Annotated in this window: 209 protein-coding genes, 10 tRNA genes and 2 other RNA genes (2 of these 221 running past the window's edge); 138 read left to right on the forward strand and 83 right to left on the reverse strand. The window is 59.4% G+C overall.

The annotated features are described in order from the left end of the window. The 3 genes from budA to N6G83_RS00300 all read left to right on the forward strand — a co-directional run. Positions 1-557, forward strand: partial view of an acetolactate decarboxylase gene (gene budA / locus N6G83_RS00290; RefSeq protein WP_060448000.1) — the 3' portion only. The gene continues 223 nt to the left of window position 1, outside the view; the window shows 557 of its 780 coding nt (coding positions 224-780); the start codon falls outside the window, past its left edge; the stop codon is at positions 555-557. Positions 558-589: 32 nt separating this feature from the next. Continuing rightward, positions 590-2,275 (forward strand): acetolactate synthase AlsS, encoded by a 1,686-nt coding sequence (gene alsS, locus N6G83_RS00295; protein WP_089181182.1) that lies wholly within the window; start codon positions 590-592, stop codon positions 2,273-2,275. Between the two features lie 143 nt (positions 2,276-2,418). Then, a complete protein-coding gene (locus N6G83_RS00300; protein WP_016926798.1) occupies positions 2,419-4,005 on the forward strand; it encodes an ABC transporter substrate-binding protein in 1,587 nt (528 codons plus the stop codon). A 729-nt stretch (positions 4,006-4,734) separates the two neighbouring features. On the opposite strand, the gene N6G83_RS00305 is transcribed toward N6G83_RS00300, so the two are convergent. From N6G83_RS00305 to N6G83_RS00345, 9 genes are all read right to left on the reverse strand, one after another. Beyond that, positions 4,735-5,541, reverse strand: a complete 807-nt coding sequence (locus N6G83_RS00305) for an ABC transporter ATP-binding protein (protein ID WP_060447976.1) — start codon at positions 5,539-5,541, stop codon at positions 4,735-4,737. 17 nt (positions 5,542-5,558) lie between these two features. Continuing rightward, complete coding sequence (fepG, locus tag N6G83_RS00310; protein WP_025303767.1) at positions 5,559-6,596, reverse strand: iron-enterobactin ABC transporter permease; 1,038 nt, start codon at positions 6,594-6,596, stop codon at positions 5,559-5,561. Next, positions 6,596-7,651, reverse strand: a complete 1,056-nt coding sequence (gene fepD / locus N6G83_RS00315; protein ID WP_049209335.1) for a Fe(3+)-siderophore ABC transporter permease — start codon at positions 7,649-7,651, stop codon at positions 6,596-6,598. The genes fepG and fepD overlap by 1 nt, the downstream gene beginning before the upstream one ends. Positions 7,652-7,865: 214 nt before the next feature. Then, positions 7,866-8,873 carry a Fe2+-enterobactin ABC transporter substrate-binding protein gene (gene fepB, locus N6G83_RS00320; protein WP_260516233.1) on the reverse strand — a complete coding sequence of 336 codons (1,008 nt, stop codon included), beginning with the start codon at positions 8,871-8,873 and terminating at the stop codon, positions 7,866-7,868. Positions 8,874-9,080: 207 nt separating this feature from the next. Next, positions 9,081-9,205, reverse strand: a non-coding RNA gene (locus N6G83_RS00325) — RtT sRNA. Between the two features lie 75 nt (positions 9,206-9,280). Next, positions 9,281-9,356: transfer RNA gene (locus N6G83_RS00330), tRNA-Lys, on the reverse strand. A gap of 7 nt (positions 9,357-9,363) precedes the next feature. Further along, positions 9,364-9,439: transfer RNA gene (locus tag N6G83_RS00335), tRNA-Val, on the reverse strand. A 38-nt stretch (positions 9,440-9,477) separates the two neighbouring features. Next, a tRNA-Val gene (locus tag N6G83_RS00340) sits at positions 9,478-9,553 on the reverse strand. Positions 9,554-9,581: 28 nt separating this feature from the next. Beyond that, positions 9,582-9,657: transfer RNA gene (locus N6G83_RS00345), tRNA-Val, on the reverse strand. Between the two features lie 294 nt (positions 9,658-9,951). On the opposite strand from N6G83_RS00345, the gene gltX reads away from it, so the two are divergent. Further along, on the forward strand, positions 9,952-11,367 hold the full coding sequence (gene gltX, locus N6G83_RS00350) for a glutamate--tRNA ligase (RefSeq protein ID WP_149570108.1): 1,416 nt from the start codon (positions 9,952-9,954) through the stop codon (positions 11,365-11,367). Between the two features lie 67 nt (positions 11,368-11,434). Here gltX and N6G83_RS00355 read toward each other — a convergent pair whose 3' ends face one another. After that, the gene (locus tag N6G83_RS00355; RefSeq protein WP_043143749.1) at positions 11,435-12,220 is read right to left on the reverse strand and encodes a formate/nitrite transporter family protein; all 786 of its coding nucleotides are present in this window, start codon (positions 12,218-12,220) and stop codon (positions 11,435-11,437) included. 308 nt (positions 12,221-12,528) lie between these two features. Here N6G83_RS00355 and N6G83_RS00360 point away from each other — a divergent pair. Together N6G83_RS00360 and N6G83_RS00365 are read left to right on the forward strand one after the other, a co-directional pair. Further along, positions 12,529-12,604 (forward strand) — tRNA-Ala (locus N6G83_RS00360). Positions 12,605-12,664: 60 nt separating this feature from the next. Further along, a tRNA-Ala gene (locus N6G83_RS00365) sits at positions 12,665-12,740 on the forward strand. Between the two features lie 118 nt (positions 12,741-12,858). Here N6G83_RS00365 and N6G83_RS00370 read toward each other — a convergent pair. After that, positions 12,859-14,046 carry a NupC/NupG family nucleoside CNT transporter gene (locus N6G83_RS00370; protein WP_004936373.1) on the reverse strand — a complete coding sequence of 396 codons (1,188 nt, stop codon included), beginning with the start codon at positions 14,044-14,046 and terminating at the stop codon, positions 12,859-12,861. Between the two features lie 377 nt (positions 14,047-14,423). On the opposite strand from N6G83_RS00370, the gene N6G83_RS00375 reads away from it, so the two are divergent. After that, positions 14,424-15,659, forward strand: a complete 1,236-nt coding sequence (locus tag N6G83_RS00375; protein WP_167324492.1) for an Nramp family divalent metal transporter — start codon at positions 14,424-14,426, stop codon at positions 15,657-15,659. A 41-nt stretch (positions 15,660-15,700) separates the two neighbouring features. Here N6G83_RS00375 and N6G83_RS00380 read toward each other — a convergent pair whose 3' ends face one another. Continuing rightward, positions 15,701-16,111, reverse strand: coding sequence for a DUF2502 domain-containing protein (locus tag N6G83_RS00380; RefSeq protein WP_025303761.1), 411 nt, complete (start codon positions 16,109-16,111; stop codon positions 15,701-15,703). 223 nt (positions 16,112-16,334) lie between these two features. Continuing rightward, positions 16,335-17,324, reverse strand: coding sequence for an L-glyceraldehyde 3-phosphate reductase (mgrA, locus tag N6G83_RS00385; RefSeq protein WP_099816968.1), 990 nt, complete (start codon positions 17,322-17,324; stop codon positions 16,335-16,337). A 188-nt stretch (positions 17,325-17,512) separates the two neighbouring features. Between mgrA and N6G83_RS00390 the strand changes: the two genes are divergently transcribed. Further along, complete coding sequence (locus tag N6G83_RS00390) at positions 17,513-19,174, forward strand: alpha-keto acid decarboxylase family protein (RefSeq protein ID WP_043140285.1); 1,662 nt, start codon at positions 17,513-17,515, stop codon at positions 19,172-19,174. Here the strand turns inward: N6G83_RS00390 and N6G83_RS00395 are convergent. Then, entirely contained in the window at positions 19,171-20,040 is an 870-nt protein-coding gene (locus N6G83_RS00395; RefSeq protein WP_025303758.1) for a LysR family transcriptional regulator, read from the reverse strand. The two genes, N6G83_RS00390 and N6G83_RS00395, sit on opposite strands and share 4 nt — an antisense overlap. A 96-nt stretch (positions 20,041-20,136) precedes the next feature. Here N6G83_RS00395 and N6G83_RS00400 point away from each other — a divergent pair, with 96 nt between their 5' ends. Together N6G83_RS00400 and N6G83_RS00405 are read left to right on the forward strand one after the other, a co-directional pair. Next, the gene (locus N6G83_RS00400) at positions 20,137-20,589 is read left to right on the forward strand and encodes a multidrug/biocide efflux PACE transporter (RefSeq protein ID WP_089196133.1); all 453 of its coding nucleotides are present in this window, start codon (positions 20,137-20,139) and stop codon (positions 20,587-20,589) included. Positions 20,590-20,655: 66 nt separating this feature from the next. Then, entirely contained in the window at positions 20,656-21,348 is a 693-nt protein-coding gene (locus tag N6G83_RS00405; protein ID WP_025303756.1) for an aspartate/glutamate racemase family protein, read from the forward strand. On the opposite strand, the gene N6G83_RS00410 is transcribed toward N6G83_RS00405, so the two are convergent. Then, positions 21,345-22,592, reverse strand: coding sequence for an ion channel protein (locus tag N6G83_RS00410; protein ID WP_025303755.1), 1,248 nt, complete (start codon positions 22,590-22,592; stop codon positions 21,345-21,347). The two genes, N6G83_RS00405 and N6G83_RS00410, sit on opposite strands and share 4 nt — an antisense overlap. Positions 22,593-22,902: 310 nt before the next feature. Here N6G83_RS00410 and glk point away from each other — a divergent pair, with 310 nt between their 5' ends. Beyond that, positions 22,903-23,865 carry a glucokinase gene (glk, locus tag N6G83_RS00415; RefSeq protein ID WP_025303754.1) on the forward strand — a complete coding sequence of 321 codons (963 nt, stop codon included), beginning with the start codon at positions 22,903-22,905 and terminating at the stop codon, positions 23,863-23,865. A 69-nt stretch (positions 23,866-23,934) separates the two neighbouring features. On the opposite strand, the gene N6G83_RS00420 is transcribed toward glk, so the two are convergent. Then, positions 23,935-25,164 carry an OFA family MFS transporter gene (locus tag N6G83_RS00420; protein WP_025303753.1) on the reverse strand — a complete coding sequence of 410 codons (1,230 nt, stop codon included), beginning with the start codon at positions 25,162-25,164 and terminating at the stop codon, positions 23,935-23,937. 397 nt (positions 25,165-25,561) lie between these two features. On the opposite strand from N6G83_RS00420, the gene N6G83_RS00425 reads away from it, so the two are divergent. Continuing rightward, a complete protein-coding gene (locus N6G83_RS00425) occupies positions 25,562-25,903 on the forward strand; it encodes a DUF2502 domain-containing protein (RefSeq protein ID WP_260514334.1) in 342 nt (113 codons plus the stop codon). A 4-nt stretch (positions 25,904-25,907) separates the two neighbouring features. Here N6G83_RS00425 and N6G83_RS00430 read toward each other — a convergent pair whose 3' ends face one another. The 3 genes from N6G83_RS00430 to N6G83_RS00440 all read right to left on the reverse strand — a co-directional run bounded on the left by N6G83_RS00430 (position 25,908) and on the right by N6G83_RS00440 (position 29,674). After that, positions 25,908-26,642: a LytR/AlgR family response regulator transcription factor gene (locus tag N6G83_RS00430; RefSeq protein ID WP_025303751.1), complete on the reverse strand. Its 735-nt coding sequence runs from the start codon at positions 26,640-26,642 to the stop codon at positions 25,908-25,910. After that, entirely contained in the window at positions 26,639-28,330 is a 1,692-nt protein-coding gene (locus tag N6G83_RS00435; protein WP_025303750.1) for a sensor histidine kinase, read from the reverse strand. Before N6G83_RS00435 ends, N6G83_RS00430 begins: the two co-directional genes overlap by 4 nt. Positions 28,331-28,429: 99 nt before the next feature. Next, complete coding sequence (locus N6G83_RS00440; protein ID WP_049203742.1) at positions 28,430-29,674, reverse strand: DUF1479 domain-containing protein; 1,245 nt, start codon at positions 29,672-29,674, stop codon at positions 28,430-28,432. A 168-nt stretch (positions 29,675-29,842) separates the two neighbouring features. Here N6G83_RS00440 and N6G83_RS00445 point away from each other — a divergent pair, with 168 nt between their 5' ends. From N6G83_RS00445 to N6G83_RS00455, 3 genes are all read left to right on the forward strand, one after another. Beyond that, positions 29,843-30,382, forward strand: coding sequence for a GNAT family N-acetyltransferase (locus N6G83_RS00445; RefSeq protein WP_260514337.1), 540 nt, complete (start codon positions 29,843-29,845; stop codon positions 30,380-30,382). 119 nt (positions 30,383-30,501) lie between these two features. Further along, on the forward strand, positions 30,502-31,731 hold the full coding sequence (gene alaC / locus N6G83_RS00450; RefSeq protein ID WP_016926818.1) for an alanine transaminase: 1,230 nt from the start codon (positions 30,502-30,504) through the stop codon (positions 31,729-31,731). 110 nt (positions 31,732-31,841) lie between these two features. Then, positions 31,842-32,366 carry a cytochrome b gene (locus N6G83_RS00455; protein ID WP_164099836.1) on the forward strand — a complete coding sequence of 175 codons (525 nt, stop codon included), beginning with the start codon at positions 31,842-31,844 and terminating at the stop codon, positions 32,364-32,366. A 66-nt stretch (positions 32,367-32,432) separates the two neighbouring features. Here N6G83_RS00455 and ypdK read toward each other — a convergent pair whose 3' ends face one another. From ypdK to N6G83_RS00470, 3 genes are all read right to left on the reverse strand, one after another. Beyond that, on the reverse strand, positions 32,433-32,507 hold the full coding sequence (ypdK, locus tag N6G83_RS00460) for a membrane protein YpdK (protein ID WP_099782600.1): 75 nt from the start codon (positions 32,505-32,507) through the stop codon (positions 32,433-32,435). 558 nt (positions 32,508-33,065) lie between these two features. Then, a complete protein-coding gene (locus tag N6G83_RS00465) occupies positions 33,066-33,503 on the reverse strand; it encodes a hypothetical protein (RefSeq protein WP_260514340.1) in 438 nt (145 codons plus the stop codon). An 83-nt stretch (positions 33,504-33,586) separates the two neighbouring features. Continuing rightward, complete coding sequence (locus N6G83_RS00470) at positions 33,587-34,039, reverse strand: DUF805 domain-containing protein (protein ID WP_089181171.1); 453 nt, start codon at positions 34,037-34,039, stop codon at positions 33,587-33,589. A 283-nt stretch (positions 34,040-34,322) separates the two neighbouring features. Between N6G83_RS00470 and mltB the strand changes: the two genes are divergently transcribed. After that, positions 34,323-35,411, forward strand: coding sequence for a lytic murein transglycosylase B (gene mltB, locus N6G83_RS00475; RefSeq protein WP_049203736.1), 1,089 nt, complete (start codon positions 34,323-34,325; stop codon positions 35,409-35,411). A gap of 58 nt (positions 35,412-35,469) precedes the next feature. On the opposite strand, the gene N6G83_RS00480 is transcribed toward mltB, so the two are convergent. Further along, a complete protein-coding gene (locus N6G83_RS00480; RefSeq protein WP_373276039.1) occupies positions 35,470-36,615 on the reverse strand; it encodes a porin in 1,146 nt (381 codons plus the stop codon). Between the two features lie 402 nt (positions 36,616-37,017). Between N6G83_RS00480 and N6G83_RS00485 the strand changes: the two genes are divergently transcribed. Genes N6G83_RS00485 through N6G83_RS00495 form a run of 3 tightly spaced genes read left to right on the forward strand, consistent with a single transcriptional unit; the run spans position 37,018 to position 38,584 of the window. Continuing rightward, a complete protein-coding gene (locus N6G83_RS00485; RefSeq protein ID WP_025303742.1) occupies positions 37,018-37,308 on the forward strand; it encodes a hypothetical protein in 291 nt (96 codons plus the stop codon). A gap of 46 nt (positions 37,309-37,354) precedes the next feature. Further along, complete coding sequence (locus tag N6G83_RS00490; RefSeq protein ID WP_148123880.1) at positions 37,355-38,278, forward strand: DMT family transporter; 924 nt, start codon at positions 37,355-37,357, stop codon at positions 38,276-38,278. A 3-nt stretch (positions 38,279-38,281) separates the two neighbouring features. Next, a complete protein-coding gene (locus N6G83_RS00495) occupies positions 38,282-38,584 on the forward strand; it encodes a hypothetical protein (RefSeq protein ID WP_049294901.1) in 303 nt (100 codons plus the stop codon). Between the two features lie 11 nt (positions 38,585-38,595). On the opposite strand, the gene dsdC is transcribed toward N6G83_RS00495, so the two are convergent. From dsdC to N6G83_RS00510, 3 genes are all read right to left on the reverse strand, one after another. Beyond that, positions 38,596-39,525, reverse strand: coding sequence for a DNA-binding transcriptional regulator DsdC (gene dsdC / locus N6G83_RS00500; RefSeq protein WP_025303739.1), 930 nt, complete (start codon positions 39,523-39,525; stop codon positions 38,596-38,598). A gap of 441 nt (positions 39,526-39,966) precedes the next feature. Next, a complete protein-coding gene (locus tag N6G83_RS00505; protein ID WP_025303738.1) occupies positions 39,967-40,218 on the reverse strand; it encodes a CsbD family protein in 252 nt (83 codons plus the stop codon). 134 nt (positions 40,219-40,352) lie between these two features. Continuing rightward, entirely contained in the window at positions 40,353-41,849 is a 1,497-nt protein-coding gene (locus N6G83_RS00510) for a helix-turn-helix transcriptional regulator (protein ID WP_043140220.1), read from the reverse strand. Positions 41,850-42,076: 227 nt separating this feature from the next. Between N6G83_RS00510 and N6G83_RS00515 the strand changes: the two genes are divergently transcribed. The 4 genes from N6G83_RS00515 (at position 42,077) to N6G83_RS00530 (ending at position 46,051) form a co-directional block, all read left to right on the forward strand. Further along, positions 42,077-43,048, forward strand: a complete 972-nt coding sequence (locus tag N6G83_RS00515; RefSeq protein WP_260514346.1) for a hypothetical protein — start codon at positions 42,077-42,079, stop codon at positions 43,046-43,048. Between the two features lies 1 nt (position 43,049). Further along, positions 43,050-43,271 carry a hypothetical protein gene (locus N6G83_RS00520; protein ID WP_043140211.1) on the forward strand — a complete coding sequence of 74 codons (222 nt, stop codon included), beginning with the start codon at positions 43,050-43,052 and terminating at the stop codon, positions 43,269-43,271. 684 nt (positions 43,272-43,955) lie between these two features. Next, positions 43,956-44,756, forward strand: coding sequence for a helix-turn-helix domain-containing protein (locus N6G83_RS00525; RefSeq protein ID WP_025303734.1), 801 nt, complete (start codon positions 43,956-43,958; stop codon positions 44,754-44,756). Positions 44,757-44,776: 20 nt separating this feature from the next. Then, positions 44,777-46,051, forward strand: a complete 1,275-nt coding sequence (locus N6G83_RS00530; protein ID WP_260514349.1) for a lactonase family protein — start codon at positions 44,777-44,779, stop codon at positions 46,049-46,051. A 93-nt stretch (positions 46,052-46,144) separates the two neighbouring features. On the opposite strand, the gene N6G83_RS00535 is transcribed toward N6G83_RS00530, so the two are convergent. Both N6G83_RS00535 and N6G83_RS00540 read right to left on the reverse strand, forming a co-directional pair. Next, a tRNA-Arg gene (locus N6G83_RS00535) sits at positions 46,145-46,219 on the reverse strand. Positions 46,220-46,348: 129 nt separating this feature from the next. Continuing rightward, positions 46,349-47,275: a formate/nitrite transporter family protein gene (locus N6G83_RS00540; protein WP_049207362.1), complete on the reverse strand. Its 927-nt coding sequence runs from the start codon at positions 47,273-47,275 to the stop codon at positions 46,349-46,351. Between the two features lie 229 nt (positions 47,276-47,504). Between N6G83_RS00540 and ccmA the strand changes: the two genes are divergently transcribed. The 10 genes from ccmA (at position 47,505) to mlaA (ending at position 55,358) form a co-directional block, all read left to right on the forward strand. After that, positions 47,505-48,137, forward strand: coding sequence for a cytochrome c biogenesis heme-transporting ATPase CcmA (ccmA, locus tag N6G83_RS00545; protein WP_197811644.1), 633 nt, complete (start codon positions 47,505-47,507; stop codon positions 48,135-48,137). Continuing rightward, positions 48,137-48,796 (forward strand): heme exporter protein CcmB, encoded by a 660-nt coding sequence (gene ccmB / locus N6G83_RS00550; protein WP_025303731.1) that lies wholly within the window; start codon positions 48,137-48,139, stop codon positions 48,794-48,796. Before ccmA ends, ccmB begins: the two co-directional genes overlap by 1 nt. Before the next feature lie 120 nt (positions 48,797-48,916). Beyond that, positions 48,917-49,654 carry a heme ABC transporter permease gene (locus tag N6G83_RS00555; protein WP_025303730.1) on the forward strand — a complete coding sequence of 246 codons (738 nt, stop codon included), beginning with the start codon at positions 48,917-48,919 and terminating at the stop codon, positions 49,652-49,654. Beyond that, positions 49,651-49,887, forward strand: a complete 237-nt coding sequence (gene ccmD / locus N6G83_RS00560) for a heme exporter protein CcmD (RefSeq protein ID WP_025303729.1) — start codon at positions 49,651-49,653, stop codon at positions 49,885-49,887. Before N6G83_RS00555 ends, ccmD begins: the two co-directional genes overlap by 4 nt. Continuing rightward, positions 49,884-50,378, forward strand: coding sequence for a cytochrome c maturation protein CcmE (gene ccmE / locus N6G83_RS00565; protein ID WP_004936264.1), 495 nt, complete (start codon positions 49,884-49,886; stop codon positions 50,376-50,378). Before ccmD ends, ccmE begins: the two co-directional genes overlap by 4 nt. After that, positions 50,375-52,345, forward strand: coding sequence for a heme lyase CcmF/NrfE family subunit (locus N6G83_RS00570; RefSeq protein WP_025303728.1), 1,971 nt, complete (start codon positions 50,375-50,377; stop codon positions 52,343-52,345). The genes ccmE and N6G83_RS00570 overlap by 4 nt, the downstream gene beginning before the upstream one ends. Next, on the forward strand, positions 52,342-52,893 hold the full coding sequence (locus N6G83_RS00575) for a DsbE family thiol:disulfide interchange protein (RefSeq protein WP_015378623.1): 552 nt from the start codon (positions 52,342-52,344) through the stop codon (positions 52,891-52,893). Before N6G83_RS00570 ends, N6G83_RS00575 begins: the two co-directional genes overlap by 4 nt. Further along, complete coding sequence (locus tag N6G83_RS00580; protein WP_025303727.1) at positions 52,890-53,357, forward strand: cytochrome c-type biogenesis protein CcmH; 468 nt, start codon at positions 52,890-52,892, stop codon at positions 53,355-53,357. The genes N6G83_RS00575 and N6G83_RS00580 overlap by 4 nt, the downstream gene beginning before the upstream one ends. Next, positions 53,357-54,571, forward strand: coding sequence for a c-type cytochrome biogenesis protein CcmI (gene ccmI / locus N6G83_RS00585; RefSeq protein ID WP_260514353.1), 1,215 nt, complete (start codon positions 53,357-53,359; stop codon positions 54,569-54,571). Before N6G83_RS00580 ends, ccmI begins: the two co-directional genes overlap by 1 nt. A gap of 28 nt (positions 54,572-54,599) precedes the next feature. After that, positions 54,600-55,358, forward strand: a complete 759-nt coding sequence (gene mlaA / locus N6G83_RS00590) for a phospholipid-binding lipoprotein MlaA (RefSeq protein ID WP_025303725.1) — start codon at positions 54,600-54,602, stop codon at positions 55,356-55,358. A 116-nt stretch (positions 55,359-55,474) separates the two neighbouring features. On the opposite strand, the gene fadL is transcribed toward mlaA, so the two are convergent. Continuing rightward, a complete protein-coding gene (gene fadL, locus N6G83_RS00595; RefSeq protein ID WP_004936243.1) occupies positions 55,475-56,797 on the reverse strand; it encodes a long-chain fatty acid transporter FadL in 1,323 nt (440 codons plus the stop codon). A gap of 405 nt (positions 56,798-57,202) precedes the next feature. On the opposite strand from fadL, the gene N6G83_RS00600 reads away from it, so the two are divergent. From N6G83_RS00600 to sixA, 4 genes are all read left to right on the forward strand, one after another. Then, positions 57,203-57,499: a YfcZ/YiiS family protein gene (locus N6G83_RS00600; RefSeq protein WP_072145088.1), complete on the forward strand. Its 297-nt coding sequence runs from the start codon at positions 57,203-57,205 to the stop codon at positions 57,497-57,499. A 195-nt stretch (positions 57,500-57,694) separates the two neighbouring features. Further along, the gene (gene fadI, locus N6G83_RS00605; protein ID WP_025303722.1) at positions 57,695-59,005 is read left to right on the forward strand and encodes an acetyl-CoA C-acyltransferase FadI; all 1,311 of its coding nucleotides are present in this window, start codon (positions 57,695-57,697) and stop codon (positions 59,003-59,005) included. Continuing rightward, positions 59,005-61,170 carry a fatty acid oxidation complex subunit alpha FadJ gene (gene fadJ / locus N6G83_RS00610; RefSeq protein ID WP_260515549.1) on the forward strand — a complete coding sequence of 722 codons (2,166 nt, stop codon included), beginning with the start codon at positions 59,005-59,007 and terminating at the stop codon, positions 61,168-61,170. The genes fadI and fadJ overlap by 1 nt, the downstream gene beginning before the upstream one ends. Before the next feature lie 388 nt (positions 61,171-61,558). Beyond that, positions 61,559-62,041: a phosphohistidine phosphatase SixA gene (gene sixA / locus N6G83_RS00615; protein WP_004936230.1), complete on the forward strand. Its 483-nt coding sequence runs from the start codon at positions 61,559-61,561 to the stop codon at positions 62,039-62,041. 69 nt (positions 62,042-62,110) lie between these two features. Here the strand turns inward: sixA and smrB are convergent, their stop codons facing one another. Then, positions 62,111-62,641 carry an endonuclease SmrB gene (smrB, locus tag N6G83_RS00620; protein WP_025303720.1) on the reverse strand — a complete coding sequence of 177 codons (531 nt, stop codon included), beginning with the start codon at positions 62,639-62,641 and terminating at the stop codon, positions 62,111-62,113. A gap of 170 nt (positions 62,642-62,811) precedes the next feature. Here smrB and prmB point away from each other — a divergent pair, with 170 nt between their 5' ends. The 6 genes from prmB (at position 62,812) to N6G83_RS00650 (ending at position 67,490) form a co-directional block, all read left to right on the forward strand. After that, positions 62,812-63,744, forward strand: coding sequence for a 50S ribosomal protein L3 N(5)-glutamine methyltransferase (gene prmB, locus N6G83_RS00625; protein WP_025160157.1), 933 nt, complete (start codon positions 62,812-62,814; stop codon positions 63,742-63,744). A gap of 65 nt (positions 63,745-63,809) precedes the next feature. Continuing rightward, positions 63,810-64,895: a chorismate synthase gene (gene aroC, locus N6G83_RS00630; RefSeq protein ID WP_004936219.1), complete on the forward strand. Its 1,086-nt coding sequence runs from the start codon at positions 63,810-63,812 to the stop codon at positions 64,893-64,895. A gap of 5 nt (positions 64,896-64,900) precedes the next feature. Continuing rightward, on the forward strand, positions 64,901-65,728 hold the full coding sequence (mepA, locus tag N6G83_RS00635) for a penicillin-insensitive murein endopeptidase (protein ID WP_043140182.1): 828 nt from the start codon (positions 64,901-64,903) through the stop codon (positions 65,726-65,728). A 3-nt stretch (positions 65,729-65,731) separates the two neighbouring features. Further along, complete coding sequence (locus N6G83_RS00640; RefSeq protein WP_025303718.1) at positions 65,732-66,538, forward strand: sulfite exporter TauE/SafE family protein; 807 nt, start codon at positions 65,732-65,734, stop codon at positions 66,536-66,538. Between the two features lie 80 nt (positions 66,539-66,618). Continuing rightward, positions 66,619-67,176: an elongation factor P hydroxylase gene (locus tag N6G83_RS00645; RefSeq protein ID WP_043140178.1), complete on the forward strand. Its 558-nt coding sequence runs from the start codon at positions 66,619-66,621 to the stop codon at positions 67,174-67,176. 32 nt (positions 67,177-67,208) lie between these two features. Then, complete coding sequence (locus N6G83_RS00650; RefSeq protein WP_016926855.1) at positions 67,209-67,490, forward strand: YfcL family protein; 282 nt, start codon at positions 67,209-67,211, stop codon at positions 67,488-67,490. 41 nt (positions 67,491-67,531) lie between these two features. Here N6G83_RS00650 and mnmC read toward each other — a convergent pair whose 3' ends face one another. Continuing rightward, positions 67,532-69,553, reverse strand: coding sequence for a bifunctional tRNA (5-methylaminomethyl-2-thiouridine)(34)-methyltransferase MnmD/FAD-dependent 5-carboxymethylaminomethyl-2-thiouridine(34) oxidoreductase MnmC (gene mnmC, locus N6G83_RS00655; protein ID WP_164063905.1), 2,022 nt, complete (start codon positions 69,551-69,553; stop codon positions 67,532-67,534). 170 nt (positions 69,554-69,723) lie between these two features. Between mnmC and fabB the strand changes: the two genes are divergently transcribed. Both fabB and N6G83_RS00665 read left to right on the forward strand, forming a co-directional pair. Then, complete coding sequence (gene fabB / locus N6G83_RS00660; RefSeq protein WP_016926857.1) at positions 69,724-70,944, forward strand: beta-ketoacyl-ACP synthase I; 1,221 nt, start codon at positions 69,724-69,726, stop codon at positions 70,942-70,944. Between the two features lie 212 nt (positions 70,945-71,156). Beyond that, a complete protein-coding gene (locus tag N6G83_RS00665; protein WP_004936201.1) occupies positions 71,157-71,378 on the forward strand; it encodes a hypothetical protein in 222 nt (73 codons plus the stop codon). Positions 71,379-71,429: 51 nt separating this feature from the next. On the opposite strand, the gene apbE is transcribed toward N6G83_RS00665, so the two are convergent. Further along, a complete protein-coding gene (gene apbE, locus N6G83_RS00670; protein WP_260514357.1) occupies positions 71,430-72,461 on the reverse strand; it encodes an FAD:protein FMN transferase ApbE in 1,032 nt (343 codons plus the stop codon). A gap of 154 nt (positions 72,462-72,615) precedes the next feature. Between apbE and N6G83_RS00675 the strand changes: the two genes are divergently transcribed. Next, positions 72,616-73,728, forward strand: a complete 1,113-nt coding sequence (locus tag N6G83_RS00675; RefSeq protein WP_025303714.1) for an SLC13 family permease — start codon at positions 72,616-72,618, stop codon at positions 73,726-73,728. On the opposite strand, the gene pepT is transcribed toward N6G83_RS00675, so the two are convergent. After that, entirely contained in the window at positions 73,725-74,972 is a 1,248-nt protein-coding gene (gene pepT / locus N6G83_RS00680) for a peptidase T (protein WP_260514358.1), read from the reverse strand. The genes N6G83_RS00675 and pepT overlap by 4 nt on opposite strands. Before the next feature lie 217 nt (positions 74,973-75,189). On the opposite strand from pepT, the gene N6G83_RS00685 reads away from it, so the two are divergent. Continuing rightward, positions 75,190-76,086, forward strand: a complete 897-nt coding sequence (locus N6G83_RS00685; RefSeq protein ID WP_049203714.1) for an endonuclease/exonuclease/phosphatase family protein — start codon at positions 75,190-75,192, stop codon at positions 76,084-76,086. A 27-nt stretch (positions 76,087-76,113) separates the two neighbouring features. On the opposite strand, the gene N6G83_RS00690 is transcribed toward N6G83_RS00685, so the two are convergent. Beyond that, the gene (locus N6G83_RS00690; protein WP_260514359.1) at positions 76,114-77,547 is read right to left on the reverse strand and encodes a PLP-dependent aminotransferase family protein; all 1,434 of its coding nucleotides are present in this window, start codon (positions 77,545-77,547) and stop codon (positions 76,114-76,116) included. Positions 77,548-77,640: 93 nt separating this feature from the next. Here N6G83_RS00690 and N6G83_RS00695 point away from each other — a divergent pair, with 93 nt between their 5' ends. Further along, the gene (locus N6G83_RS00695) at positions 77,641-78,096 is read left to right on the forward strand and encodes a rhodanese-like domain-containing protein (RefSeq protein WP_043140156.1); all 456 of its coding nucleotides are present in this window, start codon (positions 77,641-77,643) and stop codon (positions 78,094-78,096) included. 4 nt (positions 78,097-78,100) lie between these two features. Here N6G83_RS00695 and flk read toward each other — a convergent pair whose 3' ends face one another. Then, positions 78,101-79,129: a flagella biosynthesis regulator Flk gene (flk, locus tag N6G83_RS00700; RefSeq protein ID WP_025303709.1), complete on the reverse strand. Its 1,029-nt coding sequence runs from the start codon at positions 79,127-79,129 to the stop codon at positions 78,101-78,103. 204 nt (positions 79,130-79,333) lie between these two features. On the opposite strand from flk, the gene N6G83_RS00705 reads away from it, so the two are divergent. From N6G83_RS00705 to N6G83_RS00720, 4 genes are read left to right on the forward strand one after another with little or no spacing between them, the layout of a single operon-like run. Then, positions 79,334-79,696: a hypothetical protein gene (locus tag N6G83_RS00705; protein ID WP_025303708.1), complete on the forward strand. Its 363-nt coding sequence runs from the start codon at positions 79,334-79,336 to the stop codon at positions 79,694-79,696. A 49-nt stretch (positions 79,697-79,745) separates the two neighbouring features. Beyond that, positions 79,746-81,782, forward strand: a complete 2,037-nt coding sequence (locus N6G83_RS00710; protein WP_260514360.1) for a protein-disulfide reductase DsbD — start codon at positions 79,746-79,748, stop codon at positions 81,780-81,782. Continuing rightward, a complete protein-coding gene (locus tag N6G83_RS00715) occupies positions 81,779-82,495 on the forward strand; it encodes a DsbA family protein (protein WP_025303706.1) in 717 nt (238 codons plus the stop codon). Before N6G83_RS00710 ends, N6G83_RS00715 begins: the two co-directional genes overlap by 4 nt. Further along, positions 82,488-82,988 (forward strand): protein disulfide oxidoreductase, encoded by a 501-nt coding sequence (locus N6G83_RS00720; RefSeq protein ID WP_025303705.1) that lies wholly within the window; start codon positions 82,488-82,490, stop codon positions 82,986-82,988. Before N6G83_RS00715 ends, N6G83_RS00720 begins: the two co-directional genes overlap by 8 nt. Here the strand turns inward: N6G83_RS00720 and N6G83_RS00725 are convergent. After that, entirely contained in the window at positions 82,985-84,451 is a 1,467-nt protein-coding gene (locus N6G83_RS00725) for a PLP-dependent aminotransferase family protein (protein WP_025303704.1), read from the reverse strand. The two genes, N6G83_RS00720 and N6G83_RS00725, sit on opposite strands and share 4 nt — an antisense overlap. Positions 84,452-84,623: 172 nt before the next feature. Here N6G83_RS00725 and N6G83_RS00730 point away from each other — a divergent pair, with 172 nt between their 5' ends. Together N6G83_RS00730 and N6G83_RS00735 are read left to right on the forward strand one after the other, a co-directional pair. Next, the gene (locus tag N6G83_RS00730; RefSeq protein ID WP_025303703.1) at positions 84,624-85,619 is read left to right on the forward strand and encodes a DMT family transporter; all 996 of its coding nucleotides are present in this window, start codon (positions 84,624-84,626) and stop codon (positions 85,617-85,619) included. 156 nt (positions 85,620-85,775) lie between these two features. Then, positions 85,776-86,408, forward strand: coding sequence for a CatB-related O-acetyltransferase (locus N6G83_RS00735; protein WP_025303702.1), 633 nt, complete (start codon positions 85,776-85,778; stop codon positions 86,406-86,408). 112 nt (positions 86,409-86,520) lie between these two features. Here the strand turns inward: N6G83_RS00735 and N6G83_RS00740 are convergent, their stop codons facing one another. The 4 genes from N6G83_RS00740 to N6G83_RS00755 all read right to left on the reverse strand — a co-directional run bounded on the left by N6G83_RS00740 (position 86,521) and on the right by N6G83_RS00755 (position 90,790). After that, complete coding sequence (locus N6G83_RS00740; RefSeq protein ID WP_127146845.1) at positions 86,521-87,318, reverse strand: hypothetical protein; 798 nt, start codon at positions 87,316-87,318, stop codon at positions 86,521-86,523. A gap of 515 nt (positions 87,319-87,833) precedes the next feature. Beyond that, positions 87,834-89,351, reverse strand: a complete 1,518-nt coding sequence (locus tag N6G83_RS00745) for a tripartite tricarboxylate transporter permease (RefSeq protein WP_016926872.1) — start codon at positions 89,349-89,351, stop codon at positions 87,834-87,836. A gap of 11 nt (positions 89,352-89,362) precedes the next feature. Further along, positions 89,363-89,794 (reverse strand): tripartite tricarboxylate transporter TctB family protein, encoded by a 432-nt coding sequence (locus N6G83_RS00750; protein WP_025303701.1) that lies wholly within the window; start codon positions 89,792-89,794, stop codon positions 89,363-89,365. A gap of 15 nt (positions 89,795-89,809) precedes the next feature. Beyond that, the gene (locus N6G83_RS00755) at positions 89,810-90,790 is read right to left on the reverse strand and encodes a Bug family tripartite tricarboxylate transporter substrate binding protein (RefSeq protein ID WP_049203699.1); all 981 of its coding nucleotides are present in this window, start codon (positions 90,788-90,790) and stop codon (positions 89,810-89,812) included. A gap of 275 nt (positions 90,791-91,065) precedes the next feature. On the opposite strand from N6G83_RS00755, the gene N6G83_RS00760 reads away from it, so the two are divergent. The 3 genes from N6G83_RS00760 (at position 91,066) to N6G83_RS00770 (ending at position 93,642) form a co-directional block, all read left to right on the forward strand. Further along, a complete protein-coding gene (locus N6G83_RS00760) occupies positions 91,066-91,395 on the forward strand; it encodes a hypothetical protein (RefSeq protein WP_025303699.1) in 330 nt (109 codons plus the stop codon). Between the two features lie 167 nt (positions 91,396-91,562). After that, complete coding sequence (tctD, locus tag N6G83_RS00765) at positions 91,563-92,237, forward strand: transcriptional regulator TctD (protein ID WP_025303698.1); 675 nt, start codon at positions 91,563-91,565, stop codon at positions 92,235-92,237. Further along, on the forward strand, positions 92,224-93,642 hold the full coding sequence (locus N6G83_RS00770; protein ID WP_043140131.1) for a sensor histidine kinase: 1,419 nt from the start codon (positions 92,224-92,226) through the stop codon (positions 93,640-93,642). Before tctD ends, N6G83_RS00770 begins: the two co-directional genes overlap by 14 nt. On the opposite strand, the gene N6G83_RS00775 is transcribed toward N6G83_RS00770, so the two are convergent. Further along, on the reverse strand, positions 93,639-94,559 hold the full coding sequence (locus N6G83_RS00775; RefSeq protein WP_019453750.1) for a DMT family transporter: 921 nt from the start codon (positions 94,557-94,559) through the stop codon (positions 93,639-93,641). The genes N6G83_RS00770 and N6G83_RS00775 overlap by 4 nt on opposite strands. A 117-nt stretch (positions 94,560-94,676) precedes the next feature. Here N6G83_RS00775 and N6G83_RS00780 point away from each other — a divergent pair, with 117 nt between their 5' ends. From N6G83_RS00780 to hisP, 15 genes are all read left to right on the forward strand, one after another. After that, positions 94,677-95,450 (forward strand): AraC family transcriptional regulator, encoded by a 774-nt coding sequence (locus tag N6G83_RS00780; protein ID WP_025303695.1) that lies wholly within the window; start codon positions 94,677-94,679, stop codon positions 95,448-95,450. 53 nt (positions 95,451-95,503) lie between these two features. Then, on the forward strand, positions 95,504-96,625 hold the full coding sequence (gene pdxB / locus N6G83_RS00785) for a 4-phosphoerythronate dehydrogenase PdxB (protein ID WP_043140127.1): 1,122 nt from the start codon (positions 95,504-95,506) through the stop codon (positions 96,623-96,625). Positions 96,626-96,735: 110 nt separating this feature from the next. Further along, positions 96,736-97,746 (forward strand): aspartate-semialdehyde dehydrogenase, encoded by a 1,011-nt coding sequence (locus tag N6G83_RS00790; RefSeq protein WP_025303693.1) that lies wholly within the window; start codon positions 96,736-96,738, stop codon positions 97,744-97,746. Then, positions 97,746-98,567 carry a tRNA pseudouridine(38-40) synthase TruA gene (gene truA / locus N6G83_RS00795; protein WP_167324477.1) on the forward strand — a complete coding sequence of 274 codons (822 nt, stop codon included), beginning with the start codon at positions 97,746-97,748 and terminating at the stop codon, positions 98,565-98,567. Before N6G83_RS00790 ends, truA begins: the two co-directional genes overlap by 1 nt. A gap of 78 nt (positions 98,568-98,645) precedes the next feature. Next, the gene (locus N6G83_RS00800; RefSeq protein ID WP_004936130.1) at positions 98,646-99,308 is read left to right on the forward strand and encodes a DedA family protein; all 663 of its coding nucleotides are present in this window, start codon (positions 98,646-98,648) and stop codon (positions 99,306-99,308) included. 232 nt (positions 99,309-99,540) lie between these two features. Beyond that, on the forward strand, positions 99,541-100,449 hold the full coding sequence (gene accD / locus N6G83_RS00805; RefSeq protein ID WP_025303691.1) for an acetyl-CoA carboxylase, carboxyltransferase subunit beta: 909 nt from the start codon (positions 99,541-99,543) through the stop codon (positions 100,447-100,449). A gap of 191 nt (positions 100,450-100,640) precedes the next feature. Beyond that, positions 100,641-101,906: a bifunctional tetrahydrofolate synthase/dihydrofolate synthase gene (gene folC / locus N6G83_RS00810; RefSeq protein WP_043140120.1), complete on the forward strand. Its 1,266-nt coding sequence runs from the start codon at positions 100,641-100,643 to the stop codon at positions 101,904-101,906. Then, positions 101,907-102,644 (forward strand): cell division protein DedD, encoded by a 738-nt coding sequence (gene dedD / locus N6G83_RS00815; RefSeq protein WP_049203693.1) that lies wholly within the window; start codon positions 101,907-101,909, stop codon positions 102,642-102,644. Between the two features lie 234 nt (positions 102,645-102,878). Further along, positions 102,879-103,379 carry a colicin V production protein gene (gene cvpA / locus N6G83_RS00820; protein ID WP_004936119.1) on the forward strand — a complete coding sequence of 167 codons (501 nt, stop codon included), beginning with the start codon at positions 102,879-102,881 and terminating at the stop codon, positions 103,377-103,379. A gap of 21 nt (positions 103,380-103,400) precedes the next feature. Continuing rightward, entirely contained in the window at positions 103,401-104,918 is a 1,518-nt protein-coding gene (gene purF / locus N6G83_RS00825) for an amidophosphoribosyltransferase (RefSeq protein ID WP_025303688.1), read from the forward strand. Positions 104,919-105,049: 131 nt separating this feature from the next. After that, the gene (locus N6G83_RS00830) at positions 105,050-105,622 is read left to right on the forward strand and encodes a UbiX family flavin prenyltransferase (protein WP_019453741.1); all 573 of its coding nucleotides are present in this window, start codon (positions 105,050-105,052) and stop codon (positions 105,620-105,622) included. Between the two features lie 303 nt (positions 105,623-105,925). Beyond that, complete coding sequence (hisJ, locus tag N6G83_RS00835) at positions 105,926-106,708, forward strand: histidine ABC transporter substrate-binding protein HisJ (protein WP_004936109.1); 783 nt, start codon at positions 105,926-105,928, stop codon at positions 106,706-106,708. Positions 106,709-106,790: 82 nt separating this feature from the next. Then, complete coding sequence (locus N6G83_RS00840) at positions 106,791-107,477, forward strand: histidine ABC transporter permease HisQ (protein WP_025303686.1); 687 nt, start codon at positions 106,791-106,793, stop codon at positions 107,475-107,477. Beyond that, positions 107,474-108,178 carry an ABC transporter permease gene (locus N6G83_RS00845; protein WP_025303685.1) on the forward strand — a complete coding sequence of 235 codons (705 nt, stop codon included), beginning with the start codon at positions 107,474-107,476 and terminating at the stop codon, positions 108,176-108,178. Before N6G83_RS00840 ends, N6G83_RS00845 begins: the two co-directional genes overlap by 4 nt. A 21-nt stretch (positions 108,179-108,199) precedes the next feature. After that, on the forward strand, positions 108,200-108,973 hold the full coding sequence (gene hisP / locus N6G83_RS00850) for a histidine ABC transporter ATP-binding protein HisP (RefSeq protein WP_004936098.1): 774 nt from the start codon (positions 108,200-108,202) through the stop codon (positions 108,971-108,973). Positions 108,974-108,980: 7 nt separating this feature from the next. Here the strand turns inward: hisP and N6G83_RS00855 are convergent, their stop codons facing one another. The 3 genes from N6G83_RS00855 to yfcG all read right to left on the reverse strand — a co-directional run bounded on the left by N6G83_RS00855 (position 108,981) and on the right by yfcG (position 111,024). After that, complete coding sequence (locus tag N6G83_RS00855; RefSeq protein ID WP_043140109.1) at positions 108,981-109,895, reverse strand: TIGR01777 family oxidoreductase; 915 nt, start codon at positions 109,893-109,895, stop codon at positions 108,981-108,983. 16 nt (positions 109,896-109,911) lie between these two features. After that, on the reverse strand, positions 109,912-110,283 hold the full coding sequence (gene folX / locus N6G83_RS00860) for a dihydroneopterin triphosphate 2'-epimerase (RefSeq protein WP_025303682.1): 372 nt from the start codon (positions 110,281-110,283) through the stop codon (positions 109,912-109,914). Between the two features lie 111 nt (positions 110,284-110,394). Beyond that, the gene (yfcG, locus tag N6G83_RS00865) at positions 110,395-111,024 is read right to left on the reverse strand and encodes a GSH-dependent disulfide bond oxidoreductase (RefSeq protein ID WP_043140104.1); all 630 of its coding nucleotides are present in this window, start codon (positions 111,022-111,024) and stop codon (positions 110,395-110,397) included. A 233-nt stretch (positions 111,025-111,257) separates the two neighbouring features. Between yfcG and yfcE the strand changes: the two genes are divergently transcribed. Both yfcE and yfcD read left to right on the forward strand, forming a co-directional pair. Continuing rightward, positions 111,258-111,809 carry a phosphodiesterase gene (gene yfcE, locus N6G83_RS00870; RefSeq protein WP_043140101.1) on the forward strand — a complete coding sequence of 184 codons (552 nt, stop codon included), beginning with the start codon at positions 111,258-111,260 and terminating at the stop codon, positions 111,807-111,809. 99 nt (positions 111,810-111,908) lie between these two features. Next, positions 111,909-112,454, forward strand: a complete 546-nt coding sequence (yfcD, locus tag N6G83_RS00875) for an NUDIX hydrolase YfcD (RefSeq protein WP_025303679.1) — start codon at positions 111,909-111,911, stop codon at positions 112,452-112,454. A 54-nt stretch (positions 112,455-112,508) separates the two neighbouring features. Here yfcD and N6G83_RS00880 read toward each other — a convergent pair whose 3' ends face one another. After that, the gene (locus N6G83_RS00880) at positions 112,509-113,528 is read right to left on the reverse strand and encodes a LacI family DNA-binding transcriptional regulator (RefSeq protein ID WP_060447951.1); all 1,020 of its coding nucleotides are present in this window, start codon (positions 113,526-113,528) and stop codon (positions 112,509-112,511) included. A gap of 310 nt (positions 113,529-113,838) precedes the next feature. Between N6G83_RS00880 and N6G83_RS00885 the strand changes: the two genes are divergently transcribed. The 7 genes from N6G83_RS00885 (at position 113,839) to N6G83_RS00915 (ending at position 119,057) form a co-directional block, all read left to right on the forward strand. Beyond that, positions 113,839-114,282: a PTS sugar transporter subunit IIA gene (locus N6G83_RS00885; RefSeq protein ID WP_049207320.1), complete on the forward strand. Its 444-nt coding sequence runs from the start codon at positions 113,839-113,841 to the stop codon at positions 114,280-114,282. A 92-nt stretch (positions 114,283-114,374) separates the two neighbouring features. Further along, positions 114,375-114,656 (forward strand): PTS sugar transporter subunit IIB, encoded by a 282-nt coding sequence (locus tag N6G83_RS00890; protein WP_025303676.1) that lies wholly within the window; start codon positions 114,375-114,377, stop codon positions 114,654-114,656. 23 nt (positions 114,657-114,679) lie between these two features. Further along, positions 114,680-116,059 (forward strand): PTS ascorbate transporter subunit IIC, encoded by a 1,380-nt coding sequence (locus N6G83_RS00895; protein WP_043140091.1) that lies wholly within the window; start codon positions 114,680-114,682, stop codon positions 116,057-116,059. Between the two features lie 12 nt (positions 116,060-116,071). After that, a complete protein-coding gene (locus tag N6G83_RS00900) occupies positions 116,072-116,923 on the forward strand; it encodes a transketolase (protein WP_049207319.1) in 852 nt (283 codons plus the stop codon). Beyond that, positions 116,916-117,875, forward strand: a complete 960-nt coding sequence (locus N6G83_RS00905) for a transketolase family protein (protein WP_025303673.1) — start codon at positions 116,916-116,918, stop codon at positions 117,873-117,875. The genes N6G83_RS00900 and N6G83_RS00905 overlap by 8 nt, the downstream gene beginning before the upstream one ends. A 223-nt stretch (positions 117,876-118,098) precedes the next feature. After that, positions 118,099-118,638, forward strand: a complete 540-nt coding sequence (locus tag N6G83_RS00910) for a hypothetical protein (RefSeq protein ID WP_025303672.1) — start codon at positions 118,099-118,101, stop codon at positions 118,636-118,638. After that, positions 118,635-119,057 (forward strand): putative T6SS immunity periplasmic lipoprotein, encoded by a 423-nt coding sequence (locus N6G83_RS00915; protein WP_049203685.1) that lies wholly within the window; start codon positions 118,635-118,637, stop codon positions 119,055-119,057. The genes N6G83_RS00910 and N6G83_RS00915 overlap by 4 nt, the downstream gene beginning before the upstream one ends. Before the next feature lie 71 nt (positions 119,058-119,128). On the opposite strand, the gene pta is transcribed toward N6G83_RS00915, so the two are convergent. Both pta and ackA read right to left on the reverse strand, forming a co-directional pair. Next, positions 119,129-121,288 carry a phosphate acetyltransferase gene (pta, locus tag N6G83_RS00920; RefSeq protein ID WP_049203683.1) on the reverse strand — a complete coding sequence of 720 codons (2,160 nt, stop codon included), beginning with the start codon at positions 121,286-121,288 and terminating at the stop codon, positions 119,129-119,131. 74 nt (positions 121,289-121,362) lie between these two features. After that, positions 121,363-122,565, reverse strand: a complete 1,203-nt coding sequence (gene ackA / locus N6G83_RS00925) for an acetate kinase (protein ID WP_025303669.1) — start codon at positions 122,563-122,565, stop codon at positions 121,363-121,365. A gap of 358 nt (positions 122,566-122,923) precedes the next feature. On the opposite strand from ackA, the gene yfbV reads away from it, so the two are divergent. The 4 genes from yfbV to N6G83_RS00945 all read left to right on the forward strand — a co-directional run bounded on the left by yfbV (position 122,924) and on the right by N6G83_RS00945 (position 126,621). Next, positions 122,924-123,379 (forward strand): terminus macrodomain insulation protein YfbV, encoded by a 456-nt coding sequence (yfbV, locus tag N6G83_RS00930; protein WP_025303668.1) that lies wholly within the window; start codon positions 122,924-122,926, stop codon positions 123,377-123,379. A gap of 143 nt (positions 123,380-123,522) precedes the next feature. Continuing rightward, positions 123,523-124,017 (forward strand): YfbU family protein, encoded by a 495-nt coding sequence (locus N6G83_RS00935; protein WP_016926898.1) that lies wholly within the window; start codon positions 123,523-123,525, stop codon positions 124,015-124,017. A 17-nt stretch (positions 124,018-124,034) separates the two neighbouring features. Beyond that, positions 124,035-124,691: a sugar phosphatase gene (locus N6G83_RS00940; protein WP_049207312.1), complete on the forward strand. Its 657-nt coding sequence runs from the start codon at positions 124,035-124,037 to the stop codon at positions 124,689-124,691. A 79-nt stretch (positions 124,692-124,770) separates the two neighbouring features. After that, positions 124,771-126,621, forward strand: a complete 1,851-nt coding sequence (locus N6G83_RS00945) for an SLC13 family permease (protein WP_260514368.1) — start codon at positions 124,771-124,773, stop codon at positions 126,619-126,621. A 27-nt stretch (positions 126,622-126,648) separates the two neighbouring features. Here the strand turns inward: N6G83_RS00945 and yfbR are convergent, their stop codons facing one another. Both yfbR and N6G83_RS00955 read right to left on the reverse strand, forming a co-directional pair. Next, positions 126,649-127,248, reverse strand: a complete 600-nt coding sequence (gene yfbR / locus N6G83_RS00950) for a 5'-deoxynucleotidase (RefSeq protein WP_025303666.1) — start codon at positions 127,246-127,248, stop codon at positions 126,649-126,651. Positions 127,249-127,355: 107 nt separating this feature from the next. Next, a complete protein-coding gene (locus N6G83_RS00955) occupies positions 127,356-128,570 on the reverse strand; it encodes a pyridoxal phosphate-dependent aminotransferase (protein WP_025303665.1) in 1,215 nt (404 codons plus the stop codon). An 856-nt stretch (positions 128,571-129,426) separates the two neighbouring features. On the opposite strand from N6G83_RS00955, the gene lrhA reads away from it, so the two are divergent. From lrhA to nuoN, 14 genes are all read left to right on the forward strand, one after another. Continuing rightward, positions 129,427-130,371, forward strand: a complete 945-nt coding sequence (gene lrhA, locus N6G83_RS00960; protein WP_025303664.1) for a transcriptional regulator LrhA — start codon at positions 129,427-129,429, stop codon at positions 130,369-130,371. Positions 130,372-131,078: 707 nt separating this feature from the next. After that, complete coding sequence (gene nuoA / locus N6G83_RS00965) at positions 131,079-131,516, forward strand: NADH-quinone oxidoreductase subunit NuoA (protein ID WP_025303663.1); 438 nt, start codon at positions 131,079-131,081, stop codon at positions 131,514-131,516. Positions 131,517-131,531: 15 nt separating this feature from the next. Next, complete coding sequence (locus tag N6G83_RS00970) at positions 131,532-132,206, forward strand: NuoB/complex I 20 kDa subunit family protein (protein ID WP_004936039.1); 675 nt, start codon at positions 131,532-131,534, stop codon at positions 132,204-132,206. Positions 132,207-132,302: 96 nt separating this feature from the next. Then, positions 132,303-134,099 (forward strand): NADH-quinone oxidoreductase subunit C/D, encoded by a 1,797-nt coding sequence (gene nuoC / locus N6G83_RS00975; protein WP_025303662.1) that lies wholly within the window; start codon positions 132,303-132,305, stop codon positions 134,097-134,099. Between the two features lie 2 nt (positions 134,100-134,101). Beyond that, entirely contained in the window at positions 134,102-134,653 is a 552-nt protein-coding gene (gene nuoE, locus N6G83_RS00980) for an NADH-quinone oxidoreductase subunit NuoE (protein ID WP_004936034.1), read from the forward strand. Further along, a complete protein-coding gene (gene nuoF / locus N6G83_RS00985) occupies positions 134,650-135,996 on the forward strand; it encodes an NADH-quinone oxidoreductase subunit NuoF (RefSeq protein ID WP_015378579.1) in 1,347 nt (448 codons plus the stop codon). The genes nuoE and nuoF overlap by 4 nt, the downstream gene beginning before the upstream one ends. A 77-nt stretch (positions 135,997-136,073) precedes the next feature. Next, the gene (nuoG, locus tag N6G83_RS00990) at positions 136,074-138,812 is read left to right on the forward strand and encodes an NADH-quinone oxidoreductase subunit NuoG (RefSeq protein WP_060447996.1); all 2,739 of its coding nucleotides are present in this window, start codon (positions 136,074-136,076) and stop codon (positions 138,810-138,812) included. Then, on the forward strand, positions 138,809-139,786 hold the full coding sequence (gene nuoH, locus N6G83_RS00995; protein ID WP_004936022.1) for an NADH-quinone oxidoreductase subunit NuoH: 978 nt from the start codon (positions 138,809-138,811) through the stop codon (positions 139,784-139,786). Before nuoG ends, nuoH begins: the two co-directional genes overlap by 4 nt. 14 nt (positions 139,787-139,800) lie before the next feature. Next, a complete protein-coding gene (nuoI, locus tag N6G83_RS01000; RefSeq protein ID WP_025160170.1) occupies positions 139,801-140,343 on the forward strand; it encodes an NADH-quinone oxidoreductase subunit NuoI in 543 nt (180 codons plus the stop codon). A gap of 13 nt (positions 140,344-140,356) precedes the next feature. Further along, entirely contained in the window at positions 140,357-140,914 is a 558-nt protein-coding gene (gene nuoJ / locus N6G83_RS01005) for an NADH-quinone oxidoreductase subunit J (RefSeq protein WP_019453717.1), read from the forward strand. Next, positions 140,911-141,213, forward strand: a complete 303-nt coding sequence (nuoK, locus tag N6G83_RS01010) for an NADH-quinone oxidoreductase subunit NuoK (RefSeq protein ID WP_004936014.1) — start codon at positions 140,911-140,913, stop codon at positions 141,211-141,213. The genes nuoJ and nuoK overlap by 4 nt, the downstream gene beginning before the upstream one ends. After that, the gene (gene nuoL / locus N6G83_RS01015; RefSeq protein ID WP_019453716.1) at positions 141,210-143,057 is read left to right on the forward strand and encodes an NADH-quinone oxidoreductase subunit L; all 1,848 of its coding nucleotides are present in this window, start codon (positions 141,210-141,212) and stop codon (positions 143,055-143,057) included. Before nuoK ends, nuoL begins: the two co-directional genes overlap by 4 nt. A gap of 95 nt (positions 143,058-143,152) precedes the next feature. Next, positions 143,153-144,682, forward strand: a complete 1,530-nt coding sequence (nuoM, locus tag N6G83_RS01020; protein WP_025303660.1) for an NADH-quinone oxidoreductase subunit M — start codon at positions 143,153-143,155, stop codon at positions 144,680-144,682. Positions 144,683-144,688: 6 nt separating this feature from the next. Then, positions 144,689-146,146: an NADH-quinone oxidoreductase subunit NuoN gene (gene nuoN / locus N6G83_RS01025; protein WP_025303659.1), complete on the forward strand. Its 1,458-nt coding sequence runs from the start codon at positions 144,689-144,691 to the stop codon at positions 146,144-146,146. A gap of 58 nt (positions 146,147-146,204) precedes the next feature. Here nuoN and N6G83_RS01030 read toward each other — a convergent pair whose 3' ends face one another. Continuing rightward, a complete protein-coding gene (locus N6G83_RS01030; protein ID WP_260514375.1) occupies positions 146,205-147,080 on the reverse strand; it encodes a LysR family transcriptional regulator in 876 nt (291 codons plus the stop codon). 288 nt (positions 147,081-147,368) lie between these two features. Here N6G83_RS01030 and N6G83_RS01035 point away from each other — a divergent pair, with 288 nt between their 5' ends. From N6G83_RS01035 to menE, 10 genes are all read left to right on the forward strand, one after another. After that, on the forward strand, positions 147,369-148,604 hold the full coding sequence (locus N6G83_RS01035) for an MFS transporter (protein ID WP_167324472.1): 1,236 nt from the start codon (positions 147,369-147,371) through the stop codon (positions 148,602-148,604). A 130-nt stretch (positions 148,605-148,734) separates the two neighbouring features. Beyond that, positions 148,735-149,244 (forward strand): DUF1097 domain-containing protein, encoded by a 510-nt coding sequence (locus N6G83_RS01040; RefSeq protein WP_025303656.1) that lies wholly within the window; start codon positions 148,735-148,737, stop codon positions 149,242-149,244. A 239-nt stretch (positions 149,245-149,483) separates the two neighbouring features. Next, positions 149,484-150,248 carry a gluconate 5-dehydrogenase gene (gene idnO / locus N6G83_RS01045; RefSeq protein ID WP_025303655.1) on the forward strand — a complete coding sequence of 255 codons (765 nt, stop codon included), beginning with the start codon at positions 149,484-149,486 and terminating at the stop codon, positions 150,246-150,248. A 22-nt stretch (positions 150,249-150,270) separates the two neighbouring features. Next, entirely contained in the window at positions 150,271-151,302 is a 1,032-nt protein-coding gene (idnD, locus tag N6G83_RS01050) for an L-idonate 5-dehydrogenase (protein WP_260514378.1), read from the forward strand. A gap of 81 nt (positions 151,303-151,383) precedes the next feature. Beyond that, a complete protein-coding gene (gene elaB, locus N6G83_RS01055) occupies positions 151,384-151,695 on the forward strand; it encodes a stress response protein ElaB (RefSeq protein WP_025303653.1) in 312 nt (103 codons plus the stop codon). A gap of 380 nt (positions 151,696-152,075) precedes the next feature. Further along, positions 152,076-153,752 (forward strand): 2-succinyl-5-enolpyruvyl-6-hydroxy-3-cyclohexene-1-carboxylic-acid synthase, encoded by a 1,677-nt coding sequence (menD, locus tag N6G83_RS01060; RefSeq protein ID WP_260514379.1) that lies wholly within the window; start codon positions 152,076-152,078, stop codon positions 153,750-153,752. Then, entirely contained in the window at positions 153,749-154,519 is a 771-nt protein-coding gene (menH, locus tag N6G83_RS01065; protein ID WP_260514381.1) for a 2-succinyl-6-hydroxy-2,4-cyclohexadiene-1-carboxylate synthase, read from the forward strand. Before menD ends, menH begins: the two co-directional genes overlap by 4 nt. An 11-nt stretch (positions 154,520-154,530) precedes the next feature. Next, positions 154,531-155,388 carry a 1,4-dihydroxy-2-naphthoyl-CoA synthase gene (gene menB / locus N6G83_RS01070; protein ID WP_025303650.1) on the forward strand — a complete coding sequence of 286 codons (858 nt, stop codon included), beginning with the start codon at positions 154,531-154,533 and terminating at the stop codon, positions 155,386-155,388. After that, positions 155,388-156,371 carry an o-succinylbenzoate synthase gene (gene menC / locus N6G83_RS01075; protein WP_060447946.1) on the forward strand — a complete coding sequence of 328 codons (984 nt, stop codon included), beginning with the start codon at positions 155,388-155,390 and terminating at the stop codon, positions 156,369-156,371. Before menB ends, menC begins: the two co-directional genes overlap by 1 nt. Beyond that, complete coding sequence (gene menE, locus N6G83_RS01080) at positions 156,359-157,744, forward strand: o-succinylbenzoate--CoA ligase (RefSeq protein WP_260514384.1); 1,386 nt, start codon at positions 156,359-156,361, stop codon at positions 157,742-157,744. Before menC ends, menE begins: the two co-directional genes overlap by 13 nt. Positions 157,745-157,787: 43 nt before the next feature. Here menE and katA read toward each other — a convergent pair whose 3' ends face one another. Beyond that, positions 157,788-159,224: a catalase KatA gene (gene katA, locus N6G83_RS01085; protein ID WP_260514386.1), complete on the reverse strand. Its 1,437-nt coding sequence runs from the start codon at positions 159,222-159,224 to the stop codon at positions 157,788-157,790. 338 nt (positions 159,225-159,562) lie between these two features. On the opposite strand from katA, the gene N6G83_RS01090 reads away from it, so the two are divergent. The 3 genes from N6G83_RS01090 to N6G83_RS01100 all read left to right on the forward strand — a co-directional run bounded on the left by N6G83_RS01090 (position 159,563) and on the right by N6G83_RS01100 (position 163,483). Further along, on the forward strand, positions 159,563-160,102 hold the full coding sequence (locus N6G83_RS01090; protein WP_038876374.1) for a YfaZ family outer membrane protein: 540 nt from the start codon (positions 159,563-159,565) through the stop codon (positions 160,100-160,102). 200 nt (positions 160,103-160,302) lie between these two features. Continuing rightward, entirely contained in the window at positions 160,303-162,480 is a 2,178-nt protein-coding gene (locus tag N6G83_RS01095; protein ID WP_409529432.1) for a TonB-dependent receptor, read from the forward strand. A 7-nt stretch (positions 162,481-162,487) separates the two neighbouring features. Further along, positions 162,488-163,483 (forward strand): ABC transporter substrate-binding protein, encoded by a 996-nt coding sequence (locus N6G83_RS01100; protein ID WP_147824050.1) that lies wholly within the window; start codon positions 162,488-162,490, stop codon positions 163,481-163,483. A gap of 34 nt (positions 163,484-163,517) precedes the next feature. On the opposite strand, the gene tyrP is transcribed toward N6G83_RS01100, so the two are convergent. Next, positions 163,518-164,726, reverse strand: a complete 1,209-nt coding sequence (gene tyrP, locus N6G83_RS01105) for a tyrosine transporter TyrP (protein ID WP_004935940.1) — start codon at positions 164,724-164,726, stop codon at positions 163,518-163,520. Positions 164,727-164,971: 245 nt separating this feature from the next. Here tyrP and N6G83_RS01110 point away from each other — a divergent pair, with 245 nt between their 5' ends. After that, on the forward strand, positions 164,972-166,168 hold the full coding sequence (locus N6G83_RS01110) for a nicotinamide mononucleotide deamidase-related protein YfaY (protein ID WP_197771044.1): 1,197 nt from the start codon (positions 164,972-164,974) through the stop codon (positions 166,166-166,168). Positions 166,169-166,171: 3 nt separating this feature from the next. Here the strand turns inward: N6G83_RS01110 and N6G83_RS01115 are convergent, their stop codons facing one another. Then, positions 166,172-167,380: an NAD(P)/FAD-dependent oxidoreductase gene (locus tag N6G83_RS01115; protein WP_260514389.1), complete on the reverse strand. Its 1,209-nt coding sequence runs from the start codon at positions 167,378-167,380 to the stop codon at positions 166,172-166,174. Positions 167,381-167,496: 116 nt separating this feature from the next. On the opposite strand from N6G83_RS01115, the gene N6G83_RS01120 reads away from it, so the two are divergent. Beyond that, positions 167,497-168,318 (forward strand): AraC family transcriptional regulator, encoded by an 822-nt coding sequence (locus N6G83_RS01120; protein ID WP_025303643.1) that lies wholly within the window; start codon positions 167,497-167,499, stop codon positions 168,316-168,318. Between the two features lie 230 nt (positions 168,319-168,548). Then, positions 168,549-168,701 carry a Hok/Gef family protein gene (locus N6G83_RS01125; RefSeq protein WP_004935921.1) on the forward strand — a complete coding sequence of 51 codons (153 nt, stop codon included), beginning with the start codon at positions 168,549-168,551 and terminating at the stop codon, positions 168,699-168,701. A 59-nt stretch (positions 168,702-168,760) separates the two neighbouring features. Here the strand turns inward: N6G83_RS01125 and yfaE are convergent, their stop codons facing one another. The 4 genes from yfaE to ubiG all read right to left on the reverse strand — a co-directional run bounded on the left by yfaE (position 168,761) and on the right by ubiG (position 173,675). Beyond that, a complete protein-coding gene (gene yfaE / locus N6G83_RS01130) occupies positions 168,761-169,021 on the reverse strand; it encodes a class I ribonucleotide reductase maintenance protein YfaE (RefSeq protein ID WP_025303642.1) in 261 nt (86 codons plus the stop codon). A gap of 3 nt (positions 169,022-169,024) precedes the next feature. After that, positions 169,025-170,155: a class Ia ribonucleoside-diphosphate reductase subunit beta gene (gene nrdB, locus N6G83_RS01135; RefSeq protein WP_019453694.1), complete on the reverse strand. Its 1,131-nt coding sequence runs from the start codon at positions 170,153-170,155 to the stop codon at positions 169,025-169,027. A gap of 67 nt (positions 170,156-170,222) precedes the next feature. Beyond that, positions 170,223-172,511 (reverse strand): class 1a ribonucleoside-diphosphate reductase subunit alpha, encoded by a 2,289-nt coding sequence (nrdA, locus tag N6G83_RS01140; protein WP_025303641.1) that lies wholly within the window; start codon positions 172,509-172,511, stop codon positions 170,223-170,225. A 438-nt stretch (positions 172,512-172,949) separates the two neighbouring features. Next, positions 172,950-173,675 carry a bifunctional 2-polyprenyl-6-hydroxyphenol methylase/3-demethylubiquinol 3-O-methyltransferase UbiG gene (gene ubiG / locus N6G83_RS01145; RefSeq protein ID WP_025303640.1) on the reverse strand — a complete coding sequence of 242 codons (726 nt, stop codon included), beginning with the start codon at positions 173,673-173,675 and terminating at the stop codon, positions 172,950-172,952. A gap of 212 nt (positions 173,676-173,887) precedes the next feature. Here ubiG and gyrA point away from each other — a divergent pair, with 212 nt between their 5' ends. Together gyrA and rcsC are read left to right on the forward strand one after the other, a co-directional pair. Then, a complete protein-coding gene (gene gyrA / locus N6G83_RS01150) occupies positions 173,888-176,530 on the forward strand; it encodes a DNA topoisomerase (ATP-hydrolyzing) subunit A (protein ID WP_049203668.1) in 2,643 nt (880 codons plus the stop codon). 167 nt (positions 176,531-176,697) lie between these two features. Further along, positions 176,698-179,559, forward strand: coding sequence for a two-component system sensor histidine kinase RcsC (gene rcsC, locus N6G83_RS01155; RefSeq protein WP_089181144.1), 2,862 nt, complete (start codon positions 176,698-176,700; stop codon positions 179,557-179,559). A gap of 61 nt (positions 179,560-179,620) precedes the next feature. Here the strand turns inward: rcsC and rcsB are convergent, their stop codons facing one another. Genes rcsB through N6G83_RS01175 form a run of 4 tightly spaced genes read right to left on the reverse strand, consistent with a single transcriptional unit; the run spans position 179,621 to position 184,603 of the window. Beyond that, positions 179,621-180,271 (reverse strand): response regulator transcription factor RcsB, encoded by a 651-nt coding sequence (gene rcsB / locus N6G83_RS01160; protein WP_004935900.1) that lies wholly within the window; start codon positions 180,269-180,271, stop codon positions 179,621-179,623. Beyond that, entirely contained in the window at positions 180,264-182,966 is a 2,703-nt protein-coding gene (gene rcsD, locus N6G83_RS01165; protein ID WP_049207299.1) for a phosphotransferase RcsD, read from the reverse strand. The genes rcsB and rcsD overlap by 8 nt, the downstream gene beginning before the upstream one ends. Before the next feature lie 20 nt (positions 182,967-182,986). Continuing rightward, a complete protein-coding gene (locus tag N6G83_RS01170; RefSeq protein WP_025303636.1) occupies positions 182,987-184,141 on the reverse strand; it encodes an MFS transporter in 1,155 nt (384 codons plus the stop codon). Positions 184,142-184,195: 54 nt separating this feature from the next. After that, on the reverse strand, positions 184,196-184,603 hold the full coding sequence (locus tag N6G83_RS01175) for a DUF4186 domain-containing protein (RefSeq protein WP_197771043.1): 408 nt from the start codon (positions 184,601-184,603) through the stop codon (positions 184,196-184,198). Between the two features lie 702 nt (positions 184,604-185,305). Between N6G83_RS01175 and ompC the strand changes: the two genes are divergently transcribed. Both ompC and N6G83_RS01185 read left to right on the forward strand, forming a co-directional pair. Continuing rightward, the gene (ompC, locus tag N6G83_RS01180) at positions 185,306-186,436 is read left to right on the forward strand and encodes a porin OmpC (RefSeq protein ID WP_025303634.1); all 1,131 of its coding nucleotides are present in this window, start codon (positions 185,306-185,308) and stop codon (positions 186,434-186,436) included. Between the two features lie 158 nt (positions 186,437-186,594). After that, the gene (locus tag N6G83_RS01185) at positions 186,595-187,011 is read left to right on the forward strand and encodes a VOC family protein (RefSeq protein ID WP_025303633.1); all 417 of its coding nucleotides are present in this window, start codon (positions 186,595-186,597) and stop codon (positions 187,009-187,011) included. Here the strand turns inward: N6G83_RS01185 and N6G83_RS01190 are convergent. Beyond that, positions 187,005-187,583, reverse strand: coding sequence for a TetR/AcrR family transcriptional regulator (locus N6G83_RS01190; RefSeq protein ID WP_197771070.1), 579 nt, complete (start codon positions 187,581-187,583; stop codon positions 187,005-187,007). The genes N6G83_RS01185 and N6G83_RS01190 overlap by 7 nt on opposite strands. Positions 187,584-187,690: 107 nt before the next feature. On the opposite strand from N6G83_RS01190, the gene N6G83_RS01195 reads away from it, so the two are divergent. The 4 genes from N6G83_RS01195 (at position 187,691) to N6G83_RS01210 (ending at position 188,941) form a co-directional block, all read left to right on the forward strand. Next, complete coding sequence (locus N6G83_RS01195) at positions 187,691-188,158, forward strand: DUF1348 family protein (protein ID WP_025303631.1); 468 nt, start codon at positions 187,691-187,693, stop codon at positions 188,156-188,158. A 126-nt stretch (positions 188,159-188,284) separates the two neighbouring features. Beyond that, on the forward strand, positions 188,285-188,614 hold the full coding sequence (gene osmE, locus N6G83_RS01200; protein WP_025303630.1) for an osmotically-inducible lipoprotein OsmE: 330 nt from the start codon (positions 188,285-188,287) through the stop codon (positions 188,612-188,614). 157 nt (positions 188,615-188,771) lie between these two features. Beyond that, positions 188,772-188,859: transfer RNA gene (locus tag N6G83_RS01205), tRNA-Ser, on the forward strand. A 6-nt stretch (positions 188,860-188,865) separates the two neighbouring features. After that, positions 188,866-188,941 (forward strand) — tRNA-Thr (locus tag N6G83_RS01210). A gap of 133 nt (positions 188,942-189,074) precedes the next feature. Here the strand turns inward: N6G83_RS01210 and N6G83_RS01215 are convergent. Beyond that, a complete protein-coding gene (locus N6G83_RS01215; RefSeq protein WP_060447942.1) occupies positions 189,075-190,250 on the reverse strand; it encodes an acyltransferase family protein in 1,176 nt (391 codons plus the stop codon). A gap of 141 nt (positions 190,251-190,391) precedes the next feature. Further along, the gene (locus N6G83_RS01220; protein ID WP_025303629.1) at positions 190,392-190,634 is read right to left on the reverse strand and encodes a DinI family protein; all 243 of its coding nucleotides are present in this window, start codon (positions 190,632-190,634) and stop codon (positions 190,392-190,394) included. Between the two features lie 871 nt (positions 190,635-191,505). On the opposite strand from N6G83_RS01220, the gene N6G83_RS01225 reads away from it, so the two are divergent. Both N6G83_RS01225 and N6G83_RS01230 read left to right on the forward strand, forming a co-directional pair. Beyond that, complete coding sequence (locus tag N6G83_RS01225) at positions 191,506-192,159, forward strand: helix-turn-helix domain-containing protein (RefSeq protein ID WP_043136493.1); 654 nt, start codon at positions 191,506-191,508, stop codon at positions 192,157-192,159. Continuing rightward, entirely contained in the window at positions 192,160-192,648 is a 489-nt protein-coding gene (locus N6G83_RS01230) for a hypothetical protein (protein WP_043136490.1), read from the forward strand. Here the strand turns inward: N6G83_RS01230 and N6G83_RS01235 are convergent. The 4 genes from N6G83_RS01235 to ttrS all read right to left on the reverse strand — a co-directional run bounded on the left by N6G83_RS01235 (position 192,641) and on the right by ttrS (position 196,685). Continuing rightward, positions 192,641-193,372 carry a metallophosphoesterase gene (locus tag N6G83_RS01235; protein ID WP_197771042.1) on the reverse strand — a complete coding sequence of 244 codons (732 nt, stop codon included), beginning with the start codon at positions 193,370-193,372 and terminating at the stop codon, positions 192,641-192,643. The genes N6G83_RS01230 and N6G83_RS01235 overlap by 8 nt on opposite strands. 17 nt (positions 193,373-193,389) lie before the next feature. Next, positions 193,390-194,052 carry a VUT family protein gene (locus tag N6G83_RS01240; RefSeq protein ID WP_025303625.1) on the reverse strand — a complete coding sequence of 221 codons (663 nt, stop codon included), beginning with the start codon at positions 194,050-194,052 and terminating at the stop codon, positions 193,390-193,392. 340 nt (positions 194,053-194,392) lie between these two features. Then, positions 194,393-194,992 (reverse strand): tetrathionate respiration response regulator TtrR, encoded by a 600-nt coding sequence (gene ttrR / locus N6G83_RS01245; RefSeq protein WP_197771041.1) that lies wholly within the window; start codon positions 194,990-194,992, stop codon positions 194,393-194,395. After that, positions 194,964-196,685: a tetrathionate respiration histidine kinase TtrS gene (ttrS, locus tag N6G83_RS01250; protein WP_260515551.1), complete on the reverse strand. Its 1,722-nt coding sequence runs from the start codon at positions 196,683-196,685 to the stop codon at positions 194,964-194,966. The genes ttrR and ttrS overlap by 29 nt, the downstream gene beginning before the upstream one ends. A gap of 228 nt (positions 196,686-196,913) precedes the next feature. Between ttrS and ttrB the strand changes: the two genes are divergently transcribed. The 3 genes from ttrB to ttrA are packed head-to-tail and all read left to right on the forward strand — an operon-like array spanning position 196,914 to position 201,737. After that, complete coding sequence (gene ttrB / locus N6G83_RS01255) at positions 196,914-197,651, forward strand: tetrathionate reductase subunit TtrB (RefSeq protein WP_049208488.1); 738 nt, start codon at positions 196,914-196,916, stop codon at positions 197,649-197,651. Next, entirely contained in the window at positions 197,648-198,673 is a 1,026-nt protein-coding gene (gene ttrC, locus N6G83_RS01260) for a tetrathionate reductase subunit TtrC (RefSeq protein WP_193403046.1), read from the forward strand. Before ttrB ends, ttrC begins: the two co-directional genes overlap by 4 nt. After that, the gene (gene ttrA / locus N6G83_RS01265) at positions 198,666-201,737 is read left to right on the forward strand and encodes a tetrathionate reductase subunit TtrA (RefSeq protein ID WP_197771040.1); all 3,072 of its coding nucleotides are present in this window, start codon (positions 198,666-198,668) and stop codon (positions 201,735-201,737) included. The genes ttrC and ttrA overlap by 8 nt, the downstream gene beginning before the upstream one ends. A 38-nt stretch (positions 201,738-201,775) precedes the next feature. Here ttrA and N6G83_RS01270 read toward each other — a convergent pair whose 3' ends face one another. Continuing rightward, positions 201,776-202,684, reverse strand: coding sequence for a LysR family transcriptional regulator (locus N6G83_RS01270; RefSeq protein WP_147824042.1), 909 nt, complete (start codon positions 202,682-202,684; stop codon positions 201,776-201,778). Between the two features lie 125 nt (positions 202,685-202,809). Between N6G83_RS01270 and N6G83_RS01275 the strand changes: the two genes are divergently transcribed. The 5 genes from N6G83_RS01275 to N6G83_RS01295 are packed head-to-tail and all read left to right on the forward strand — an operon-like array spanning position 202,810 to position 207,797. Next, the gene (locus N6G83_RS01275) at positions 202,810-204,159 is read left to right on the forward strand and encodes an MFS transporter (RefSeq protein WP_025303618.1); all 1,350 of its coding nucleotides are present in this window, start codon (positions 202,810-202,812) and stop codon (positions 204,157-204,159) included. 18 nt (positions 204,160-204,177) lie between these two features. After that, on the forward strand, positions 204,178-205,215 hold the full coding sequence (gene gtdA / locus N6G83_RS01280) for a gentisate 1,2-dioxygenase (RefSeq protein WP_049208494.1): 1,038 nt from the start codon (positions 204,178-204,180) through the stop codon (positions 205,213-205,215). A 15-nt stretch (positions 205,216-205,230) separates the two neighbouring features. Next, complete coding sequence (locus N6G83_RS01285; RefSeq protein WP_060447936.1) at positions 205,231-205,932, forward strand: fumarylacetoacetate hydrolase family protein; 702 nt, start codon at positions 205,231-205,233, stop codon at positions 205,930-205,932. A 19-nt stretch (positions 205,933-205,951) separates the two neighbouring features. Then, the gene (gene maiA, locus N6G83_RS01290; protein ID WP_025303615.1) at positions 205,952-206,596 is read left to right on the forward strand and encodes a maleylacetoacetate isomerase; all 645 of its coding nucleotides are present in this window, start codon (positions 205,952-205,954) and stop codon (positions 206,594-206,596) included. A gap of 19 nt (positions 206,597-206,615) precedes the next feature. After that, complete coding sequence (locus N6G83_RS01295; RefSeq protein WP_260514399.1) at positions 206,616-207,797, forward strand: 3-hydroxybenzoate 6-monooxygenase; 1,182 nt, start codon at positions 206,616-206,618, stop codon at positions 207,795-207,797. 113 nt (positions 207,798-207,910) lie between these two features. Here N6G83_RS01295 and N6G83_RS01300 read toward each other — a convergent pair. From N6G83_RS01300 to N6G83_RS01315, 4 genes are all read right to left on the reverse strand, one after another. Continuing rightward, positions 207,911-208,039: non-coding RNA, RtT sRNA (locus N6G83_RS01300), on the reverse strand. A gap of 35 nt (positions 208,040-208,074) precedes the next feature. Further along, positions 208,075-208,151, reverse strand: a tRNA-Pro gene (locus N6G83_RS01305). 78 nt (positions 208,152-208,229) lie between these two features. Further along, positions 208,230-210,011: an LPS biosynthesis-modulating metalloenzyme YejM gene (yejM, locus tag N6G83_RS01310; protein ID WP_025303564.1), complete on the reverse strand. Its 1,782-nt coding sequence runs from the start codon at positions 210,009-210,011 to the stop codon at positions 208,230-208,232. 9 nt (positions 210,012-210,020) lie between these two features. After that, complete coding sequence (locus N6G83_RS01315; protein WP_004935782.1) at positions 210,021-210,248, reverse strand: YejL family protein; 228 nt, start codon at positions 210,246-210,248, stop codon at positions 210,021-210,023. A 210-nt stretch (positions 210,249-210,458) separates the two neighbouring features. Between N6G83_RS01315 and yejK the strand changes: the two genes are divergently transcribed. After that, complete coding sequence (gene yejK / locus N6G83_RS01320) at positions 210,459-211,466, forward strand: nucleoid-associated protein YejK (RefSeq protein WP_025303563.1); 1,008 nt, start codon at positions 210,459-210,461, stop codon at positions 211,464-211,466. A gap of 84 nt (positions 211,467-211,550) precedes the next feature. On the opposite strand, the gene rplY is transcribed toward yejK, so the two are convergent. Together rplY and N6G83_RS01330 are read right to left on the reverse strand one after the other, a co-directional pair. Continuing rightward, complete coding sequence (gene rplY / locus N6G83_RS01325) at positions 211,551-211,835, reverse strand: 50S ribosomal protein L25 (RefSeq protein WP_019453645.1); 285 nt, start codon at positions 211,833-211,835, stop codon at positions 211,551-211,553. Positions 211,836-211,997: 162 nt separating this feature from the next. Continuing rightward, a complete protein-coding gene (locus N6G83_RS01330; RefSeq protein ID WP_043136446.1) occupies positions 211,998-213,755 on the reverse strand; it encodes a DEAD/DEAH box helicase in 1,758 nt (585 codons plus the stop codon). Positions 213,756-214,073: 318 nt separating this feature from the next. Here N6G83_RS01330 and rsuA point away from each other — a divergent pair, with 318 nt between their 5' ends. The 3 genes from rsuA to N6G83_RS01345 all read left to right on the forward strand — a co-directional run bounded on the left by rsuA (position 214,074) and on the right by N6G83_RS01345 (position 216,964). Further along, on the forward strand, positions 214,074-214,787 hold the full coding sequence (gene rsuA / locus N6G83_RS01335; RefSeq protein WP_025303560.1) for a 16S rRNA pseudouridine(516) synthase RsuA: 714 nt from the start codon (positions 214,074-214,076) through the stop codon (positions 214,785-214,787). Between the two features lie 41 nt (positions 214,788-214,828). After that, positions 214,829-216,025 (forward strand): Bcr/CflA family multidrug efflux MFS transporter, encoded by a 1,197-nt coding sequence (locus N6G83_RS01340; RefSeq protein ID WP_025303559.1) that lies wholly within the window; start codon positions 214,829-214,831, stop codon positions 216,023-216,025. A gap of 594 nt (positions 216,026-216,619) precedes the next feature. Then, a complete protein-coding gene (locus N6G83_RS01345) occupies positions 216,620-216,964 on the forward strand; it encodes a YejG family protein (RefSeq protein ID WP_004935763.1) in 345 nt (114 codons plus the stop codon). 8 nt (positions 216,965-216,972) lie between these two features. On the opposite strand, the gene yejF is transcribed toward N6G83_RS01345, so the two are convergent. From yejF to N6G83_RS01385, 8 genes are all read right to left on the reverse strand, one after another. Continuing rightward, a complete protein-coding gene (gene yejF, locus N6G83_RS01350; RefSeq protein WP_260514402.1) occupies positions 216,973-218,583 on the reverse strand; it encodes a microcin C ABC transporter ATP-binding protein YejF in 1,611 nt (536 codons plus the stop codon). 1 nt (position 218,584) lies between these two features. Next, entirely contained in the window at positions 218,585-219,610 is a 1,026-nt protein-coding gene (locus tag N6G83_RS01355; protein WP_025303557.1) for an ABC transporter permease, read from the reverse strand. After that, positions 219,607-220,698 (reverse strand): microcin C ABC transporter permease YejB, encoded by a 1,092-nt coding sequence (locus N6G83_RS01360; protein ID WP_049208502.1) that lies wholly within the window; start codon positions 220,696-220,698, stop codon positions 219,607-219,609. Before N6G83_RS01360 ends, N6G83_RS01355 begins: the two co-directional genes overlap by 4 nt. A gap of 9 nt (positions 220,699-220,707) precedes the next feature. Further along, positions 220,708-222,516 (reverse strand): extracellular solute-binding protein, encoded by a 1,809-nt coding sequence (locus N6G83_RS01365; protein ID WP_049208504.1) that lies wholly within the window; start codon positions 222,514-222,516, stop codon positions 220,708-220,710. Between the two features lie 89 nt (positions 222,517-222,605). Beyond that, positions 222,606-224,192, reverse strand: coding sequence for a cyclic di-GMP phosphodiesterase (locus N6G83_RS01370; RefSeq protein ID WP_025303554.1), 1,587 nt, complete (start codon positions 224,190-224,192; stop codon positions 222,606-222,608). 412 nt (positions 224,193-224,604) lie between these two features. Beyond that, positions 224,605-225,180, reverse strand: coding sequence for a bifunctional murein DD-endopeptidase/murein LD-carboxypeptidase (mepS, locus tag N6G83_RS01375; protein WP_025303553.1), 576 nt, complete (start codon positions 225,178-225,180; stop codon positions 224,605-224,607). Between the two features lie 410 nt (positions 225,181-225,590). Next, a complete protein-coding gene (locus tag N6G83_RS01380; protein WP_025303552.1) occupies positions 225,591-226,301 on the reverse strand; it encodes a phosphatase PAP2 family protein in 711 nt (236 codons plus the stop codon). Between the two features lie 78 nt (positions 226,302-226,379). Further along, entirely contained in the window at positions 226,380-227,354 is a 975-nt protein-coding gene (locus N6G83_RS01385; RefSeq protein WP_164100094.1) for a GTP-binding protein, read from the reverse strand. 318 nt (positions 227,355-227,672) lie between these two features. Between N6G83_RS01385 and N6G83_RS01390 the strand changes: the two genes are divergently transcribed. Continuing rightward, positions 227,673-227,909: the 5' portion of a type 1 fimbrial protein gene (locus N6G83_RS01390; RefSeq protein ID WP_004935734.1), read on the forward strand. 72 nt of this gene lie beyond the right edge of the window; 237 of the gene's 309 nt are visible here — the first part of the coding sequence; its start codon is at positions 227,673-227,675; its stop codon lies off the right edge, out of view.

The raw sequence follows: 227,909 nt of genomic DNA on the forward strand, positions 1-227,909 counted from the left end.
GGGAAATACACCAGCTGCGCGCCGACGGCAGCGCCCGGCCGGCCTGCCTGCAACAGAAAACCCCCTTCGCCGTCGTCACCTTTTTCCAGCCCAGCGTCAGCCAGCAATTCGACCGGCCGATCACCAAGGCACAGCTGCACCAGTGCATCGACGAACAGGTCGCCTCGCCGAACCTGTTCTGCGCGGTGCGGGTGGACGGTGAGTTCAGCCATGTCGAAACCCGCACCGTACCGCGTCAGGAACGGCCTTACCGCCCAATGCTGGAAGCGATAGAAGAGCAGCCGACCTTCTCGTTCCATCAGCGGCGCGGCACGCTGGTCGGCTTCCGATCGCCGGATTACATGCAGGGCATCGGCGTGGCCGGCTATCACGAACACTTCGTTACCGACGACCGCAGCGGCGGCGGCCACGTACTGGACTACCAGCTCGATCATGGCCGTTTGCAGTTCGGCGTCATCACGCGTCTCAATCTTCAGTTGCCGCATGATGCGGATTTCTTGCGCGCCAACCTCTGCCCAGAGGATTTGGACCGCGCGATTCGTTCCGCCGAGGGCTAACCCCGGCGATTGTTTTCTTAGGAGGTGGAACCATGGCACAGGAAAAAACAGGCAATGACTGGCAATGCGGCGCCGATTTGGTGGTGAAAAACCTGGAGGCGCAGGGCGTCAAACACGTTTTCGGCATTCCGGGCGCCAAGATCGACCGGGTGTTCGACTCGCTGGAGGACGCGCCATCGATCGAAACGGTGGTGGTGCGGCATGAGGCCAACGCGGCCTTTATGGCGGCGGCGGTCGGCCGCCTGACCGGCAAGGCCGGGGTGGCGCTGGTCACCTCCGGGCCGGGCAGCTCCAACCTGATCACCGGGCTGGCGACCGCCACCTCGGAAGGGGACGCGGTGGTGGCCTTCGGCGGGGCGGTGAAGCGCGCCGACAGCCTGAAGCAGACGCACCAGAGCATGGATACCGTCAGCATGTTCCGGCCGGTGACCAAGTACTGCGCCGAAGTGCATGCCGGTTCGGCGATTTCCGAGGTGATCGCCAACGCCTTCCGCCGCGCCGAGTTCGGCCGGCCGGGGGCGTCGTTCGTCAGCCTGCCGATGGATATCGTCAATGAACCGGTCAGCGCGCCGGTGCTGGCGGGCTGCCGCTTGCCGCGCATGGGGGCCGCGGCGGCGGACGACATTCAGGCGGCGGTGAAACTGATCCGCCAGGCCAAATGCCCGGTGCTGCTGCTGGGCTTGCAGGCCAGCCGGCCGGAGAACAGCGAGGCGGTGCGCCATCTGCTGTACCGCACCCATATGCCGGTGGTTGGCACCTATCAGGCGGCGGGGGTGATCGACGTCAACCACTTTGCCCGTTTCGCCGGCCGCGTCGGCCTGTTTAACAACCAGCCGGCCGATCAGCTGCTGCAGAAGGCCGATCTGGTGGTGAGCGTCGGTTATGATCCGATCGAATACGATCCCTGCATGTGGAACAGCCACGGGCGGCTGAAGCTGGTGCATATCGACGTGCTGCCGGCGGATATCGATACCTGCTATCGGCCGGACGTCGAGCTGGTGGGCAACATCAGCGCTACGCTGAACATGATGACCGAAGCGTTCACTGAGGCGGTCTGCGTGCCGCCGGAAGTGGAGCTGATCCTCACCGATCTTGGCCGCCAGCGTACTGAACTGGCGGAGCGCGCCGCGCGCCGCGGCGGCATGCCGATCCACCCGCTGCGCATCGTCAAGGAGCTGCAGGACATCGTCAGTGACGACGTGACGCTGTGCGTGGACATGGGCAGTTTCCACATCTGGATCGCCCGCTATCTTTACAGCTTCCGCGCTCGCCAGCTGTTGATCTCCAACGGCCAGCAAACCATGGGGGTGGCGCTGCCGTGGGCCATCGGCGCGGCGCTGGTGCGCCCCGGCGACAAGGTGGTGTCAATCTCCGGCGACGGTGGCTTCATGCAGTCGAGCATGGAGCTGGAGACCGCGGTGCGGCTGAAAAACAACATCGTGCACGTGATCTGGGTCGATAATGCCTACAACATGGTGGAAATGCAGGAAGTGAACAAATATCAGCGCAAATCCGGCGTGGAGTTCGGGCCCATTGACTTCAAGGCCTACGCGGAATCCTGCGGCGCGGTCGGCTTCGCCGTGCAGTCGGTGGACGACCTGCGGCCGATGCTGCGCAAGGCGATGGCGATCCAGGGGCCGGTGGTGGTGGCCATTCCGGTCGACTATGCCGACAACTATAAGCTGATGGCGCAGATGAACTTCAGCCAGATGATTTAATTTCATCATCATCGTGCCGTTTCACCGGGGCAGGCCGCTTGCGCGCCTGCCCGTTTTTATGCGCGGAATTTGTCCTTTACATCGCTAACTGCATGATTTATTGCTATCCGTTGGGCTGTTTTTTCACCACTGGGGATAGCGCAATGAAAAGAAAAGCAATAACGATCGGGCTGCTGGCGTTGGCGATTGCCGGCGGCGCGCGGGCCAATACGCTGGTCTACTGTTCCGAAGGCTCGCCGGAAGGCTTCAACCCGCAGCTGTTCACCTCCGGTACCACGGTAGACGCCAGTTCGGCGGCGATCTACAACCGGTTGGTGGATTTCAAACCCGGCACCGTCGAGCTGCAACCCAGCCTGGCGGAAAGCTGGGAGGTGAGCGAAGACGGCAAGCGCTATACCTTCCATCTGCGCAAGGGCGTGGCATTCCAGAGCAATAAATATTTCACGCCCACCCGCGATTTCAACGCCGATGACGTCATCTTCTCGTTTATGCGCCAGAAGGACGCCAACAACCCGTATCACAAGGTCTCCAACGGCGCCTACACCAACTTCGAGTCGATGGAGTTCGGCACGCTGATTGACCGGATCGTCAAGGTGGATGACCACACCGTGCGCTTTGAACTCTCCCGCGCCGAGGCGCCGTTCGTCGCCGATCTGGGCATGTATTTCGCCACCCTATTATCGGCGGAATATGCCGACGCGATGCTGAAGGCCGGCACGCCGCAGCGGGTGGACAACGATCCGATCGGCACCGGGCCGTTCCAGCTGGTGCAGTACCAGAAAGACGCGAAAATCCTCTACAAGGCGTTCGACCGCTACTGGGAAGGCAAGCCGAAGATCGATCGGCTGGTGTTTTCGATCACGCCGGATGCGACGGTGCGTTACGCCAAGCTGCAAAAGAACGAGTGCCAGGTGATGCCGTTCCCTAATCCGGCGGATCTGGCGCGCATGCGGCAGGACGGCAACCTTCAGGTAATGGAAAAATCCGGCTTGAATATCGGCTTCCTGGCGTTCAACACCCAGAAGAAACCGTTGGATAACGTCAAGGTGCGCCAGGCGTTGGCGCTGGCGGTCAACAAGCCGGCGATCATCGACGCGGTGTTCCACGGCGCCGGCCAGCCGGCCAAGAACCTGCTGCCGCCGACCCAATGGGGCAGCAACGCGCAGCTTGAAGACTACCCGTATTCGCCGGAGCGTGCGAAGCAGCTGTTGCAGGAGGCCGGGTTGGGGCAGGGCTTCGATATCGATCTATGGGCGATGCCGGTGCAGCGGCCCTATAACCCCAACGCCAAGCGTATGGCGGAGATGATCCAGGCCGACTGGGCTAAAATCGGCGTGCGCGCCAAAATCGTCACCTTCGAGTGGGGCGAATATTTGCAGCGGATTAAAAACGGCGAACACCAGACCGCGCTGATGGGCTGGACCACCGCCAACGGCGATCCAGACAACTTCTTCGGCCCGCTGTTCACCTGCGCTTCGCTCGGCGGCTCCAACTCGGCGAAATGGTGCTACAAACCGTTCGACCAGCTGATCCTGCAGGCGCGTGAAGAGAACGATCATGCCAAGCGGGTGGCGATGTACCAGCAGGCGCAGGTGATGATGCACGATCAGATGCCGGCGCTGATGATCGCGCACTCGACCATCTTCGAACCGGTGCGCAAGGAAGTGAAAGGCTACGAAATAGACCCGTTCGGCAAACACATCTTCAAGCAGGTGTCGCTGGAGAAGTAACGAAAAGGCCGGGGTAACCCCAATGCTGATCAGTTAGCGTTTTTCTGCAGGCGTTCGTGACATTTTCGGTCGATAAAAGTGAGATGCCCCATGTGGCTCACGCACCTCGACCGAGCCAGGAGCCGAAGGCGCGGCCCCTGGCAACCCGCGCCTTTGCCCTATCAGACGGTTGGCTTTGCCAACTCCCCTCTCTCCGCCATACCGCATTGAGGCCGGTTGCGACAGGCGTCCCTGCCTGTCTCACCTGAAACCGCCGTCCATGGCGGTTTCGCCTAATGCGCTATGCCTGCGTTCGGCGTCTTCAAGGGCGCCCAACACCGCGCTCATCTCCAACTTCTCTACCAGAACCTCATAAGCGACAGATTTCCCGGTAGCAGCCAGCTCAGGTGTTGACCTTGGGCGCGCATCACCGGCTGCCGAGCAAGACGGCGTTGTCAGGGTCAACCGGCCAGGGAAGGCCGGTTGAGGCGAGACTAACAGGGACGTTTGTCGCAGCCGACCCGCCCGACAACGCAGACGCGGCGAGGGTATCCGCGTAGCGGACAGATGGTGTTAAGCGAAGGCGCGGGTGGAGGGGCCGCGCTATCGGCCCCTCCAATTGCCGTTCATATTGGCCACAGAGAAATGCGGACATTTACGGCAATTCCCCAGCACAGAACGCCCAGAGGCTGGATAAAAAAATGCCACTCAGGCTTAAGTGAGCGGCATTGCGGGGTAACCCGGCCTTTTTCATGCGTGCGGCGCGTCGCAGTGGTAGCGGCCGCGCGGGATCACCAGCGGCGTGTGGGACAGCGGATCGTCGATGATCATGCATGGCATGCCGAACACCCGTTCCACCAGCTCGGCGGTAATGATCTCCGCCGGTTTCCCCTCAGCCACGATCTTGCCGTCGCGCATGGCGATGATGTGATCGGCATAGCGGCAGGCGTGGTTGAGATCGTGCAGCACCGCGATGAGGGTTTGGCCGCGCTCGCGGTTGAGCTGGCGGAACAGATCCAGCAACTCTATTTGGTGCGCGATGTCGAGGTAGGTGGTCGGTTCATCCAGCAGCAGCAGCGGCGTTTGCTGCGCCAACGCCATCGCCACCCAGACGCGCTGTCGCTGTCCGCCGGACAGCTCGTCGACGCTGCGATCCGCCAACTGGCTGACGTTGGTGGCCGCCATGGCGGCTTCCACCGCCTGTTTGTCGGCCTGCGTCCACTGTTTCAACAGGCTCTGGTGCGGATAGCGGCCGCGCGACACCAGGTCCGCCACGGTAATGCTGTCCGGTGCGATCGAGGTTTGCGGCAGCAGCCCAAGCTCGCGCGCCAGCGCTTTGGTGGCGAAGCTGCTGATGTTTTTGCCGTCCAGCATCACCTCGCCGGCGCTGGGTTTCAGCAGGCGGCACAGGGCGCGCAGCAGCGTCGATTTGCCACAGGCGTTCGGCCCGACGATCACCGTGAAGGCGCCATCGGGGATCGCCACGCTCAAATCGTCAGCGATGATTTTATTGTCGTAGCCCAGCTTCAGGTGCGAGGCGTGCAGGCGGTGGCTCATGGCATTATCACTCTTCATTATCTGCGGGCCTCACGGATGAGCAGCCAAATCAGGTACAGGCCGCCGATGCAGACGGTCACGACCCCGACCGGCAGTTGGATCGGCGCGAAAAGATGTTGGGACACCACGTCGGCGCTGAGCAGCAGCGCTGCGCCCATCAGCGCCGATGACGTCAGGGTGACCGAGGATTGTCCGGCCAGGCGGCGGGCGATCTGCGGCGCCGCCAGCGCGATAAAGGAAATCGGCCCGGCGGTGGCGGTGACGGCGGCGGTGAGGGTAACGCCGAACAGCATCAGCCACAGCCGGCTGCCTTCGGCGTTCACGCCCAGCGCGCGCGCCGTGTCGTCGCCCATTTCCAATAGCTGCAGCCGTTTGCCCATCAGCAGCGCGGCCGCGGCCGCCAGCAGGATGAACGCCGTGGCGGGCTGGGCTTTCTGCCAGGTCATGCCGTTGAGCGAACCGGCCTGCCACATGGCGGCGTCCATGGCGCGCTCCAGCGAAGCGGTGATGATCAGCCAGGTATTGGTGGAGACCAAGACCGCGCTGATGGCGATGCCGACGATGATCAGCCGGAAGCCGGCGATGCCTTGCCGCCAGGCCAGCAGGTAGATGGCCAGCGCGGCGAGAATGCCGCCGGCCAGCGCGCCGCCGGCGATGTAGTAATAGCCGCCGTTGAACAGGGTGATGGCGATCAGCGCGCCGGTGTAAGCCCCCATGTTAAAGCCAATCACGTCCGGGCTGCCGAGCGGGTTGCGGATAATCGACTGGAAGATGGCGCCGCTCATGCCGAGCGCGCCACCTAACAACAGCGCCATGGCAATACGCGGCAAACGCCATTGGGTGACCACGGTGACCAGATTTTTCGGCGCCTCGCCGCTGAGCGCGGCAAAGACCTGTTCCAGCGAAAGTTGCAGTGTGCCGTAGCACAGCGCGGCAACGGCCATCGCCAGGCACAACGCCAGCAGCGAAAGATTGACCAGCAGCAGGCGCAGCGGCATGCGCCAGTTGATGACGCCGTCCGGGCGGCCGATATGCAACGTGTGGGGCAGACTCATCACAGACCCCCCAGCGTTTTCTTGCGGCGCACCAGCCAGATCAGCACCGGCGCGCCGATGAAGGCCGCCACGATGGAAACCCGCAGTTCACCGGCCGCCAGCAAGCGGCCGACCACGTCGGCGCACAGCAGTAAAATCGGCGCCAGCAGCATGGAGTAGGGCAGGATCCAGCGCTGGTCGGGGCCGACCCACCAGCGGGCGATATGCGGCACCATCAGGCCGATGAAACTGATTGGGCCGACGGTGGCGGTCGCCGCGCCGCACAGCAGCGTGATGGCGATCACCGCGACAATCTGAGTCAGCACTACGCGCGCGCCGAGCGCGATAGCCAAATCTTCCCCCATACCGATGGTATTCAGCGGCCGGGCGATGAGCAGCGTCAGCAGGCAGCCGAGCAAAATGGCGGGGGCGGTGACCGGCAGCGTGGACAGCGTGCGGATATCCAGCGTGCCGGCCTGCCAGAAGCGCAGTTGGTCAAAGGTTTGCGGATCGATCAGCGACAGCCCGGTGGTGATGCCGAGCAGTACCGCGCCGATCGCCACGCCGGCCAGCGTCAGCCGCACCGGGTTGATGCGCCCACCCGCCAGCGTGCCGATCAGGTAGACCAGCAGGGTGGTGAGGGCAGCGCCGACGAAGGCATAGGCCATATAGCTTTCAGTGGTGGCGGCGCCGAAAAACATGATGCCGATGACCACGGCGAAGCTGGCGCCGGCGTTGATGCCGAGCACGCCGGGATCGGCCAGCGGATTGCGCGTCAACGCCTGAATCAGCGCGCCGGCGGCGCCGAGCGCCATGCCGGCTAAAATGCCCGCCAGCGTACGGGGCACTCGGGCGTTGAGAATGATGGTGCTGTCGGAACCGCTCGCGGCGCCCTGCAGGCTGAGCCAGACGGTATGGAAGGGGATGGCCTTGGAACCCAGCATCAGGCTGGCAATGATGCACAGCAGCAACAGCGCCAAACCGATACCGAACCCGGCGAGGCGTTTGAAGCCACTGGCGTAAGCTGCGTGCGGTGCGGACGAAAGCGTCCGCTCAGTCGGAGTGGGTACGTTCACACCGGTAACTCCTGTATGATTTTTATTCTCATTGTTATTTGCGTTCATGCGGGCGCTAATAGTAGCACGAGTTTACGCCCGCATGCACCCGCCGGTTGGTGGCAAAGGTGCGTTGACGATGTTAATAACTATTGATATTTCAATTGATTGAATGTGAACGGTCGCCCCGCTTGTTGAAAGCGTCGGCAGGAGCCTGGCCTGCCGACGGCGTGGTTCAGGGCTTTTTGAACAGCCGTTCGATTTGGTTCAGCATGTTGGTGGCACTGTAATAATCGAGGCGGAAGGTGTCGTTGCCGACGGCATAGACGTGCCGCTGTTCCACCGGCTCCAGATGTTTAAGGAACGGGTTGGTCAGCACCTCTTGCACTTTGCGCTCATTGGTGGCGAACAGGATCAGGGTTTTGCCGTTCAGGCCTTCGGCCATTTTTTCGCCGGAGATCTGGATGATGTCATGGCGTTTACCCATGCTGGCGTTGCCTTTGGCGCTTTCCGGCGGGATGGCCAATTGGAAGCCAAGCTGGGTCAGCAGCTTGCCCTGGGCGGAGCCCGGTGTCCACAGCATGGCCTCGCGGCCGTTGTCGGCATACACCAGCGGCGTGGTCGGCTGTGGCGGCAGGGTGATCGCCTGCTTCACTTGCTCCACGCGCTGTTCGAAACGATCTTCCGCCTGTTTGGCGCCGGCTTCGTGACCGGTGATCTCACCGAGCTCGCTGGCCAGCTGTTGCCAGCTTTTGTCGCCATAATCGAGTACTAACGTCGGCGCAATGGCGGACAGCTGATCGTACAGCTTCAGCGCTGAATCCCCGCCGGTGGCGGCGACGACGATCAAATCCGGCGCGGCAGCGGCGACGGCTTCGGCATTGGGTTCCACCTGATACAGCCGTTCGACGTGGCGCTGTTTGGCCACCTCGCTCCACTGGGTAAAGAAGCCTTGTTGGTCGGCTACCAGGGGATTTGGGCTGGTGGCGGCGCTGGCGACCACCGGGGCGTCGATCGCCAGCAGCGTACCGGTGATGGTGACGCTGGTGGACACGATGCGCTGCGGCGGTTTTTCCAGCGTGAATTTCCCTTTGGCGCTGTCGATGGTGCGCGGCCAACTGCTGTCGGCAGCGGGGGCGGAAGGTTTCTGCTCGTCGTTCTTGTCGTCCGGGCCACAGCCGCTGAGCAACAGGCTGGAAGTGGCGATGAATGCAATGAACAGCTGGCGTAAGGATAGGGTCATGAGCGGGCTCTTTCTTTCCTTGAACTAAGGCGTATCAATCCGGCGGCGGATTGGCTGCGTGGTGGATGCCCGCTAATTTACCATTCAAGCCGCCAAAATGATAACCATTCGTATCTCAGCGCGTGGTGAATAAAGAAAGAATACGAAGAAAAGGGAAGTGGGTGAGACAGAAACGGAAAAAGCGCCCAAAGGCGCTTTTCTCTGAATGGGTGGGTCGTGCAGGATTGATTCGGCCTGTTGCCTCACCCTACGGGCAACGCTGCGCGTTGTCGTGTCGCTGCGCGATGCTCGAACCTGAACGCAGGATCTCACCCGCACGACTCAGTGGGCCATGTCAGTAAGAAGATAAAGGCAGAGTCAGGTGGCGCAGAAACGAAAAAAGCGCCAAAAGGCGCTTTTTTCTGAATTGGTGGGTCGTGCAGGATTCGAACCTGCGACCAATTGATTAAAAGTCAACTGCTCTACCAACTGAGCTAACGACCCGCAGAAGTGGTGGGTGATGACGGGCTCGAACCGCCGACCCCCTCCGTGTAAAGGAGATGCTCTACCAACTGAGCTAATCACCCACTTCAGGACTTCCAGGTACTGCTAAACGAGAGAATGATGGTGGGTGATGACGGGCTCGAACCGCCGACCCCCTCCGTGTAAAGGAGATGCTCTACCAACTGAGCTAATCACCCTCATTCGTTCTCATTTTTCTCAACAAGATGGTGGGCGATGACGGGCTCGAACCGCCGACCCCCTCCGTGTAAAGGAGATGCTCTACCAACTGAGCTAATCGCCCCGTCTTGTTGGAGTCGCATTATAGGGATAGTTCAAAGTGAGTCAACGCTTTTTAAAATGATTTCAATCGTTCGCCGCAAATTTAGGCAGGGCGCGATAATTATCGCCAGTAGCGCTGATTCTTTGCGCAACGCTATGCGAAACTCGCCGCAAAACGCGCGAAATCGACCGGCGCAATATCGTGTCGGCGTTGAGGAATTAGCGCGTGGTGATACAATGTCGTCCACTCTTTTTTCAATTCCGAGCAATCGTCGGCCATCGCCGACACGCGTTGCGTAATAAGGCAGTGAACCCAATGAAAATCAAAACCCGTTTTGCACCGAGCCCGACCGGCTATCTCCACGTCGGCGGCGCGCGTACCGCACTTTACTCCTGGTTGTTCAGCCGCCATGCGGGCGGTGAGTTCGTTCTGCGTATCGAAGATACCGATCTGGAACGTTCGACCCAGGACGCGATCGACGCAATTATGGATGGCATGAACTGGTTGAACCTGGATTGGGATGAAGGCCCGTATTTCCAGACCAAGCGTTTCGATCGCTACAACGCGGTCATCGACGAGATGCTGGAGCAGGGCACGGCCTATAAATGCTATTGCTCCAAGGAACGTCTGGAAGCGTTGCGCGAGAAGCAGATGGAAAACGGCGAGAAGCCGCGTTACGACGGCCACTGCCGCGACAGCCAGTGCAGCCACACCGACGACGAGCCGCACGTGGTGCGTTTCCGCAATCCGCAGGAAGGGTCGGTGATCTTCGACGACAAAATTCGCGGCCCGATCGAATTCAGCAATCAGGAGCTGGACGATCTGATCATCCGCCGCACCGACGGTTCGCCAACCTATAACTTCTGCGTCGTCGTCGATGACTGGGACATGGAAATCACCCATGTGATCCGCGGTGAAGACCACATCAACAACACCCCACGCCAGATCAACATTCTCAAAGCGCTGGGCGCGCCGGTGCCGGAATATGCGCACGTGTCGATGATCCTCGGCGACGACGGTAAAAAGCTGTCCAAGCGCCACGGCGCCGTGGGTGTTATGCAATACCGCGACGACGGCTATCTGCCGCAGGCGCTGCTGAACTACCTGGTGCGCCTGGGTTGGTCCCATGGCGATCAGGAGATCTTCTCCATCGATGAGATGAAAGAGTTCTTCACGCTGGAAGCGATCAACAAATCCGCCAGCGCCTTCAACACCGAGAAGCTGCAGTGGCTGAACCACCACTACATCAACCATATGCCGGCGGAAGAAGTGGCGGTGCATCTGGCATGGCACGTTGAGCAACTGGGCATTGAAACCCGCAACGGTCCGGAACTGAAAGACCTTGTCAAGCTGCTGGGCGAGCGTTGCAAGACGCTGAAAGAGATGGCGGAGTCTTGCCGTTACTTCTACGAAGACTTCAGCGAGTTCGACGCCGACGCCGCCAAGAAGCACCTGCGCCCGGTCGCGCGTCAGCCGCTGGAAGCGGTGCGTGCCAAGCTGGCCGTCATCACCGTCTGGACGCCGGAAAATGTGCACGACGCCATTCAGGGCACGGCGGATGAGCTGGGTGTCGGCATGGGCAAAGTCGGCATGCCGCTGCGCGTCGCGGTGACCGGCGCCGGCCAGTCGCCGGGCATGGACGTGACCGTGCATGCGATCGGCCAGAAGCGCTCGCTACAGCGTATCGATATGGCGCTGGCTTACATCGCCGAGCGTGAAGCCCAGGCCTGATTAGGCTGATACGCCGTAAATGAAAAAGCCCCGTGGAGCGATCCCGGGGCTTTTTTATTGCTTGCTGTCAGGCTTGTTCGCCGGCCGGCAAACCCGGACGGTAGGCGATGAAATACATCAGCCCGACAAAGCCGGCGCCGCCCAGCGCATTGCCGAGAAATACCGCGACGAAATTAGGCAGATACTGTTCCCAACCCATGCCGCCGGCAAAGATGGCCGCCGGGATGATGAACATATTCGCCACCACGTGCTGGAAGCCGATGGCGACAAAAGCCATGACAGGGAACCACATGCCGATCACTTTGCCCGGCACATCTTTGCTGGCGAAGGCTAACCACACCGCCAGGCACACCAGCCAGTTGCAGCCGACGCCGGAAATGAAGGCGTGCAGGAAGTCCGCATCCACTTTGGCCTGCGCGATCGCCAGCGTCTTATGCAAGAACGCGCCTTCGGTCAGGCCCAGCAAATGGCCGAAGAAGTACGCGACGGCCACGCTGCCGGCCAGGTTGGCCAGAGTGACCCAAAACCAGTTGCGCAGCACGGCGATGGCGGGGATTTCGCGGGCAAACCAGGCCATCGGCAAGGTCATCATGTTGCCGGTCAGCAGTTCGCCGCCGGCCAGAATGGTCAGGATCAAACCGATAGGGAAGACCGCGGCGCCCAATAGGGCGCCGAAAGAGCCCCATTCAGCCGGCAGGGTGCCGATGACGTGAATATCCAGCAGGAAGCCGGTGGCGATAAAGGCGCCGGCGAGAAAGCCCAGAATCAACAGATTAGCGAGAGGGGCGCGGCTTTTGTTTACCCCGGCCTGAACGGCGAGGGCGGCGATTTCTTTTGGTGAATGCAAAGACATGACGGACTCGGTTTATAGTAATAAAGTTTATGGCGCGGGCAGTCTATGCCGCTCGGGAGCCCGACTCAAGCGCATTTCGCTAACATTCCGTTAATTAAAAATCAACGTGATATGCAGGGTCTTTTGCTATTTTGAGATGTAGCGCGCAAAATGGATGAACTCTGCACAAACTGATGATTTTTTGGCGCCAAACATGCTGATTTGGCGGCTTTTTCAACGCTTGATTCAGTAATTCAATTTAGCCGTTGACAGCTTTGAATGGGTTTCATATTATGCGCCCCGTTCACAGCACAAAGTGATTGTGGAACGGGGCTATAGCTCAGCTGGGAGAGCGCTTGCATGGCATGCAAGAGGTCGACGGTTCGATCCCGTCTAGCTCCACCAACCTTCTTCTCAGAGAGGTTGGGGAATACCGTAACGCCGGTCAACGCGTACCACTTTTGTGGGGCTATAGCTCAGCTGGGAGAGCGCTTGCATGGCATGCAAGAGGTCGACGGTTCGATCCCGTCTAGCTCCACCACCATTTAAAAAGCCGACCTTAGGGTCGGCTTTTTGCTTTTCGTCATTTATCCTTCGCCGAATGCCAAGCAATAAAAAAGGCGCCCGCAGGCGCCTTGTTATCGTCGTCGGTTCGAGGCTTAGCCCAGCACCAGACCCGCGATGGAAGCGGACAGGATGCTGACCAGCGTAGAGCCGTACACCAGCTTCAGACCAAAGCGCGACACCACGTTGCCCTGGTGTTCGTTCAGGCCCTTGATCGCACCGGCCACGATGCCGATGGAAGAGAAGTTGGCGAAGGACACCAGGAACACCGACAGGATCCCCAGGCTGCGCGGCGACAGCTCGGCAGAGACTTTCTGCAGCTCCATCATGGCCACGAATTCGTTGGAAACCAGCTTGGTCGCCATGATGCTGCCGACCTGCAGGGCTTCGTGTTTAGGAATGCCCATGATCCAGGCGAACGGATAGAAGAAGTAACCGAGGATTTCCTGGAAGCTCAGGCCGAAGATAGCGCTGAATACGCCATTGAGCGCGGCGATCAGGGCGATGAAGCCAATCAGCATCGCGGCGACGATAATCGCTACTTTGAAGCCGGCCAGGATGTATTCACCCAGCATTTCGAAGAAGCTCTGGCCTTCGTGCAGATTGCCCAGATGCAGCTCTTCTTCTTTATTGGTATCGTACGGGTTGACCAACGACAGCACGATAAAGGTGCTGAACATGTTCAATACCAGTGCCGCCACCACGAACTTGGCGTCTAGCATGGTCATGTAGGCGCCGACGATAGACATGGACACCGTAGACATCGCGGTTGCCGCCATGGTGTACATGCGCTTTTCCGACATCTTGCCCAGGATATCCTTGTAGGCGATGAAGTTTTCGGATTGGCCCAGGATCAGCGAGCTGACGGCGTTGAACGACTCCAGCTTGCCCATGCCGTTCACTTTCGACAGCACGGTACCGATAATGCGGATGATGAAAGGCAGCACTTTGATGTACTGCAGAATACCGATCAGCGCCGAAATGAAGACGATCGGGCACAGCACCTTCAGGAAGAAGAACGCCAGGCCTTTGTCGCCCATGCCGCCGAACACGAAATCAGTCCCTTGTCCCGCAAACCCGAGCAGTTTGTCAAACAGCGCGGCGAATCCTTTTACGAAGCCCAAACCCGCTTCCGAATGCAGGAAAAAGTAGGCCAGCAGTACTTCGATAACCAGTAATTGAATAACATAGCGAATGCGGATGCTTTTACGATCGCGGCACACCAACAGGGCCAGGATCGCCACCACTACTATCGCCAACGCAAAGTGCGCAATATGGGACATGTTTGCTCCAAATTTGAGGCAGGCTGAATTTCGGCTGTCATTTTATGTAACGCTACGTTTAAAAACGAGACTTCTATTGCAAATATGGAAAATCATAGCGGGAATTCTCCTAAAGTGTTGCGCAAAAGCATAAAAAATCAAGATGTTAACGCAGAGATAGGAAATTCGTATTCTTGTGCTAACCTGTCTTTCAGGGGTATTGCAGCTAAAATCCCATCCCAAAAGCACGGAAATCGGCATGCTTGGTGTCGGACCCTTCGATAAAACCATTAATGTTGGCTATTACAGAGATAAGTTTTACCGCTCTAAATGCGCTTGATAATTATTATCATTTATATAGAGTGGAGATAAACGTAATTTCAGTAAGGGTTCAACATATGCTGAACAGTCGCGTGGTTGAAACCACCCCCGGTCGCTCCGCCAGAAAAATCAAACTCTCGCTGATGGGGCCCGCCTTCATCGCCGCTATCGGCTATATCGATCCCGGTAACTTCGCCACCAACATCCAGGCCGGCGCCTCGTTCGGCTACAGCCTGCTGTGGGTCGTGGTCTGGGCCAACGTGATGGCGATGCTGATCCAACTGTTGTCTGCCAAGCTGGGCATCGCCACCGGAAAAAACCTGGCCGAGCACATTCGCGATCGCTTTCCGCGGCCGGCGGTGTGGGCCTATTGGGTGCAGGCGGAGATCATCGCCATGGCGACCGACCTGGCCGAGTTTATCGGCGCGGCGATCGGCTTCAAACTGCTGCTCGGCGTGTCCCTGTTGCAGGGCGCGGTGCTGACCGGCATCGCCACCTTTTTAATTTTGATGCTGCAAAAACGCGGGCAAAAGCCGCTGGAGCGGGTGATTGGCGGCCTGCTGCTGTTCGTCGCCGCCGCTTACATCGTCGAGCTGGCATTTTCCCAGCCGCAGCTCGCGCCGCTGCTGAAGGGCATGGCGCTGCCCGATCTGCCTAACGGCGATGCGGTATTTCTGGCCGCCGGGGTATTGGGCGCCACCATCATGCCGCACGTGATCTACCTGCATTCGTCGCTCACCCAAGTCGGCGGCGAGCATGACAAGGCGGAGCGCTATGCCGCCACCAAAGTCGACGTCGCCGTCGCCATGACCATCGCCGGTTTCGTCAACCTGGCGATGATGGCCACCGCCGCCGCCGCGTTTCATTTCAGCGGCCACAGCGGCATCGCCGATCTCGACGTGGCCTATCTGACGCTGCAACCGCTGCTCGGGCAAGCCGCCGCCACCGTGTTTGGCCTGAGCCTGGTGGCCGCCGGTCTCTCCTCTACCGTGGTGGGCACGCTGGCGGGGCAGGTGGTGATGCAGGGGTTTGTGCATTTCCATATCCCGCTGTGGCTGCGTCGCGCGGTGACCATGCTGCCGTCGTTTATCGTTATCATGCTGGGAATGGACGCCACGCGCATTCTGGTGCTGAGCCAGGTGCTGCTCAGCTTCGGCATTGCGCTGGCGCTGGTGCCGCTGCTGGCTTTCACCGGTAATCGGGCGCTGATGGGGGAAATGGTCAACGGCCCGCTGGTGCAAAACCTGGGCAAGCTGATCGTACTGGTGGTGGTGGGATTGAACGGCTACCTGCTGATCGGCAGCGTGCTGTAGGCAAAAAAAACGCGGGCCGGCATTACGCCGGCCCGTCGTCGTTAATCGCGGTCGTCATCGCCGTGGCGGCGCCAGCGATCGCGGTCATGATCGTGGTGGTGCTTTTTCTCTTTCTTCCAATGGTGCTTATCGTAATGCTTGTCGTATTTACGATAGCGTCCTTCATGATAGTAATAGTGTTTGCGCCAGTAGTCGCGGTCGCGCCAGCGATAGCCGTCCCAGTAGTAACCGCGACGGCTGCGGTCGCCGAGATAGCGCCCCTGATGGCCTTGCCACCAGTCGCGATCGCGCCAGTCGTAACCGTCCCAGTAACGGCCGCGATTGTCCTGATCGCCGATGCGCAGTGAAACGCCCGGCATCAGATCGATGCTGATCCCTTCGGCGTGTGCTTGCTGTGCGGCGGGCAGTACCGTCGCCGCCAAGATGGCGGCCAAGAGCAGAGGTTTAAACATGGCTTCTCCTTCCCGCTTGCGCGGCTTGGCCGTTTGTCACTTTATGAAGCGCGTTCATCAGTTTAAAAAAGCGGCCTTATCGTTATTTTGCTGCAATATCGGCATCATAGCGCCAGCGCATAGGGTTGAATCTGAGAGCCACTCTGAAAACGGTGCGGGAGGCCAAGATTTGAGATTTTTCTGGAGTCTCGCCGCTCGATTGAGCGGCGGAATTTGTAAACGATTACAATAAGATTTTCTCGATCTGCGCGAGCTCTTCTTCACTGAAGTGACGATTGGCCAGCATGCCCACCGCGTCTTCTATCTGCGCATTCTTACTGGCGCCGATCAGCACCGAGGTAACGCGATCGCCGCGCAGCACCCAGGCCAGCGCCATCTGCGACAGCTTCTGCCCGCGTTGCCGCGCCAGCGCATCGAGGCGGCGCACCTTGTCCAGCCGCTCGTCGGTCAACTGCTCCGGCTGCAGGAAGCGGCTGCCGCTGGCGGCGCGGGAATCTTGCGGGACGCCGTGCAGGTAGCGGTCGGTCAGCAGGCCGCCCGCCAGCGGCGAGAAGGCGATCGCGCCGACGCCATGCTCCGCCAGCGTATCCAGCAATTCCGCCTCCGGCGTGCGTTCCAACATCGAATACTTGGGCTGGTGGATCACGCACGGCGTACCGAGCCGCTGCAGAATGTCGAACGCCTGCCGCGCGCGCTCGGCCGGGTAGTTGGACAGGCCGACATACAGCGCTTTGCCCTGGCGCACCAACAAATCCAGCGCCGCCATGGTTTCTTCCAGCGGCGTGTCCGGATCCGGCCGGTGGTGGTAAAAGATATCCACATACTCCAACCCCATGCGCTTCAGGCTCTGATCGAGGCTGGCGACCAGGTACTTTTTCGAGCCCCAATCGCCGTAGGGGCCGGGCCACATGGTGTAACCGGCTTTGGATGAGACGATCAGCTCATCGCGCCAGGCCCGCAGATCGGCGTTGAGCATGCGGCCAAAGTTCTCCTCGGCGGCGCCGGGCGGCGGGCCGTAGTTATTGGCCAGATCGAAATGGGTAATGCCGCGATCGAAGGCGCAGCGGATCAGGCCGCGGGCGTTGTCATACAGCGTGGCGTCGCCGAAGTTGTGCCACAGCCCGAGCGAGACGGCGGGCAGCTTCAGCCCGCTGCGGCCACAGCGCCGGTATTCCATATCTTGATAACGCGTAGGGGAGGCTTGGTAGGACATAGTTATCCTTGTCGGCGAGAGGTGAAGTGCTTTGAGTGTATACGTTTCCACACCACGCTGCCGGGGGAGCGATCACAGCGCCGGCATGTAACGCCAGGTTGCCGTTCGATGCCGGAGCGTTTGTTCGAAATTTGAACGGCATCTTCGATAATTAAGATAATCGCTCCAGCTGCAGACAGGTGATGATCATGACTCAGACCTATACGGTGGCCGATTATCTTCTCGATCGTCTGGCCCAAATCGGCATCCGTCATTTCTTCGGCGTGCCGGGGGATTACAACCTGCAATTTCTTGATCATGTTCTCGCTCATCCGCAAATCACCTGGGTAGGCTGCGCCAATGAATTGAACGCCGCCTACGCCGCCGATGGCTACGCGCGCTGCAAACCGGCGGCCGCGCTGCTCACCACGTTTGGCGTCGGCGAGCTAAGCGCGTTGAACGGGGTGGCCGGCAGCTACGCCGAATACCTGCCGGTGATCCACGTGGTCGGCACCCCGGCGCAGCGCGCCCAGCGCGCCGGTGATTTGTTGCATCATTCGCTGGGGGATGGCGACTTCACCCACTTCGCCCGGATCGCCAAAGAGGTGACCGTCGCGCAGGCCAATCTGACCGCCGATAACGCCGCGATGGAGATAGACCGCCTGATCGGCGTCGCCTTGCTGGAACATCGCCCGGTTTATCTGATGTTGCCCAGCGACGTCGCGCAGGCGCCGCTGCCGAGTAAACCGGCGCCGCTGATGCTGCGCCAGGCCAAACTGTCGCAGAGCGCATTGCAGGCATTTATCGCCGCGGCGCGCGAAAAGCTGCTGTCGGCGCGGCGGGTGTCATTGTTGGCGGATTTCCTGGCCGATCGCTTCGGCGCCGAAGGGGTGCTGGACGAGTGGCTGCAGGAGGTCGACATTCCGCACGCTACGCTGCTGCTCGGCAAGGGCGTGCTGGATGAAAACCGCGCCGGTTTTGTCGGTACCTACTGCGGTAGCGCCAGCGATCCGGCGGTGAAACAGCTTATCGAAAACGCCGATGTGGTGATCAGCGTCGGGGTGCGTTTGACCGACACCATTACCGCCGGTTTCACGCATCATCTGCCGGTGGAAAAATGCATCGATATTCAGCCGTTCGAAGCCTGGGTTGGACGGCGGTGTTTTAGCCGCATCCCGATGCGCGAGGCGGTACAGGCGCTGCATCGCCTGAGTCTGTCGCTGGCGTCGCGTTGGCCGTTGCCGCCGATCGTCCGCCCGGCCCTGCCGGAAGGCAATGGGGAAGGGTTGGATCAGCACGCCTTCTGGCGGCAGATACAGGATTTCCTGCGGCCGGGGGATATCGTGCTGGCCGATCAGGGCACCGCCTGTTTCGGCGCGGCGGCGCTGACGTTGCCTCGCGGCTGCCGGCTGATCGTGCAGTCGCTCTGGGGATCGATCGGCTATACCCTGCCGGCGACGTTCGGCGTGCAGACCGCCGAACCGCAGCGCCGGGCAGTATTGCTGATCGGCGACGGCGCCGCGCAGCTGACCGTGCAGGAACTGGGATCGATGTTGCGCGACGGGCTTAAGCCGGTGATCTTCGTGCTGAACAATCAGGGGTATACCGTTGAACGCGCGATCCACGGGCCGGAGCAACGTTATAACGATATCGCGCGCTGGAACTGGACGCAGCTGCCGTCGGCGTTGGCCGGTGAGCGGCCGGTGAAGGCGTTGCGGGTCAGCGATCCGGACGGATTGCGTCAGGCGCTGCGCGAGGTAGCGGACGACGAACGGCTGGCCTTCATCGAAGTGATGCTGCCGAAGATGGACATTCCGGAACTTCTCGATACCGTCTCCCGCGCCATTCAGGCGCGCAACGCCGCCGCTTAGGGCAGGGTATCGCCCAGTAGGCGCTCCAGCATCCAGAACCCCGCCGGGCCCGGCGGGGTCAGTTTGGACCATACCGCATCCACCGAAATCAGTTTTGGCCAGCCGCGCGGCCGCAGCTGGGTGAGCCTGCCGTGGCCGTATTGCTGCACCAGCCAGTGCGGCAACACCGCCCAACCGAATCCTTGTTCCGCCATCTCCAGCAACAGCAGATAGCTGGGCGCCGACCAGACCAGGCCACCCTGTCTGGCCGCCTCGGCGCCGGTGTAGGTATTGAGGATCAGTTGGCGGGTGCTGGACAATTGCTCTGGCGTCGGCGCGGCGACCTGCGCCAGCGGATGCTGATGGGCGACGAACAGCCCCATTTCGGTCTGCTCAGGCAGCCGGGAGAAGGCGATATCCGGCGGATAACGTTTTTGCACTTCTACCATGCCCAAATGCGCGCGGCCGCTTTGCAGCAGATCGATAACGTCGCCTTCCTCGGCGATCATCCATTCCAGCTCAATTTCCGGGTAGCGCTGTTCGAACAGCTGCATTAACCGATCGTGATGCTTGGGCTGGTAGGTATCGGAAAACACCATGCTCAGGCGCGGTTCAACCTCGCCCGCCAGCTGAATGCTCAGGGCGTCGAGCCGTTCGCTGGCCGCGAGGATCGCCTGTACGTGCCCCAGCACTTTGCGGCCGGCGGCGGTGAGCACCGGCTGGCGCGCGCTGCGATCGAACAGCGTCAATGCCAGGTCGGCTTCCAGATTAGCGATGGCGGTGCTGACGGTGGATTGGCTTTTACGCAGCTTGCGCGCGGCGGCGGAAAATGAGCCGAGGGCGGCGGCTTCCACGAACGCCTGTAACGCTTCCGGTGAATAGTGCATATATCTACTTTATCGATGGAATCTATTTTTAATCTACCCAAAAAAGCGATGATAATCACCTGGCTTTCGCAACAACTGTTGAAAAAAAGGTGATGTATGCAACTGCAAAACAAGTCTCTCATTGAACGTATCGTCCACGCCGTCGGTTTCGAGGCCATCGCCGTGATGGTTTGCGCCCCGCTGGGCGCGTGGCTGCTGAACCGCTCAATGGTGCAGGTCGGTGCGTTGGCGGTGATGCTCTCCACCGTCGCGATGCTGTGGAACATGGTTTACAACACGGTGTTCGACCGCCTGTGGCCGGTCAGCCGGGTGGTGCGTAACCTGAAGGTGCGTGCGCTGCACGCCGTCGGCTTTGAAGCCGGTTTTATCCTGATCGGCGTGCCGATTGCCGCCTGGATGCTGAGTATCTCCTGGGCGCAGGCGTTTATGCTGGAAATCGGTTTCTTCCTGTTCTTCCTGCCGTACACCATGGCCTATAACTGGCTGTACGACACGCTGCGCCAGCGCTGGTTCGAAGCGCGCCAGCCGATCAATTCCGGCGTCAAATAAGGCGTCGTCAGCCCGGCGATTCTCAGGTAAGGTCAGAGGATCGTCGGAAATGCTGAGGAACGAAGGATGAAAGTGTTGGGTCTGCTGGGCGGCATGAGTTGGGAATCCACCATTCCGTATTACCGCACCATCAACGAGCAGGTAAAGGCGCGCCTCGGCGGGCTGCATTCGGCCAAAATCGTGCTCTACAGCGTCGATTTTCAGGAAATTGAACGCTTGCAGCATCAGGGCGATTGGGATGGTGCCGGCCGGCTGCTGGCCGAGGCCGCCGTGGCTTTGCGCGCCGCCGGCGCCGAAGCCATCGTGATCTGCACCAACACCATGCACAAGGTGGCGGAGGCGGTCGAGCAGGCCAGCGGCCTGCCGCTGATTCACATCGCCGACGCCACGGCGCTGCAGGTGCGGGAAAAAAACATTCGCCGCGTCGGGCTGCTGGGCACGCGTTTTACCATGGAGCAGACCTTCTACCGCGGCCGCCTGCAGGAATTGCACGGCATTGATGTGGTGACGCCGGTCAGCGCCGATCGTGACATCGTGCACCGCATCATCTATGACGAGCTGTGCCTCGGTAACATTCGCGACGCCTCGCGCGATGAGTATCGCCGGATCATCAGCGATCTGGAGCAACAGGGAGCGCAGGGGATTATTTTCGGCTGCACCGAGATAGGGTTGCTGGTGAGCGAGCGGGATGCGTCGGTGCCGGTGTTCGACACCACCGCGATCCACGCCCGCGCTGCCGCCGCGTTCGCGCTGGACTAATCGTCGTGCGGCGGTTGCCGGCGGTTCACCAGCATCAGCGGTTTGCCTGCCAGCGTCAGCCAGGCGGGCAGCATCACGATGCATAAGACGGGCAGCAGGTGCAGATCCGGCACCACCGCCACTGCCATGAACAGGCTGAGCCAGCCGTCGCGCGTGACCACCAGCACCAGCCCCATAATGGCGCAGGAGACGGTGATCGCCGCCGGCACCGCCGGAACGTGCTGGTGCAGCATCAGCCCCAGCGCCACCCCGACGAACACCGCTGGGAAGATGCGCCCGCCGCGAAAGCCGCTGGCGGCGGCGATCACCAGCGCCGCCAGCTTGGTCAGGGTAACGGTCAACAGCGCCGGCACCGAATAGTTGCCGTCTGCCGCGAGGCGCTTCATTTCATCCAGCCCTTTGAACAGGGTAATCTCTCCGCCCACCAGCGCCAGCAGGCCCAGCACAAAGCCACCCAGTCCTAACATCAACACCGGATTCTTCATCGAATGGAACAGGCGGTGAACGTGTGGGAAGCACCACAGCGCCACCATGCCGAGCGCGATGGCGATCAGCGCCACGATGGCGCCGCTGAAGATGTCCGGCAGTCGCGTTACGTCGTAGGCGTCGAGCTGAAGGGCGAAATTGGGTACGAAGAACATCTGGGTGGTGACCGCGCCGGCGGCGGCGGCCACCAGCGGGGCGAACAGCCGATCCCACAGCGGCGTTTCGTTATTGCCCGCCAGGGTTTGCGAGAAGATCAGTGCGGCGGCGACCGGCGTGCCGAACATCGCGCCGATGGTGCCCGCGGCCGCCAGGATGATCCAGTCCATGCGCGGCACCTTCGGCAGCAGGCGCGCCCCCGCCGCCGCCACCAGCGCGATATTGATGGCGGTGATCGGGTTTTCCGGCCCCAGGCTGACGCCGCCGGCCAGGCCGACGATCAGCGCCAATCCCAGCCCCGGCAGGGCGGAGAGCGGCAGCGGCATGCCGATCAGCGATTCCGTCGCCGGATCCGGCCCGGCGTGGCCCGGCATGTAGCGCACGATCAGGCCGACCGCCACGCCGGTCAGCGTCAGCATGCCGAGCGGCCACCAGGGTGCCTGGGCATCCAGGCTCAGCGCGTCGGGCAGCGTCACCCACAGCCATTGCTGCAGCGTAGCGGCGACTTTCATCATCAATAGCAGCACCAGACTGGAGGCGGAACCGATAATCAGCGCAGGCAAAGCAAAGGCCAACATGGCATTGGCGCGCGGATGCAGCATGGATAATCCCTTGTCGATGCCTCCATGCAGGGCAGGGAGAGCGGGTGGTTGGGCAGTGGCCACAGCTTGCCAGACTATCGGCGAGCAGGCACGCATTGATATTGCCCGGCGTCGATGACGGTTAACAGTCGCGGCGGCGCGTTTTTTGCCGCAATTTGTTTCAAATCGCGGCATCACGGGCAAGCTGAAACGTTTTTTGTGATCCGGATCGCTATTGGGGCGCAGATCCGAGGCGGGTGATTGTTGTTTTCGCAGCAGGATTTTACAGTGTGGGCAGCTTTTTATTTTTCATTTTGCGGAGACGAAATCAATGACCTATGCCCTCGTGGGTGATGTTGGCGGCACCAATGCCCGCCTGGCGTTGTGCACTGTTGCGACGGGTGAGATTACCCAGGCGAAAACCTATTCCGGTCTGGAGTTCGACAGCCTGGAGGCGGTGATCCGCCACTACCTGAAAGCGTGCGATATCGAGGTGCAGGACGCCTGTATCGCGATTGCCTGCCCGGTGACGGAAGACTGGGTCGCGATGACCAACCACAGCTGGGCGTTCTCTATCAAAGAAATGAAGGCCAACCTGGGGTTGAGTCATCTGGAAGTGATCAACGATTTCACCGCTGTCTCGATGGCGATCCCGATGCTCTCGCCGGACGACGTGCTGCAGTTTGGCGGCGGCGATGCGCAGCCGGGCAAACCGATCGCGGTGTACGGCGCCGGCACCGGGCTGGGTGTTGCCCACCTGGTGCAGGTCGATCGCCGCTGGGTCAGCCTGCCGGGCGAGGGCGGCCATGTCGATTTCGCACCGAACAGCGAAGAAGAAGACATTATTCTGGAGGTGCTGCGCGGTGAAGTGGGGCACGTTTCCGCCGAGCGCGTGCTGTCCGGGCCGGGCCTGGTCAACCTGTATCGCGCCATCGTCAAGGCGGACAACCGCCTGCCGGAGAAACTGGAGCCGAAGGACATTACCGAGCGGGCGCTGGCCGACAGCTGCATCGACTGCCGCCGTGCGCTGTCGCTGTTTTGCGTGATCATGGGGCGCTTCGGCGGCAACCTGGCGCTGAATCTGGGCACCTTTGGCGGCGTGTACATCGCCGGCGGCATCGTGCCGCGCTTTATGGAATTCTTCAAGGCCTCGGGCTTCCGCGCCGCTTTCGAAGACAAGGGGCGCTTCCGCGACTATGTGCGAGACATTCCGGTGTTCATGATAACCCATGGCCAACCGGGCCTGCTGGGGGCCGGCGCGCATCTGCGCCAGACGCTGGGCATGCAGCTGTAAGCAACGCGGCGGCACGATAAAAAAGGGGCGCAATCCGCAGATTGCGCCCCTTGTCTTTTTCGTAGGGTATCAGGCTTTGGCCAGCTCCGCCGTTTGGGCGGTTTCTACCGTTTCCGCTGCCACCGCCTTCGGCGCTTTGATGAACAGCGTAATCAGCAGAGAAGCGGCGGACAGGACGCCAATCACCATAAAGGTGGCGTGGAAGCCGCCGAAGTATTTGGCGACGAACGAACCGGCCAGCGCGCCCAGGCCGAAGCCCTGGTAGATGATGCCGTAGTTCTTGCTGTGGTTTTTCAGGCCGAAGAAGTCGCCGACAATCGCCGGGAACACGGTGATGTTGCCGCCGAAGCAGAAGGCCACCGCGCCGACGCAGATGAAGAACAGCGTGTGGTTCAGGGTCATGAAGCTCAGGGCGACAATCGCCAGCACGGTAACCAGCATGGTGAAGCTGATGACGCGCATGCGGCCCACTTTATCGGACAGCGTACCCAGGATGATGCGGCCGGCGGTGTTGAAGATGGCGACGGCGGACACTGTGTTGGCGGCGGTGGCCAAGTCCATCCCGGCCAGTTGAACGCCCATGTCTTTCACGATGCCAATCAGATACAGACCGCTCATGCAGGCAGCGAAGAAGATGGTGAACAGCAGGTAGGCTTCTTTGGTGGCCAGCATCTGACGCACGCTGTAGTCGTTACCCAGACCGTTGGCGCCTGGCTGTGCGGCGTTGGTCGCCAGCACCGGCTCTTTCAGCAGCAGGGAGCCGACGACGATCAGGCCCATCACGATGGCACCCCAGTAGAAGAAGGCACCGGAAACGCCGACGTCGGCGATCAGGGCGGCGTTGACGTATTTGAACAGCAGGCTACCGCTGCCGAAGGCGCCGACGGAGATGCCGGAAATCAGGCCTTTGTTGGCGGGGAACCACTTAATCAGGTTGGACAGGGTGGAGATGTAGGCGATACCGACCGCAAAGCCCACCACCACGCCGGCCAGCAGGTAAATCATGTCAAGCGAGCTGACGTGGGCGCTGGCGATGAGACCCAGGCCGACCAGGATGCCGGAACACAGCGTCAGATTGCGGATGCCGAAGCGTTCTTGCAGCTTGCCGGCGAACAGCGTGGCGAAGGCCAGGAAGAAGCTGGTGATGGAGAAGGTGGTGGCAACGTCTGCCAGCCCCCAGTGGAACTTGTCGACCAGCGGCTGGTTGAACAGGCTCCAGGTGTAGATGGTGCCCAGACCCATCTGACAGATGATGGTGCCGAGAACGATTAAGCTGCGATTTGCCGGTTTGGTGTTCATGGCCGGTCTCCTTCCTGTGTGTGCGTTGCCGGGCGTGAGCCGTTGGCTGAAATTTGCGGGGTGAATCTGTGTTCCCGCGGTATGGGCTTATTATATGGCCGGCACCCCCGGCGGGCGGCGGATCGGGAATGAGTTGCACGACGGAAGGAATGAAATGCATGTTATGCGGCGTGAGTTGCCGTTTTTGCGCCGAAAAGCGCGTGAAATGCCGGGGGTGACACGTGATCTACATCAAAGATATCAACGATTTATTGTTAATCGCCGGTGAACGATTGTGGTGGAATTGTGAAGGATGCGTCTGAAAGGCGTAAATCGGCATTGCGCCTATAGAGCGGCGGTGAGCGCGGGACTATGTTATCTGCGATCGGACGAGGTCCGCTCTGCAGGAGTCCATGAAATGAAAAAAACGCTGTTGTTACTGGCCGCGCTGCTGGCGCTGCCGCTGGCGAGCCAGGCCGACGTGTCCATCGGCGTGAACGTGCCTGGCCTGTCGTTGCATATCGGCGATCGCGATAATCGCGGCCACTACTGGGACGGCTATCGCTGGCGCGATCCGCGTTGGTGGGCCGATCATCACCGGTATGAACGCCCGCGCGGGTACTATTACGGCCCGCCGCCCCGGGTGATTTACTACGGGCCGCCGCGGCGCGACTGGCGCGACTGGCGCGACCGGCCGCATTACCGCATGCCGCCACCGCCGCCGCCGGGGTATTACTACCGTCCGGGCCCGCGCTGGTAAGCGCTTACAGGCGCATCAGCTTGCGGAACTCTTTCACCTTGCTGCGGCTGACCGGCACTTCAAACTCGAGATCGCTCAGCCGCAGAATGTAGGTATTGTTGAACCAGGGGACGATCTCGCGGATCTTCGCCAGGTTAACGCAGTAAGAGCGATGGCAGCGGAAGAAATGTTCTTCCGGGAGCCGGCCGTAAAACTCGGTGATGTTCATCGGCATCACGAACTCTTCCCGGCGGGTATAGACCCGCGTCACCTTTTCATCGGCGGCGGCGTAATAGATGTCGTTGATGTCGGTAACGATGATCCGCTCGTCTTTGATCAGGTTGATGCTATGGCTGCCGCGGCTCGGCGCGCTGGCCGGCTCCGTCGCGCCGGCGGGGCGATGATGCAGCGCCTCCAGTTTTTGCAGCATGGTGACGATGCGCGCCTCGTGATAGGGCTTGAGGATATAGTCGAACGCTTCGATCTCGAACGCTTCCACCGCGTGCTCTTTATAGGCGGTGATGAACACGATCGACGGGCGATGCGCGAATTTACTGATGTTTTGCGCCAGCAACACGCCGTCCAGCGACGGGATGTTGATATCGAGGAAAATGGCGTCGACCTGGTGAGTCTGCAGGTATTTGAGGACGTCGAGGCCATCCTCGAAGGTGGCGACGATATCGATATTGCTGTGTTTCTTGATCAGGTAGCTGAGTTCTTCCTGCGCGAGGAATTCGTCTTCCACGATGATGGCTTTCATGAGGCCTCCCCGACCGGCGGCGCGCTCGGCTCCTGATGCAGCTTGCCGCCGTTTTTGCTGATGTAGAACGCGATTTCGGTGCCCGGCTCCAGGCGGCGGATATGCAGCCCTTCACCGTACAGCAGCGACACGCGGTGGTGTACGTTGAGCAGGCCGATATTGTGGCCCGGCATTTCGTTGCGCGCCACCCGGTCGATGGTTTCCTGGTTGATGCCGTGGCCGGTATCCTTCACCGAAATCTTCACCCGGTCGCCCTGATCTTTCACCGCGATCACCACCACCCCTTTCCCCTTGCAGGGTTGGATGCCGTGCACGATGGCGTTCTCCACCAGCGGTTGGATCAGCAGGCTCGGAATACGCACCGAGACGTCGTCGTCGATGTCGTAAATTACCGTCAGCTTGGCGCCGAAACGCGCCTGTTCGATGGCGATGTAATCCTGGATCTGATGCAGCTCCTTGCGGATATCGATCAGTTCATCGTTCAGCTCCAGGTTGTAGCGCAGGTAGCGCGACAGGTTGATGATCAGCTGGCGCGCGGTGTCCGGATTCAGGCGAATGGAGGAAGAGATGGCGTTCAGCGCGTTGAACAGGAAGTGCGGGTTAATCTTGCTCTGCAGCGCGCGCATTTCGGCTTTATCCGCCATCTGGCGCAGGTGTTCGATGCGCGAAACCTCCATCTGCGTGGAGATGATCTGCGACAGCCCGACCGCCATCACCTTCAGCGTGTTGGTGATCTGGTGGGCGTGGCAGTAGTAGATTTTCAGCGCGCCGGTCACTTCGCCTTTTTCCCACAGCGGTACCACCAGCTGCGAATGGATCTGCGGCGCGGCCGGGTTTTCCAGGTTGTTCTTGATGATGATTTTGCCGTGGCGAATGCTTTCGCGGGTGACGCGGCTCAGCCCTTCGCGGCCGATCGGGTAGGCTTCACGCCCTACGCCGACGTAGGCCAGCACCTGGTGGGTATCGGTGATCGCCACCGCGTCGGCGCGGATGTCCTGGCGAATGATATCGCAGATGGTGGCCAGCGATTCGCTGTTGATGTTGCGGAAATAGGGCAGCGTCTTGTGGGCAATATCCAGCGCCAGTTTGGCCTGGCGCGCGGCGATCACTTCTTTCTCATCCTCGACGCTCTGTACCAGCAGCACGATCAGGCCGATGCACACCGTACCGAGGATCATCGGCAGGGCGATCTGCGACACGATATCCAGCCCAAGCTCGGTCGGCTTGGCCCACAGCACGATCAGCAGCATGGTGAGGGATTCGCACAGCATGCCGCCGACGATGCCGGCACGCCAGCGCTGCTCTTTTTTCACCTTGAGGTTGATGTAACCGGCGCTGATGCCGGCGATGATGCTGGTGATAAGACAAGGCACCGAGGTGATGCCGCCGATGTCGATCAGATAACGGTGCACGCCGGCGATGATGCCGGTGACGATCCCCACCCAGGGGCCGAACAGGATGCCGCCGGCCATGATGGCGATGACGCGCACGTTAACCAGCGATCCTTCGACGTTGATGCCGGAGTAGGTGCTGAACAGCGCGAACAGCGAGAAGATCGCCGTGACGATGCCGAGCTCGAGCGGCGTATGGTCTTCTTTTTGCAGCAGTTGGCGGAACAGCCGGGTGCGGGTCAGGAAAAACAGACAGATCAACATCAGCGCGGCGCGATCAAACACCGCCAACAGCATTTCAAAAAAAGGGTGCACGACGGGTTCTCGCTGCGGCTTACGGATGGTGGCAGTATACCACAGCGAAAGGGGCCCGTGGCGTGCGCCACGGGCGGGGGATCAGCCCATGCCGAGCTGCGCTTTGCCCAGTGGCGTCAGCAGGTCGACGGTGGCGCGGCCGTCGAAATCCACCTCGAAGTCGTCAGGGGCGAAGTCTGGCGGCGTTCTGCCGTCGATAAAGCTCGGCAGCTGGCGCTGCAGATAGGCGTCGTTTTTCTCGCAGCCCGGCGCGGCAGCGATGTACATCACGTTGCTGTCGAACTCGCCGTTATGCTCGTTCTCCACCGCGTGGATCACATCGCAGTGCCAAAAGACCGTGTCGCCCGGCTCCAGATCGGGAATGGGGGAAATCCCACTTAATAAAAGGGGATGCCACTTTTCCGAGATCGACAGCGCGCGGCCCGGTGCCGCATCGCACAGATCGTCGTCGGCGACGTCGTCCTGCAGCGCGCGCAGCAACACATAGGCCATGGCGTTGGCGATCGGCACCAGGTTCAGCGTGCCGGCGTTGGTGCGCTGCGGCGTCAGCGCCGTCCAACCCTGGAAGGTGCGGAACATCGAGCAGACCGCCGGGGAGGCTATTTCGCGCACCTCGGTGCGGCCGTCGGCGGCGAAGGGATCGTACTGCTGCCAGTCGCCGGAGAAAACGTGGCGATATACATAGCGGAAGTTTTCGTCCAGCCAGCGCTCAATGGTGCCGCTGTCGACGTGCGGTGACAGGCCCAGCGACGAGGAGTTCGGCGGGCGGCGGCGGGTGCGATCGGCGTAGGTGGCGACGCGGGTCGGATCGAAATGCTGTTTGCCGTTGCTCTCGGTGGCCCACAGGCTGTTGAGGAACACCTGCACCGCATGCATGCGCGCATCCTGCCGCGCTTCAACCTGCGGTTTTGACCAATAGATGCCGTAAATCTGCGGCTTGCTGGCGGCCAACTTGCCGAAATAGTTGTCTTCGGCGGCGTTTTTCAACCGTTCGACGAAGTTGTTGCGCTCAAGGTAGTCGCCGATTTCCCGGTTCCAGCCTTCGGCCTTGGCGCGGGGGAACACGCCGCGAATGGCGCAGGCGCCGCGCTGTTTGATCAGCGCTATTTGCTGCTCGCTGACGCGCTGCTGCAGGATATCTTCTGCGTCGATCTGCGGCACCGGATTATGGCCGGCGGCCAGCTCGCGGCGGATCTGTTCGACCTGGCCGCGGATGTTCTCTTCCAGCGCTAGAAAGACGTCGCGGTAGTTCGGCAATGCCTGGCGCAGCTGGCGCTTGACGTTAACGATCGTCTGCGGAATATCGTCGATGACTAAAGAGGCCATGGTGTTCTCCTGGTGCCGCGTGGATAACGGCGGCGGGCAGTTGTAGGGAATCGGGCAAGACGTTAAGGTTTTGTGGTTTTAACGTGAATGATTATCGGCAACCAATCGGGGAAAATAAAGAGATATCTTTCATTCGTAAGTTCCTCTTTTTCGTTTTTCGGAGATTTTATGAAGCTGGTCACTGAACGTCTGCACTTACAGTCGATAACCGTCGAGGATTGGCCGCTGTTTCTGCGCCTGTACCAAGATCCCGAGGTGATCCGTTACATCTCCGATCCGCGCAGCGAAGCGGAGATCCGCGCTCGGTTCGAAGAGCGGCTGCCGGCCTGGGACAAACACGGCGAGCAGTGGTTGTGTCTGGTGATGCGTGAGAAGCACAGCGGAGAGGCGGTGGGCATTACCGGCTTTCGTCCGCACTGGGCGCCGTATCGGCAGGCGGAAGTGGGATACGGGAGTTTGCCTTCCGGGCAGGGCAAGGGCTATGGCAAGGAGTCGCTGCGGGCGGTACTGGATTTTGCGGTGAACGCCTGCGGTTTTCACAAGCTGACCGCCACCGTGACCGCCGGTAACGTCGCCTCGCGCGGCCTGCTGGAGTCGTGTGGTTTCCAGCTGGAGGGCACGCTGCGCGACAACTACCGTCTGGCGGATCAGTGGTGCGACGACTGGCTGTTCGGGCTGCTGGCGGCGGAGTTTCAGGGCGCTAAATAAAAATATCGCGCAGGGTATCGACAAGCTCGTCGGCGCTGCGCTATGTTCGATATTCGGTCAGTTCGCTGGCCTGCGTCGCTCGGACGGTCCGGGCGCTAACGTCTATCGAGGAATCCCCTATGGCTGATAACAGTCCACAGCGCCGTTTCACGCGCATTGAACGCCTTCCCCCTTACGTATTCAACATCACCGCCGAACTGAAGATGGCCGCACGCCGTCGCGGCGAGGATATTATCGACTTCAGCATGGGTAACCCCGACGGCCCGACGCCGCCGCACATCGTGGAAAAACTGTGCGCCGTCGCCCAGCGCGACGACACCCACGGTTATTCCACCTCGCGCGGCATTCCACGCCTGCGCCGTGCCATTTCGCGCTGGTATGCCGATCGTTATCAGGTGGATATCGATCCGGAAAGCGAAGCCATCGTCACTATCGGTTCGAAAGAGGGGCTGGCGCACCTGATGCTGGCGACCCTTGATCACGGCGATACGGTACTGGTGCCGAACCCCAGCTACCCGATCCACATTTACGGCGCGGTGATCGCCGGCGCCCAGGTGCGCTCGGTGCCGCTGGTGGACGGTGTGGATTTCTTCGGTGAGCTGGAGCGCGCCATTCGGGAAACCATTCCGCGCCCGAAAATGATGATCCTCGGCTTCCCGTCCAACCCGACCGCGCAGTGCGTGGAGCTGGATTTCTTCGAGCGGGTGGTGGCGCTGGCCAAACAGTACAACGTGCTGGTGATCCACGATCTGGCCTATGCCGATATCGTTTATGACGGCTGGAAAGCGCCGTCGATCATGCAGGTGCCGGGGGCGAAAGACATCGCGGTGGAGTTCTTCACCCTGTCGAAAAGCTATAACATGGCCGGCTGGCGCATCGGGTTCATGGTCGGCAATCCCGAACTGGTCAGCGCGCTGGCGCGCATCAAGAGCTATCACGACTACGGGACCTTTACGCCGCTGCAGGTGGCGGCCATCGCCGCGCTGGAAGGCGATCAGCAGTGCGTGCGCGATATCGCCGAGCAGTATCGGCAGCGCCGCAACGTGTTGGTGAAGGGGCTGCATGAGGCGGGCTGGATGGTGGAAAACCCGAAGGCGTCGATGTACGTGTGGGCGAAAATTCCCGAGCCTTATGCCCACCTCGGTTCGCTGGAATTTGCCAAACGCCTGCTGGCGGAAGCCAAGGTCTGCGTCTCGCCGGGCATCGGCTTCGGCGACTACGGCGATACCCACGTGCGTTTCGCGCTGATCGAGAACCAGGACCGTATCCGCCAGGCGGTGCGCGGTATCAAGGCGATGTTCCGCGCGGACGGGCTGCTGAAGCCGGGCAAAGCCGGCAGCGCCAAATAATCCTGTCAGGCCGGGCGTTCGCCCGGCCTTATTTTTTCCGTCCCAAGGTTTTCTTCATTATTTCCCCATTATGCTCAACTACGCTGAATTTTATTTTTTGGATAGAGTGTATGAGCAACCGCTACGCGCGATCGCAAATCGTTTTACATTGGCTGACTTTGCTGATGGTGATCCTCACCTATGCGGCGATGTTGCTGAAGGATTCAGTGCCGGAGGCGTGGGCGCCGCTGGTCAAAACTCTGCACTTTAATTTTGGGGTATCGGTTTTTGCCCTGATGCTGATTCGGTTGGCCATGCGCGCTTTCCACGCTGCGCCGCCGACCACGCCGCCGCTGGAGGAATGGCAGGAAGTGGGTGCTAAGATCTTCCATTGGCTGCTGTACGTGGTCTTCCTGATGTTGCCGCTGCTGGGCGTGTTAACCCTGGCCTACGGCGGGAAATCGTGGACTTTACTGGGGTGGCCGATACCGCAGTGGGTGACACCGGATCCGGTGATGCGCAAGCTGGTTAAAACGGTTCATGAGACGCTGGCGAACATCGGCTACTTTATCATTGGCGCACATGCGCTGGCGGCGCTGTATCATCACTACCTGCGTAAAGACGACACCCTGCGCCGCATGATGCCGGGCAAATGATCGTCAGCAGAAACGACAAAGGGACGCTTGCGCGTCCCTTTGGCTGTGTTCCTGGTCTGGCTACCGTCAGGCAACCATCAACATGAAGGTGCCAACCCAGGCAACCAGCATGAATGACACGCCCATCAAAAAATATTTCACTGAACAACTCCTGTCTGGAGTCCTCGCCAGCAATGATCCCGATTGTTGTGCTGAGTATTTTATGGGCAACCTGCTTGTCGGGCGGATTCTTCCAAGCGAAAGAACAACGTCCTCGAGCGCGGGCTGTCCGGTTGTCGCGCCTCATGCTCCGTGAGGTAAAATCCGAACCGCGACAGGATCGGCGCTAATGTACTCTCAATACTGGTCTGATTTCAATACTGTGTTTTTGATCACAATTTTCGGCTGTTTTTTGAACAGGGTGCGCTGTTTTATAACGCTTTTTATGGGCGGGCGACAGTAACTAGCCCGCCGTGGCGGGCTGTAAAATAGGGGATGAAGCAATGCAGCGGCGGGCGCTCAGGCGACGGCGTTGATGCCGGTCGCCAGAATGCCCCAAAAAACGAGACAAGACAGCAGAATAACGGCCCAAATATGACGGCGACTCCACTCCATTTTTAGCCTTCGTTGTTGCGACAAGTGATTAGGTAACGATCACATCGGCGCGAATGGAGGAAAATTTAGCCCCTGCGGATAATATTTTGCTTACCTGTTGCTAACCTATTGGCAAACTTCGTTTATCGTCACGCGCACTTCGTAGCCCAGCAGATACAACGCCTGCTCCAGCGCTTCAACCTTCGAGGCGTAGCCGATATCCAGCAACCGCTCCATTTGCCCGCCGTTGAATCCCAGCTTGCGTGCCAGCTGTGCTTTGCCGGTGTTTTTGCGCAGCATGGCGTTGTGCAGCTCGATCTTCAGCGCCACCAGCGCCGGCAGGTGTACTTTCACGTCATCGGTTTGCGCAGGAGAAGGGGCGGGCAGAGGCAGGCCTTCATCCATCGTGGCGGCGATGGCGGCCAGCAGGCTTTCCTGCGCTTCCAGCTCGATGTCTTCGCGTTTATAGCAGGCAGATTGCCACTCGGGGAAGTCGTGGAAACCGATCTGCCAGGCGTCGCTGTCGCTATCGAAGGTGTAATGGGCGGGGTAGTGGCTGTACATGGCAATCCCTGATTGAAACCTGAATGAGGCGCTATTGTGACGGCGCGGCCGGCGGATAGCCATAGCCTTGAGCGGAATGGCGCTCAATCGGCATGTTCACGCGGCTTGCGACGCAGCCCGTCGGGCGGCAACAGTAGGGCGCAGATCATGACGGCCAGACTGAACAGCGGCAGCCAGCGCGCCACCGGGCCGGGGGAGTAGTTGTTGAGCACCGAGCAAACGTAGCATGTGACGGCCAGCACCCAACCGGGCAGGCCGATATCATTAAGGCGAAACGCGGTTTTGGCCATAAACCACGCCACCAGGCCAAAACAGAACAGCGCCCACACCATGATGCACAGCAGATACAGCAGCACCGAGACGAATTCCTCGGTGTCGCCGTGCGCATGGGCGCGAAAATGGTTTTTATCCAGATAGGTCGACAGAAACAACAGCAGCACGATGCCAACGGCGAAGATCGCCAGCGAGAAAACAAAGGGTTTGCGCGAGATGCGCCCGCGGTAAAGGTCTTTGGTGAGTTGTCCGAGAGATTCCATCACAGTCCGTTGTCGTCATCATTGGCCGCCCGGCGGAGGCCGGATGGCAAGCAGCCGGGCATTCTAGCGGGGTAAACGGGGGCGTCAAGGTGATAATTTTTCTCATTTAGTCGCGGTTGAGATTCCACGCGGCCGCACAGGGCGTCCTTTCACCGAGCAAAACGTCACAATTTGGCACGTTTGGCTACCTGACGCGGTCATTGGCGGCATAATCCTGTTTGTTCGCGTTGAACAATGCATTAACATAACTCCCACTTATCTCTTGCATGGCTATGGATATCCGATGCGTCACCTGGTTGCGCTTTTACCGCTGATTACCTTGCTTGCTGCCTGTAGCAGCACGCCGAAACCCAGTACCACCGCTACGCCGCAGAGCACCCCGGTAAAGGGCGGCTTTTTGCTGAGCCCGGCGCACAGCGGCGCGCCGCTGGGAGGGGATTTCGCCAATAACCCGAATACCGCGCGCTTTATCGATAAGATGGTGCAGGAACACGGGTTTGACCGGCAGCAGCTGCACGACGTGCTGGCGCAGGCTCGGCGATTGGACTCGGTGCTGCGGCTGATGGACAGACAGGCGCCGACGCCGTCTACGCAGGGGCCAACCGGGCCGAACGGTTCCTGGCTGCGCTACCGCAACAAGTTCATCACCCCGGATAACGTGCAAAACGGCGTGGTGTTCTGGAATCAATATCAGGATGCGCTGCAGCGCGCCTGGCAGGTGTACGGCGTGCCGCCGGAGATCATCGTGGGGATTATTGGCGTGGAGACCCGCTGGGGCCGCGTAATGGGTAAAACCCGCATTATCGACGCGCTGGCGACGCTGGCCTTCAACTACCCGCGCCGCGCCGATTACTTCGCCGGTGAGTTGGAAACCTTCCTGCTGATGTCGCGCACCGAAGGTGACGATCCGCTCGAGCTGCGCGGCTCCTTCGCCGGCGCGATGGGCTATGGGCAGTTCATGCCTTCTTCCTTCAAAAGCTACGCGGTCGACTTCAACGGCGATGGGCATATCAACCTGTGGGATCCGGTCGATGCCATCGGCAGCGTGGCCAATTACTTCAAGGCGCACGGCTGGTCCAAGGGCGAGCCGGTCGCCATTCAGGCCAACGGCCAGGCGCCGGGGTTGGAAAACGGCTTCAAGACCCGCTACTCGGTCGCCGCACTGGCTGAAGCCGGCCTGAGCCCGCAGGGTTCGCTCGGGGATAACCAAGAGGCCAGCCTGCTGCGGCTGGACGTCGGCACCGGCTACCAGTATTGGTACGGTCTGCCGAACTTCTACACTATCACCCGCTATAATCACAGCACCCATTACGCCATGGCGGTATGGCAACTGGGCGAAGCGGTAGGGCGCTCGGCGCGCGGCGGCTTCTGACCGCTGCTTCAAACAACGAAAAAGGCCGCTTGCGCGGCCTTTTTTACGTTCTGAGCAATCAGAAATCGTAGCGCAGACGGACCACGGTCATATCGCCGAGGTTGTCGGTGCTCGATGTCAGCACGTGCTCTACGTCAACGCGGAAACCGTAGTCAAACTGTACGGTAACCCCGAGGCCGTTGTCGATGCGCTGGTAGTTGCGGCCGCTGATGTATTCCAGGCGGTCGCCCATGAAGTACGGCATCACCGATTTCACCGCGTACTGGCTCACCGGCACGGTATAACCGGCCAGGTATTCGATACCCCACGCATCGCCGGCGAAGTAATTGTTGACGTCGGCTTTCTTGGTGGTCAGGAAGTCGTTGTAGTAACCGCCGCCGAAGGTGAGCGTCCAGTTGTCCGGTTTCCAGCTGATGGCGGTACCGAAAATGTTCTGGTCATAACTCTTGCTGCCGCTGGTGGACGGGTTGCGCATTTCGGCGCGGGTGTAGTTCCAGGCGGTACCCCAGGTCAGATCCTGTGTAATGTGGTAATCCACACCCAGTGAGCCGCCGCCTTTGCGCTTATAACGCAGGCCGTTGCCCGGCAGGTAGTCGCTGTCGCTGAACAGGTACGAGGCGTAAACGTCCGCATCGCCGAAGCGGTTCTTGTACTTCAGCATTTTGCGTGAACGGTAAGAGCCGTCGTAGTCGCCGTTGATGCCGTTGCCCGGTGCCTGGGCCAGCATGTCGTAGTCCCAGATATCGGTCTTGGCGCCAACCACGTCATAGTAAACGCTGTTTTGCTGACCGAAGGTCATCTGGCCCCAGGTGTTGCTTTTCAGGCCGGTATACAGCATACGGCGGCTGGTGTTTCTCGCGCCGTCGGCATAGTGGTGATCCCAGTCAAACAGCGCCGGAATGTTCACGCCCAGCTCGTAGTAGCTGATCCAGCTGATATCGTCGAACAGGTAGTAGTCCGCTGCGAAACGGAAACGGGTGCCGCCATCGAAGCCGTTACGCTTATACGAGCCCTTGTCACCGTCGCCCGTCATGTTGTTGAACTGCGGACGGATGCTGCCGCCAACGGTAAAGTTCAGGCGGCTGAGCGGATCGCCGGCCTGTGGATCTTGCTTCAGCAGAGTGATTTCTGCCTGAGCGGCGAACGACGCGCTGCCGATCGCCAGACCCAGCGCCACCGCTTGAGTCACTACGCGCAATTTCATTGCCATGTGTTATCCCTGTTTTATGTATGACCGCCCCATCAGCGCCGCCATGCCGATGTTTTGCGCAGAACGCTGCGTTTTCACGCATTTTGACGGTTTTTTTGGTGTTTTAGCGGCGGGCGGCATTTGTAACATAAACGGTGAGATAAATAATTACTTTTCTTGCTAATTATTGGCCGGTTTTTGACCATTTCGTGCGGTGAAAAGCGCCATTATTTATGTCTCTCGATTCGGATGAATTCATCTAACGCCAAGGTTTATATTTTTCATTTGTCAGTCATCGGCGTCAGCCTGTAATTTTAGTCGTGCAAGAGATAATTAATTTCAGCCTGTCACCGCCGTATTAACGTTTGCCTTCTTCTGCGTAAACGGTCGGCAGGAATAAGCGATTGGGAGGTCGCCATGAGAAATCTGTTAATGTTGTTGGTGGGGCTGTTTTCATTACCGACGATGGCGGCGGAGTCGCACGTTTGCCATTCTCAAGCTTATGATTATGCAGAGGTTAGCAAACTCAGGTTATCTGACGATACCCTGTTTACCTGCCGCGGCGTGGGGCGCCTGACGATCCCGGAATTGGCGCGTAAAGGATGGCGGGTGATTCATTTAGCGCAGCAAACTGAATATACCGACTCCGTCGACAGCGATGGTGAGGTTATTAAACTTTATCAGGAAATCGTGGTGTATAAAGAATAATTCTACGGTGGCCTGTGATTATTTCAACGGTGGCGAGAATTCTATTATGAATGCAAGAGTCGGTATTGACGGCAGGGCCGCCGCCGCCATGGTGCTGCTTTGCGCCATCTGGGGGATGCAGCAGGTGGCGATCAAGGCCGCCGAGCAGGATGTGTCGGCGGTGCTGCAAATTGCCATTCGCTCGGGCCTCGCCGCGCTGGGGGTATACCTGTTGGCGCGTTGCCGCGGCGAGTGTTTCACCTGGGATCGCGCCACGCTGAGCGCCGGTTTGAGCGTAGGGGCATTGTTCGCGCTGGAGTTCTTTTTTGTCTCCGAAGGGCTGCGCTACACCAGCGCCTCGCATATGGCGGTGTTTTTGTACACCGCGCCGCTATTTTCCGCCCTCGGTCTGCATTTTCTCCTTCCTCAGGAGCGCCTATCACCGGTGCAGTGGCTGGGCATGCTCATCGCCTTTGGCGGCGTGGTGCTGGCCATATCGGGCATGGCTGACGGAAGTGGCGGAGCCGATCGGCTGAAAGGCGATTTCTATGGCCTGCTGGCGGGGATCGCCTGGGGCGGTTCTACCCTGGTGATCCGTACCACGCGTCTGGCGGAGTGCCCGGCCAAACAGACGTTGTTATTCCAGTTGACGGGCGCCTGCGTGCTGCTGTCGCTGCTGGCGATAGCGACGGGCAATTTGCACGTCGTCCTGAGCCCGGTGGCCTGGTGCAGCCTGCTGTTCCAAACGCTGATCGTGTCGTTCTTCAGCTACCTGATCTGGTTTTCACTGCTGCGCCGTTATCAGGCTTCCTCGCTGGGCATTCTCACCTTTATGACGCCGGTATTCGGCATCCTGGCGGGGGTCGCCATTCTCGGCGAACCACTGCAAATTGAGTTTGTATTGGGTGCTGTGCTGATCGTGCTGGGGTTAATCGTGGTGAGTTGTTCATATCTTCTTTATTTTGACCGAAGGGTGGCACCAAAAATATAAATTATGGATGTTGATGTACAGAACTACCAAATAAGCTGCGAAAGCCAATTCATTATTCAGTTGCAAATATCCCGCTATGCTTGGGGCGTGCCGCTGATTACGCTCAGCGATAACGGTGATTTTACCGTGATAAGAAGCCGAGGCTGGTCGAGGTTGGCGAATGGGATGCGATTGGAGGTTTATTATTTTGCCAATAATTCCCTGCTGACCTGGGATAAAAGTCGAAAATATATTTCTTATTCAAAGGCCGGCCGGCTCTACGCCTGCGCGCTGCATTTTTCTTATTCCCCCAAAGTAGAGCGCTAACCCTCTGGCCATCAGACCAGAGGGGAGATTTTCATGATCCACTGCTTAAACGCGAGGATCTTGGGCCACTGCCGTTCGGAAATGGTCGAGGTAAAATAGCAGTGCTCACAGGGCACGGTCATGTTGGTGAACGGAATGATCAGTTCGCCGCTTTTTATCCAGTCCTGCACCAGATTAAGCCGCCCCATGGCGACGCCAAGGTGCCGTGTGGCGGCCAGTACCGCGAGATCGGAACGGTCGAACTCCATGCTTTTACTGTCGGTATCCAGCCCCAACGCAAAGTGTTGTGACCAGGTTTGCCACTCATCTTCGCCGGAGTTGTAGCGATCGTGCAGCAGCGTACAGTGAGCCAGGTTTTCCGGCGCATCGTACAGGTTATGTGCAGCGGCGTACTGCGGCGTGCAAATCGGCACCATCGATTCCTGCATAAAGGCCTCGTCCAGATGCCGCCCCGAGGGCAGTTTGCCGAAGTACATCGCCAGGTCCACGCCGCGGTTGGCCAGGTTGATGATTTCCTGCCCGGTCAAAATGTTGAGGTGAATGGTGGGGTGCTGGGCGATAAAGTCGCCGATGCGCGGCAGCAGCAGACATTGCACCAGAGACGGGTGTGAGTAGAGGGTCAATGTTCCCGTCAACTCGCGATTTTTAATGTCCAGAATTTCCTGATTCAAGGTGTTGAAGGAACTGTCCAGCGCCCATTGCATGCGCTCGCCCTCCGGCGTCAGGGTAATTCTGCGATGAAAGCGCTGAAACAGCAGAAAGCCCAATTCCTTTTCGAGCAAATTAATGCGGTGGCTTACGGCGCTGGGGGTGATCGACAATTCTTGCGCCGCCAGCGCAAAAGATAAATGGCGGGCGACGCATTCAAAAGTATGCAGCCGGGAAAATTGATAGCTGGTCAGCGGGGTCGCCCGCTGTGAATGTTTTTTACTGGGGAACATGCTATTTCTCCGTGCGCACAATCTGGCAATATTAACATTTAATGGCGCGGAGGATAAACCCAGCCTGATTGATCTATTCGGTTTTTATACCGAGGGATTTCGATATGTTGAAGAGAATTGCATAACAACCGGAAATAACAGGCGGTGGGGGCGATGATAATCAGCAATAGGACGAATATAATAAAAAGAGGTGCCGTTAAGCAGCGAGTAAAGGCGGTGTACCGCAGCCTGAACGATAAAAGCTCATATTCCCTGCGGGATATAACGGTTTCGCCATAATCATCCGTCGCATGGCGACGTTGAGTACGCGTTAAGCCCGGATGCCAACGAGATGGAGGTAGCAATCGATAACGCTGAGCCCCGCCTGGCCAGAGAACCGTGCCCAGTGGTTACCCACTGGGCACAACATTCAGGGAAAAGCAGGTTGATCGTCGGCGCTAATCAACGGCGACGCAGCAGCAGGCCGGCCAACAAACCTGCGCCGGCAACGAGTGCCAACGCGGCGAGGGGGTTTTTCTTCATCATACTGCCGGCGCAGCTCAGGGCGTCGCCGTATTTTTCTTGCAGCGCGCCCACTGCCTGGCGCGTGACGCCTTCGGCCTGCCAACGTTCGTTACCGCTGACGTCGCCTGCGATTTCCTGCGCTTTGCCCGCCACTTTGTCCATCATGCCATTGGCTTTTTCGCTGTTCATTATGATGTGCTCCTAAGGTTCGATCCGTTTGGCGTTCGCACAGAGCGAAAGCCTGCATTTGCACCGCCATGTTATGCACTTCACTCTGCGCTCATAAGGGGCGTTTGCATCGGTGCGGGTAGTGCATTTGCAGGCTACTTGCCGTTCCTAGAGGCCGCTCCGCCGGTAAACAGCCCGCGCTCTCTGGCCCAGACGATGGCTTCGCTGCGGCTGTGCACGCCGAGTTTGGAATAGACCGTCGCGACATGATTGCGGATGGTGTTGAGCGCCAGATTGAGACGCGCCGCGATTTTCTTGTCCGGCAGCCCCTCGCAAATCAATTCCAGCACATCGCGCTCGCGCGGCGTGAGGTCGCTGGCGGTGAATCCAGCCTGGTCGGGCCGGTTGATGCTTTTTACGTTGGCCAGTTTTTCGATCAAAGTTTGGCTGAACCACGAGGCATCCTGCATCACTTCTTCGATGGCATTCACCAGCTCCAGCTCCGATCGTTTACGCTCAGTAATGTCCATGAGCACCAACAGGTAGCAGGGCGCATTATGGATACTGACGGCATCCGCCGAGGCCACGCAGTCGATTAGCTCGCTCCCTTTCTTTCGCACCTGGATATCCAACCCTTCGACGTTGCCGCTTTTTTCCAGTGCGGCAAACAAACGGCGGTTCGCCTCGGGATCGTCAATAAACTGGATCTCATCGACCGTTTTGCCGATCAACGCTTCGGCGTCGTACTCGGTGGTGCGGGTGAACGCTTCGTTGACGTCCAGCACGCGCCGCTCGTCTGCGGTACACACCAACGTCGGCACCGGGCTCAGGCGAAATGCCTTGGCGAACCGCTCTTCACTTTCTCGTAGCGCCGATTCCGCCAGGCGCCGGGGTTCGAGATCGGTAAACGTGAACAGCATGCAGTCGTCTTCATTGATATCCAGCGGTTGACCGGCAACCACCACCAGCTTGCTTCCTCCGCCGGGCAGTTTCAGCTCGGCCTCCATCTGCGGAATGGTGGCGCCTTCCCCTAGGCGCTGAACCGCCAGCTCTTTGTGCTCTGCCTGTTCCAAGACGTCGAGTTCATAAACCGAACGCCCCATGACCTGTTCACGCTGGTAACCGGTCATATCGAGGAACCCCTGGTTGACCTTGACGTAACGCAGGTCGCTTAGCCGACAAATGACCGCCGGCGCCGGATTGGCGTTGAAGGTTTTTTCAAAGCGCTGTTCGGCGCTGGCCCACTCCGTTGCGTCGCTCAGGATCAGCGCCAGCAGCTCCGGCTGCCCCTGCGCATCGGTGATGATCAGGCTCCGCAGGCGGTGCACCCAGAAGCTCTCCGGATCGTCGACCTGCCGAACCTCCACCACCACATCGGTGAAGGTTTCGCCATCGGCAACCCGGCTCAGCGGGTACTGTTCCAGCGCCAGCGGGTGGTTGTTGCGATAACGCAGTGCAAAACGCGCCGCGTACTCGCCGGCATCAGCCCCCAGGGCTTTCTGGTGGCTCACGCCGTGCATCGCCAACGCGGCTTCGTTAGCCCAGAGAAGCGTTTGATCGGTATCCGTCAGGATCACGCCGTCGGACAAGCCGGAGATGATTTGCTGCAGGTGGCCGCGGTGGGTTTCGCTGGCCAGGACGGATGGGTTCATGTGCTCTCCGCTAGACAGAAGGGGAGCGGCCTCTGACGGGGCCGCGGGTTACGCTACTCGCTGAGCAGCTTAGTGCATAAGGTGCGTATTCGCAGGGTGTGAATGCACTAGGCATTCTGGCGCAAATGAACTGGGACGGCCGACGCCGCCGCGCGGCAGACTGAATTTGTCTGCGCGGTTATCCACCGTGCGTGCAATCACTTGTCCAGAAAATATAAGGAACAACGATGACCACTGTCTATGAATCAAATCGCTTTGCGTTTCAGGTGTCATGGGGCTCGATATTGGCCGGGAGTGCCGTGGCGCTGGTGACTTATCTTATCTTCAGCGTGCTGGGTACGGCTATCGGCGCCCAGGCCGTGGATATGATGCAAAAGGGCAATCCGCTGAGCGGTTTTGGCACCGGCACCGGGATCTGGCTGCTGGTTTCCACGCTGGCATCGCTGGCCGCCGGTGCGTTCGTCGCCGGACGCACTGCGCCGAACCGCGGCGGTTTGCATGGCCTGCTGAGCTGGGCGATCACCACCTTGCTGACCACCTGGCTGATGGTTTCATTGGCAAGCGGCGTGGTGGGGCTGGCGGGCAGCGCGGTGGGTAAAGGGCTCTCACTGGCGGGCAGCGGCCTGGCGGCGGCAGCGCCAAACGTGGGTGAAGGCCTCAAGCAACAGCTGGATAAAAAGGGCATCAGCCTTGACTGGGGAAGCCTGGAAAATCAGTTGAACGCCACGCTCAAGCAGACCGGCAAGCCGGAATTGGATCCGGCTCGGTTGGAACAGAAGGCCGATAGGGCGACCGCCGACGGCAAACAGTCGGCCGTGGATGCCGCGGCAGATCCGGCGCAGGCCGCCACCGAGCTTAAGCAGTGGTTCGAGCGCGTCAAGCAGTCCGGTGAGCCGACGTTGAGCGCCGCCGACAAGGATGCGTTGGTGAATATCGTTGCGGCACGCACCGGCAAGAGCCGCGATGAAGCGAGCCAAATCGTCGATAATTATGCTCAGGCTTATCAGCAGGCGGTGCAGAAAGTGGAGAAACTCAAGGCCGAGGCCGAGCATAAAGCGCGTGAAGCGGCTGATGAAGCGGCCAAACAACTGTCTCGCGCCGCATGGGGCTCACTGCTGATACTGCTGTTGGGCGCTGCGCTGAGCGCCGGCGTGGGGCGGATTGCCGAATCAACCCGCCGTACCGTCGCGGTAAGTTGAGATGAGAAAAAACCTGTCGTGCATCTCGCTGAACTATCGAAAAGTGGCGGGAGCGTCTGCTCCCGTGCTCGTCATCGATTTTTGCAACGAGAACAACGAGCGCTACACCTTGCGCTACAACCTGCCGCCGGATACCCCGGAACGCACCGAGCGGCGGGTATCTTTGCTGCTGTATCTGTTGCGCAAGCACCGATCGGCAGAGATCGACAACCTGGCTGATTAATCAGTCCGTTAATGAAAAGCCCGTCCTGGCGAGCCGGGCTTTTTGCCGTGCTGTGGCAACAAAGCACAGCGTATGCAGACACGGCACTGTTACGAGGGAAGAGCGAGGCATAAATGGCGCCCCAATTGGCGTGGAGGGTAACGTAGGGCATCGAACAAGGTTTGTTGAAACATCGATTCTGCTTTGTATGGGAAAAGATAAAAAAGAAACGCGCTATGAAGCTCTGCGATTATCTGGCCCGAGGTTAAGGCCTTGCGTTTATCCACCGCATCCTCCCTCGACATTGTTCCTACTTCTTCGCATTAGGTTCAATAATTTTATCAGCCGACCAAACAATAAATTCACGATTTAATTTGTGATGATGAAATTCCTATTCGGCCATGCCAGTGGAGTGTAAAAAAACACGTTAAGATAAAACAATTGGCAAAAAGTGTGATTCTCCCTGGAGATGTAAATGCATCTTTGACGGGAGCACTTTATGTGGGTTGTTTTTGTTTTGCCGTTTTTTTGCGGGTGGATTTATATAACATGATCATTTTCAGTTATTTAAGTAATGACTTTTCCTATGCCGCAAAAATGGCGCTGCCAAGGTGATTTTTTTTAGGATTAATCTTAATGACTTGGTTTGGTTGGTTAACGATTTTAATGAAAAGGACACAATTTTTATAAAAGCAAGGAGCGCGCATGGACTATCGGAAAGATATTCTTTTACAGGTGTTAGAGTATATGGAGAAGAATATTATAGAGGGCCTTTCCGTTGAGAAAGTGTCTATTATCTCAGGGTATTCTAAATGGCATTTGCAACGGCTGTTTAAACATTATTTTGGTATGACGCTCGGAACTTATATCAGGCACAGAAAGCTGAGCCGATCCGCAATTTTGCTTAAACAACATCAAGGGAACATACTGGATGTCGCCTTGGCATCGGGCTTTGCCTCTCAGCAATGTTACACGCGGGCATTCAAACGTTTCTTTGGCGAAACGCCCAACAGCTTTAGAAACAGCCGGGGATGGGATTTCTCCATCCAGATCCCACCGTATGGCAATGACAATAAGCCCTATTTTTATCACACGGTCATGCCGGATGATATTGAGTTGTTAAAGCAGTACAAAGCATTGATTTTCCATTCCATAAGGAAATACAGAGATGCCAGTGACATTACGCAGACTAATGAAAAATGGTTAAGCAAGAATGGAAAAGCTTATGGTGTGGAAAAAACCAGAGCGGGTAAATGGCATTCAAATAGTAAGGAACAAGAGGTTTTTCACTCTATTTTTAACTTCTACATACCCAGAGGGAAATATATTGTTATTCCCTTTATGGGAGCGTTGCCTGAGTACATTGATTTTTTTGAAAGCATCTATGACGCTTACCTTCCGGCCATTAATGTCAAAATGAGGGAAAGCTTTTTTATCGAGCTATATAGAAACGAGCATTTAAACAGCGAAGTTGTTAATGTCGATATACTGATTCCTGTGGTGTAGCGTTGAGAAAAGGAGACATCATGAGTGTAGAGAAATCCCCCGGTTCAATGAATAAACACCATTACGCTTTCGGTATGCTACCTTTAACGTTGTCTGTGTCTGGCTGGGTGAACGTTGCCGGTTTAGGCTGGCAGGTCATTCAATTAATGCTGGCATTAACCCTCTTCATGTTTTCAGGAAATGCGATGGCCAATAATCGGGAGCCTCAACAAATAGCGTTAGTCGGTACCTGGACCCATATTCCGGATGCGCCTGCGGTGCAGAAACCGGCGTTCCCCAGTGAAGGGCTCTATCGTCTGAGGGTAAATGTCGACGGCACGTTAACGCTGCTCAATGTTATCAAGATGAAAAGCCCGTCATGGATCGCAAAATCTCGCGATGGTCGTTTCGCCTATGTCACCAATGAAGAGGATGCGGGAACGGTGACCGCCTTGGCAATAGACGACGCAGGCAGCGTGCGGGTGCTGAATACGGTGAGCAGTGCGGGCCAGCAGCCGACGCATGCCACACTCAGCCCGGACGGTAAGTTTCTGTTTGTCGCCAACTACTCCGTCGCCAAAGGCGGCGCGGGGGTGACGGTATTGCCGATTCGCAGCGACGGCACACTGGGTGAACGCGTGCAGCATTACCCGTTTATACCCGGCTCCGGCATCGTGCAGGGGCGCCAGGAAGGCGGGCATACGCACTCCACCACCTTCAGCCGTGATGGCCAATACCTGTACGCGGCGGATCTCGGCGGCGATAAGTTGCACGCCTATCGCTATCGCCCGGATAACGCGCAGCCGCTGCAGGCGGATGCTTCGCGCGATGTCGGCTTTGCGCCCGGCGCCGGTCCACGGCACATGGTGTTCTCGCCAGAAGGCGAATATGCGTATGTCATCACTGAAATGGCGGGCGAGATCGAGGCGTTTGCCGTCAGCGATCATCGATTGACGCGGCAAGGGAAAGTGAAACTGAACGGCGGCCTCGATTCGGCGGAGGAGAAAAGCGGCGGGGCTATTATCCTGAGCCCGAGCGGCAGATATCTTATTGCCACCCATCGCGGTACCGATAACCACCTGCTGGTATTTAAAATAGGCAGGGACGGTCTGCCAGGCGTGCCGACGCGCTATGAGGCCGGCGGCATTGAACCGCGGGCGCTCGCTTTTGATGCCGACGGCAACCGCCTCTATGTCACGAATGTGTTCACCAATAGCGTTACGCTGTTCGATTTCGATGATGAGACGGGCGAGTTGCAGGCCAGAGGTGAGGCGGCGACGATCTCAACGCCGACGGATATCAAGTTTTTCAACTAATGCCCATCATAACGCTTGGAGGAATCCGTGACTGAACAAGGGAAAAGGGGGATTGCGGGTGCAGATGATGGGGAATGGCTTGATGAGAAAGAATGGTGTCCCCGACTGGAATCGAACCAGTAACTAGCCCTTAGGAGGGGCTTGTTATATCCGTTTAACTACGGGGACGCTGCGGACCGGCAACCGAAGCTGCCGGGGCATTATACCTTTTTTTACCCGCAGAATAAGCGCTTAGCGGCGCGTTTGCTCAATACCTCGCCAGTTCGCGCCGAAATTTCCTCGGCTAACCGACGGCGATCACGGTTTTTCCCCGCCGTGGCGCCGTTTTTCCTCTTGCAGGCGCGCCGCCTTATTTTTGGCGCTCAAATCGTTGCGGATTTGCGCGTGGCTGATCAGCGCAAAGATAAAGGTGCCGCCGATGATGTTGCCCGCCAGCGTCGGCAGGGCGAACGGATAAACGAATGCTTGCCAGCCAATCGCGCCGTTGAACACCAGATACAGGATCTCCACCGAGCCGACCACGATATGCGTCAAATCGCAAATCGCCACCAGGTAGGTCATCAACACGATCACCCAAATTTTCGCCGCGCCGGCGGCCGGGAACATCCATACCATGGTGGCGATGATCCAGCCGGCCAGGATGCCGTTGGCGAACATTTCTCCCGGCGTATGGCGCATCACCTCTTCGCCCAGGCTGATGAAGGCGCGGCGCGTTTCGGCGTCGAACAGCGGCATATGGGTAAACGCCAGCGCCGCCAGCGCGGTGCCGATCAGATTGCCGAGCAGCACCACGCCCCACAGGCGCAGCAGGATAAGCAGGTTGCGCGGCGTGGGTTTATGCATAATGGGCAGCACCGCCGTGACGGTGTTTTCGGTAAACAGCTGCTGGCGCGCCATGATGACAATGATAAAACCGAAGGTGTAGCCGAGGTTCTCAATGAAAAAGCGGCTGGGATCGTCCGGCAAGCGGGCGTGGAAAATGCCTTTCGCCGCCAGCGAGGCGCCCATCGACAGCCCGGCGGCAATCGCCGACCACAGCAGCGCCAGCCCGTCGCGCTCCAGCTCTTTTTCGCCTTCCATTCGGATCTGTTCATGCACCGCCGCCGCGCGTGACGGCAGATTCTCTTCCCTGACTTCGATTTCGCGTTTGCCCTGTTCCTGCTCTTCGCTCTCTACCTGCATTGTCTCATCCGGCTCGTGCTGCTGGCGTTGCTGGTCGTTCATGCTGTCGCTCCTGCTCAATAAGGGTGAGGTCACGTCATTAAGCGTAGTTGCCCGGCCAAAATGCGGCGAAATACAGAAAAAGGTAACAAGAGTTAAAATCCGCCGATTTTTTCCACGCATTCTTGATCCTGCTCGCCATATTGGCCCCTCGGCGCGCCCGCCGCAGGCTGCGTGTGGGGAAAGGCTTATGCTATGATTCGCTATCCCAAAGAAAAATATGAGTTCCCTGATGCTGGAAGCCAAAAGTCTGAGTTGCGTGCGCGATGAGCGCATCCTGTTTAGCGAGCTAAGCTTTTCAGTTCAGCCGGGCGATATCATTCAGGTAGAAGGGCCGAACGGCGCGGGCAAGACCAGTTTGCTGCGCATCCTCGCCGGTTTGGCGCGGCCGGACGGCGGTGAGGTGTGCTGGCGCGGGCGCAACACGCTGCGCGATCGCGCGGCGTATCAGCAAGATTTGCTGTTTATCGGCCATCAACCTGGCATCAAAGCCGTATTGACACCCTTCGAAAATCTGCAGTTTTATCAGGCGGTGCGCGGCGCGGCCGAGCATCAGGCCATCTGGCACGCGCTGGAGCAGGTCGGGTTGGTGGGGTACGAGGATCTGCCGGTGGCGCAGCTTTCGGCCGGGCAGCAGCGGCGGGTGGCGCTGGCGCGATTGTGGCTCAGCGCGGCGCCGCTGTGGATCCTCGATGAACCCTTGACGGCGATCGATAAACAGGGCGTGGCCGAGTTGATTAGCCTTTTTGAACAACATGCGCAGCGGGGCGGCATGGTATTGTTGACCACGCATCAGGATTTGGCCGGCGTCAGCCAAACGGTGGGCAAAATTCGTTTGGCGGAACACGACGCGGGGAGTTTGTGATGTTTTTGACTCTGGTGCGTCGCGAATTGAAGATCGCCTGCCGTAAAGGGTCGGAGATCGTCAACCCGCTGTGGTTTTTCCTGATTGTGATCACGCTGTTCCCGCTGGGGATTGGCCCTGAACCGCAGCTGCTGGCGCGCATTGCGCCGGGCATCGTGTGGGTGGCGGCGCTGCTGGCCTCGCTGCTGTCGCTGGAGCGGCTGTTTCGCGACGACTTTCTCGACGGATCGCTGGAGCAGCTGTTGCTGCTGCCGACGCCGCTGCCGATGACGGTGCTGGGCAAAGTGTGTGCTCACTGGGTCGTGACGGGATTGCCGCTGCTGATCCTGTCGCCGCTGGTGGCGCTGCTGTTGTCGCTCGATATGCAAACCTGGCTGGCGGTGGCGGGTACGCTGCTGCTCGGCACGCCGACGCTGAGCCTGATCGGCGCTATCGGCGTGGGGTTGACCGTCGGTTTGCGCAAAGGGGGCGTGCTGCTCAGCCTGCTGGTGCTGCCGCTGTATATCCCGGTGCTGATCTTCGCCACCGGCGCGATCGACGCCGCCTCGATGGGCATGCCGATCGACGGTTACCTGGCGATACTCGGTGCGATGCTGGCGGGCAGCGTGACATTGGCACCGTTTGCCACCGCAGCGGCGCTGCGAGTGAGCGTGCACTAGCTAACGTATTGAATGAACAGATGGGGCAAGGCCGACAAGAGCGTACCCTGCAGAAGATTTTCGCCGTTTCGATCGCTCGGGGCGGCCGACGCATAAAAATTACCGTGAGCACTGACGACAATGTGGAAATGGTTACATCAACTGGCGCGGCCTGAACGGCTGTATCACGTCTGCGGCCGCTTTACCCCCTGGCTGGGGCTGGCGGCGGCGGCCTGCCTGCTGCTTGGCTGGGCATGGGGCTTTGGTTTCGCGCCGAAGGATTATCAGCAGGGCGACAGCTTCCGCATCATTTATATTCACGTGCCGGCGGCCATGTGGTCGATGGGCATCTATGCCTCGATGGCGGTGGCGGCGTTTATCGGCCTGGTGTGGCAGATGAAAATGTCCGATACCGTGGTGGCGGCGATGGCGCCGATCGGCGCGGTGTTCACCTTTATCGCGCTGGTGACCGGCTCCGCCTGGGGCAAGCCGATGTGGGGCACCTGGTGGGTGTGGGACGCGCGGCTGACCTCCGAGCTGGTGCTGCTGTTCCTTTATATGGGCGTCATCGCGCTGTATAACGCTTTCGAAGACCGCCGCCTGGCGGGCCGGGCCGCCGGCATTCTGGTGCTGGTGGGCGTGGTGAACATTCCGATCATCCATTTCTCCGTCGAATGGTGGAATACGCTGCATCAGGGCTCGACCAACATGCAGCAATCCATCGCGCCAAGTATGCGCACCCCGCTGCGCTGGGCGATCCTCGGCTATCTACTGTTGTTCGTTACGTTGACGCTGATGCGTCTGCGCAATTTGATTCTGTTCCAGGAGCGCCAGCGCCCGTGGGTTGCCGGGCTGGTGAATAAGGAGCGTCAGTCATGAATGCCGCATTCGATTCCTGGCCGGCGTTTTTCGCCATGGGCGGTTATGCCTTCTATGTCTGGCTGGCGGTCGCCGTCACGCTGATTTCGCTGTTGGGGCTGGTGGCACACACCGTCTGGCAGCGGCGGCAGTTGCTCGCCGAGATCGGCCGCCGTCAGGCGCGCGAGCGGCGCATTCGCCATGCGCAACAATCAAAACAAAAATCCGCCGCACCGCGGGAGAAATCATTGTGAATCCACGTCGTAAAAGCCGCCTTTATCTGGCGATCGTTGTGCTGATCGGCATTGCGCTGACCGCAACCCTGATGCTGTACGCGCTGCGCTCCAACATCGATCTGTTCTATACCCCGGGTGAAATCCTGCAGGGCAAGGGCGAAAATCATGAGAAGCCCGAGGTCGGCCAGCGGCTGCGTATCGGCGGCATGGTGATGCCCGGCTCGGTGAAACGCGATCCCAATACGCTGCAGGTCAGCTTCAAGATTTACGACGCGCGCGGCGCGATCGGCGTGACCTACACTGGCATTCTGCCGGACCTGTTCCGCGAAGGGCAGGGCGTGGTGGCGCAGGGCGTGCTGGGCGAGGGCAACGTGGTCAATGCGCGCGAAGTGCTGGCCAAGCACGACGAGAAATACACGCCGCCAGAAGTGGCCGACGCGATGAAAGAGAATCACAAAGGGCCGGCGGAAGCGTATAACGCGCCGCAGGCGGAGGGTGCCAAGTCATGATGCCGGAACTGGGCAGTTTTCTGCTGTGCCTGGCGCTGGCGATCGCGCTGTTGCTGAGCATCTACCCGCAGTGGGGCGCGGCGCGGCAGGACAGCCGCATGATGGCGGTGGCCCGGCCGCTGACCTATGGCATGTTCGCGGCGATTGCGCTGGCGTTCCTGTGCCTGGTGCATGCCTTCGTGGTCAACGACTTTACCGTCGCCTACGTGGCCACCAACTCCAATACCCAACTGCCGGTGTATTACCGCATCGCCGCCACCTGGGGGGCGCACGAAGGTTCGCTGCTGCTGTGGGTGCTGCTGCTGAGTTGCTGGTCGCTGGCGGTGGCGTTGTGCAGCCGGGCGATGCCGCAGGACGCGGTGGCGCGGGTGCTGTCGGTGATGGGCATGATCACCGCCGGTTTCCTGCTGTTCATCATCATGACCTCCAACCCGTTCACCCGCACGCTGCCGAACTTCCCGATCGACGGCAGCGATCTCAACCCGCTGCTGCAGGATATCGGCCTGATTTTCCACCCGCCGCTGCTGTACATGGGCTATGTCGGCTTCTCGGTCGCCTTCGCGTTCGCCATCGCCTCGTTGATGGCCGGCCGGCTCGACACCGCCTGGGCGCGCTGGTCACGCCCGTGGACTACCGCCGCCTGGGTGTTCCTCACGCTGGGCATCGTGCTCGGATCGGCCTGGGCCTACTATGAGTTGGGCTGGGGCGGTTGGTGGTTCTGGGATCCGGTGGAGAACGCCTCCTTTATGCCGTGGCTGGCCGGCACCGCGCTGATGCATTCGCTGGCGGTGACCGAGAAACGCGGCACGTTCAAAGCCTGGACGGTGCTGCTGGCGATCACCGCCTTCTCGCTGTGCCTGCTGGGCACCTTCCTGGTGCGCTCCGGCGTGCTGGTCTCGGTGCACTCCTTCGCCTCCGACCCGGCGCGCGGCATGTTTATTCTCGCCTATCTGGTGATCGTCATCGGCGGTTCGCTGCTGCTGTACGCGGTCAAGGGCGGCCAGGTGCGTAGCCGTGTACAGCACGAGACCTTCTCGCGCGAGACCTTCCTGCTGGGCAATAACGTGCTGCTGATCGCCGCCATGCTGGTGGTGCTGTTGGGCACGCTGCTGCCGCTGGTGCACAAACAGCTGGGGCTGGGCAGCATTTCGATCGGCGAGCCGTTCTTCAATACCATGTTCACCTGGCTGATGGCGCCGCTGGCGCTGCTGTTGGGCATTGGGCCGCTGGTGCGCTGGCGCCGCGATGAGCCGCGCAAGCTGTGGCGGCGCCTCGGCGTAGCGCTGCTGGCGACGCTGGTGCTGTCGATTCTGCTGCCGTGGCTGCTGCAGGACAGCATCGCCGGCATGACGGTGGTGGGCCTGATCATGGCGCTGTGGGTGATCATCCTGACGCTGATGGAGCTGCATGAGCGCGCCACCCATCGTCACGGTTTCTGGCGCGGCCTGCGGCAGCTGTCCCGCAGCCACTGGGGCATGGTGCTCGGCCACCTCGGCGTGGCGGTGACGGTGATCGGCATCGCCTTCAGCCAGAATTACAGCGTGGAGCGCGACGTGCGGATGAAGGCCGGCGACAGCGTGGATATCCACAATTATCATTTCGTGTTCCGCGACGTGCACGACATCCGCGGCCCGAATTACAGCGGCGGCGTCGGTATCATCGACGTGACGCGCAACGGCAAGCCGGAGGCGACGCTGCATGCGGAGAAACGCTACTACAGCGTGGCGCGCAGCATGATGACCGAGGCGGCGATCGACGGCGGGTTCAGCCGCGATCTGTACGCGGCGCTGGGTGAGGAGCTGGAAGATGGCTCCTGGGCGGTGCGCCTGTATTATAAACCCTTCGTGCGCTGGATCTGGTTCGGTGGCGTCTTTATGGCGATCGGCGGCCTGCTGTGCATTCTCGACCCGCGTTATCGCATGAGCAAAAAGCTCAAGCGTGAAGGCAAGCTGGAGGCGCAATCATGAAGCGTAAGCTGCTGTTTATCCCGTTGGTGCTCTTCCTGCTGCTGGTGGCGGCCCTGATGGTGCAACTGACGCGCAACGCCGGCGGCGAAGATCCGACCATGCTGGAGTCGGCGCTGATCGGCAAACCGGTGCCGACCTTCAGGCTGGAATCGCTGGATCAGCCCGGCAAAACCTACGATCAGGCGGTGCTGCGCGACGGCAAGCCGATATTGCTCAACGTCTGGGCCACCTGGTGCCCGACCTGCCGCGCGGAGCACCAGTATCTCAATACGCTGGCGGCGCGCGGCGTGCGGGTGGTCGGTCTGAACTATAAAGACGATCGTGCCAAGGCGGTGACCTGGCTGAATTCCCTCGGCAATCCCTATGCGCTCAGCCTGTACGACGGCGACGGCATGCTGGGGTTGGATCTCGGGGTGTACGGCGCGCCTGAGACCTTCCTTATCGACGGCCAGGGGATCATTCGCTATCGCCACGCCGGCGACATGAACGAGCGCGTCTGGCAGCAGGAAGTGCTGCCGCTGTATAAAAAGTACGGGGGTGAGGCATGAGGCTGATTGTTCTGCTGTGTGCCGCACTGCTGAGCTGGAGCGCCGCCGCGGCGATCGATACCTATCGCTTCAACTCCGTCGAGCAAGAGCAGCAGTATCGCGAGTTGACCGAACAGCTGCGCTGCCCGAAATGTCAAAACAACAGCATTGCCGATTCCAACGCCATCATCGCCGCCGACATGCGCACCAAGGTGTACGAACTGATGATGCAGGGGCAAAACAAGCAGCAGATCATCGATTACATGGTGGCGCGTTATGGCAACTTCGTCACCTACGAGCCGCCGGTAACGCCGGCGACGCTGATCTTGTGGATCGGCCCGCTGCTGTTCGTATTGATCGGCGGGGCGGTGGTGATCCTGCGCACCCGTCGGCGGCCCGATGCGGCGGCGGATGATGCATTCTCCGAACGGGAACGGCAGCGCCTGGCGGCGCTGTTGCAAGAGACTGACAGGAAGAAACCCTAATGGCTTTTTGGCTGATTATTTGCGTGTTGTTGGCCGGCGCCGCCGCGTTGCTGGTGGTGCCGGCGATGCGCCACGGCAAGCAGAGCGCCGCCACGCGCGATGCGTTGAACAAGGCGTTTTATCAGGATCGCCTCAGCGAGCTGGAGCAGGATGAGCAGCAGGGCGTGGTGGCCGAGCGCCCGGAACTGGTCAAAGAGCTGCAACAGAACCTGTTGAACGACATCCCGGCCGAGCAGATGGCGCAGGCGAAGCCGATCAACCGCTGGGCGCTGGCGCCGGGCGTGCTGTTATTACTGGCGGTGACCGTTGGCTTTTATCTGAAAACCGGCGGGTTGGCACAGGTGCTGGACTGGCGTCTGGTGCAGGCACAAATGCCGGAATTGCGCGAGCGCGTCGCCAACGAGCGCGCCAAACCGCTGAGCATGGAAGAGATTGCCCGTCTCGGACTGGGGCTGCGCACCGCGCTGCAGCAGGACGATCGCAATATCAACGACTGGATGATGCTGGGGCGCGTCGGCATGGCGTTGAACAATGCCACTACCGCCACGCAGGCCTTTGCTCATGCTTATCAATTGGATCCGAATAGTCTGGAAGTGCGGCTCGGCTATGCCGAGGTCTTGACGCGCTCCAACGATCCGGAGGATAACAAGCAGGCGACGCAGCTGTTGCGGCGCATGATCGCGGAAAACCACAGCGATCCGCGGGTGCTCAGCCTGTTGGCGTTCAATGCCTTCGAACAGGGCGATTTCAAACAGGCGATTGGCGCCTGGCAAGTGATGCTGCAGCTGCTGCCGGCCAACGATCCGCGCGCGGAAGTGATAAAGCGCAGTATTGCACAAGCAAAAGCCCAGGCCGGCGGAGAAACTGTTAAACTGAATGTGACCGTTGCGCTGTCACCGCAGGCGGTGAAAGCCATGCCGCCGCAGGGGACGCTGGTTATCTCGGTGACCGACGGCGTCAGCCCGGTGCCGGTCGCAGTAAAACAATTGCCGTTGAGCCGTTTTCCGCTGTCTTTCTCACTGGATGACAGCAACGCCATGATGCCCGAGCGTCTGCTCTCGGCGCAGCATCAGGTGCAGGTGCGTGTGCGCCTCTCACAGGACGGATTGGCCACGCCGCAACCGGGGGACTGGTTCGGCGAAAGCTCGCTGCAGACATTCAGCGGTAAAGAGCAGGTTAGCGTTCAGATAAACAAGCAGGTCCCTGAAAAATAAGACCGAACGTGTTTTTATGGAGAAAAATATGAACTTTCGCCTGACTGGGGTGGCATTCGCAGCGGCATTACTGGTGGGCTGTGCCAGCGCGCCAGACAATGAGCCGCAAGGGCGTTCTGATCCTCTGGAAGGATTTAACCGGACGATGTTCGACTTCAACTACAACGTCCTGGATCCTTATATCTTGCGTCCGGTCGCGGTGGCCTGGCGTGACTACGTGCCGATGCCGGCGCGTAACGGCATCAGCAACTTCACCTCCAACCTGGAAGAGCCGGCCAGCATGGTCAACGCCTTCCTGAAGGGCGATCCTTACCGCGGGATGATCCACTTCAACCGTTTCTTCCTGAACACCCTACTCGGGATGGGCGGCCTGATCGACGTGGCCGGCATGGCCAACCCGAAACTGGCGCGCGAAGAGCCGAATCGCTTCGGCAGCACGTTGGGGCATTACGATGTGGGTTACGGCCCGTACGTGATGTTGCCGGGCTACGGCAGCTTCACGCTGCGTGACGAAGGTGGCGACTTTGCGGATACGCTGTATCCGATGCTGAGCTACCTGACCTTCTGGATGTCGGCGGGCAAATGGGTGGTCGAGGGTATCGAAACCCGCGCTCAACTGCTGGATTCCGACGGTCTGCTGCGCAATTCCTCCGATCCTTACATCATGGTGCGCGAAGCTTACTTCCAGCGCCACGATTTCATCGCCAACGGCGGTTCGCTCAAGCCGGAAGAGAACCCGAACGCCAAGGCGATTCAGGGCGAACTGGACGAGATCGACTCGCAGTAATCCCGGGCATTATGCCAATGAAAACCCGCCGTCAGGCGGGTTTTTTTATGCCCGCGCGAGCGACAGGCAAAGAAAAAGCGCCCCAGGGGGCGCTTTGGCATCCATCTCAAGTGAGATTAGAAGCGGTAGTTGAAGTTGGCGCCGTACAGCCAGGCCTTGCCTTCGGAGGTGAAGGTATAAGGACCTTCGTTGATGGTGACTTTCTGGCCGTGCATGTAGGACACGCCGACGTCGACCGAGGCGTCTTTGTTGAACGCATAGGTAGTACCGGCACTCAGCCAGAAACGGTCCTGATCGGGAATGGAGATCGAACGGTTTTGGGCAGGCACCGGGCTGTCATCGAAGGCGATACCGGTACGGAAGGTCCAGTTATCGTCGTAGAAGTAGGTGGTACCCAGCGCGATGCGGTAAGCGTCTTTGAAGCCTTCATGCTTCTGGAACAGGGTCTGGCCGTTGTTGCCGGTGGCTTTCAGCTCCTGGAACTGGCTCCAACTGGTGTAGGCCAGGCTGTAGTGGATGGCCCACTGCGGCGCCACTTTGTTATAGCCGGACAGTTCCCACATTTCCGGCAGGTGCAGGCTCAGAGAACCCGGAATGGTGGTGCCGTTGGTGCCCCACGGAAGACCTTGAGAGGCCAGCAACGGGTTGAAGGCTGAAGGCAGGCTGCTCTTGTAATCGCCGTCGAAGTCGATTTTCACTTCTGAGCGATAGGTGAAGCCGTAACGGTTGTTTTCATCCACTTCGTAGAGAATACCGGCGTTCCAGCCGAAGCCCCATTCGTCGCCTTTCAGATGAGAAATTTGGGTATCTGCCGGGATCTGCGAAACCGGGCCGGCCAACTGTGGCGGCAATTTGCCTGAACCGGCGATCAATTTTGGCAGATCGCCGGCGTAACGCTCGAGTTTAGCCTTGGCGTAGACGGCGTCAAAACCCAGACCGAAGCTGAAGTTTTTGTTCAGGCGATAAGCGCCGCTCAGGTTCAGGTTCAGGGTTTCCAGATCGGTTTTGCCGCCCATGGAACCCGCCGCGTAACCGTCGTTATATTCGGTCGCCAAACCGAAGTTGCTGGTGACCGAGCCGCCTACGGCGAATTGATCGTTAATTGGGTGAACATAATGCAGGTTCGGCACCCAGGCTGTCGGTGCGATGTTTTTCGCATCCAGGCTGGCGCCGGAAGGAGATCGGCCACTGATATCGACGTCCGGATCGATGAAGACTGCGCCGAAAGAAAGTTCCGGGCGGGTATACATCATCAGCAATGCCGGGTTGCGGCTTGCGGAGGCCGCCGTATCCGCCATGGCGCCTTCGCCAGAATACGAACGTCCTAAACCAGCTGATGAGAACTCATTCAGCTGGAATCCTGCGGCAGACACGTTTGAAGAAATAATTGCCACTGCAGCTGCGAGAGCTGATTTAGTCAATAGGTTTTTCTGGCTCATGACCAAAACCTCATTATGTGTTTATTATTTAAACTATTGTTACACGAAGTAACAAGGAGCGCGGGATTGTAGGGTCCGTTATCGTTCAGACAAATCAGACCAGTGGCTGAAGTATAGGTCTGACCTGTGAAAATGTTGCAAGTTTGTTTTTGAAATATTTCCAACCTGATATCAAAAAAGAGATCTGCTTAACAAAAAGCCAGCGGTAAATAACAAAATTCTTACCATTCCTTACCAGACGCTCATTTTTATTTGTGATTTCCATCACTTAAAACACCCAGTAAAAGTAAGTGCTAGTGATTGCCGGCGTGGAAGCGTAAAATACCCGCAGAATTTTGTGGCTTTGTGCCGGTGAGTGAAACGGCAATTTGGGCTGATAACAGAGGCCCTTGAGGAGAACCAATCATGTCAGATGCAATTAATAAATGCAGCGCCCAGGAAACCGCCGCGTGTTGCTGCGTGGATGTCGGCACCGTGATGGATAACACCGATTGCACCGCGTCCTACAGCCAGGTGTTCAGTAATCAACAAGATGCGGAAGCGATGCTGGCCGCCCTGAGCGAAAAGGCGCGCGCGGTCGAATCCGATCCTTGTGACATCAGCAGTAGCATTAAACCGGTTGACGGTGGCGTGCAGTTGGAGGCCGATTTCACCTTCGCCTGCCAGGCGGAAACCCTGATCTTCCAGCTCGGCCTGCGTTAATCCCCGCTTTACCCCCGGCGCCGCCTGCTGCGCGCCGGGGATTTCCTTCCCCGTGCCGCCCCGATAGAAAGTGCGCCTGCTCGCAGTTTTGATCTCTGCCGGTTTGCCAAATGTAACCGTTTGGTTAACAATGACCTCATCAGGTCAGACCTCTTTCTGCCCATTGCGCTGACGTTATTTTCTTCAGGAGCATTTATGAGTAAGGCACTGCCGTTGGTGACCCGTCATGGTGACCGCATTGCGATTGTGAATGGACTGCGTACCCCCTTTGCCAAACAGGCAACTGCCTATCACGGCATTCCGGCGGTGGATTTAGGGAAAACGGCGGTGAGCGAGCTGTTGGCGCGTAGCGGCATCGATCCGCAGCTGATCGAACAGCTGGTGTTCGGCCAGGTGGTGCAAATGCCCGAGGCGCCGAACATCGCGCGTGAAATCGTGCTCGGTACCGGTATGAGCGTTCATACCGACGCTTACAGCGTGTCGCGTGCCTGCGCCACCAGCTTCCAGGCGATCGCCAACGTGGCGGAGAGCATCATGGCCGGCAGCATCAGCGTCGGTATCGCCGGCGGGGCGGACTCTTCTTCCGTCTTGCCGATCGGCGTCAGCAAGGCGTTGGCGCGCACGCTGGTGGACGTCAACAAGGCGCGCACGCTGTCGCAGCGTCTCAAACTGTTCAGCCGGCTGAAATTCCGCGATCTGATGCCGGTGCCGCCGGCGGTGGCGGAGTATTCCACCGGTCTGCGCATGGGCGATACCGCTGAGCAAATGGCGAAAAGCCACGGCATCACCCGCGAAGCGCAGGATGCGCTGGCGCACCGTTCCCACGAACTGGCGGCCAGGGCCTGGCGTGAGGGGTGGCTGCGCGATGAGGTGATGACGGCCTACGTGCCGCCTTACCGCGCGCAGCTTTCTGAAGACAACAATATCCGCAAAGACTCCAGCCTGGCTTCCTACGCCAAGCTGAAACCGGCGTTCGATCGCAAACACGGCAGCGTCACTGCGGCCAACAGCACGCCGTTGACCGACGGCGCGGCGGCGGTACTGATGATGAGCGAATCGCGCGCCAAAGAGCTGGGGCTGCAGCCGCTCGGCTATCTACGCAGTTTCGCCTTTGCCGCCATCGACGTGTGGGAAGACATGCTGCTGGGGCCTTCCTACGCTACGCCGCTGGCGCTGGATCGCGCCGGCATCGGTCTGGCCGATCTGACGCTCATCGACATGCATGAAGCCTTCGCTGCGCAAACGCTGGCCAACCTGAAGATGTTTGCCAGCGAAGCGTTCGCCCGCGAGAAGCTTGGCCGCAGCCAGGCGATCGGTGAGGTGGACATGGACAAATTCAACGTCTTGGGCGGTTCCATCGCCTATGGCCACCCATTCGCCGCCACCGGCGCGCGCATGATCACCCAGACGTTGCGTGAGCTGAAACGCCGCGGCGGCGGGTTGGGCCTGACCACCGCCTGCGCCGCCGGCGGGTTAGGGGCCGCGATGATCGTGGAGGTGGAATGATGAGTGCCGAAAACGCATTGCACGAACAGCGGGCCAAACCGTCGGCCTTTCAGCTGACGATTCGCCCCGACAACATCGGCGTGATCACCATCGACGTGCCGGGCGATAAGGTCAATACGCTCAAGGCCGAGTTCGTCGAACAGGTGAACGACGTGCTGATCCGGGCGCAGCAGCATACCGCGCTGGAAGGATTGGTGATCGTTTCCGGCAAGCCGGACTCGTTTATCGCCGGCGCCGACATCACCATGATTGCCGCCTGCACCAGCGCCAAAGAGGCGGAAACGCTGGCCAAGAAAGGGCAGAGCACGCTAGCGCAGATCGCCGCCTTCCCGGTGCCGGTGGTGGCCGCCATTCATGGCGCCTGCCTGGGCGGCGGCCTGGAATTGGCACTGGCCTGCCACGGCCGCGTCTGTTCGTTGGATGACAAAACCGCGCTCGGTCTGCCGGAAGTGCAGCTGGGCCTGCTGCCGGGCTCCGGCGGCACTCAGCGCCTGCCGCGCTTGGTTGGCGCCGCCAAGGCGCTGGACATGATCCTGACCGGCAAGCACATTCGCGCCCGCCAGGCGCTGCGCATGGGGCTGGTGGACGACGCCGTGCCGCAGTCGATCCTGTTGCAGACCGCCATCGAGCGGGTGAAACAGGGCTGGAAGCATCAGCGCGAGCTGCCGTGGCAGGATCGCCTGCTCAATGGCCCGCTGGGCAGAAATCTGCTGTTCAGCATTGTGCGCAAAAAAACGTTGGCGAAAACCCACGGCAACTACCCGGCGGCGGAACGCATCATTCAGGTAGTGCGCACCGGGCTGGATCACGGCAGCGCCAGCGGCTATGAAGCCGAAGCGCGCGCCTTTGGCGAACTGGCGATGACGCCGCAGTCGGCGGCGCTGCGCAGCCTGTTCTTCGCCTCCACTGCGCTGAAAAAAGAGCGGGGCGGCAATGCCAAGCCGCATGTCCTGCATCGTGTCGGCATTCTCGGCGGCGGCCTGATGGGCGGCGGCATCGCCTGCGTCACCGCCACGCGCGGCGGTTTGCCGGTTCGTATCAAAGACATTAATGAAACCGGCATCAATCACGCGCTGAAATACAGCTGGGACGTGCTTGGCAAACGGGTACGCAGCAAGCGCATGCGCCCGGCGGAACGGCAAAAACAGATGATGCTGATCTCCGGCTCTACCAATTACACCGGCTTTGAGCAGGTGGATATCGTGGTCGAGGCGGTGTTTGAGGATCTGGCGCTGAAGCAGAAGATGGTGGCCGAGGTCGAAGCGAACTGTGCGCCGCATACCGTGTTTGCCTCCAATACTTCCTCGTTGCCTATCGGCCACATCGCCGAAAAAGCCCAGCGGCCGCAGCAGGTGATCGGTCTGCACTACTTTAGCCCGGTGGACAAAATGCCGCTGGTGGAAGTGATCCCGCACGCCGGCACCAGCGAAGAGACTATCGCGACCACCGTGGCGCTGGCGCACAAGCAGGGCAAGACCGCTATCGTGGTGGGCGACAGCGCGGGTTTTTATGTCAACCGCATCCTGGCGCCGTACATCAACGAAGCGGCCCGTTGCCTGCTGGAAGGCGAGCCGATGGAGTCGCTGGACAAGGCGCTGGTGGACTTCGGTTTCCCGGTCGGCCCGATCACCCTGTTGGACGAAGTGGGCATCGACGTCGGCACCAAGATCATTCCGGTGCTGGTCGAGGCGCTGGGGCCGCGCTTCGCCGCGCCGGCTGCGTTCGATGCGGTGCTGAAGGACGGGCGTAAAGGGCGCAAGAACGGCCGCGGCTTCTATCTTTACCCGAGCGAAGGGCAGCAGCGGCAGCGGCGTAAACGTGCGGATACCTCATTGTATACGTTGCTCGGCGTCACGCCGAAGGCGCACATGCTGCCGGCGACCGTCGCCCAGCGCTGCGTGATGATGATGCTGAACGAAGCGGCGCGCTGCCTGGATGAAGGCGTGATCCGCAGCGCGCGCGACGGCGACATCGGCGCGGTGTTCGGCATCGGCTTCCCGCCGTTCCTCGGCGGCCCGTTCCGCTATATGGACCAGCTCGGCGCCGAAAAAGTGGTGAAAACGTTGGAATACCTGCGCCAGCAGCACGGCGAGCACTTCGCGCCGTGCGAACGCTTGCAGCGCATGGCGCAGCAGGGCGAGCGTTTTTACCCGCTGGGGAGCTGAACGCAGGGCGGCCCGATTTGCACTATAGTTGCAACAGGGCCGCGTTGTGATCGCCATCACTCCTTGTAACAGCGTCAGCCGGTGAGGCTGTACAGCAAGGCGTAGGCAGCGGTAAGTTAGCTTGACCGCCATCAATAAATTTCATGGCGGTAAGGTTAAAATTTAACCCGTTGAATTGATTGTTCTGTGAGCAATCGAGGTTTGCCAGGGGAGGGTTGCTGTAAAAAACAGCATTTTCTTTAGGCAAACTTTCAGGCAAAATGCCCGGCCGCCATAAAGAGACGGCGCGTTATCGTTTTAAAGCTTTGGCTTTGGGTTGTAAAACTCGGCGGTACAGCACGCACGGCGTTTCTGTATAGCGTTACTTTGTCAACAACAGCGGTGCAATATGCAAGTTTTGATTATGCGTCACGGAGAGGCGGCGCTCGAGGCAGCCAGCGATGCGGTAAGGCCCCTTACCCTGTGCGGCCGCGACGAGTCCCGTCAGATGGCGGCCTGGTTGAACACCAAGTCTGTGGATATTGAACGCGTGCTGGTCAGCCCCTATCTGCGGGCCGAACAGACGCTGGCGACGGTGCGTGAAGCCTTGACGCTGCCGGAGGGCGAAGAAGTGCTGCCCGAGCTGACGCCGGGCGGCAACGCCGAACAGGTCGGCAGCTATCTGCAGGCGCTGGCGATGCAAGGGGTGAGCTCGGTGCTGATCGTGTCGCACCTGCCGCTGGTGGGCTACCTGGTGGCTGAACTGTGCCCGGGCGAGTGCCCGCCGATGTTCGCGACCTCGGCGATCGCTAACGTCGATCTGCCGGCGGACGGCAGCTACGGCAAATTTGAATGGCAGGTCAGCCCGTCGCAGGTGATGGCCAAAGTGTGAGCCGCGGATGCGGTGCGGAATAAACTCAGGGCGATGTCTGACATCGCCCTGAGTCGTTTCTGCGGGGGGCTATTCTGCCAGCTCCACCAACAGCAGGACGGCGGCGTTGCCGCCCCATTCCTTCGGCGCCTGATGGAACGCCAGCACGTCGGGATGCTGCGCAAGCCACAGCGGCGTTTGCTGTTTGAGAATGTGTTTGCCGTGCCCGTGCATCACGCAGGCGCAGTGCACGTGCTCGCGTTTGCAGGCGGCGATCAACGCCCCCAGCTCCTGCTTGGCCTGCAGCTGGGTCAGGCCGTGCAAATCGAGAAACAGCTCCGGCGAATAATCGCCGCGTCGCAGCTTCTTCAGCTCATACGGGCTGCTGCCGGGGCGCACGTAGCGCGTCGGGCCTTCCTCTTCCAGCTGCGGCTGATATTCATCTGAAAAATAATAGCTGGCATCGACCTGCTCCTGCAGCAGCCGCTGCGGCGCAACCTGTTTGACCTTGAGCTTCGGCGGGCGGTGGACGATAGTGTCCTGGCGCAGCTTTTTTGCGCCCGCCACCGACTCTCTGAAGAGCTGTTGTTCGTCTTTGCTCAGAGGGGGCTTGTTCTTCATGCTTCATTCACCGGAAATCGTTTATTTCGCTAGTTTACCTTGTGAATGAGCGCTGTCGACGCAAAACTCGGGCCAGAGTGAAAAGCGCGAGGGGCGCGCGTGATTTGTCGCGGGCTTCATGGCAAACTATGCGGCTAAATCATGAAACACAGCGCCTGCCGGAGGGCAAATTGGACAAAATTTTCGTCGACGAAGCAGTGAACGAACTGCACACCATTCAAGATATGCTGCGCTGGACGGTAAGCCGCTTCAACGCCGCCAATATCTATTATGGTCACGGAACCGACAATCCGTGGGACGAAGCGGTGCAATTGGTGCTGCCAAGCCTGTTCCTGCCGTTGGACATTCCGGAGGACATGCACACCGCCCGTCTGACCTCCAGCGAGCGCCATCGCATCGTTGAGCGCGTGATCCGCCGCGTCAACGAACGCATCCCGGTCGCTTACCTGACCAACAAGGCCTGGTTCTGCGGCATGGAATTCTACGTCGACGAACGCGTGTTGGTGCCGCGCTCGCCGATCGGTGAGCTGATCAACGATCGTTTCAGCGCGCTGATCCCGCACCCGCCACGCCATATTCTCGACATGTGCACCGGCAGCGGCTGCATCGCCATCGCCTGTGGCTACGCTTTCCCGGAAGCGGAAGTGGACGCGGTGGACATCTCCAGCGAAGTGCTGGCGGTGACCGAGCGCAATATTCAGGCGCACGGCGTCGAACATCAGGTGATCCCGATCCGTTCCGATCTGTTCCGCGACGTTCCCGCGATCCAGTACGATCTGATCGTCACCAACCCGCCGTACGTCGATGCGGAAGACATGTCCGATCTGCCGCAGGAGTTCCGCTTTGAGCCGGAACTGGGCCTGGCGGCGGGCAGCGACGGCCTGAAGCTGGTGCGCCGCATCCTGGCCTGCGCGCCGGACTACCTGACCGACGACGGCGTGCTGATTTGTGAAGTGGGCAACAGCATGGTACATCTGATGGAACAATATCCGGACATCCCGTTCACCTGGCTGGAATTCGAAAATGGCGGCGACGGCGTGTTCATGCTGACCAAACAGCAGCTGGTGGATTGCAAGGATCACTTCAGCCTCTATCGCAGCTAAACCGCATTTCCAGGGCCCGCACGGCGGGCCTCATAACGATAAAAGACTAACGGTAAGGAGCCGTGATGGCAGGAAACAGTATTGGGCAGATTTTCCGCGTCACCACCTTCGGTGAATCTCACGGGGTGGCGCTGGGTTGTATCGTCGATGGCGTACCGCCCGGCATTCCGCTCACCGAAGCCGATTTGCAACACGATCTGGATCGTCGTCGTCCGGGCACCTCGCGTTACACCACCCAGCGTCGCGAACCGGATCAGGTGCGCATTCTCTCCGGCGTATTCGAAGGCGTGACCACCGGTACCAGCATCGGTCTGATCATTGAAAACACCGATCAGCGCTCGCAAGACTACAGCGCCATCAAAGACGTGTTCCGTCCGGGGCATGCCGATTACACCTACGAACAGAAATACGGTCTGCGCGACTATCGCGGCGGTGGCCGCTCTTCGGCGCGCGAAACCGCCATGCGCGTTGCGGCGGGCGCCATCGCCAAGAAATACCTGCAGCAGAAGTTCGGCGTGCAGGTGCGCGGCTATCTGGCGCAGATCGGCGATGTGACCTGTGAGCTGAAAGACTGGGATCAGGTCGAACAGAACCCGTTCTTCTGCCCGGATCCGGACAAGCTGGAAGCGCTGGACGAACTGATGCGCGCGCTGAAAAAAGAGGGCGACTCCATTGGCGCCAAGGTCAGCGTGATTGCGGAGAACGTGCCGGTTGGCCTGGGCGAGCCGGTGTTTGATCGCCTCGACGCCGATCTGGCGCACGCGCTGATGAGCATCAACGCGGTGAAAGGCGTGGAGATCGGTGACGGATTTGCTGTCGTGACCAAACGCGGCAGCGAAAACCGCGATGAAATCACCCCGGAAGGCTTCCAGAGCAACCATGCCGGCGGCATTCTCGGCGGCATCAGCAGCGGCCAACCGGTGATCGCGCATCTGGCGCTGAAGCCGACCTCCAGCATCATGGTACCGGGCCGCACCATCAATCGCCAGGGCGAAGCGGTGGAAATGGTGACCCGCGGTCGCCACGATCCGTGCGTGGGCATCCGCGCCGTGCCGATCGCCGAAGCGATGATGGCAATCGTGTTGATGGATCACCTGCTGCGCCAGCGTGCGCAAAACGGTGATGTGGTTTCCGACGTACCTCGCTGGTAATCGCCATGAAAAACTGGATGTTGGGCCTGGTGGCCTTGACGGCCTCCGCTTCCGCCATGGCGCTGACGCCGTGGCAGAAAATCGACCATCCGGTGGCCGGCGCGCCGCAGGCGGTGGGCGGTTTCGCCAACGGCTGCGTCATCGGCGCGCAGCCATTGCCGCTGAATTCACCGGACTACCAGGTGATGCGTACCGACCAGCGCCGCTATTTCGGCCATCCGGATCTGCTGGCGTTCATACAGCGCCTCAGCAGCCAAGCGAACCAGAAAGCACTGGGCACGGTGCTGATCGGCGACATGGCGATGCCGGCCGGTGGGCGCTTCAGCAGCGGCCACGCCAGCCACCAGTCGGGGCTCGACGTTGACATCTGGCTGCAGTTGCCGCGCCAACGCTGGAGCGCGCAGCAATTGCTCAAACCGCAGCCGATCGACCTGGTGTCAGGGGATGGCAAGCAGGTGGTGGCGAGCCAATGGCAGCCGCAAATTGAGTCGCTGATCAAACTGGCGGCGCAGGACGCGGACGTGACGCGCATCTTCGTCAACCCGGCGATCAAGCAGCGTCTGTGCCTGGACGCCGGCGCCGATCGCGCCTGGCTGCACAAGGTGCGGCCGTGGTTCGGCCACCGTGCGCATATGCACGTGCGTCTGCGTTGTCCGGCCGGCAGCCTGGAGTGCCAGGAGCAGGATACGCCGCCGCCGGGCGACGGCTGCGGCGCCGAACTGGCGAGCTGGTTCGTGCCGCATCAGCCGAACGCGAAGCCGGGCAAACCCGTGCCGCCGCCGTTACCGCCGACCTGTCAGGCATTGCTGGATCACCATTTCTCAGCGGAATAACACATGGACTGGTTCGTCATTGGCCCCGAGATGCTCGGGGTGTTGTTTGCGGTAGCGCTGTTGGCGGGGTTTATCGACTCCATCGCCGGCGGCGGCGGATTACTGACGGTGCCGGCCCTGCTGGCGGTGGGGGTTCCTCCGGCGCAGGCGCTGGCGACCAATAAGTTGCAGTCGGTCGGCGGCTCCTTCTCCGCCAGTCTGTACTTCATTCGTCGGCGAGCGGTGAACCTCAACGACCAGAAGCTGACGATTTTTCTGACGCTGATCGGCTCGATCGCCGGCGCCATTTTGGTGCAGCATATGCGCGCCGATTTGCTGCGGCAGATGTTGCCGCTGCTGGTGATCGGCATCGGTCTCTATTTCTTGTTGATGCCGCGACTGGGTGAGGAAGATCGTCAACGCCGTCTCGGGGCCTTGCCGTTCGGGCTGGTGGCCGGCGGTTGCGTCGGGTTTTACGACGGTTTCTTCGGCCCCGGCGCCGGGTCATTCTACGCGCTGGCCTACGTGACGCTGTGCGGTTTCAACCTCGCCAAGTCCACGGCGCACGCTAAGGTGCTGAACTTTACCTCCAACGTCGGCGGGCTGGCGCTGTTCATCATCGGCGGCAAGGTGGTGTGGAGCATTGGTCTGGTGATGTTGGTGGGGCAGGTGCTGGGGGCGCGTTTGGGCGCGCACATGGTGCTGACCCGCGGCCAGAAATTGATTCGGCCGATGATCGTGATCGTCTCGCTGGTGATGAGCCTCAAGCTGCTGTACGACAATCACGGCGCGGAAATTCAGCAGTGGTTGACCGCCTTGGTGCACGGTTAAAGATGAAGAGGGGGCGTTGCTTACGCGCCCTGTCTTATCGGGTATAATGGCCTCTTTATTTTTGTGGTTATAGAGTTTTTATGTCAGACATGCAGACCCGCCATCACTATGAGCAGTTGATCGAGATCTTCAATCGGTGCTTCAGCGATGACTACAACACCCGCCTGGTGAAGGGCGACGACGAACCTATCTACCTGCCGGCCGACGACGAATTGCCGTATCACCGCATCGTGTTCGCCCACGGCTTCTACGCCAGCGGCCTGCATGAAATCTCGCACTGGTGCATCGCCGGTGAAGCGCGCCGCCAACTGGTGGACTTCGGTTACTGGTATTGCCCGGACGGGCGCGACGCGCAAACCCAGAGTGAATTCGAAGCGGTGGAGATCAAACCGCAGGCGCTGGAATGGATGTTCTGCGTGGCGGCCGGTTTCCCGTTCAACGTCAGCTGCGACAACCTGAACGGCGACTGCGAGCCGGATCGCATCGCGTTCCAGCGCAAGGTGCGCGCCCGGGTATTGATGCTACTGGAGCAGGGAATACCCACACGGCCTGCGCGCTTTATTCAGGCGTTGCAATCGTTCTACAATACGCCACCGCTGGCGGCCGAGCATTTTCCGTATCCGGAAGATCTCAACTGACGCCACAGCCCGTTATTTAATGAGGAAATTTGATGATCGCAGAATTTGAAGCGCGCATTTTGGCGCTGATTGATGACATGGTAGAGCACGCCAGCGATGATGAACTGTTTGCCGGTGGCTACCTGCGCGGTCATCTGACGCTGGCGGTGGCCGAAGCGGAAGAGCAGGGCGAGCATACTGCCGAAGCGCTGAAAGCGCGGGTGGAAGAGAGCCTGCACAAGGCGATCGCCGCTGGGGAACTCTCGCCGCCGGATCAGATTTTGGTGCGCGGCATGTGGGAAAACCTCTATCAGGCTGCCACCCCTGCCGCCTGACCGCCATGCCGGGGCGCGTCGCCGCGCCCCTCATCCATGAATTAAACCGCACGTCCTTTCAGTAACTTTCGCACCCACATTCGATTCGGATTCAACGCCGCCAGCAGGCGCGCGTCGCCCGGTAACGGTTCGCCGAACAGCTGCGCCGCCAGAATTTCCGCCGCCAGCGGCGCCGAACACAGCCCGCGCGATCCCAACCCACCGATAGCGAACAGGCCGGGATAGACCGGCGCATCGGCGACGGTTTCGCCGCGCTGGTTCTGCCGCTGCAAATCCTGATACTGCGTCAACGTGGCCTGATAGTCCGGCAGCGCGCCGACCATCGGCAAATGATCGCGGGTGGCGCTGCGCACGCCGCAGCGCGCCTGATGAGCGCTGACGTCCACCTGCTGCGGCCAGGCCTGCTCCGGCAGGCAGCGCAGCAGGCGTTCACGGTTTTCCTGTTGCTCCTGCTCGCGGTAGTCGGTGGTGATGTCGCCGCGCTGGTAGCTGGCGCCAATGCAGTGGTGGCCGTTGTTGGCATTAACCGGCGTCAGGTAGCCGTCGTAACACAAGACCTGTTTCAATTGACCGAGGGCCGGCGAGCTTGGGATATGCGACACCTGTCCGCGTACCGAATACAGCGGCAGGGCTTCCGTCGGCGCCAGTTCGGCCAGCCGATGGCCATTGGCCAGGATCACCGTCGCATGGCTGCGGCTTTCGCCGTGGGCGAAGTCGATGCGCCAGCCGTTTTCTTCCTGCGTCAGCCTCTGTGCATCGTGCCGGTAGTGGCAGACCAAGCCCTGGCGCTGCGCCAGCGCGAGAACGCCGCGCGTCAGCTCGGCCGGACAGAGCCAACCGCCTTGGGGGTAGGTGATGCCGCCAAAGCCGGTATCGACGCCGCACAGTCCGCTGAGCGTCTCGCGGTCGGCCGCCATCGCCAAGGCCTGCGGCCAGTCGGTTTTCAGCATATTGGCGATCTTGGCGCCGCTCTTGTCGTCATAGGCCAACTGGCTGACGCCGCACCACTGATGATCAAAGGCGACGCCTTGTTGCAACAGCGCGTCGTACTGGCGGCGGGCGAAGGGAAACGCGGCGCTGAAGAAGCTCTCCAGCGCGTCGCCGCTGCCGTTCAGCAACGGATAAATCGCCCCCTGGCGATTGCCGGATGCCCCCTCCGCCGCCTGCTCATCGGCGCAGTACAGCGTGACGGTGGCACCGCGCCGCAGCAAGGCCAGCGCGGTGAGCGCGCTGGCGACGCCGCCGCCGATCAGGGCGATGTCGGCGGTGTTGTCCGCCGCCGGGCGCCGATACCAGGGCGCCGGATGTACGGCGGGCTGCGCATCGGCCGGGAGCTCGCCGGCGAGCATCTCACGCTTTTGGCCGAAGCCTTTGCAGCGGTTGACCTGAAAACCGGCCTGTTGCAAGCCACGGCGCACAAAGCCGGCGGCGGTAAAGGTGGCGAAGCTGCCTCCCGGCCGGGCGAAACGCGCCATGGCGGCGAACAGTTGATCGGTCCACATGTCGGGATTTTTTGCCGGCGCGAAACCGTCGAGGAACCAGGCATCCACCTGGTTATTCATGCTGGCGTCAAACTGCGGCAGCAGGTCGTTGACGTCGCCGAACCACAGATCGAGCGTAATGCGGCCTTCGGCCAGCAGCAGACGATGGCAGCCCGGTAGCGGCAGCGGCCATTGGGCGCGCAGCTCGTCGGCATAAGGCGCCAGCTCCGGCCAGCGCGCATGCGCCGCCGCCAGGTCAGCCTGCTGCAGGGGGAATTTTTCGAAGCTGATAAAGTGCAGGCGTTGCAGCGCGGCGTCCGGCTCGGCCTGGCGGAAGCCGGCGAAGGCCTGCCACAGCGTGAGGAAATTGAGCCCGGTGCCGAACCCGGTTTCCGCCACCACCAACAACGGACGCGGGTGGGTGGCGAAACGTTGCGGCAGCCGATTGCCGTGCAGGAAGACGTAGCGGGTTTCTTCCAGCCCATCCTGATTGGAAAAATAGACGTCATCAAACTGTTTCGAAACAGGTGTACCCTGTTCGTTCCAGGTTAGCGTTGCGGTTTGGATGGGGGCGTGATTCACGGTCAATGGCTCGAAATTCAAGGGATGCCGCGAATTCTAACGGCGCTGGCGCCCCGGCGCAAACTGGACAACAATAAAGCTGAAAAACGCTGATCGGACTTGTTCGGCTTACATCTGTACGCTAAAGTGCGATGCAAAATCCCGTAGGTAAATAGTGGAAGAGGTATTGAATGAAACGTGCAGTGATTACTGGCCTGGGAGTTGTCTCCAGCATTGGTAATAACCAGCAGGAGGTCCTGGCAAGCCTGCAGGAAGGACGTTCTGGGATCACTTTCTCCCAGGAGCTGAAAGATTCCGGCATGCGTAGTCACGTATGGGGGCAAGTTAAGCTCGACACGACCGGCCTGATCGACCGCAAGGCAGTGCGTTTCATGAGCGATGCTTCCATTTATGCCTTCCTGGCGATGCAAGAAGCGATCGCGTCTTCCGGCCTGAAGGAAGAAGAGTATCAAAACAACCCGCGTGTAGGCCTGATTGCCGGTTCCGGCGGCGGTTCTCCGCGCTTCCAGGTGTTCGGTGCCGATGCGATGCGCAGCCCGCGCGGCCTGAAAGCGGTTGGCCCGTACGTGGTGACCAAAGCCATGGCTTCCGGCGTTTCCGCCTGCCTGGCAACGCCGTTCAAAATCCATGGCGTGAACTACTCCATCAGCTCCGCTTGCGCGACCTCCGCGCACTGCATCGGCAACGCGGTTGAGCAAATTCAGTTGGGCAAACAGGACATCGTGTTCGCCGGCGGCGGTGAAGAGCTGTGCTGGGAAATGGCCTGCGAGTTCGACGCGATGGGCGCGCTGTCCACTAAGTACAACGACACGCCGGAAAAAGCCTCCCGCACCTACGACGCCGATCGTGACGGTTTCGTCATCGCCGGCGGCGGCGGCATGGTGGTGGTTGAAGAACTGGAGCACGCGCTGGCGCGCGGTGCGCACATCTACGCAGAAATCGTTGGCTACGGCGCGACTTCCGACGGTGCCGACATGGTTGCCCCTTCGGGCGAAGGCGCAGTGCGCTGCATGAAGATGGCGATGCAGGATCTGGATGCGCCGATCGACTACATCAACGTGCACGGCACCTCTACGCCGGTAGGCGACGTGAAAGAGCTGGGCGCTATTCGTGAAGTGTTCGGTGACAATACCCCGGCCATCTCCTCCACCAAGGCGATGACCGGTCACTCGCTGGGCGCCGCGGGCGTGCAGGAAGCGATTTACAGCCTGCTGATGCTGGAGCACGGCTTTATCGCGCCGAGCATTAACATCGAAACCCTGGATGAGCAGGCGGCCGGCATGAACATCGTGACCCAGCCGACTCAGCGCGAGCTGACCACCGTGATGTCCAACAGCTTCGGCTTCGGCGGCACCAACGCCACCCTGGTGATGCGCAAACTGGCGAAATAATTCCGCCTGAGCTTCATTTCGCCATCAAGCCCGCGTTTTCGCGGGCTTTTTACTGCTCAAAGCCCGCCGGGCGAGCGCTCGGAGTTTTCCCAAATCACATCCCCTGACACATCATTACCTCGCCATTACACGCGTTGAGCATACAATAGCCAGGTAGCGTGATTATCGCTCGGCGTAGCTTTCTAAAGTGATCGAACATTGAGGCAAGAAGTATGAAAAAGTTAATTGCGGTTGGGTTACTGTCGGCCGTGTTGGCCGGATGCGCCACCGATTCTCCCTGCGTGCCGGTCTACGATGACCAGGGGCGTCTGGTGCACACCAACACCTGTATGAAGGGCACCACTCAGGATAACTGGGAAACCGCAGGCGCGATCGCCGGCGGCGCGGCGGCGGTTGCCGGTCTGACCCTCGGTATCATCGCGCTGACCAAGTGATCGGCGCGGAACAGGAATAAGCCCGGCCATGGCGCGCCGGGCTTTTTTATCTCACTGCACCAAAAACGCTTTGAACTGCGGCGTCATCACGGCGCTGAAACCGTCGTCGGTTTTGCTGATCAGGTAGACCGCCAGCCCTTTCTCTTCGGCGAGCTGCAACGCTTTCTCCGGGCCCAGCACCATCAAGCCTGTATCCCAGCCGTCGGCCTCGAGCGCAGTGGGGGCGATCACCGTGGCGGAAACCAGCCGGTGGTTGATCGGCCTGCCGGTGGCCGGATCGATGACATGGGAGTAGCGCTGGCCGTTTTGTTCAAAGTAGTTGCGGTAGCTGCCGGCGGTGCTGATGCCGTAACCGTGCAGATCCACCAGCGCCTGCACCGCATTTTCACGATCGGTCGGCTTTTGGATCGCTACCCGCCAGGGTTTGCCCTGGCCGTTGACGCCGCGCGAAGAGACCGCGCCACCGACCGATACCAGGTAGTTGGTAATGCCGTTACGGTTCATCAGGCGCACCAACTCATCGGCGCCATAGCCTTCGCCCAGCGTCGAGAGATCGACATACATGCCCGGCAGATCTTTTTGCAGCCACTCCCCGCGACTGTCGCTGATCAGCTTCAGGTGCTGCAGGCCGGTGCGCTGCTTCGCCGCGTCGATCTGCGCCTGTTCCGGCACCTTGACCGGATGCTTGTCTGGGCCGAATCCCCACAGGTTTACCAGCGGGCCGACGGTGATGTCCATGGCGCCGCCGGTATCACGGCCGATACGCTGGGCCATCAACACGATGTCCGCCATGCCGCGCGGGATAGGCTGCGGCTCGAGGTTGGCGCTGCGGTTAAACCGCGACAGCACCGAATCGGCGCGGTAGGTAGAGATATCGTCGTTGGCCCGTTCGAGCACCGTGTCGATCTGCCGCTGCAACTCTTGTTTGCCGATCGCGACGTCACCGCTGACCTTAACGCTGTAGAAGGTGCCCATGGTCTTGCCGTCGATATCGATTTGCGGGCGAGAGGCGGCATCGTCGCAGGCGGCGAGCAGGGCGCATAAGGCGCTGAGCAACGCCCCTTTGGCGAACAGGGAAGCCATAACATGTCCTTTGAAATCGTGAAAGCCGCTACAAATAAAGTAAAGCGCGGCAAATGAAAAGCGGATAAAGGTAAAATAGCATTTTGCTGGCGCTGAAGCCGCGCCTGAGCTAACGTCTCGCTCATGCTTTTCGCTGAGGTTTCAAGCTGCCACCATGAGTGCAACCGCCATTTCCCGGATTATCCATCCCTTTGTCAAAGATCGCTTCTTGCATGTATTGCTGCTGGCCGGCGTGGCGATGTTCGTCTTTCATCCGCAGCCATTGGCGGCGTTGGGCGGCTTTATCGACGGCCGCACCCTCATCACCCTGCTGGGGCTGATGCTGCTGACCAAAGGCGTTGAGGTCAGCGGCTACTTCGACTTCGTTGGCCGTAAGATTATCAACCGGTTGCACAGCGAACGACGGCTAGCGCTGTTCCTGGTGTTTTCAGCCGCGCTGCTGTCGTCGTTTCTGACCAACGACGTGGCGCTGTTTATCGTCATTCCGCTCACCATCACGCTAAAAAAGCTGTCGGCGCTGCCGGTTGGCCGCTTGATCATCTTCCAGGCGCTGGCGGTGAACGCCGGTTCGTTGCTGACGCCGATCGGCAACCCGCAAAATATCCTGCTGTGGAGCCGATCCGGCCTCTCTTTCCTCGATTTTATCGGCCAGATGGCGCCGTTTGGCGCCGCAATGATGTTGAGCCTGCTGGCGCTGACCTGGTTCAGCTTCCCGGCGCGCGACATCGTGAAAACGCCGAATACCGAGGGGTATCCGTACCAGCGGCCGCTGTTGCTGAGCTGCGTAGGGCTGTATGCAGTTTTCCTGCTGTGTCTTGATTTCGATCTGCCGTTGTACGGGCTGCTGGCGGTGTTCGCCGGTTTCTTGCTGCTGGCGCGCCGGGTACTGTTGCAGATCGACTGGAGTCTGATTTTCGTGTTCGCCGCCATGTTCATCGATGTCGGCCTGTTTACCCGCTTGCCGCCGCTTCAGCCGGCATTTGCCGCCATCGCCGGGCTGAGCGAGGGGAGCGTGTATGCGTTGGGGGTTGGGCTGTCGCAGATCGTCAGTAACGTGCCGGCCACCATTTTGTTGCTCAACTATGTGCCTTCCAGCCCGCAGCTGGCCTATGCGGTCAACGCCGGGGGCTTCGGGTTGGCGGTCGGATCGCTCGCCAACCTGATTGCGCTGCGTATGGCAGGGGAGCGCAAGATCTGGTTGCGCTTCCACTATTACTCGCTGCCGCTGTTGGTGTGGGCCGCGCTGCTCGGTTGGGTGATGAGCTAGCCCGGATTGCCACTCTGCCGCGCGGCCAGCAGGCAAATGCTGCGGGTCACCTGATAAGATTTCACGAAGGCGTTGACGGGCAAAAACTCGAAGCGCGAGTGGAAGTTATGCGCGCCGGTGAAGTAATTGGGCGTCAGGATACCGCGGCTGGAGAGCGCCGCGCCGTCGGTGCCGCCGCGCATTGGGATCACCTTCGGCGGGATGCCGTGGGCGGCAAGGGCGCCGAAGATCAGATCGATAGCGCGTCGATCTTCGCCGATGGCATTGCTGATGTTGCTGTAGATGTCGCTGACGTTGCAGCTAACGTTGGCGCGCGGATAGTTGGCCGCCACCTGGCGCACCGTCTCCTCAAGGCGGGCTTTGCGCGCCTCGAAGGTTGCGCGATCGAAGTCGCGAATCGAGACCTTCAGCGTCGCCTGATTGGCGTTGGCGGCCAGATCGGTGAACCAGAAATAGCCCTCGCGCCCTTCGGTGTGCTCCGGGGTATCCAGTACATCGAATCGGTTAATGATGTCGTTGGCGATGCGTATCGGGTTGATTAATACGTTTTTCGCCGACATCGGGTGGGCGGTCACTCCCTCGATGCGGATCTCCGCCGCTGCCGCGTTGAAATTCTCGTACACCACTTCACCCAGTTCGCAGCAGTCGATGGTGTAGGCGAAATCGACGGGGAAACGCTGCAGATCCAGCGCCTTGGCGCCGCGCAGGCCGATTTCTTCGTCCGGTACGAACGCCACCACGATATCGCCGTGGCGATCGGCCGCGGTCAGGTTGGCCAGCAGCGTCATCACCACGGTGACCGCCGCCTTATTGTCGGCGCCCAGCACGCTGGTGCCGTCGCTGAACAGGATCTCTTCGTTCCGGTAGGGCAGGATCTCCGGATGCTCGGCGGTACGCAGCCAGATGTCCTGCTCGGCGTTCAGGCATAAATCCTCGCCGGTGAAGCGCAGGCGCTGCGGATGAATCTCGGGCGACAGGCCGACGTCCACGGTGTCGATATGCGTGATGAAGCCGATGCGCGGCGCGCCGGGTTGGGTGCCGGGCTTGCGGGCGGTCACGGTGGCGTGCTCGTCGATTTGCACGTCGGCCAGGCCGAGCCGGCGCAGCTCGTCCGCCAACAGTTGCGCCATCTCATGCTGCCCCGGCGTGCTGGGCAGGGCGGTTGCGGCGGCGTCGCTCTGGCTGGTCACCGCCAGATAGCGGAAGAAACGTTCGGTAAGCTGTTCGGCAATCGGGCTGGTCATCGGAACTCCTCGCGGTTGGCAATCTACCGGTTTTAAAACGAAATCAGCCGATTGTCCAACGGCGCAATGCGTAAACCGCCAGAATGCGAAGCATCGCGCAGAAACGAAAAATAGCGGTGCAACTAGGAAATAGTCGCAGGTTTCTGCGGCAAAATCGGTGTTAGCTGTGGGCCGGGAAGCGCCTACATAACACTTATCTGTCCCTCAAGGAGAATTCATGCACACCGGTCACGCTCTGCTTATCACTTTACTGTCCCTGGGTATCTCTCACAGCGCCTGGGCGTCCGCCGATACCGGGCATGCCAACAGCAACGCCAACAGCCGCGAAGTGGCCAGCGCGTTGGGCGGCCTGAAGAACAAAACCTACGAGCTGGAGCAGGCGCCGAAGATCCGCGTCGCCAGCTTCAATATCGCCGCCGGCAAGGTCAGCGACATGACCGCCATCGCCAAGGCGATTCGCGCGATGAACGTCGACGTGGTGGCGCTGCAGGAGGTGGATAAACTCACCGCCCGCAGCGGGCGCGTCGATCAGGCGGCGGAACTGGCGAAGCTGACCGGCATGCAGGCGGTGTTTGGCCGGGCGATCGATTTCGACGGCGGTGAATACGGCCTGGCGTTTCTCTCGAAGTATCCGCTGCACGATGCCGTAATCTATCCGTTGCCGTCCGGCCAGCGCGAGCAGCGCATCGCCTTCAGCGCCAAAGTTGACGTGCCGGAGTTCCCGACGCCGATCACCCTGTTCAACACCCATCTCGATACCAAGGAAGATCCGACGATGCGTCTGGATCAGGTGCGGGAGCTGAACGATCGCACTATCGAAGTGCGCGGCATCAAACTGCTGTTCGGCGACATGAACGACGTGCCGGGCAGCGTCACCTGGCTGGAGCTGAGCCGCTATTGGAACGACATCATGCCCAACGGGCAGGACGGTCGCAGCTGGCCGGCGGAAAACGCCGAGATCAAGGTGGATTATATCTTCACCGGCAATGCGCAGCGTTGGCATCTGGACAGCCTGACGGTGCCGAACGCCAGCGGCGATTGGAATGGCGTGCACTGGCCGGCGGTGAGCGATCACCTGCCGCTGGTGGCGGAGATGCGCCTGACCGAGCAATAAGCCGGCCGGCGTCTTTCCAGGGCAGGGCTAAGCCACAACGATCCGCGCCAGCCGCTCGACGGCGCTGCGGATCTCGCCCGGTGTCAGGGCCGAAAAGCCCAGCAGCCATCCGTCGCGCTGGGCCTGAACCGTTTGGTATTGCGCAGTTAACCCGGGCGTAAGGACGCCGAGCCGCCGCGCCTGTTGGCTGAGTGCCGCCTCCCGGCCGGGCGGCAGCCAAACGCTGAGCTGCAGACCGCCGGCGGCAGGGGCGGGTGTGGCGAAGTGGCCGAGTTTTTCGCGTACTTCCGTCAGCAGCACATCGCGCCGGCTGTGGTAGAGCTGGCGCATATAGCGAATATGCGCGGCGAAGTGCCCCTGACGGATGAATTCGGCGGTGATCGCCTGCATCAGCTGCGCGCTATGGCCGTCATAGACCGTGCGCGCGGTGACGAACGGTTCGACCAGCGCGGGTGGCACGATCAGGTACGCCAGCCGCAGCGAAGGGAACAGCGATTTGGAGAAGGTGCCGAGGTATAACACCCGGCCACGGCGATCCAGGCCCTGCATCGCCGGTATCGGCTGGCCGTCGTAATGAAACTCGCTGTCGTAATCGTCTTCGATGATCCAGGCCTGCTGCCTTTCCGCCAGCGCCAGCAACGCTAACCGGCGCGCCAGGCTGAGCGCAGCGCCGGTCGGGTACTGGTGCGAGGGCGTCAGATAAATCAAACGCGGATCGGGCAAGGAAGGTTCTGCTCGCAGGCCGTCGCCGTCTACGGCCACCGGCGTCAGCGCGGCGCCGGCGCTGATGAAGGCATTTCTCGCCCCGGCGTAACCCGGCTCTTCCATCCAGACGCTGTCGCCGCTGTCCAGCAGTAACGTGGCAATCAGTTGCAGCGCCTGCTGCGAACTGGTCAGCACGATAACCTGGTTTGCATCGCAGATTACGCCGCGCGTTTGGTTGACGTGGGCGGCAATCGCTTCACGCAGCGGCAAATAGCCCTGCGGGTCGCCGTAGCGCAGCAGGCTTTCTCCCTGTAGCCGCAGGCGCTGCGCGGTCAGCTGCTTCCATAAGGCCAGCGGAAACGCGCGCAGGTCCGGCGAGCCGGCAGCGAAGGCCTGAGGATACTGCGGATCGCGGCAGCCGCCGGTTTGCACGATCTGTTGGCCGCGCAGCGAAAGACGTGGCATGCCGGAGCCGGTCGCCGGTGGTGGCGACTTGGCGATGCGGATCGCCACAAATGTGCCCTGGCCGACGCGGCGCTGCAAATACCCCTCCGCCTCCAACTGGCCGTACGCTGCTTCTACGGTCACCCGCGAGAGGCTCAGATCCCCAGCCAGCACTCGGCTGGAGGGCAGCCGTTGCCCAACGCTCAATGCGCCGTGGTGGATGGCCTGCCGCAATGCCGCACACAGACGATCGCGCAGCGTGCCGGCGGCGTGAGGCGATTGCTGAAACAGCGTGATCAGCGTGTGCCGCATAATGGGTCTTATCATGAGTAAAAAATGGGTATCAATCATAAGACCAAAATCGGGCACTATTGTCATCTGTCTTGATCAACGGGAGTGAGTGATATGCCGAAAGAATCCTTGGTGCTGGCTTTTCCGCCAGCGGCGCCGGAAGAGAGCCTGGCCTATCTGGCGGCCAAACTGAGCCGCTATGCGGATGCCTGGGACGTGGCGGAAGATTTGCGCAATGGCGTGGACGGGATGGTGGTGATCGATACCCGTGCGGAGGCGCTGTACGCCGCCGGGCATATCCCCGGCGCGTTCAGCTTGCCGCATCGCCTGATGGATGAAGCCGGCACGGCGCACCTGGATCGCCAAAAGGTGTATGTGACCTACTGCGACGGCATTGGCTGCAACGGTTCCACCAAAGGCGCCTACAAGCTGGCGACGTTGGGGTTCAGGGTGAAGGAGTTGATTGGCGGGCTGGATTTCTGGCTGCGCGACGGCCATCCGTTGGCCATCGGCGAACAGCCGGGATCGCTGCGCGATCGGGCGGCTGTTGCGGACTGCGGCTGCGCCTGAGGCGTTAAAATACCAGCGCCAGCACCACGGCCAGCACCAACAGCAGCAGGATCAGCGCCACGGCCGGCTTGCTGAGCGCTTTTTGCAGTGGCAGAGGCAGGGCGGCGATCAGCGGGTTGAGCAGCGGCTGTGGCTCGACAGGGTGGCTGGCGATCGGCTGCGCCTGGCCGGCCTTCTCCAGACGGCGGGCAAACAGTTGATGAATGGCGTCGCTCATTTGCGGGTGCGTCAGCGGCGCATTGGCGCCGCAGTTGAAGCGCGCCTGGCAATAGTCGTTCATCTGCTGCAGTTCTTGCTCGTCCGCCGGCTGTTTGAGCGCCGCCAGCAGGTTGTTCAGCGTCGGTGCGCTCTGCGGGCTGAGCGCCACTTTCACCTGTAAAAACTGGTTCAGCAGCTGGAAGTGGCGCGCCGGCAGCGGATCGTTGGTTTTCACACCCGCCAGATCGAACAGCGTTTGCCAGATTTTAGCCGGCGCTTCGCCGGTGGCGGCACTGAGTTTGGTGATCTGCTGCTGCAGGCTTTGATGCTCTGCGGGCAGCAGCGGGCGATCGCTGGTGGCGGTTTGCTGCGGCTGGGGAATGGTCAGGCCGCCGGTCTGCAACAGATTCAGCACTTGCTGCAGCTGCGGCGGGCTCAACTGGCTCAGCACCGTATGGCCGAACTGCTGGCGAATAAAGTCGCTGACCGCCTGGCGGTTGTTGCCCAGGGGCAGTAATTCGGCCAGCTGTTGCAACAGCTGGCGCCCGGCGTGGTTTTGCTGCGCCTGCGTCAGGCGCGTTTGCAGCAGCTGTTCCGCCGGTTGAAAATGGCGCGCCAGCAGTTCGCCGCCGTTGTCGGCGCCAAGATCGTGACGCAGAGACGCCCAGATCTCCGCCGACTTTGCCGGGCTGAGCGTCATGATTTTCACGATCAGTTTTTCCAGCGTCGTGCGCTGCGCCGGAGAGAGGGGTTGATCGTCAGTGGCCGCCGTTTTGCCCGGGGAGGGAGGGCGTTCGCCGGCGATTGGGGCGCCCGGCCCACTCAAAGGTTGCATATCACCAGTCCTTCGCTGTGTATCCCCGCAGTGTGCCTGGAGGAGAGAATCGTCATCGTACCCGGCGAAAAGCGCAGGCTTACTGTCTATGATACCTGTAAATCGCCGCCATCAATACGTCGCTCAGACATTTCTTTACCGACAAAACGTTGCTAATCGCGGCCGCGCCGCTAAGATAACCCCAGATCTAAACATGAGGATGGCATGGTTAAACGGCAGCGGATTGCAAAATGGTTTTTATGCCTGGCTTGCCTGGTGGTGCTGACGTGCATGACCCAGCGTATGGCGGGCCTGCATGCGCTGCAGCAAACGCTGGGGATCCCGGCGGCCACTGCCGTTCAGCCCAGCGACGCCGCCGCCGAAGCGCAGCCGACGCCCTGTGAGCTGAGCGCCAAATCATTGCTGGCCGCGCCGCCGGTAATGTTCGAAACCGTGCTGTTCGGGCTGGGGCTGCTGCTGGCGCTGTTGGCGCCGACCATGGCCGCGCGCCTGCGCATTCCTCCTCCCCGCGTCATCTCACCGCCCACCCTCAGGGTGCACCTTCGATTATGCGTCTTCCGTGAATGAGTTAATCGCCCGTTTTTCGCGGTGAATTAATCATTTATGGAGAATTAACATGTTGAAAATTATCAGGCTGGCCTGCGCTTGCCTGTTTATGCTGTGGCTGCCTGCCTTGCAGGCGGCGGACAGCGGCTGGCTGCAGAACCCGGCCAACGATCATGCCAAGGTGCGGCTGCGCGCCGACACGTCACAGCCGGGAGAGACCCGTCTGCTGCTGTCGGTCGAGCTGCAAAAAGGCTGGAAAACCTACTGGCGCTCTCCAGGCGAAGGCGGCATCGCGCCGGCTATCGTCTGGCAGGGCAACCCGCCGCCCGCAACCTGGCACTGGCCGACGCCGCAGCGTTTCGAGGTGGCCGGCATTTCCACCCAGGGCTATCACGATCGGGTCACGCTGCCGATCGTGATGCCAGGCCAGGTGTCCGGCCCGCTGGCGGGCACCCTGACGCTGTCCACTTGCAGTAATGTCTGCATTCTGACCGACTACCCGTTCAGCCTGGATCTGACCATGCCGAACGATCCGCTGTTTAACCACGATTTCGCGCAGGCGATGGGGCAGGTGCCGATCGCCGCCGGGTTGGCGGAAAGCGTCAAGGCCGGTTACCGCAGCGGCGAGCTGCAGATTTCCGCCGAACGCGCCGCCGGTTGGCAGCAACCCGCGCTGTTCTTCGATACGCTAGCGGATGCCGATCTCGGCAAGCCGCAGGTCAAGACCGACGGTGCTCAGCTGTTGGCGCGAGTGCCGGTCAGCGACGGTTGGGGCGATGCGGCGCCGGATCTGCGCGGCAAAACGCTGACGTTGGTGATTGACGACGGCGGCATGGCGCAGCAGATTACGCTGCCGATTGGCGATCCGCTGGCCGCGCCTGCCGGTGCGGCGTTCCCGTTATGGCAAGCGGTATTGATGGCGCTGGCGGGTGGGTTAATCCTCAACCTGATGCCGTGCGTGCTGCCAGTGCTGGGCATCAAGCTCGGTTCTATCCTGCAGGTGGAGCATCGCGATCGGCGCAGCGTTCGTTTGCAGTTCCTGGCGTCGTCGCTGGGTATCGTCGCCTCGTTTATGGCGTTGGCCTTGCTGATGACGCTGCTGAGACTCGGCAACCACGCGCTTGGCTGGGGCATTCAGTTCCAGAATCCGTGGTTTATCGGCTTTATGGTGCTGGTGACGCTGCTGTTCAGCGCCAACCTGTTTGGCCTGTTCCATCTGCGCCTCTCATCCGATCTGAATACCTCACTGGCCACCCATAACGGGCACGGTCTGAGCGGCCATTTCTGGCAGGGCGCGTTCGCTACGCTACTGGCGACGCCGTGCTCGGCGCCGTTTCTCGGCACGGCGGTGGCCTTCGCGCTGGCGGCGTCGCTGCCGGTGCTGTGGGGCATGTTCATCGCACTCGGCATCGGCATGAGCCTGCCGTGGCTGCTGATTGCCGCCTGGCCTTCGCTGGCGCTGCGCTTGCCGCGCCCCGGCCGCTGGATGAATACCGTCAAGCTGGCGATGGGGTTGTTGATGCTGGCGTCGTCGCTGTGGCTGCTGAGCCTGCTGAGCAATCATATCGGCGTGCAGGCCACGCTGTGGCTGGGGGCGCTGGCGCTGCTGGCGTTGCTGCTGGCAGTATGGCGTCAGCAGGGAGCACGGTTAGCGGCCAAGCTGGCGGCGGGCACGTTGGTGCTGGCTGGCGTGGCCTTGTTGGCCGGCTCGCTGACCGCCGGCCTGTGGCGCCAACCGTTGCAGGATCGGGTGCAGTGGCAACCGCTGAGCGAACAGGCGATTGCCGAGGCGCTGGCCCAGCATAAGCGGGTGTTCGTCGACGTGACCGCCGACTGGTGCGTGACCTGTAAAGCCAACAAATTCAATGTGCTGCTGCGCGATGACGTACAGCGCGCGCTGAGCGCCGACGATGTGGTCGCGCTGCGCGGCGACTGGAGCCGCCCGTCGGCCGACATCAGCGCCTTCCTGCAAAAGCGCGGCAGCGTCGCCGTGCCTTTCAACCAAATCTATGGCCCCGGCAGCCCGGACGGCGAGGTGTTATCCCCGCTGTTGACCCGTGACGCCGTGCTGCAAACGCTCTCCCATGCCAAAGGAACCGAACAATGAAAAAGCTACTGATTTTACTGATGATCATCGCCGCCCCGGCGTGGGCCGCCGAGCCTTTCACCCCGGCGCAAGAGGCGCGCATTAAAGAGATGATCCGCGAAACGCTGGTGTCCAACCCGGACATTCTGGCGCAGGCGGTGGACGCCTGGCAGCAGCAGACCGCAGGCCAGCAAATCAGCCAGGCTATCAAGCAGAATGCCAAAACGCTGTATCAGGATCCGGCCAGCCCGCGCCTGGGCGCCGCCAACGCCAAACTGACGCTGGTGACCTTTACCGACTATAACTGCCCGTACTGCAAGCGGTTTGATCCGATGCTGGAGAAGATCGTCAAGCAATACCCGGATGTGGCGCTGGTGGTGAAGCTATTGCCGTTCAAGGGCGAAAGCTCGGTCAGCTCGGCGCGCGTGGCGCTCACCACCTGGCAGCAGCATCCGGATCAATTCTGGGCTTTGCACCAGCGGCTGATGGCGAAAAAGGGCTTCCACGACAAGGCCAGCATCGCCGCCGCGCAGGAGAAAACCGGCGTCAAGGCGGTGGCTCCGAGCGAACAAAGCATGACCACGCTGCGCACCAATATGGAATTGGCGGAACAATTGGGCGTACAAGGGACGCCGGCGACGCTGATCGGCGATCAAATGCTGCCGGGGGCGGTGTCCTATGAAGAGCTGGAAACGATGGTGAAGCAGCAGCTGGCGAAGGCCAACCATGGCTAAGCTCAAGCGCTGGGGGCGCGAGTTGCTGCTGCTGGCGCTGATCGTACTGGCGGTGGTCACGGTAATGGATTGGCTGAACGCGCCGCAGGCGCCGCCGGCCTTCGATGCTCAGACCCTGACCACGCTGGACGGCGAGCGCGTATCGTTGGCGCAACTCAGCCATGAGCGGCCGCTGCTGGTTTACTTCTGGGCCAGTTGGTGCGGCGTCTGCCGTTTCACCACGCCGGACGTCGCCCGTTTGCAGGCGACGGGCGGCAACGTGCTGACCGTCGCGCTGCGCTCGGGCGACGATACCCAGGTGAAACAGTGGCTGGCACGCAAACGGCTGGCGCTGCCGGTGGTCAACGATCCGGCCGGTACGCTGTCGGCGCAGTGGCAGATTGGTGTGACGCCGACCTTCGTGGTGATCTCGCAGGGCAAAGTGGTGCAGAGCACCACCGGCTGGACCAGTTACTGGGGGATGAAGCTGCGGCTGTGGTGGGCCGCCGTCTAACCGGCGTTTTTCTCTGTTATCACTTCCTCAATCGCCCGGCCCAGCCGGGCGATACCTTCTTCAATCTGCGGCGGCGAGTTGGCGGCGAAGTTTAGCCGCAGACTGTGCGCGCCCAGCTGTTCCTGGGCATAAAAGCATTCGCCGCGCGCGAAAGTGACGCCGTGTCGCCAGGCCACCGGCATCAGTTCGGTGGTGGTTACCGTCGCGGGCAGCGTCAGCCAGATAAACAAGCCGCCTTGCGGCGTTTCGAAACGGCACCCCGGCGGCAACCGCCGTTGCAACGCGTCGATCATCACTTCCAGATGGCGGCGGTAGACGCGCCCGGCGCGCCGCAGCTGCTTGTCGTAACGGCCGACGGTGACGAACGCGTCCAGTGCCCGCTGGATCAGACTGGAGCTGGTGAAGCTGTCGACGTGTTTCAGCCTGGCGAAACGCTGATAGTGTTCGCTGTCCGCCACCAGATAGCCGATGCGCATGCTGGGCAGCAGCATCTTGGAGAAAGTGCTGACGTAGATCACCGCGCCCGGCTGCGCCAGCGCGCGCAGCGACGGCAGCTGCTTGCCCTGGTAACGCAGATCGCCGACGAAATCGTCCTCCAGGATCACCACGCCGGCCTGTTGGGCGATCGCCAGTAGGCGTCGCCGACGCACCTCGCTCAGGCAGCGGCCGGTCGGGTTGTGGAAATTGGGGATGGTGTAGATCAGTTTAGGGCGGTGGCGTTCCAGCAACTCGGGCAATCGTTCGACCAGCATGCCGTGGCGATCGCCGGGCACGGTGACGATATTGATGCGGTGCTGGCGCAGCAGGCCCAGCGCTTCGGCGTAGGTCGGCTCTTCGACGATCACCGTATCGCCCGGTGTCAGCAGGCTTTGCACCACCAGGCTGATGGCATGCTGCGAGCCGTTGGTGATCAGCACCTGTTCCGCCTGCGTGGGGATACCCTGTGCGCTGAGGATGCGGCTCAGCGTATCGCGCAGCGGGTAGTAGCCGCAGTATTCGCCGTAGCTGAAGGCCTCTTCCGCATGGCGGCTGAGCACCGACAGCAGCACTTTGCGAAACGCCTCCAGCGGAAACACCTTAGGGCTGCCGACGCCGGCGGCGAAGTTGATCAGCCCCTCGGGCAGCGGGGCGTCGGCATAGCCGTCCAGCCGCGAGGTGAGGGTGGTGAAGCTCTCCAGCGGGAAGGGGGTATCGCTGGTCGGCCGGGCCGGGCGCGTTTGCGCCTGCGGGTGCGCAACATAGGCGCCGCTGCCGCGCCGCTGATGCAAAAAGCCCTTGGCCGCCAGTTCGGCATAGGCGTTATCCACCGTTAAACGGCTGACCGCCAGCTCGGCCGCCAGCGTGCGCGTCGAGGGCAGCTTGTCGCCATCGACGAACACGCCGGTAAGGATGGCGCGCCGCAGCGCTTCTTCGATCTGTAAATAGAGCGGAACGTCCTGCTCGCGATCTAACGGAATGTGCATGCGAAATTGGCCCGGTTAAGGAGAGAGCTTTTTACTATAACCCATGTCAACGGGGCTTCAAGCGCAGAAAAGTGGCCTGCATGACAACGCCGTAAAGTGGCTATAGTGAGAAAAAATGGCCGAGTTACACTCTGTGCCTGAGTATTTATGTCGCCATTTCTCCGAGGATCTCATGTCATTACCGTCAGGCGTTTCCGCCCGGCCTTTGCTGCCCAGCGCGCGTCTCTTTCAGGGCAGCCGCCAGGGTTACGTCATCGCCATTATCAGCGCCATGCTGCTGGCCTTTACCGCCATCATCATTCGCGCACTGACCGAGTACTATCACCTGCCGACTTTCGTGCTGGCGTTCTGGCGCGCGGCGCTGGTGGCGCTGGTGCTGTTGCCGCTGCTGTTGGTGGTGAAACCGCAGTGGGCGCGCCTGCGCCGTGAACAGGTATTGTTCTACGCGCTTTACGGGCTGCTGCTGGCGCTGTTCAACAGCCTGTGGACGCTGTCGGTGGCGCTGAACGGCGCATCGGTGGCGACCATTCTGACCTACTGCTCGGTGGGCTTTACCGTGTTCCTCGGCTGGGTGATGTACAGCGAACGCCTGACGCTGCGCCAACTGCTGGTGATCGCCATCAGCCTGGGCGGTTGTTTCCTGGTCAGCAACGGCGACAGCATGGGCAACCAGCACTTCGACTTGTTGGGGCTGCTGGTGGGGATGCTGTCGGGCATCGGCTATACCCTGTATACCCTCGGCGGGCGGGTGGCCAGCGAACGGGGCTATCCGGTGTGGAACACCATTTTGTACGTTTTCGGTTTTTCGGCACTGTATCAGCTGGTGTTCAACGCGGCGCTGACGGCGTTCCCGCTGGCGGCGTTCCACGGCATGGCCGGCTCTCTGTGGTTCCTGTCGCACGGCGCGCAGGGCATTCAGTGGAGCGGCTGGCTGTTGCTGCTGGCGCTGGCCGCCGGGCCGACGCTGCTGGGCTTCGGGCTGTACAATATCAGCCTGAAAACGCTGCCGCTGGCCGTAGCCAACCTGATCCTGTCGCTGGAACTGGTGTTCACCGCGGCAATCGCCTATTTCCTGCTGGGGGAGAGCATGAATCAGCTGCAGCTGCTGGGCAGCGCGCTGGTGATGGGCGGGGTGCTGCTGTTGAAAAGCAAGACCGCCGAGGCGTGATCGGCTACCATTACGCCTCGCAAGAGAGGCGGTAATGATGAATAACCCGAGATTGAAACGAGCGCTTATCGCTTGAATGGCCGTGTTGAGTGAACGACAACACGGCCACAGACATTCCGTTCCGTGGCTTTTATTCCCGTAACAAGAGAATACGCCATGTCCGAAAAACACTGGTCTAAAACCGAGCTGCTGCATCAGACGGTGACCAACCCGAATATCATCGTCAAAGGCACCCACAGCTACTACAGCGACTGTTGGGATAACGGCTTCGAACGCTCGGTAGTGCGCTATCTGCACGGCGACGCGGTCAGCCGGCAATGGCAGCCGCTGGGTGACATAGATCGCTTGCTGATCGGCGATTATGTGTGCATCGCGGCCGAAGCGGTGATCCTGATGGGGGGCAATCACACCCACCGTATCGACTGGTTGAGCCTGTACCCCTTTATGGAAACCATCAAACGGGCGTACCGCCCCAAAGGCGACACCCGGCTGGGGGACGGTTGCTGGATTGGCATGCGGGCGATGTTGATGCCAGGGGTATCGATAGGCGAAGGGGCGATCGTCGCCGCTGGCAGCGTGGTGGCCGGCGATGTTGAGCCTTATGCCATCGTCGGCGGTAACCCGGCGAGGTTTATCCGTTGGCGATTCGCGCCGGAAATCATCGCGCGGTTGCTTGCGTTGCGCCTCTATGACTTGTCCGAGGCGGACTTTGCGGTGGTACAGCCTTTGCTGGTCGACAATGATATTGCGGCCGTAGAGCGGGCGATATGCAACATTAAGCGTTATTAAATGAAAAGGACGGGGTAATGACCCCGTCCGAGTGTGACTGAGATAATCGGGCCAAGTGTACCAGAAACTCTCCGACTGTTAATCCTCGCTCCACGGCAGCCGTATAACTGCATTATAGAAATGCAATGTATATAATAGCATTGCCTGAGAAAGGTCCTGGGTCTACGGTATTATTGGCTGTCAGTTTTGCTTTTAGATTGATATTTTTCTGTTGGCCGCCAGTCAAAGAATAATCCACGCCTGTCCATGCGGAATTTCCATCTAAAAAAAGCGTCGAATAAAAATTTTTGGTGTTTCTGAAATAAATATTTCCATCGCCTAATGTAGATTGGGCATATATTTTTACCGTACCTGACTGAGTGCATCCGATTGTTCCATAAATCGTTCTCTCCATCCCGGAAATCTCGTCCTGCGAAAGCGTACCAAAATCTATCACAGGAGGGAGATTCACATCACAAGATTGGTTTTGGGGAGGCAATTTGCCGCAAACAGAATTAGGCCATAAAAACGCCCCCCCGGCTAGTGATGGCGTATGTACATAAAAAAGCCCAACGCAACTGGCATCCCTACCGTTCACCAGGTAGGGTCGCGAGGTCCATGGAATGCCAAAGGAGTTTTTCCAGGCGATCTCTATTTCTTTTGCGGTTCTATATTTTTCAATTCGAAGACAATTTTTAGAGTCTATACATGAGCCATGTAGCCCAGGATTTCGGGTACTGTATTTGACATCAGGGCCAATAAAACAAGACGACCATCCATAACAAGGATTGAGATCGGAAGGGTTCTCATCCCACGCAACCAACGATTGAACAACCGTTAGGTTAACAAAAGATACGGGAAGCATATATGCGCCAGCTATAGCTTGTTGAGATAATAAAAATGTGCAGCAAAAAATAAATATTCTAAACATTATAACTCCTGATTTTATATTTATCTTCCCTATTGATTGTCATCTATAATGCCGCCCATGTCTTGGTGGATTTATAGAGAATATCGGCATCACATTATCATGTGTCTGAGTGAACAGCAATAATGTGGGTTCTCGAATTAGCTGGTTGATTTAGTCTGGGTTTTTATTTTTATGATTAAATAAAAAGTATAATTAATGACAATGTAATAGCTCAGGTTACTTTCTTCACTCTCTCCGTCAATAACGATATAAAAGGGTCACGTAGAGTGTGTGGGGGGGGAGGAGGAGGGGCCAAATGTAGTGGCAAAAATTGATAGCCGTTATCAGGTTAAAAAACGGTATCAAAAAGGTAACGGACATCTGTAATGGATCAATCGCGGACAACAAAAGTTTTTGCGTGTTTAGACATGAAAAATCCAGAGTCAAAAGTCTGGCTCTGGATTTTTTCTCTGGTCGGCTTATTCAAGCTCTCTCAAACGATCGGCATCAGAGATCATAACACCGCCCGTTTCGCATTACTCGGCCTTGGCCTCGGCCGCCGGTTGGCGGCGTTTACGCATCAGGCGCAGCAGCGGCGGCAGCGCCAGTACCGCGACCGCCAGCACCAGCAGCGTTTGCGCGATGCTGCTGCTCCACAGGATGCCGAATTCGCCGTTGCTGATCGACAGCGCGCGGCGCAGGTTCTGCTCCAGCATCTCACCCAGAACAAAGCCCAGAATCAGCGGCGACATCGGGAAGTGCATTTTCCGCAGGATATAGCCGAACACGCCCAACCCCACCATCAACAGCAGGTCGAAGGTGGTGCTGTGCACCGCATAAACCCCCACCGCGGAAACTGCGGCGATCGCCGGCACCAGGAACCACAGCGGAATGGTCAGCATGCGGGTGAACAGGCCGACCAGCGGCAGGTTCATGATCAGCAGAATGACGTTAGCGATCAGCAGCGCGGCGATCAGCCCCCAGACGATATCCGGCTGTTCGGTGAACATCGCCGGGCCGGGGGTGATGTTGTACAGCGTCAGCGCGCCCATCATCACCGCCGTGGTGCCGGAACCCGGCACCCCCAGCGTCAGCATCGGAATGAATGAGCCGCAGGCCGAGGCGTTGTTGGCCGCTTCCGGCGCCGCTACGCCGCGGATGTCGCCCTTGCCGAAGGTGTCGCTGTTACCGCTGATTTTCTTCTCGGTCATGTAGGTCAACGCGCTGGCGATGGTGGCGCCGGCGCCCGGCAGAATGCCGACGAAGAAACCGATCACCGACGAGCGCAGGGTCGGGCCGGCGCACTGCGCCGCCTCTTTGCGGTTGAACAGCAACCGGCCGGTTTTACGCACCAGCTTTTGCCCGGCGCTGGTGCTTTCCAGCATCAGCAGGATTTCGCTGACCGAGAACAGGCCGATCACCACCACGATAAACTGCACGCCGTCGGAGAGGTGCACACTGTCGAAGGTAAAGCGGTAAACGCCGGTGTTGGCGTCGACGCCCACCGTCGCCAGCCCCAGGCCGATCAGCGCCGCCAGCAGCGATTTCAGCGGGTTCTGGCTCATCATGCTGCCGAGGCAGGCGATGGCGAACACCATCAGGGCGAAATACTCCGCCGGGCCGAAGGCCAGCGACCAGCGGGCCAGCAGCGGCGCGAACAGGATGATGCCGCCGATGGCGATCATCGATCCGACGAACGAGCTGACCGCCGAGATGGACAGCGCCACGCCGGCGCGCCCCTGCTGCGCCATCGGGTAGCCGTCCAGCGCGGTCATGATCGCCGCCGCATCGCCCGGCACGTTGAGCAGAATCGACGAGATGCGTCCGCCGTACTCGCAGCCGATATACACCGTCGCCAGCAGGATCAGCGCCGATTCGGCCGGCAGCTTGAGGGCAAACGCCAGCGGCAGCAGGATCGCTACGCCGTTGATCGGCCCGAGGCCCGGCAGCAGGCCGACGATGGTGCCGACGAAGCAGCCGATCAGGGCGATAATCAGGTTCTGCGGCACCAGCGCCACTTCGAACCCTTGGGTCAAATACATCCAGGTATCCATCATCGCTCCCGTTAGCTCAGCCAGATGCCGAGCGGCAGTGTGACATCGAGAAGTTGGTCAAAGGCGTAGTACAGCGCTGCGCCCATGACGACGCCGGAGAGGGCCGCCGCCGGCAGGCTGGCCTGAAACAACAGGCCGATGCTGAACGTCAGCAGCGCGGTCGCCAGCGGAAAGCCCAGCCATTCAAAGCCCCAGGCATACAGCACCAGGGTGATCACCAGCACCAGCAGCCGCTGCAGCACCTTGTGGTGCGGCCAGTCCACCGCCTGTGGGCGGCGCAGCAGCAACAGGGCCGCGCACAGCGCCATCAGGCTGAGGATCGCCAGCGGGAAAGGGCGCGGCCCCAGCGGTTCATAGCTGTATTCGCTTTGAATGCCCCAGCCGATGAACAGCCCGCCGATACACAGCAGCAGCCAAAAGCCGGCAAAAATACGATCGCTCATGGTTTTCCCCTGCGGTTATTTGGCCAGGCCGAACACTTTCGCCTGCTCACGGTATTGGGCAACCTGATTCTTCACGTAGGCGTCCAGCTCTTTGCCGGTCATGTTGAATTCGAACAGGCCGCGCAGATCGCGTTGCTGCTTGAATTCCTCGGTCGCCATCATTTTCTGGAAGGTGTCGATCCACCACTGATACTCTTCATCGCTGACTTTCGGCCCGACGTAGAAGCCGCGAATGATCGGCCACACCAGGCTGTACCCCTGTTCTTTGGCGGTTGGAATGTCGGCCAACTGGCCAGGCAAACGTTGCTCGGCATACACCGCCAGCACGCGGATTTTGTCGCCCTGCAGGTAAGGCACCATCTCGCTCAGATCACCGGAAACCGCCTGAATATGATTGCCCAACAGCGCGGTGACCGGCTCGCCGCCGCCTTCGAACGCCACGTAGCGCATCTTGCGCGGATCCACGCCGACTTCGCGCGCCAGCAGCGCAGTTTTCATCCAGTCCTGGCTGCCGATGGAGGCGCCGGCGCCGAACACCACGCTGTTGGGATCTTTTTGGAAGGCGTCCATCAGGTCTTTCAGAGTCTTGTAAGGCGAGTCGGCGCGCACCGCGATCATGCCGTAGTCGGTTCCGACCGCCGCCAGCCATTTCACGTCGTCCACGTTATAGCGGCCGAACTTGCCCTGGGCCAGATTGAGCAGCGAGCCGCCGGAGAAGGCCACCACGGTGCCGAACTCCGCCGGGCGCTGCGCGACGATGGCGTTGTAGGCCACCGCGCCGACGCCGCCGGGCATATAGGTGACGCGCATCGGTTTATCGATGGCCTTGGTGTCCTGCAACGACACCTGAATCAGCTTGCAGGTCAGATCGAAGCCGCCGCCGGGCTTGGCCGGCGCAATACATTCGGTGCGTTTGGGCGCTTCCACGGCAAAGGCCTGAGAGGCTGCCAGCAACAGTGCGGCGGCGGTAAAGGTACGGGTCATTATTTTTTTCATTGTGGCTTGCCCTCGGTATTGTTCTGGTTGTGAATCCCGCAGAGCGCGGTTGCAGGATTGTTAAAACAACAACCTTTCATTTACCTTTCAGTGGCCGGAAAAGTTTCCAGTCTGTGATTAGGGTCTCTTGTCGCCAGTGAATCACGGGTGCGCTACCATAGAAATGCGGGCAGGAACAGGGCGCAAAACCGGCCAAAATCCTGCGTAATATCAGGTTTGCCGTTCTGCTTTCGCGATAAAATCATGATCAGTGAAATGAATAGAGACGCAGTGATATGTTTTCGTTAGGGAAATTATTTGGTGGTAGGGACAGCGCCAAAGTATGCGCGATTAAACGGTTGCCTGAGGTCTATGCGGAGATGGTCGGTGAAACCGGGCAGTGCCGTTTGAAGCGACTGCGTGCCGACGTTGGCGTGTTTGAACTGCATTTCGTCAACGCCGACGGTGAAAAGTATGCCTGCCAGATGACCGCCTGCGTGACCGGCATCGATCTGGTATTTGCCGTCAACAATCGCTCCGTGCTGGTTTCTTCGCCGTTTACCGCCGACAAGCTGCGCCCGGTACTGGACATTGCCGTGGCCGATAGCCCCATTCCGCTGATCTGACATCGTCCTGCGATCGCGCTCTATACGCATAATTGTGTGCCAGCTCCCAAAACTGGCGGCGCGGCGCTCTTTTATCCCCTTATTTTCCATGCCATTCTCTGTTATCGACCTGTTAACAAGCGCGATATTGGCGCCAGGTTGTTCAGATAAATCAATGGAATGGGAACATGCGACTGTTATTGGTTGAAGATCACCCCGAGCTGTCTCACTGGTTGCAAAAGGCGCTGACCGGCGCCGGCTTTGCCGTCGACGTCGCCCCGGACGGCGTGGCAGCGGATCACCTGCTGCTCAACGAACGCTATGCGCTCGCGGTGCTGGATGTGGCGCTGCCGCGTATGAACGGTCTGGATTTGCTGGCGCGCCTGCGCAAGCGCGGGCAGGATCTGCCGGTGCTGCTGCTGACGGCGCGCACCGACGTGGCCGACCGGGTAAAAGGCCTGAATCTGGGGGCGGACGATTACCTCACCAAGCCGTTCGAACTGGACGAGCTGGAAGCGCGTATTCGGGCGCTGCTGCGCCGCAGCGTCGGCGCCCCGCAGCCGGCGTTGCAGTACGGCGCGTTGACCTATCACGACGAAGGCTATTTTCTGCTGGAGAGCAAACCGCTGGCGCTGACGCCGCGTGAGCTGGCGGTGTTGACCGCGTTGATGCACCGGCGCGGCCGCCCGGTGGCCAAGCAACAGCTGTTCGAGCAGGTATTTACGTTGTCCGACGAGGCCAATCCGGAGAGCATCGAGCTTTACGTACACCGCCTGCGGAAAAAGCTGCAGGGCAGCGACGTGGCGATCGTCACGCTGCGTGGCCTGGGTTACAGCCTGGAGCTGTGCGATGCGGTGGTTTAACGCGCCGCGTTCGCTGTTCTATCAACTGCTATTGTTTTTTGGCCTGCCGCTGCTGGCGTTGGGCGGCATCTCTATCTACACCCACTATTTCAGCGCCATGAGCGCCGCCACCCTGGCTTACGATCGCACGCTGCTGGCGTCGGCGCGCACCGTAGCGGAGCGACTGGTGGTGCGCGAAGGCAAGCTGGCGGTTGATGTGCCCTATGTGGTGCTCGACAGCTTCGAGCGCAACATGAACGATCAGCTGTATTACGAGGTGATCTCGCCGCAGGGGAAAAGCATCTCGGGCTATGACGATTTGCCGCCTTTGCCGCCCCATATCCCGCGTTCCACGCTCTACCCGGCGCTGGTGCATTTTTATGATGCGGAATACCTCGGCAGGCCGATCCGCGTGGCGGCGCTGTTTCAACCGGTCAACGAGTCGGGCGTGAGCGGCATGGCGACCATTCTGGTGGCGGAAACCCTGGAGTCGCGCCGTTACCTGGCGCGGCAGATGATGATCGCGGCGCTGCTGAGCCAGGGCACGGTGGTGGCGTTAACCCTGATCCTGGCGTTCGCATTGCTCAAGCGGGTGTTGAAGCCGATGCGTAAGCTCTCCGGTATCATGCTTCGGCGCGATCCGGGCGAGCTGACGCCCTTGCCGCGGGTATTGCCATGGTCGGAGATGCAGCCGCTGCTGGTGGCGTTTAATCGTTACATCGAACGGCTGCGGCTGATGGTGGCACGTCAGGAGCGCTTCAGCGCCGACGCTTCGCACCAACTGCGCACGCCGCTGGCGGTGTTGAAGACTCAGGTTGGGGTAGCGCTGGCCAGTGACCGGCCGCAGCAGTGGCGCGAAAGCCTGCAGGCGATGAGCGCGACGCTGGATAATACCGTGTCGCTGACCGACCGCCTGCTGCATCTTTCACGCCTGAAGGCCAGCGAGCACCAGGCCGATCGTAAGTTGCAACCGGTCAACCTGGCGCAGGTGCTGCGCGACGCCTGCTTTTCCCGCTTGCCGCAGGCGCGCAGTAAACAGATCGATCTCGGGTTCGAAGGCGAGGCGGCGTGTCAAGTGGCGGGGGAGCCGCTGCTGTTGGCCGAGCTGTGCGCCAACCTGCTGGACAACGCGCTGAAATATACACCGCGTCAGGGCGTGGTGACCGCGCGCCTCACGCAGGATAAGGCGGCAGGGGAAGGCGTGCTGGAGATAGAAGACAGCGGCCCCGGCATCGCCTTGCAGGACAAGGCGCTGGCGCTGCAGCCGTTTCACCGGCTGGACAACGTGGGCGATCAGCCGGGCGCCGGATTGGGACTGGCGTTGGTGAAAGACATCACCGCGTATCACGGCACCCGCCCGGAGCTGTTGAGCTCTGCCGCGCTGGGCGGCCTGTTGGTGCGGGTGCGTTTCAGGCTGCTGCCTTAAGCCTGTTCTTTGCAGGACTCTGCGTTGGCCGCCGGGGCTTTGGCTTTACGCGTCAGCGGCGTGCGCAGCCGCTGCGACAGGATAACGCCCAGCAGGGTAATGCCGCCGCCGATCAGGTGGTAACCGTGCAACTGCTCATGCAGGAACAGCACGGCGATAGCGGCGGTAAACACCGGTGCCAGGTTCATGAAGATCGAGGCGGTGTTGGCGCCCAGGCGCATCACGCCCTGGATCCACAGGAACGGGGCGATGATCGAAGCCGGAATGCCGGCGAACAGCACCAGCGGCAGGTTATGGCCGTTCAAGCCGACATCCTGCGCCATCAGGAAATTAGGCAGTAACAACAGCACGCCGAACAGGATCTGCACGTACAACGATTGCCAGTTCGGCAGCGCGATGGCCCAGCGTTTGGTCAACACGCCATACAGCGCGTACGAGGCGGTGGCGAGCAGCATCATCAATTCCCCTTTGCCGATACCGTGCTGCAACAGCACGCCGGGCTGACCGCCGCTGACCAGCCAGATCAGGCCGCAGAAGGAGAGTATGCTGCCGAGCAGCACGCCGACGGTTGGCGCAATGCGCAGCAGAACGATGCTGATCAGGATGGTCAGCAGCGGGATCAGCGACACGATGATGCCCATAAACAGCGCGCTGACGCTGTGCGCGGCGTAATAGGCCAGGCTTTGGTACAGCACCATGCCCAGCAGGCCGAGGATCATCAGCTTCCACCAGTTGGCGCGCACCTGCGCCCAGTTGCGCAGCACGCCCGGCAGCACGAACGGCGTGAGGGCAATCAGCGCCAGCAGCCAGCGGTAGAGCGAGATGGCCGCCGGATCGATGGCGGTGGCGGAGAGTTTGCTGACGACGGCATTAATCGACCAAATCAGCACGGCCAACAGCGGGAAGAGCATATTCATGATAATTATTCTCAATAACGTCCAACATGCTGGCTAGTCTACGCGTGTCCGGTTTATCATATATAGCGATATCCAGACAAAAATCGGCGTAAACAAGACAAATCACGGGACGAAACCATGCCAGAAATCCGCCATTTCCCCGAGTCGTTGATCCCGGCGCCCAACCCGGTGCAGTTCCGCTGCGAGGAGTTCAACGCGCGCACCGAATTCCAGCCGCACAGCCACACCTGGGGTCAGTTGATGTGGGTTAAAGCCGGGGTGATGGTGCTGCGCATCGGCGGGCAGCGCTTTCTGGCGCCGCCGGAGTTCGTGCTGTGGGCGCCGGCTGGCATCGAACACTCCTGCTATAACCAGCGGCTGGCGCAGTGCCGCATGGTGGACATCACGCCGGCGCTGTGCACCGGCATGCCGGCCGACCCCTGTCTGGTGAGCGTAACGCCGATATTCCGCGCCATCGCCGAGGATTTCTATGCGCGCAAGCAGTACATTCCGCAGGCGGAGGCGGATTTGCGTCTCTGCCAGGTGCTGATCGATCAGCTGCGCCTGTCGCCGCGCCAGCAAACCTATCTGCCGTCGTCGGACGACAAGTTCTTGGCGCCGGTGCTGGAAGCGTTGGAGCATTGTCCGGCGGACAACACCTCGCTGGCGGCGTGGGCGGCTCGGGTCTACACCACCGAGCGCACGCTGTCGCGACGCTGCCAACAGGATCTGGGCATGTCGTTCAGCGAATGGCGCCAGCGCCTGCGGTTCCTGCATGCCGTCTCCCTGCTCGAGCAGGGCAAGACCGTGCAGGACGTGGCGTTAGACGTCGGCTACAGCTCCGCGTCGGCCTTTATCGTCATGTTCCAGCAGATCGCCGGCACTACCCCTGAGCGCTTTCGCCGTGCCTGATTCAGTGGCACACTATTTCGCAGACAAATAGCCGTAAACCGTCGGAGAACGCAGTGAAAATTCTGGTTGATGAAAATATGCCGTACGCGGCCGAGCTGTTCAGCCGCCTGGGCGAGGTGCAGGCGGTACCGGGCCGCCCGATCCCGCTCGAGGCGCTGGCGGATGCCGATGCGCTGATGGTGCGTTCGGTCACCAAGGTCAATGAAGCCTTGTTGGCCGGCAGCCATATCGACTTTGTCGGCACCGCCACCGCCGGCACCGATCACGTCGATGAAGCCTGGCTGCAACGTCAGGGCATCGGCTTTTCCGCCGCGCCGGGCTGCAACGCTATCGCGGTGGTCGAGTATGTGTTCTCTGCCTTGATGCTGCTGGCCGAACGCGACGGCTTCCACCTGCGGGATAAAACCGTCGGCATCGTCGGCGTGGGCAACGTTGGTTCCCGTCTGGACGCTCGCCTCAAAGCGCTGGGCGTGCGCACGCTGCTGTGCGATCCGCCGCGTGCCGATCGCGGCGACGCCGGGGAATTCTGGCCGTTGGAGAAGCTGGTGGCCGAGGCCGACGTGCTGACCTTCCATACGCCGTTGAATAAATCCGGCCCATACCATTCGCTGCATCTGGCGGACGCCGAGCTGTTGGCGGCCCTGCCGGACAACCGCATTCTGATCAACGCCTGCCGCGGGCCGGTGGTGGATAACGCCGCCTTGCTGCAGGCGCTGGAAAAGGGCAAAAAGCTGAGCACGGTGCTGGACGTGTGGGAACCGGAGCCGGATCTCGCCTTACCGCTGCTGGCGCGGGTGGATATCGGTACCGCGCACATCGCTGGGTATACGCTGGAAGGCAAGGCGCGCGGTACCACCCAGGTGTTCGAGGCGTTCAGCCGCCATCTGGGGCAGCCGCAACAGGTGGCGCTGGCCTCGCTGTTGCCGGTGCCGGAGTTCAGCCAGATCCGCCTCAATGGGCCGCTGGATGAAGCGCGGTTAAAACGATTGATGCACTTGGTGTATGATGTGCGCCGCGATGATGCGCCGCTGCGCAAAGTCGCTGGGCAACCGGGCGAATTCGATCGCCTGCGCAAGCACTACCAGGAGCGCCGCGAGTGGTCTTCGCTGGCCGTGCAATGCGATGACAGCGCCAGCGCCGAGCTGCTCGGCAAGCTGGGTTTTAGCCTGGCGTAGCGCGTAAGGTTGTCTTAAGCCAACGCCGCTACAGTGAGCGGTAAAGATTATCGGGCGGTGATTGCACTGCCCGTCTGCTTTTATGAATGAAATACTCTGGAGAAAACCCGATGTCTGACGGCTGGAATATCGCGCTGCTCGGCGCCACTGGCGCGGTAGGTGAAGCGTTGCTGGAATTGTTGCAGGAACGCCAGTTCCCGGTGGGTGAGCTCTATCCTCTGGCAAGCGAACGCAGTGCGGGCGCCAATGTGCGCTTCAACGGCAAGTCTCTTCTGGTGCAGAACGCCGAAGAGTTCGACTGGTCGCAGGCCCAACTGGCCTTCTTCGTCGCCGGCAGCGACGCTTCCGCTCGCTATGCCGAAGAGGCCGGCAACATGGGCTGCCTGGTGATCGACACCAGCGGTCTGTTCGCCATGGAGCCGGATGTGCCGCTGGTGGTACCGGGTGTTAACCCGCAGGTGTTGGCGGATTACCGCAACCGCAATATCGTCGCGGTGGCTGACAGCATGGTCAGCCAGCTGCTGACGGCGATCAAACCGCTGACCGAACAGGCGGGGCTCTCGCGTCTGCACGTTACCACGCTGATGTCGGTATCCTCGCGCGGCAAGGCCGCGGTGGACGATCTGGCCGGCCAGAGCGCGCGCCTGCTGAACGGCATTCCTGCCGAGGAAGGCGTCTTCGCTAAACAGCTGGCGTTTAACCTGCTGCCGCTCGTTGCCGACGAGCAGGGCAGCGTGCGCGAAGAGCGTCTGATCGTCGATCAGGTGCGCAAGGTGCTGCAGGATGAAGGGTTGCCGATTTCGGTGAGCTGCGTTCAGTCGCCGGTGTTTTACGGCCATGCGCAGGTGGTGCACCTGGAAGCGCTGCGCCCGCTGTCCGCCGAAGAGGCGCGCAGCGAGCTCGAAGAAGTCGAGGACATTCAGCTGAGCGAAGAGGACGATTACCCGACTCAGGTAACCGAAGCCTCCGGCAGCGATGCGCTCAGCATCGGTTGCCTGCGTAACGATTACGGCATCCCCGAGCTGCTGCAGTTCTGGACGGTGGCGGACAACGTGCGCTTCGGCGGCGCGTTAATGGCGATCGAAACCGCCGAGCGTCTGGTGCAGGAGCAGATGTACTGATGTCAGAGGTGGTCTCGCCCGCTCAGCCGACGCTGAAGGTAGCGCTGGGCATCGAATATGACGGCAGCCGGTACTACGGCTGGCAGCGGCAGCAAGAAGTGGCCAGCGTGCAGGAGCGCCTTGAGCAGGCGTTGAGCAAGGTGGCGGATGCGCCGATCAACGTGCTGTGCGCCGGGCGCACCGACGCCGGGGTGCACGCCACCGGGCAGGTGGTGCATTTCGAAACCACCGCGCGTCGCAAGGACGCCGCCTGGACGATGGGCGTGAACACCCATTTGCCGCCGGACATCGCGGTGCGCTGGGTGAGCCCCGTCGCCGACGATTTTCACGCGCGTTTCAGCGCTACCGCGCGCCGTTACCGCTATATTATTTTCAACCATCGCTACCGGCCGGCGGTGTTGCAACAGGGGGTGACGCACTTTTATCACCCGCTGGATGCCGATCGCATGCACCGGGCGGCGCAGGCGCTGCTGGGCGAGAATGACTTCACCTCGTTCCGCGCGGTGCAGTGTCAGTCGCGCACCCCGTGGCGCTGCGTAAAACACGTTAAGGTTACGCGCTACGGCGAATATATTGTGGTAGATATCAAGGCGAATGCCTTTGTGCATCACATGGTTCGCAATATCGTCGGCAGCCTGATGGAGATCGGCTGCGGCAATCAGGATGAGAACTGGATGGCCGAGTTGCTGGCGCTGAAGGATCGCAATCTGGCGGCGGCGACGGCGCGAGCCGAGGGGCTGTATCTGGTTGCCGTGGACTATCCCGATCATTTTGGTCTACCGCGGCCGCCGATAGGGCCGCTGTTTTTGCCCGACGATTAAACGCCGGCACGCCTGAAAGCGTCGCTCCCTTGTGCTTCTGCCGGGTGATTGAAACACCCGGTATCAATGAGAGAATTTATGGACATCATCAAGTTTATTATTGATTTCATTTTGCATATTGATGTGCACCTGGCCGAGCTGGTCGCACAATACGGCATGTGGGTCTACGCTATTCTGTTCCTGATCTTGTTTTGCGAAACCGGCCTGGTGGTGACGCCGTTCCTGCCGGGGGATTCTTTGCTGTTTGTCGCCGGCGCGCTGGCGGCGTTGCCGACCAACGATCTCAACGTGCACACCATGGTGGCGTTGATGGCCGTAGCGGCGATCATTGGCGATGCGGTGAACTACACTATCGGGCGGTTGTTCGGCGAGAAGCTGTTCAGCAACCCGAACTCGAAAATTTTCCGCCGTAGCTACCTGGACAAGACGCATCAGTTCTATGAGAAGCACGGTGGGAAAACGATTATTCTGGCGCGATTCGTGCCGATCGTGCGTACTTTTGCGCCGTTCGTCGCCGGCATGGGGCATATGTCCTATCGCCACTTCGCCGCCTACAACGTGATTGGCGCACTGGTTTGGGTGCTGCTCTTCACTTATGCTGGCTACCTGTTCGGCGATCTGCCGGTGGTGCAGGAGAACCTGAAACTGTTGATCGTCGGGATCATCATCGTTTCGATTCTGCCGGGCGTGATTGAAATTTGGCGTCACAAGCGCGCGGCCGCCCGCCAGCAAAAACAGTAAAAACATCGCTTAACCTGTCGGTTCGACCAGTTTTTTGTCCACAGCGCCGGGCCGATATGGTTTAATGAGCGACATTATGGTCTGTTCCTGCGAACAACCCTGAAGCCGATGCCTCAGTCGCCGCGCTTGCCGCGCCGCGAACGGGCATTTTTTCATTGGGGTGTTTTCAGGGGGATTGTTAAAGCATGAACAGCGGACTGGCGTGTGCCAGGTTCAAACAGAAAGGTCATCGATGAGCTGGATTGAACGAATTCTTAACAAGAGCAATATCACACAAACCCGTAAGGCGAGCATTCCTGAAGGGGTCTGGACCAAATGCGACAGCTGCGGCCAGGTTCTCTACCGCGCCGAGCTGGAGCGTAATCTGGAAGTGTGTCCGAAGTGCGACCACCACATGCGTATGGGCGCGCGCGCGCGTCTGCATACCCTGCTGGACGAAGGCAGTGAAGTGGAGCTGGGCAGCGATCTGGAGCCGAAGGACGTTCTGAAATTCAAGGATTCCAAGCGCTATAAAGATCGTCTGGTCGCCGCACAGAAAGCGACCGGCGAGAAAGATGCGCTGGTGGTGATGAAGGGCACGCTGTACGGTATGCCGATCGTCGCCGCATCCTTCGAATTCGCTTTCATCGGCGGCTCAATGTCTTCCGTGGTCGGCGCGCGTTTCGTGCGTGCGGTTGAGCAGGCGCTGGAGGACAACTGTCCACTAGTGTGCTTCTCCGCCAGCGGCGGCGCGCGCATGCAGGAAGCGCTGATGTCGCTGATGCAGATGGCGAAAACCAGCGCGGCGTTGGCTAAGATGCAGGAGCGCGGCTTGCCGTACATCTCCGTGCTGACCGACCCGACCATGGGCGGCGTCTCCGCCAGCCTGGCGATGCTGGGCGACATCAATATCGCCGAGCCGAAAGCGCTGATCGGCTTTGCCGGCCCGCGCGTCATCGAGCAGACCGTGCGCGAGAAACTGCCGCCTGGCTTCCAGCGCAGCGAGTTCCTGATCGAAAAAGGCGCGATCGACATGATTGTTCGCCGTCCGGAGATGCGCCAAACGTTGGCGAGCATTCTGTCCAAGCTGACCAACCAACCGCAGCCGCATTTCGATGAGGCCGCGCCGGTCATTGAGCCGGAGCCGCAGGCCGACGCCTGAGGCAAAGACAGATCCCGCCCGGGTTCAGCCGCCACTTTGTGGCTAAGTGACGGCTGATGCCCGTTCCCTGCCGGCCGTGGCCTATCGCGCCATGGTTTGCGGGTTGGCGGCGGTTACGAAGCGCATCGCCTTTACCGCGGTGAGGGTGGTGCCCTGATGGATTAATGAACCCAAGTTCAGTGACGGGACTCATGCAAAACCACCAAATTCCCCAAGCCACGTCGCCATTGAGCTCGTGGCTTTACTATCTGGAACGTCTGCACAGCCAGGCGATCGAACTCGGTCTTGAGCGCGTACAGCGCGTCGCGGCGCATCTGGATTTACTGACCCCCGCTCCTACGGTGTTCACCGTTGCCGGCACCAACGGCAAAGGCACGACCTGTCGTACCCTCGAAGCCATTCTGCTGGCCGCCGGCCTGCGCGTCGGCGTCTACAGTTCGCCACATCTGGTGCGCTATACCGAACGCGTGCGCATTCAGGGGGAAGAGCTGAGCGAAGCAGAGCATAGCCGCTCGTTCGCCGCCATTGAAGCCGGCCGCGGCGAAACGTCGCTGACCTATTTCGAATTCGGCACCCTGTCGGCGCTGCAGCTGTTCAAACAGGCGCGGCTCGACGTGGTGATCCTGGAAGTGGGCCTGGGCGGGCGTCTCGACGCCACCAATATCGTCGATCCGAGCGTGGCGGTGATCACCAGCATTGCGCTCGATCATACCGACTGGCTGGGCAACGATCGCGAAAGCATCGGCCGTGAAAAGGCCGGTATTTTCCGCAGCGGCAAGCCGGCGGTGGTGGGCGAACCCGACATGCCGGATAGCATTCGCCAGGTCGCCGAAACGCTGGGCGCACCGCTGTATCGCCGCGGTGAAGCCTGGAGCTTCAGCGAGCAGGGCGATCGCTGGCAGTGGCAGGGCGGTGACACGCAGCTGACCGATCTGCCGACGCCGAACGTACCGCTGGCCAACGCCGCTACCGCGCTGGCGGCGCTGAACTGTTCGCCGCTGGAAATCGACGAACGCGCGATCTTCACCGGGCTGCAGCAGGCGACGCTGCCGGGGCGTTTCCAGATCGTGCGGCGGGAGCCGATGCTGATCCTCGACGTGGCACACAACCCGCACGCCGCCGGCTATCTGGCCGGGCGTCTGGCCAAGCTGCCGCGCGACGGCGGCAAGGTGCGCGCGGTGGTGGGCATGCTGTCCGACAAGGATATCGCCGGCACGCTGGCCTGCCTCAGCGAGCAGGTGGATGAATGGTACTGCGCACCGCTCGACGGGCCGCGCGGTGCCAGCGTCGAACAGCTGGCGCAGCATCTGACGGAACCGCGCCGCTTTAATGATGTCGAAACTGCCTGGCGGCAGGCTATGCAGGATGCTGATAAACAGGATATTGTGATCGTCTGTGGATCGTTCCACACCGTGGCGCAGGTGATGGCGGCGTTAGACGAGATGCGGGGAGTGTGAGTGGCGAGTAAATTTCAGAACCGACTGGTTGGAACCGTGATTCTGGTGGCGCTGGGGGTAATCATCCTGCCAGGGTTGCTGGACGGCAAAAAGAAGCATTACGAGGATGAGTTCGCGGCCATTCCATTGGTGCCGAAGGCGGGCGACGTCGAAGAGAACGACGTGCTGCCGCCGGTGACGCAGCCGTTGCCGGCGCAGCCGCCGGAAGGGGCGGGCGCGCTGGTCGAGCAGCAGGCGGCCAACGAAGCGGCGGCGCAACAGGCGGTGCGGCAGAGCGCTCAGCAACCGACGCAGGTGGCGCCGCCGCCGGTCGAGACGCGTCCTCAGCCGGTGCAGCAGCCTAAGCCGAAGCCGGTGGAAACCAAACCGGTGGAAGTGAAACCAAAACCGGTACCGCAGCCGAAGCCGGTGGAGGTGAAACCGGTGCCGAAGCCGGAACCGACGCCGAAACCAGAACCGACGCCGCAGCCAAAACCGGCGGAAGAAAAAGCGCCGTCCGGGCAAGCCTATGTCGTGCAGCTCGGGGCGCTGAAGAACGCCGCCAAGGCGAACGAGATTGTCGCTTCGCTGCGTCTCTCGGGCTATCGCGCCTTTACCGTGCCGTCAACGCCGGTGCAAGGGCAGATCACCCGCATCTACGTTGGCCCGGACGCTTCCAAGCAGAAGCTGCAGGCGGCGCTGCCGTCGCTGAACTCGATCAGCGGGCTGAGCGGGCAGGTGAAGCCGTACGGCCGTTAAACCCCGCGGGGGCGCAGCAGGATGCGCCCCTGAATTCAGGAATGGTGGAGAGAAAGCGAGAGAAACCGCGCCTTTTACAGGCGAAATCACCTATGTAGGCGCGGCGATTGGGAATTTTTTAATCGCCGCTTTTTATTTGTAACGTGGTAGGAAATCCCCTACGCAAACGTTTTCTTTTTCTGTTAGAATTCGCCGCGAATTGGATGCAGGGGCGATTCATCATTGGAATAGTTCATGGTCTGGATTGATTACGTCATTATAGCGGTGATTGGATTTTCGGCTCTGGTGAGCCTGATCCGAGGGTTTGTTCGCGAAGCATTGTCACTTGTGACATGGGGATGTGCGTTTTTTGTTGCCAGCCATTTCTACTCTTACCTTGCGGTCTATTTCACTCGTTTTGAAGATGAACTGGTGCGAAACGGCATCGCGATCGCGATTTTGTTCATCGCGACCCTGATCGTAGGGGCTATTGTTAACTATGTGATTAGCTCACTGGTAGAGAAAACCGGGTTGTCAGGCACCGACCGGGTGCTGGGCATCTGCTTCGGCGCACTGCGCGGCGTGTTGATTGTCGCGGCGATCCTGTTCTTCCTGGATACCTTTACCGGCTTTTCACAAAGTGCCGACTGGAAACAGTCGCAGCTGATCCCCCAGTTCAGTTACGTCATCAGGTGGTTCTTTGACTACCTGCAGAGCACGTCGAGTTTCTTGCCGACCCAATTGCCGGGGCGGTAGCGCTGATGAGGAAAAGACAACATGTGCGGTATTGTCGGTATCGCCGGTTTCATGCCGGTAAACCAGTCGATTTATGATGCGCTGACGGTGCTTCAGCACCGTGGCCAGGATGCCGCAGGCATCGTCACCATTGACGCCCACAACGGGTTCCGTTTGCGTAAAGCCAACGGCCTGGTGAAGGATGTGTTTGAGGCGCGCCATATGCAACGCTTGCAGGGCAACATGGGCATTGGCCATGTGCGTTACCCGACGGCCGGCAGCTCGAGCGCCTCTGAGGCCCAGCCTTTCTACGTCAACTCGCCGTTCGGCATTACGCTGGCCCACAACGGCAACCTGACCAACGCCCATGAGCTGCGCCAAAAGCTGTTCGAAAGCGGCCGCCGCCATGTCAACACCACCTCCGACTCGGAAATCCTGCTGAACGTGCTGGCCAGCGAGCTGGATCGCTTCCCGCACTATCCGCTGGAAGCCGACAACATCTTTACCGCGGTCGCCGCTATGCATCAGCAACTGCGCGGCGCTTACGCCTGCGTGGCGATGATCATCGGCCATGGCCTGCTGGCGTTCCGCGATCCCAACGGCATTCGTCCGCTGGTGATCGGCAAGCGCACGCTGGAGGATGGCCGCAGCGAGTACATGGTGGCTTCCGAGAGCGTGGCGCTGGATACCCTGGGCTTTGAGTTCCTGCGCGACGTGGCGCCGGGCGAAGCGGTGTACATCACCACCAAGGGCCAGCTGTTCACCCGCCAGTGCGCAGAGAACCCGAAAACCAACCCGTGCCTGTTCGAATATGTTTATTTTGCGCGCCCAGACTCCTTTATGGACAAGATCTCGGTCTACAGCGCCCGCGTGCGCATGGGCCAGAAGCTGGGTGAGAAGATCGCCCGCGAGTGGGAAGATCTGGATATCGACGTGGTGATCCCGATTCCTGAAACTTCCTGCGATATCGCGCTGGAGATCGCGCGTATTCTCGAGAAGCCCTACCGCCAGGGCTTCGTGAAAAACCGCTACGTTGGCCGCACCTTTATCATGCCGGGCCAGCAGGCGCGTCGCCAGTCGGTACGCCGCAAGCTGAACGCCAACCGTGCCGAGTTCCGCGACAAGAACGTGCTGCTGGTGGATGACTCCATCGTGCGCGGCACGACCTCTGAGCAAATCGTCGAGATGGCGCGCGAAGCGGGCGCTAAGCGAGTGTATCTGGCTTCCGCCGCGCCGGAAGTGCGTTTCCCTAACGTCTACGGCATCGACATGCCGAGCGCCAACGAACTGATCGCCCACGGGCGTGAAGTGGATGAAATCCGTCAGATTATCGGCGCCGACGGGCTGATCTTCCAGGACCTCGACGATCTGATCGAAGCGGTGCGCGAAGAGAACCCGGACATCATCCAGTTCGAATGCTCGGTCTTCAATGGTATCTACGTGACCAAAGACGTTGACCAAAGCTATCTGGAATACCTGGAGTCGCTGCGCAGCGACGATGCCAAGGCGATGCGGGTGCAAACCGAAGCGGAAAATCTGGAACTGCACAACGAAGGCTAACGGTCTGCGTTGATCCCTCAAGGTGCATCGCCGCGTCTGCGGCGGTGCACCTTGTTCCTCTGACTTGCTTATCCCTCGCCATTGCGGCAAAGTCTGCCTGATCTTACTTTTTACGGCAGAGGCCATTCTTCATGAAACGACTCATCATCGGCATTTCCGGCGCCAGCGGCGCGATCTACGGCGTGCGCCTGTTACAGGTTTTGCGCGACGTCGCAGAGGTGGAAACCCATCTGGTGATGAGTAATGCTGCAAGACAGACGCTGGCGCTGGAAACGCCGTACAGCCTACGGGAAGTGCAGGCGCTGGCCGACGTGGTGCACGATGCGCGCGACATCGCCGCCGGCATCTCCTCCGGCTCTTTCAAAACCCTGGGTATGGCGATCCTGCCATGCTCAATCAAAACCCTGTCCGGCATCGTTAACAGCTACAGTGACGGATTGCTGACCCGCGCCGCCGACGTGGTGCTCAAAGAGCGCCGCCGTTTGGTCTTGTGCGTGCGGGAAACGCCGTTGCATCTTGGTCATTTGCGGCTGATGACGCAGGCGGCAGAGATGGGCGCGGTGATCATGCCGCCGGTGCCGGCGTTTTACCACCAGCCAAAAAGCGTGGAAGACATCATCGATCAGACCGTCAATCGGGTGATCGACCAGTTTGATATCGAATTGCCGACCGATCTGTTCACCCGCTGGCAGGGTGCTAATTAACAGTTTTATCCCTAAATTGGTACATTTGTGCAACACCGCACTGAATTGGGGCGGAGTATGCACCATAATGATCCCACTTCATCACGCTCACTGTTTCATGGCGCCGCCTTATTGCGGTTGCCAGTGGCGCGGCCCCAACCGGCCGATTTAATTTTGCGGTTATCGTCCCAGGAAACAGTATTGTGAAGGCCGGAGCCGTTCCCTCCGCCCGTAGCACCTAATGTGGCACGATTACTGCAAATTGATTTGGTGGGGAAAGTAATGCCCGTAGTGGCATCAAAAAAATCAATTTGAGGGTAATTTATGAAAAAGCGGGTTTTGATTTTGCCGTTAGTTCTGGCTTTGAGCGCCGCCAGCAGCGCCTTTGCCGCCATTCCTTCCACGCTGAAGATTGGCACCGATCCGACTTACGCACCGTTTGAATCCAAAAACGCCAAAGGCGAATTGGTTGGCTTTGACATTGATTTGGCCAAAGAGCTGTGCAAACGCATCAATACCCAATGCACCTTCGTGGAGAGCGACTTCGACGCGCTGATCCCCTCCCTCAAGGCGAAGAAAATCGACGCCATCATCTCTTCGCTGTCCATCACTGAAAAACGCCAGCAGGAAATCGCCTTTACCGACAAGCTGTATGCCGCCAACGCGCGTCTGATCGCGCCGAAAGGGTCCAAGCTGTTGCCTACCGTGGACGCTCTGAAAGGCAAGAGCGTGGGCGTGCTGCAGGGCACCACCCAGGAAGCCTACGCCAACGCCATGTGGCAGCCGAAGGGCATCACCGTCGTGCCTTACCAGAACCAGGATCTGGTTTACGCCGATCTGGCTTCCGGCCGTATTGACGCCGCCTTCCAGGATGAAGTGGCGGGCAGCGACGGCTTCCTGAAACAGCCGCCGGGCAAAGACTATGCGTTCGCCGGCGAATCGGTGAAGGATGACAAGTTCTTCGGCGTCGGCACCGGCATGGGGCTGCGCAAGACCGATACCGAGCTGAAAGCGGCGCTGGACAAAGCCTTCGCCGAGATGCGCAAAGACGGCACCTACGACAAATACGCGAAAAAGTACTTCGACTTTGACGTCTACGGCGGGTAATCCGCTTACCGTTCCATGCTGTGACTGCGGGGCCGGCGTGCCGGCCCCGATGGTTCGGATCCTAGACCACAGGGTGAAGTAGATGCTGCAAGGCTATTCCCAACTGATTTTCGAGGGGGCTCTGGTGACGTTGGAGCTGGCCCTCAGTTCCGTGTTGCTGGCGGTGGTGATCGGCCTGATCGGCGCCGGTGGCAAACTGTCTCATAACCCCTTTATCTCCGGTCTGTTCGGCGCCTATACCACGCTGATCCGCGGCGTGCCCGATCTGGTACTGATGCTGCTGATCTTTTACGGCCTGCAAATCGCGCTGAACAACATCACCACGCTGCTCGGCTTCTCGCAGATCGATATCGATCCGCTCGGCGCCGGTATCATTACCCTCGGCTTTATCTACGGTGCTTACTTCACTGAGACCTTCCGCGGCGCCTATCTGGCGGTGCCGAAAGGGCAGATCGAAGCGGCGACGGCCTACGGCTTCAGCGGCGCGCAGATCTTTCGGCGCATTCTGTTCCCGGCGATGATGCGTTTCGCTTTGCCGGGCATCGGCAACAACTGGCAGGTGATCCTGAAGGCGACGGCGCTGGTGTCGATCCTCGGCCTGAACGACGTGGTGAAAGCCACGCAGCTGGCGGGGAAAGGCACCTATCAGCCGTTCTTCTTCGCCATCGTGGCCGGCGTGGTGTACCTGATCTTCACTACCGTTTCCAACGGCGTGCTGCTGTGGCTTGAACGGCGTTACTCACTGGGCGTCAAGAGGGCCGAGCTATGATCGAGATTTTGCAACAGTATTGGCAGTCGCTGCTGTGGAGCGACGGCTACCGTTTCACTGGCGTGGCAGTCACGCTGTGGCTGCTGATCGCCTCGGTGGTGATGGGCGGGCTGCTGGCGATCCCGATGGCGGTGGCGCGCGTCTCTTCCCTTCGCTGGGTGCGTTTCCCGGTGTGGCTTTACACCTATGTATTTCGCGGTACGCCGCTGTACGTGCAGCTGCTGGTGTTCTACTCCGGCATGTACAGCCTCGAGATCGTGCGCGGCACCGAGTTTCTTAATGCGTTTTTCCGCAGCGGGCTTAACTGCACCATCCTGGCGCTGACGCTCAACACCTGCGCCTATACCACCGAGATCTTCGCCGGGGCGATCCGCGCGGTGCCGCACGGTGAAATCGAGGCCGCCAACGCCTACGGTTTCTCGCGCTTCAAGATGTATCGCTGCATCATTTTGCCTTCGGCACTGCGCACCGCGTTGCCGGCTTACAGCAACGAAGTGATCCTGATGCTGCACTCCACCGCGCTGGCGTTTACCGCCACCGTGCCGGATCTGCTGAAGATCGCGCGCGACATCAACGCCGCGACCTACCAGCCGTTCTACGCTTTCGGCATCGCGGCGGTGCTGTACCTGATCATCTCCTACGTGTTAATCAGCCTGTTCCGCAAAGCTGAAAAACGCTGGATGGCACACGTTAGTCACTGATAAATGACGGGAAGAAAAACCATGTCTGAGAATAAATTAGCCGTCACGGAACTGCACAAACGCTATGGCGACCACGAAGTGCTGAAAGGCGTCTCGCTGGCGGCCAACGCCGGGGATGTGATCAGCATCATCGGCTCCTCTGGCTCCGGCAAAAGCACCTTTCTGCGCTGCATCAACTTCCTCGAGAAGCCGAGCGAAGGCTCGATCAGCCTGAACAACGAAGATATTCGCATGGTGCGCGACAAGGACGGCCAGCTGAAAGTGTTCGACAAGAAGCAGCTGCAGCTGCTGCGCACCCGCCTGACCATGGTGTTCCAGCACTTTAACCTGTGGAGCCATATGACGGTGCTGGAGAACGTGATGGAGGCGCCAGTGCAGGTGCTGGGGCTGAGCAAGGCCGACGCGCATGAGCGCGCGGTGCGTTACCTGGATAAAGTGGGCATCGACGAGCGGGCGCGCGGCAAGTACCCGGTGCACCTGTCGGGTGGCCAGCAGCAGCGCGTCTCCATTGCTCGCGCATTGGCGATGGAGCCGGAGGTGCTGCTGTTTGACGAACCGACGTCGGCGCTGGATCCCGAGCTGGTGGGCGAGGTGCTGCGCATCATGCAGAAGCTGGCGGAGGAGGGAAAAACCATGGTGGTGGTGACGCACGAAATGGAATTTGCACGCCACGTTTCCAACCACGTGATCTTCCTGCACAAAGGGTTGATCGAAGAGCAGGGGCCGCCGGCCGAGCTGTTCGGCAACCCCAAAAGCCCGCGCCTGCAGCAGTTCCTGTCCGGCGCGTTGAAGTAACCTCAGATCAGCGGGCTTCGGCCCGCTGATTAATCACGTCATCCAATGCCTGTTCCAATTCCAGATAGCGGAAGTGGAAGCCGGCCTCTTCCAGGCGCTTCGGCACCGCCCGCTGGCCGCCGAGCACCAGCACCGCCGCTTCCCCCATCAACAGCCGCATGGCGAACGCCGGCACCCGCAGAAACGCCGGGCGATCGAGCACGTTGGCCAATTGGGCGGCGAACTGCTCGTTGTGCACCGGGTAGGGCGCGACCATGTTAAACGGGCCGCTCAGCGTGGCGTGATCCAGTAGATAAATAATGCCGTTGACCATGTCGTCGAGATGGATCCACGGCAGATATTGGCGACCGTCGCCGATCGGGCCGCCCAGCCCGAAGCGGAACGGCGGCAGCATTTTGGCCAGCGCGCCGCCCTGTGGCGCCAGCACCACGCCGGTGCGCAGCAGGCAGACGCGGGTGGCATCGCTTTGCGCCTGCAGCGCCAGCGTTTCCCAGCGTTGACACAGCTGGTGGGTGAATTCGTCGTGCGGTGGCTCCTCTTCGGTCACCACCGCCTGCCCCTGATCGCCGTAGTAGCCGACGGCGGAACCGGAAATCAACACACCGGGCGGCGTGCTGCCGGCCTTGATCAGCTGCGCCAATCGTTCGGTCAGATCCCAACGGCTGCGGCACAGGCGCTCTTTCTGCTGTGCGCTCCAGCGCTTGTCGGCGATAGGTTCGCCGGCCAGGTTGATCACCGCGTCGAATTCATCCAGCGACTGCCGGTCGTCCAGCGTTTGCCAATAGTTCGGCCGATCGCCCAGCCGGGCTCGGGCTCGCCGCTCGTCTCGGGTCAACACCGTAATGTGGTGAGAAAGCGCCAGCAGCCTGGCCGTCAGACTGCTGCCTATCAATCCCGTTGCGCCGGTGATCAGGATCCGCATGGTCGACCTCCCTGAGTTAGTCCCGGCGGTAGCTCATGGTCATGGAAACCGAATCGGCGTAGCGCAGGGCCAGAAGTTTATCTATCTCCACTTCAGCATAGGTTACCCAGGCGTGTTCTTTTACGATGTCGAGCACATCCTGCGTTAATTTTTCCAGCAACGCGAAACGGTTATCTTCCACATGGCGGATGATCGCTTTGGTGATGGTGCGGTAGTTGAGTGCATCGGCGATGTCTTCGCTGTTGCGCGCTTTGTCCGCCGGGTAGTGGATCACCACGTTGATCAGGACGTCCTGTCGGTTGTTGATTTCCTCTTCCTTGATACCGATGAACGTGCGCAGCCGCAGATTTTTAATGCGAATAACGGCGTCGGGTTGACTGAAAGACATCAGAGATTCTCCATAGGTCTGATTATTAGCGTTCAGAATACACGGAAAGTAAGGAAAAGATAACGAGGGGTCGATGTGACTCCCCGGCCGACGGGGAGTCGGGGAAGGCGCTTAGCCTTGTTCGGCCAGTTTGTAGGCGCGCTCGGTCGCCGGGCGGTTGCTGATGCGCTCGAACCAGTTGCGCACCGCTGGGTAATCTGCCAGATCGATGCGTTGACGCGGATGCGATACGACCCACGGATAGGTGGCGATATCGGCGATGCTGTAGTTGTCGCCGCCCAGGTACGGGTGTTTTTGCAGTTCAGCTTCCAGCACGCCGTACAGCCGCTTGGTCTCCAGATGGTAACGCTCGATGGCGTAAGGCACCGGCTGCGGCGCGTAGTGATTAAAGTGGTGATTCTGCCCGAGCATCGGCCCGAACCCCGCCACCTGCCAGAACAACCACTGTAGGGTCGCGGCGCGTTCGCGCAGGCCGGTGCTCAGCAGCTTGCCGGTCTTCTCCGCCAGATACAGCAGGATTTCCCCGGATTCGAACAGACTGATTGGCGCGCCGCCGTCCACCGGTTGCTGATCGACGATCGCCGGGATTTTGTTGTTGGGAGAAATGCTCAGAAAGTCCGGTTTGAACTGGTCGCCGGCGCTGATGTTTACGCGATGGATACGGTAGGGTAAGCCGACCTCTTCCAAAAACAAGGTGATCTTGTGACCATTGGGAGTAGGCGCGTAATACAGGTCAATCATGTTGCCTCCTGCGGTAAGGTGATCTGTAATTCATTACACGTTGCTGCGGTCTTCGCCGCGCACAAAGGTATATCAGAGATCCAACAATAGCAGCTAAGGATAGCAGGCTATGTGGGATTCGTCCGATGCTATCTGCGCAGTTGGATCACAATTCTCCACCGGGGCGGGCGGTGGTTTGCCGTACGGCGCCGGCGCGGTAAAATGGCGCTTATTTCCCTCTATAGGACAAGGTTATGAAGCTGATGTTCGCCTCGGATATCCACGGATCGCTGCCGGCCACCGAACGCGTGCTGGAATTATTCGCACAACACGGCGCTGACTGGCTGATTCTTCTGGGTGATTTGCTAAATCACGGCCCGCGCAACGCGCTGCCGGCCGGCTATCAGCCCGCTCAGGTTGCCGAACGATTGAATCGCTATAGCGACAAGATCATCGCCGTTCGCGGCAATTGTGACAGCGAGGTCGATCAGATGCTGCTGACGTTTCCTATCGAGGCGCCGTGGCAACAGGTTCTACTGCAAAAAAGACGATTGTTTTTGACCCACGGTCACCTTTATCATCCTTCGGCACTGCCGCCGTTATCCCGCGGTGACATCCTGGCCTACGGCCATACGCATCTGCCGCAGGCGGAGCGGCAGGGTGAGATCTATTGCTTCAATCCGGGCTCGGTCAGCATCCCGAAAGGGGGCTTCCCGGCTAGCTACGGCATGTTGGATCGGGGCTCTTTGCGCGTGCTGACGCTCGACGACGGCAAGGTCGTCGCGGAGGTGGCGTTAACACGCTAAACGCACTAATTTATACACACACAATAAAAATCTTTGAAAAACACTCATTGATTAACCAGCGCGCGGGATGCATCGCGCCAAAATAGAAGGTTTTAGAGGATGGCGGAACAGGGTCAGGCTGCAGATACCGAATGGGTTGATATCGTCGACGAGCAAAACGAGGTGATTGCGCAATCCAGTCGTCAACAGATGCGGGCGGAGCGGCTGCGTCATCGTGCGACCTATATTGTGGTGCATGATGGGATGGGAAAAATTCTGGTGCAGCGTCGCACCGAGATTAAAGACTTCTACCCGGGCTGGTTGGACGCGACGGCGGGTGGCGTAGTGCAAAGCGGTGAAAACGTGCTGGATTCGGCGCGCCGCGAGGCGGAAGAAGAGCTGGGCATCGCCGGCGTGCCTTTTGCCGAGCACGGTCTGTTCTACTTCGAAGAAGATCAGTGCCGGGTGTGGGGCGCGCTGTTCAGCTGCGTGTCGCACGGCCCGTTCGCGCTGCAGGAAGAGGAAGTGGCCGAGGTGTGCTGGCTGACGCCGGAAGAGATCACCGCTCGCTGCGACGAGTTTACCCCGGATTCGCTGAAGGCGCTGTCGCTGTGGCTGACGCGCAACAACGAACAGGATTACGGTAAGCCGCTCGACAACCACTGAGGCGCCAACGCGTGAGAAAGCCGGTCATCGACCGGCTTTTTTTACGGTTCGGATTCAGCAGCTGTCGCGGCGGCACAGCGTGGCGGGCAGGGAGCCTGCCTGCTGCCAGGGCTGCTCGTTCAGCCGTGCCAGCAGCGCCTGGCCGGCCTGAATGCCGATATCGCGATGCGGAATGGTCATGGTGGTCAGCGGCGGCTGGCACACCCGGCCGAACTCGCTGTTGCCGAACCCCACCACCGCCAGATTGTCCGGCACCCTGATGCGCCGCCGCTGGCATTCGTACAGTGCGCCGCCGGCCAGTTCGTCCGAGGCGCACACCAGCGCGTCCAGTTCCGGCCAGGCCAGCAAGAATTCCGGCAGCTGCTGCGCACCGGTGCTGAAGCTGGCGGGCTGCGCGGCGTTGATCACCCGATGCGGCGACATATGGTTGCGCAGCAGCGCCTTGTGCCAGCCCTGCAGGTGCTGCTGGAAAATCCACTGTTCCTGATTGGCGCACAGCAGCCCGATATTCTGATAGCCGCTGGCGATCACCGTTTGCGTCAGCTGATACATGGCCGCCACATAGTCGATGCCGATGCTCATATCGATCGGATCGGCGCGCACGGCGCCGATCTCCACCACCGGAATGTTGGCAGCGATCAACGCGTTGCGGGCGTTTTGCGAATGCTCGACGCTGAGCAGCACCGCCGCCGCGAGGTTGTAAGAGAGCAGCGTCTCCAGCAGCTTTTCTTCGCGCTCCAGGTGGTGCTGCGACTCCGCCAGCATGATGTGATAGCCGGCCGGCTGCAGCACTTTCTGCAGGCCGGCGAACATCTCGGCGCAGCCAGATTCGGACAGGCTGGGCACCACCATGGCGATGGTGTAGGACGAGGCCGACGCCAGCGAACTGGCGGCCAGATTGGGCAGGTAGCCCAGTTCGCTCACCGCGGCTTCAATCTTCTCGCGCAGTTTGTCTGAAACCTGCTCCGGCGTGCGCAGCGCGCGCGACACCGTCATGGTGCCGACGCCCGCCAGCTGCGCTACGTCAGCCAACGTCACCCTGCCTGTGCTGCGTCGTTTTTTACCGATCGACATGCCTAATCCCGACTGAAATGCGCGAGCGGCGCATAAAAATGGTGAGGGTGGGAAGCCGACGGCGCGGCTTCGACGATCCCCGTATGCGGCACATTCTACCCCGTTACCCGAAAGAGCGAGAAAAAATTGTGGTTAACGCCATGCCGCCACGCGGTGTTTTGATAGCGCTATCACAGATTCGCATGATAGCGCTTTGGTAGCGCTATCTTTGTGATATCCATCACTGTGTCGCCGAGAGGGGTTGATTAAAGTTTTACCGTCGTCGGTGAATTAATCACCGGCCGAAACCATCAACGTTTGGGAGGGTAATGTGCTGAAAGAGTGGCTGACCGCCGATCATATACAGCTGTGCGAACGGGTGGAGGACTGGCGCCAGGCGGTCACGCTGAGCGCGCAGCCGCTGCTGCAAGGCGGCGTGATTACGCCGAATTACCTGACGGCTATCTTTCATCAGCAGGAGAAGCTCGGCCCTTACTTCGTCCTGGCGCCGGGCATCGCCATGCCGCACGCCAGGCCGGAGGAGGGCGCCAACGCGCTGGGGCTGTCGCTGTTGAAGATCCATCAGGGCGTGAATTTCCATTCCGCGGATAACGATCCGGTTCAGGTGGTGGTGATGCTTTCGGCGCCCGACGGCAACAGCCACATTGAAATGATTTCGCAGTTGGCGGAATTATTTTCCGATAACTCGGCGATGGAGGCTTTATTTCACGCCACAGATAAACGGCAAATTGAGGAAATTATCGCCCGCTATTAACGTTTAATCACCAGGAACACGATTAATGCTAACAACGCCGGGAATATGACCGGCGGCGCTACCCTACACGCTAAATTCAACAGGTGGATATTATGAAAATCATGGCGATTTGCGGTTCCGGTCTCGGCAGCAGTTTTATGGTGGAAATGAACATTAAAAAAGTGCTGAAAAAGATGGGCGTGGAGGCCGAAGTCGAACACTCCGATCTGTCGTCCGCTACCCCCGGTGCCGCCGACGTGTTCGTGATGGCGAAAGACATCGCCGACAGCGCCAGCGTACCGGCCGAGCAGCTGGTGGTGATCAGCAACATCATCGACATTAATGAGCTGGAAGCCAAGCTGCGCGCTTACTTCGAAGCCCACTCAATCATCTAAATAAAACGATTGGCGAGGTGGATATGTTTATCCAGGAAACGCTTAAGTTTGTGGTGGATATATTAAAGGTGCCTTCGGTGCTGGTCGGGCTTATTGCGCTGATCGGTTTGCTGGCGCAAAAGAAATCGTTTTCCGACGTGGTGAAAGGCACGGTAAAAACTATTCTCGGCTTTATCGTTTTGGGCGGCGGTGCCACGGTATTGGTCGGATCGCTCAATCCGCTAGGCGGCATGTTCGAACATGCGTTCAATATTCAGGGCATCATCCCGAACAATGAAGCGATCGTCTCCATCGCGCTGGAGAAATACGGCGCCTCCACCGCGTTGATCATGGCGTTCGGCATGGTGGCGAACATCGTGGTGGCACGGTTCACCCGGCTGAAATACATCTTCCTGACCGGCCACCACACCTTCTACATGGCCTGCATGATCGGCATCATCCTGACGGTGGCGGGCTTCGAGGGCGTGCAGTTGGTGTTTACCGGTGCGCTGACCCTGGGGCTGGTGATGGCGTTCTTCCCGGCGATCGCCCAGCGCTATATGCGCCGCATCACCGGCAACGACGATATCGCTTTCGGCCACTTCGGCACCCTGGGCTATGTGTTGTCCGGCTGGATCGGCTCGAAGGTGGGCAAAAACTCGCGCTCGACCGAGGAGATGAACCTGCCGAAAAACCTCAGTTTCTTGCGTGACAGTTCCATTTCGATCTCGATGACCATGATTGTCATCTACCTGATCCTGGCGATCTGCGCCGGGCGGGCCTATGTGGAAAGCGAGCTCAGCGGCGGCCAGAACTACCTGGTGTATTCGATTATCCAGGCCATCACCTTCGCCGCCGGGGTATTCATCATTCTGCAAGGCGTGCGCTTGATTCTGGCGGAGATTGTGCCGGCGTTCACCGGTTTCTCGGAAAAGCTGGTGCCTAACGCGCGGCCGGCGCTGGATTGCCCGGTGGTCTATCCCTATGCCCCCAACGCGGTGCTGATCGGCTTCCTGTTCAGCTTCCTTGGCGGGTTGGCCGGGCTGTTCCTGCTGGGGCAGCTGAAAATGGTGCTGATCCTGCCCGGCGTGGTGCCGCATTTCTTCACCGGCGCTACCGCCGGGGTGTTCGGCAACGCCACCGGCGGGCGGCGTGGCGCGATGCTGGGCGCCTTCGCCAACGGGCTGCTGATCACCTTCCTGCCGGTGCTGCTGTTGCCGGTGCTGGGGGCGCTGGGCTTTGCCAACACCACCTTCTCCGACGCCGACTTCGGCGTGATCGGCATCCTGCTGGGCAACATGGCGCGCTTTATGTCGAAGGAGATGATCATGCTGGCGATCGTCGCCGTGTTCGCGCTGCTGGTGGCGCATAACTTCCTGGGAAAACGCAAAGGCGCGCCGGCCGCTGACCGCGTCGAGAAATAACGAGGCAGACTGATGAACGACACAACGAGCGAAACGGAAATTGAAGAGCTGCAGACCCTGGCGCGCGCGATCCGCCTGGAAACATTGAAGGCGTTGACCGGGCTGGGCTTCGGCCACTACGGCGGCTGCATGTCGGTGGTGGAGACGCTGGCGGTGCTGTACGGCAGCGTGATGCGTATCGATCCGGCGGATCCGGACTGGCCGGAGCGCGATGACTTCGTGCTGTCGAAGGGGCACGCCGGCCCGGCGCTGTACAGCACGCTGGCGATCAAGGGCTACTTCCCGCTGGCGGAGCTGAAGACCCTCAACCAGAACGGCACGCGTCTGCCTAGCCACCCGGACCGATTGCGCACGCGCGGCGTGGACGCCACCACCGGTTCACTGGGGCAGGGCGTGTCGATCGCCGCCGGCATGGCGTTATCCCATCGGCTGGCGGGGCGTCGTAACCGGGTGTTCAGCATCCTCGGCGACGGTGAGCTGAACGAAGGGCAGTGCTGGGAGGCGTTCCAGTTTATCGCCCACCACAACCTGAACAACCTGACGCTGTTCATCGATTACAACAAGCAACAGCTAGACGGTGCGCTGGACGAGGTGATCCAACCGTTCGATCTGGCCGCCAAGTTCCGCGCTTTCGGTTTTGAGGTGCAGACCATCAAGGGCGACGACATCGCGGCGCTGCTGGCGGCGGTGGCGCCGGCGCGCGGCGGTGAACAGCGGCCGCTGGCGATCGTGCTCGACAGCATCAAGGGACAGGGGGTGACCTATCTGGAAAACCTGTCGAACTCACACCACCTGCGCCTGACGCCGGACGTGCAGCTGGAAATCGAAAAAGCCATCGCCGAACTGGAGGCCGCCCATGTTTAACGTAGTGACCCAGTTGGAAAACGACGCCGTCGAAATGCGCAAAGTCTATGCCGGCGCGGTGCGTCGGCAGATAGAAGCGGGCGCGCCGATCATCGCGCTGGAGGCCGATTTGATGAGCTCGATGGCGATGGACGGCGTGCACAAGGATCACCCGCAGCACGTGATTAACTGCGGCATCATGGAGGCCAACGTGATCGGCGTCGCCGCCGGGCTGTCGCTCACCGGCAGGGTGCCGTTCGTGCATACCTTTACCGCCTTCGCCAGCCGCCGCTGTTTCGATCAGCTGTTCATGTCGCTGGATTATCAGCGCAACAATGTCAAGGTGATCGCCTCCGACGCCGGGGTGAGCGCCTGCCACAACGGCGGCACCCACATGTCGTTTGAGGACATGGGCATCGTGCGCGGGCTGGCGCACTCGGTGGTGCTGGAAGTGACCGACGCTACCATGTTCGCCGACATTCTGCGCCAGCTGATGGATCTACGCGGCTTCTACTGGGTGCGCACCATCCGCAAGCAGGCGACGCGCATCTACCAGGAAGGCTCGCGCTTTACCATCGGCAAGGGCAACCTGCTGCGCGACGGCGACGACATTACGCTGATTGCCAATGGCATCATGGTGGCGGAGGCGCTGAAGGCGGCGCAGATGCTGGCGCGGCAGGGCGTCAGCGCGGCAGTGATCGATATGTTCACCCTCAAGCCTATCGACCGTGAACTGATCAAAACCTACGCGGCCAAGACCGGACGCATCGTCACCTGTGAAAATCACAGCATTCATAACGGGCTGGGATCCGCAGTGGCGGAGGTGCTGGCGGAAGAGTGCCCGACGCCGATGCGGCGCGTGGGGGTGAAGGAGCGTTACGGTCAGGTGGGCACCCAGGCGTTTTTACAGCAGGAGTACGGCCTGACCGCCGAGCATATTCTGGAGGCCGCCGGGCAGTTGCTGCAAAAATAGTTCTCGAGTCAATAACAACTGCTGTAACGAATGGGGTCTGGTGGTCTGGACAAAGCACATAGCTTCCTGCCCAGTATCTGAGTCATGACTCACATGTTATCAACTGAGAAGCCCCTTAGGGGGCTTTTTGTTTTTAATGGATAATAGATGGCCAATGCTTAGGTAAAAAGAGATACTAAAAATAGTATAATAAATACAATTGGTTATATTCATGGAGTGAATAATGATAACAGCAAGAGGCTCGTTCAGAAGGCTGACGCTAGGCGAGATCACGCTATCCCGCTTTCTCTATAAAAATGCCATCGACTACAGTCTTGTTAAAGTGCATAACGCGAGCTATTTCCCGTTTGGTTTGCAGAATGAGGAAACGGCCGTTACGCCTAATGGTGAACTTTATTGGCCTGAAAAACACTTCAGGGAAGATTTTTCTACAGAAACAACGCGCTACCTATGGTGGTTCATGCATGAAATGGCCCACGTATGGCAGTATCAGATGGGGATGAACGTCCGGCTGCGGGGAATAATGAGCTGGGCGGTAACTTATAAATACTCGCTGCCTGATTACTACTCCTTAGCTGATTACGGTATGGAGGCACAAGCCAGCCTTCTTGCAGATTATTTCATCCTTTCTCGTTATGGCAAAGAACGGTGGTTTGAGGTGAAACTGATGCAAGGTATTATAGGTCCAGATTTGAAAAGCCGTTATGAGCATGTTTTGAAAGGATTTCTTAATACTCCTGCCGACAGGAAAAACCTGAAATGAGAAGAATCTATACCCTCATCATGATGATGTTGCTCAGTGGCTGTATGCTTGAAAAACAACGTTTTTACACTGCGGATATTACGCTGCGGGGAAATGATCTCTGTTTCTCTTTACCACAAGCCTACCCAACACAGAGTGGCAGGGTCAATCTGGTCAGCATTGCTATTGAACAACGGTTGGATAGTCAAACGCATGAGCTCTGGCGCAGGACCACTCTACCACCGAAGCCCGTTGAGACGATTACGCCCGGCCAATGTATCCCATACTCGTTCAAGGCATTTGAGAGCAATGTGCCATACACCGTGGCAATCAGTACCGTAGATCCTCAGGATGCAGATTCCAAACGTTTCTGGCAGCGCAGTTTCTCGCTGAAAATCAGTGACGGCCAGATTTTGCAGGTTATTGCCAGTGCGGAGTAATAAAGCCAGAGAAGGGATGAATTAAATAACAAGGGCCGGCAATGCCGGCCCTTGTTTCGTTTGGCGATGAATTACGCCTTGGCGGCAGCGTCAGCCTGGGAAGACTGGATCGCCGTCAGCGCAACGGTGTAGACGATATCGTCAACCAGTGCGCCGCGCGACAGGTCGTTCACCGGCTTGCGCATGCCTTGCAGCATCGGCCCGATGGAAACCAGGTCAGCGGAGCGCTGTACCGCTTTGTAGGTGGTGTTGCCGGTGTTCAAATCCGGGAAGATGAACACGGTCGCCTGGCCGGCTACCGGTGAGTTCGGCGCCTTGGACTTGGCAACGTCGGCCATGATGGCGGCGTCGTACTGCAGCGGGCCGTCGATGATCAGATCCGGGCGTTTTTCCTGCGCCAGACGGGTCGCTTCGCGCACTTTCTCGACGTCGCTGCCCGCACCGGAGTTACCGGTGGAGTAGGAGATCATCGCTACGCGCGGCTCGATGCCGAAGGCCGCGGCGGAATCCGCAGACTGGATGGCGATTTCAGACAGCTGCTCGGCGGTCGGATCCGGGTTGATCGCGCAGTCGCCGTAGACCAGTACCTGGTCAGGCAACAGCATGAAGAATACGGAGGACACCAGCGAGCTGCCCGGTGCGGTTTTGATCAGCTGCAACGGCGGACGGATGGTGTTGGCGGTGGTGTGAACCGCGCCGGAGACCAGACCGTCGACTTCGCCTTGTTCCAGCATCAGGGTGCCGAGCACCACGTTGTCTTCCAGCTGCTCGCGCGCGACCACTTCGGTCATGCCCTTGCTCTTGCGCAGCTCAACCAGACGCGGCACGTAGTTTTCACGTACGGCGACCGGATCGACGATTTCGATGCCTTTGCCCAACTCAACGCCCTGTGCTGCCGCTACGCGCTGGATCTCGTCCGGGTTGCCGAGCAGCACGCATTCCGCGATGCCGCGTTCGGCACAGATGGCCGCCGCTTTCACGGTACGCGGCTCGTCGCCTTCCGGCAGCACGATGCGTTTGCCGGCTTTACGCGCCAGCTCGGTCAGTTCGTAACGGAACGCCGGTGGAGACAGGCGGCGTGAACGCTCAGAGGTGGCGGTCAGCGAGTCGATCCACTCGGTGTTGATGTGGCTGGCCACGTAGTTCTGCACTTTCTCGATGCGCTGGTGGTCGTCCGCCGGCACTTCGAGGTTGAAGCTCTGCAGGCTCAGCGAGGTTTGCCAGGTGTTGGTGTCAACCATGAACACCGGCAGGCCGGTTTGGAAGGCGCGTTCGCACAGCTTCTTGATCGGCTCGTCGATGGCGTAGCCGCCGGTCAGCAGGATGGCGCCGATTTCCACGCCGTTCATCGCCGCCAGGCAGGCGGAGACCAGCACGTCAGGACGGTCTGCGGAGGTCACCAGCAGAGAGCCTGGGCGGAAGTGTTCCAGCATGTGCGGGATGCTGCGCGCACAGAAGGTCACGGACTTCACGCGGCGGGTCATGATGTCGCCTTCGTTGACCACGCGGGCCTTCAGGTGGCGAGCCATGTCGATGGCGCGGGTGGCGATCAGATCGAAGCTCCACGGCACGCAGCCCAGAACCGGCAGCGGGCTGTTGGCGAACAGCTGCGCAGGATCGACGTGGGCGATGCTGGCTTTGGTGGAGTCGTCGAAGATTTCGGACAGGTCAGGACGGGTACGGCCCTGATCGTCGACCGGTGCGTTCAGCTTGTTGATGATAACGCCGGTGATGTTTTTGTTCTTGCTGCCGCCGAAGCTGGTGCGCGCCAGTTCGATGCGCTCTTTCAGCTGCGCCGGGGAGTCGTTGCCCAGCGCCAGCACGAAGACGATCTCGGCGTTCAGGGTTTTGGCGATCTCGTAGTTCAGCGCGTTGGCGAACTGGTGTTTGCGAGTCGGCACCAGGCCTTCGATCAGCACCACTTCCGCGTCTTTGGTGTTCTCGTGGTAACGCGCCACGATCTCTTCCATCAGCACGTCTTGCTGGTTGGAGCTCAGCAGGCCCTCAACGTAGTCCATGCGCAGCGGTTCGGCCGCCGTAATGGTGGAGTTGCTGCTGCGGATGATGGTGGTGGTCTGGTCGAGCGCGTTGTCGCCGGTGCGCGGTTGAGCGATAGGCTTGAACACGCTCAGACGAACGCCTTTTTGCTCCATGGAGCGGATGACACCCAGGCTGACGCTGGTCAGGCCGACGCTGGTGCCGGTGGGGATCAACATAATAGTACGTGACACAGAATAGTCCTCTTCACGATTAACATGAGGCTAAAACAACACCGTCAGCCTGGGCTGACGGTGTTTTGAGAGCATTACGCGGTCAGGCGGGATGCGTCCTGCGCGATGACCAACTCTTCGTTGGTCGGGATCACCAGCGCCAGGCGGCTGCCGTCTTTGGTGATGGCGCCGGATTTGCCGAAGCGAGCGGCCATGTTGCGGTCGTGGTCGATTTCGAAGCCCAGCAGGCCCAGTTTGTTCAGGGTCAGCTCACGCACCATGCCGGCGTTCTCGCCGATGCCGCCGGTGAAGATCACCGCGTCCAGACGGCCTTCCATCAGCGCGCTGTAGGCGCCGACGTATTTGGCCAGACGGTGGCAGAACACGTCCATGGCGCGTTTGGCGTCGGCTTTGCTGTCGTAGTTGTCTTCAACGTAACGGCAGTCGCTGGTGACTTCGGTCAGGCCCAGCAGGCCGGATTCTTTGGTCAGCATCTTGTTGATCTGGTCAACGCTCATGCCCAGAGAATCGTGTAGGTGGAAGATGATAGCCGGATCGATGTCACCGCTGCGGGTGCCCATCACCAGGCCTTCCAGCGGGGTCAGACCCATGGAGGTGTCAACGCACTGGCCGTTGCGCACTGCGGTGACGGAGCCGCCGTTGCCCAGGTGGCAAGTGATCACGTTCACTTCTTCTACCGGCTTGTTCAGCATCTTCGCGGCTTCTTGAGTCACGTAGAAGTGGCTGGTGCCGTGTGCGCCGTAGCGGCGAACGCCGTGGTCGCGGTACAGGCTGTACGGCAGGGCGTACAGGTAAGATTCTTCCGGCATAGTCTGGTGGAACGCGGTGTCGAACACGGCAACGTTCTTGTCGGCCAGGTTAGGGAAGGATTTCAGCGCTTCCGCGATGCCGATCAGGTGAGCTGGGTTGTGCAGTGGTGCAAACGGCACGGAATCTTTGATACCCTGCAGAACTTCGTCGTTGATCACGGCAGAAGCGGTGAACTTCTCGCCGCCGTGCACGATGCGGTGGCCGATAGCGGTCAGCTGCGCGGAAAGCTCTGGTTTTTGTGCCAGAATAGTATTAACAATGAAGTTCAGCGCTTCGCTGTGTGCAGCGCCGGCCCCCAGGGCAGCTTCGTGTTTGGCGCCGTCCATTTTCCACTTGATGCGAGCTTCAGGCAGGTGGAAACACTCGGCCAAACCGGAGAGGAATTCGTCGCCGTTAACGGCATCGATGATGGCGAATTTCAGAGAAGAACTGCCGCAGTTAAGAACCAGTACTAGCTTACTCGACATGGAAGTACCTACTTAAATAGTCGTGTTGTTAAAAGAAAATCGAACACACGTGGTGAATTAATCGTCAATCAGACAACAAGCGTAGCGCATAGTGCCGATGACATTTATGATTAACATCATGTGAAGTGCACAAATCACAGGATGATGGAAAAACCGATGATTTCTCTGCGGTTTAAATAATCTTGATTTTTATAGGGCTAAAAGTTGACAAAATTTACGTCATCTTCTACCGGCCACAAGGCCGGCTTAGGATACCGATAGCCCGGTGCAAACACAAAATAAATTTAAAGCTTCAAATTTTTTAGTATGGTCTCTGGCAGCACGCTTTTAGTTTCTTTACGTGACGTTGAGGTACGCAATGACGAGCAAACCGTCCGGTTCCGTAAGCTGGTTTCAGGTCTTCCAGCGCGGGCAGCATTATATGAAAACCTGGCCGTCGGACAAACGTCTGGCACCGGTCTTTCCGGAGAATCGCGTTGCGCGTGCCACCCGTTTCGCTATCCGTTTCATGCCGCCGTTGGCGATTTTCACGCTGACCTGGCAGATCGCGCTGGGCGGCCAGCTGGGCCCGGCGATCGCCACCGCGCTGTTCGCCTGCAGCCTGCCGATGCAGGGCTTGTGGTGGCTGGGGCGTCGTTCGGTCACGCCGCTGCCGCCGACGCTGCTGCAATGGTTCCATGAGGTGCGCAACAAGCTGACGGAAGCCGGGCAGGCGGTGGCGCCGCTCGAAGGCACGCCGACCTATCAGTCGTTGGCTGATTTGCTCAAGCGCGCCTTCAAGCAGTTGGACAAAACCTTCCTCGACGATCTGTAAATGAAAAAAGGCCGCGCTGATGCGGCCTTTCTCGTCAAAGCGGCAATAACCCCGGTTTAAATCAAAGAACGGTCGAGTTGTGATTTCCTGCGTTCTTGCGCTGTGCGATGCTCCCGCCATCACACAGAAATGAGGAAATCCTGATGGAAATGACCAACGCCCAGCGGCTGATCCTGTCGAACCAGTACAAGATGATGACCCTGCTCGATCCGGACAACGGCGACCGTTATCGCCGGTTGCAAACCATCGTCGAACGCGGCTTCGGTTTGCAAATGCGCGAACTGGATCGCGACTTCGGCGAACTGAGCGAAGAGGTGTGCCGCACCATCATCAACGTGATGGAGATGCACCATGCGCTGCAGGTTTCCTGGGGCAACCTGAAAGAGAAGCAGGATCTGGACGAGCGCCGCCTGGCGTTTCTCGGCTTCGACGCCGCTACCGAGGCGCGCTACCTGAGCTACGTGCGTTTCCTGGTCAGCACCGAGGGGCGTTATACTCACTTCGATTCCGGTAGCCACGGTTTTAACGCCCAGACCAAAATGTGGGAAAAGTACCAGCGTATGCTGGCGATCTGGCTGGCCTGTCCGCGCCAGTATCACTTGAGCGCCGTTGAGATAGCGCAAATCATCAATGCTTGATTAAGAAGAGGTTTTCTGTGGAGTGTAAGGGTTTTCTGTTCGATCTTGATGGCACCCTGGTGGATTCATTGCCGGCGGTAGAGCGTGCCTGGACGCACTGGGCCGAGCGCCGCGGCGTTGACCCGCAAGCGGTGCTGGACTTCATTCACGGTAAACAGGCCATTACTTCTCTGCGCCACTTTATGCCGGACGAAAGCGAAGCGGAAATTCAGCGCGAGTTCCAACTGCTGGAGCAGGTGGAAGCGCAGGATACCGACGGCGTTCGCGCGCTGCCGGGCGCCATCGCGCTGCTGGAGCGCCTGAACGCGCTCGGCATCCCTTGGGCGATCGTCACCTCCGGTTCGGTGCCAGTGGCCGGCGCTCGCCGCCAGGCCGGCGGTTTGCCGCAGCCGGCGGTGTTCATCACCGCCGAGCAGGTTAAACACGGTAAGCCACAGCCCGATGCCTACCTGCTGGGCGCCGAGCGCCTGGGGCTGGCGCCGCACGAGTGCGTGGTGGTTGAAGACGCGCCGGCCGGCATTCTTTCGGGTCTGGCTGCGGGCTGTCAGGTGATTGCGGTCAACGCCCCGGCCGATGCGCCGAAGCTGGAGCAGGTCGACCTGCGGCTGGATTCGCTGGCGCAGATCGCCGTCGATAAAACGGCGCAGGGCGCGATCGTTCGCCGGCTGGCCTGAGTGGCATTATCTTCACCCTAATTGATTAGACCCCGCTTCGGCGGGGTTTTTTTATGCTATTTTTTAGACCCTTGGACATTTGCCGGATGAGGCCGTTTTGAACAGCGAATTACTGTGGGTGCTGAGTTTACTGCTGATTGCCATCGTGCTGTTTACCACCAACAAGCTGCGGATGGACGTGGTGGCGCTGTTGGTGATTATCGCCTTCGTGCTGAGCGGCACGCTCAGCCTGCAGGAAGCGACGGTCGGTTTCAGCGATCCCAACGTGATTTTGATCGCCGCGCTGTTCGTGATCGGCGAAGGGTTGGTGCGTACCGGCGTGGCCTATCAGGTGGGCGACTGGCTGGTGAAAGTGGCCGGCAGCAGCGAAACCAAAATGTTGATGCTGCTGATGGTGACGGTCGCCGGGCTGGGCGCGTTCATGAGCTCGACCGGCGTGGTGGCGATTTTTATCCCGGTGGTGCTCAGCGTGACGGCCAGAATGAAGATCGCGCCGGGGCGGCTGATGATGCCGCTCAGCTTCGCCGGGCTGATCAGCGGCATGATGACGCTGGTGGCCACGCCGCCCAACATGGTGGTCAACAGCGAACTGGTGCGGGAAGGCATCCATGGTTTCGGTTTCTTCAACGTGACGCCCATTGGCCTGGTGGTGCTGGCGCTGGGCGTCGGCTACATGCTGATCGCCCGGCGTTGGCTGGGCAGCGGTGACACCGGCAAAGCCGGCGACGGCTGGCAGCGTCGCACCTTCCGCGACCTGATCCGTGATTACAAGCTGACCGGCCGCGCGCGGCGGCTGGCTGTCCGCAGCGCTTCGCCGCTGATCGGACGTTCGCTGGATGAACTGCACCTGCGTGCGCGCTATGGTGCCAACGTGGTGGGCATCGAGCGCTGGAAACGCTTCCGGCGGGTGATGGTCAGCGCCTCCGGCAGCACCGAGCTGCGCGAGGGCGACGTCCTCTTGATCGACATGTCGGACAGCCAGGTCGATCTGCGCGAATTCTGCGGCGAGCAGCGGCTGGAGCCGATGGTGCTGCGCGGCGATTACTTCTCTGAACAGTCGCGCAACGTCGGCATGGCCGAAGTGTCGCTGATCCCGGACTCGGCGCTGCTGGGCAAAAGCCTGCGTGAAGCAGCGTTCCGCAGCCGCTACGATCTGAATGTGGTGGGCATCCGCCGCCACGGCGAGACTCTGAGCGGCAAGCTGGTGGACGAGCCGCTGGAGCTGGGCGACATTTTGCTGGTGATCGGCGACTGGAAGGCGATTCGTCAGCTGCAGGCCAAAACCCACGACTTTATCGTGCTCAACCTGCCGGCCGAAGTGGACGAAGTGGCGCCGGCCATCACCCAGGCGCCGCACGCGCTGTTTTGCCTGGCGTTGATGGTGGCGATGATGCTGACCGACGAAATCCCCAACCCGATCGCGGCGTTGATCGCCTGCCTGCTGATGGGCAAGTTCCGCTGTATCGACATGGAGAGCGCCTATAAATCGATCCATTGGCCGAGCATCATTTTGATCGTCGGCATGATGCCGTTCGCGCAGGCGCTGCAAAAGACCGGCGGCGTGGATCTGATCGTTCGCGGGCTGATGGACGTCGCCGGCGGCGCGGGGCCGCGCGTGATGCTGCTGTGCCTGTTCGTCTTGTGCGCCACCATTGGCCTGTTTATTTCCAATACCGCGACGGCGGTGCTGATGGCGCCGATCGCCATTGCCGCCGCGCGCGAAATGGGCGTCTCGCCATACCCGTTCGCGATGATTATCGCCATCGCCGCGTCCGCCGCCTTTATGACGCCGGTCTCTTCACCGGTCAACACGCTGGTGCTGGGGCCGGGCAATTACAAGTTCGGCGATTTCGTGCGTCTCGGCGTGCCGTTCACCCTGTTGGTGATGGCGGTCAGCGTGATTGTGGTGCCGTGGCTCTACGGTTTTTAACGGCGCAGCGAGGCTGCGCCGGTGGGGTTACAGCGAGCTGTCGAGGCTGATTTCGTCCAATGACAGGCTGAAACTGGGAATGAACACGTCCATAAAGTAGTCCATTTCCGGGCTGCGGCGCTGTTCCAGGGTTTTATCCAGCCGCGCCTTGGCCAGGGTGAATTCATTGTTGCCGGCAGAGAGTTCCTCCAGACATTTCAGGTAGGCGCACAGCGCGTCTGCCTGCTTCACTACCTGCTTTTCATCTTCGCTGTAGTAGTGCTCATCGAGAATGGTGCGGAAATCGTTGCGCAGCTCAGCGGGGATCATGTCCAGCAGCTTTTGCTGGGCGATCTTTTCGATCTTCTTGTATTCATGGGCGATCTGCGGATTGTAGTACTTGATCGGCGTCGGCATGTCGCCGGTGATCACTTCGCTGGCGTCGTGATACATCGCTAACAGCGCAACGCGGTCGGCATTGAGGTTGCCGTTGAATTTGCGGTTCTTGATCACCGCCAACGCGTGGGCGACGAAAGCCACCTGCAGACTGTGTTCGGAGACGTTCTCGGTACGCACGTTGCGCATCAGTGGCCAGCGGTTGATCAGTTTCAGGCGGGACAGATGGGCGAAGAAATGGCTCTGGCTCATGGTGCTCTCTTTAACGGCAAGTGAGGGCCCCATTGTGAAGCAGTGACGGCGAATTTTGCAACCGGGCAATAAGAGAAGGGCGCAGCAAGGCGCTGCGCCCCAGGCGATTACTGGTGGTAACCTTCAAGGAAGCGGCCCAGCTTGCCGACCGCCATTTCCAGTTCGTCTACGCGCGGCAGGGTGACGATGCGCACGTGATCCGGGTAAGGCCAGTTGAACGCCGAACCTTGCACCAGCAGCACTTTTTCCTGTAGCAACAGATCCAGCACCAGCTTCTGGTCGTCGTGGATGTTGAAGCGTTTGGCATCGATGCGCGGGAACATGTACAACGCGCCCTGCGGCTTCACGCAAGAGACGCCCGGGATGTCGTTGAGCAATTCCCAGGTGCGGTTGCGTTGTTCGTACAGGCGGCCGCCGGGCTGAATGAATTCGCTGATGCTCTGATAACCGCCCAGCGCGGTCTGAATGGCGTGCTGCATCGGCACGTTGGCGCACAGGCGCATCGAAGCCAGCATCTCCAGCCCTTCGATATAGCCTTTGGCGTGCTTCTTCGGCCCGTTCAGCACCATCCAGCCCTGGCGGAAGCCCGCCACGCGGTAGGTTTTCGACAGGCCGTTGAAGGTCACGGTCAGCAGATCTGGCGCCAGTGCGGCGATCGAGTGGTGTTCGGCGTCGTCGTACAGGATCTTGTCGTAGATCTCGTCGGCGAAGATGATCAGGTTGTGTTGACGGGCGATCTCGACGATCTGTTCCAACAGCGCTTTGCTGTAAACCGCGCCGGTCGGGTTGTTTGGGTTGATGATCACGATACCGCGGGTGCGCGGGGTGATCTTGCTGATGATATCGTCCAGATCCGGGAACCAGCCGGCCTGCTCATCGCACAGGTAGTGCACGGCCTTGCCGCCGGACAGCGATACCGCAGCGGTCCACAGCGGGTAGTCCGGCGCCGGTACCAGCATTTCGTCGCCGCTGTTGAGCAGCGCCTGCATGGATTGGACGATCAGCTCAGAGACGCCATTGCCAATGTAGATATCCTCAACGGTCACGTCACGCATGTTGCGCGCCTGATAGTGCTGCATGATCGCTTTACGCGCCGAGAAGAGGCCCTTGGAGTCGGAGTAGCCTTGCGCCGTGGGCAGATTGCGGATCACGTCGACCAGGATTTCGTCCGGGGCGTCGAAACCGAACGGGGCAGGGTTGCCGATGTTCAGTTTCAGGACTTTGTTGCCTTCTTCTTCAAGACGTTTAGCTTCTTTAAGCACCGGGCCGCGAATGTCATAGCAGACGTTGTCCAGTTTGCTGGATTTCTCAATGGGGGACATAAAAAGTTGAGCCTTTTGCTGGGATAGGGGCGCTCCTACCGTGGGACGCCGCAACCCGCCCAATGTACTCCTGGCGTAGTTGCTTTTGAAGGGTTTTGCACGCCTTTGGTGCAAATGCATGTCGTAACGGGGGATTTTAGTTATGATAAGCAAAGGTAAAGTTATTTTGTGGTTCATAATTTCATGAACTATAATTTTACTAGGGTTTTGTTCTGTTAAATCAAGCGTCGATAAACGAGACGTGCCGGCGATCGCGGCCGGCAGCAGTGAACTGATAAGCCGAAAGGGAGAATAGGCTTCAATAAACTGTAAAGGAACGATAATACCGGAGTAGTCTGATAGCGGGGTGTCGGTTCGCGCACCACACTAAGGAAAATGACATATTTACATTAGCTTTACTTTATATTTTACCTTAAGCATTGTTTATGTGGTTATAAGATTATTATTTAAAGCAAAAATCTTAATGATTGAATTTATTAAATTCATTGAGTAGTCACAAGAAGTCGGTACCGTTAATTATTTATCTTTTTTGCTCTGGAATGCAGTCTGAAGGCCGGTTGATAAGGGTTCTCAGTAGCACGAATGGAGTGGAAATTAGGCAGTATGAATGAGTAAAATCTCAGGTTCGGTGGGGGTTTTCCCTTTTCACCGGTATTCAGTCCCCCGCGTTCTATAAGCACCATCGATAGATCGCATTTTAAAAAGCGATAGAGGTAACGAATCATAAGTAATTTTTTTGCCCTCCACTTATGAGTGGGGTACTGTCATAACAGGCGCCGTCCTTTTCAACGGCGTCTGAGAAACACACCAGGGTAGTAGTTCGTAAATTAGAATTTAAAAAAGTGAAGAATACACTATGACAACTGCAAATCGTCCGATACTTAATCTCGACCTCGATCTGCTAAGAACCTTTGTTGCGGTTGCTGATTTGAATACCTTCGCCGCGGCGGCTGTTGCCGTTTGCCGTACTCAATCAGCCGTCAGTCAACAAATGCAGCGATTAGAGCAACTGGTCGGCAAAGAACTGTTTGCCCGCCATGGGCGCAACAAACTCCTGACTGAGCATGGTATTCAGCTTCTCGGTTATGCCAGGAAGATCCTGCGCTTTAACGACGAAGCCTGTACCTCGCTGATGTACAACAATATAAAAGGTGTTCTGACCATCGGTGCTTCCGACGACACCGCCGATACCATTCTGCCTTTCCTGTTGAACCGCGTGACCGCCATCTATCCGAAGCTGGCCATTGACGTGCGCGTAAAGCGCAGTACGACGATGGTTGATCTGCTGGAAGAGGGCGAGATCGATCTGGCGGTGACCACGGCGGATCCGGCCGGGCACCCGCACATCGTGCTGCGCACGTCGCCGACGCTGTGGTATTGCGCCGCCGATTATCACTATCAGGCCGGCGAACCGATCCCGCTGGTGGTAATGGATGAGCCAAGCCCGTTCCGCGCGCTGGCGATTAAACAGTTGGACGAAGCCGGTATTCCGTGGCGTATCGCCTACGTCGCCTCCACGCTGTCCGCGGTGCGGGCGGCCTGTAAAGCCGGCCTGGGCGTGACCGCACGGCCGATCGAGATGATGAGCCCCGATCTGCGGGTGCTGGGCGCGGTGGAAGGTTTGCCGCCGCTGCCGGATACCCAGTATGCGCTGTGCAAAAACGCGCAGTGCAGCAACGAGCTGGCGATGGCCATCTTCAGCGCGATGCAGGGTGGCAATGACGGCTATGGCTTCAACGGTGCGGAAGGCGGTCTCCAGAGCGATCAGGATGACGCCAGCCTGGTGGACGAAGAAGAATAACGTCGCGGCGCGATATCTGATGAAAAACCTCTGCTTCGGCGGAGGTTTTTTTTGCCCTTTTTTACCTAAAAATTTATTTATATGTATTTGGCTTGTATTTTCAATTGAGTTGGCTGTTTTGTTAACTTTTAAGCGTTAATGAAAAGAGAGTTTGGCCGGGTTTAATACGCTAAGTTCGTTTTTTGAGCAATAAGATTGAATGGGTTAAAGGCATGGTAATAGCAGGGGTATTTTGTTAGCTTATAGCGGCCGTTTTTGCGGCTCAATTTGAGGAAAATTGTTAAAGGGCCACACTTTTTTTGAGGATTTATGCTGAAAACGTGTCCTGGATCAAAAAAATACCCCTAGGTAGTGAGTGGAAGAACAGGGAATTCCTGAGACAATGGTATAGTAAAACTGAAATGTGCATGTTGGTTTATATCTATCTGTTTCTACACAAAAATTAACTGACACGATTTAGCCTGTCCCTGGCGCATCAAATGTTAATCAAATGATACGTATGTAAACTAGTGTGTAGATACTTTTGTCAAAGTTGACAAAAGGTTATAGAAAGGAGTAAAAAGCCCACAGAAAAACGCTGCCTAACTCGCTGTAAAAGCAGTTTGTTTGTGTGGTTATTTATCCTTCCCTTAAATCGATGTGGCGCACTAACTGCCGGTGACAAGAGCAGTGCGATCGACGCCACTTTTGATGAGTAAGCATAGAGTATGTCAACAACCACTGAAGTTATCGCTCATCACTGGGCGCTCGCCGTATTTCTCGTTGTGGCTATCGGGCTCTGCGGCTTAATGCTGCTGGGCGCGTTCTTCTTGGGCGGGAGAGCCCGGGCGCGCGCCAAACACACCCCGTTTGAATCAGGCATCGACTCGGTCGGCACGGCGCGCATGCGCTTGTCCGCCAAGTTCTACCTGGTGGCCATGTTCTTCGTTATTTTCGACGTTGAAGCCTTATACCTGTATGCCTGGTCGGTCTCGGTTCGCGAGAGCGGTTGGGTAGGCTTTATCGAAGCCGCCATTTTCATTTTGGTGCTATTGGCCGGTCTGGTTTATCTGGTGCGCATCGGCGCGTTGGATTGGACTCCGGCGCGTTCCCAACGCCGCAGCAAACCGAGCACGATCACTAACACCAACAGTCATCCGCAGTAACAGCGAGGCATTAAGATGGACTATACGCTCACCCGCATAGACCCGAACGGTGAGAACGACCGTTATCCCCTGCAAAAACAGGAGATCGTCGCCGATCCCCTGGAACAACAGGTCCACCGCACGGTTTACATGGGTAAACTCGAACATGCGCTGCATGACATGGTGAACTGGGGGCGTAAAAACTCTATTTGGCCGTATAACTTCGGCCTTTCGTGCTGTTACGTGGAGATGGTGACGTCGTTTACCGCCGTTCACGACGTGGCGCGTTTCGGTGCGGAAGTGTTGCGCGCCTCCCCGCGTCAGGCTGACCTGATGGTGGTGGCCGGTACCTGTTTCACCAAGATGGCCCCGGTCATCCAGCGCCTGTACGAGCAGATGCTGGAACCGAAGTGGGTGATCTCGATGGGCGCCTGCGCCAACTCCGGTGGTATGTACGACATCTATTCCGTGGTGCAGGGCGTGGACAAGTTCCTGCCGGTCGACGTGTACATTCCCGGCTGCCCACCGCGTCCGGAAGCCTACATGCAAGCGCTGATGCTGCTGCAGGAATCTATCGGCAAAGAACGTCGCCCGCTGTCGTGGGTTGTCGGCGATCAGGGCGTTTACCGCGCCAATATGCAGTCTGAAAGAGAGCGTAAACACGGCGAGCGCATCGCGGTGACCAACCTCCGGACGCCTGACGAGATTTAAGACGTTCATTTAACGTCCATCTTAGTGCGCTATTGGTTAACACAGCGAAAAGTGAAACTTGCGGCGAATAACCCTTTAGTGTGGTGAAAAAAAATTATGACAGATTTGACGACGCACGACGCCTTGCCTGCCTGGCAGACCCGAGATCACCTTGACGACCCGGTGATCGGCGAACTGCGCAACCGTTTTGGGCCGGAAGCCTTTACTGTTCAGGCCACCCGTACCGGCATGCCCGTGGTATGGGTTAAACCTGACCAGTTACTGGAAGTAATGACGTTCCTGAGAAAACAGCCGAAGCCGTATGTCATGCTGTTCGATCTGCATGGCGTGGACGAACGTCTTCGCACCCACCGCGACGGCCTGCCCGCTGCGGATTTCTCCGTTTTCTACCATCTGATTTCCATCGAGCGCAACCGCGACATCATGTTGAAGGTGGCGCTGTCTGAAAAAGACCTGCACGTGCCCACGGCGACCAAGGTATTCCCGAACGCCAACTGGTATGAGCGCGAAACCTGGGAAATGTTCGGCATCACCTTCGACGGCCACCCGCACCTGTCGCGCATCATGATGCCGCAGACCTGGGAAGGGCACCCGCTGCGCAAGGACTACCCGGCGCGCGCCACCGAATTCGATCCTTTCGTGCTGACCAAGCAGAAAGAAGATCTGGAGATGGAAGCGCTGACCTTCAAGCCGGAAGACTGGGGCATGAAGCGCGGCACCGAGAACGAAGACTTCATGTTCCTCAACCTCGGCCCGAACCACCCGTCTGCGCACGGTGCGTTCCGCATCATTCTGCAGCTGGACGGCGAAGAGATCGTCGACTGCGTGCCGGACATCGGTTATCACCACCGCGGCGCCGAGAAGATGGGCGAGCGTCAATCCTGGCACAGCTACATTCCGTACACCGACCGCATCGAGTATCTCGGCGGCTGCGTGAACGAAATGCCTTACGTGCTGGCGGTCGAGAAGCTGGCCGGCATTAAGGTGCCTGAGCGCGTCGACACTATCCGCGTGATGCTGTCCGAGCTGTTCCGTATCAACAGCCACCTGCTGTATATCTCCACCTTTATTCAGGACGTCGGCGCGATGACCCCGGTGTTCTTCGCCTTTACCGACCGTCAGAAAATCTACGATCTGGTGGAAGCGATCACCGGCTTCCGTATGCACCCGGCCTGGTTCCGCATCGGCGGCGTCGCGCACGATCTGCCGCGCGGTTGGGATCGCCTGCTGCGTGAATTCCTCGACTGGATGCCGAAACGTCTGGATTCTTACGTGAAAGCGGCGCTGAAGAACAGCATCCTGAAAGGCCGTTCCATCGGCGTAGCGTCTTACAACGCCAAGGAAGCGCTGGAGTGGGGTGTGACCGGTGCCGGCCTGCGTGCTACCGGCGTTGAGTTCGACGTGCGTAAATGGCGTCCTTACTCCGGCTATGAGAACTTCGACTTCGAAGTGCCAGTGGGCGACGGCAACAGCGACTGCTACACCCGCGTGATGCTGAAGGTGGAAGAGCTGCGCCAGAGCCTGCGCATCCTCGAACAGTGCCTGAACAACATGCCGGAAGGCCCGTTCAAGGCCGATCACCCGCTGACCACGCCGCCGCCGAAAGAGCGCACGCTGCAGCACATTGAAACGCTGATCACCCACTTCCTGCAGGTTTCCTGGGGCCCGGTGATGCCAGCCAACGAATCATTCCAGATGATTGAAGCCACCAAAGGGATCAACAGCTACTACCTGACCAGCGACGGCAGCACCATGAGCTACCGCACCCGGGTACGTACGCCGAGCTTTGCGCACCTGCAGCAGATCCCATCGGTCATCCGAGGCAGCCTGGTTTCCGACCTGATCGTCTATCTGGGTAGTATCGATTTTGTAATGTCAGATGTGGACCGCTAACTATGCATGATCAAAAAGACAATCACGCAGTCAACGATGCGCTCGAGCCCATCAATGCAGCCGCTCCTCAGAGCGGCGTTGATGCATTTGTACTGAGCGCGGAAGAACGTGATGCGATCGAGCACGAAAAGCACCATTACGAGGATCCGCGCGCCGCTTCCATCGAAGCACTGAAAATTGTGCAGAAGCAGCGCGGCTGGGTTCCGGACGGTGCGATTTACGCCATCGCGGAAGTGCTGGGCATCCCCGCCAGCGACGTAGAAGGCGTGGCCACGTTCTACAGCCAGATTTTCCGTCAGCCAGTAGGACGTCACGTGATCCGTTATTGTGACAGCGTTGTTTGTCACATCACCGGTTACCAGGGCATTCAGGCCGCTATCGAGAAGAAGCTGAACATCAAGCCGGGTCAAACCACTTTTGATGGCCGCTTCACGCTGCTGCCGACTTGCTGTCTGGGCAACTGCGATAAAGGGCCGACCATGATGATTGATGAGGACACTCACAGTCAGTTGAAGCCTGAAGATATCGAGACGCTACTGGAGCAGTATCAATGACCAAGCACATTGTACGCACTCCCGAAACGCATCCGCTGACCTGGCGTCTGCGCGATGACAAGCAGCCGCTGTGGCTGGACGAATACCGCAGCAAAAACGGCTATGCCGGCGCAGAAAAGGCCCTCAAAGGCCTGGCCCCGGACGAGATCGTCGGCCTGGTGAAAGACTCCGGGCTGAAGGGCCGTGGCGGCGCGGGCTTCTCCACCGGTTTGAAGTGGAGCCTGATGCCGAAAGACGAATCCATGAACATCCGTTACCTGCTGTGTAACGCCGATGAGATGGAGCCGGGCACCTATAAAGATCGTCTGCTGATGGAGCAGCTGCCGCACCTGCTGGTGGAAGGCATGCTGATCTCCGCGTTCGCGCTGAAAGCCTACCGCGGTTACATCTTCCTGCGCGGCGAATATATCGAAGCAGCGGCGCATCTGCGTCGCGCCATCGCGGAAGCCACCGAAGCCGGCTATCTGGGCAAGAACATTCTCGGCACCGGATTTGATTTCGAGCTGATCGTGCACACCGGCGCCGGCCGTTACATCTGCGGCGAAGAAACTGCGCTGATCAACTCGCTGGAAGGCCGCCGCGCCAACCCGCGTTCCAAGCCGCCATTCCCGGCCAGTGCCGGCGTCTGGGGCAAGCCGACCTGCGTCAACAACGTCGAAACGCTGTGCAACGTGCCGGCCATTTTGGCGAACGGCGTGGAGTGGTACACCGGCATCTCCGGCAGTGAAGACAAAGGCACCAAGCTGATGGGCTTCTCCGGCCGGGTGAAAAATCCGGGCGTCTGGGAGCTGCCGTTCGGCACTACCGCGCGCGAGATCCTGGAAGACTACGCCGGCGGCATGCGCGACGGTCTGCGTTTCAAAGCCTGGCAGCCGGGCGGCGCGGGCACCGACTTCCTGACCGCCGATCACCTCGACCTGCCGATGGAATACGGCGCGATCGGCAAAGCCGGCAGCCGTCTCGGCACCGCGCTGGCGATGGCGGTAGACCACGAGATCGGCATGGTGCCGCTGGTGCGTAACCTGGAAGAGTTCTTCGCCCGCGAGTCCTGCGGCTGGTGTACGCCATGCCGCGACGGCCTGCCGTGGAGCGTGAAGATCCTGCGTGCGTTGGAAAACGGCGAAGGGCAGCCGGGGGATATCGAAACCCTCGAACAGCTGTGCCGCTCCCTCGGCCCGGGCAAAACCTTCTGCGCCCACGCGCCAGGTGCCGTAGAGCCACTGCAAAGCGCGATTAAATATTTCCGTGAAGAGTTCGAGGCGGGTATCGCCGTGCAGCACTTCGGCAACGCCCATGCGATTGGCGGCATTCAGCCGAACAATCTGCTGAAGCAGCGCTGGTAAGCCGAACTCGCCCGAACACGGCCAGAATTTTTGATTAACGCCTGCCGCAAGGCAGGCCACTTGGAAGCATGCTGACTATGGCTACGATTCATGTAGACGGCAAAGAGTATGAGGTAGACGGGGCGGACAACCTGCTGCAGGCTTGTCTTTCCCTCGGCCTTGATATTCCTTACTTTTGCTGGCATCCGGCGCTGGGAAGCGTCGGCGCTTGCCGCCAATGTGCGGTAAAGCAATACCAAAACGCGGAAGATACGCGCGGCCGTTTGGTGATGTCCTGTATGACCCCGGCATCCGATGGCACCTTCATCTCCATCGATGACGGCGAAGCGAAGCAGTTCCGTGAAAGCGTGGTCGAGTGGTTGATGACCAACCACCCGCACGATTGCCCGGTCTGTGAAGAAGGCGGTAACTGTCACCTGCAGGATATGACGGTAATGACCGGCCACAGCTTCCGCCGCTACCGCTTCACCAAGCGTACCCACAACAACCAGGAGCTGGGGCCGTTTATCTCGCACGAGATGAACCGCTGCATCGCCTGCTACCGCTGCGTGCGTTACTACAAAGACTATGCGGACGGCACCGACTTCGGCGTGTACGGCGCGCACGACAACGTCTACTTCGGTCGCCCGGAAAGCGGCACGCTGGAAAGCGAGTTCTCCGGCAACCTGGTGGAAGTGTGCCCGACCGGCGTATTCACCGACAAAACGCACTCCGAACGCTACAACCGTAAATGGGACATGCAGTTCGCGCCGAGCATTTGCCAGCAGTGCAGCATCGGCTGTAACACCAGCCCGGGCGAACGCTATGGCGAGCTGCGCCGTATCGAAAACCGTTACAACGGCAGCGTGAACCACTACTTCCTGTGCGACCGCGGTCGTTTCGGTTACGGCTACGTCAACCAGAAAGATCGTCCGCGTCAACCGCAGCAGCTGCGCGGCGATGACTGGATCACCCTGAACGCCGAGCAGGCGATGCAGGGCGCGGCGGACATCCTGCGTCAGGCGAAGAAAACCATCGGCATCGGCTCCCCGCGCGCCAGCCTGGAAAGCAACTTCGCACTGCGCGAGCTGGTCGGCGCCGAGAACTACTACACCGGGATCGCTCAGGCGGAGCAATCACGCCTGGCGCTGATGCTGAACGTGCTGAAAAACGGCGGCGTCCATACGCCGGCGCTGCGTGAGATCGAAGATTACGACGCGGTGCTGGTGCTGGGCGAAGACCTGACGCAAACCGGTGCGCGTATCGCGCTGTCCGTGCGCCAGGCCGTCAAGGGAAAAGCTCGCGCGATGGCGGCGGCGCAACGTGTTGCCGACTGGCAGATCGCGGCGGTGCAGAACATCGGTCAGCACGCCAAGTACCCGCTGTTCACCACTAACATCGACAACACCCGCCTGGACGACATTGCCGCCTGGAACTACCGCGCGCCGGTGGACGAGCAGGCACGCTTCGGCTTCGCCATCGCGCACGCGCTGGATAGCGCAGCGCCGGCGGTGAACGATCTGGCCGACGGCCTGAACAAGAAAGTCGATATCATCGTGCAGGCGCTGACCGGCGCACGCAAACCGCTTATCGTGACCGGCAGCAACGCCGGCAGCGAAGCCATCATCGAAGCGGCGGCCAACATCGCCAAAGCGTTGAAGGGCCGCGGTTCCGATGTCGGCATCACCTTCGTGGCGGGCGCTGCCAACAGCATGGGCCTGGCGATGATCGGCGGCGGTTCGCTCGATCAAGCGCTGGAACAGCTGGCGAGTGGCGCAGCCGACACCGCCATCGTGATGGAAAACGATCTCTATCGTCATGCGCCGGCGGCGCAGGTGGACGCAGCGTTGGCCAAGGTCAACAACCTGATCGTCGCCGACCACCAGCGCACCGCGATCATGGACAAAGCCAACCTGATCCTCTCCTCGGCCAGCTTCGCCGAGAGCGACGGTACGCTGATCAACCAGGAAGGCCGCGCGCAGCGCTTCTTCCAGGTATACGATCCGGCTTACTATGACGACGCCAAGAAAAATCAGTTCACCGTGATGCTGGAAAGCTGGCGCTGGATGCACTCGCTGCACTCCACCTACACCAGCCGCCACGTGGACTGGACCCAGCTCGATGACGTGATCGCCGCTTGCGTCGCCGCATTGCCGCAGCTGCAGGGCATCGTCGATGCCGCGCCGGACGCGACGTTCCGCATTCGCGGTCAGAAGCTGGCGCGTTCGCCGCACCGTTCCAGCGGCCGTACCGCCATGCGCGCCAACATCAGCGTGCACGAGCCGCGTCAGCCGCAGGATAAAGACACCATGTTCGCCTTCTCGATGGAAGGGAATAACAGCCCGCTGGCCGATCGTCAGCAGATCCCGTTCGCCTGGGCGCCAGGCTGGAACTCACCGCAGGCATGGAACAAGTTCCAGGCCGAAGTGGGCGGCAAACTGCGCCACGGCGATCCGGGCGTGCGCCTGATCGAAGCGGGGGAGGGCAGCCTCGGTTACTTCGACCGCGTGCCAGCCGCCTTCAATCCGAACGACGGCTGGCGTGTCGCGCCTTACTACCACCTGTTCGGCAGCGATGAAATGTCGCAGCGCTCTCACGTGATCCAGCAGCGCATGCCAGAAGCCTACGTGATGGTCAACCCGGCCGACGCGGCGACGCTTGGCGTCAACGCGGGCAGCCTGGTGGAGTTCAGCTGCGCGGGCCAGACCTTGCGTCTGCCGGTGCGTCTGAGTGAAACCCTGACCCAGGGCCAGGTTGGTTTGCCGCTCGGCTTGCCAGGGATCCCGCCGATCTTGGTGGGTGCTAAGGTAGACAATCTGCGGGAGGCGGCACGATGAGCTGGTTTACCCCTGAGGTGATCGACATTCTGATCGCCATTCTTAAAGCGGTCGTGATCCTGTTGGTGGTCGTGGCATGCGGGGCATTCATGAGCTTCGGCGAACGCCGCCTGCTCGGCCTGTTCCAGAACCGCTACGGACCGAACCGCGTAGGCTGGGGCGGCTCGCTGCAGCTGGTCGCCGACATGATCAAAATGTTCTTCAAGGAAGACTGGGTACCGAGATTCTCCGACCGGGTGATCTTCACCCTGGCGCCGATGATCGCCTTTACTTCCCTGTTGCTGGCATTTGCCATCGTTCCGGTCAGCCCGACCTGGGCGGTGTCCGATCTCAACATCGGCATTCTGTTCTTCCTGATGATGGCCGGCCTGGCGGTGTACGCCGTGCTGTTCGCCGGATGGTCGAGCAACAACAAATACTCGCTGTTGGGCGCGATGCGCGCCTCCGCGCAAACCCTGAGCTACGAAGTGTTCATCGGCCTGTCGCTGATGGGCGTGGTGATGCAGGCGGATTCGTTCAACATGCAGGCCATCGTTGAATCCCAGGCGCACGTCTGGAACGTCATTCCGCAGTTCTTCGGCTTCGTGACCTTTGCGATCGCCGGCGTGGCGGTGTGTCACCGCCACCCGTTTGACCAGCCGGAAGCCGAGCAGGAACTGGCTGACGGTTACCACATCGAATATTCCGGCATGAAGTTCGGTCTGTTCTTCGTGGGGGAATACATCGGTATCGTCACCGTGTCCGCCCTGATTGTGACGTTGTTCTTCGGCGGCTGGCAGGGTCCGTTCCTGCCGCCATTCATCTGGTTCGCGTTGAAAACGGCCTTCTTCATGATGATGTTCATCCTGATCCGTGCCGCGTTGCCGCGTCCGCGTTATGACCAGGTGATGTCCTTCGGCTGGAAAGTGTGCCTGCCGCTGACGCTGCTGAACCTGCTGGCAACCGCCGCGGTCATTTTGTACAACGCTCAATAAGGGGTGAATAAACCATGACATTGAAAGAGTTAGTGGTTGGTTTCGGCACCCAGGTGCGCAGCATTTGGATGATTGGCATGCATGCCTTCGCCAAGCGCGAAACCCAGATGTATCCGGAAGAACCGGTTTACCTCCCGCCGCGCTACCGCGGCCGCATCGTGCTGACGCGCGATCCGGACGGCGAAGAGCGCTGCGTCGCCTGTAACCTGTGTGCGGTTGCCTGCCCGGTCGGCTGTATCTCGCTGCAAAAAGCGGAACAGAAAGACGGCCGTTGGTATCCGGAGTTCTTCCGCATCAACTTCTCGCGCTGCATTTTCTGTGGCCTGTGCGAAGAGGCTTGCCCGACTACCGCTATCCAGCTGACGCCGGATTTCGAACTGGGTGAGTACAAGCGTCAGGATCTGGTGTACGAAAAAGAAGATCTGTTGATCTCGGGGCCGGGTAAATATCCGGAATATAACTTCTACCGGATGGCCGGTATGGCGATTGACGGCAAAGCCAAAGGCGAAGCCGAAAACGAAGCCAAACCGATCGACGTCAAAGGTCTGTTGCCCTAAGGAGCCAGCAAGCATGGAAATTGCATTTTATCTGGCAGGTTTGATTGCGGTGGCCGCGACGATTCGCGTGATCACCCATACCAACCCTGTGCATGCGCTGCTGTATCTGATCGTCTCGTTACTGGCGATCTCGGCAGTCTTCTTCTCTCTCGGTGCCTACTTTGCCGCCGCGTTGGAAATCATCGTCTATGCGGGCGCCATCATGGTGCTGTTCGTGTTCGTGGTGATGATGCTGAACCTCGGCAACGTGCAGCAGCAAGAACGCGACTGGATGAAGCCGACGGTGTGGATCGGGCCTGGCCTGTTGTCACTGGCGCTGCTGGTGGTATTGATCGTCGCGATCCGCAGCGTATCCGATCAGGGTATCAGCGGCGAGATGGTCGACGCGAAGGCGGTGGGCATCAGCCTGTTCGGGCCTTACGTACTGGCGGTTGAGCTGGCTTCAATGCTGCTGCTGGCGGGTCTGGTTGTCGCCTTCCATATCGGCCGCGAGCACAAGCCTGGCGAGGTGCTGAGCAACGCGCCGGCGAGTGGCGAAATGGCGAGAAGAAAATCGGAGGAGCAAGCATGATCCCTCTTCAACATGGCCTGATCCTGGCGGCTATCCTGTTTGTGCTGGGGCTGACCGGGCTGCTGGTGCGCCGCAACCTGCTGTTTATGCTGATCAGCCTGGAAGTGATGATCAACGCTGCGGCGTTGGCGTTTATCGTGGCGGGAAGCTACTGGGGCCAGGCGGACGGGCAGGTGATGTACATCCTGGCGATCAGCCTGGCGGCAGCCGAGGCCAGTATCGGCCTGGCGCTGCTGCTGCAGCTCTACCGTCGTCGTCATACCCTGAATATTGATACTGTCAGTGAGATGCGCGGATGAACCTATTATATTTAACAATTCTGCTACCGCTGATCGGGTTCCTGCTGTTGGCATTTTCCCGCGGTCGTTGGTCTGAAAACACGGCGGCCACCGTCGGCGTGGGTTCTATCGGCCTGGCTGCGCTGGTCACGGTGTATGTGGCGATGGATTTCTTCGCCCAGAAAGCCGCCGGCGTGCAGCTGTTCGAGCAAAGCCTGTGGACCTGGATGGCCGTCGGTAACTTCAATATCGGCGTGACCCTGGTGCTGGACGGCCTGTCGCTGACCATGCTGTCGGTGGTCACCGGCGTCGGCTTCTTCATCCACATGTTCGCTTCCTGGTACATGCGCGGTGAAGAGGGCTATTCGCGCTTCTTCGCTTACACCAACCTGTTTATCGCCAGCATGGTGGTATTGGTGCTGGCGGACAACCTGCTGCTGATGTATCTGGGTTGGGAAGGCGTGGGCCTGTGCAGCTACCTGTTGATCGGTTTCTACTATAAAGATCCGGCCAACGGCGCGGCGGCGATGAAAGCCTTTATCGTCACCCGCGTGGGCGACGTGTTCCTGGCGTTCGCGCTGTTCATCCTCTACAACGAGCTGGGCACGCTGAACATCCGCGAGCTGATGATCCTGGCGCCGCAGAAACTGGCGGTGGGCGACACGGCCATCACCTGGGCGACCCTGATGCTGCTGGGCGGCGCGGTCGGTAAATCGGCGCAGCTGCCGTTGCAAACCTGGTTGGCGGACGCGATGGCGGGCCCAACCCCGGTTTCCGCACTGATCCACGCGGCGACCATGGTGACCGCGGGCGTCTATCTGATCGCCCGTACGCACGGCCTGTTCCTGATGGCGCCGGAAGTGCTGCACCTGGTGGGCATCGTCGGTGCGGTCACTCTGCTGCTGGCCGGCTTCGCCGCGCTGGTGCAGACCGACATCAAGCGCGTGCTCGCTTACTCCACCATGAGCCAGATCGGTTACATGTTCCTGGCACTGGGCGTGCAGGCATGGGACGCGGCGATCTTCCACCTGATGACCCACGCGTTCTTCAAGGCGCTGCTGTTCCTGTCGTCCGGTTCGGTGATCCTGGCTTGCCACCACGAGCAAAACATCTTCAAGATGGGCGGCCTGCGCAAGAGCATCCCGCTGGTGTACGTCTGCTTCCTGGTGGGCGGCGCGGCGCTGTCTGCGTTGCCGCTGGTCACGGCCGGCTTCTTCAGTAAGGACGAGATCCTGGCGGGCGCGATGGCCAACGGTCACATCAACCTGATGGTTGCCGGCTTGGTTGGTGCGTTCATGACCTCGCTGTACACCTTCCGTATGATTTTCATCGTGTTCCATGGCGAAGAGAAAATCAAAGCGCATGCCGGTAAAGGCATCACTCACCACCTGCCACTGCTGGTTCTGCTGGTGCTGTCTACCTTCGTCGGCGCGATGATCGTGCCGCCGTTGCAGGGCGTGCTGCCGGATACCACCGAACTGGCGCACGGCAGCGTGCTGACGCTGGAAATCACCTCTGGCGTGGTGGCTATCGTCGGCATTCTGCTGGCGGCCGCGCTGTGGCTGGGCAAACGCAGCCTGGTCAACAGCATCGCCAACAGCGCGCCGGGTCGTTTCTTCTCGACCTGGTGGTTCCATGCCTGGGGCTTCGACTGGCTGTATGACAAAGTGTTCGTCAAGCCGTATCTGGGCATTGCGAAGCTGCTGCAGCGTGATCCGCTGAACTCGCTGATGAACCTGCCGGCCGTCTTCTCCCGCTGGGGGAACCGCGGTCTGACGGTGAGCGAGAACGGTCAGGTGCGTTGGTATATAGCGTCTATGGGTGTGGGTGCAGTGGTCGTATTGGCTCTGTTGATTTTGGTTTAATTGAATAATTTAAACAGACGCATTTTTCGGGCGTAGCGCCGGGCAGGCGCTACGTACAAAGTTTGAAATTATTCGTATAAGGGACACAAAACGCCATGCTATTACCTTGGCTAATTCTTATCCCCTTTATCGGCGGTCTGCTGTGCTGGCAGCTTGAGCGCTTCGGTACTAAGGTGCCGCGCTGGATAGCGCTGATCGCAATGGGGCTGACGTTGGCGCTCTCTCTGCAGTTGTGGATGCAGGGCGGCTATACCTTGACCACGCCGAAAGGCATTCCGCAGTGGCAGAGCGAATTCCTGCTGCCGTGGATCCCGCGCTTCGGCATCTCCATCCACCTGGCGCTGGACGGTCTGTCGCTGCTGATGGTGGTGTTGACCGGTCTGCTGGGCGTGCTGGCGATCCTCTGTTCCTGGCGTGAAATCCAGAAGTATCAGGGCTTCTTCCACCTCAACCTGCTGTGGATCCTGGGCGGCGTTATCGGTGTGTTCCTCGCCATCGACATGTTCCTGTTCTTCTTCTTCTGGGAAATGATGTTGGTGCCGATGTACTTCCTGATCGCGCTGTGGGGGCACAAAGCGTCGGACGGTAAAACCCGTATCACCGCGGCGACCAAGTTCTTCATCTACACCCAGGCCAGCGGTCTGGTGATGCTGATTGCGATCCTGGGCCTGGTGTTCGTGCATTACAACGCCACCGGCGTGTGGACCTTCGATTACGAAGACCTGCTGCAAACGCCGATGTCCCACAACGTGCAATATCTGCTGATGCTGGGCTTCTTCATCGCCTTCGCGGTGAAAATGCCGGTGGTGCCGCTGCACGGCTGGTTGCCGGACGCGCACAGCCAGGCACCGACCGCAGGTTCCGTCGACCTGGCGGGCATCTTGCTGAAAACCGCGGCCTACGGCCTGCTGCGTTTCAGCCTGCCGCTGTTCCCTGAGGCTTCGCACGAGTTCGCGCCAATCGCCATGTGGCTGGGCGTGATCGGCATCTTCTACGGCGCCTGGATGGCGTTCGCGCAGACCGACATCAAGCGTCTTATCGCCTACACCTCGGTATCGCACATGGGCTTCGTGTTGATTGCCATCTACACCGGCAGCCAGCTGGCTTACCAGGGCGCCGTGATCCAGATGATCGCGCACGGTCTGTCCGCCGCCGGTATGTTTATTATCTGCGGCCAGCTGTATGAGCGTCTGCATACCCGCGACATGCGTCAGATGGGCGGCCTGTGGGGGCGTATCAAGTTCATCCCTGCGCTGTCGCTGTTCTTCGCCGTGGCTACGCTGGGGATGCCGGGTACCGGTAACTTCGTCGGTGAATTCATGATTCTGTTCGGCAGCTACCAGGTGGTGCCGGTGATCACCGTGATCTCTACCTTCGGTCTGGTGTTCGCTTCGGTTTACTCGCTGATCATGATGCAGCGCGCTTACTACGGTGCGCCTAAATCCGACCAGCCGCTGCAGGGCATGACCGCGCGCGAACTGTTCATCATTCTGCTGCTGGTGGTGTTGCTGGTTCTGCTGGGGGTTTACCCGCAGCCGATTCTGGATACTTCCAACGCGGCGATGAGCAACGTGCAACACTGGTTTGGTTCGTCAGTTTCAGCAATTTCAACAACAAGGCCGTAATTCGCCATGACAATAACTCCTCAACAACTGATCGCACTGCTGCCGCTGTTGATCGTCGGATTGACGGTGGTGGTTGTGATGCTAGGCATTGCGTGGCGACGCGACCACTTTATCAACGCCACCCTGACCGTGATCGGTCTCAACCTGGCGCTGCTTTCGCTGTACTTTGTCGGCCAGGCAGGCCCAATGGACGTCACCCCGCTGCTGCGGGTTGACGGTTACTCGATGTTCTACACCGGGCTGGTGCTGCTGGCGAGTCTGGCGACCTGCACCTTCGCCTATCCGTGGCTGGTCGGCTATCCGGATAACCGCGAAGAGTTCTACTTGCTGGTGCTGATCGCCGCCATGGGCGGCATCCTGCTGGCGAGCGCCAACCATCTGGCTTCGCTGTTCATCGGTATCGAGCTGATCTCGCTGCCGCTGTTCGGCCTGGTGGGCTACGCCTATCGTCAGAAGCGCCCGCTGGAAGCTGCCATCAAGTACATGCTGCTGTCCGCCGCCGCGTCGTCGTTCCTGCTGTTCGGCATGGCGCTGCTGTACGCTGAATCCGGCGATCTGTCGCTGGCCGGCCTCGGCAAGAGCCTGCAGGAAAACATGATGCACCAGCCGCTGATCCTGGCCGGTATGGGCATGATGATCGTCGGTCTGGGCTTCAAGCTGTCGCTGGTGCCGTTCCAACTGTGGACGCCGGACGTGTATCAGGGCGCGCCTGCGCCGGTCTCGACCTTCCTGGCAACCGCCAGCAAGATTGCGATCTTCGCGGTCGTGATGCGTCTGTTCCTGTATGCCCCGGCCGCCGACAACGAAGCGCTGCGTCTGGTGCTGTCGATCATCGCGTTCTGCTCTATCTTGTTCGGTAACCTGATGGCCATCAGCCAGACCAACATCAAGCGTCTGCTGGGCTACTCGTCGATCGCTCACCTGGGCTACCTGCTGGTGGCGCTGATTGCGGTGCAAACCCATCAGCTGTCGCTGGAAACCGCCGGCGTTTACCTGGCCGGTTACCTGTTCAGCAGCCTGGGCGCCTTCGGCGTGGTCAGCCTGATGTCCAGCCCGTACCGCGGCCCGGATGCGGATTCGCTGTTCTCTTACCGTGGTCTGTTCTGGCATAAGCCAATCTTGTCCGCGGTAATGACGGTGATGATGCTGTCGCTGGCCGGTATCCCGATGACGCTGGGCTTTATCGGTAAGTTCTTCGTGATCGCGATGGGCGTCAGCGCACACCTGTGGTGGCTGACCGGCGCAGTCGTGGTAGGCAGCGCCATTGGCCTGTACTACTACCTGCGCGTGACTGTCAGCCTGTTCCTCAGCGCGCCGGAATCGCTGCAGCGCGACACCCCGAACAACTGGGCGTTGACTGCCGGTGGCGTCGTGGTGCTGATCTCAGCCGCGCTGGTGCTGCTGTTGGGGGTTTATCCTCAGCCGCTGATTTCGCTGGTGCAGATGGCGCAGCCGACGTTCTGATAACGCTTCAGACGGTAAAAAGGTCGCTTCGGCGGCCTTTTTTATGGAGAAACGGCACTTAGCCGTAATGGGCGCTAAACGACGTTTCCAGCGCCTGCACCACCGCGCGCACGCGGGCGGCACGCTGCAAATCGGGATGCAGCACCAGCCAGATATCCACCCAGTCTTTATTCTCTGGCAACAGGCGCACCAGCTCCGGGTCTTTATCCGCCAGAAACGCGGAGAGCAGGCCGATGCCTAGCCCGCTGCGAGTGGCGGAGCGCAGCAGCAGCTGTGAATTGCATTGCAGCACGACGTTGGGCTCGTGCAGGGCTTCGCCGCAGAAATTGTTCCAGTGGCGCGGCACCAGCTCGCGCGGGAACATCAGCAGATCGTGACCGCGCAGCTGCTCGCCTTTGACCGGCATACCTCGCAGAGCCAGATAGTGCGGGCTGGCGTACAGGCCCATCTCGATGGTGGCCAGCCGCTTGATGATCAGTTCATCGTCATCGGGGCGTGCACCGCGGATCGCCAGATCCGCGCCGTGATAAGAGATATCGGCGATGTTCAGTGCCGTCAACAGCGTGACGGTGATGGCCGGATAGCGTTCCCGCAGATCTTGCAGCGCGGGTATCACGAAGGCTTCGGCCAGGGTATCGGTGGTGGCGATGCTCACGTGGCCGTGCAGGCTGTCATCGCCGCTGGCGGCTTTGCGGTTGATCGCCTGCACCGCATTCTCCATCTTCATCACGTCCGCCAGCATTTCTTCCCCCAACGGGCTGAGGGCGAAGGATTTCGGCGTGCGGATAAACAGCTTGGAACCGAGAGCGTCTTCGAAAGCGGAGAGCCGTCGACCGACGGTCGCCTGATCGACATGCAGCTGGTTGGCGGCTTTGCGTAGCGTGCCACAGCGTGCGACGGCCAAAAAGAAGCGCGCGTCGTCCCAATTCATCATGCCATTTCCTCTCTGCAGATTTGTCGGCGCCGTGGGGCACAGGCCGAGCCAGGCGAACAATAACGGTTTCTATCATAAAGCGTTGTTCTGCCCGGGGGGAGAGAAAGACGGTTAGCGGGCTGCACATCGGCGGTTATTTCTCTGGTGATGCAAGAATGCATCAGGGTGATTCATTCTTGACGATACTTCGCCCGTCGCCGGAACGCTATGATAAGCGCCGTTCCCGGCAGGCCGGGTGAGGAAAATGTCGACGGCAGGCCGCCGTCTGCCGTCTTTGGGAGTTGAAACATGTCAGAAAATACCGCCAGCCAGATTGCGGCGCCGCAAAATGCTCAGGCGTCGGGCAGGACAATTTTATTGTTCCTGGCGCTGGCTTTGATGTCGGCATTGCTGAACAGCAGCGCGCCGACGCCGCTTTATCCGCTGTATCAGCAGCAGCTTGCGCTAAGCTCGGTCAGTCTGACCGTCATCTACGGCGCCTATGCCGCCGGCGTGCTGATCTCTTTGTTCGGCGTCGGCAATCTGGCCGGCAAAGTAAAGGATTTACGCAGCATGATCGTGCCGGCATTGCTGGTGGTGTTGAGCGGCGCCCTGCTGTTCGCGCGGGCTGATACCTTTGCCATGATGCTGATGGCGCGGCTGTTGGCCGGGGTGGGCACCGGGGCGCTAACCGGCGCGGCGAACATCGCGTTGGTGCGGTTTGGGCCGCGCGACGGCGGCAAAAATGCGGCGTTGATCGCGACGCTGTCATTCACCACCGGATTGGCGCTGGGCCCGATCTTCAGCGGCATCGCCTTGCAGACCGGTTTCCATCCCACGACGCTGCCATTTGTTTTCATCATGGTCATGGCCGCCGTGGCTGCGTTGGGCGTGATGTTCTCGTGGCCGCGTGGCGTGGTTACGGCGCCGAGCCATGTTACGTCGGCCGAGACAGAAAAAAGCTCGCTGCTCGATGGCTTGCGCGCCACCGGCGGTAAATTCTTTGTGTGTGCAGGGGCTTTATTTATCTGTTGGGCGCTGGCCGCCAGTATTTTGGCAATCGGCCCCGGCGTGGCGGAAACGCTGTTAGGCCTGCACGCTCGTGGCGTCTTTGGCTATGCGATTGCGGTGTATCTGCTGATCGCCGGTATCAGCCAGATCCTGAGCCGCCGCGTTAACGCCCGTCATTCGCTGTTGTTCGGTTGCCTGGCGCAGGTGCTGGCGGCAGTGGTGTTCACCATGGCGATCCAGTGGCATTCTCTTGGGCTGGCGGCGGTGGGGCTGGTGGTGGCCGGCTATGCTTATGGCGCCATTTTCGTCGGCAGCGCGACCCTAGTGAACCTGATTTCGCCGCCGACCAGCCATGCGCGTTTGCTTTCGCTGTTTTACGTTATCGCTTATATCGCCAACTGGGTGCCGATCTTGCTGGGCGTGGTGGTCGATCGCGTCGATCTGAATCAGGCAACCCATTTGCTGTTCCTGGGCAGCACCGTGGTGTGCCTGTTGTTGGCATGGAAGACGTCCCGGGTGGGGTTCCCTCGCTAATTACTTTGTGATGAATGTCTATTTTTTATAATTAATGATTCTTTAATTACATTTATAATGTGATTTTAATCGCATAAATTGGCCTGTTTTCGGGTAAACTGCGCGCTTTCTTTTTGCTGCAGGTCACTTTATGAACGTTCTTTTCGCCATTGCCGTCACCACCGGGATCCTGTCCGGCGTTTGGGGATGGGTTGCCGTCAGTTTGGGCCTGATCGGTTGGGCCGGCTTTCTCGGCTGCACGGCGTATTTCGCCTGCCCGCAGGGCGGACTGAAAGGGCTGTTGATCGGCGCGTTGACCTGCTGCAGCGGCGTCTTCTGGGCAATGGCGATCATCCACGGCAGCGAACTGGCGCCGCAGTGGAATCTGCTGGGGTATCTGCTGACCGGCATCGTGGCGTTCCTGATGTGCATTCAGGCTAAACAGCAGTGGCTGGGATTCGTACCCGGCACCTTTATCGGCGCCTGTGCGACCTTCGCCGGCGGCGGCGATTGGCCGCTGGTGACGCTTTCCCTGCTGGTGGGCCTGCTGTTCGGCTATGCGATGAAAAACAGCGGTCTGTGGTGGGCGGCACGCAGCGATAAAGCCCGCGCTACGCCGCCGATGGACCCGAATGCCGGCTCAAACGGTGCCGCCGAGTGAGTTGCTGCCGCGCCGCTGTGCGGCAGTATCTCCTGATAACCAGGACGGTAACGCTGTTGAAAATTGTCTATTTTAAAAGGGATAGGTATTGACTCTTCCTGTAGGGATTGCGTGAGATCACGTTAAAAGTAACAGGGTTTCGTAACATTATTTTCAGTGATTCCCATCACGTTTTTACCGGTAACAATCGGCTGAGATAGAGGTCTGTCCGATTGGAGGCCTGAAGGCCGGGAATCACCATGCACAACCTGTTTTCTCTGGATAACAAAACCGTCTTAATCACTGGTGCCTCGCGCGGCATTGGTTTTCTGCTGGCGCGCGGCCTGGCACAGCAAGGCGCGCATATTCTGATCAATGCCACCACCGAAGAACATGCCCGGCACGCCGCCGATCGCCTGCGTGAAGAGGGGCTGCGCGCCGATGCGGCGGCGTTCGACGTCACCGACTCCCAGGCGGTGCATGCCGCCATCGACCGTATCGAAGCGGACATCGGCGCGATAGACGTCTTGATCAACAACGCCGGTATCCAGCGCCGCCACCCGTTCACCGAATTTCCGGAGCAAGATTGGGACGACATCATCGCCGTCAACCAGAAGGCGGTCTTCATCGTGTCGCAGACCGTAGCGCGTTATATGGTGCCGCGCCGGCGCGGCAAGATAATCAATATCGGTTCGATGCAAAGCGAGCTGGGGCGGGACACCATTACCCCTTATGCGGCGTCCAAGGGCGCGGTGAAAATGCTGACGCGCGGCATGTGCGTGGAGCTGGCGCGCTACAACATTCAGGTCAACGGCATCGCCCCCGGCTACTTCAAAACCGAGATGACGCAGGCGCTGGCCGACGATCCGGCCTTCACCGCCTGGCTGACCCAACGCACGCCTGCCGCGCGCTGGGGCGATCCTCAGGAGTTGATCGGCGCGGCGGTGTTCCTGGCCGCCGACGCCTCCGCCTTCGTCAACGGGCAGTTGCTGTTTGTCGATGGCGGCATGTCTGCGGCGGTGTAATCTTTTTTCGTGGAGTCTGGAGATGAAAATTCAAACCCAGTCCTGCATGGTCAATGGCAAGCGAGACGTGGCGGTGATCGCGCAAGAAGTGGATTATCGGGGGCAGGGAACGCTGGTAAAAATCAGCCGCGGCGGCATCTGCGGCTCGGATCTGCATTACTTCCAGGAAGGCAAGGTCGGCAATTTTCAGGTGCGTCAGCCGATGGTGCTGGGCCATGAGGTGATCGGTGAGGTGGTCGCCAGCGATTCGCCGCAGCTGCCGGTCGGGCAGAAGGTGGCGCTCAATCCCAGCAAACCCTGCGGGCAGTGCAAATACTGTCTGGCGCAGCAAAGCAATCAATGCGTCGAGATGCGCTTTTTCGGCAGCGCGATGTATTTTCCGCACGTCGACGGCGCTTTTACCCAATACAAAGTGGTGGATAGCGCGCAGTGCATTCCTTACGCTGCCGATCGCGACGACAGGGTAATGGTGTTCGCCGAACCGCTGGCGGTGGCTGTCCACGCGGCGAAGCAGCCCGGCGATGTGACGGGGAAAAAGATTTTCGTGTCCGGCGTTGGCCCGATCGGCTGCCTGCTGGTGGCGGCGCTGAAAGCGCTGGGCGCCGCCGAGATTGTCTGCGCCGATCTCAGTCCGCGCTGCCTGGCGATCGCGAGGCAAATGGGGGCCGATCGGTGCCTGCATGCCGCGGACGACGATTTTAGCGATTATCTGCAGGACAAGGGGTATTTTGAGGTCGCCTTTGAAGTGGCGGGGCACCCGCAGTCGCTGCAGCGCTGTCTGGAGATCACCCGCGCCAAAGGCACTGTGGTGCAGGTGGGCATGGGCGGCAGCTTCCCCGATTTTCCGCTGATGTTGTTGATTGCCAAGGAACTGAATCTGCTTGGATCGTTCCGCTTCGTGGCGGAGTTCGCGTTGGCGGTGGCCTGGCTGGCCGACGGCGTGATCGATCCGCTGCCGTTGCTGTCGGCGGAATTCGCCAGCGGGCAGTTGGCGCAGGCGCTGACGTTTGCCGGCGATAAACGCCAGGCTGCCAAGGTGCAATTGGTGTTTTAGGGTAAAAGTCCGATGGCCGCAGGCGGCGATCCTTGTCTATAGTGTAGGAACGCTTAATTTTTCAACCACGGAGATCTCACGATGGCAAGACATACGGATGCTGAGCAAACTACGCTGGATGACGATCTGAGAATGCTGACCGAGACGCTGGAAGAAGTGCTGCAATACACCGGCGACCGCGCGGATCAGGCCTACATCGACATCAAGTCGCACGCCGAGCAGGCGCTGAGTGAGGTCAAAGCGCGCTGGGCGAACACCGGCGAATCTTACTATGCGCGCGCCAAAGAAGCGGTGCACCGCACCGACGACTACGTGCGGGACAAACCCTGGCACAGCGTGGGCATCGGCGCCACCGTCGGGCTGGTGCTGGGATTGTTGCTGGCTCGCAAATAAACCATGCCATCGGGGCGGCGCAGGCCGCCCCGTGTTTTTCTTCAGACTGTGTTGTTCATTCCGCCGTTTTACCGAAAGCTTTTCCTTATCCCGCCTATACTTCCCGCTAGCCGCCGTTGGAGCACCCCTATTTCCCTTGTTTTTATATGGACGGATTGAGCCGACGCCGCCGCAAGTGTAAAGTGTTTGTGTATTTATTGTTTGTTTTTTGTTATAAATCAAATAATTATCTGGTGTAAACACCCAGGGATATACGGCGTTCTTGCGCTGGCGCAAAAGCCGTGAAAATAACACCTCATATAATACAGAGCGTAACTACAGGCGCGGCGTCTGTCGGCTGCGTCGGAGACGATCTCTGCTAACTGACTTGTGAGCGAACTATGTCGACAAGTGTTTTTAATCGCCGGTGGGCGGCTGTGCTGCTCGAGGCGCTGGCCCGCCATGGGGTGCGGCATGTTTGTATCGCTCCGGGATCGCGCTCCACGCCGCTGACGCTGGCCGCCGCGGCCAACCGATCGTTTATCTGCCATACCCATTTTGATGAGCGCGGGCTCGGTCATCTGGCACTCGGGCTGGCGAAGGCGGCGCGTGAGCCGGTGGCGGTGATCGTCACGTCCGGCACCGCGGCGGCGAACCTTTACCCGGCTTTAATCGAAGCCGGCCTGACCGGTGAACGGCTGGTGTTTCTCACCGCCGATCGGCCGCCGGAACTGATCGACTGCGGCGCCAATCAGGCGATCCGTCAAAACGGCCTCTACAGCAGCCACCCGACGCTGGCGATCGATCTGCCGCGTCCTACGCCGGATATTCCGGCCGCGTGGCTGGCCTCCAGCGTCGACAGCGCGATGGCGCGCTTGCAGCATGGCGCTTTGCATATCAACTGCCCGTTCGCCGAACCGCTGTACGGCGGCGATGAGCGTCACTATGCCGATTGGTCCGCCGCGCTGGGCGACTGGTGGCAGAGCGATCGGCCTTGGCTGCAGGAAAGCGAGACGCATGCAGTGCCATTGCCGCAGCCGGACTGGTTTTTCTGGCGACAAAAGCGCGGCGTGGTGCTCGCCGGCCGCATGAACGCACAAGAGGGCGCACAGGTGGCGGAATGGGCCGAAACGCTGGGTTGGCCACTGATCGGCGATGTACTGTCGCAGACCGGGCAACCGCTGCCCTGTGCCGATTTATGGCTCGCGCATCCGCAGGCGCAGCGCCTGTTGCAAGACGCGCAGCTGGTGGTGCAGTTCGGCGGCAGCTTGACCGGCAAACGCCTGCTGCAGTGGCAGGCGCAGTGCCGGCCGGAAGAGTATTGGGTCATCGACGAACTGCCGGGGCGGCTCGATCCGGCCCAGCACCGGGGGCGGCGCCTGCGCGCCTGCGTGGCGCAGTGGTTGGCGCAGCATCCGGCGCAACCGCGCGCGCCGTGGGCCGCCGGGCTGGCTGCGCTGGCGGATAAGGCGCTGACGGCGGCGTCCACGCATCTGTACGATAACTTTGGCGAAGCGCAGCTGGCGCACCGCCTGCCGGAACTGTTGCCGGAGAACGGCCAGCTGTTTCTCGGCAACAGCCTGGTGGTGCGACTGATCGACGCGTTAACGCCATTGCCCGTCGCTTACCCGGTATTCAGCAACCGTGGCGCCAGCGGTATCGACGGTCTGATTTCCACCGCCGCCGGCGTACAACGTGCCACCGCCAGGCCAACGTTGGCGGTGGTGGGCGACCTTTCCGCACTGTATGACCTCAATGCGCTGGCGCTGCTGCGCCACTGCTCGGCGCCGACGGTGCTGATCGTCGTCAATAACAACGGCGGCCAAATTTTCTCGCTGCTGCCGACGCCTGAAGAAGATCGTCAGCGCTTTTACTGCATGCCGCAGAACGTCGAGTTCAGCCATGCGGCGGCGATGTTCAAGCTTGACTACGCGCGGCCGGAGAACTGGAGCCAGCTGCAACAGGCGGTTGAGCAAGGCTGGCGGCGCGGCGGCGCCACGCTGATAGAACTGCAGGTGTCACCGAGTGAAGGGGCCGAAAGCCTGCAATACCTGGTACAACAGATGGCGGTGCAATGATGCTGGCGACGCGAATTTTGCAACAGGGCGAAGCGGGGCGTCCGTGGCTGGTGTGGCTGCACGGCCTGCTCGGCAACAACAATGAATGGCGGGTGATCGCCGCGCGCTGCCCGGAATGGCCGTCGCTGGCCATCGATCTGCCCGGCCACGGCGATTCCGTGGCGGTGGGCTGCCGCGGCTTCGACGACATCAGCGCGCAAATCGCCGCGACCCTGCAACTGCGCAATATTGAACGTTATTGGCTGGTGGGCTACTCGCTCGGCGGGCGCATCGCCATGTATCACGCTTGCCACGGCCTCCATGACGGCCTGCAAGGGGTGATCGCCGAGGGCGGCAATCCGGGGCTTGAGGACGAACAACAGCGCCGCGATCGTTGCGAGCAGGATGCGCGATGGGCGGCGCGTTTTCGCAGTGAGCTGATTGCCGAAGTCTTGGCGGACTGGTATCAGCAGCCGGTGTTCAAAGAGCTTAGCCATGTGCACCGCCAGGCGCTGATCGCCGCGCGTTCGGTCAACAGCGGCCCGGCGATTGCCGACATGCTCGAAGCCACCTCGCTCGGGCGGCAGCCTTATCTGGCGCCGCAGCTGCGCCAACTGACCGTGCCGCTGCGGGTGCTGTGCGGTGAGAACGATCCCAAATTTCAACGGCTGGCGCGCGACGCCGGGTTGCCGTTGCGCATCGTGCCGCAGGCCGGCCACAACGCGCATCTGGCCAATCCGCAGGATTTCGTCGCCGAGCTGCAGACCTTTCTCGTTAACCCTGGTTAAAGGAACCGAACATGCTTTATCCGAATGAAGAACACCTGTATGCCGCTATCGCCTGGCAGGATTGCACCGGCGATTTCGAAGACATCCTGTATCACAAATCCACCGACGGCATCGCCAAAATCACCATTAACCGGCCGCAGGTGCGCAACGCGTTCCGCCCGCAAACGGTCAAAGAGATGATCGACGCGCTGGCCAACGCCCGTTACGACGACGGCATCGGCGTCATTATTCTGACCGGCGCCGGCGATAAGGCCTTCTGCTCCGGCGGCGATCAGAAAGTGCGCGGCGACTACGGCGGCTATCGCGACGACAGCGGCGTACACCACCTCAACGTGCTGGACTTCCAACGCCAGATCCGCACCTGCCCGAAGCCGGTGGTAGCGATGGTGGCCGGCTATTCGATCGGCGGCGGCCACGTGCTGCACATGATGTGCGATCTGACCATCGCGGCGGATAACGCCATCTTCGGCCAGACCGGTCCGAAAGTGGGCTCGTTCGACGGCGGCTGGGGCGCGTCTTACATGGCGCGCATCGTCGGCCAGAAGAAGGCGCGCGAAATTTGGTTCCTGTGCCGCCAATACGATGCCGCCGCCGCGCTAGACATGGGCCTGGTCAATACCGTGGTGCCGCTGGCCGAACTGGAAAAAGAGACGGTGCGCTGGTGCCGCGAAATGCTGCAGAACAGCCCGATGGCACTGCGCTGTCTGAAGGCGGCGCTGAATGCCGACTGCGACGGCCAGGCCGGTTTGCAGGAGCTGGCGGGCAACGCCACCATGCTGTTCTACATGACCGACGAAGGGCAGGAAGGGCGCAACGCGTTCAACGAGAAGCGCCAACCGGACTTCAGCAAATTCAAGCGTAACCCGTAATGAGCGGAACAAACCGCAGCGCGGCGCTATACCGTTACAGCCTGCCGATGGAGGCGGGCGTGGTGCTGCGCAATCAACGGTTGAAAACGCGTGACGGGTGGGTGGTGCAGCTGTGTCAGGGCGAGCATGAAGGTTGGGGCGAGATCGCGCCGCTGCCGGAATTCAGCCGGGAAACGCCGGCGCAGGCCGAACAGGCCGCGTTGGGCTGGCTGCAGGCCTGGTTGGCGGGCAACGAACCGGAGCACAGCGCGTTGCCCTCGGTGGCCTTTGGGCTCAGCTGTGCGCAGGCCGAGCTGGAGCAGCGTTTGCCGATGCAGGCGGATTTTCGCAAGGCGCCGCTGTGCACCGGCGATCCGGATGAGCTGTTCGAGACATTGAGCGCTTTGCCGGGCGAGAAAGTCGCCAAGGTGAAGGTGGGGCTGTATGAGGCAGTGCGGGACGGCATGATCGTCAACGTGTTGCTGGAGGCGCTGCCGGATCTGCGGCTGCGGCTGGACGCCAACCGCAGCTGGACCCGCGCCAAGGCCGACGGCTTCGCCAGGTATGTTAACCCGGCGTGGCGCGATCGTATCGCCTTCCTGGAAGAGCCCTGCAAGACCCGTGATGAATCGCGCGACTTCGCCCGGGCGACCGGTATCGCCATCGCCTGGGATGAGAGCGTGCGGGAGGCGGACTTTGTGGTGCAGGCCGAGCCGGGCGTGGCGGCCATCGTGATCAAGCCGACGCTGGTCGGCAGCCTGGCGCGTTGCCAGACGCTGGTGGCGCAGGCGCACGCGGCGGGCCTGACGGCGGTGATCAGCTCCAGCCTCGAATCCAGCCTGGGGTTGACTCAACTGGCGCGCATCGCCCATTGGCTGACGCCGGATACCGTGCCGGGCCTGGACACGCTGGGGTTGATGCAGGCGCAGGTGCTGCGCCCGTGGCCGGGCAGCGCGTTGCCGCTGCTGGATGTCTCGGCGCTGGAGTGCCTATGGCGCCGTTGAACGATTGGCCGTGGCGACACTGGGCGCGCACTCAGCCGCAGGCGACGGCGCTGATGCTCGGCGAACAACCGCTGAGCTGGCTGGCGTTGCAGAGCCAGGTGGATGAGCTGGCGGCGGATTTCCAGCATCAGGGCGTTGAACCGGGCTGCGGTGTGGCGCTGTGCGGTAAAAACAGCTATCCGCTGCTGCTGGCCTATCTGGCGCTGTTGCAGTGCGGCGCACGCCTGTTGCCGCTCAATCCCGCCTTGCCGACGCCGCTGCTGGCGCAGCTGTTGCCGGAATTGGATATGACCTTTGTCTTCGGCCCGGACTCGTTGCCGGCGCTGCCGGAAGACGTGATTCGATTGACCCCGCCGTCGACCGAGCCGCGTTGGCCAGACCTGCCGACGTGGGATGCGCAGCGTCTGGCGACGCTGACGTTGACCTCCGGTTCCAGCGGCATGCCGAAAGCGGCCGCACACAGCTATGCCAACCATCTGGCCAGCGCCGCCGGGGTGTTGGGGCTGATGGCGTTTCAGCGCGAGGATTGCTGGCTGCTGTCATTGCCGCTGTTTCACGTCTCCGGCCAGGGTATCGTCTGGCGCTGGCTGGCGGCGGGCGCCCGGTTGGCGGTGCGCGAGATGCACCCGCTGAACGAGGCGTTGGCGGGATGCACGCATGCCTCGTTGGTGCCGACCCAGCTGTGGCGGCTGCTGGCGCAACCGCTGGCGGACATGACGCTGAAGGCGGTGCTGCTCGGCGGCGCGATGATCCCGGTGGAACTGACCGAGCGGGCGGAGGCGGCGGGGATCCGTTGCTGGTGCGGCTACGGGCTGACCGAACTGGCCTCCACGGTGTGCGCCAAGCGCGCCGATGCGCGGCCGGGTGTCGGCCTGCCGCTCGGCGGCCGCGAGGTAAAACTGGTGGATGAAGAGGTCTGGATCCGCGCCGACAGCCTGGCGCTTGGCTACTGGCGTCATGGCCATCTGCAGCCGTTGGCCGATGAACAGGGCTGGTTCCCGACCCGCGATCGCGGCGCGATGATCGAGGGGGAGCTACGCATTCTCGGCCGGCTGGACAACCTGTTTTTCAGTGGCGGCGAAGGGGTGCAGCCGGAAGATATCGAACGCGTGCTGGCGGCGCACCCGCAGATATCGCAGGCGTTTGTGGTGCCGGTGGCGGACGCCGAGTTCGGCCAGCGGCCGGTGGCGGTAATCGATGGCGATCCGTCGCTGTCGTTGGCGGCGTTGCTTGCCTGGTCGCAGGATAAGCTGGCCAATTTCCAACGCCCGACGGCGTTGCTCCCGCTGCCTGACGAGCTGAAAAACGGCGGCATCAAGATTTCGCGCCGCCGGTTGCAGCGGTGGGTGGCGCAGCGTCTCTCTGAGGCATAAAAAAGCCGCCCGTAAGGGCGGCTGAGTGAATGATGCAGGGGGATTATTTCAGCCCCAACGCCTTGGCGACGCCGGCGCCGTAGTCGGGGTGCACCTTGGTGAACAGCTCGACCTGACGGCGCTGGATGTGTTCCGGCACCTGCGACAGTTCGCCGGCGATGCGGGTGAACATGCGCTGGTGCTCTTCGGCGCTCAGCAGGTTGAACAGCGCGCGCGGCTGGCTGTAGTAATCGTCGTCTTCACGATGATTCCAGTGGTCGGCCGCGCCCTCAATGCTCAGCGGCGGCTCGCTGAAGTCCGGCTGCTCCTGGAACAGGCCGAAGCTGTTCGGTTCGTAGGTGGCGCCGTTGCCGCTGTTGCCGTCCACGCGCATCGCGCCGTCGCGATGGTAGTTGTGGAACGGGCATTTGGCGCCGTTCACCGGGATCTGGTGGTGGTTGACGCCCAGGCGGTAGCGGTGCGCATCGCCATAGGAGAACAGGCGGCCCTGCAGCATTTTATCCGGCGAGAAACTGATGCCCGGCACCACGTTAGCGGGGTTCATCGCCACCTGCTCAACCTCGGAGAAGTAGTTGTCGGGGTTGCGGTTCAGCTCGAAAAAGCCGACGTCGATCAGCGGGTAGTCGCCGTGCGGCCACACCTTGGTTAGGTCGAACGGGTTGTATGGCGTCTGCGAGGCCTCATACTCCGGCATGATCTGAATTTGCAGCTTCCAGCGCGGGAAGTCGCCGCGTTTGATCGCATCGAACAGATCGCGCTGTGAGCTTTCGCGATCCTTGGCGATGATCGCTTCCGCTTCTTCATCCATCAGGTTTTCAATGCCTTGCTCGCAGCGGAAGTGGAATTTCACCCAGAAACGTTCGTTGGCGGCATTGATAAAGCTGAAGGTGTGGCTGCCGAAACCGTGCATGTGACGGTAGGATTTCGGAATGCCGCGATCGCTGAAGTCGATGGTCAGCTGGTGCAGCGACTCCGGCAGGTGGGAGAAGAAGTCCCACTTGTAGACTGGGTTGCGCAGGTTGGTATGCGGATCGCGTTTCACCACGTGGTTGAGATCGGGGAATTTCAGCGGATCGCGCAGATAGAACACCGGCGTATCGTTACCCACCAAATCCCAGTTGCCTTCTTCGGTATAGAACTTCATGGCGAAACCGCGAATGTCGCGCTCGGCGTCGGCGGCGCCGCGCTCACCGGCGACGGTGGAGAAGCGGATAAACATGTCGGTCTGCTTACCGATTTCGGAGAAGATCTTGGCGCGCGTGTAGCGGGTGATGTCGTGGGTAACGGTAAAGGTGCCGTAGGCGCCGGAACCCTTGGCGTGCATGCGACGCTCGGGGATGACTTCACGGTCGAAGTGGGCCAGTTTTTCCAGGAACCACACGTCCTGCAACAGCATCGGGCCGCGTTTGCCTGCGGTGATCACGTTATTGTTATCGACAACCGGGGCGCCGGCTGCGGTGGTCAGTCCTTTCTTGCTCATCACTTGCTCCTTATCGTAGTGCAGTTAAGTAAAGACTCGGGCGGTTTAAGCGTTCATCAGCATAGTCCTTTGGCGGGGCTTCTTCCCCTGACCTTGGTCAAAGCCACTACTAGTTGTAGCCCTATTGCCGAGCGACGGCAAATAGGTCTCGGTTATCGTTGGCATCGCCTTGACGAATATGGATTTTTGTTTGCAAATTTTTACATTTATTTGATTATTGAAGAATTTTTTCGCTTTTATCCCTTAAATACTCATTGCGCTTTGGTATAGACTCATGACGTTATTATTATGCGTTGATTCGATCATTCGGTACGGATGACAAACCAGAGGGAAAGATGATGAAAAAGACTTGGGTCGCGTGCGCGGCAGGATTGCTGTTTGTGACCGGTGCGGCGAACGCCATCAGCGTGTCGGGCGAAGCCGGGCAACACTACACCAACCTGGGCGTTGGCATGAGCACCGGCTCTTCAGGTCTGGGCTTGACCGGCAACTGGGCGCGCAGCGACCACGACGGCAACGTCGGCAGCGTGGGGTTGAACTTCGGTGTGCCGCTGGGGCCGTTGACGGCGACCGTAGGTGCCAAAGCGCTGTACCTCAGCCCGAAAGACGGGAAGAGCGGCGGGGCGGTCGCGCTGGGCGGCGGCCTGGAGTGGGAGATCAACCGCTACTTCAGCCTGCACGGCGAAGGTTACTTTGCGCCTGACTCTTTCACCAGCGGCGTGAAGGCCTATAACGAAGCCAGCGGCGGCCTGCGCTGGAAGTTCCGTCCGCTGAGCGTGGACGTGGGCTACCGTTACATGCAGATGGAAGGCAAAGACGGGCGTCGCGACAACACCCTGGCCGATGGCCCTTATGTCGGTGTCGGCCTGAGCTTCTAAGGCCGGCTGACGGGCTGCGGCCCATCGCGTTTTCCGAATCCCTCGGTCCTTGGCCGGGGGATTTTTATTTGTGCCATCAACGGGAAATCCATCCGGACTCTGAATGGCAAAAGATTAAATAATTTAAAGACTCGACGATCGGCATCGCCATAGGCGAGCACATGCCGTAAAATACGTAATATAAATATTTATATAACGATATGGACGTCATGACTTACCGAAATCCACTGGCGGCGCTGATGCCGCTGCTTGCCTCACTCTTTCCTTATACCGCTGCGGCGCAGGCCGATCGTGACGAGGTGTTGACCGTCACCGGCCACGCGTTATCCCCCGCGACGGAAAGCGCATCCGGCGCCGGTTTTAAAACGCCGGAGATTGAACTCGGGCCGCTGGGTACCAGGGCCTGGATCGATACGCCTTATTCTTCCACCACCGTGACCCAACCGATGATCAATAATCAGCAGGCGAAAAGCGTCGCCGAATTGCTGAAATATTCACCGAGTACGCAGATGCAGGCTCGCGGCGGCATGGACGTCGGGCGGCCTCAAAGCCGCGGTATGCAGGGCAGCGCGGTGGCGAACAGCCGCCTGGATGGGTTGAACATTGTCTCCACCACGGCCTTTCCCGTTGAAATGCTGGAACGGCTGGACGTGCTCAACAGCCTGACCGGTGCGTTGTATGGCCCTGCGAGCCCGGCCGGGCAGTTCAACTTTGTGGCGAAACGCCCGACGCCGCAACCGTTACGCGAGGTGACGCTCGGGTATCAGAGCCGCAGCGCCTTCAGCGGCCACGTCGATCTCGGCGGCCATCTCGACGACGACAATATGTTTGGCTATCGCATCAATGCCCTCAACGAAGAGGGCGAAGGCAGCGTTGACGACAGTACCTTGCGCCGTCGGCTGTTGGCCGTGGCGTTCGATTGGAATATCAAGCCGGGCACGCAGCTGCAGCTGGACGCCAGCCATTACGAGTTTCTGCAAAAGGGTTACCCCGGCGGCTTCAGCTATGGGCCGAATGTTCCGTTGCCCTCCGCCCCTAATCCGCAGAATAAACACCTGGCGCTCGAGACGGCGGGCAACGATTTAACCACCGATACCCTCAGCACGCGCCTGATTCATTACTTCAATGACGATTGGTCAGTCACGGGCGGCATAGGGTGGCAACAGGCAGATCGCGCCATGCGTTCGGTATCCAGCACTCTGCTCAACGGCAGCGGCGATATCAAACGGTCGATGAGCGACTCCAGCGCTTCGGGGCGATTTCGGGTGTTGAGCAATACGCTGGCGCTGAACGGCCATGTCGATACCGGTTCGGTGGGGCATGAGTTGGCGCTCGCTACGACGGGCTACGTCTGGTCTATCTACAGCGGCAAGGGGGCCAGCCGGCGCTACGATTTGGGCATCGACAATATGTACCATCCGTCGGCGCTGCATGAGCCGGGCGACGGAAAAATCCCCAAGAACGGCGCGCGCTATAAATCCAGCGAGAACAGCCAGCAGAGCGTGACGTTCGGCGATACGCTGACATTCAATCCGCAGTGGTCGGCGATGCTGTATTTAAGCGAAAGCTGGTTGCAGACGCGGAATTACAGCGCTGACGGCAAGAAAATCGAAGAAGACAATCAGCAGGGTTTCAGCCCGAATGCGGCGTTGATGTACAAAATCACCCCGACGCTGATGGCCTATGTCAGCTATGCCGACTCGTTGGAGCAAGGCGGTACGGCCCCGTTGGGGGAAGGCGTGAAGAACGAAGGGCAGACGCTCAAACCCTACCGCAGCCGGCAGTATGAGGTTGGCCTGAAAGCCGACGTCGGGGAAATGAACCTCGGCGCCGCGTTGTTCCGCCTCAAGCGGCCGTTCGCTTATGTTGACGCCGAAGACCGTGTGTACAAGGAGCAAGGCGAACAGGTTAACAATGGCCTGGAGCTGACGGCCGCTGGGCGCGTGGGTGACGGGCTGAGCCTTTTTGGCGGCGTCACTCTGCTCGATCCGCAACTGAAAGAGACGGTTTCCGACAGCACACGCGACAAACGCGTGGTCGGTGTGCCGAAGGTGCAGGCCAATATGCTGGTGGAGTACAGCTTGCCGTCGATGCCGCAATGGGTCTATAGCGCCAACGTGCACTATACCGGCAAGCGAGCGGCGAACGACACCAACAGCACCTGGGCTGACAGTTACACCACGCTGGACCTGGGGGCCCGCTACGTTACCCGGATTCATTCTGTGCCTGCGACCTGGCGGCTGGCGGTCAATAACGTCACTAACGAACATTACTGGGCCTCTATTTTCCCGTCGGGCACGGATGGCAATGGCGGTTCGTCGAGCGCCTTTCTCGGCAACGGCCGTGAAGTGCGCGCATCTGTCACGTTCGACTTCTGAGGGCGCTATGAGAATCGTATCGTTGCCCGTATGGGGGCTGTTGGCTGGCGTGTTGTTGCACGGCAGTTTGTGGGCTGCGCCGCCTGCGAGCGAAATGCGCATTGCCTCGCCGTGGCCCGCGCAAAACGCCATCATCGCGATGCTGGGTTATGGCGATAACATCGTCGGCACCTCGAATGTCGCGAAACAGATCCCGCTGTTTCGCCAAAGCCTGCCGCGCATTGACGCCGTTCCGGTAGTGAGTGTGAATAGTGGGCAAGCGTTGAATCCGGAACAAATCATCGCGCTTGGCACTCGGCTGCTGTTTGTGCCTGACAGCATGAAAGTGCCGCAATTGGATTTACTCGAACGGGCTGGGGTGCGCGTATTGGCGTTTAAAGCCAATTCGATGGCGGCGCTGCGCGAGCGAGTGTTAAAAACGGGGGCCGCGCTGGGGCCGGATGCGCAGGAAAAAGCGTTGGCTTACGAGCGCTATTTTTCTCGTAATGTGGCGCGCGTCGCCGAGCGGCTGAAGGATTTGCCGCCAGGGCAGCGCATTCGCGTTTATCACAGCATGGGCAATCCGCTGATCACCTCAGGGCGGCCGTCGCTTAACCAGGATTGGATGGATCTGGCCGGCGCCGCCAACGTGGCGGAAACGTGGTTTGGCCTGAAAAAAGAGGGGGCGGGCGAAGTGGCGCTGGAGCAGATCGTGGCCGCCAATCCGCAGGTGATCGTGGCGATGAACAGGCGCGATGCCGAAGAGATACGCACGTCTGCGCAATGGCAGGGCATCGATGCCGTTTTGCGGCATCGGGTCGTGGTCAATCCGAAGGGGATGTTCTGGTGGTGTCGCGAGACCAGCGAAGAGGCGCTGCAGTTTTTATGGTTGGCGAAAACGCTGTACCCGGCGCGTTTTGCCGACATTGACATGCGGGAAGAGACGAGAGGTTTTTATCGGGACTTTTTCGGTCTGTCGCTCACTGCGGCGCAGATTGACGCTATTCTTAATCCACCCGCTTGAACAGATTCGGGGGCCGAAACGGCCCCCGAATACGTTACCCTACGGCCGGCAGCATGCCGCTGGCGATGCCCAGTTGAATGGCGATCACCGTTACCCCGCAGACAAACACCAACGCCAGCGCAGGGGTGCCGCCCCAGACGCGATATTGTGCCTGATGCTTTTGGCGAGTTTTCCACACCAGCAGCGAAGGCAGCAGCAGCGCCAGCACCGACAGGGCGATGGCGGCGAAACCCAGCGCCAGCACGAAACCGCGCGGGTAGAATAGCGCGAAGGCCAGCGGCGGCAGGAAGGTGATGGCGCCGGTTTGCAGGCGGCCACGCACGTTATCTTGACGCTTGAACAGGTCAGCCAGGAAATCGAACAGCCCGAGCGCGACGCCGAGGAACGAGGTCGCCAGCGCCAGATCGGCGAACAGGTGCACCGCCAGTTCAACGTGCGGTGAAGCTACTGCATCACGCACCGCCTGCAACAGGCCGTTTAGCCCGGCCTGCTGAGCCAGGATGCCGACGAAGGTGTCGGAGCTGATGCTGCCCAACGTCGCCAGCTGCCAGAAGATATAGGCGATCAGCGGGATCGCGCTGCCGATGATAAACACCCAACGCAGTTTGCGAATGTTGCCGCCCATGTAGTTGACGATGCTCGGCACGCTGCCGTGGAAGCCGAAAGAGGTGAAGATCACTGGAATGGCCGACAGCGCCAGGCCTTGCTCCAGCGGCAACGTCATCAGATTGGTCTGGTGGATATTCGGCAACATCAGGCCGAGCATCACCACCAGGAACACCACTTTCGCGCTGAACAGGATGCGGTTGAACAAGTCGACCGAGTGGGTGCCGATGCACACCACGCCGCCGGCCACCAGGGTGAACAGCAGGACGCCGAGCGACACCGGGAAGTCCTGCGACGTCCATTGGCTGATGCTGGTGGCGAGCAGTTCGCCGGCGCCGCTGATATAGGCGGCGGTGAGGGCGTACATCAGGAACATCATGCTAAAGCTGGTCAGCCACTGGCCGCCGCCGCCGAGATAACGTTTGGCGAGCGTGCCCAGACCGGTATCCGCCTGCTCATGCTGGTAAACCTCCACCAGTAACAGCGCGGTGTAACACATCAACAGCCACAGCCCGACCAGTAAGGCCAGCGTGACGCCGAAACCGACGCCGGCCGCCGCCAGCGGCATCGCCAGCATCCCGGCGCCAATGGTGGTGCCCGCCACGATAAAAACACTGCCAAGAGTGCGATTCTTCACGTTTTTTCTCTACCAGCCGAAAGATTTTGAAAATTATAGGTAACGATTTATGAGGATGGCAGGATAGTGGAAGCCCTAATTTGTGTCAAACCGACGTTACGCATGATGTACATTAATGTTTACATCTCGCAGACCTGCATCGCACATGAGAAACGGACCCATGGCTGAAATTATCCGCAGGCGGCTAGTGAAAAGTTATTTACGGGCTTCTATAGTGGAATGACCAAAAAATGTGGGAGAGATCAATGTTAAGGGTAGAGATGCTCAGTACCGGCGATGAGGTGCTGCACGGGCAAATTATTGATACCAACGCCGCCTGGCTGGCGGACTACCTGTTCCAGCAGGGGCTGCCGATGAGCGGGCGTGAAACGGTCGGAGACAGCCTCTCTGCGTTGATCGAGATCCTGCAGGAACGAAGCCATATCGCCGATGTGCTGATCGTCAACGGCGGCCTGGGGCCGACCAGCGACGATCTCAGCGCGCTGGCCGCGGCGAAAGCCTGTGGCGTAGAGCTGGTCGAACGGGCCGACTGGCTGGCGCGCATGGAAGCCTATTTCACCGAGCGTGGGCGGCCGATGGCTCCTTCCAATCGCAAGCAGGCGCAGATCCCGGCCAACGCGGAAATGCTGGATAACCCGGTGGGCACCGCCTGCGGTTTCGCATTGCAGCTGAACAAATGTCAGATGTTCTTCACTCCCGGTGTACCGTCGGAATTCAAAGTGATGGTCGAACAGCAGATCGTGCCGCGCCTGCGCCAGCGCTTCACCTTACCGGCGCCGCCGCTATGCCTGCGCCTGACGACGTTTGGCACTTCCGAGAGCGATCTGGCCGCCGAGCTGGATGGCATGCCGCTGCCGCCGGAAGTGGTGCTGGGTTACCGCTCATCCAGCCCGATTATCGAACTGAAGCTGACCGGGCCGGAAAGCCGGCGTGCGGAAATGGAGCAGGCATGGCGGCGCGTGCGCGAAGTGGCGGGGGACAACTGCATTTTTGAAGGCACCGTCGGGTTGCCGGCGTTGTTGACGCAGCGGCTGAGTCAGCAAGGGCTGAAGCTGGCGTTGAGCGAGCAATTCAGCGGCGGGTTGATCAATCTGCAGCTGCAAAGCGAGGGTGCACCGCTGGCGGGGGGCGAGCTGCTGCCGGCGCACTGTATCGAAACGCTGGAAACGACGCTGGCCCGCGCCCGCTCGCTGGCGGAATTGACCGGTGCGCCGTTGGTGTTGGCGGTCAGCGCCATGCGCGATGAGCAGGTGAGCATTGCGCTGCACACGCCGCGCGGCGGCATTGGCCAGACCGTGTGTTATCGCGCGTCGCGCCACGGTCTGCGGCTGCGTCAGGAGTCGGTGGCGATGCTGGCGCTGGATATGCTGCGCCGTTGGCTGAATGGGGGCCAGGCGTGCGGTAAAAACGCCTGGCTGGAGGTGGTGGAAATTATCGAGTGACGGTCATGGCGCCGAGTTGCCGGCGTCACGGCTTTGCTGCAGCCGTTCGGACGCCAGCCGTGACAGGCGAATCGCCGCGGCACCCCGCACGTGCAGTTCCAGACCGTAGTCCCTGAGCGCCTGCGCGGCGCTGCCGGCTTGCGCCAGATGCGTCGCCAGGCTGGCGGCGTCCGCCAGCGCGGTGTTGGCGCCAAGCCCGCCCGCTGGGCTCATGGCGTGCACGGCGTCGCCGAGAAAGGCGATGCGTTCGCTGTGCCATTCCGGCATTGCCGCCGTAACCTGCACCGTCCGCACGCTGAGCGACAGGGGATCCGCCAGCGCTAACGCCGTTTGCAAAGCGGGCGCCCATCCCTGCGAGATATGCCGTACATGCGCCTGCAGCGTTGCGCTTCCCTTCGCCCGTGTCGGCCCGCCGAGCCGTTCAGCCGATCCGATACAGGCCCAATAGAGATAATCGTCGACCGGCGTGAGGCGGCAATCGGGCGCGTAGTCGGCCGCCAGCTGCGCCATGGGCGCCTGAAAGCGCATCGGTTCAATCACCAGCGATACGCCGTCGGCGAAGATCACCGATACGCCGTTCAGCAGCTCAGGGGCCAATTGGGCCCGGGTTGCCGCATCGAGCGGTGTTTTGCCGTAGAGGGTGACCGCGCCGCTGTCTTCGGGCCCCGCCTCGGGCAGGCAGCGCCGCCGCACTAGCGAGTTGACGCCGTCGGCGGCGATCAGCACATCGACTCGCACTTGCTCGCCGTTGGCGAACTGTAGCTCCACGCCCTGCGGCGTTTGTGCAAATTCACGCAAGGTATGGCCGAAACGCACCCGGTCTTGCAGGCCGGCAAGCAGGATCTCGCGCAGCGTTTGGCGATGAATGCCGAGATCGCCGCTCGGTTCTTGCGTTTGGCGCTGGCTGGACGGCAACCAGTGCTCGGGGCGCCGGCCGGTGAGTGGGGCAAGCTGCGGATCCCATAGATTGCTCTCGCCGCTGTTTTGCGCGCTGCCGGCGCAGAGCAACCGGTAGTGCGCCGGCGGCAGGCAGGCGGCCAGCGCCTGCTGGCCAGACGGATCGATGCGCAGCCGGTAGCCCTGATCGCGCGCTTGCGGCGTGGTGCCGCGTTCAAACACCGTGGCGTGGATGCCGAAGCGGCTCAGCCCCTGAGCCAGACACAGACCGCCGGGTCCGGCGCCGATAATGCCAATGCTGAGTGTTGTCATCATGTTCCCTCGTGAGTCAGTGGCCACAAACGGGAGCGGCCGGAAGCATTTCATTATGTCGGCGCAGGAAAAGGTTGATATAACGGTATCTGGACTAAAAATAGTGATAAGTGGCCAATATGAACGATAATCCTCACTTCGCCGACGCTGACTGTAGCGAATGGCGGGCGGGCCCCTGGCTGATCGCCCTTGGCGGCCGCGACGCGGCAGGCCGGGAGTATCGGTTGGGCACGCGCGAATACGACTGGCATCAGCATGCGCGCGGGCAGCTGCTGTGCGTCGAAAGCGGCTTGCTGCATGTACGCACGGCGCACGGCGATTGGGTGCTGCCGCCGCAGCGGGCGGGTTGGATCCCACCGGCGACGCAGCACCGGGTGCAGGTCTGCGGCGCGCTGAGCGGCTGGAGTTTGCTGCTGGCGCCAGAGGCCTGCAACGATCTGTCGAATGTACCCTGCGTCATCGGCATTAGCGCCGTGCTGCAGGCGCTGGCTCAGCGAGCAGAAGGCTGGGATAAACGCAGCGCGCTCACCCTGGAGCAGGATTGCATGGCGCAGGTGATGCGGGACGAGATACGTCTGGCGCCAACGGAGCCGCTGCATTTGCCGATGTCGTCCCATCCGCGCCTGGCCGGCGTTCTGCAGGCCTTGCTGGCGCAGCCGGGAAGCGAGCGTTCGCTGGAAGCCTGGGCCGAATGGGGGGCGATGTCACCGCGTACCCTGCGCCGGCTGATGATCGGCGAAACGGGGCTGAGTTTTGCCCAGTGGCGCCAGCAGGCTCGGTTGTCATATGCATTGGCGAAGCTGGCCGAAGGCGAGACGGTGCTGCAGATAGCGGAAACGCTGGGGTATGCCTCGCCGAGTAATTTTATCGCCATGTTTCGCAAAGCCTTTGGCGATTCTCCGGCACGTTATTTTTCCGCATCGGCAGGCAAGGGGCGCTAAGCGAAATACTTTGAGGATAGTTATATATTCCTAATTAATCATAAGGTTATAGGGGATATTCGCGGCGAGGGAATGCTGTTACTCTTTTGGCGGGTGCTTGAGACTGTTCGTCTTGGGCATTGTGTGACAAGGCGGATAGATGAAAGCCCCAAACTGACTCTCAATCAGAATGGGGCTGCCCTAACGCCTAGACACCGTTATGGTAGCCCCTTCACAGCAAGGAGGCAAGCATGCGCTTAAGGCATGTGTTTCACTCGCTAACCGTTGTATGTATTACGGTTTTGTTATTTATCTGGATGATAAGAGACTCGCTGTGCGAGCTGAAAATCTACCAGGAAAATATCACTATCCTGATCAGGTTGGCGTGTGAGGTGAAGCGGTAATCATAGGGCGGGGGCAACCCCGCCTTCTGGTCTCCAGGCGCGGTTTCCGGCACCCGACTTTACATTTCCAGCTCGATATCCGTCAGCGGCATGCAGCAGCAGGGCAGGATCTCGCCGGCGTTGATAAACGCCAGCGGCTGCTGGCGGTAGGTCACTTCACCTTTCACCAGCTTCAGGCGGCAGGCACCGCAATAGCCGGATCGGCACTGATACTCCACCTGCACGTCGTGCAGTTCCAGCACGTCGAGCAGACAGTTTTCACTGTTGGGGCAGGAGAGCTGCGTGCCGGCGGCGCGCAGCGTTACGATTGGCGTCGCCATCGCTTACAGTTCGAAGTCGCTCAGGTCGTCGGCGTTGATCTCCGAGTCGATCTGGCCAACCAGGTAGGAGCTCACTTCCACTTCCTGCGGCGCTACCTGCACGTTGTCGGACACCAACCAGGCATTGATCCATGGGATCGGGTTGGAGCGGGTTTCGAACGGCAGACCAAGGCCGACCGCCTGCATGCGGATATTGGTGATGTATTCCACATACTGGCACAGGATGTCTTTGTTCAGGCCAATCATCGAGCCGTCGCGGAACAGGTATTCCGCCCACTCTTTCTCCTGCTGGGCGGCCAGCACGAACAGATCGTAGCACTGCTGTTGACATTCCTCGGCGATCTCCGCCATTTCCGGATCGTCGGCGCCGGAACGCATCAGGTTCAGCATGTGCTGGGTGCCGGTCAGGTGCAGCGCTTCGTCGCGGGCGATCAGCTTGATAATCTTGGCGTTGCCTTCCATCAGTTCGCGCTCGGCGAACGCGAAGGAGCAGGCAAAGCTGACGTAGAAGCGGATCGCTTCCAGCGCGTTCACGCTCATCAGGCACAGGTACAGCTGCTTCTTCAGCGCGCGCAGATTGACGGTGACGGTTTTACCGTTCACCTGGTGGGTGCCTTCACCCAGCAGGTGATAGTAGCTGGTCATCTCGATCAGATCGTCGTAGTAGCCGGAAATGTCTTTCGCGCGTTTCTTGATCTCTTCGTTGGTGACGATGTCGTCGAACACCAGCGCCGGATCGTTGACGATATTGCGGATGATGTGAGTGTAGGAACGGGAGTGGATGGTCTCGGAGAACGACCAGGTTTCCACCCAGGTTTCCAACTCAGGGATCGAGATCAGCGGCAGCAGGGCGACGTTCGGGCTGCGGCCCTGGATGGAGTCCAGCAGCGTCTGATATTTCAGGTTGCTGATGAAGATGTGCTTCTCGTGCTCCGGCAGCGCCTGGTAATCGATGCGATCGCGGGAGACGTCAACTTCTTCCGGGCGCCAGAAGAAGGAGAGCTGTTTTTCGATCAGCTTTTCGAAGATTTCATGCTTTTGCTGGTCGAAACGCGCAACGTTTACCGACTGGCCGAAGAACATCGGCTCTTGCAGCTGGTCGTTTTTGGTCTGAGAAAAAGTGGTGTAAGCCATAAGCCTGAATCCATCGTAACGTGGCTAAATGAAGGGGCCGGAAAATTCCGGCCCGCTAGGTCAAACTTTAGATCTTGCAGGCGCCGCTTTCGCAGTCGTCATCGCCGGCCTTGGCAGGCTGCAAATCTTCCTGGGCGTCTTCCGCACCGTCGCGGGTGTTTTGGTAGTACAGCGTTTTCACACCGAACTTGTAGGTGGTGAGCAGGTCTTTCAACAGCTGCTTCATCGGCACCTTGCCGCCCGGGAAGCGGGTCGGATCGTAGTTGGTGTTGGCCGAAATCGACTGGTCGATGAATTTCTGCATCAACCCCACCAGCTGCAGATAGCCATCGTTGCTCGGCATTTCCCACAGCAGCTCGTAGTTGTCTTTCAGACGCTCATACTCCGGCACCACCTGGCGCAGGATGCCGTCTTTCGACGCCTTGATGCTGATGTGGCCGCGCGGCGGCTCAATGCCGTTGGTGGCGTTGGAAATCTGCGAAGAGGTTTCCGATGGCATCAGGGCAGACAGCGTCGAGTTGCGCAGGCCGGTTTCCTGGATCTCTTTACGCAGGGTTTCCCAGTCGTAGTGCAGCGGCTCGCTGCAGATCGCATCCAGGTCTTTCTTGTAGGTGTCGATCGGCAGGATGCCCTGCGAATAAGTGGTTTCGTTGAACCACGGGCAAGCGCCTTGTTCCTGAGCCAGACGGTTGGAGGCTTTCAGCAGGTAGTACTGAATGGCTTCGAACGTTTTGTGGGTCAGGTTGTTGGCGCTGCCGTCGGAATAGCGTACGCCGTTCTTCGCCAGGTAATAAGCGAAGTTGATGACGCCGATGCCCAGGGTGCGGCGACCCATCGCGCCACGGTGCGCAGCCTTGATCGGGTAATCCTGATAATCCAGCAGGGCGTCGAGTGAACGCACCGCCAGGGTCGCCAGCTCTTCCAGGTCGTCCAGGCTGTCGATCGCGCCCAGGTTGAAGGCAGACAGGGTACACAGCGCGATCTCGCCGTTTTCATCGTTGACGTCTTCCAGCGGCTTGGTCGGCAGGGCGATTTCCAAGCACAGGTTGGACTGACGCACCGGCGCGATCTGCGGATCGAACGGGCTGTGGGTGTTGCAGTGGTCGACGTTCTGGATGTAGATACGGCCGGTAGAGGCACGTTCTTGCATCATCAGCGAGAACAGCTCAACCGCTTTCACGCGTTTCTGGCGAATGCTGTCATCTTTCTCGTACTGGGTGTACAGGCGCTCGAATTCGTCCTGATCGGCGAAGAACGCGTCGTACAGCCCCGGCACGTCGGACGGGCTGAACAGGGTGATGTCTTCGCCCTTGATCAGACGCTGGTACATCAGGCGGTTCAACTGCACGCCGTAGTCCATGTGACGCACGCGGTTGCCTTCAACGCCACGGTTGTTTTTCAACACCAGCAGGCTTTCTACTTCCAGGTGCCACATCGGGTAGAACAGCGTTGCCGCGCCACCGCGCACGCCGCCCTGTGAGCAGGATTTGACGGCGGTCTGGAAGTGTTTGTAGAACGGAATGCAGCCAGTATGGAAGGCTTCACCGCCACGGATCGGGCTGCCCAGCGCGCGGATGCGGCCGGCGTTGATGCCGATGCCGGCGCGCTGCGAAACGTATTTCACAATGGCGCTGGAGGTGGCGTTGATGGAGTCCAGGCTGTCGCCGCACTCGATCAGCACGCAGGAGCTGAACTGGCGGGTTGGGGTGCGCACGCCGGACATGATCGGCGTAGGCAGCGAAATCTTGAAGGTGGAAATCGCATCGTAGAAACGTTTGACGTAGTCCAGACGGGTTTCACGCGGGTAGTTGGAGAACAGGCACGCAGACACCAGCAAATACAGGAACTGGGCGCTTTCGTAGATTTCGCCGCTGACGCGGTTCTGCACCAGGTATTTGCCTTCCAGCTGCTTGACGGCGGCATAAGAGAAGTTCATGTCGCGCCAATGATCGATAAAGGAATCCATCTGCTCGAACTCTTCAGCGCTGTAGTCTTCCAGCAGATGCTTATCGTATTTGCCCATCTCGACCATGCGAGTGACGTGGGCGTGCAGCTTCGGTGGCTCAAACTGGCCGTAAGCCTTTTTACGCAGGTGGAAGATCGCCAGGCGAGCGGCCAGGTACTGATAGTCCGGCGCATCGCGGGAGATCAGGTCAGCTGCGGCCTTGATGATGGTTTCGTGAATGTCGGCGGTTTTGATGCCGTCATAAAACTGAATGTGTGAACGCAACTCTACTTGAGAAACCGAGACGTTGTGTAATCCCTCAGCGGCCCAATCGATGACCCGGTGGATTTTGTCGAGATTGATGCGCTCTTTACGGCCATCGCGTTTAGTTACAAGCAGACTTTGGTTCATGTGGTGTTTTACCTGTCCGTATGGTGCCCCTAAGCAGAAGTGTAGTCGCTCTGCTCAGTATGTAAACACTATATATAGGGGTTGTATGTCGGTGAGGTAACAAGATAGTGAGAAAAAACGGCGTTTGCAAGTGAACAAAACCGGCCTAATTTGTGGATAACTTGGGGGTGAAATGCCACTTGCCGTTCGCAGTGCGCGCCGTGACTGGCGCGACAAGCTTGTCAATAAGCACGATCAGATTTTACTGAAAAACTGAAAAAACCGATCGTTTGGCGCTTTATTAAACGTTAGAAAAAAACGGCATATTGATCTGATTTAATATTCTAAAAAACTGTCTACAACCGCTATTTTGATCGAAGTCGCGGAAATTAGGTATTTTTCCTAATACCGCGTTGGCGCCGCCCCCCGGTAATGCAGGGCCGGCGCGGTTTACCGTGCTTAACCTTCGTGCTGGGTGTGCACCATGTAGTTCACGTCAACGTTGCGCCCAAGCTTGAAATGATCGGTAATCGGGTTGTAATGCAGGCCGATCATGTGCTTTTCGCGCAGCGGCGTGCCGTCGACCCAGCCGATCAGTTCGGACGGGCGAATGAACTTCTTATGATCGTGGGTGCCCTGCGGCACCATCTTCAGTACGTACTCGGCGCCGATCACCGCCATCAGCCAGGCTTTGGTATTGCGGTTAATCGTTGAAAAGAACACGTGACCACCCGGTTTCACCAGATGGGCGCAGGCGCGCACCACCGAGGCCGGATCGGGCACGTGCTCTAGCATCTCCATACAGGTGACCACGTCGTAGCGCTGCGGATTGGCCTGAGCGTGGCTTTCTACGGTCTCCTGCACATAGGTGACGTCCATGCCGCTTTCCAATGCGTGCAGCCGGGCGACCTGCAGCGGCTCTGCGCCCATGTCCAGGCCGGTCACTTTGGCGCCTTCGCGCGCCATGCTTTCCGCCAGAATGCCCCCGCCGCAGCCCACGTCGAGCACCTGCTTGTCAAAGATGCCGCCGGCGCGCTGCATGATGTAGTTCAGGCGCAGCGGGTTGATGCGGTGCAGCGGTTTGAACTCGCCTTCCAGATCCCACCAGCGGGAGGCGACAGCCTCGAACTTGGCGATTTCCTGGTGGTCAACGTTTTGCACTCGGCTGGATGATTCTGCGTTCATGGGCTTGTCTGGCTCCTTGTTCTCGTTGCGCGGATTATACATGTTCCGGCGCGGCATCGTCTGCGCCGATGCGTTTTTAGCGCACTTATCTGCACAATTTCCGTGAAACAGCGGCGGTTATTTTCCCGTAAAGCGTGCTTTGTGATATAGTTTTACACCTTTGCCACTATGGCAGCGGGCAGATGAATCATTAGTAGAGGGATAGCAGCTCCATGAGCGACCTTGCCAGAGAAATCACACCGGTAAACATCGAAGACGAGTTGAAAAACTCGTATCTGGACTATGCGATGTCCGTTATTGTCGGACGTGCGCTGCCAGATGTTCGTGATGGACTGAAGCCGGTTCACCGCCGCGTTCTGTACGCGATGAGCGTATTGGGTAACGACTGGAATAAACCATACAAGAAATCGGCCCGTGTCGTCGGGGACGTGATCGGTAAATATCACCCGCACGGTGACAGCGCGGTTTACGACACTATCGTGCGTATGGCTCAGCCGTTTTCACTGCGCTACATGCTGGTGGACGGTCAGGGTAACTTCGGTTCCGTCGACGGCGACTCCGCCGCGGCGATGCGTTATACCGAAGTGCGCATGTCCAAAATTGCTCACGAACTGTTGGCGGATCTGGAAAAAGAAACCGTCGACTTCGTGCCTAACTATGATGGCACCGAGCAGATCCCGGCCGTCATGCCGACCAAGATCCCGAACCTGCTGGTTAACGGCGCATCGGGCATCGCCGTGGGCATGGCCACCAATATCCCGCCGCACAACCTGGCGGAAGTCGTCAACGGCTGCCTGGCCTATATCGACGATGAAAACATCAGCATCGAAGGGCTGATGGAACATATTCCGGGGCCAGACTTCCCGACGGCGGCGATCATCAACGGCCGCCGCGGTATTGAAGAGGCCTACCGCACCGGGCGTGGTAAAATCTACCTGCGCGCGCGCGCGGAAGTGGAAGCCGACGCCAAGACCGGGCGCGAAACCATCATCGTTCACGAGATCCCGTATCAGGTGAACAAGGCGCGTCTGATCGAGAAGATCGCCGAGCTGGTCAAAGAAAAACGCGTGGAAGGCATCAGCGCGCTGCGCGACGAGTCCGATAAAGACGGCATGCGCATCGTCATCGAAGTCAAACGCGACGCGGTCGGCGAAGTGGTGCTGAATAACCTGTATGCGCTGACGCAACTGCAGGTCACCTTCGGCATCAACATGGTTGCGCTGCATCAGGGGCAGCCTAAACTGCTGAACCTGAAAGACATCCTCGAAGCCTTCGTGCGCCACCGCCGCGAAGTGGTCACCCGCCGCACCATCTTCGAACTGCGCAAGGCCCGCGATCGCGCCCATATCCTGGAAGCGCTGGCTATCGCGCTCGCCAACATCGATCCAATCATCGAACTGATTCGCCGTGCGCCGACCCCGGCGGAAGCGAAAGTCGCGCTGGTAGCTCAGCCGTGGGATCTGGGCAACGTCAGCGCCATGTTGGAACGCGCCGGTGACGACGCCGCCCGCCCTGAGTGGCTGGAGCCGGAGTTCGGCATCCGCGACGGCAAGTACTACCTGACCGAGCAGCAGGCTCAGGCGATTCTGGATCTGCGTCTGCAGAAACTGACCGGCCTGGAGCACGAAAAGCTGCTGGAAGAATATAAAGAGCTGCTCAACTTCATCGCCGAGCTGATCTTTATTCTGGAAAGCCCAGAGCGCCTGATGGAAGTGATCCGCGAAGAGCTGGTGGCGGTCAAAGAGCTGTACAACGACGGCCGTCGCACCGAGATCACCGCCAATACTTCCGACATCAACATCGAAGACCTGATCAACCAGGAAGACGTGGTGGTGACCCTGTCTCACCAGGGCTACGTGAAGTATCAGCCGCTGTCCGACTATGAAGCCCAGCGCCGCGGCGGCAAAGGCAAGTCCGCCGCGCGTATTAAAGAAGAAGACTTTATCGATCGCCTGCTGGTGGCCAACACCCACGATACGATCCTGTGCTTCTCCAGCCGTGGCCGCCTGTACTGGATGAAGGTGTACCAACTGCCTGAAGCCAGCCGTGGCGCGCGCGGTCGTCCAATCGTCAACCTGCTGCCGCTGGAAGCCGATGAGCGTATCACCGCCATCCTGCCGGTACGCGAGTATGAAGAAGGGCGCCACGTGTTCATGGCCACCGCCAGCGGTACCGTGAAGAAAACCGCGCTGACCGAGTTCAGCCGTCCGCGCAGCGCCGGCATCATCGCCGTCAACCTCAACGAGGGCGACGAGCTGATCGGTGTCGATCTGACCGACGGCAGCAACGAAGTGATGCTGTTCTCCGCCAACGGTAAAGTGGTGCGCTTCCCGGAAGCGCAGGTGCGTTCGATGGGCCGTACCGCGACCGGCGTGCGCGGCATCAACCTCGGCGAAGGCGACAGCGTGATCTCACTGATCGTGCCGCGCGGCGAAGGCGACATTCTGACCGTCACGCAAAACGGCTTCGGTAAACGTACCGCCGTGACCGAGTATCCGACCAAGTCACGCGCCACCCAAGGGGTTATCTCCATCAAGGTGAGCGAGCGTAATGGCCAGGTGGTTGGCGCCGTGCAGGTGGAAACCAGCGATCAGATCATGATGATCACCGATGCCGGCACGCTGGTGCGCACCCGTGTTTCGGAAGTCAGCGTGGTGGGCCGTAACACCCAGGGCGTGACGCTGATCCGCACGGCGGAAGACGAAAACGTCGTCGGTCTGCAGCGCGTGGCCGAACCGGTGGAAGACGAAGAGTTGGATAGCCTGGAACCGGGCGCGGAAGCGGTGGAAGAAGACACCACGCCGCTGGACGATGGCGACGACGCGGCTGAGCCGATGGACGACGACAACGTTTAAAGCAAGGTGAGGGCGTCGGCATGCCGACACCGTAATGCACTGAGACAAAAGGGCCTGGCAGCGATGCTAGGCCCTTTTTCAGTTATATGGTTTAATTGGCGCACCGAGCCGCCGGCCGCCGTGCCGGCGATAGCGTGCGCCGCCACTGACTTTCGTATGGTATCCGATTGAAATACTTAGCCTCTTTTCGAACTACGCTGAAGATATCCCGCTATCTGTTCCGGGTGCTGGCGATTTTGCTGTGGTCGTTGGGAGCGCTGCTCACCACCTTTTATATTCTGAATATCCTGCATCAGAAAGAATCGGACATCCGGCAGGAGTACAACCTCAATTTCGACCAGGCACAGGGCTATATCCGCCATTCCGCCGACATCATCCGCGACATCAAGTATATGGCGGAGAACCGCCTCAACGGGTCAGTCAGCAGCCTGGACATGTTCAGCGGCGTGTTTCCCGGCAAGGGCAGCCCGCCGCAATTCTTTCCGCTGTACCCGGAGTCCAACTGTGCGCTGAGCACCACCTACCGCAGTTCGCTCGATTCACTGAGCGGCCTGATCCAGTATTGGAAAGAGAACTTCGTAGCGGCCTACGATCTCAACCGGGTGTTCTTCATCGGCGGCGACAGCCTGTGTATGGCAGAATTCGGCGGCGGCAATGCGAGTGCCAATCGGGAAAATGTGCTGAAGTCACTGCACGAGCGCATTCTGAAATACCGCAACGCCAAGAATCAGGACAAAGACAACAACCTGTATTGGATCAGCCCCAGCGCGCAGCGGCCGGACGTCGGTTATCTGTATGTACTGACGCCGATCTATATCGGCAACAAGCTGGAGGCGTTGTTGGGCATCGAACAAACCGTTCGGTTGGAGGATTTCGTTACCGCCGGCAACCTGCCGATCGGCGTCACGCTGCTGGATGAGAACAACGAGCCGGTGCTGCGTCTGGCGGACGGCGATCGTTATGCCGCCTCACTTAACAGCTATCCCGTAGAGCACGCGTACTTCGGCTATGTCGACAATTACCGCGACCTGATTCTGAAGAAAGCGCTGCCACCTTCTTCGCTGAGCATCGTCTATGCACTGCCGGTGAAAAGCGTGGTGGAACGCTTCAAAATGCTGATCCTCAACGCGCTGTTGCTGAACCTGTTGTCAGCCATCGTGCTGTTCACGCTGGCGTGGCTGTTTGAGCGCAAGATGTTCCTGCCGGCGGAGGACAACGCGTTTCGCCTGGAAGAGCACGAGCAGTTCAACCGCAAGATCGTCGCCTCGGCGCCGGTGGGTATCTGTATCCTGCGCATCAGCGACGGTACCAATATCCTGAGTAACGAACTGGCGCATAACTACATCAACCTGTTGACCCACGAAGATCGCGATCGCATTACGCGCATCATTTGCGAACAGCAGGCGAATTTCGTCGATGTGATGACCAGCAACAACAACAACCTGCAGATCAGCTTTGTTCACTCGCGCTACCGTAACGAAGAGGTGGCGATTTGCGTGCTGGTGGACGTCAGCGCGCGCGTGAAGATGGAAGAGTCGTTGCAGGAGATGGCGGCGGCGGCGGAGCAGGCCAGTCAGTCCAAATCGATGTTCCTGGCTACCGTCAGCCATGAGCTGCGCACGCCGCTGTACGGCATTATCGGCAACCTCGATCTGCTGCAAACCAAGGCGTTGCCGCAAGGGGTCGATCGGCTGGTCAATGCGATGAACAACTCTTCCGGCCTGCTGCTGAAAATCATCAGCGATATTCTCGACTTCTCCAAAATCGAGTCCGAGCAGCTGAAGATCGAACCGCGCGAGTTCTCCTGCCTGGAGGTGATCACCCATATCGCCGGCAACTATTTGCCGCTGGTGGTCAAGAAACGTCTGGGGCTGTACTGCTTTATCGAACAGAACGTGCCGGAGCGCATCTTCGGCGATCCGGTGCGGTTACAGCAGGTGCTCTCCAATTTGGTGAACAACGCCATCAAGTTCACCGATACCGGCTGTATCGTGCTGCAGGTCTGCACCCGCGGCAGCTACCTGGAGTTCAGCGTGCGCGATACCGGCGTCGGTATTCCGGAGAAAGAGGTCTCGCGCCTGTTCGACCCGTTCTTCCAGGTGGGGACCGGTGTTCAGCGCCACTTCCAGGGAACCGGTTTGGGGCTGGCGATCTGCGAAAAATTGGTCAACCTGATGGACGGCGATGTCTCTGTCGAGTCCGAACCGGGGTTGGGCAGCTTGTTCAGCATTCGCATTCCGCTGTTCAACGCCCAGTTCCCGATCCCGCAGGCCAGCGATACCTGGCAGGGCCGGCGGCTGTGGCTGGATATCCGCAATCAGCGGCTGGAAAGCTACCTGATGGCGATCCTGGGCGGTTACGGCGCCGATATCCAACGCTATGACGGGCAGGAGACCGCTGCCGGTGAGGTGCTGCTCAGCGATTACCCGCTGATGCTGGACACGCCGCTGCTGGCTCAGATCCAATTCTCCACCGAGCATATCGGCCCGTCGCAGGAAACCCGGCCAGGCTATTGGATGCACAGCACCTCCACGCCGCGTGAAACGTTGACCTTGCTCAACCGGTTGTTTGGCGTCGGCGGCGGCGCGGCAGAGGGGCTGGTGCAGCTGCCGGTGCCCGCCAAGGCCAGCGCGGCGGACAACGGCGATATTCATCTGCTGGTGGTCGACGATCATCCGATCAACCGTCGCCTGTTGTCCGATCAGCTGGGGTCGCTGGGGTATCAGGTGGTGACCGCCAACGACGGCGTCGACGCGCTCGGCGTACTGAAACAGCATCACGTCGATATTGTGCTGACCGACGTCAATATGCCGAACATGGACGGTTATCGCCTGACGCAGGAACTGCGACAGATGCAGTTCAGCTCGCCGGTAATCGGCGTGACGGCGAACGCGCTGGCGGAAGAGAAGCAGCGCTGTCTCGAGGCGGGCATGGATAATTGCCTGTCGAAACCGGTTACGCTGGAGACGCTGGAACAGACGCTGGCTTACTACAGTCAACAGGTGCGCTACAGCCGCAGCGAGGCTTGAAAAACAAACAGGCACGGCGGATGCCGTGCCTGTTTGGCGTTCACCTGCCGTGAGGCGGGCTTTAGTCTTTGTCCAACGGCGTCATGCTGACGGACGAGAGATAGTTGAGCAGGGCGATGTCGTTCTCGACGCCCAGCTTCATCATTGCCGATTTTTTCTGGCTGCTGATGGTTTTGATGCTGCGGTTGAGCTTCTTAGCGATTTCGGTCACCAGGAAACCTTCGGCGAACAGACGCAGCACTTCGCTTTCTTTCGGCGACAGGCGTTTGTCGCCATAGCCGCTGGCGCTGATTTTTTCCAGCAGTTTAGAGACGCTTTCCGGCGTGAACTTCTTGCCTTTCTGCAGGGCGGCCAGCGCCTTCGGCAGATCGGTCGGCGCGCCTTGTTTCAGCACGATGCCTTCGATATCCAGATCCAATACCGCGCTCAGGATCGCCGGGTTGTTGTTCATGGTCAGCACGATGATCGACAACTGCGGATAGTGACGCTTGATGTACTTAATCAGCGTGATGCCGTCGCCATACTTGTCACCCGGCATCGACAGATCGGTGATCAGCACGTTGGCGTCCAGCTTGGACAGATTGTTGATCAGTGCGGTTGAGTCTTCGAACTCCCCAACGACATTCACCCATTCAATTTGCTCAAGTGACTTCCGGATGCCAAACAGTACGATAGGATGGTCATCAGCAATAATTACGTTCAGGTTATTCATGTTGTTGGCTACCTTGCTTCAGCAGTCTGCTGACGAAAAAATCAATCTGACTGATGTTATTCTCGATCTCGGGCGCATCACCTTCTGCGATACGCTGTTCTAACGATTCGCACAGCTGCTTGCCGGGAAGCAGATTTAACATGGCAAACACGCCTTTCAGGCGGTGTGCGGTTTGTGACAGCGCATTGAAATCACTGCTGCCCGCCTCAGTATACAGTTTTTTGACATCGTCGGGTACTGTATCGACAAACAGCCCATAGTAATCACTTGATTTCAATTGTTTTTCATAGAGTTGGATATCTTCTGAACTCAATGAAAGCGGGCTTTCTTCCTGTTCCAGCGCGGCCATTTGCTGTTCGATCAGCATCAGCACGGCGTCGATTAATGCGCCGTTCAGGTTGTAGTTCACCCGAATGTAGCGTTTATCCAGCGCTTGCCAACCCGGCTCATCGGTCGCCAGCAGCAGGGTGTAGTCATCGGCCCGCTGCGGGTTATCCGTCAGCAGCACGTCATAATCGCGATTGACCGCGCGATCTTCGGCGACGAGACAGTCGGCGCCGTAGGCCTGCAACAGGCGGGTCACGATGCCGCGCACTTCATCCGACGTGACGTCCAGCAGGGCGGTGACGCCGTCGAGCAGCTTTTCCTGCTCCTGCGGTTCTTTTTTCTCCATCTCCATGGCGACGCGAATGGTGTAGCGAGTGCCGATATCCACCTTGCTGCGAATGTCCAACTGGCCGTTAAGCTTCTTGCACAGCTGATTGCACAGGAAGAAGGTGAGGCCGGAACCGTGGTTGAAGCGGTCCACCAGCGTCTGGCTGAGGAACGGATAGTTGAGGTTGCTGATCTCTTCGTTGGAGATGCCGGAGCCGGTGTCGTTGATTTGGAAAATCAGGCGGTCAGGGTGCTCGGGCTCATGGTCGATGACCAGAGAAATCTTGCCGCAGGCGGTAGTGATAATGGCGTAATGCACCAGCAACGAGATCACCTTGCGCAGCGCGTTGGCGTCGCCGATATAGTTCTGCTCGACGTCCAGCTGGAAATGCTTGAACAGCGCCAGCCCCTTTTGATTGAGGGCAGGCAGGGCCTCCAGCAGTAACTCGTCGATCAGCGCCGTTGGGTTGAACGGCTCGCGTGTGGGTTGCCAGTCCTGGGTTTCCAGCCGGGTCAGCAGGGTGATGTTATCGATCAACTCCAGTACCGAAGCCGACGCCGTCGTCAGCTGGCCCAGCAGCGCCTGCTGTTGTTCCTCATCCGGCCGGTTGTGCAGGCGGTCGACCAGATCGTGCATCTGACGTACCGGCTGATTCAGCTCGATGCCCAGATTGTGCAGCATCAGTTTGCGCGCCTGAACGTTTTTGTCGTATTCGCGCCGCGCCTGCTGCAGCCGCTTGTTCACCATCACCTCTTTATCCTGATCGTTCATCAGGAACAGGTAGGTGTCCGGTGAGAGCTGGCTGCGGAAAATGCGAATTTCATACACCTCGTTGTTGACCGTCGCCTGGATCACTCCGTGATGCTGTTCGGCCATATGGGCGATCTTTTGCAGGCTGAGATGCGGCAGCAGGTGCTCGGCGATTTTGTTGCTGGCGATCACCGTATTGTTGGCGAAGCTGTAGACCAGCAGGCCGGAGGGCAGGCTGGAGACGATCTCCCGATTCAGCGCGCGCTCGGCCTCCAGTTCCACTGCCATGTTTTCGCTCGGGCGAATGTACTGGCGGCGGATAAAGTAGATGCTCAGCATCGACAGCGCCAGCAGCAGCAAGTTGACTGCGATCAGCCAGATGTTGTTGCGCAGCAGATCGATGGCCAGATTGATAGCCGAAACGCGATACACCACCTTCAGCGGCGCATTGGGCAGGGCGGCACTGAACTCCACCCAGCCCCCGCTCATCGTTGCATGGGTACCGAGGACGGTTTCCGACGGGATGGTGCTGTCGTCGAGATCGACATCATCCGGCAGCAGCAGGAAATTGGCGCGGGCCAGATTGGCCGGAATGATGTCGTTGATCGGCAAATCAAAGGCGATCACCGTCGCCAGATGCCCCGGCTGATTAAAGGTGGTGCGAATCGAAAACGAATAGGCGTTCTGGAAGCGTTGCTTGCGCAGATCGGAAAAGCTCTCGCGTTCGTCGAGCATATTGGCCTGCTGCAGCATCTCGGCGCGGCGTTCGTCCGCCGAGGTGGTCAGGTAGCTTTCCCGAAAGCGCGAAGCCAGCTCTTTGAGCGGCTGGGTAGTGATCAGGCTGAGGCTGTTGTCCTGACCATTGAGGTAATACATGGCGTAGTTCTCGGTCTTGGCGCCCCAGCGGGTATCCAGGTAGTCCGAGATGTTGGCGATCATCGCCAGCGTGTTCTCGTCATGGCTGCCGAAGATCACCGCGTCGGTTTTCTTGTGCGGTTTCTCGACATAATAGACGTCGGGCCGCAGGCGGGTTTCCTGCAAACCAGGATCGACATTCTGCGCCGGCGCATTGCCGAATTTGTCATAGACCTGATAGGTCATATAGCGGTAGGTATCGATACGCTTTTGCAGCGAACCGGCGATGCTATTGAGCGTGTACTTCTTTTCCGCCAGCCAGGCATTGGTGTAGTTGTAGCCATACAGACCGATGCCGATCGTCAGCAGCACGATAAACAGCAGGAAGCAGCGGGTAATGTTGCTGGAGCTTATGGTCAGTTGTTTATTTTGCATAGTGGCTGCGCATTCCTGAATCAGCGAGTGACGGCCCTGGCGCTGGCGGTCACCGCCAACAGCAGAGCGGCTACGCAGGCGAAGGCCACCGTCAGGTTGGAAAACTGAGCGATGAAGCCGATCAGCGCCGGGCCGGCCAGAATACCGGCATAGCCGACGGTGGTGACGGAAGCGATCGCCAAATTGGCCGGCATGTCGCGCTGGTTGCCTGCGGCGCTGAACAGGATCGGCACGACGTTCGAGGCGCCGAGGCCGACCAACATGAAACCGGCCAGCGAAACGGTGGCGTGATTGAAGGCGATGGCCAGACCCAGGCCGAAAGCGGCACACAGGCTGCCCAGCAGCAGCACCCGGTAGCGGCCCAGCGAGTTCACCACCCGATCGCCATTGAGGCGGCCGAGCGTCATGGTGATGGAAAACAGCGCATAGCCCAGACCGGCCTGGCTGTGTTCGACACCGCGCAACGTGGTGAGGAACAGCGCGCTCCAGTCGAGCATCGATCCTTCCGCCAGAAACATGATAAAGCACAGAATGCCGATGAACATCACCCAACCGCGCGGCAAGACGAACATCGGCCCGCCGTCGTCGGCGCCGCTCTCACGCAGCAGATGGCGGCTGGCAAGCGCCAGCAGGACTATCACCGCCAGCACGGTGAGCAGGGTGGATTGCAGCGGTGTCAGCCCCAACCACAGCAACGCGCTGACGCCGCCGGCGCCGGCAATGCCGCCGATGCTGAAGAAACCGTGAAAGCCGGACATCATCGCCTTGCCGCTGGCGCGTTCGACGATCACCGCCTGAACGTTCATCGCTACGTCGATCATGCCGATTGCCGCACCGAATAGCAGCAGCGCCACGGCCATGCCGCCGAGGGAATCCATCAGTGCCAACAGCGGCAGATCAATACACAATCCCAGACCCGCCATCAGGATCACCGCGCGGCAGCCCAGTTTGCCGGTCAGGAAACCGGTCAGCGGCATCGCCAGCATGGAGCCGGCGCCGATACAGAGCAGCAACAGGCCGAGCGAACCGTCATCGATACCGATGCGCGCTTTGGCGAAGGGGACCAGCGGCGCCCAGGCGGCCATGCCGAGACCGGCGACGAAAAAGGCCAGACGGGTGGCGATCTGTTGAGGAATGCCGGGCGTTTGCTGTTCATTGCACAAGGTAGCTGTCATGTAAGCGTCAGGATCTTGGGTCAAAAGAATGGTGAAAGTTACTGACAGTTTTTATCACAATCCGCGATCCGGATCGAAAATATTCGCGCCTGACATGTCCCTGGCACCGCCTCTGCGCACCAGCCACAGCGCGATAGCTTGGACAATATACTCCTTTTGCTGCTCGTTCAGTGCGACGCCTTGCGGTATGCCGTACCACTTTTCCAGACAGCTGCGGCAGCAGGTAGCGGTGGCATGCTGGGCGACGAACACCGGGTGGCCGCGCATCGGTGTTTGCTTGCCGTCATTCTTAGGATGGGCGGCGGCCAGGCGGCGGTCGATAAAATCGCGGGCATGGCTGAGTATCAGCGGCAATCCCTTGCCGTCGAGATAAGTTTGGTCTTTGGCATTTAAACGGAAGCGAGCGCGGAAGGGGGAGGTTTGTAGCCGCCGCCACAGCACGTCGGGTTGAAAGGGCATCATGAATTTTACTCGCTGGAGGTGCACTTTTTCCAGGTTATCAGAATTGAAACTCTGCGGCTAATTGTGCCTGCGGCGGGAAATAATCGATGGGATAAAGCACGAAATGAAAAGTAATTTCAATTTGTAGACTAAAATAAGGGAAAAGATTAGCAATTAGTGCGAAAGTAAATTAATGAAACTATATCATTAGGTTATTTATTTGCGTGCTATTTGTACGAGTCGGAATTGTGAGGAGAGTATGGAGAAAAATAAAAAACCGGCCAGAAGCCGGTTAAAGGAGTGCAGAAATTATCCTCGGATCTCGGATAATGAAGGTAATAATGAAAATAATGATGATAGCGAGGTGATTATAGCGGCTGCGTGCGGACGGCGTTTTGGCACAATGTGCTTATTGTCTGGCTCAATTGTATGGTTGGCTTTTTTTTCTTAAAGATATGTATAACTACATGATTTTTTATCAATTAATCTATTCTTTGTCTTTAAGTGCTTTATTTTGTTTGTCTGTAATGTTTTGTGAAAGTTCGCGCGTATTTACATTTGGAAACCTTTATTAATTACACTGAAACACTATCGGATACTTGGTATCATTTTCTTTCTGGATTAATATAACCCTTGTTACCAGAATGGTAATGCACAGTCGTGCTAATAATGCTCGAAAAGGGCAGTGGCCGTAGCTCGACATAATTAACGAGGATAATAACGATGAAACTTCGAGTACTCTCTCTGATGGTACCCGCACTGCTGGTTGCAGGCACAGCAGGCGCGGCGGAAATCTACAACAAAGACGGTAATAAACTGGATTTGTACGGTAAAGTCGACGGTCTTCACTATTTCTCCAGCAACAACGGCGTGGACGGCGATCAGTCTTATATGCGTTTTGGCCTGCGCGGCGAAACGCAAATCAGCGATCAGCTGACCGGTTACGGCCAGTGGGAATATCAGGCGAACCTGAATCACGCTGAAAGCCAGGACAACAAGAACTTCACCCGTTACGGCTTCGCCGGTCTGAAATTCGGCGACTATGGCTCCTTCGACTACGGCCGTAACACCGGCGTGCTGTACGACGTCGCGGCGTATACCGACTTGCAGCCTGAGTTCGACGGTATGACCTACGGCGCCGACCAGTTCATGTTCCAGCGCTCCAGCGGCCTGGCGACCTACCGTAACAACGACTTCTTCGGTCTGGTTGACGGCTTGAACTTCGCCCTGCAGTACCAGGGTAAAAACGGCAACGGCGAAGAGACCAACAACGGTCGTGACGTTCTGGGTCAAAACGGCGAAGGCTACGGTATGTCCATGAGCTATGACATGGGCTACGGCATCAGCGCCGCAGGTGCCTTCTTCAACTCGCGTCGCACCAGCGAGCAGAACGGCGGTAACGGTCACCAGAACATCATGGGTCGCGGCGACAAGGCCGAAGGGTACTCCGGCGGTCTGAAATATGACGCCAACGACGTCTACCTGGCGGTGATGTTCACCCAGTCCTACAATGCGGCGCGTTTCGGTAGTTCTGACAGCAGCGTTTATGGCTACGCCAACAAGGCGCAGAGCTTCGAAGCCTACGCGCACTACCAGTTCGACTTCGGTCTGCGTCCGTTCGTGGGTTATAACCAGACCAAAGGTAAAGACCTGGGCCGCGCCGGCAACGGCAAGGACTACGGCGATCAAGATCTGGTCAAATTCGTCGACCTGGGTGCGACCTACTTCTTCAACAAAAACATGTCCACCTATGTTGATTACAAAATCAACCTGGTGGACAACAACGACTTCACCGACGCTGCCGGTATCAACACCGACAACGTGGTTGCCGTGGGCCTGGTTTACCAGTTCTAAGCACCTCAGTGTGAACGTCATCGCGCGGCCTTCGGGCCGCGTTTTTTTTGCCTGTAAGCCGGTAAAAAAGCACGGATTGATCCGCTATCGGCACGGGAAGTACCGTGGTTTTCCTCCTCTAAGCCTACGCTGTCAGTACAGAAAAAGAGGGGGATGATATGGAACTCAAGATCGACAAGGTGATCGAAACGGTGCTGTACGTCAGCGATATTGAACGCGCGGACGCTTTTTACCGGGAGGTGCTGAAACTGCCGGCGATGGTCGCTAACGAACGGTTTCGCGCCTATAACGTCGGCGATCGAAGCGTACTGTTGCTGTTTATCGAGGGCGACTCGCTGCGCGGGGCGCACTATCCTACCGGGTTTATTCCTGCGCACGATGGCGTGGGGCCAGCGCATATCGGGCTGGCGGTGGCGAAAGCGCAACTGCCACACTGGGAACGGCATCTGACGGCCAACGGCGTGGAGATTGAGGGGCGGATGCGCTGGGAACACGGCGGGGAGAGTATTTATTTTCGCGATCCCGACGCCCACCTGTTAGAACTGGTGACGCCGGGCATCTGGGCCAATTACTGATCGAACCCGCCTTGTGCCAGCAACGCCAGAGCGGCATTCAGCACCTGCAGCGCCGCCTGCGGTTGCCGCTCTATCTGCACTCTGACGATGGCGCCGTCGATCAGCATCGCCAGCATTGCTGCCTGCTGTTCCCGCCGTGGGCCGGCGGGCAGGTGACGTGCCAGTTCCTCCGCCATTTGCCGCTTATGCCGGCTGGCGATGTGCAGGCTTTCCGGCAGCAGATCGGCGATTTCCACCGCCGTATTGATAAACGCGCAGCCGCGAAAACGCGGATCGTCGAACCATTCCGCCAGGCAGGGCGCCAGCGCCGGCAGTAACCCGCCGCTCTGTGCCACATGTCGATCCAACGCTGTACTGAACCAGGTGAGCCACTGCTGATGGCGATAGGTCAAAAACGCCGTAATTAAATCATTCTTGCTGGGAAAGTGGCGGTAGAAGGTCACCTTGGTCACGCCCGATTCTTTGATGATGCGATCGATACCGGTGGCGCGGATCCCTTCTTGATAAAACAGATCGTGCGCCGTCAGCAGGATGCGCTGGCGGGCGGGTAAGGCGTTGAGATCGGCGGTCATCATTTTCTCCCAGGCTATTTCCGAGTGATTGTAGACAACTCTGTCTACATACGCTAGCGTAATGACGTAGACAGAGTTGTCTACACGCCTTCACTCAGGAGATAAACATGAGCATTAAACCCCCATTGCCGCCTTTTACCCGCGAATCCGCTATCGAGAAGGTGCGGCTGGCGGAGGATGCCTGGAATAGCCGCGATCCCGAACGTGTATCGCAGGTGTATTCCCTCGATACCCACTGGCGTAACCGCGCGGAATTTGTCGATGGCCGCGCGGCGGTGGTCGGCTTTTTGCAACGCAAGTGGGCGAAAGAACTGGAGTATCGGCTGATTAAGGAGCTGTGGGCGTTTGATGGCGCGCGCATCGCGGTGCGTTTTGCCTATGAATGGCGCGACGATTCCGGCAACTGGTATCGCAGCTTCGGCAATGAGAACTGGGAGTTCAATCAGGAGGGGCTGATGATCAACCGTCACGCCTGCATCAACGACATGCCGATCCGCGAACAGGATCGGCGTTTTCATTGGCCGCTCGGCCGGCGCCCGGACGATGTCCCGGCCCTGAGCGATTTCGGTTTTTGAATCTGATGGGATGCTGCGATGGCCTTTTGAGAGCAAAAGCGCACCGATCGACAAAGGGGAATTTGTAGAAAAGCCTTCCCGCTTCTAGACTTAGGGAACAACAAATGCACTCCAAGAGGACAAGCTATGACGAAGAAGTTGGTTTTGGCCGTCGGCACTGCGGCGGTATTCTCCATTCTTGCCGGTTGTACCACCTATGATCGCGCAGCCAGCTATGTCAATGAGCCGGTGGTCAGCGATGTCAAAGTAGGGATGACCAAGCAGCAGGTGCGGGCTATCGCGGGTCCACCGTCGACCACTGCCACACTGGTTCATGCGCAGGGCACCTGCGACACCTATGCGGTGGCGCCGCGCGACGGCAAGGTGCAAACCTACTTTGTCAGCTACAACGACACGGGCCATGTCATGAACAAGGGCTATCAAACCTGTTCAGACTACGATTCTCAGCCGAAATAATCGCGTTTCGGCCGACCAAAAAAGCCTCGCTTGCGCGGGGCTTTTCATTTTTTAAGCGTTTAAGGCCTGAAGTTTAGGCAACTGCACCGGTTGTGCCATTTTTTTGCATCAAAACGATAGACATTTCATAACGGTATCGCTAATATCAGCGCCCATTGGAAGGATGGCCGAGTGGTTTAAGGCAACGGTCTTGAAAACCGTCGAGTGTAACAGCTCCCAGAGTTCGAATCTCTGTCCTTCCGCCAAATTCAGCCGGCTTAGCTCAGTAGGTAGAGCAACTGACTTGTAATCAGTAGGTCACCAGTTCGATTCCGGTAGCCGGCACCATGACAGAGGCCCCAGCAGCGATGCTGGGGCTTTTTGTTATGGATTTTTTACTAGAAGCGCCACGAGAAGGAGTTTCTCGGGTGGCGCTGAAGTTAACCGATAAGCAGCTATCAGATTGAGTGTCGATAGGCAATTACCTTAACGCGACAGCTTTCGTTTGGCTGCGGCTAATAAGCATTTTGCCGAGTTTGATACCTGGTTTCTCAACAAAGTGGTACAGCAACGTTGCGATACCATAAGTGAGCGGGAGAATGATTCCTGATGCAACAATGAACCGCATCACTGAAGAAAGTTCAGCAAATGATGTGGTTGAGAGCAAATAGGCGATGGCCGGTAGGACTATCAATAGGTGAAGCAAATAGACTGAGTATGAGACATCTCCCAGAAATACGCTGAAACGGTTTGTCAGGCACCAGCGCGGCAAGCGCAACACGCGCGACCACTTGCTATCTTCACTCCTAGCCCAAAGCATCGTGACCATCATTAAGATAAGACCTATTTGAGCGAGCAAATGGTATTTATTCAATTCGTTTGGCAGATACGCGCTACCCAGTACGGTCAATAAAGCAAAAACGACATAGCGAACACTCTTTCTGCGGATTGATTCAGCCATCAGCATGCCACCAATAAATAAGTTCAGCTTTATGAGGATCATGGAGGGCATGGGGAATGCAGCAAAGTAGTCCGGTACTAAAAACTTGGCGAGTCCGCAGAACAAGACAACCGCGAGGCATGCTCGGGCAAATCCCAGTTTCAAGACTGTCAACATGATGAATGGGAAAAGTAAATAGAACTGCATTTCCAAACCGATGCTCCAGTCGGGGAGCACCGTATTGAAGGAATAATCAGGCAGAAAGCCAAACATAAAGGTGGCATGTGTAAATACATTCAAGAATGAATGATCGCTATAGCGTGAGCTGTTGGTTTGCGTTTCGCTGTAGAAGTGGCCAATGATGTCTCTGGCCTCACCGAAGTAGCTACCAAATACAATTGCCACAGCCAATAAGACGTAGTAAAGCGGTGCGATGCGAAAGAACCGCCGAGTCCAAAATTTTTTGAAAGTCGACGCGTCGGTCCAAGGTTCCCGTTCCTTACGCTCAACATAATTTTTGGCCATCAGATAACCCGAAAGCAAAATGAAAAGATCTACACCGATTGCAGGATCAGAAAGAATGGGGGGACGGAAGCGGGTTAAAATGCAGATATGGCCCAAAACAACCCAAAGTGATGCCAGGCCGCGTAACCCCTCAAGTTCCTGTGACCACTGATTGACGGGGTAGTCGGAGGATTCTGCCAATCCGTTTTTCATGATCATTCCAGCCTAGGGTTTACATTTTATTCTAGCATAGAGCGGGGTACGAAATGTTGCTGGCAGAACAAGGGGGCGGCGTTGGTCATCAGTTTTGGCTGGAAATATAGCCGGTGGGCGAGTCCGGCTATCAGACAGGGTTCAAATATCAGTGACCAGCCACTGATCCGCTTCTTCGAACATCTCTTCCAACATTCGGTTCAGCTTCTCACGATCGCTTTTGCTGGCGTCGGAGTTCAGGCCGTTGGCCTGCATCGGCTTCACGCGCACCTCCGCTTCCGGGAACAGCACATGTACGCGTTTTTCCAGCTCGTTGCGAATAATCTCGGCGGCGTTGGGTAGCCCAGCGACGTTGCGCTTGTCGTACACTAATTCTACAAACATGACTCACCTGTAAACACTGATTTAATGTACAGTATTCTGGCCTGAGGAAGGCGGGTTGGCAAGAGGGGGGCGCAATTTTGCATAAGGCGTTTATTCTTACTTGCGCAGCGGGCTGCCAAGCCTGCCACTGAATCTTTTCTTTACGTCTGGTCAGTGGTCTGCATTTTCCTCGCTCACTTCGTGCGTGAATATTCAAAGGGCACGATTATCCTCCGCAACCTACATTTTTCTCCCTTACTAATCAGTACGTAAGGCGGTGGCGTCGGGCTGGGGGCTCCCTGGTGTTGGGGGCCCGACGCCACCTTTCTGGTCGCCGTTCTTGGCATAATATCGATCAACGCAGGTATGCGCCGGAACTCGGCGCTACGGGCGCTGACGCAGCTTCTTCGCGTTCTGACAGAGAAAAAATCCCGAGTGTTGGCCAATGGTCGCTCGAAGAGCGATGAATAAAGCACTCATCTCATTTCCTTTAAAATTATCGAACCGGGATGCGGTTTGCTCTCCAGGTTGGCTTCTGTGCGTTAAATTGCTGCGGGGTTAATGTTTAGCATTTTGGGTTTCTCCCGCGTCGGCTATGGCGTGAATGCGATGAAGATATCCCGGGCGTTGTAAAGCGCCTCTGATGTTTGATGAACGGGCATATGAGTTAGCCTGTGCAGACAGCATTTTTATAAGTAAATTGAATCATTTAAAAGGCAGCCAGTCATGTTCGGCAAGACCGGTGATTTACAACAAAATTATTATATTACAATGTATTATATTTATATTTCGTATACAAAAGGCCCCGAGTCATTGTCATAGCCACCCTAGAAGTGGTTTAATGTTTTTAATTCACTTTAATGACACTAAAGTATAGGTTTAAAACATTATAATGCAACCAAACAACATTAAAATATCAGAAGAAAATGGTATGTCATTGAAAATGATAGGTGAAAACCTTACTTACCTCATGCGCATGCACGGGATTGACGCCAGTCGGTTGAGCAGCGAAACAGGGATAGGTATTGCCACGATCAATAATCTGAGGAAAGGCGTGGGGAATCCCACGATCTCTACGCTTGCGTCCATTGGTGAATTTTTCAGCGTAAAAGTAGGGGAGCTGACTGACAAGGATTTAAGCGTCACGGGAGAGGCCAAACACAATGTGAGATCGCTTCCGCTCATTAGCTACAGCGATGTAGAACGTTTTCTGGCCAACACGATCAGAACGGCAGATACCTATACGACAGAAGTCGATGACATGACGGACGATTCGCTGTTTGTGGTAGAGATAACGAATAATTCACTGTCGCCTGAATTAGACCGTGGAACGTATTGTGTGATCTCGCTCAAGGAGCCATTTTGCGATGGCGATATCGTCCTGGTTAAGCTGAAAAATTACCCAATATGCTTAAGGCGAGTTTTTGTTTCCGACGGCGACTTGTTGTTTACAAACATCTCATTAGATTCAGATAGCAGTGTGAAGTCCTATAGCGATTATGCGATCGTCGGTGTTCTATTGAAAACGATAAAGAGGCTGAAATAAATGGACTTATTTAACATAATGAGAAGGTTAAGAAAAATATACTCTCCCAGTTACCTCTATACGTTAGATCGTAGCGTGATCCGAACGGCGGATGGATATTGGCTTTTCAAAGAGTTTGGCACCCATACTTTCGTGAAAAAAAACTGGGGGCAACTCATCGAGGGCGATTTTCTCAGGCATGTTAACCCGAAAGATATCGCTTTTATCGCCGAGACCGAATCTAAAATAAAAATCGCCTCGGCCAAACTGTCGATTCATGAAGAGAAACGAAACTGTATGTGGACGTTGAAAAACGATGTTGACTCGATATCAATATCAGGGGCGGATTTTCTAAGGGATCGCGATCTTGTCGACAAAACCGAGTCCTTGGATGCGACGAAAATAGCCTTCTATGCCGGGGTAAAGGAAGGCAGAGCACTCTCTGCCTCATTGAAAAATGCTAAGAAAAGCGACAGATCTAAAAAAACAATACTGACGTTGATTAAATAAACCAGGGTTCGACGTGAATATGCTCATCGAACGTAATCACGCTGAAGGCAGAATTGTCTATGCTGCTGACAGCGCTTGTGCCGTTCTTCCATTGCGAACAAATCGCTGGGGAAACAGAGACTAAGGTTTCCCCCAGCTTTCTTTGGAATAGCGTATGTGCATGGCCTGAGCCGATAAACTTAACGTTTAATCGTTGGCAGAGGCTCAAAAACTCCTCGGCATTGTTTAACATACAGCTATCAACAATCGGGGTGCCTACCGGAATAGGGTGATGATGCAAGAAGACGGCGACCTTTTTATTGTCACTTGCGACGATGGCTTTTTCAAGCATGTCGAGCGATTGCGTCGAGATTCTGCCGAAATCTTCATTATCAACCACCGAGTCGATGCTGAGCATGCGCCATTCGTCATCTTCAAACGAGTTTATATCATAGCTGCCGCCCTGTTTACGGGCTGTAACGTCCAGGTTCTTTTTGTTGTCGTGGTTGCCTGGGAAAAAATAGAAAGGTAAGGAAGTGCGGTTCATTATCTTAAAGAAGCGCTCATAAGAGGGGATATCGCCATCATGAGAGATGTCACCCGTCACAATGATTAAGTCGGCATTGATTTTATCGGCATTGGCATTAATGAAGTCAATGGCCCTGTCGAAATTAGCAAGATGCTTCGAAGCCAGCGCGCTTTCATTAGGCATAATATGTATGTCGCTAATCTGAATTACTTTCATGCGAGACCCTGTTGATATTACTTAAATGGATTGTATGAGGTGCCCCAATCATAATGATCGGTATTTTCTATCTTCTTCACCCACTCGACTAAGGCGATGGCGAGCGGCAGTAATACAATAGAGACGACAACTTTATAAGACCACGTCGTGCTTATGATGTTAACCAACTCCATGAAGGTGTATTTTCCTGAAAGACTGATCGGATAGGCTGTCAGCAACAGGGCGGCCTGTGTAGACATGGAGCCCACAATATATCGGATAAAGAAGTATTTGCCGGAGAAGATAATCTTCATCTTTGAAATAATAAAACCATTGACGAAATAAGCGACCGGAACGGACACCCAGGTGCCTATCATGACTCGCCAGAATTCATGGTATAAAGAATAATAGTGCGTGGCGATATCATTGTTTTCTGGCTGAATAACAGCTGAGAGATTAAGTATTATGACATATAAGCTTTGGCAGAACACCATGATCCATATTGCTCTTACCGACAATTTATAGCCGTAAACCTCAGTCAGCAATGTGGATATCAAGAAACACAAGGAGAATACAATGCCGCTTGCCGTTATTTTAAAACCATAGATATCAAAGACCTTATAAACCAACGTGTCGCAGGTGATCATAATGGTCACCGTCAGGCCAACAAAAAGGCCATAGAGCTTGAGATTTCCTTGCATTTTTATTCCTTATTTAGTCCGTGTTCTTCTGTTATTCATAATCCATACTTATTTAAAACGTCAACCGGGCGGTCAGATAGTGGCGTAATGATGCTCGAGCCATGTTGCATGGTCATCATTTCTCTTTATTCAAGGCAACGCCCCTTCTTTCCCACACGGGGTTCCTGAAGGCGAAAGCGCTACGCTGGGTTTTGCGGAGAATGCTGATAGCCTGTTGGTTGAGAAAAGGTGATTCTACCGTAATGCATTAATATTTCTAATAAATATATTGCCTGGATCGCGCTGTGTCAATCAAGGAAAGAGGAATACGGGACGTTAGCTTGATGAGGGCTTTATGCATTCACTCCCGGGGCGTGTGCGGCAGAGCCTGCAGCTGAATCACCAATTCCGCCAGGCTGGCGGCCTGCATTTTCTCCATCACTTTTGCCCGGTGAACCTCTACGGTGCGCAGGGCGATATTCAGCCGCTCCGCCATTTCCCGATTCATCATGCCCCGCACCACCAGCTGCGCGATGTCGCGTTCTTTCGGTGTGAGCGTATGGTAGCGGCCGCAAGTTTCATGGCGCTGCTGGGCTTTGGCCGAGACCTGCTGTGCCCGTTCGAGGGCGGCGATCAGCGGTTCTGCGGCGATCGGTTTTTGCAGGAAATCCACCGCGCCGTACTTCATCTGCTCCACCGCCATCGGCACGTCGCCATGGCCGGACAGGAACACCACCGCCAGCGTGCTGCTGCGGCGGCGCAGCTCAGCGTAGGCCTGGTGCCCATCGAGTTTCGGCATCCGCATGTCCAGCAAGACGATCCCGGTCTGAAACAGGTCGGCCCGCGCCAAAAAGTCGGCGCTGTCATTCCAGCACTGCACGTTGTGACCGAAGCTGGTCAGCAAAAAATGGCAGGCGTCGGTGACGGCGGCGTCATCGTCCACCAGATGAATTAGCGACATGGTTTTCCTCATCGTTCAATATGAAATGCAGCGTTATGCACAGCCCATTGCGGCTGTCGGGGGCGGGGCGGTTAGCCAGGCGGATTTCGCCGCCGCCGTAGCGGGCCAGGCGCCGGCAAATGGCTAACCCCAGCCCCATGCCGCCGGCTTTGGTGGTGTTGAAGGGGCGAAAAGCCTGTTCCAGCCCGGCCGTTGTCATGCCGCCCGCGTTGTCCTGCAGATGCAACTCGATCGCCCGTTCGCTCTGGACGGCGGAAAGCCAGACGGCGTTGGCTCCGGCCTGCGCCGCATTCAGCAGCAGGTTCGCCAGCAACTGTTCCAGCAGCGCCGGCGGCAGGGTTAGCGTCAGCGAAGGCGCCACGTTGTTGAACAGTTTCAGGTCGGGATAGCGCTGCGTCAGGCGCAGCAGCGTCCACACCCGCTCGGCGGTTTCGCTTACCGCCGCGGGTCGCCAGCGTGTTTGGTCTATCGCCTCAGCGGTGGGCTGCACCCACTGGCGCAGGTTATGAATCGTCTCGCCGCCGCGCTGAGCCTGTCGGTCGATATTTTCCAACGGACCCAACAGCGGATGCCCGGCGTCCGTTTTGCGCAGTTGGATCAGGCATCCCTGCGCATAAAGGCGAATAGCCGCCAACGGCTGGTTGAGTTCATGCGCGAAGCCGGAGGCCATTTCCCCCAGCACGTTCAGCTGCCTGGCGTTCTCCAGCGCCTGCTCCTGCCGCCGCAGTTGCTCTCCGGCCTGGAGCAACTGCCGCCCGCGCCGGCGTACCAGCAGCGCGATCCAGATATGGTTGACGATCAACAGCGCCAGCACCGCCAGCGACAGGCCGACGGCCGTCTGATGCTGGATCAGCCAGCTCTTGATATCCAGCCACAGCCGCCGCTGTTCCGGGTGTTGATTGACGGCGCGCAGCAAGGCTTCCACCTCGCTGGTCGAGACCGGTGCGCCCCATTGAAAGGGAGACTGCGGAGGTGCGGTCAGCAAGGCTCTTGCCACCGCATCCACCAGTGAGTTATCCAGGCCGGGCAGGGCGGCGAACGACCAGTTGGGGTAAAGTGGCGTGCTGCTGACGCAGGGAACCGATGTGGGCCGTTGCAACAGCGGGCGAAAATCCGCCGGGTTGATCAGGCCTTCTCGATCCATTTTCTCCAGCAGGCAGACGGGGACGATGGCGGCCTGAATGGCGCGCTCGCGCAACAGATAGAGCAGGGCATCGGCAGGGAAACCGGTAAAGCGCAGGTGGAAATCGCGATCGGGCCGCATACCGGCATCGCTGAGCGCCTTATAGCCGGTCAGATAGCCGCCGAAGGCCTGCGGATCGATGGCGCCCAGCGTTTTGCCCATCAGCGCCTGCGGCGTCGTGATGCCGCTGTCGCGCCGCACCAGAATCACGCTGCCGATGATGTTGCCCGTTGCCCGATCGCCGTTGGCGGCGCGCAATGATGCCAGCCAGCGCAGATGATAGCGGCTGTTCAACTGCACGAACTGCGCCGGATTAGTGACCACGAACTGCACGCTGCCCCGATTGACCGCTTCGCGCATCTGTGCCAGATCGAGCGGCTGCAGGCGGAAGCGCTCACCGCCGACACTGCCGTTGAGGCTGTCGATCAGCGGCTGCCAGTCACGCGCGGTCGCCGCATCGCCGCGCATCGCCAGCACGCCGACCGACCACTCTCCCGCCTGTGCCGCCATCCCCCAACCGAGACTGAACAGCAGTAATAACACGACCCTCACAGCCCCTCCTGATGGGCAATTTGCCTGCCGCCACTTGTTTTAGATCAACGTTGGGGCCGGTATGTGGTTAACCACAATAGAGCGCCATCGATGCCATTTTTACACTGTAAATCATCGACATTGTTTATTCATCTAACGGGCATCAATAGCGTGATCGGGGTGATGCCCAGGGCGTGGGAGAGGCGCATGGACTTCAGTAAACGGCAGTTTTTGCAGCAGCTGGGCGTGTTGACGGCGGGGGCTTCGTTGATCCCCGTGGCGGAGGCCGGGCTGACGTTAGCGCCGACGCGGCGCGAGGGAGATGCGAGCCGCCGCTACGCGATGCTGATCGATCTGCGGCGTTGCGTCGGGTGCCAGGCCTGTACCGTGAGCTGCGCCATTGAAAACCAGACGCCGCACGGCGAGTTTCGCACCACGGTAAACCAGTACCAGGTCAGCCTCGAAGGTGAAGCGGTGGCGACCAACGTGCTGCTGCCCAGGCTGTGCAACCACTGCGACAACCCACCCTGCGTGCCGGTGTGCCCGGTACAGGCCACTTTCCAGCGTGAGGACGGGATCGTGGTGATCGACAACACGCGCTGCGTGGGGTGTGCCTATTGCGTGCAGGCCTGCCCGTACGATGCCCGCTTTATCAATCACGCCACCCAAACGGCGGACAAATGCACCTTCTGCGTGCATCGGTTGGAGGCGGGATTGTTGCCGGCGTGCGTGGAGTCGTGCGTGGGGGGAGCGCGGATCATCGGCGATATGCGCGATCCGCACAGCACGCTGAGCAAGATGCTGCGGCGCCACGAGGCCGAGATCAACGTCCTCAAGCCGGAGAACCAAACCGCGCCCCATGTGTTTTATCTGGGGCTGGATGACGCCTTCGTCACTCCGCTGCCGGGGCGGGCGCAGGTTGCCTTATGGGGGGAGGGACGATGAGTCGCCAACTGATGATCGCAGAAGTGCTGGGCCAACCGCAGGCGGTGAGCTGGCTGCCGTGGGCCGTGCAATATTTCTTCTTTATCGGCATCGCTGCCTGTGCTGCGCTGCTGGCCTGCGTGTGGCGCTGGCGCGGTGGAGATAACGCCACGCATCTGGAGCGCATGGCGCTGTTTATTGGGCTGACGTGCGCCATCACCGCACCGCTGGCGCTGACTGCCGACCTGCATCAAACCGCCCGCTTCTGGCATTTCTACGCCTACCCGACGCCCTGGTCGTGGATGCCGTGGGGCGCGCTGTTCTTGCCGCTCTTTACCCTGCTGATCGGCCTGTGGTTTCTCGCTCTCGAATTTGCGCGGCTGACGGGCAGGCCGGTTGCGCTGCTGCGTGGGATTGCGCCCGCTTGCGCGCTGGTGGCTATTGGCCTGCTGTTGTACACCGGGCGTGAGGTTTCCGTCGTGCGTGCCCGCCCAATCTGGTTCAGCTACGCATTTCCGATCGTGATGTTCCTCAGCGCGCTGCAGGCGCTCTTGGCCTTGCTGCTGCTGACATTGCGCGAACGGCCCGGTCTGCAGGCGCCGCTGGCGCGCGGGATGCTGCTGACGTTACTGCTGCTCGGCGGGGCGATCCTGCTGTGGGTATGCGGCGATACGTTATCCGGCGCGGCGGTACGCCACTGGCTGCAGACGCAGGCGATGGCGCGCCGGTATGCCGTGGGATGGATTGCGCTGTGGGGGCTGACGCTGGCGTGCGCCGCTTGGGCCGGCTCTCGGCGCTTGCCGCGCGGCGGTACGACGCTGCTGGTGGCCGGCGCACTGGGGCTGAGTTGGCTGATGCGCTGGACGCTGTTGATCGAGGTGCAAACCATCCCGAAATACAACGCGACGTATTCCCCTTATAGCCTGCCGCTCGGCACCGATGGCTTGCTGGCGATCGTCGGCACTTTCGGGTTGTGGCTGGCGTTAATGATCATGGTGCGTGAAGCACAGGCGTTTTTACTGCGGAGAAAACAACATGGCTAAACTCACCCGGCGTCAGTGGTTGAAAGTGGGCCTGGCCTTCGGTGGATTGTCCGCCTTTGGCCTGAGCTATCGCGAGGTCGCCAAACGGGCGATCGACGGCTTGATTCACGGCACTTCAGGGCGGGTGACCCTGGATCGCATCAACGGCAACTCCCTGCCGCCCGAAGGGCGGGCAATGCCGGAATGGCAAGGCAATCCGCAGCAGGCCATCTCGATGACCCAGTGTTTCGGCTGCTGGACGCAATGCGGCGTGCGGGTTCGGGTGGACAGGCAGACCGACCGGGTATTGCGCATTGCCGGCAACCCTTATCATCCGCTGTCTCAGGAACGGCACGTCGACTCGGCCTTGCCGCTGCAGGACGCGTTGGCGCAGCTGGGCGGCGAAAGCGGCCTCGATGCCCGTTCCACCGCCTGCGCCCGCGGCGCCACGCTGTTGGAGGGGCTTTACAGCCCGCTGCGGGTGCTGGAGCCGATGAAGCGCGTCGGCAAACGTGGCGAGGGCAAGTGGCAGCGCATCAGCTTTGAGCAGTTGATCGCTGAAGTGGTGGAAGGCGGCGATCTGTTCGGCGAAGGGCATGTGGAGGGCCTGCGGGCGATCCGCGATCTGGAGACGCCGATCGATGCCCGACAGCCGGGGCTGGGGCCGAAAGCCAATCAGCTGCTGGTGACCAACGCCGGTGACGATGGGCGCGACGGCTTCCTGCGGCGTTTCGCTCAGAACAGTTTCGGCAGCAAAAACTTCGGCGCGCACGGTGCTTACTGCGGGCTGGCCTACCGTGCCGGTTCCGGTGCGCTGATGAACGATCTGGACAAAAATCCGCACGTAAAACCCGACTGGGAACAGGTCGAATTCGCGCTGTTTATGGGAACCTCGCCCGCGCAGTCCGGCAACCCGTTCAAGCGCCAGGCTCGGCAACTGGCCAGCGCCAGATTGCGCAGCGAGTTCCGTTATGCGGTAGTGGCGCCGGCGCTGCCACTGACCACCACATTGGCGGACGATCATGGCCATTGGATCCCGATATTGCCGGGCACCGACTCGGCACTGGCGATGGCAATGATCCGTTGGATCCTCGACCACCGGCGTTATCAGGCCGATTATCTCGCCATCCCGTCGGAGGCCGCCATGCAACGCGCCGGCGAGAAGAGCTGGACCAACGCCACGCATTTGGTGATCGCCGAGAGCGAGCATCCGCGGGCGGGGCAGCATCTGACGCTGGCCGATCTGAATGGCGCCGGGTCGGCGTCGCCGTTGGTGGTCAACGGCGCGGGGGAACTGGTGGCGGCCGAGGCGTGCGACAGCGCCGAGCTGTGGGTAAGCCGTACGGTGACGCTGCACGACGGCGTGCAGGTGGGGGTGAAAAGCGGCTTCCAGTGTTTGAAAGAGGCCGCCGACAAGCTGTCGCCGGAGGCGTACAGCCGGCAATGCGGCGTGCCGGTGGCACGCATCGCGGCACTGGCCGAGGCCTTTACCGCCCACGGGCGCAAGGCGGCGGTGATCGCCCATGGCGGGATGATGGCGGCAAACGGGTTTTACAATACCTGGTCGGTGATGATGCTTAACGTGCTGATCGGCAACCTGAGCCTGGCGGGGGGCGTGTTCGTCGGCGGCGGAAAATTCAACGGCTTCGCTGAGGGGCCGCGCTATAACCTGGTCGAGTTTCCCGGCCTGGTAAAACCGAAGGGGCTGAATATCGCACGCAGCAAGGCCGCCTATGAAACCTCCGACGAGTACCGCGAAAAAGTGGCGGCGGGCGTTTCCCCCTGGCCGGCCAGGGCGCCCTGGTATCCGTTCGTCGCCGGGCAACTGACCGAGCTGCTGACATCGGCGTTGGCAGGGTATCCGTACGGGCTGAAAGCCTGGATCTCGAACATGACCAACCCCTTGTACGGTATCGCCGGGTTGCGTAGCGTGGCGGAGGAACGATTGAAAGATCCGGCGCGTTTGCCGCTGTTTATCGCTATCGATGCGTTTATCAACGAAACGACGGCGCTGGCCGACTATATCGTCCCGGACACCCATAACTTTGAGAGCTGGGGGTTCAGCGCCCCCTGGGGCGGCGTCGCCAGCAAGGCCACTACCGCGCGCTGGCCGATAGTGACGCCGGCGACCGCGAAAACGGCGCAAGGGCAGCCGATTTCCATGGAGGCGTTTTGCATCGCCGTCGCTAAACGCCTGGCGCTGCCGGGGTTCGGCGATCGCGCTATCGGCGACGGCCAGGGCGGGCTGCTGCCGCTCAACTGCGCCGAGGATTATTATCTGCGCGCCGCCGCCAACGTGGCGTTTGCCGGCAAGGCGCCGGTGCCGGCCGCGAGGGCGGACGAACTGACGCTGAGCGGTGTCGATCGCTTGTTGCCGCAGCTTGCGCAGACGCTGCGCGCCGATGAAATCGACCGCGTGGCGTTTATTTACAGCCGCGGCGGCCGGTTCGCCGTTCACGACAGCGGCCGCCGCGACGGCAGCGTGGGCAACCGCTGGGAGAAACCGCTGCAGATCTGGAATGCGGAAGTGGCGAAGCACCGGCATGCGATCACCGGTGAGCGTTTCAGCGGCTGCCCCACCTGCTATCCGGCGCGTTTGTCGGACGGCCGCGCGGTGGAAGCGCTCTACCCTGAGCAGCAGTGGCCACTGCGCCTGATGTCCTTCAAATCCAACGTGATGAGCAGCTCCACCGCGGTGATCCGGCGCCTGCACGACGTGAAACCGGTGAACCTGGTGGCGCTGAATCCGGCAGACGGGGCGCGTTTCGGCATTCAACACGGCGACCGGGTACGTATCAGCACGCCGGGCGGCAGTCGAGAGGTGCAGATCAGTTTACTGGCAGGCGTGATGCCCGGCGTGATCGCGGTGGAACACGGCTACGGCCACCGGGAGATGGGGGCCAGTCAGCACTACCTGGACGGTGAACCGCTGGCGATGGATGAGCGCATTGCCGCCGGCATCAACCTCAACGATTTGGGCTTTGCCGATCCGACGCGCGAAGTGCCGAATACCTGGCTGGATTGGGTGACCGGAGCGGCGGTGCGTCAGGGGATCCCTGCGACCATCGTCAAGCTTTCCGCGTAGGCGCAGCCGTAAATCTGCTGTGGCTGCAGGTGGGGGTGTTAAGCCTGCGTCAGCAGCTGCAAAAAGCGGCTCAGCGCGGTAAAAGGCGGTTCGCTGTTGCGCCAGAAGACGCCCACGCTGCCTTTCTGCTCTATCTTCGGCAGATTCAGGATCGCCAGCTGCCCCTGGCTGGCATAACGCTGCGCCAGCCGTAGGGAAAGAATGGAGATCATATCGCTGCTTTGCAGCAGGTTGGTACTGACGTTCATGGATGCCGATTCAACCGTGTTTTCGGGCAGCATCACGCCGTTATCCGCCAGCGCATTATCAATGCTGAGGCGGATGGGCGTGCCGGTCGGCCAGACAATCCAGCGCCAGTGGGTGAGATCGCGCCAGCTGAGGGAGGCGGATTCTGCCAGCGGATGGTGAGGGCGGGCAACAAAGCATACCGGTTCGGTGTAGAGCACTTGATAGTTGAGCGGCAGTTGCAGCGCCCGCCCGCCAACGCGGCCCACGACGACGTCCACCGCGCCCGCGATCAGATCGTGCAGCAGCGGGGTCATCACCTTTTCCTCAATATTGAGATGCAGCGTTGGCATTTCCTGCAGCAGGCTCAATATGGCCTGCGAAACGCAGTCGGTGGCGACCGGCGAACAGCCGATTTTCAGGCTTCCCACCAGCCCGCCTTGCTTAAAGCGGGCGATTTCAGACTGCGAACGCTCGAGATCGTTGACCAAGCGCTGCGCATGCTGAAGCAGCAGTTTCCCCCCCTCGGAGGGGCGCAGTCCTTTGCTATGCCGCTCAAACAGCGTGATCCCAATCTCATCTTCGAGCTGTGACAACCATTTTGACAGAGCGGGTTGGGAGATGTTCATCATCCGGGCAACGTGGGTCAGATTTCCCTGCTCACCCAACGCCACCAACATTTGCAGATGGTGAAGTTTCATTTTCTGCGCCCAGTTCGCCATTTGCTATAACCCTCCGGTTATGTCTCTGCCTGAAAAGCCATTGTACATTTTATCGCTAAGGATACAAATTCGTAACATACCTAAAACAAGACAGACATCTCCCTACCTGCACCGAGGCGCTCACTATGACTCAACGGCGTGATTTACAAGCACTGATCGATGCTGCTCCCATCGGTAAGACGCAGTGGCGCGTTATCATCTGCTGCTTTTTGGTGGTGATGTTCGATGGTTTTGACACCGCCGCCATTGGTTTCATCGCACCCGACATCCGTACCCAATGGCAACTGACCGCCGGCGAACTGGCACCGCTGTTTGGCGCGGGGCTGCTGGGGTTGACGGCGGGCGCACTGCTTTGCGGCCCGCTTTCTGACCGCTTTGGCCGCAAGCGCGTCATCGAACTTTGCGTGGCGCTGTTTGGCACGCTGAGCCTGATTTCGGCCTTCTCCCCCGATATGCCAACGCTGGTCATTTTACGTTTTCTCACCGGCCTGGGGTTGGGGGGCGCGATGCCGAACACCATCACGATGACCTCTGAATATCTGCCTGCTCGCCGCCGTGGTGCGCTGGTCACGCTGATGTTCTGCGGTTTCACGCTCGGTTCAGCCCTGGGCGGGATCGTCAGCGCCCAACTGGTGCCGGTGATGGGGTGGCACGGCATTTTGGTGCTAGGAGGCGTTTTGCCGCTGATGCTCTTTGTGGTGCTGCTGTTTGCCCTGCCGGAATCCCCGCGCTGGCAGGTCCGCCGCCAACTGCCGCGCAAGGTGATTGCCAAAACGGTCAGCGGCATCACCCGAGAGTGCGATGAAGAGACCCATTTTTACCTCAACGAAGCCGCTACGGCGGCCAAAGGGAGCATCAGCCCGCTGTTTGCCGGCCGCCAGCTGCGCATTACTCTCATGCTCTGGGCGGTTTTTTTTATGAGCCTGTTGATTATCTATCTGCTCTCCAGTTGGATGCCGACGCTGCTTAACCATCGCGGTATAGATCTGCAGCATGCCTCTTGGGTGACCGCCGCTTTCCAGATGGGCGGAACGTTGGGGGCGCTGGGGCTGGGCGCGTTGATGGACAAATACAATCCCTTCCGGGTGTTGGCGGCGAGCTACGCCCTGGGCGCCGCGTGTATCGTCATGATTGGTCTGAGCGAGAACGGCCTGTGGCTGATGGCGCTGGCCATCTTCGGCACCGGCATCGGCATCAGCGGTTCGCAGGTTGGGCTGAATGCCTTGACCGCCACGCTCTATCCGACACAAAGCCGGGCGACCGGCGTCAGCTGGTCCAATGCCATTGGCCGCTGCGGCGCGATTGTCGGCTCGCTTGCCGGCGGCGTGATGATGGCGATGAATTTCTCATTCGATACGCTATTTTTCATTATTGCCGTGCCGGCGGCGATCAGTACGGTGATGTTAATGCTGCTGACGGCTGTTGTTCGCCAGTCTGCTCCAGCCCCTGATACGTTGCCTCGCGCAGCGTCGTGAATGAAAAGGAGAATCCCTATGCCTGAACGCAATCAGGATGTTAATCCCAGCCGCCAGCAGTTCTACCGGCATATTTCCGGGCAGAACCTGACCCCATTGTGGGAGTCGCTGCACCATTTGGTGCCGCAAACGCCGAATGCAAACTGCGCTCCGGCTTACTGGAACTATCAGGCGATTCGCCCGCACCTGCTGGCCAGCGGCGAGTTGATTGGCGCCAAAGAGGCGGTTCGCCGCGTGCTGGTGCTGGAAAACCCGATGCTGCGCGGACAGTCCTCCATCACCCCGACGCTGTATGCCGGATTGCAGTTGATCATGCCGGGCGAAGTCGCGCCGAGCCATCGCCATAATCAGTCGGCATTGCGTTTTATCGTCGAAGGGAAAGGGGCATTTACCGCCGTTGACGGTGAACGTACGCAAATGCATGAAGGCGACTTCATTTTGACGCCGCAGTGGCGCTGGCACGATCACGGTAATCCCGGCGAGGAGCCGGTGGTATGGCTGGACGGGCTGGATCTGCCGCTGGTGAACCTGCTGGGTTGCGGTTTCGCGGAAGACTATCCGCAAGAGCAGCAGCCCGTGACGCGCCAGGAGGGGGATTATTTACCGCGCTATGCGGCCAATATGCTGCCGCTGCGCCATCAGAAAGGCAACTCATCGCCCATTTTCAACTACCGCTACGATCGCAGCCGGGAAGCGCTGCACGACCTCACCCGCATGGGGGACGCCGACGAGTGGGACGGCTACAAGATGCGCTACGCCAACCCGGTGACCGGCGGCTATCCCATGCCCTCGATGGGCGCCTTCCTGCAGCTGCTGCCGAAAGGCTTTTCCTCACGGAAGGCGCGCACCACGGACAGCACCATTTACCACGTGGTGGAAGGGCGCGGCCAGGTCAGCATCGGCAGCGAAACCCTTCACTTTTCGGCAAAAGATATCTTCGTGGCGCCGACCTGGTTCGACGTGTCGTTTCAAGCGGACGAAGACACCGTGTTATTCAGTTTCTCGGACAGGCCGGTTCAGGAAGCCCTGGGACTGTTCCGCGAAGCACGTTATTAATTTGGGAGAGACAAAATGACGCAATACGTATTTGCACCGCAAGCCCCTGTGACGGTTCCTGTTGTGGGGAGTGATAAACAGTTTCCCGTGCGCCGTGTCTACTGCGTCGGGCGTAACTATGCTGCGCATGCCCGCGAAATGGGCTTTGACCCGGATCGTGAGCCACCGTTTTTCTTCTGCAAGCCTGCCGATGCGGTGGTGCCGGTGGCGGCCGGCGAAACGCTGGCGTTGCCGTATCCGTCGCAAACCGACAACTATCACTACGAAATCGAACTGGTGGTGGCGATTGGCAAACGGGGGAGCGATATTCCGCTGGACAAGGCGCATGAATACATTTGGGGATATGCCACAGGCCTGGACATGACCCGCCGCGATCGGCAGATGGACATGCGTCAGATGGGGCGCCCATGGGAAATCGGCAAGTCGTTCGATCTTTCTGCGCCCATCGCGCCATTGCATAAAGCCGGCGACAGCGCCGACGTGAACAACGCGCCTATCTGGCTGCAGGTCAACGGCAGCGATCGCCAGCGCAGCGACATCCGCCATCTGATCTGGTCGGTGAATGAAACCATCAGCTATCTGTCCGGCTTTTTTGAGCTGCAGCCCGGCGATCTGATTTTTACCGGGACGCCGGAAGGGGTGGGCGCGGTGGTGAAAGGCGATGTGATTACCGGCAATGTAGAGGGGCTAACCCCAATCGCCGTGAAGATTGTCTGAGCCGATTCAGAGGTGAATGATGAAGCTGTACAGTTTCTTTAATAGCTCAGCGTCCTACCGCGTGCGCATTGCGCTGGCGCTGAAAGGCCTCCATTACCAGACGGTGGGGGTCAATATTCGTATCGGGCAGCAGAATGAGCTGGCATATCGGCGAATGAACCCGGTCGGGCTGGTGCCGACGCTGCTCACGGACGACGGTGAGTCTCTCAGCCAGTCGCTGGCGATTATTGACTGGCTGGATCGCCATTTTCCTCAGTCGCCGCTGTTGCCGGCGGCCGACCCGGCGCGCAGCCGGATACTGGAAATCGTCTATGTTATTGCCTGCGATATTCATCCGGTAAATAACCTGCGGGTTTTACGCTACCTGAGTGAAGAGCTGAAGGTGAGTGAGGAAGAGAAAAAACGCTGGTATGCGCACTGGATCCGCCAAGGGCTGAGCGCCGTAGAACAGCTGTTGCTCCAGAGGCCGCCAGGACCCTTCTGCGTTGGCGATACCCCGACGTTGGCGGATTGCTGCCTGATCCCTCAGTGGGCGAATGCCCTGCGGATGGGGTGCGACCTGAGCGGGTACCCGCGCTGTAAAGCGGTTTACGACGCCTGTACTCGTCTCCCGGCGTTCATCGCCGCGGCGCCCGAAAACCAACAAGACAAAATCTCAGCCTGAGCCCGAAAGGAGGAAAACAATGGCTAAAGTGATGCGCGCAATTATCGTCGGGGGAGGCATTGGCGGCGCAGCGACTGCGCTCTCGCTGGCTCGCCAGGGCATTAAAGTGATGTTGTTGGAAAAGGCGCACGAGATTGGTGAGATTGGGGCGGGTATTCAGCTCGGCCCCAACGCATTTTCCGCGCTGGATAGCCTGGGTGTGGGCGGCGTAGCGCGTCAGCGCGCCGTCTTTACCGATCACATTACCCTGATGGATGCGGTCAATGCCCAGGAGGTGGTGCATATTGAGACCGGGCAAGCATTTCGCGGTCCCTATGCGGTTATCCATCGGGCGGATATCCACGCCTCTGTTTGGGAAGCGGTATTGACCCATCCGGATGTGGAATACCGTACCTCAACGCAGGTGGCGGGTATCAGCCAAACGGTGGACGATGTGACGGTATTTGATGAGCAGGGCAATCGCTGGACGGCGGATATTCTGATCGGCTGCGATGGCGTGAGGTCGGTGGTGCGGCAGTACCTGCTGGGCGATGCGCCGCGGGTGACCGGACATGTGGTTTACCGCGCCGTGATTAATTGCGATGAGATGCCGGAGGATTTACGCATTAACGCGCCGGTACTGTGGGCGGGGCCGCATTGCCATCTGGTGCATTACCCGCTGCGCGGCGGGAAGCAGTATAACCTGGTGGTGACGTTCCATAGCCGTCAGCAGGAGGAATGGGGTGTGAAGGAGGGCAGTAAAGAGGAGGTACTTTCCTATTTTTCCGGTATTCACCCGCGTCCGCGCCAGATGCTGGATAAGCCGACCTCATGGCGCCGCTGGTCAACCGCCGATCGTGAACCGGTGGAGAAATGGGGCAACGACCGTATCACGCTGGTGGGAGACGCAGCGCACCCGGTGGCACAGTATATGGCACAGGGAGCCTGCATGGCGCTGGAGGATGCGGTAACGCTGGGTAAAGCGCTGGAAGAGCATGGAGGGGATGCGGCAAAAGCGCTTGCCCTGTACGAGTCGGTACGTATTCCACGCACGGCGCGCATCGTCTGGTCAACCCGTGAGATGGGCCGTGTTTATCATGCCGCAGGCGTTGAGCGCCAGGTGCGTAATCTGTTATGGAAAGGCAAATCTCAGGCGGAATTTTATCGCGGAATGGAATGGCTGTACGGCTGGAAAGAAGAAAACTGCCTGCAGCCGCGCTGAGAGAGAGGCCCTGCCCAGGCCTCCGCTAGCGCATGGGCCAAACCGGTGCGGCCTAATCCTCTCAATATGCAGACGAAAAAAAAACCTGCTGTAACAGCAGGTTTTCTTAAATTTGGTCGGCATGAGAGGATTATGTGCATCTTCGATGCTTGCCCTGCGGGCCGTTGCTAAAGCAACGTGGTCTCACTACGTTCGGCTCAAACCTCCTTCGGAGATTCTCATCCTCTCGACGTGCAGACGAAAAAAAACCTGCTGTAACAGCAGGTTTTCTTAAATTTGGTCGGCATGAGAGGATTCGAACCTCCGACCCCCGACACCCCATGACGGTGCGCTACCAGGCTGCGCTACATGCCGACGCTATGAAAAATCATACTACCGATTCCCGATGTTAATGCAAGCGCCTCGCCACTTGATTGCTTTAGTTTTAAGCAGTTAGTTGGCGATAAAGCGTTTTACATCGGTCAGCACCTGCAGCAGCAGAGCAAGCTGCGGTTTCTCGTCTTTTATTTCTTCGCCGTTCTGATCGTAGACGCGATAGTTGCCGCTGTTGTCCAGCATCAGCGTCTGCGTCGGCGTAGTGATCACCAGCTGATTGCCATCGCCGGTGGCGATCCAGTCGTTGCGGCGCTGGGCGGTGAACAGATCTTCGCCCTGCGAATAGTCTTTCGGCGCGGTTTTCACGTGCAGCAACCGTTGCATCAAGGTGCGCATCACGTCGTTATGGCCGGTCAGCTTGCTGATGGTCTGCGCTGGGGTGCCCGGCCAGTGGATCACCAACGGCACCTGCAGTTGCGCCTGGTTGAAGGCAGTGCCGGCGCCCCATTGGCCTTTGCCGCTGTCGTTGAATTCGACGCCGTGTTCGGCGGTGATCACCACCACGGTTTTGTCCAGCAGACCGCGCTGTTTCAGGGTATCCAGCACCTGGGCTATCTGGGCATCCACGTCTTGCGCGCCGGTGCGATAGCGTTGGATAAAATCGGCCGGCGCCGGGGTTTTGTCGCCTTCGGCCGGCTCGGCGCCGCTGAAGTTGATATAGGAGAACCACGGCTCTTTGCCGCCCTGATCCGTCAGCCAGCGCTGCCATTGCTGCGTGGTTTGCGCGTCGCTTTGCGGCGCCGGCGTCGGCAGCGAGAAGTCGGTCAACAGGGCCTGGCGGTACAGGCTGGCGTTGAAACCGTCGGAAGAGAACAGCCCCAGTTGGTAGCCCTGATCGCCGAGCGCGTTGAGCAGCGCCGACGGCTTGCGGCCGGCGAGCACGCTGTCCAGATAGGTCGGAGAAATGCCGTAGAACAGGCCGAACAGCCCGGTGTCGGCATGATTACCCGAGCTGTAGTGATCGCTGAAGCGCACGTTTTCCTGGGCGAAGCGCGTCAGCGCCGGCATGTCCTGCGCCACGTCTTTGGCGCGAATGCCGTCCACCACGATCATCAGCAGGTTATAGCCGCTGCCTTTATCGCCGTAGCTGAGATCGCTGAGCGGATACTCCACCGCCACCGCTTCCGGGTTGCCCTGTTGCATCAGGCGGCGCTCATACTCTTGCTGGTCGAGCAGGCCGTGTTTTTCGAGGAACTTGCGCGCGGTCATCGGGTACGAGAGCGGCAGATTGGCTCGCTGCATGGTGATCGGGCGATAGAAGTTGGCGTCAGCCCAAATGTAAATCAGGTGCGACGCGAAAAAGGCGCTGATAAACAGCGCCGCCAGCGGTTTGCCGAAGCGGCGGCGGTTCAGGCTGCGCAGCTTCTGCCAGCTCCAAGTGCCGAACAACATCTCCACCAGGAAGATCACGGGCACGCAGATAAACATCAGCTGCCAGTCGCGCGACAGCTCACTCTGGTCCGGGTTGACCACCAGATCCCACACCACCGGATTGAGGTGCAGGTGGAAATGGGAGAACACTTCGCTGTCGACCAGCAACAGCGTGAGCCCGATGGTGGCCAGCGCGGCGGAAATAAATCGCAGCAGCCGCTGCGACATCACCACGAAGGTGAGCGGGAAGATCACCAGCAAATAGCCGGCGAACACGATAAAGCTGAAATGCCCCAGCAGGCTGACAAAGGCATAGACCCGGCCCAGCAGGGATGCGGGCCAGTCGGTAACAAACAGGTAGCGGCTGCCCAGCCCAAGGGCGAGCAGGATGTTGAATAAGGCGAACCAGTGCCCCCAGCTGATCATCTGGGAGACTTTTTCACGATAACGCTGACGGTTTGTCACCATAAGTCAATATTAATGTGCTTTGTCTTCACGGACAGAAGCCTGCAGGGCTTCCGCGAACGATCTTGCCAGGGTTTTCCGCTGCGCGGGGGCAACGCTGGTGTTGATCAAATTAGTGACCATGTTGCCCAGCACCATCAGGGAAAGATCGGTGGGGGTATGGTGTTTTTCCAGAACATTGACCAGCTCTGAGAGCAGTTGTTCAACGTGTTCGTCACTGTAACGGGATGATTGTGGCATAAAATTGCGCTTAGTAATCTGCAAAGTGCCCTATCTTACCGTATAGGGCAGTGATTTTCCGCTCTTTTATCACTTCCTGTCATTTGGGGAAGGGGGCGCCCGTGGCGGGGCTGCTCCTCGCAGCGCCTTTCCGGTTTGCCGCGGTTTTTAGTATTGCAGGTCGGGGCCTTCAGTGTTTGAATACGCGCCTAAAGAACAGGAGGATTTACCATGAGTCTGGATATCGACCAGATCGCTTTGCATCAGTTGGTGAAACGCGACGAGCAAACGCTGGACGTGGTGCTGCGCGATTCCTTGCTTCCTACCAACGCGGCGGTGGAAGAAATGATGACGGAACTGCATCGCGTCTACAGCGCCAAGAGCAAGGCCTTAGGCCTGTTCAACGAAGGTAGCGAGCTGGCGGAAGCGCTGCGCACCTGCCGCAAGGACGATAAGGACTTTCTGGCCTTCAGCCGCGCGGCGACCGGCCGCCTGCGCGACGAACTGGCGAAGTATCCGTTTGCCGAAGGCGGCGTGGTGCTGTTCGGCCAATACCGTTATCTGGCGGTGGAGTACCTGCTGATCGCGGTGCTGAACAGCCGTAACAGCATGCGCGTCAACGAAGAGCTGGATATCAACACCACGCACTATCTGGACATCAACAACGCCGATATCGTCGCGCGCATCGATCTGACCGAATGGGAAACCAACCCGGAATCGACCCGCTATCTGACCTTCCTGCGCGGGCGCGTAGGCCGTAAGGTCGCCGACTTCTTCATGGATTTCCTGGCGGCGTCCGAAGGGTTGGACACCAAGGCGCAAAACCGCGGGCTGCTGCAGGCGGTAGACGACTACTGCGCCGATGCGCAGCTGGACAAGAACGAGCGCCAGTCGGTGCGCCAGCAGGTGTACAGCTACTGCAACGAACAGCTGCAGGCCGGCGAAGAGATTGAACTGCAGGCCTTGTCGCAGGAGCTGTCGCCGCTCGGCGAGAAAGACTTCATGCAGTTCTCCAGCGAGCAAGGGTATGAGCTGGAAGAGAGCTTCCCGGCGGATCGCGGCACGCTGCGCCAACTGACCAAATTTGCCGGCAGCGGCGGCGGCATCAGCCTGAACTTCGACGCCATGCTGCTGGGCGAACGCATTTTCTGGGATGCGGCCACTGACACGCTGACCATCAGAGGCACGCCGCCGAACCTGCGCGATCAGCTGCAGCGCCGGACCGGCAGCGGCAAGTAAGCGTGCCGAATCGCAGACAATAAAAAACGCCGCAATTGCGGCGTTCTTTATTTCGGCGTCCCGAAAGGTTCGAAAACGTAGCGATTAAACGCGAACGAAGTCGATGTGAGCCAGTTTTGGCTTGAACGGGTGACGCTGTACAGCCTGAACCTTAACTTTGGTTTCTTTACCGTCGATAACCAGAGTTACTGCTTCGCTGTAGAATTCTGGTTTAGCTTCCATGTTCTTAACAGAATCATGGTCCAATTCGATGGAAACTGCAGCTTCTTTGCCACCGTAAACGATAGCTGGGAATTTGTTTGCTGCACGCAGGCGGCGGCTCGCACCTTTACCCTGGTCTTTACGTACTTCTACATTGATAGTGAACATTGTTTTTTCTCTTAAAAGAAAATTTACCCTGCTACAGGCGACCCAAGTAGCAAGTTCGGAAACCCGCTTTAACGCTGGGCAGGCCCAGGTAAAGCGCGCGGCATTTTAACGGAAAGCCGCCCGCAGGGCAACGAAAACCTGCCCAGGTTGGGGACAGTTCGCTCAGGCCAACTGATTGGCGCGGCGGAAACGGCCTTGATAATCGAACACTTTCTCACGCACCTGCCAAAACTGCCCGCGCTTGCGCGCCACCACGAAATCCGGATGGCGCAGCGCCTGCTGTTGCGCCAGCACGTCGGCGGCGGTGTGCCAGGCGAACGGCACGCCCGGCGCGCGCTGATGCGGGCGCAGGAACAGCATCTCGAACGCTTTGCGCTGCGCCGGCGTCTGCAGGCGGAAGCGCTCGCTGGTGCTGGTGCCGTCCTCGTCGTAATAGGTGGCCTTCAGCCATTCGCCCTTGTCGTCGCGGCCGCTCTGCAGTTCCATGCCGCCGCAGCGCAGCACCAGCGCGTCTTTCAGCTTCAGCGCCGCCTTCAGCATGTCATCGGGATCGACCAACACTTCCTGACATTGATGGCAGCGGCGTGCGGCGATATCGTTCTCCGCGCCGCAGTGCGGGCAACTCTTGAACCGGAAGCGGTAATCGCACTGCTCGCGGTGGCCGTCGTCGTCCTCCAGCCAGCCCTGGCAGCGGCGGCCGTAGTGCTCGATGATATCGCCGTTCTCGGTGCACTTGCCCCAGAACAGGTTGGCGAAGCCGCAGGCCGGGCAGAATACCTGCACCGGCTGGCTGTCGCCGTGCGGCTTGCTGACGCCGACCTCCGGCGTGAACAGATCGTGCGGGTTGCCGGCGTAGTCGAGGATCAGGCAATCCTTTTTGTTGGGCGCCAAACGCAGCCCGCGCCCGACGATCTGCTGGTACAGGCTGACGGACTCGGTGGGGCGCAGGATCGCGATCAGATCGACGTGCGGCGCGTCGAAACCGGTGGTCAATACCGCGACGTTGACCAGATAGCGCAGCCGCTGCTGTTTGAACGCGTCGATCAGCGCATCGCGCTCGGCGGGCGGCGTTTCGGCGCTGACCAGCGCGGCTTCGCCGTTCGGCAACAGGCCGTGGATCTCGCGGGCGTGTTCGACGGTGGCGGCGAAGATCATCACGCCTTTGCGATCCTCTGCGTACTCCACGATCTGGCTGATGATGTGCGGCGTGACGCGGTTTTGCCGCTTCAGCTCGCGGTTCAGATCCGCTTCGCTGAACAGGCCGTTGCTCCTGGCCTCCAGCCGGCTGAAGTCATATTGCACGATCGGCATATCCAGCCGCTCAGGCGGCACCAGGAAGCCGTTCTTAATCATGTAGCGCAGCGGCAGCTCGTAGATGCAGTCGCGAAACAGACTGGCGCCGTCGCCGCGGGTGAAGCCATGGTAGTGATACTGGTAAATCCAGCCCTTGCCCAGTCGGTAAGGCGTGGCGGTCAGCCCCAGCAGCCGCAGCTGCGGGTTGGTTTTCTGTAAATGCTGGATGATTTGCTGGTACTGGCTGTCGTCGTCGTCGCTGATGCGGTGGCATTCATCGACGATCAGCAGCGAAAAGGCGCCGTCGAACAGCGGCAGGTTGCGCGCGACGGACTGTACGCTGCCGAACACCACCTTGCCGGCGCTCTCTTTCTGCTGCAGGCCGGCGGCGAAGATATCCGCTTCCAGGCCGTAGGCGCAGTATTTGGCGTGGTTTTGCGCCACCAGTTCCTTGACGTGCGCCAGCACCAACACCCGCCCGCGGGCGCGCTTCGCCAGCTCGGCGATCACCAGGCTTTTGCCGGCACCGGTCGGCAGCACGATCAGCGCCGGTTCGGGGTGCCGCCGGAAATGGTTGATGGTGGCTTCGACCGCTTCCAGTTGGTAGGGGCGTAGGGTAAAGGCCATAAATGAACGCCGTAGGTTGGAATGGGCCGCCGGGAACCGGTTTTGTCACCTCTGTTCCCACAGAAACCGTGACATTTTACGTGCCGGGCGGCCGAAAAATTTCTATTATTATGCCTTCTGCGCGCGCGCGGTGCGAGAAGCGTGAAAATTACCCCTGTCGGGCAACGCGTTGTACCGCTATACTCGTGTGACAGCAATCGCTGTTCCCCCACGCGATTTCCCCCCTGAACCTGCCATTTGCACCCGGTGCAACGGCGGGCGTCATATTTTGGCAATACGATCAATGCGATCATAACAACGACAGGCAAAGCAGATCCCATGCGATTGGACAAGTTTTTATCTCAGCAGTTAGGCATTAGCCGTGCGCTGGTTGCGCGCGAACTTCGGGCTAAACGCGTCACCGTGGACGGTGAGGTGGTGAAGAGCGGGGCTGTCAAACTGACCCCGGAGCAAGAAGTGGCGTTCGACGGCAATCCGCTGCAGCAGCAGAACGGCCCGCGCTATTTCATGCTCAACAAACCGCAGGGTTACGTCTGTTCCACCGACGATCCCGATCATCCGACGGTGCTGTACTTCCTCGATGAGCCGGTCGCGTACAAGCTGCACGCCGCCGGGCGGTTGGATATCGACACCACCGGGCTGGTGCTGATGACCGACGACGGCCAGTGGTCGCACCGCGTCACGTCGCCACGCCACCACTGTGAGAAAACCTATTTGGTGACGCTGGAGCACCCGCTGGCGGAAGACACCGCGCAGCGTTTCGCCGAAGGGGTGCAACTGCACAACGAGAAAGATCTGACGCGGCCGGCGACGCTGGAGCAGGTCGACGAGCACGTGGTGCGCCTGACCCTCAGCGAAGGGCGCTACCACCAGGTGAAGCGGATGTTCGCTGCCGTCGGCAATCGGGTGATCGAGTTGCACCGCGAGCGCATCGGCGCCATCGTGCTGGATGACGATCTGGCGCCGGGCGAATACCGCCCACTGACCGAAGAAGAGATCGCCAGCGTGGGCGCGCCGCACCTGCAGGACTGATAACCGATCATCGATTGCGGCCGATTAAGGAGTCGTGGAACGTGCAACAGAACCGAACCTCTCATCTCGGTTTGATTTTCATTCTGGGCCTGTTGTCCATGTTGATGCCGTTGGCCATCGACATGTACCTGCCCAGTATGCCGGTGATCGCCGCCCAGTTTGGCGTCGAGTCCGGCAGCGTGCAGATGACGCTCAGTGCCTATATGCTCGGCTTTGCCTTCGGGCAGCTGTTCTATGGACCGATGTCGGACAGCATCGGCCGCAAGCCGGTGATCCTGTGGGGTACGCTGATCTTCGCCATCGCCGGCTGCGCCTGCGCCATGGCGCAATCGATCGATCAGCTGATCGGGCTGCGTTTCCTGCACGGTTTGGCCGCCGCCGCCGCCAGCGTAGTGATCAACGCCTTGATGCGCGACATGTTCACCAAGGACGAGTTCTCGCGCATGATGTCGTTCGTCATTCTGGTGATGACCATCGCGCCGCTGCTGGCGCCGATGATCGGCGGGGCGCTGCTGCTGTGGTTCAGTTGGCACGCCATCTTCTGGACCATGGGCGCCGCGGCGTTGATCGGTTCACTGCTGGTGGCCCTGTTCATCAAGGAGACGCTGCCGAAAGAACGGCGACAGCGGTTCCACCTGCGCACCACGCTGGGCAATTTCGGTTCGCTGTTCCGCCACAAACGGGTGCTGAGCTACATGCTGGCCAGCGCCTTCTCGTTCGCCGGCATGTTCTCGTTCCTCAGCGCCGGGCCGTTCGTCTACATCGAACTGAACCACGTTTCGCCGCAACACTTCGGCTACTATTTTGCGCTGAACATCGTGTTCCTGTTCCTGACGACGCTGATTAACAGCCGCAACGTGCGGCGGTTCGGCGCGGTCAAGATGTTCAAGCTGGGGCTGCTGGTACAGCTGGCGATGGGGCTGTGGCTGCTGGCGGTGAGCGCTGTCGGTCTGGGTTTCTGGGCGCTGGTGATCGGCGTTGCGGTCTATCTGGGGTGCATCGCGATGATCTCCTCCAACGCCATGGCGGTGATCCTGGATGATTTCCCGCATATGGCGGGCACGGCTTCTTCCTTGGCCGGTACGTTGCGCTTCAGCATCGGTGCGCTGGTGGGAGCGGTGCTGTCGATGGCGCCGGGCAAAAGCGCCTGGCCCATGGTCACCTCGATGGCTCTGTGCAGCATCGTGGCGGTGCTGTTCTATGTTTACGCCAGCCGGCCGCGCGATCGCGCAGCCTGACGTTCTCCCGATTCGGGGCGTTTTGCCCCGCATCGCCTTAGGGTTGCGCCTTGCCATTTCAGGGTGCAACTGGCAATGAAAAATTTGTTGCTAAATATACGCAAGCTAATTAATTGGCCGTTTTCCCCTCTGTGTGTTTTTTGTTAAAAAATTCCACCGCCGCATCGCCTAATATTCCTCGGGAGGCGCAGCGTTCTGCCGGCTGAGTGCTGCGGATGGTTTGTATTAGGATTGATGTAAATCAAGGCATTAGCAGGGGAGGCTGCGCCAACGTGGCGGGCTAAATGTTTCTTCATTGTAAAAATATGGCGTCTGAAAAGTAGTCGCATTGCAAGAAAAAAGAGTTGAGATCGCTGCGGGAAAGGGTTACATATAACGCAAAAATGCGAGCTGAGTCGCAAAATGCCGTGAAATAACACCGCACGGCGCGCCAAAAAATGGCACGGCATCGGCAAGCACGGGGTCAGGTTAATGGCTAGCGGCAAAATTTACATTTAAATAACATTTGTGCGCGGCAGAGTCGGGAGTCAGCGGCTATAACTTAGTAACCCTGTCAGGTAAAAGTGTTTCACCTTTTCAATCTAGGGATTTCATGTGGAGAGTATCCAACTTTCGGTAGTGCATCGCTTGCCGCAAAGTTATCGTTGGCTATCCGGTTTCACCGGCGTGAAGGTCGAACCGATTCCGTTTAACGGAATAGACGAAGATAACAACCTGATTGGTCTGAAGTTACTCAGCCATGAAGGGGCCGAGGCCTGGCAGGTCATGCAACAGCTCAATCTGTCGCTGCAGGAGATTCAGGTCGACTGCGCGATTGTTGAATGGGAAGGGGAACCTTGCCTGTTCGTGCAGCGCAGCGACGAGAGCGCCACCATGTGCCGCCTGAAAAACGTCGGCGCCGCGATCGCCGAACCGCTCAGCGCGCAATACCCTTTCTAAATTCGCCGCTAGTCCGCCAACTGCAGCAGTTGACGGGTATAGTCGGCGGCGGGCGCCGCGAAAATCGCCCGGCAGTCTCCCTGTTCAACCACTTCTCCCTGTCGCAACACGATGACCTGGTGGCATAGCGAACGCACCACCTGCAGGTCATGGCTGATGAACAGATAAGCCAGCCGGTGGCGTTGCTGCAGCGATTTCAGCAGCGTCAGGATCTGCGCCTGCACCGATTTATCCAGCGAAGAGGTCGGCTCGTCGAGGATCAGCAACTGTGGCTGCAGGATCAGTGCACGCGCGATGGCGATACGCTGGCGCTGGCCACCGGAAAACTCGGTGGGATAGCGGTGGCGCAGCTGCGGGTCCAGCCCGACCTCCTGCAACACCGCGATCACGCGCTGTTCCCGTTGCTCGGCGGTAAGCCGCTGGTGCACTTCCAGCCCTTCGGCGATGATCTGCTGTACGTTCAGGCGCGGGTTCAGGGCGGAATAGGGATCCTGGAAGACGATTTGCATTCGGCTGCGGTAGGGCAGCATCTGCTTCATCGTGAGCGGGTGCAGCGGTTCGCCGTCGAACCAGATGGCGCCCTGAGAGGCCAGCAGGCGCAGCAGCGCCAGCCCGGTGGTGCTTTTGCCCGAGCCGGATTCTCCCACCAGCCCCACGCTTTCCCCGGCGCGCAGCTCGAAACTCAATGACTTCAACGCATAGTGATAATCCACCGTGCGGCGCAGCAGGCCGCGGCGAATGGGGAAGCGCACCTGCAGATCTTCCACCTTGAGCAGCGGCCGCTCGTCGCCGGGGCGCCTGTTGGCTGCGGCAGGCAGCGGCAGCGGTTCACCGACGTCCTCGGCGGCCAGCAGCTGCTGCGTGTAGGGATGTTGCGGGCGGCTGAACAGCTGCGTGCGGGCGTTTTGCTCTACGCAGCGCCCCTGACGCATTACCGCCACGTTATCCGCCAGGCGGCGCACGATATTCAGATTATGGGTGATAAACAGCAACCCCATGCCCATCTCCTGCTTCAGTTCTTGCAGCAGCGTCAGGATCTGCGCCTGGATAGTAACGTCGAGCGCGGTGGTGGGTTCGTCGGCGATCAGCAGTTTTGGGCGGGTCAACACCGCCATGGCGATCATCACCCGCTGGCGTTCGCCGCCGGACAGCTGATGCGGGTAATCCTGCAGCCGGCTCTTGGCCTGACGGATGCCGACGCGTTCCAGGCACTCGACGATCTCTGCGCGCGCGGCTTCGCGCCGCAGGCCGCGGTGCAGCATCAACACTTCCGCCAGCTGTTTTTCGATGGTGTGCAGTGGGTTAAGCGACACCATCGGCTCCTGAAAGATCATCGCGATCTGATTGCCGCGCACCTTGCGCAGCGCCGCTTCCGGCGCATGCAGCAACGAGTCGCCGTTGAACAGGATATCGCCGGCAGGGTAAACCACCGGCGGTGCGGGCAGCAAGCGCAGTATCGACAGGGCGGTGACGCTTTTGCCGGAGCCGGATTCCCCTACCAGCGCCAGCGTTTCCGCCGGCGCGATTTGCAGCGAGAGTTCGTTGACCACCGGCGTGACGGTGTCGCCCTGGCGGAAGGCGATGCTGAGATCTTGAATTGCGAGCAAAGGAGTGGCCATATCAATGCGCCTTGCTGGGGTCAAAGGCGTCGCGCACCGCTTCGCCGATAAAGATTAATAACGACAGCAGCACTGCCAATACCAAGAAGGCGGTGATACCGAGCCACGGCGCCTGCAGATTGTTTTTGCCTTGCAGCAGCAATTCGCCGAGCGACGGCGAGCCTATCGGCAGCCCGAAGCCGAGGAAATCGAGCGACGTCAGGGTGGTGATCGAGCCGCAAAGGATAAACGGCAGGAAGGTCAGCGTCGCCACCGTGGCGTTAGGCAGCATATGGCGGGACATGATCACGCGATCCGGCACGCCCATGGCGCGCGCGGCGCGGATGTAGTCAAAGTTGCGGGTGCGCAAGAATTCGGCGCGCACTACGCCCACCAGGCTCATCCAGCCGAACAGGATGGTGATGCCGAGCAGCCACCAGAAATTGGGCTGGACGATGCTCGACAACAGGATGATCAGAAACAGCGTCGGCATGCCCGACCACACTTCGATAAATCGCTGCCCCCACAGGTCGAAACGCCCGCCGTAATACCCCTGGGTCGCGCCGACGCACACGCCGATCAGGCTGGAAAACAGCGTCAACGCCAGGCCGAACAGCATCGAGATGCGAAAACCGTACAGAACACGAGCCAGCACATCGCCGCCGTTGCTGTCGGTGCCCAGCAGGTTATGGCGCGAAGGCGGCGAAGGGAAGGGCACCTCGGTGGCGAAGTTGATGGTGTCGTAGCTGAAACGGATCGGCGCCCAGACCGCCCAGCCGTGCCGTTCGATCTGCCGCTGGACGAACGGATCCTGATAGTCGGCCTCGGTGTTCAGCTCGCCGCCGAAGGCGGTTTCGCTGTAGCTAATCATAAACGGCAGGTATAACCGGCCTTCATAACGCACCAACAGCGGTTTGTCGTTGGCGATCAGATCGGCGGCCAGACTCAGGGTGAACAGCACCAGAAAGATCCACAGCGACCAGTAGCCGCGGCGGTTGCGGCGAAAACGCGCCCAGCGCGCCTGGTTGATCGGGCTAAGGCGGCTCATTGGCGGGCCTCGAAGTCAATGCGCGGATCGACCAGGGTGTAGGTGACATCGCTGAGGATGTTCAACAGCAGGCCGATCAAGGTGAAGATATACAGCGTGCCGAACATCACCGGGTAGTCGCGCTGCAGCGTGGCGTCGTAGCCCAGCAGCCCTAGGCCGTTGAGCGAGAACATCACCTCAATCAGCAGCGAGCCGGTAAAGAACATGCTGATAAAGGTGGCCGGAAAACCGGCGATCACCAGCAGCATGGCGTTGCGGAACACGTGGCGGTACAGGATCTTTTTTTCGTCCAACCCTTTGGCGCGGGCGGTGGTGACGTACTGCTTGCGGATCTCATCAAGGAACGCGTTTTTGGTCAGCATGGTCAGGGTGGCGAAGCCGCCGATCACCGTCGCCAGCACCGGCAATGTGATGTGCCAGAGGTAGTCGGCGATCTTCGCCGGCCACGAGAGGGTGTCGAAGTTGCTGGACACCAGGCCGCGCAGCGGGAACCAGTCGAGGTAGCTGCCGCCGGCGAACAGCACGATCATCAGGATAGCGAACAGGAAAGCCGGAATGGCGTAGCCGATGATGATCAGCGTGCTGCTCCAGGTATCGAATGCGCTGCCGTTGTGGACGGCCTTGCGGATGCCGAGCGGGATCGACACCAGATAAATGATCAGCGTGCTCCAAAGGCCCAGCGTGATGGAGACCGGCAGGCTCTGCCTAATCAGTTGCATCACCGAAGCGCCGCGAAACAGGCTGTCGCCGAAGTCGAAGCGCATATAGTTCCACAGCATGGTGAAGTAGCGTTCGTGCAGCGGTTTGTCGAAGCCGTACCGTTGGGTGATCTCGGCGATCACCTCCGGATCCAGGCCGCGCGAACCGCGATATTGGCCGTCGCCTGCCGCGATGCCCGTCCGGGCATGGCCCAGGCCTTCGCCGACACCGCCGCTGCCAAAACCGCTGCCGTGCCCCAGCTCGATGGCGGCGATGGCCTGATCCACCGGGCCACCGGGCGCGATTTGCACGATAAAAAAGTTGATGGTGATGATCGCCCACAGCGTGGGGATCACCAATAACAGTCTGCGTATCAGATAGGCCGCCATTCCGACTCCTTATTGCCGCTGAGCCGGTAAGCGCGCCGCCTTGTTGACGTCGTACCACCAGTTGTCGAAGCCGATCGCATAGGCCGGGCGGATCGACGGCGTGGAGAATTTGTCCCAATAGGCATAGCGATCGTGGTTGGAGTACCACATCGGCAGCATGTAGTTGTTCCAGGTCAGCACCCGGTCCAGCGCGCGGCCGAGCGGCAACAGGGCTTTTTCATCGCCCTGATGGGCGGCGATTTGCCTGACCAGGCTGTCAACCGCCGGGTCCTTGACGCCGGGGGTGTTATAGCTGGAATCGATGTACTGCGAATCCCAAATGATTTGCAAGTTGGCGCTGGGGAACGGCATTGCCATATACACCGTCGACATCATGTCGAAATCGCGCTCGCGCAGACGGCGGGTGTACTGCGAGGCGTCAATCTCGCGGATTTGCATCTCGATGCCCAACCGCTGCAGGTTGTGGCGGAACGGCATCACATATTGGAAGTTGCTGCCGCTCAGCAGCATCAATTCAAAGGTGAACGGCTGGCCGGTTTTCGCGTTGACTAACTTTTGATTTTTGACCACCCAACCGGCTTCTTTCAGCAGTTGGGTCGCCTTCAGCAGGTTTTGCCGATCGTTGCCGCTGCCGTCGGAGGAGGGCGGTTGGTAGATGCTGGTAAACACCTCTGGCGGTATCTGGCCTTTGAGCGGCGCCAGCAAGGCCAGTTCAGCGGCGTCCGGGTAGCCGCGGGCGGCGTAGGCGGTATTTTGGAAATAGCTGTCGGCGCGCTGATAGGCGTTGTAATACAGCGCTTTGTTCATCCAGTTGAAGTCGAAAGCCAGGCCGATCGCTTCCCGTACCCGACGATCGGCGAACAGCGGTTTTTGCAGGTTAAACGCCAGCCAGCGGGTATTCTGTGCCGCCTGATTGGTTTCGTCCTGTTTGATGATGTAGTTGCGCGCGAAATTACCGCCCTGATACTGGGTGGCCCAGCTCTTGGGCGACGGCTCGATGCGGAAATCATAAGCGCCGGCCTTGAAGGCTTCCAGCGCCACTTTATCGTCCAGGTAATAATCGTAGCGAATGCTGTCGAAGTTATAGCGGCCGCGATTCACCGGTAGGTTGGCGGCCCAGTAGTCGCGCACCCGCTGATAGGTGATGTACTGGCCGAGGCGGTAATCGCCGATTTTGTACGGGCCGCTGGCGAGCGGCGGGGTGCTGAGCGGTTCGTTGAGCTTATGGTTTTTCCAGAAGCTTTCCGGCAATACGCGCAGGCTGAGCAGGCTGAGGATTTGATCGCGATTTGCCTTAGGCAGCTCGATGCGCACCGTCAGCCGGGAAATGGCCTTGACCGTGACGCCTTTGTAAAAGGAGCGAAACTGCGGTACGCCTTCGGTCATGAATTTATTGAAAGTAAAGGCCACGTCGGCGGCGGTGATCGGGCTGCCGTCCTGGAAGCGGGCGCGGGCGTTGATATCCAATTCCATCCAGCGCATGTCGGCTGGGAAACGGGCCGATTCGGCAATCAACGGGTAATAGCTGCCGGGTTCGTCGTCGGAGTTGGTGAACAGCGTATCGTACAGCTCCATCGTGCGCTCGCCGGGTACGCCGCGGGTAGCGAAACGGTTGAAGTTGTCGTAGGTGCCGATGGCCGCCAGCCGTACGTCGCCGCCTTTGGGCGCCGCCGGGTTGACGTAGTCGAAATGGCTGAAGTCGGTGGCGTATTTCGGTTCACCGAGCAGGGCGAAAGCGTAGCTTTCGTTGAGGGCTTCGGCCTGCAGACCGAAACTCAGTGCCGAGAGCACCAGAGCAGCGAAAATGCGCACGGACATCGGACGGTAAGCTCCTGCTGTGGAATAAGGTACAACCTGCGCCCAGCATAACATTCTTCGGGTGGGCGCAGGGTAAAGTTGCCTAAAGATTAACTATTTTTTTCCTGATAATCAAAGACCTGATTAGCATTGCAGTAAGCGACGAAATCATCGATGCTCAGCGGCTTGCTGAAGTAGTAGCCCTGCATGAAGTTGACGCCGTGTTCTTGCAGGAACTGCATCTGCTCGGCGGTTTCCACGCCCTCGGCCACCGTCAGCATTTTCAGCTTTTTCGCCAGCGAGATCACCGCATCCAGCACCGGCGCGGTGACCGTATCCTGGCCGATGGTGTTGACGAAGCCGCGATCGATCTTCAGGTAATCCATGGTGAAGCGCTCAAGATAGATCAACGCGCTGTGCCCGGTGCCGAAATCGTCCACCGCGATCTCGATACCCTGTTTGTGCAGCCAGTCGAACTCCGCCAGCGCGCTCTCTTCTTCCACCATGCCGCGTTCGGTGATTTCAAACACCAGCGTAAAGTAATCGCCCGGCAGCTGCGTCAGTAGTTCATACACGTCCTGATGGAACGACGGCGCGCTAAGGTGGGCAGGGGAAATATTGAGACCGACTTTGCCTCCCCGTGGCAGCGCTTTGGCGAGCTGCGGCGCATCTTCGGCGATCAGCCTGAACAGATGGCGGGTAAGCGGCACGATCAGCCCGTTGCTTTCGGCGTAGGGGATAAAGACATCGGGCGGGATGCGGCCCTCGAGCGGATGCTGCCAGCGGATCAGCGCTTCCAGCCCACCAATGCTGTTGCTGTCGGTATGGAACACCGGCTGGTATTCGATAAAGAACTCGTTGCGCTTGATGCCGCGCAGCAGCGCACGCTCCGGGCTTTGCCGCAACAGCAGCATATAGTAGCAGAGCACGCCAATCATCAGCGACAGCACCAGGCTGCCCAGCAGCGTCAGGCGAATGTCATTGGGCGTCAGTTTCTCGTTGTAGAACAGGATGGTCAGCGGCAGATTGGGCATCGTCAGGGTATCCGCCTTGCCTTTCGGCAGTTGATCGACCGGCATCAGGTTTGGGCTGAAGGTGGTCAGGGCGCGGTTGCCCATCACGATGGCGATGCCCGGCGCCTGTTCGTCATGCGAGGTGAACAGTAAGTAGGGCATCAGATCGATGTCCAACGTAGCGAGGATGCCGGTGGCCTTTTCGCCGGGATGCCGCAGCCAAACCGCCACCGCCGGTTTGTTCGGTACGATCGGCGTGCCCTGCTGCAGCTTCAGATCCAAAGGCAGATCCCAGTCGATTTCCTGGTAGAGATTTTTCATCGGCAACATCATGTCACCGGTGGCGGAAGAGCAATAGGCGTAGCCGCCTTTTACCAACAGGAAGGTGCGCACGCCGCTGGTAAAGGCCGCTTGGTAGGTAATATCCGACTGGCTGGAGAGGCAAGGCTTGTCCAGTAGCGGCATCATTTGCTGCATCACTGCCGTCAGGTGCGAGATATAACCCAGCGTGAATTTTTGCGTACGCGCTTCGACCTTGTGTTGATATTGCGTGCGCTGGTGGTTGATCAAAGAAAGCGTGACCGCAGTGAAGAGCGTAAAAAATACCAGGGCAGCGACACCGCTTTTAGCCAGGCTGCGCTGTCGGTGAGACACGCTGCGGGCAAAAGCTCTTTTCAAACCCATAACCGAGTCCTCTGCAACCGGGCGTCAGGGGTGTCGCACAGCCGGTTAATGGATTGTGCCAACGGCTTTTTTTTCATTTTTGACTTTTTATCCCGAACCAACCGGCGGCGCCGTTTAAATACGCGGCGTCGCCGACAGAAATATAATGCGCCTATTTTAAGCGGAAACGTTTTAAATAACGCCGGGGCGCCGTTGCCGTCATCTGACGATAATAGGCGAGTTTTTCCTCGATGGCGCGATTTCCTGCCAACAGTTTATCAAAATAACGACGTGCGGCAGTGTTAAGTGGGGAACGGTGACGATAAGGCAGGGATCAATCTTGATGATACCCATTCGACAGCCAAAAAAAACGCCGCCCGTAGGCGGCGCTTATCGCTCGTTTGGTATTCAGGATCTTCAGGGCGTTGCGCCGTCAGCCGTTGGTCAACACTCGGCGTGCTTCTCGATAACGTTTATTCCAATAGTTATCGGTCAGCTTGGAAATCATGACGCCACTGCTGGTAGAAGCGTGAACGAACTGATCGTTACCTAAATAGATGCCGACATGGCGCCCGGTAGAACCGGCGCGGAACAGCACTAAATCGCCGGCGCGCAGCTTGGTGCGCTGGATTTTCTTGCCGAGATCTTCCTGTTCATAGGTAGAACGCGGTAAATCCATACCGAACTGTTCGCGGAAGGTGCGCTGTACAAACGCCGAGCAATCGATGCCGCGCTTGGTGTCACCGCCTAAGCGGTAGCGAACGCCTTTCCAGTCCGCGTACTGATCCATAATCTTTGACTTGACGTCAACGTTGCGGACCATCGCTTCGAATTCATCCTGAGAGGCTTGCAGTAAAAGACCGTCTTTGTCATTAACTGCACGCATCTCAGTTTGTGCGTTATTCAAGTTCGAAGTGTGAGTCGAGCTGCACGCTGACAGCATAACCGCAGCGGCAATTGCAGGGACTACCCGCAAAAAATATCTCAGAAACGGTTGAGATTTGACCATTGTTGTTGTTTTCCCTTGAAGTCCTTAACGACGAAAGTCGCTACCTGAAAAATGCCAAACGGAACGAGCCTAGTCCGCACCTGTTGCATCGACAACCAGTTACCGTTGAAAACGTGCGAGAACGCACATTTTTATCGGATTCCATACTGATTCGACTTAAACCAGGCACAAACGCATCTGAGATTACCGGAACAAATAGGGGATTGCGAGCCTTTTTCCCGTCTTTTTTATATGAATTTGTGATGTAACATAATGTAAATCTTCATATAAAAAACGCCAATTGTCCGATGTATGAATCTGGCGTGAAATCAGGTTGCAAAAGCGTTAACGACTGGTGGCGACATTTTGCGCTCGGCGAAGGGGGAAAGGCCGGGAGGCGGGCACCTCCCGGTATGAGTCATAAATGCATATTATGGTTGGCTGGGACGGTGCTTGCCGGGCAACAGGCGGTTCAACCGATCGACGATCCAGTCGCTGCAAGGCGTCATCAGCACCCAGCTGGCACCAACCAGCACCACGGACAGCGAGCCGACGGCGATATCGGTAAACCAGTGGGCGCCAATCATCACGCGTGGCAATGAGAAGACCAGCGTAATCAGCAGGGCGATGGCAAAGGCGCCGCGGCCGAAATAGCGCAGCATAAAGCAGGAAAAAATAATCAGCATCATGCCGTGGTCGCCGGGGAAGCTGTCGCCGGAAGCGTCCTTAGTGGGGATGCCGGTCAGTTCGCTGACGCGATTGATATTGTCAAAGGTCAGGGTGGGGCTCGGATGCTTCACCGGCAGCAGATGGCCAAGCTGGTTCAGCACCACGGCGGTCAGTAGCATCACCACGCCGGTGATCACCAGACGGCGGCGGCCGGCGGCGTCCTGCTTCAGATAAAAGTACAGATACAGCAGCCCCATGGCGAGCAGCGAGATCGCGTCGAACGCGCGGTTGTTGGTGATGGCGACCAGGTGCAAAAACGCCGGGTCGGTGGCCAGATGGCGGTTAAAGAAGAAGAAGATCGCCGAATCCAGGGTAAACCAGCCGCCGTGATTGGCCGGCAGGAACCAGGACAGAAACAGCGCAACGCCCAGTAAATTGAAGAAGAGAATGAAGGGTAAATTGCGGCGTGTCATGACATAAACCTGTTGGAAAAATGAAAACGAAACAAAACCCGGTTGCCCTGCGACAACCGGGGGGCAACGGTACGGGGTTTAACTTAAACGAATCTTAAACAAGGCGGATTGCAGGGCGTTCCAATCGGCATTTTCGCTGTGGATCAGTTCAATTCGGCTGTCGAGCGGTGCGAGCGGGCGGGTTTCGATGTTGAGATCCTGCCCCTGGCGATTGATCAGCAATGTGCCTTCGGGGATGCGCACCACGCCTTTGATTCGTTCGACCGGCGCCAGCCGCACCCACTCCATGAAACCGACGGTATCGAACCGGGTGTCGCCGTCAAAAATCCAGCCGCAGCTGGTGAAGCCTTGCCCTTCGTTCAGCGCTCGCCGCCAACGGGCGTGTTCCGGCAGCCGCAGCGCCGCCAGCCCCTGCTTTTTCGCCTGACCATGATGATGCTGCGCGTCCGGCAATTCTGTACGATTTGTGCGAGGAAGTGACAATAGCGCGACATCTGCTTCGCCTTGCGTGATGGCGTAGCAGGGCCGCTGCAGCGAATCTTGCGCCCTCCAGGCTTCCAGCGCGAGTCTGTCTTGCGGTTGATAGGTATCGTTTTTGCTGGCCAGAATAACGTCGGCCGCGGCCAGCTGATCGCGGAAATTTTCGTTGTCGCGGTAGCGGGGTTGGCTAAGCTGGCGGGCATCCAGCAGGCACAGCGTGGCCTGCAGATCGATCCAGCCGGCATAGCTCTCCTGGGTCAGCAGCGACAGGATTTGCTTCGGGTGTCCTAGCCCGGTCGGCTCGATCAGCAGCCGGTCCGGTTTGGCCTGTTGCAACAGCATATTCAAACCCACCTGCATCGGCAGGCCGTTGACGCAGCACATGCAACCGCCGGGGATCTCTTTGAGCACCGCGCCGCTGTCCGCCAGCAGCGCGCCGTCGATGCCGATCTCGCCGAATTCATTGACCAATACCGCCCAGCGTTCATGTTCGGGTTTATGAGCCAGCAAATGGCGGATAGTGGTGGTTTTACCGCTGCCGAGGAAACCGGTAATCAAATTGGTTTTGGTCATTAATCATTCCTGGCGCAAAAATTAACCTGCTTAATAAATGAGTTACGCAGCCGTATCGGTGAAACGACCGCGATTTAATTTGTGCTCTATCTCGCAAATTTTGCACGTCACCCTGCGCTTTTCAACCGATAAAATCCACCTTTCTTTGCAAGAAAATTCTTAGATAAAACCCTGTATTAGATACGGTTAACTTTTGTTAGTAGCTTGTTTTTACATTGTTAATGACGCGATTAACGATCAAATCCTGTCCCTTTCCTTGCGATTATTCCTAACAAGATCCTCTATGGTTAAATTGGCTTAACTAAAAATGAGGTTGCCATGAATACCTTTCGGTTATTTTTGATCGTAGGAATGTTGTTTTCATGGACGGCAGTGAGTCAGGCAGGAGTGGCCGGCGGGGTAATTCGCTTCGTCGGCTCTATCGTTGAAAGTCCTTGCACGGTCAAGATTGCAGATTCTAAGGCGAATACGCAATGTTACCGCAACGGCCAGCATTATCAGGCCCAGCAAGCGTTGTCAGGTTTTGATACTACACGCAAAGAACTTCCGCTGAAT

It is taken from the genome of Serratia sp. PL7, assembly GCF_945957435.1.

Excerpts from the sequence above, each read along its gene's own strand:
- alsS (WP_089181182.1), top strand. The coding sequence starts at position 590 with ATGGCACAGGAAAAAACAGGCAATGACTGGCAATGCGGCGCCGATTTG.
- N6G83_RS00300 (WP_016926798.1), top strand. The coding sequence starts at position 2,419 with ATGAAAAGAAAAGCAATAACGATCGGGCTGCTGGCGTTGGCGATTGCC.
- N6G83_RS00305 (WP_060447976.1), bottom strand. The coding sequence starts at position 5,541 with ATGAGCCACCGCCTGCACGCCTCGCACCTGAAGCTGGGCTACGACAAT.
- fepG (WP_025303767.1), bottom strand. The coding sequence starts at position 6,596 with ATGAGTCTGCCCCACACGTTGCATATCGGCCGCCCGGACGGCGTCATC.
- fepB (WP_260516233.1), bottom strand. The coding sequence starts at position 8,873 with ATGACCCTATCCTTACGCCAGCTGTTCATTGCATTCATCGCCACTTCC.
- gltX (WP_149570108.1), top strand. The coding sequence starts at position 9,952 with ATGAAAATCAAAACCCGTTTTGCACCGAGCCCGACCGGCTATCTCCAC.
- N6G83_RS00355 (WP_043143749.1), bottom strand. The coding sequence starts at position 12,220 with ATGTCTTTGCATTCACCAAAAGAAATCGCCGCCCTCGCCGTTCAGGCC.
- N6G83_RS00370 (WP_004936373.1), bottom strand. The coding sequence starts at position 14,046 with ATGTCCCATATTGCGCACTTTGCGTTGGCGATAGTAGTGGTGGCGATC.
- N6G83_RS00375 (WP_167324492.1), top strand. The coding sequence starts at position 14,424 with ATGCTGAACAGTCGCGTGGTTGAAACCACCCCCGGTCGCTCCGCCAGA.
- N6G83_RS00380 (WP_025303761.1), bottom strand. The coding sequence starts at position 16,111 with ATGTTTAAACCTCTGCTCTTGGCCGCCATCTTGGCGGCGACGGTACTG.
- mgrA (WP_099816968.1), bottom strand. The coding sequence starts at position 17,324 with ATGTCCTACCAAGCCTCCCCTACGCGTTATCAAGATATGGAATACCGG.
- N6G83_RS00390 (WP_043140285.1), top strand. The coding sequence starts at position 17,513 with ATGACTCAGACCTATACGGTGGCCGATTATCTTCTCGATCGTCTGGCC.
- N6G83_RS00395 (WP_025303758.1), bottom strand. The coding sequence starts at position 20,040 with ATGCACTATTCACCGGAAGCGTTACAGGCGTTCGTGGAAGCCGCCGCC.
- N6G83_RS00400 (WP_089196133.1), top strand. The coding sequence starts at position 20,137 with ATGCAACTGCAAAACAAGTCTCTCATTGAACGTATCGTCCACGCCGTC.
- N6G83_RS00405 (WP_025303756.1), top strand. The coding sequence starts at position 20,656 with ATGAAAGTGTTGGGTCTGCTGGGCGGCATGAGTTGGGAATCCACCATT.
- N6G83_RS00410 (WP_025303755.1), bottom strand. The coding sequence starts at position 22,592 with ATGCTGCATCCGCGCGCCAATGCCATGTTGGCCTTTGCTTTGCCTGCG.
- glk (WP_025303754.1), top strand. The coding sequence starts at position 22,903 with ATGACCTATGCCCTCGTGGGTGATGTTGGCGGCACCAATGCCCGCCTG.
- N6G83_RS00420 (WP_025303753.1), bottom strand. The coding sequence starts at position 25,164 with ATGAACACCAAACCGGCAAATCGCAGCTTAATCGTTCTCGGCACCATC.
- N6G83_RS00425 (WP_260514334.1), top strand. The coding sequence starts at position 25,562 with ATGAAAAAAACGCTGTTGTTACTGGCCGCGCTGCTGGCGCTGCCGCTG.
- N6G83_RS00430 (WP_025303751.1), bottom strand. The coding sequence starts at position 26,642 with ATGAAAGCCATCATCGTGGAAGACGAATTCCTCGCGCAGGAAGAACTC.
- N6G83_RS00435 (WP_025303750.1), bottom strand. The coding sequence starts at position 28,330 with ATGCTGTTGGCGGTGTTTGATCGCGCCGCGCTGATGTTGATCTGTCTG.
- N6G83_RS00440 (WP_049203742.1), bottom strand. The coding sequence starts at position 29,674 with ATGGCCTCTTTAGTCATCGACGATATTCCGCAGACGATCGTTAACGTC.
- N6G83_RS00445 (WP_260514337.1), top strand. The coding sequence starts at position 29,843 with ATGAAGCTGGTCACTGAACGTCTGCACTTACAGTCGATAACCGTCGAG.
- alaC (WP_016926818.1), top strand. The coding sequence starts at position 30,502 with ATGGCTGATAACAGTCCACAGCGCCGTTTCACGCGCATTGAACGCCTT.
- N6G83_RS00455 (WP_164099836.1), top strand. The coding sequence starts at position 31,842 with ATGAGCAACCGCTACGCGCGATCGCAAATCGTTTTACATTGGCTGACT.
- N6G83_RS00465 (WP_260514340.1), bottom strand. The coding sequence starts at position 33,503 with ATGTACAGCCACTACCCCGCCCATTACACCTTCGATAGCGACAGCGAC.
- N6G83_RS00470 (WP_089181171.1), bottom strand. The coding sequence starts at position 34,039 with ATGGAATCTCTCGGACAACTCACCAAAGACCTTTACCGCGGGCGCATC.
- mltB (WP_049203736.1), top strand. The coding sequence starts at position 34,323 with ATGCGTCACCTGGTTGCGCTTTTACCGCTGATTACCTTGCTTGCTGCC.
- N6G83_RS00480 (WP_373276039.1), bottom strand. The coding sequence starts at position 36,615 with ATGAAATTGCGCGTAGTGACTCAAGCGGTGGCGCTGGGTCTGGCGATC.
- N6G83_RS00485 (WP_025303742.1), top strand. The coding sequence starts at position 37,018 with ATGAGAAATCTGTTAATGTTGTTGGTGGGGCTGTTTTCATTACCGACG.
- N6G83_RS00490 (WP_148123880.1), top strand. The coding sequence starts at position 37,355 with ATGAATGCAAGAGTCGGTATTGACGGCAGGGCCGCCGCCGCCATGGTG.
- N6G83_RS00495 (WP_049294901.1), top strand. The coding sequence starts at position 38,282 with ATGGATGTTGATGTACAGAACTACCAAATAAGCTGCGAAAGCCAATTC.
- dsdC (WP_025303739.1), bottom strand. The coding sequence starts at position 39,525 with ATGTTCCCCAGTAAAAAACATTCACAGCGGGCGACCCCGCTGACCAGC.
- N6G83_RS00505 (WP_025303738.1), bottom strand. The coding sequence starts at position 40,218 with ATGAACAGCGAAAAAGCCAATGGCATGATGGACAAAGTGGCGGGCAAA.
- N6G83_RS00510 (WP_043140220.1), bottom strand. The coding sequence starts at position 41,849 with ATGAACCCATCCGTCCTGGCCAGCGAAACCCACCGCGGCCACCTGCAG.
- N6G83_RS00515 (WP_260514346.1), top strand. The coding sequence starts at position 42,077 with ATGACCACTGTCTATGAATCAAATCGCTTTGCGTTTCAGGTGTCATGG.
- N6G83_RS00520 (WP_043140211.1), top strand. The coding sequence starts at position 43,050 with ATGAGAAAAAACCTGTCGTGCATCTCGCTGAACTATCGAAAAGTGGCG.
- N6G83_RS00525 (WP_025303734.1), top strand. The coding sequence starts at position 43,956 with ATGGACTATCGGAAAGATATTCTTTTACAGGTGTTAGAGTATATGGAG.
- N6G83_RS00530 (WP_260514349.1), top strand. The coding sequence starts at position 44,777 with ATGAGTGTAGAGAAATCCCCCGGTTCAATGAATAAACACCATTACGCT.
- N6G83_RS00540 (WP_049207362.1), bottom strand. The coding sequence starts at position 47,275 with ATGAACGACCAGCAACGCCAGCAGCACGAGCCGGATGAGACAATGCAG.
- ccmA (WP_197811644.1), top strand. The coding sequence starts at position 47,505 with ATGCTGGAAGCCAAAAGTCTGAGTTGCGTGCGCGATGAGCGCATCCTG.
- ccmB (WP_025303731.1), top strand. The coding sequence starts at position 48,137 with ATGTTTTTGACTCTGGTGCGTCGCGAATTGAAGATCGCCTGCCGTAAA.
- N6G83_RS00555 (WP_025303730.1), top strand. The coding sequence starts at position 48,917 with ATGTGGAAATGGTTACATCAACTGGCGCGGCCTGAACGGCTGTATCAC.
- ccmD (WP_025303729.1), top strand. The coding sequence starts at position 49,651 with ATGAATGCCGCATTCGATTCCTGGCCGGCGTTTTTCGCCATGGGCGGT.
- N6G83_RS00570 (WP_025303728.1), top strand. The coding sequence starts at position 50,375 with ATGATGCCGGAACTGGGCAGTTTTCTGCTGTGCCTGGCGCTGGCGATC.
- N6G83_RS00575 (WP_015378623.1), top strand. The coding sequence starts at position 52,342 with ATGAAGCGTAAGCTGCTGTTTATCCCGTTGGTGCTCTTCCTGCTGCTG.
- N6G83_RS00580 (WP_025303727.1), top strand. The coding sequence starts at position 52,890 with ATGAGGCTGATTGTTCTGCTGTGTGCCGCACTGCTGAGCTGGAGCGCC.
- ccmI (WP_260514353.1), top strand. The coding sequence starts at position 53,357 with ATGGCTTTTTGGCTGATTATTTGCGTGTTGTTGGCCGGCGCCGCCGCG.
- mlaA (WP_025303725.1), top strand. The coding sequence starts at position 54,600 with ATGAACTTTCGCCTGACTGGGGTGGCATTCGCAGCGGCATTACTGGTG.
- fadL (WP_004936243.1), bottom strand. The coding sequence starts at position 56,797 with ATGAGCCAGAAAAACCTATTGACTAAATCAGCTCTCGCAGCTGCAGTG.
- N6G83_RS00600 (WP_072145088.1), top strand. The coding sequence starts at position 57,203 with ATGTCAGATGCAATTAATAAATGCAGCGCCCAGGAAACCGCCGCGTGT.
- fadI (WP_025303722.1), top strand. The coding sequence starts at position 57,695 with ATGAGTAAGGCACTGCCGTTGGTGACCCGTCATGGTGACCGCATTGCG.
- fadJ (WP_260515549.1), top strand. The coding sequence starts at position 59,005 with ATGAGTGCCGAAAACGCATTGCACGAACAGCGGGCCAAACCGTCGGCC.
- sixA (WP_004936230.1), top strand. The coding sequence starts at position 61,559 with ATGCAAGTTTTGATTATGCGTCACGGAGAGGCGGCGCTCGAGGCAGCC.
- smrB (WP_025303720.1), bottom strand. The coding sequence starts at position 62,641 with ATGAAGAACAAGCCCCCTCTGAGCAAAGACGAACAACAGCTCTTCAGA.
- aroC (WP_004936219.1), top strand. The coding sequence starts at position 63,810 with ATGGCAGGAAACAGTATTGGGCAGATTTTCCGCGTCACCACCTTCGGT.
- mepA (WP_043140182.1), top strand. The coding sequence starts at position 64,901 with ATGAAAAACTGGATGTTGGGCCTGGTGGCCTTGACGGCCTCCGCTTCC.
- N6G83_RS00640 (WP_025303718.1), top strand. The coding sequence starts at position 65,732 with ATGGACTGGTTCGTCATTGGCCCCGAGATGCTCGGGGTGTTGTTTGCG.
- N6G83_RS00645 (WP_043140178.1), top strand. The coding sequence starts at position 66,619 with ATGTCAGACATGCAGACCCGCCATCACTATGAGCAGTTGATCGAGATC.
- N6G83_RS00650 (WP_016926855.1), top strand. The coding sequence starts at position 67,209 with ATGATCGCAGAATTTGAAGCGCGCATTTTGGCGCTGATTGATGACATG.
- fabB (WP_016926857.1), top strand. The coding sequence starts at position 69,724 with ATGAAACGTGCAGTGATTACTGGCCTGGGAGTTGTCTCCAGCATTGGT.
- N6G83_RS00665 (WP_004936201.1), top strand. The coding sequence starts at position 71,157 with ATGAAAAAGTTAATTGCGGTTGGGTTACTGTCGGCCGTGTTGGCCGGA.
- apbE (WP_260514357.1), bottom strand. The coding sequence starts at position 72,461 with ATGGCTTCCCTGTTCGCCAAAGGGGCGTTGCTCAGCGCCTTATGCGCC.
- N6G83_RS00675 (WP_025303714.1), top strand. The coding sequence starts at position 72,616 with ATGAGTGCAACCGCCATTTCCCGGATTATCCATCCCTTTGTCAAAGAT.
- pepT (WP_260514358.1), bottom strand. The coding sequence starts at position 74,972 with ATGACCAGCCCGATTGCCGAACAGCTTACCGAACGTTTCTTCCGCTAT.
- N6G83_RS00685 (WP_049203714.1), top strand. The coding sequence starts at position 75,190 with ATGCACACCGGTCACGCTCTGCTTATCACTTTACTGTCCCTGGGTATC.
- N6G83_RS00690 (WP_260514359.1), bottom strand. The coding sequence starts at position 77,547 with ATGCGGCACACGCTGATCACGCTGTTTCAGCAATCGCCTCACGCCGCC.
- N6G83_RS00695 (WP_043140156.1), top strand. The coding sequence starts at position 77,641 with ATGCCGAAAGAATCCTTGGTGCTGGCTTTTCCGCCAGCGGCGCCGGAA.
- flk (WP_025303709.1), bottom strand. The coding sequence starts at position 79,129 with ATGCAACCTTTGAGTGGGCCGGGCGCCCCAATCGCCGGCGAACGCCCT.
- N6G83_RS00705 (WP_025303708.1), top strand. The coding sequence starts at position 79,334 with ATGGTTAAACGGCAGCGGATTGCAAAATGGTTTTTATGCCTGGCTTGC.
- N6G83_RS00710 (WP_260514360.1), top strand. The coding sequence starts at position 79,746 with ATGTTGAAAATTATCAGGCTGGCCTGCGCTTGCCTGTTTATGCTGTGG.
- N6G83_RS00715 (WP_025303706.1), top strand. The coding sequence starts at position 81,779 with ATGAAAAAGCTACTGATTTTACTGATGATCATCGCCGCCCCGGCGTGG.
- N6G83_RS00720 (WP_025303705.1), top strand. The coding sequence starts at position 82,488 with ATGGCTAAGCTCAAGCGCTGGGGGCGCGAGTTGCTGCTGCTGGCGCTG.
- N6G83_RS00725 (WP_025303704.1), bottom strand. The coding sequence starts at position 84,451 with ATGCACATTCCGTTAGATCGCGAGCAGGACGTTCCGCTCTATTTACAG.
- N6G83_RS00730 (WP_025303703.1), top strand. The coding sequence starts at position 84,624 with ATGTCATTACCGTCAGGCGTTTCCGCCCGGCCTTTGCTGCCCAGCGCG.
- N6G83_RS00735 (WP_025303702.1), top strand. The coding sequence starts at position 85,776 with ATGTCCGAAAAACACTGGTCTAAAACCGAGCTGCTGCATCAGACGGTG.
- N6G83_RS00740 (WP_127146845.1), bottom strand. The coding sequence starts at position 87,318 with ATGTTTAGAATATTTATTTTTTGCTGCACATTTTTATTATCTCAACAA.
- N6G83_RS00745 (WP_016926872.1), bottom strand. The coding sequence starts at position 89,351 with ATGGATACCTGGATGTATTTGACCCAAGGGTTCGAAGTGGCGCTGGTG.
- N6G83_RS00750 (WP_025303701.1), bottom strand. The coding sequence starts at position 89,794 with ATGAGCGATCGTATTTTTGCCGGCTTTTGGCTGCTGCTGTGTATCGGC.
- N6G83_RS00755 (WP_049203699.1), bottom strand. The coding sequence starts at position 90,790 with ATGAAAAAAATAATGACCCGTACCTTTACCGCCGCCGCACTGTTGCTG.
- N6G83_RS00760 (WP_025303699.1), top strand. The coding sequence starts at position 91,066 with ATGTTTTCGTTAGGGAAATTATTTGGTGGTAGGGACAGCGCCAAAGTA.
- tctD (WP_025303698.1), top strand. The coding sequence starts at position 91,563 with ATGCGACTGTTATTGGTTGAAGATCACCCCGAGCTGTCTCACTGGTTG.
- N6G83_RS00770 (WP_043140131.1), top strand. The coding sequence starts at position 92,224 with ATGCGGTGGTTTAACGCGCCGCGTTCGCTGTTCTATCAACTGCTATTG.
- N6G83_RS00775 (WP_019453750.1), bottom strand. The coding sequence starts at position 94,559 with ATGAATATGCTCTTCCCGCTGTTGGCCGTGCTGATTTGGTCGATTAAT.
- N6G83_RS00780 (WP_025303695.1), top strand. The coding sequence starts at position 94,677 with ATGCCAGAAATCCGCCATTTCCCCGAGTCGTTGATCCCGGCGCCCAAC.
- N6G83_RS00790 (WP_025303693.1), top strand. The coding sequence starts at position 96,736 with ATGTCTGACGGCTGGAATATCGCGCTGCTCGGCGCCACTGGCGCGGTA.
- truA (WP_167324477.1), top strand. The coding sequence starts at position 97,746 with ATGTCAGAGGTGGTCTCGCCCGCTCAGCCGACGCTGAAGGTAGCGCTG.
- N6G83_RS00800 (WP_004936130.1), top strand. The coding sequence starts at position 98,646 with ATGGACATCATCAAGTTTATTATTGATTTCATTTTGCATATTGATGTG.
- accD (WP_025303691.1), top strand. The coding sequence starts at position 99,541 with ATGAGCTGGATTGAACGAATTCTTAACAAGAGCAATATCACACAAACC.
- folC (WP_043140120.1), top strand. The coding sequence starts at position 100,641 with ATGCAAAACCACCAAATTCCCCAAGCCACGTCGCCATTGAGCTCGTGG.
- cvpA (WP_004936119.1), top strand. The coding sequence starts at position 102,879 with ATGGTCTGGATTGATTACGTCATTATAGCGGTGATTGGATTTTCGGCT.
- purF (WP_025303688.1), top strand. The coding sequence starts at position 103,401 with ATGTGCGGTATTGTCGGTATCGCCGGTTTCATGCCGGTAAACCAGTCG.
- N6G83_RS00830 (WP_019453741.1), top strand. The coding sequence starts at position 105,050 with ATGAAACGACTCATCATCGGCATTTCCGGCGCCAGCGGCGCGATCTAC.
- hisJ (WP_004936109.1), top strand. The coding sequence starts at position 105,926 with ATGAAAAAGCGGGTTTTGATTTTGCCGTTAGTTCTGGCTTTGAGCGCC.
- N6G83_RS00840 (WP_025303686.1), top strand. The coding sequence starts at position 106,791 with ATGCTGCAAGGCTATTCCCAACTGATTTTCGAGGGGGCTCTGGTGACG.
- N6G83_RS00845 (WP_025303685.1), top strand. The coding sequence starts at position 107,474 with ATGATCGAGATTTTGCAACAGTATTGGCAGTCGCTGCTGTGGAGCGAC.
- hisP (WP_004936098.1), top strand. The coding sequence starts at position 108,200 with ATGTCTGAGAATAAATTAGCCGTCACGGAACTGCACAAACGCTATGGC.
- N6G83_RS00855 (WP_043140109.1), bottom strand. The coding sequence starts at position 109,895 with ATGCGGATCCTGATCACCGGCGCAACGGGATTGATAGGCAGCAGTCTG.
- folX (WP_025303682.1), bottom strand. The coding sequence starts at position 110,283 with ATGTCTTTCAGTCAACCCGACGCCGTTATTCGCATTAAAAATCTGCGG.
- yfcG (WP_043140104.1), bottom strand. The coding sequence starts at position 111,024 with ATGATTGACCTGTATTACGCGCCTACTCCCAATGGTCACAAGATCACC.
- yfcE (WP_043140101.1), top strand. The coding sequence starts at position 111,258 with ATGAAGCTGATGTTCGCCTCGGATATCCACGGATCGCTGCCGGCCACC.
- yfcD (WP_025303679.1), top strand. The coding sequence starts at position 111,909 with ATGGCGGAACAGGGTCAGGCTGCAGATACCGAATGGGTTGATATCGTC.
- N6G83_RS00880 (WP_060447951.1), bottom strand. The coding sequence starts at position 113,528 with ATGTCGATCGGTAAAAAACGACGCAGCACAGGCAGGGTGACGTTGGCT.
- N6G83_RS00890 (WP_025303676.1), top strand. The coding sequence starts at position 114,375 with ATGAAAATCATGGCGATTTGCGGTTCCGGTCTCGGCAGCAGTTTTATG.
- N6G83_RS00895 (WP_043140091.1), top strand. The coding sequence starts at position 114,680 with ATGTTTATCCAGGAAACGCTTAAGTTTGTGGTGGATATATTAAAGGTG.
- N6G83_RS00900 (WP_049207319.1), top strand. The coding sequence starts at position 116,072 with ATGAACGACACAACGAGCGAAACGGAAATTGAAGAGCTGCAGACCCTG.
- N6G83_RS00905 (WP_025303673.1), top strand. The coding sequence starts at position 116,916 with ATGTTTAACGTAGTGACCCAGTTGGAAAACGACGCCGTCGAAATGCGC.
- N6G83_RS00910 (WP_025303672.1), top strand. The coding sequence starts at position 118,099 with ATGATAACAGCAAGAGGCTCGTTCAGAAGGCTGACGCTAGGCGAGATC.
- N6G83_RS00915 (WP_049203685.1), top strand. The coding sequence starts at position 118,635 with ATGAGAAGAATCTATACCCTCATCATGATGATGTTGCTCAGTGGCTGT.
- ackA (WP_025303669.1), bottom strand. The coding sequence starts at position 122,565 with ATGTCGAGTAAGCTAGTACTGGTTCTTAACTGCGGCAGTTCTTCTCTG.
- yfbV (WP_025303668.1), top strand. The coding sequence starts at position 122,924 with ATGACGAGCAAACCGTCCGGTTCCGTAAGCTGGTTTCAGGTCTTCCAG.
- N6G83_RS00935 (WP_016926898.1), top strand. The coding sequence starts at position 123,523 with ATGGAAATGACCAACGCCCAGCGGCTGATCCTGTCGAACCAGTACAAG.
- yfbR (WP_025303666.1), bottom strand. The coding sequence starts at position 127,248 with ATGAGCCAGAGCCATTTCTTCGCCCATCTGTCCCGCCTGAAACTGATC.
- N6G83_RS00955 (WP_025303665.1), bottom strand. The coding sequence starts at position 128,570 with ATGTCCCCCATTGAGAAATCCAGCAAACTGGACAACGTCTGCTATGAC.
- lrhA (WP_025303664.1), top strand. The coding sequence starts at position 129,427 with ATGACAACTGCAAATCGTCCGATACTTAATCTCGACCTCGATCTGCTA.
- nuoA (WP_025303663.1), top strand. The coding sequence starts at position 131,079 with ATGTCAACAACCACTGAAGTTATCGCTCATCACTGGGCGCTCGCCGTA.
- N6G83_RS00970 (WP_004936039.1), top strand. The coding sequence starts at position 131,532 with ATGGACTATACGCTCACCCGCATAGACCCGAACGGTGAGAACGACCGT.
- nuoC (WP_025303662.1), top strand. The coding sequence starts at position 132,303 with ATGACAGATTTGACGACGCACGACGCCTTGCCTGCCTGGCAGACCCGA.
- nuoE (WP_004936034.1), top strand. The coding sequence starts at position 134,102 with ATGCATGATCAAAAAGACAATCACGCAGTCAACGATGCGCTCGAGCCC.
- nuoF (WP_015378579.1), top strand. The coding sequence starts at position 134,650 with ATGACCAAGCACATTGTACGCACTCCCGAAACGCATCCGCTGACCTGG.
- nuoG (WP_060447996.1), top strand. The coding sequence starts at position 136,074 with ATGGCTACGATTCATGTAGACGGCAAAGAGTATGAGGTAGACGGGGCG.
- nuoH (WP_004936022.1), top strand. The coding sequence starts at position 138,809 with ATGAGCTGGTTTACCCCTGAGGTGATCGACATTCTGATCGCCATTCTT.
- nuoI (WP_025160170.1), top strand. The coding sequence starts at position 139,801 with ATGACATTGAAAGAGTTAGTGGTTGGTTTCGGCACCCAGGTGCGCAGC.
- nuoJ (WP_019453717.1), top strand. The coding sequence starts at position 140,357 with ATGGAAATTGCATTTTATCTGGCAGGTTTGATTGCGGTGGCCGCGACG.
- nuoK (WP_004936014.1), top strand. The coding sequence starts at position 140,911 with ATGATCCCTCTTCAACATGGCCTGATCCTGGCGGCTATCCTGTTTGTG.
- nuoL (WP_019453716.1), top strand. The coding sequence starts at position 141,210 with ATGAACCTATTATATTTAACAATTCTGCTACCGCTGATCGGGTTCCTG.
- nuoM (WP_025303660.1), top strand. The coding sequence starts at position 143,153 with ATGCTATTACCTTGGCTAATTCTTATCCCCTTTATCGGCGGTCTGCTG.
- nuoN (WP_025303659.1), top strand. The coding sequence starts at position 144,689 with ATGACAATAACTCCTCAACAACTGATCGCACTGCTGCCGCTGTTGATC.
- N6G83_RS01030 (WP_260514375.1), bottom strand. The coding sequence starts at position 147,080 with ATGATGAATTGGGACGACGCGCGCTTCTTTTTGGCCGTCGCACGCTGT.
- N6G83_RS01035 (WP_167324472.1), top strand. The coding sequence starts at position 147,369 with ATGTCAGAAAATACCGCCAGCCAGATTGCGGCGCCGCAAAATGCTCAG.
- N6G83_RS01040 (WP_025303656.1), top strand. The coding sequence starts at position 148,735 with ATGAACGTTCTTTTCGCCATTGCCGTCACCACCGGGATCCTGTCCGGC.
- idnO (WP_025303655.1), top strand. The coding sequence starts at position 149,484 with ATGCACAACCTGTTTTCTCTGGATAACAAAACCGTCTTAATCACTGGT.
- idnD (WP_260514378.1), top strand. The coding sequence starts at position 150,271 with ATGAAAATTCAAACCCAGTCCTGCATGGTCAATGGCAAGCGAGACGTG.
- elaB (WP_025303653.1), top strand. The coding sequence starts at position 151,384 with ATGGCAAGACATACGGATGCTGAGCAAACTACGCTGGATGACGATCTG.
- menD (WP_260514379.1), top strand. The coding sequence starts at position 152,076 with ATGTCGACAAGTGTTTTTAATCGCCGGTGGGCGGCTGTGCTGCTCGAG.
- menH (WP_260514381.1), top strand. The coding sequence starts at position 153,749 with ATGATGCTGGCGACGCGAATTTTGCAACAGGGCGAAGCGGGGCGTCCG.
- menB (WP_025303650.1), top strand. The coding sequence starts at position 154,531 with ATGCTTTATCCGAATGAAGAACACCTGTATGCCGCTATCGCCTGGCAG.
- menC (WP_060447946.1), top strand. The coding sequence starts at position 155,388 with ATGAGCGGAACAAACCGCAGCGCGGCGCTATACCGTTACAGCCTGCCG.
- menE (WP_260514384.1), top strand. The coding sequence starts at position 156,359 with ATGGCGCCGTTGAACGATTGGCCGTGGCGACACTGGGCGCGCACTCAG.
- katA (WP_260514386.1), bottom strand. The coding sequence starts at position 159,224 with ATGAGCAAGAAAGGACTGACCACCGCAGCCGGCGCCCCGGTTGTCGAT.
- N6G83_RS01090 (WP_038876374.1), top strand. The coding sequence starts at position 159,563 with ATGAAAAAGACTTGGGTCGCGTGCGCGGCAGGATTGCTGTTTGTGACC.
- N6G83_RS01095 (WP_409529432.1), top strand. The coding sequence starts at position 160,303 with ATGGACGTCATGACTTACCGAAATCCACTGGCGGCGCTGATGCCGCTG.
- N6G83_RS01100 (WP_147824050.1), top strand. The coding sequence starts at position 162,488 with ATGAGAATCGTATCGTTGCCCGTATGGGGGCTGTTGGCTGGCGTGTTG.
- N6G83_RS01110 (WP_197771044.1), top strand. The coding sequence starts at position 164,972 with ATGTTAAGGGTAGAGATGCTCAGTACCGGCGATGAGGTGCTGCACGGG.
- N6G83_RS01115 (WP_260514389.1), bottom strand. The coding sequence starts at position 167,380 with ATGATGACAACACTCAGCATTGGCATTATCGGCGCCGGACCCGGCGGT.
- N6G83_RS01120 (WP_025303643.1), top strand. The coding sequence starts at position 167,497 with ATGAACGATAATCCTCACTTCGCCGACGCTGACTGTAGCGAATGGCGG.
- N6G83_RS01125 (WP_004935921.1), top strand. The coding sequence starts at position 168,549 with ATGCGCTTAAGGCATGTGTTTCACTCGCTAACCGTTGTATGTATTACG.
- yfaE (WP_025303642.1), bottom strand. The coding sequence starts at position 169,021 with ATGGCGACGCCAATCGTAACGCTGCGCGCCGCCGGCACGCAGCTCTCC.
- nrdB (WP_019453694.1), bottom strand. The coding sequence starts at position 170,155 with ATGGCTTACACCACTTTTTCTCAGACCAAAAACGACCAGCTGCAAGAG.
- nrdA (WP_025303641.1), bottom strand. The coding sequence starts at position 172,511 with ATGAACCAAAGTCTGCTTGTAACTAAACGCGATGGCCGTAAAGAGCGC.
- ubiG (WP_025303640.1), bottom strand. The coding sequence starts at position 173,675 with ATGAACGCAGAATCATCCAGCCGAGTGCAAAACGTTGACCACCAGGAA.
- gyrA (WP_049203668.1), top strand. The coding sequence starts at position 173,888 with ATGAGCGACCTTGCCAGAGAAATCACACCGGTAAACATCGAAGACGAG.
- rcsB (WP_004935900.1), bottom strand. The coding sequence starts at position 180,271 with ATGAATAACCTGAACGTAATTATTGCTGATGACCATCCTATCGTACTG.
- rcsD (WP_049207299.1), bottom strand. The coding sequence starts at position 182,966 with ATGCAAAATAAACAACTGACCATAAGCTCCAGCAACATTACCCGCTGC.
- N6G83_RS01170 (WP_025303636.1), bottom strand. The coding sequence starts at position 184,141 with ATGACAGCTACCTTGTGCAATGAACAGCAAACGCCCGGCATTCCTCAA.
- N6G83_RS01175 (WP_197771043.1), bottom strand. The coding sequence starts at position 184,603 with ATGATGCCCTTTCAACCCGACGTGCTGTGGCGGCGGCTACAAACCTCC.
- ompC (WP_025303634.1), top strand. The coding sequence starts at position 185,306 with ATGAAACTTCGAGTACTCTCTCTGATGGTACCCGCACTGCTGGTTGCA.
- N6G83_RS01185 (WP_025303633.1), top strand. The coding sequence starts at position 186,595 with ATGGAACTCAAGATCGACAAGGTGATCGAAACGGTGCTGTACGTCAGC.
- N6G83_RS01190 (WP_197771070.1), bottom strand. The coding sequence starts at position 187,583 with ATGACCGCCGATCTCAACGCCTTACCCGCCCGCCAGCGCATCCTGCTG.
- N6G83_RS01195 (WP_025303631.1), top strand. The coding sequence starts at position 187,691 with ATGAGCATTAAACCCCCATTGCCGCCTTTTACCCGCGAATCCGCTATC.
- osmE (WP_025303630.1), top strand. The coding sequence starts at position 188,285 with ATGACGAAGAAGTTGGTTTTGGCCGTCGGCACTGCGGCGGTATTCTCC.
- N6G83_RS01215 (WP_060447942.1), bottom strand. The coding sequence starts at position 190,250 with ATGAAAAACGGATTGGCAGAATCCTCCGACTACCCCGTCAATCAGTGG.
- N6G83_RS01220 (WP_025303629.1), bottom strand. The coding sequence starts at position 190,634 with ATGTTTGTAGAATTAGTGTACGACAAGCGCAACGTCGCTGGGCTACCC.
- N6G83_RS01225 (WP_043136493.1), top strand. The coding sequence starts at position 191,506 with ATGCAACCAAACAACATTAAAATATCAGAAGAAAATGGTATGTCATTG.
- N6G83_RS01230 (WP_043136490.1), top strand. The coding sequence starts at position 192,160 with ATGGACTTATTTAACATAATGAGAAGGTTAAGAAAAATATACTCTCCC.
- N6G83_RS01235 (WP_197771042.1), bottom strand. The coding sequence starts at position 193,372 with ATGAAAGTAATTCAGATTAGCGACATACATATTATGCCTAATGAAAGC.
- N6G83_RS01240 (WP_025303625.1), bottom strand. The coding sequence starts at position 194,052 with ATGCAAGGAAATCTCAAGCTCTATGGCCTTTTTGTTGGCCTGACGGTG.
- ttrR (WP_197771041.1), bottom strand. The coding sequence starts at position 194,992 with ATGTCGCTAATTCATCTGGTGGACGATGACGCCGCCGTCACCGACGCC.
- ttrS (WP_260515551.1), bottom strand. The coding sequence starts at position 196,685 with ATGGCGGCACAGGCGGGAGAGTGGTCGGTCGGCGTGCTGGCGATGCGC.
- ttrB (WP_049208488.1), top strand. The coding sequence starts at position 196,914 with ATGGACTTCAGTAAACGGCAGTTTTTGCAGCAGCTGGGCGTGTTGACG.
- ttrC (WP_193403046.1), top strand. The coding sequence starts at position 197,648 with ATGAGTCGCCAACTGATGATCGCAGAAGTGCTGGGCCAACCGCAGGCG.
- ttrA (WP_197771040.1), top strand. The coding sequence starts at position 198,666 with ATGGCTAAACTCACCCGGCGTCAGTGGTTGAAAGTGGGCCTGGCCTTC.
- N6G83_RS01270 (WP_147824042.1), bottom strand. The coding sequence starts at position 202,684 with ATGGCGAACTGGGCGCAGAAAATGAAACTTCACCATCTGCAAATGTTG.
- N6G83_RS01275 (WP_025303618.1), top strand. The coding sequence starts at position 202,810 with ATGACTCAACGGCGTGATTTACAAGCACTGATCGATGCTGCTCCCATC.
- gtdA (WP_049208494.1), top strand. The coding sequence starts at position 204,178 with ATGCCTGAACGCAATCAGGATGTTAATCCCAGCCGCCAGCAGTTCTAC.
- N6G83_RS01285 (WP_060447936.1), top strand. The coding sequence starts at position 205,231 with ATGACGCAATACGTATTTGCACCGCAAGCCCCTGTGACGGTTCCTGTT.
- maiA (WP_025303615.1), top strand. The coding sequence starts at position 205,952 with ATGAAGCTGTACAGTTTCTTTAATAGCTCAGCGTCCTACCGCGTGCGC.
- N6G83_RS01295 (WP_260514399.1), top strand. The coding sequence starts at position 206,616 with ATGGCTAAAGTGATGCGCGCAATTATCGTCGGGGGAGGCATTGGCGGC.
- yejM (WP_025303564.1), bottom strand. The coding sequence starts at position 210,011 with ATGGTGACAAACCGTCAGCGTTATCGTGAAAAAGTCTCCCAGATGATC.
- N6G83_RS01315 (WP_004935782.1), bottom strand. The coding sequence starts at position 210,248 with ATGCCACAATCATCCCGTTACAGTGACGAACACGTTGAACAACTGCTC.
- yejK (WP_025303563.1), top strand. The coding sequence starts at position 210,459 with ATGAGTCTGGATATCGACCAGATCGCTTTGCATCAGTTGGTGAAACGC.
- rplY (WP_019453645.1), bottom strand. The coding sequence starts at position 211,835 with ATGTTCACTATCAATGTAGAAGTACGTAAAGACCAGGGTAAAGGTGCG.
- N6G83_RS01330 (WP_043136446.1), bottom strand. The coding sequence starts at position 213,755 with ATGGCCTTTACCCTACGCCCCTACCAACTGGAAGCGGTCGAAGCCACC.
- rsuA (WP_025303560.1), top strand. The coding sequence starts at position 214,074 with ATGCGATTGGACAAGTTTTTATCTCAGCAGTTAGGCATTAGCCGTGCG.
- yejF (WP_260514402.1), bottom strand. The coding sequence starts at position 218,583 with ATGGCCACTCCTTTGCTCGCAATTCAAGATCTCAGCATCGCCTTCCGC.
- N6G83_RS01355 (WP_025303557.1), bottom strand. The coding sequence starts at position 219,610 with ATGAGCCGCCTTAGCCCGATCAACCAGGCGCGCTGGGCGCGTTTTCGC.
- N6G83_RS01360 (WP_049208502.1), bottom strand. The coding sequence starts at position 220,698 with ATGGCGGCCTATCTGATACGCAGACTGTTATTGGTGATCCCCACGCTG.
- N6G83_RS01365 (WP_049208504.1), bottom strand. The coding sequence starts at position 222,516 with ATGTCCGTGCGCATTTTCGCTGCTCTGGTGCTCTCGGCACTGAGTTTC.
- N6G83_RS01370 (WP_025303554.1), bottom strand. The coding sequence starts at position 224,192 with ATGGGTTTGAAAAGAGCTTTTGCCCGCAGCGTGTCTCACCGACAGCGC.
- mepS (WP_025303553.1), bottom strand. The coding sequence starts at position 225,180 with ATGGTCAAATCTCAACCGTTTCTGAGATATTTTTTGCGGGTAGTCCCT.
- N6G83_RS01380 (WP_025303552.1), bottom strand. The coding sequence starts at position 226,301 with ATGACACGCCGCAATTTACCCTTCATTCTCTTCTTCAATTTACTGGGC.
- N6G83_RS01385 (WP_164100094.1), bottom strand. The coding sequence starts at position 227,354 with ATGACCAAAACCAATTTGATTACCGGTTTCCTCGGCAGCGGTAAAACC.